This window comes from Vibrio sp. TRT 21S02, from assembly GCF_050113675.1.
Taxonomy (GTDB): domain Bacteria; phylum Pseudomonadota; class Gammaproteobacteria; order Enterobacterales; family Vibrionaceae; genus Vibrio.
Genome location: NZ_JBNJOI010000005.1, coordinates 1 through 230,686, shown reverse-complemented (window position 1 = coordinate 230,686; position 230,686 = coordinate 1). Strand labels below are relative to the sequence as shown.

The following is a 230,686-nucleotide window of genomic DNA, read 5'->3' as shown; positions in this document are numbered from 1 at the left end:
ATCTTAGCGTGACAGGTTGAACAGTAAACGTTGTCCAGCTCTTGTGCGTAAGTCCAAACTGGCTCTAGATCATCCAGTACAGGCTGATTAATTTGCGCAGTCAGTGTTACTGGACGCCATTCATTGCCATAAGCATCAGCTTCGAATTCGCCAGCATTCAGCGCTTTTTGACCTTGCTCGGTCAGAGTTGCAACGATTGAGCGTTTACCCAGATCCATGTACAGCACTTGTTCTGCACCTTTCATTTGGTACGCGTCTAGTTCGACAGTGCGCTCATCACCATTTGCGCTTACCACTTTCAGTTCCGTTGTTGGATTGATGGTGCCCAGTTCACCCATATCGATGGCCGTCGCTGGATAAACAACTTTAGCGTCAGCTGCGGTTTGTTTAGTGAACGCCATTAAGGTGTCGAATGCTTTGCTGTCTAGCTCGGCTTCTGGAGCGAAGTGAGCCACACCTTTGTGACAATCGATACAGGTTTGATCGTTGTCTTTTGCGTATTGGTGCATCTTCGCAGCATCTGCTGATTGTTCAAACTGTTCCATGGCGCCAAAGTCGTGGCATGAACGACACGTTGCAGAGTCGTTTTCGCGGAACTGTTGCCAAACGGTTTCAGCAAGCTCTTTACGATGAGCTTCGTATTTTTCTGGTGTATCGATCTTGCCAGTAACGAACTCGTGGTAGATGTCTTTTGATGCTCTTACTTTTGTAATGAGGTAATCCATCGGATCCGATGGGATGTGGCAGTCTGAACATTCTGCACGGATACCCTTCGCATTACTAAAGTGAACAGAGCCCTGATATTCCTTATACGGGATGTCCATTGAGTGACAAGATACACAGAACTCGGTATCTGATGTGTAGTGCATTACAGCGGCGGTGCCGCCTAGGGTCAGCCAGCCGATACCCATACCAGCGGCCGCTACCAGTGCGATATAGCGTTTTTTTATTGACATAATTAGTAATATCTTTTTAAGAATGTTTACATTGCGCCGCAAATTTACTCCTTTAGAGGTAGCTTGTCTTGACTCAGATCAGACACTTCATGTCGACTAATAATATTTGTCAGAATTATTAGACTTGATCTTATAAGTTAGACAAAAGTCTTTTATCTACAAATGGTTAGGTTCATATGTGAAACATATAATATGGCATACCAATGGATTGGCGGGGTCAATGTTTGGTGTGTGGTGCTATGTGCAATAGACTATCCGCAAGAAATAAAAAGGAATTCACCATGAAAATTGGAATTATTGGCTTAGGCGATATTGCACAGAAGGCTTATCTACCTGTTATGACGCAACTGGGTCAGGTGCAGCCAGTATTTTGTACTCGCGATCCCAACACCTTAGCCGCGTTGAGTCGCCAGTATCGCTGTGAACAGATTTGTCAGGACTATAAACAATTGCTGACGATGAATGTTGATGCGGTGATGATCCACGCGGCAACCAGCATCCATTTTGAGCTGGCTTCTTTTTTCCTTAGAAATGGCATCCCTACTTTTGTTGATAAGCCGCTGGCTGATAGCGCAGAACAAGTAGAAACGCTGTATCAACTGGCACAGCAACATCATCAGCCACTGTATGTTGGGTTCAATCGACGCCATATTCCTCTGTACAATCAATACATTCCTGAATTGGCGCGAGGGCAGGTGGGAGCGCTACGTGCATTACGCTGGGAAAAACATCGTTTTGACTTGCCGGGTGATTTACGTACGTTTATTTTTGATGACTTCATCCATCCGTTGGACAGCATTAACCTCGGTGCAAAAGCCGATCTTCAAGATGTGTACATCACACATCAAAAATGCGGAGAACAACTCGCTCGGTTGGATGTGCAGTGGCAGGTCGGTGAGACCTTGTTACATGCGTCAATGAATCGCCAATTTGGTATAACGACAGAGCGTGTGTCTGCCAGCTATGAAAATCGGGCGTTGGAGTTTGATTCGTTTGTTGCGGGTTGTGAATGGCAGCAAAATACCAAACGTCAGCTAGCGCTGAAAGACTGGACTCCTATGCTGACCAGTAAAGGCTTTGACACCATGATCCATGACTGGATTCGAGTGGTCGAGCAAGGGAAACTTGCCCAGTCGGTAATAGAGCGGAATATTGCTTCCCATCGCCTTGCTGAATCTGTTTTTGAACGTGTGGTAAAGCAGTTCAACTAATAAGTGGCTGCTCAGATATAAATAAAAAGGCAACGCCGTATTGGCGTTGCCTTTTTTAGTATCGATGAGTTTTTAGTATGGGTGAGTGTTAGCCGTTTTTCGGTGGAACAAATGCGGTTAACTCAAGAGGTGCCCCTTCATATTTCTCGACTTTGACAAGTGATGAATTGGCTGCACAGCCGTTTGCTAGGCGTGAAGTTGGAATGTCCAATGTCAGCACATTTGCCCCGCCGTTTTTACACAAACCGGTTTTCTTATCTAAATCTGGCCAGCCACCTTCATGGATACAGACTGAGCCTTGTTTGATTCCGTCTGTGACCAATGCCCCTGCCAAAACTTGTCCGCGACCATTAAAGACACGCACTAAATCACCTTGCTTAATGCCTCGGGACTTCGCATCTTCAGTGTGAATGGTGACAGGTTCGCGACCAGCAATCGCATATTGCTCACGCAACTTGGCGTAGTTGAACTGGCTGTGTAAACGGTGCGCTGCGTGCGCCGTCATCAGTTGTAATTCGCCTTGTTTGGCATTGCCAGTGTATTCAGTTGGCTCTAACCAAGTTGGGTGTGGAGGACAGTCGTCAAGTTGATAACCTTCGATGGTTTTCGAGTAGATCTCGATTTTGCCACTTGGGGTTCCGAGTGGGTTTAAAACCGGATCTTTTCTGAAATCGGCATGGCGAACAAACTGAGCGGCTTTCTTATTGAACTTCATCTCGATCAGTTGGTTGTCATCCCAGAACTTACCAAATTTCGGCATACGGACTCGTGCTGCTCGACCGCCTTTTTGTGCCGCTGAGTAAAATTCTTTAAGCCAGTCCATCTCTGTTTTGCTTTCAGTAAACACATCACGGCCGCCAGCTTTTAGCATTTCTGCCATATCAGCAAAGACATCAAAGTCGTTACGCGCTTCGCCTTGTGGTTCCACCACTTGTTTCATCGGTACTAAGTGTTGGTTACTGTAGTCACCGGTCATGGTGAGGTCGTTACGTTCAAAGGATGTCGTGATTGGTAAAACCACATCGGCGTGTTTGGCTGCTGCCGTCCAGTAGATCTCAGAAATCACGACCAGTTCAGGTTTTTGCCATGCTTTGATCAAGCGGTTGGTGTCTTGGTGATGGGTAAAGTTGCCACCGCCAGCCCACCAGATCATCTTAATATCAGGGAAGGTAAGATCATGGCCATTGTGTTTGTAGGCTTTACCTGGGTTCTCCAGCGCTTCAACAATACGCGCGACAGGGAAACTGTTAACCGCTCCTGAAACCGCCCAGTCATTCCCAGCCGATGAGCCGCCACCGATAGAGGCGGATATCGCAGGTAACACACCTGCATCTCGAGTTGGGTTACCGCCGTTAGAGTAGTGATACGACAGACCAAAGCCGCCCCCCGGTAAACCGATTTGTCCAAGCATGGCCGCTAGTGTTACCAACATCCAGTGGCGCTGCTCACCAAACTGTTGACGTTGAATACCCCAGCCAGCCATCAACATGGTGCGATTACTGCTGAAGATCTCTGCCAACATTTCCATCTGTTTAGCAGGTACGCCAGTGATTTTTTCTGCCCACTGTGGTGTTTTCTCAACGCCATCAGACTGACCAAGTAAGTAAGCTTCAAACTTGTCGTAGCCGGTGGTGTACTTAGTGAGGAAGGCTTGGTCGTGCTTACCTTTTTTCACCAGTGAATGGGCAATACCCAGCATAAGCGCGACGTCTGTCATTGGGTTTGGTGCGATCCATTCCACTTTATCTCCAAAGAAATCAATGGTTTCAGAGCGCATTGGGTCAATGGCGATAATGGTTTTGCCTGATTTTTTCAGCTGATGGAAAAACTCTAGGCCAGTGCAGTCGGTTGATGTCCAAGCAATTTTGAGTGTATTGAGAGGGTTAATGCCCCAAAAAACAACGACATCGCTGTTTTCCAGCACCATAGGATGGGTGGTTTGTTGCTCATATACCTCGATGGAACCCATAACATGAGGCATGATCACTTGCGCAGCCCCCGTAGAGTAATCGCCTAAGTGACCAGAATAACCGCCAGCCATACTCATGTAACGCTGTAAAAGGGTTTGTGCTTTGTGAAGCACACCACTGGAACGCCAGCCGTAAGAGCCTGCAAAAATGGCCTCGGCACTGTTTTCTTTACGGATTCGCATGTGCTGCTCATGGATGAGTTTGTATGCTTCATCCCAAGAGATACGCACAAATTCATCGTCTCCACGGGTACCTTGCGGTTTGCTAGGATTGGCGAGGAAGCCTTTGCGCGCCATGGGATATTTGACCCGTGCTTTTGTGTACACTTGATCTGGCCCAGTGCTTTGCAAGCTATTAGGGACAGTTTGAGCCAGCGCATTGGTGGTTGAAACGAGCGTGCCTTCTTTTACTTCACATAACAGTGGCCCCATTCGGCCAGCAGTCAGTACACCTGATCCCCGTTTGTTAGACGCGTTGACAGTTAGCGGCGTGAGGGAGGTAAAGGCTAATGCCCCAGCAGTCATCCCCGTTCCTTTGAGGAAACCTCGTCTCGTGGTCGTAATATCTTTCATGTTATTGTCCTTACTCTTAGTGGCCAGCCACGTCTTTCGCGTGGTTCTGGAAAAACTTGGTCAATAGTTCAAGATCGGCAGCAGAAATATCCGTTCGTTCACCCATTCCTTTTGCAACAGGACCCCAAGCATTGACGGTGTAGTGATTGGCAGGAATTTTCGCGTGACAGGTTGAGCAGTACACGGTGTCTAACTGTTCAGCGTAATCCCAAATCGGTTGTTGAGAGTCCAGTACTGGAGCATCAATTTCAGTGGTAAGTTTGGCTGTGCGCCATTGGTTGTCGTATTCATCAGTCTCAAACTGTCCGACCTCCAACCCGGCTTGCCCTTGTTCACTGAGCATTGCCACAATGGCACGCTTTCCTTTGTCTAAATAAAGAACTTGTTCGGCCCCTTTCATTTGATAGGCGCTAAGTTCTATTTTTCGTTTGCCTTGCTCATTGGCGAGTACTTTGAGCTGAGTGGTTGGATTGATGGTTCCGATGTCATCAATGGTTACGGGCTCGATTGGATACACGAATGTCGCGTCAGGGGATGTATTTTGGGTGAAAGCAATTAAGTTATCGTACGCTTCGCTGTCCATCTCTGGTTCTGGAGCGAAATGTGCCACCCCTTTGTGGCAATCGATACAGGTTTGCTGATTTTTCTGTGCGTATTCATGCATTTTTGCAGCATCTTCTGATTGCTCGTAGTTATCCATTGCATCAAAGGTGTGGCAAGAACGGCATGTTGCTGAGTCATTGGCGCGCAATTGTTCCCATACGGTTTCCGCCATTGCGATGCGGTGTTGTTCATATTTTTCTTCCGTGTCGATTTTTCCCGTAACGTATTCGTGGAATATGTCTTTTGAAGCACGGATCTTAGTGACGAGATAATCGATGGGTTGGGAGGGAATATGGCAGTCGGCGCATTCGGCCCGGATGCCTTTCGCATTGCTAAAGTGAATAGAGCCCTGATATTCCTCGTAAGGAATGCTCATAGAGTGGCACGACAGGCAAAATTCGGTTTTGGAAGTGTAGTTCATGACCGCGGCACTGCCCCCAAGTGTAAACCAGCCAATAGCAACACCAGCTAGCACCAGTAATACGAGATTTCCTTTTTTTATTGTCATAAATTGCAACCATATATTTATGCATTCTCTCGCAAAGCTACTCCTTTAGTGGTAGGTATTTTTGACTTAGATCATAACCATTATTTTTTTAAGGTTTTTTGTGGCGAGTTTTTATTCTAGATCTCATTTATATAAAATCGATTGATTGATATAAATTTCATATATCTAAAGGTGAGGAATTTTGCTTGTGGTTGTTAGGTGGTGGCGTCGTTATTGATACAAAAATGGCCAAAAAGCTGCACTGCTTTTTGGCCAGTAATGTCTAGGCGTCAGTGACAAAATTATACTTTGTACTTATCAATTTCCATCCTTAATGTTTCTGCAAGCTTAGCCAGTTCTTGAGTGGAGTAACTGCTTTGCTCTGCACCTGTTGCCGTCTGATTAGAGATATCACTGATGGCAATGATGTTTTGATTAATTTCTTCAGTCACTAGGGTTTGTTGTTCGGCTGCGGTGGCAATTTGAGCGTTCATCGCGGTGATCTGATCAACGCTAGTCGTGATTTGTTGCAGTGCTTGCCCTGCCTCTCGAGCCTTTTCTACCGTCTGATTTGCGTTTTCTGCCCCGTGTTCCAAGCGAGCGGTGGAATCTCGACTGCCTTGTTGCAGCCTTTGAATGGTATTTAAAATTTCTTCTGTTGATTGCTGGGTTCGACTGGCTAATGTACGGACTTCATCGGCGACCACGGCAAATCCGCGTCCTTGCTCACCTGCTCGTGCTGCTTCAATCGCTGCGTTAAGGGCAAGCAAGTTGGTTTGTTCTGATATCTCTTGAATTACATCAACCACACTGCCAATTTCTTCTGAATGCCGGGCAAGGGTTTGCATGGCCTGTACGGATTCATGCATTTCTGCAGACAATTGTTCAATCATTGTGGCGCTCTGTTCCACAATTTTCTGACCTTGAGCCGCGGCTAAATCTGCTTGCTCTGAAGCTTCGGCTGCAGAGCTGGCACTTTGTGCAACTTCATGAACGGTGGCGGTAAACTCGTTAATTGCAGTGGCAATTTGTTGGGTTTGATTTTGCTGATCTTCGACATTTTGCTTTGTTTGATCGGCTACCGCTGAACTTTCTTCAGCAGAACGTGCGAGTTGTGCGACAGAATCACGGTTGGTTTGCACTACATGTTGGAAGCCCATAACAATGCGGTTAACCGACTGGCCGATACGCGCAAACTCATCTTCTCCCTGAATCGTAATTCGTTGGGTTAAGTCGCCCTCGGCAATAAAATTGGCGGACAGTTCGAGCTGACTCACAGCGTTGTTTACACGGCGGACGATCATCATAGAAAGCGACGTGATCACAATAAGCGCAACCCCGACAACACTTGCGACCACGAGAATAAAGTGGTCGATGTTCTGGTTGGCCTGCTGAAAATTCTGTTTACCTTCTGCGACTTGCAAGTCAAGGAACTGCTCGGTGTACTGATACGCTTCTTGAAAAAGTGGATTAATTTTTGTCAGCAATACTAAGTTGGCGGCGCGGTAATTACCTGCTTCCAGTTGTTGAATCGCTGGATTAAAACCGTCTTGAGTGATTTTATCTAGGGTGACAGCGAGTGGATTAATGGTGCTGATTTCTGTGCCTGTTAATTCTGAGGTCAGAATTTGATTGTCGATAATGTCGTGCAGTGTTGTGAGTGACGTTTGGATATCTTGAATGTGTTTGCTTATCGGATGGTCATGCATGTTGGCAAATTCAGAAGATGGATCATGTTGAAATGCGAGTAATAAGGAGCTTCGGGCATTGCCGAGTTCATCAAGTACTCGGCCTGAACGAATGGTGTGCTGCATGCCTTGGGTGTACAGATCTTCAATAAAAGCTGCGGTTGTCTGCATTCCGGAAATACCTTTGTAACCCAATAGTAAAAAGGAAAGAAGGGTCAGTCCGATGATCAGCTTTAGCCTGAAACTGACATTTTGTAGTTTGTCGGTAAAGCGGGTGGAGGGTAACTCATGAAATTGTTGTTCTTGGGTGATTGATGTCGCCATAACTAGCCTCATTTATTATTTTAGATTTAGTTAATATAGGCGGGATGGTGTGGTAAGCGCTGAATTGGATTTGATATGGATCAAAGTGAGTATGTTTTATGAAAGACAAGACGATTTATGTTGCTTTGGTCACTATTTAGCCAGAAGTTAAGAGTAGATCTTCTGGCTAAATGAAAGAGCGTTATTGAAAACAGACTTGTGCCCAGCGAGCTAACCCTGCGGTCACAGATCCAAAGTAGTTGCCACTGACGACAGGAATGCCGGGCAGCGCTTGTTCCACCGCCGCGCGAAGGATAGGTGAACGTGCTGAGCCACCTGTCATAAAAATTACATCAGGTTTGGTGCCACCAAGCTCAATCGCTTCAGTGACCAGTTCGGTCATTTTTGACTTAGGTACTTCGATAGCGTCGATCATCTCGCTTTGCTGAATGGTGATATCCAGCAACTCTGCCGCTACAGGAAGCTGGGCTGTCGCCATCCCTTGTTCTGATAAGGCAATTTTCAGTTCCTCTGCTTTTTTCACCAGGCTATAACCTAATGTGTCTTCATAAACCTTGATTAATCGTGCCAGTTTTTCCGGTTCGCGCGCTTCTTTATGTAGGTTAATCAAATCACGACGATTTTCCCGGCCATAGAATTTACCTTGTGCGCTGACGTCATTAATCGCAATAGGATTCCAAAACTGCGTCAGTGGCATGTCTAAGCCATTTAAGGTTTGGCTACCCAAACCAAAAGATTGCATCAGTGTCTTAAAGGTTAAGTGAATGTCGAGATCATTACCGCCGATCCGCTGACCACTGTGGGCAATGAGGCTTGAATTGCGATCGGCTTTGCCGCGCCAAGTCGGGCCCATTTGTATCAGTGAGCAGTCCGTGGTACCCCCGCCAATGTCGACAATTAATACGGTTTTGTCGTTAGTTAATGTTGCTTCGTACTCTAACCCAGCAGCCACTGGCTCAAATTGAAACTCAATATGCTGGAACCCAGCTCGGTTTGCCGCGCGTCGTAATATACTTTCTGCTTGTTGGTTAGAATCATGGCCGCCTCGGCCATGGAAGTTGATTGGGCGACCAATCACGGTGTGCTTGATCTCGCCACCGCTATTATGTTCGGCTTGTGTTTTGATGTTTGCCATCATGGCGCACACCAGATCTTCGAAGAAGCTTAGCTGAACGTCGCGCAGCCCCATCGTACCTAAAAAGGATTTAGGCGATTTAACGTAATAGACTTCTTGTGGGTCGGTTAAATATTGATTTAATGCGGCTTGTCCGAAGGTGACGTCGTCAAACAGAAGTTGGATATCTTCTTCTTTATTGGCGTTAATCGAGCGTCTGAGAAGCTGCTCCCCTAAGGCATCGAACGGTTTGATATCACGGTGACGAAACAGGTGCTCTGAAACCGACTCGCGGGTGGGTGCCGCAAGTGTTGAAGGGATGTAGAAGCTTTCTCCCTCTAACGGAATGAGTTGCGGTTGGTCTCCTTGCATTCTTGCTACTGAACAATTCGCTGTTCCGTAATCAAAACCAATGTACATTGTTACCTCCGCTCGATTTTAAAAAGGCCGCAGATGCTACCTCAAGCGTTCAAGGAATACCACTGATTATGGACAAAAAAGCCGCCATATTGGCGGCTATGCCGTGTTAGGGGGAATGAATTAATTAAGCGTGCTTAATCAAGGTCGACTTTAATCCAGACCATACGGTGATCAGATGAGATGTCTTTGCCGTTGCCATATTTACCGATTCGACTATCGTTCATCAGTAGATGTCCGGCTTCACTGGATGCAGGCCAGTATACGCCTGACTCTTCTACATCAAGTGTGACAGAAGGGATCACGTGATCGACACGTAAACCAAATGTGCTGGTGACCCGGTCTGGGTAGGTCTTATCACTGTGTTCTTCTGCCGCGCCATTACTGGTCGGCACCAGACTCCCCACTGTGGCTTTGCCATTGACTTTGTCGTGGTTCAATAACCCAGCAATGGTTTGTTGGAATCCATCGCCGTCCACAGGGTCGGCATTGAGATCTCCCATGATGACAAAGTGCTGATTGGCTGCTAAGCCACCACGCATATTCGCATCGTCATAAATGTAATCAGCATTGTCGATGTAATCTGCCCAAAATTGAATTTCGTCTCTGTTCTTTAATTTATTGTGTTCAGTCACGGTATCAAAAACCGGAGGAGTCGGGTGTGATAGCAAGAGGTGAATAGTCTGGTTGCCATCTTCTGTTGGCACGATGATTGGTGCGTCAACATGATTTTTGGAAGAAAGACGCACGTCATTCCATTCTGCATCACTATACCAATTGTCACCACAAGCCATCCCTGTCGGGATTGGGTTCTGCGGATCGCTGCAGTTTGTAATGGTTGGCATTTGTGCGCTTGGCATGTCTTTCCATTTGAAGTTTTGGAAGGTACGTGTGTTGGCTTTGTCGATTTCAAACTTAGACATTAACGCAAAAGCATACTGGCCGTGGTATAAACCAAAGCCCCAAGCATCGCCAGGCATTTTGCCTGCGACACCATCATTATCTAGGTCAAGATTACTGTTTAGACCAGTGTTTGTGGCAAAGCTTTCTGCATAAGGGAATGAAATAGGCTTAAGCGTGTCGCCACCATCAATGCTATTCGGGCTTTGACCCACGCTGAGGTAGTTGTTTTGAAAACCAGTTAACGCGCGCAGATCGTTTCCGTCACCACTGTTGTTGTATTCACCCATCATCAGAACGTCTGGACGATTGGTTTGGATGATTGCAGCCACGTTGCGGATCTGTATGATTTTTTCCGCTTTGCTTTTGTCACTGTCGCTCATACTGGCTTTATCGGTAACGTATTGATCGACTAGGGTTTGTTGCTCCTCTGGTGAGGTTTCCATCTCGTCGACTAATTGTTCGAAAGAGCTTCTATCAAAAGAGAGGTTAAAAGCGGCGATAGTCACTTCATCGTTAGTTTCATTGGTATCATCGCATCCCATTAACAGCACAGTGGATACGGCTAAAGCAAGCGTAGTTTTGAGTAGTTTCATCGTGTTCTCTATATCATTTGATAGGGCGGCTGTAAGTGTAAAGACTCAAATAGGTGCATAAAACGATGATTGTCACGCTATCATGCAATAACGGTGTCTTGATGTTGATAATTGTGTGACTGATGCCAAATTGACTGCTGAGCTACAACGTAGGAAGTTAAGTCGATAGAAGGGTTAAAGGGAGCGTTGTCCACTATAATTATGGATGTCGCAATACAACTAAGGAAATCACATGGAATTACGTAATGAGCGCGGAGATATTGCCAATGTTGCCGATAATCTTACGCTGAAAGAGATCACTGAGATGGGGTTCTCAATCGATATTTGCGATGAGTCGTTTGATCCTTCTGAGCGATGGCATGCAAGTAGTGAAGCTCTTCCCCAAAGTGCAGAGTTTCCCGAAGACTAGTTATTTGTCTCTGAACTAAGAGAGTCCTTGTTCGGTTAAGTATCCGATACACAAAAACCAACTATATTAGTGTGAGTTTTTATTGAAAAAGCAATTCACTATTAAGTGAATTGCTTTTTAACGTGTTTCACATATAAATGGTTTATCGAGTTAAGTAACTGCAGGAGACGTGCGATGGAAGAGTGGCCACAGCCGAGGGAGATCATGCGAAGTGGTAACTTCCCCTATATCTTCAAAATCGAAGAGGATTTCACCCAGAAAACCAATTGGAAGTTGGAGAAAGCCTTTGACTCAGAATGGTTAAATATTTCTGTCGATGGTGTGATTACCGTAAAAGCCAACCGCACGGGTTATGCATGGGATGGGTGTACCCCAAAATGGAGTATTTGTAATTTATGGGTGCTAGGGGTGCCAGATGGGCACATCGATTACCGCACCATGCGCCCTTATACCTATCATGCATCACTAGTACATGATGCGCTTTATCAATATCTTGATACCGTTCCGGTCACCAAAGAACAGATTGATTCACTGTTTTTAGAGATGTTGGGTGACTTTAAACCAAGAAAGCTTTACCACTTTGCTGTAAAGCATTTAGGGGGAAGGGGTGTTAAGCAAACGGGCATTCGCTGAGGATTATCAAAGCGCTTACTATCAGTAAGCGCTTTTTCGTTGGGTTAACTAAGCAAGTTATAGATCAGTGCAGAAATAGCCACAAACCCAGTGAGCAAAATAAAGTAAGTCGCTGCAGTTTGACGATACGGTCTTAGTGCTTCAACTTTGAAAGCCGCAACCATCGGCATGATAAACAAAATCATCGCAATGACAGGCCCTGATAGGGCTTCGATCATGCCAAGAATACTTGGGTTAAGCACCGCTGCTGCCCAAATGGACAAAAATAAGAACAGCGTGGTAACAGCGTCAGATTGAATCGCAGTCAACTTGGTGTATTTGGTGAGAAGCCCATTCATGCTTTCGCGAGCCCCTAAAAAGTGCCCTAAGAATGAGGATGTTATCGCGATAAATGCAACTAAAGGCCCTAATGTTGCGATGTACGGATTATCGGTAACATTTGCTAAGTAAGAAAGCACGGAAACATTGAGGGACTTGGCTTGTTGTAGCTGCTCTGGTGATAACGCCAGCACACAAGAAAATACAAACAGCAAGACAAACGCCATCAGCATCAAACTGGTTCGCTTTAAGATCTGCTCGCTCTTTTTCTGATAGTTGTTTGGGTATTCGCGTCGTTGCTTGTTCGCAAAGCTTGAAATAGCTGGTGTGTGACTAAATGAAAAAATAATCACAGGGACCGCTAACCAAACGGTACTGATAAATTGTTGCCCATCAGGAATTGAAAGATCTGGCATTTGCCAGTTTGGGATCAAATACAGTGATAACAGCGCCAGAATTGCAACCAAAGGGTAAACCATGATGGCAAAGGCACGCAGCATTAACTTTTCCCCACCGAGCATAATCGCAATCAAGCTAAAGACAAGCGTTGCAGATAAGAGCTCTCGAGGCGGTGGTGTCATTTTTGCCTGATTGACCAGAAAACTATCGACAGTGTTGGTAAGACCTACGCCATAAATCAATAAGATAGGAAAAATGGAAAAGAAATAAAGCAAGGTGATTAACCGGCCTGCATAAGAGCCGAAGTGTTCTTCGACCACATCAGTAAAATCCGCATTTTTATTCTTTGACGATAGAACAAAGCGCGCTAAACCACGATGCGCGAGATAGGTCATCGGATAAGCTAACAGGGCCATCAGAATGAGTGGCCAGAAGCCACCAATACCGAGGTTGATTGGAAGAAAGAGAATGCCTGCACCAACGGCGGTACCAAATAAACTGAGCATCCAGTGAGTATCCAGCTTTGACCAATGAGATCTATTGGTTAATTCACTGAAATATCTTGTTTTTCTAGATTCTTGCACTTCGTTATTAACTTGTTTTGGAATTTTAGGCGGTGGATAGTAACGAAATTAGTGAGGTGGATCATTTTAGAGAGCTAGATGAATGTGCTGGATATGTAACGTGTGTTTTACGGTCTCACTAACTGAAGCTAATTTTTTAATTAATTACTCTGGATTGTTAGTATTTAATGGATTTATATGTCGAAATTTTAATGTAGTTTGGTTGTTGATAAATTAAGCTATTTTATAGAATGCTATAACTAATAGTCTCAAGAGCATTTAAAGACAACGCGGTTTTTACCTTGTCCTTTTGCTTCATATAAAGCTTCGTCAGCTCTTGCGATAGCCTGATGGAAGTTAGAGTCGGAAAGTTCGGGTACGGTGACACCAATACTGGCCGTGCAGTGAATACGTTTACCGTTATTCTGGATATAAGTACCTTCGATTAAGGCTCTTAACGTTTCCGCAATTCTTAGCGCATTATCCTTATCGACATTTCTCAGTAGGAGCGTGAACTCTTCTCCGCCAAAGCGAGCGAAGAGATCATCCTCTCGCTTGTATTGCTCAACAACTTTGGCAATCGCCTGCAACATCTCATCTCCTGCCATATGACCATAAGTGTCGTTGAGGTGCTTAAAGCTGTCGATGTCGATAAATAAAATGGCATTAGCCACATCATAATGGCGCGGTTGTTGGCCGATGGTTTTGGTTGCATCAAGAAATGCTCGGCGGTTTAGGATCCCGGTGAGTGGGTCCAAGTTTGCTAATAGCTGCAATTCATCCAGATGCTGCTTTTCGTAAATTTGCTTAGAAATCCATTGGCTTAAGGTCGAGAATATCAGGGCGTCATGTTGTGAGTACGCATCGGATTTATGATGCGCAATATTTAGCGTACCAAAGCACTTCTGGTTGTGTATCAGAGGGGCGTCCATACATGAAAGCAAGTTTGCACTTTCTAACCAGCGACAGTCTTTCCATTGGCATTCCCGTGTGTCAGGACAAATGGCGACTAATTTTTGCAAAAATACCTGACCGACAAAGGTTTCAGAAATGGGGATCAATGTATCTTGAGGAATGATGTTTTTGCCATCAACTTTATAAAGTCTTAAGTGTTCGCTATCAGCACTAAACGTAATGCTGGTACGGTCTGAACGGAAAACTTGTCTTATCCAGTGTGTGGTTGTCGACAGCAGTTCTTCAAGTGAATTGGCTCGTGACAGTTCGTCGAAAAAATCGATGGGTAAGCTGACGGTGCACTGCGGTGTTGATTTACCTGACTTGCTCGGTTCCATAACGACATCCTGTCCTTGCACGATATCCTCTCATTACGTGATCACTATGATCAAAGTGTAGGGAAAGAGATTCGACAAGCTCGTCTTATTTGTGAGACTTTATAAAATATAGGCTGGAATATAATTCCAGCCTATTCATGATTTATCGTAATCGTACAACGTTCGTTTCTTGAGCGCGCTGTACATCAGAGAAGCTGCGCACAAATGGGCCTTGCGCTTGAACTTGGTTTGGCAAACGGCTGATTGCCTGTTTTGCCTGCTCGTAGCTGCTGTAATCACCGTAAATGACCACGTACCAACTTTGTCCGTTTGAACGTGTCCAGTTTACCCAAACTGGGTCTGCGCCTGGTAAAAAGCTAAGTTGGCTGCGCAGATCTTTCTCTTTTTGTAGAGCAAGTACCTGTACGGTGTAATGTGTTGGGTTTAAGTCTGCGTAAGCTTCTTCTGATGAAACGGAGTTTTCTTCACTGATCTCAACATCTTCAGGGATGGTGTTTGTTACCAATGCTGAATCTGCTGGATCTTGGTTATTCAGACCAGCGTCGTAATCGTAGTTGTATTCACTATCAGCGCTTGTTTCGCTTGAGCTATAGGCTTCCTGACACTGGAAATTGTCATCGCTGATCTGAGATGGTAGTAGGTAGTTTGTGCTACATGGGCTTTCTGAAGTCGCACAACCTGCAAGCAACAATGTGGCTGCAATTGCTGATGCCGCCATCTTGCGAGACATAGTTTTCATGTTGGAATCTCCGGTTAACTAAATGCTTTTTTGCGCATGGGATTCTATAGAGTTCCGACTCGAACTGTGCGTATCTAAGTTGAGAGACTGCTTAGAAAAAAGTTTTCTGACAGTGTGCTTACATCAGGTTGAAAATAGGCTAAAAAAACTGATGTTTTTGTATACAAAATGGCTCCTTGAAAGGAGCCATATAAAAATTGCCAGTAATTACTTAAATGAAAGCGTTGCGCTGTTCAATGTACCGGCATCGTCGGCGTATTTATCTTGAATGACTAAACGCCATTGACCATTGATATCTGCCTTAGTTAAACCGTTAATAGGAGTGTTAGTTTCGAATACCTTACCCGAGTCGTTGCCGTTACTCGCTTTAAGATGGAGGAACTTGTCGGTCGGGGAGTACAGTTTGATGTCTAAATCGCCAATATATTGGTGTTTAACATTAATAGAGAAAAAGACACCATTTAATTCACCGTTATATTCAACGTTAAATGGCACTTCTGTTGTGCGGGCATCCAATAAAGCAATTGGCTTAGAAATAGAGTACTCAGATTGTCCGTCAGGTTTAGGCTCTGTTGGAGGTGGAGTACCTGTATCGGTGCCGGTGCTCTCAAACATGTTAGCAATGATTGGTGCATGCAAATTGATAACACGTACTGAGTTTGCTTCGCCCTTCACGCCACAAGGTTCTTGGTCACCCGTTGGGCCACAAAGCGTATCTGGGTTGGAGAAGGTGTAAGACGGCCCATGCACACCAAATTTAAAACCGTAAGCCATGGTTGTTGCGAATTTATTCTGTGAGGCATGACCATAAGCATCAGGATAGGCACGCTGATCGATCCCTTGGGCGCGAGCATGTTGTAGACCGAAATTATGACCAAGCTCGTGGATTAAGGTATCTTCACCACACAACTCACTCATATACGAGTGACTAAACATGGTTTGTTTCGCTGGTTGTTTGAATGTGGTCCACGCAAGCCCGCAACTGAATAATCGTCTTACCGGATCATAGTCTTGAGGCGTATTGTCTAAATCGAAATGACGCAGAAGTGCAACCATATCTGCACCTGCTGCTTTACGATCGGCTTCTACGGTTTTAAACGCAGGATCTTGCGCAGATTTATTAGAGAAATATCCGTCAGGGGTCAAGTCACTGAGGGCTTCACTTTGTGATTTTTTACGCCCTGGTAATGAGTCATAGTTGTACTCTTTGGTTGCAACCATATTAACACGCACATCAAGACCACTACGTTTCAATATTTGGTTACCCACATTAAAACGGTGCTGCATCTCTGCAATATGATCTTTCGATTTATTTTTAAACCATTCAGCGGTTCCTTTTGTATATACTGCCATTACGTCAATATTTGTCGTTTCACTAAACGCAGGCGCAGAAATACCCGCCGCTACAGCTACAGCCAATAACGCTTTTTTCATAATAGTTTCCTAAGTGTTGTGTTTAATCTTTATTAAGTTCTATGTTTAATTTTCTGATTTAAAATAGACTTAGTTTAAATATGGAAATTAGTGAGACATACCCTCCGGGAGATCATGACTGTGATCATGAGGTTGAGGCTGTCTAGTTGGTACTTCATATATCCAAGCACTACTTCCTTTTCCTTCAACTCTAATTACGCCATTTGGGTGACCAATAAAGCCAAGAACTGAAGACTCACCAAAGGTAAACGTCACTGGGTAATTTTGTCCTTCTACATCAAAATTGCCTGACCAGGTACGAATGCCTTGATTCTGAAATTCGTTGAACTCCACCTCGACATTGATATCAGAACTATCCGGCAGATTGAGCGTGAGTGAGTCACCTTGATTGAGTGCGCGGAATTTAGAAATGTTTTCTATTTCAATGGCTTTGATGTTTTCAATTAGTGAACTCTCTGGTTTAAGGACATCGAGTTCAACGGTGGAGTTAATGTCTTGCCAAGCGCTACCTAAATTCTCGGGTGCGCGTTTTTTTTCTATAGTCATCGCTGGTTGAACCATTGACTCAGGTTCATCAGTTTTATTAGGGATCATGACATCTTCATTGTTGCCATCTAGCTGGGACGGCTTAGAAGTGCTGACTGCTTGACTCGGTTCTTTAATCACTTCAAACGATTCATTCTGCTTGCTGTTGGTTTTTATATTTTGTTTTGGGTTGGACGATGGTGCTTCAAAGATAAAAACGAAAAGCACGCTAACCAATAGAATAAGTAGTAATGAGATGGACAGTTTATATTTCATGTATATTTCCTCATCTGTAAACTTCCAAGATTCGGACAATATAAGAATAAATTTTTTAAAATAAATAAAATTGATTTGATATAGGTTCCATATTTTGTAGAGTAATGAATCTACAAATATAGTTTTATGGGTTAGGTTCTCACTTTAAATTAACTTTTAAATTATTGTTTCTATACTGACATATTAAGAACAGCTTAATTTAGTGTTTTTATTATTAATGTCAGATTAAAAGTTGATTATTTTATTATCGTTAGAACAATTAATTTAAAAACACTATTAATTAAAAGTAATTTCAAAAAGAGAAGATATACAGGCTTACTTGCTAAATTGTTGCCGATATTGTGTTGGAGAAACACCAACAACACGGCGAAAGTGGTGGCGCATTGTGACGGCATTTTCAAAGCCAGTACGCTGCGCAAGTCGTTCCATATTTTGCTCAGCACTTTCAAGTAACCCTTTTGCTTGTTCAATTCGTTGGAGAGTCAGCCACTCTTTGGCTGAGAGATCAAAACTTGCTCTGAATTTTCGATCAAATGTACGTCGCGACATATTGGCTTGTGTGGCGAGCTGATCGATGGATATTGGTTGATCTAAATGACTTAATGCCCATTCGAGCGCTTGTGAAAACTGATTGGGGATTTCTAATATAGGGGAGTCGACAAACTGAGCTTGTCCACCATTGCGGTGGCCAGAGACAACTAACCTTTTTGCCACTTGATTGGCGACGTGGTAACCGAAGTCGTGCCGGATCACTGCCAGCCCAAGATCTAACGCTGAAGCACTGCCGGCAGAGCAACCTATCTTTCCATCAAAAACATACAGCACGTTAGCGGTATAGCTAACTTGAGGAAAACGCTGTCTAAATTTGTCTTCGAACATCCAATGTGTTGTCGCGTTTCGATGATTAATTAACCCTAATTCAGCAAGCAAAAATGCACCTGAGCAAAATGAGAGGATGCGTTTGTTTTGCAATGCAAAGTGCTTAACCTGCTCTCGAATACGGTTTGGGATGGGGTAACGTTCCGTCGGCCAACTCGGAATCACCAAGGTATCGTACGGCGCTAATGACTCAACAAACTGCGTATTAAGGCATATTTGCCCTGTACTATTGATGGCGCAATCTTCGAGGTTAACCACATCGGTTTGGTACCAAGGGTTAAATTCTGGCCGTGGCAGAGCAAACAACTCGACGGCGCAGGCAAGCTCAAACAGTGACACGTGACGGTGACTTAAAATTGCTACTCGATGCATGACCTCTCCTTGGTTAGCTCTTCCAGTTTTGATGTTCGATATGACATTCTTCAATTTGGCTTGATATTAACGAACCTTGTCTAATAAGCCAATTTTTGAGCAAAGGAAATGTGTCCAAACTGGTTACAAAGGCATCAAGGAAAGGAAGGACATGATGAGTGCAGTTACTCGGATACCTGCTGCTAGCAGTGAAGAAGCACACGCCCATTTCTCGGCTTTACTACGTTTTGAAACGGATTGTTGGGATGTACACCATGCGTTGAATAATGGGCAACAAGATTTTGTGTTAGTTGATGTTCGTGGGGAGGCGTTATTTCAACAAGGACATATTGAGGGGGCCGTGAATATTCCCCACCCAAGATTAAATGAGAAGACATTAGCAGGTTACCCCAAGGAGACCATGTTTGTTGTTTACTGCGCCGGACCTCACTGTAATGGTACGGAGAAAGCGGCAATCCGATTGGCAAAGTTACAAAGGCCAGTAAAAAAGATGATTGGCGGTATCACAGGGTGGTTGGATGAAGGCTTTGAGCTTAAAAGTGAGGCAGTGAAAGCGAAATGAATATCGGTATCTATATTTATGATGGTGCCGAGGTGCTCGATTTTTCGGGACCATTTGAAGTTTTCAGTACGGCAAAACGGTTGGCGGGAAAGGATTGGAACATCAGTTTAGTTGCACAGAGCTGGCAACCCATTGCTGCACGGGGTGGTTTTCAAGTTATACCTCATCAAGATTTTAGCAATCATGAACAGTATGATTTATTGCTAATATCAGGAGGCGAACATCACGCGCAATTAGAAAATCAACAAGTGCTTCATTGGCTGAAAATGCAAGCCGAGCGAGTGACATATTTAGCGTCGGTTTGTACAGGGGGATTCTTACTTGCCGAAGCTGGGTTATTAGATGGCCTTCAAGTGACTACCCACTGGGAAGATTTAGCTGATCTCGAATCGCGATATCCTGCTCTTGATGTGATAGCAAATCAGCGCTGGGTCGAGCAGGGTAATGTGCTGACTTCTGGGGGCATATCTGCTGGCATCGATATGAGCCTTGGTTTGGTCGGTAAACTGGCGTCTTGGCCACTGGCCCAACAAACAGCGAAGCAAATGGAATATGTGTGGAGTAAGAACCGATAGTCGTTTTCATGAAATGTTAATCTTTTGAACAATAGAATGTTATTAGTTAAAAGACCGTTTACTTAAGTGTAAAAATAGCTCCTGTAAAAAGGAGCTATATCATGGTTGCTCGTCAATTATTTAATATCATTATTACAAAATTTAATGCATTAGTATTAATTTCGTATTTATTTTTAATTATTTTGGAGGTGCTTCTATATATAAATCCATAATGCCAACTTTGATATTGAACTAGTACATGAGATATACCAATCATCATGATAATAGTTTGTTATATTTTATTGTAAGATTATTATTGTATTTTATTTGAAATATATTAATTTTGAATGAAACGTGCAATGAAACTATAAGTTAGGCTTATTTTTTGTCATTGTTACGTTGGCCTTGTTTATTTGGCACTTCATATACCCAGGCGTTCGAACCGTTGCCTTCTACTCTAATAACACGGTTTGGATGGCCAATAAAACCTAATATTGAAGATTCACCAAAGGTGAAGGTTGCCGGGTAATTTTTGCCTTCTATTTCAAAATAGCCAGACCAACTTCGAATACCATGATTTTGAAAAACGCTAAATTTAATCACGATATTAATGCTGGAGTTATTTGGTAGATCGAGTGTGAGTTTATCTCCTTTTTTTAATGTTCTGAATTTATCTATATCTTTGATTTTAATTGCTTTAATGTTGTTAATGAGAGGGCTGTGTGGTTTGATTTTATCCAGTTCTGGCGTTGTGTGGATGTCTTGCCAAGCATGCCCTATAGATTCAGGTGTTCGTTGTTTTTCTATTGCTGCTCGCTCTGTTTTGTTAAGTTCATCAATTGTTGGACTTGGGAGTGTTTGTGTATTAATTGAGCTTACTTTAGAAGTGTTTTCTTCATTAGTTGTTTTATTAACATCGGTAGATTGTTTTTCTTTTGTTTTAATACTGGTATCTGGTCCAATTATTTTTGCATTAAAGATAAATACGAAAGTAATGATAATTAAAAAAATAAACAGTATTGAAATGGATGGGCGGTACTTCAATTATATTTCCTCATCGATATATTGGTGATGCGAACAATATACGAATAACTTTATGAAATAAATTGAATGAATTGATCTTGGTTCCATTTTTTATGGGGTGATAGTTATGCAAATAAGCTTTCGTGAATTGAGATCTTATTTTGATTTATTTTTATTAACTATTGTTTTTGTTCTGACATATCTGTATTTCTTAATTGAATTCTAATATTGTCAATTTTCGGTGAAAATAATTAGATGTTTATTACTTTTTATAATAAGACTATTAATTTTAAATTAATAGTCGTGAGGCGCTTATATTATGAGGTTTCTTAATAAGTGTTATTGTTATTTCTATAGAAAAATGAAGACAGTAAAGTAAAAACATAGGGGATAGCCAAATAGCACTCTTGTTAGAACAATCATTTAAGCTAGTTGTTTACTGTAATAGGGAAGAAATCGGGTGTTGGAGCTGCTAATCGGCTCCATCTTTTGTCTTCTTAGCAAGTGAGTTGCTCACGCATCCTGTGCTAAAAGTCCGTTAGTTTCAGAAAACCGGCTAAGTCTTGAATAAATTGATAACTGAATTGTCGCGTGATTGTTTATGATGGTAGCAAATAATAACTTGCGGTTGGTTTTATGTTTTCTGAATGGTTTACCACACCAGCGCTGATTGCTGCCTTTCTGATTTTTCTCGGCTCATTTGTCCAGACAGCAATCGGGTTTGGTTTGGCGATTGTGGCTGCTCCTTTGCTTATTCTGATCTCTCCTAGTTATGTGCCGGCACCCATTTGTCTGGTGGCCTTGTTTATTTCGATCCTTAATGCACTCAAACATCGCGCCAGTGTCTCTATTGGTGGGTTAAAAATGGCGTTGATCGGTCGAGTCCCAGGTTCTATCGCGGGTGGGGTACTATTAGTCATGGTGTCGACCGATGTATTGGCTCTATGGTTGGGTGTATTAGTGCTGTTTGCCGTTGTCGTGAGCTTGTTACCATTTCGAATTGAACTGACGCCAACGCGGATGGGGGTAGCCGGTTTCTTCTCTGGTTTCTTTGGTACGAGCAGCGCTATCGGTGGACCGCCAATGGCATTGTTACTGCAACATCAAGAAGCGAATCAACTTCGTGGCAATTTATCGGCATTCTTTGTTTTCAGCTCAATCATTTCACTGATCATTCAAATCCCGGCGGGATACTTTACGTTACACCATCTTTGGATCAGTGTTCCTTTACTGCCAGCCGCTTGGTTAGGGTATAAGTTGGCTCGTGTGACGACGCATTCACTTCCCAAGGAGAAAATACGTACGGGGGCCCTCCTGTTATGTTCAATCAGTGGTGCGACGGCAGTATGGCAAGGGCTACAACTGTAGCTTTATTATTGTTCTTTTAAGTCGCGGTATCGCATGACTTTGTTAAGATAAGCCATTGTTCATATTAGGTTAAGGGAAGATCATGATACTGGAAGTTGCAATATTGGATGTAAAGCCAGCTCAGGAAGAGGCATTTGAGCAAAACTTTGCTAAGGCGCAGAGTATTATTTCCGGGATGCAAGGGTATGTTTCTCATCAACTTCAACGTTGTATGGAAACGCCTAATCGATATATTTTATTAGTGAATTGGGAAACATTGGCAGATCACGAACAAGGCTTTCGTCAGTCAGCTCAATATCAGGAATGGAAAAAACTTTTACACCATTTTTACGATCCATTCCCGAACGTAGAGCATTATGAGCGGGTTTTCTAAGGAGATACAATGCGTACATTAGGTAATATTATTTGGTTCCTGTTTGGCGGTGTCATCATGGGGCTATTGTGGTGGTTTTTCGGCTTGCTGGCTTTTATTAGCATCATTGGTATTCCATGGGGCCGAGCGTGCTTCGTGATGGGGAATTTTTCTTTCTTCCCATTTGGTCAGGAAGCGATTGGACGTGACGAGCTGACTAATGAGTCAGATATTGGTACCAGCCCGCTAGGATTCATTGGTAACGTTATTTGGTTCTTACTTGCAGGTATTTGGTTGGCAATTGGCCACATCATGTCTGCGGTTGCATGCTTTGTAACCATCATTGGTATTCCATTTGCGTTGCAGCATTTGAAACTGGCGTACATCTCTTTAGCGCCGATCGGTAAAACTGTCGTTTCAAAAGAAGAAGCGGCCGCTGCACGTTTTATGAATAATCGTTAAGAGCAAAACTTACCTCACCAAAAAAGCACTGGTTCTCCCTAGTGCTTTTTTATTATCTCGTGTTGTTCCATCCTTCATTTTTCTCATATAACCTGTATCAAAAATGATACTGGTGTTTCATTGTTGATAATACCAAAGAGTGTACGTGTCGACAGATACAGGCACCAAGTCGGTATGAATACGAAAGAAATAGAAATATTCTTCATATGTGCGCAATTATTATGATGCGCTGCACGGTTATATTGTCACTATTGATTTACTTGTCACTAATGCGAGAATTTCATTAAATAATTGTAAATTGCCTCAATATCTCACTGCGTTATTTATGCTCTTACCCTGATTTTACTTTGTTCATCTCCTTAACTTATATATGAGCTGCCCAGCGTACTTTTCGGTGGTGGGAAGGTCATGTGTTTTTAAAAACTGTGGACATGACAGTTTTTCTTAAATGCCCCTCCTGCAACTGTTTCGCAATCTTCTGGGTAACTTTTTTTAGCATGACGCTTATTACGCGTTCGGTTAGCCAATAAACTCGAGGAAGATGAAATGAACTTTTCACGACGCGCCTGTCGTCAGTTGTTACTCGTTACTGTTTTAACCTCTCCTTATGCCATTGCTGAGCAAGCACTCAACACAGAAAACCCTTATCAGTGGTATATCGGAGGAAAAGTTGGAGCTGCATATTTCCAAGACGGATGTGAAGCTTGGTCGCTAAGCTGTGATCGCCATTCGGTTGCCGGAGGTGTATATGCGGGTTATCAGTTTTTACCATGGTTAAGTGTGGAAGGCGGATATACGTACTTAGGGGAAGCGGTCGCAGATTATCGCAGTGGTACTTCTGAAGGTACCATGTATTCCTATGACCTTTTTGCAAAAGCTTCTTACCCGTTGACGGAGCGTTGGTCCATATTTTCAAAAATAGGTGCGGTACGCTGGGATGCTGAAGTCTCTCATCCACTTCAATCACGCAGTGCTGATGGTGTGGATTTAGGCGTTGGTGCTGGTTTGAGTTATCGATTAGGCTCAGATTGGCAAGCGCAAATCGAATACCAGTTTATTGATGGTGTTGGTGATGAATGGGTTGGTCAGTCGGATCATCATCAAGTCACCTTTGGTCTGGCGTATCTGTTTGGCACACAAGAAGCTGTTGAACGTCATCAAGAATATGAGCCGACGATTCCTGATGAAGTGCCGCCTGAACCTATGCCGACAACCGTGGTTAAGTCTCATCAGACTGTGGTCGATACATCCTTATTTGCCTTTGACAGCAGTGAACTGGCTCAGACTGGTCCACTTGAAGAAGTACGTGATCTGTTGCTTCGTTATCCTCAGTCTAACGTGAGCATTGCAGGCTTTACCGATAGTGTCGGTAGTGCTAGCTATAACCAACAATTGTCAGAACGACGCGCTCAGGCCATTGCCAACTACTTTATTGAATCAGGTATTACGAGTGACCGTATTACGGCGATTGGCCGTGGAGAAGCGGCTCCAGTTGCTGATAACCAGACTGCGGAAGGCAGAGCCATGAATCGCCGCGTCGAAATTGTGATCCCAGAATTTGTCGTTTCACAACAAGCGGAGGATGTGCAATGAAGCTTTCGTATGTTTTTCCGGTAATTGCGCTGGGTATTTTGCAAGGTTGTGGCAACGGTGATGATGGTTTTCCTACTGACCCAGCTGGGGGAAATCATGCGCCTGAAGCTCAGAACCTTGAGATTCATAGTGCACTGGCTGATCTGTTTATTCCCGGTTTACCGGTAATATTGAGCGGAAATTACTACGATGCAGAGGGTGATGAAGGTGATACGCACCTTTTCACTTGGCTGCGCAATGGCAATAAAATTTCCGGAGCGGATAGCTACAAGTACACGCTAACTAAAGCGGATGCGAATGTCACCATTTCTGCTTGTGTGACACCGAGAGCCAAAACTGGCGTACGAGAAGGACAACAGGCCTGTACCGAAATTGAAGTGGTGAGTGAGATTGACTTGACGGATGCGCCAACAGCGGTTGTCACCATTGACGATACAACAGTCCCGTTTGTTGGAGAAGAGATCCGTTCATCTTATAGCTACAGTTCTCCAGTATCGGCCAATGAAGGGCAATCCCTCTTTCTATGGGTTGAGTTAACGGATAACTTCCCAACGGTACAACAGTGTGCCACTGGCGCGAATCAAGATTGTATCTTGCCAGTGCCTGATGCGCTAAATGGCAAAGTGATCGAATCGTGTGTGATCCCCGTGGATGAAAATAATCTTCCGGGTCCGTTAGTGTGTGACAAAACGTTAGGGGGGGGCATCGCATTAACGGGTGAGCTGCAATATCGCAAAGACTTGAAAGCCGATGTCTTTGGCCTACCATCTGGCTCTACATTTCACTGGAAAATGGACTTGAGTAATGATGATGGCCCGCAAGGCAATCTAACATATGCTGATCAAAGTACTGGTGCCGTCGATGGAGCCTTGTTTACCACTCAGTTTAATGTGGGCTCAATCGAGGCATTAAAAGATGAGCAATATTATATGGATGTGAATGGCAATGGCATTGTTGATGACCATGACTGGCAGTACGCCGGTGATTTAGCAATACCAGCGGCACGCGAGTACATTGGTAAAGATGTTCAGTTTTGTGTGGACATGCCAGCAGGCTATACTCCAGCCCAGAAATGTCAGCTTGCATCCGAAACGCAAGCCTCTGATGGCACTCTATGTAGTGATGCAACAGCGTGTGTTGTCGGTGGGGTGTATTATGACAGTCAGGTAGGTATCACCGCTCGCGGTGTGGAGCCAACCCGAGCCGTTACGATTGAAGAACCACACGATGTGGTTGAAATTGCCGCACCGACAACGTTCCACCGTCCGATTTCAATGGCCGAGTATGAGATGAGAGACGTATTGGCTTTAGGAAATCTTCCCGAGCCAGATAGCACCACGATGCAAACAGGCATCGACTGGGTAATGTACCGAAATGGTGTGCCATCGAATATGGCGGGTTCTTCGAAAGCACTGGATTTTTGCTCTAACTTAACCAGTGCGGACGCAGACAACTGGTCGCTACCTGTGACCAGTGATAGTTTCAATACTGACAGTCACGCTGGTTCAAATGGAGGTAATGCGGCGCCAACTGGGCTTGGACAAAACCTTGATACGTTTGCCGATGCGGTGATATCTGGTGGTGCAAGCCGTGATGGTGTTTCATTCACATGGGGCTGGCCGGTCGATAATCAGTACAATAGTGCAACTGCGGCAAAATCGGGGACACATCGTCCGGTGAGTTTAAATACTGGTGCAGCTCAAGGGTATGTGAGCGATTCAGCCGTATTAATGACAACATGTGCTAAGTAGACCACTAACTAACGGGTACATACTGTACCCGTTATTACTTTCACCAGTACCATTCCCATCTATTTTCGTAAACATTCCATCTCATTCTCTTATGTGACTCAATAAACAATGCCACCTTGAAAAGAGGAAACTCTTGATATCCACCTAGAGTTTTTGCTTGCTGCCAGTTTAGCAATGTCGTCTTTGATGCTTAAATTAAGGTATCAATTATTTAGGAAACAACCAGTTTATGGAGCAAGCGCCTTCATCCTTACCTGACAAACGACGATCTTTAGCTTTACTGGTTGCGATTGCACTGGGTTCGTCAGTGATAACAGCGGCAAGCTATCATTATTGGCAACAGAATCGGCAAACACAACGACAAGTGACAGAGCAGCAAATTGAGTCTGCGGTCATGGCGATTCAAAGTGGTGATGTTGCAGAAGGGGCGTTGACACTGGCTCGCGTGGATTTTTCTGAGCCAGATCTTGCTTATCTTCAACCTTTGGCTGATCGCTGGTCTTCTCGCTTAATCCCCGCGGAACAAGTATTGGATTATTTAAAGCCTTATCAGATTTACTCGTGGGGCTCGCGCTTTTTCTATCTTCCAGAGCAAGGAACAGCCCATTTTTTACCGGAGCGACAGGTTGTGACTTACACCCATGATGACATGGGTGACACACTTTATGTGTTGAGTCTCGATAGCCAGCAGCAATTGTGGCTTAGTATTTATCGAACGCGTGACCTCACTCTTGAAGTGGAGTATCCGTTAGATGACATTGCAATGGAGGCCCCGACATTTATTGCTTTGGCAGAGAATGACAGCGTGTTTTTAAGTGCGCATCGGGAGCAACAGGGTCAGCGCAATCAATACCCAGATTTTTTCAAGGTGACACCAACCGGACTTGAACCCATGATCCGTTGGGAAGCGCAGTCGCCTAGTCAGCTTTATGCCTCAGAACAGTGCGATAGCGCGATCACGATCCAACAGAACAAAATTCACTTTCATCAGCTGTCGTATGAATTATTAACGGGCAATCTGCCGAAGGACTTTTATGACATTGGTCATGGGCCGGTACCCAGTGAAGCAGAGCTACGAAAAGCGCTGCAGGCACAAATTGATACGCAAGGGTTGATATACATTAAAGATGATGAAGGGATCTCGCTTTATAACCGCAATGTCGAGTTTGTTGGTCAATGGGTCGCCGATGGCTTAACGGATTGGTGCAGCCGAGATCAGTCGACGGAGGTACTTCGATTGCCTCAGGTACTGGCATTTGAATCTCAGTGGAAAACCACGGTTGAATCTATTACACCCCAACAAGATTATGCGATGGAGCGGCTACAACGTGCGACACCGGCTGAGTTGTTGTCATTGGCCAAAAACGCACATTGGGACTTAATGGGGTGGGGTATCGCTGGTGCCCACTTGTTAGTGGACGCGATATTAACGCAAAGTTCACCGGACAAGCCATGGCCAAAAGAAGCGGATAACCTGCGCAGAGCACGAGAGGTTTGGGCGTCGCGAACTGCAACCGGAGTGGTGCTGGGTGGTTATCAACTAATGAGTGCTCAAACTGCGAAACTGACGTATTGTTTGCTGGATGAGAAACAGGACCAGATCCAGGCGTGCCATTCGCAAGTCGTATATACAGACATGCTTGATAGCAGCTTACTGTCGCCAAGTGGGCGTTGGATATTAATGCTATATGTAGGTTCAGGAGGGCAACGGCTGACGTTAATGGAATCAAACACCATGCAGGTCAAAGTTACGCAAGAGATGCCTTACCTGTATGTTAACAGCAAGAGTCATATCGCATTTAGTCCGGATGAAAGCCACTTTGCATTGTTTGATGATGAATCGGTGTATCTCTACCAGTATCACTCTGGCAAGCTCCAATTAGCGCAACAATTTAATACCGAGTTGTATGATTCAGGTTACGATCAGAGTGAGCCACTGAGTGGTGGTTTTGTTGATGATTCGCAAAATAAAAGCCTTGTTTTTGTTGGAAATGATCGCCTGCTTTACCGGGAAAAAGACGATAGGGTGATCCTCCGAAACATACAAACAGGGCTTAGGTATTGGCAAGCAACATTGAACCTAAGTGATTATGGAGAAAGTGCGCTTTACTTCTTGCTGGATGAAGACAATGATCAAGTTGCGCTTTACACGGCTGGAGGGGTGCAGCTACTGCAATTAAGTACGGGCTACCCGCTAACACCATTTACGTATTTTATTGATATTGAGCCTCAGGATTATCTCAGTGATGATGTTTACTATCACTCGATTCAAGTTAGCTTTGAAGGTAAGACTCTAGTCGTCGCGATTGGTGCGCTAAAGCATATTTTAGAAACGCCAGCACGTTTTACGCCACTAACCAAAGAAGAGATAAAACGGATAACGCAGCTTAATACGCCTTAATCCCATATTCGCGCAGTTTAGCGGGGAGTACCTCGTCCAGATGAGCAATCTCTTCGGGGTAAATCTCAATTAAAGCAAATTGGTGCTCTTGGTAAATGGACTTCAGGTCGGCGATGGTTTTTGGATCACTTGGGCCGTGGTCATCGCCCCAATATTGAAGGTAGACTTTGCCTGTTGGCAAATAAAAGTCACTGAGTACATCTTGTTCGATTGGCAGTTGTCGATCGTATGCGTGAGCCACCCCGTTCATGTAGAGCCAATTATCGATGATCAGCTCACCAGTTGAGCGAACATAATGGCCATCAAGTGTACGATGTTTCGCTTCGAATTTTTGGCGAAAACTAGAGAGAGACTTATCGGTTGCATGAGCCTCGGAATCTTGGCCGAGAAACTCAATCACCGACTGTTTTAGCCGTTTATTGCGTACAATAGAATCATGCCAGACTACAAATTGATTGTTGCTGGCTTTATCTTCACGTTGGTAAGCACCAACTTTCAGCCCTGCCTTTGTTACCTCCCAGCCTTGTTCTACTTTTATTATCCATCCGAGCTCACTGAGCAATTGATTCACTTTTTTCGCGGCGAGCTGGAAACGTTCACCAATTTGGGTAGCGCTCAGGGTTTTCCCGCTGGTGGCCTCCATATCAATTAAGAGGTTTGTCGGCCAGACAATGAATTGGCCAAATTTAGCGTGGGAGGCATATTCACCACCAAATTTAACCCCCAATTCCGTCAGCACCCAATGTTCAGCATCCCGGTTAATATATCCAGCGGTTTTTAAGTCTGTGAATAGCTGCTTTGCTTCGATATCACGCAGCTTTGCAAGCGCTGTAGTGGATAATTTATCGGCCATAATTCTCTCCTAATGATGCTCTATTGTGGTGAGGGATCTGGATAGAATCAATCATTTAAATCCGGATTTCAGAGTTGTATCGGTTAGGATGAAGAGCAACAAAAAGGAGGCTGATGCCTCCTTTGTCGGTTATTTTTTGGGGAGAACGTTAATTTTAAGTGCTTTATCGATATCGATAGATTTTGCGAGTTGTTGGATATCGGTAGCGGTTACCGCTTTTAACGCGTCGGTATATTTTGTTTCGTTTTCAACCAAATCAGCTTGTGATTGCGCTACAGTCGATAGGTTCGACCAATATTGGTTGTATTGCTGATTATGGGCCAAAGACTCCAGTATTGGTTTTTTCAATTGTTCCACTTCTTCTGGTGTGAGCGTGGTAGCCTGAAGTGATCGCCAGATTTTTTTATAAGCCTGTTCGACAGCCGCAACATTTTCTGTATTTGTATTACTGTTTAGGCTGATATAACCGAAGTCGGCAAACCAATTTGATTGGTTGATGCCAGCCCACGGACTATACGACACTCCCATCTCTTCCCGAACGATCTTGTCGAGTTTTGTTTGCAAAGCTCGTGCTAATACGGTGTATTTGACGTTGAGTTCAGGGTGTCGTCCGTCTGGAATTGGCCAATAGGCGGCGACAACGGCTTTGTCGGCCTCACCAGTATGGAACAGAGTCACGGTCTTCTTTTTGATTGGCCCCATGGTGACTGAATATGGTTTTGCTGGTGCTTGCGCTGTGATGCTCAATGCACCAAAGGTGCTGGATACCGCTTCAATGGCTTGCTCGGTTGTGATATCTCCTACCAATGAGATTTCAACAGGTCCTGCGTAAATAGCTTGCTCAAGTAAGGGTTTTAAATCCTTAACATTGAACTGATTTAATTGTTCAACGGTTGGCATTGTCCAGCGAGCATCTTGATTGAAAAGGTACGCTGACAAGTAATTGTTTAGTACCGCATTGGGGTCATTTTGAGAACCTGCAAGTTGGTTTTGGTATTGACGAATTCCAGAATCCCAAGCTTCTTGACGGAAACCATTATCGGTATACAGTGCTGCATAGACTCGTAGCTGGTCTAGAACATCCGCGGAATCCAGCACTATCTTACTGATGTTGTGGAAATCGCCCATTGCGAGATCGAGCCCCATAGAGCGACCAGTAAATAAATCCTGCAATTGATTAATGTTGTGCTGCTGCATGCCACTCATTGCGACAGCCACGCCAAATATCGCTGACAGAGGGGCATTTTCGTTGCTTAAACCAAGGCGTCCATTACCGAAGTTAATGTTCAGATAAACTGTATTTGGTTCGATGTCCGTTGGTTTAATATTGAGTCGTACGCCATTATCGAATTGGTATCGCTGAATATCCCCAAATTGAGTGGGTGGCAATGGTACTGCTTTACCTGCAGGGCCAAAGTCTGTGTATGCGAACGCTGTGGCCTGCTTAGACTCATAAGGGTTTACCGCAACTTTTTGCTCGGCTTGATAGGCCAGAATCAGTTGCTGATTGATGTCTTCAGGTGCTTGACGATCAGCAAGGTAGATCCGCGCATTCTTGTTTGTCCATTGTTGTTGGAAAGTTTGGTTAATCGCATCTTGTGTGAATAGCGGTCGCGCTTCTTTGAACATCTTTTGGTATGTCATTGCTGATATTAAGGGCTCTTTCGAATCCAATGCATTGACAACGCGATCCGATAAAACGGAATTGTTGGTATAGCTTGACTGCTCTATATCCACTTGAAGATTGTGTTCGATGATTTTGATCTGGCGGTCGATTTCTTGTTGGCTAAAGCCGTAAGTGGTTGCTTGTTTCAACAATCGTTGAATGGTTTGTAAACCATGACGCCATTCCCCTTGCTCTGTTTCGACAGAGATATTTCGAATGCTTACCACATCGGATTCTGTTGACAGTGAGGCGCTTAGGTCACGAAGCTTACCATCACTTTGGTTAACGAATTGTTCGAGCCGATAGTTCAGTGCTCTGATGCCGATATATTCTTTGAGGAATTCAATATGCTCGGCTTTTGAATAAGGTTTGTCTTCTTCTGGTGCAATGAAATTGAGCCCAACGGAAGCAGATTGGTTTTTGGGACTAATATTGGCGTAAGCTTCGGTTTTATTGGGTAGTGAGTAGGTCACCGTTGGGTCAACGATTTCATGCGAGCTTGACTTGGTTTTCCAACTGGCAAAGTACTTATCAATTTTCTGCTCAAGCTGTTTGTCTTTGATATTGCCGGATATCACCAGTGTCGTGTTCTCTGGCGTATAGTAATTTTGGTAATACGCTTTTAAGGCTGCCTGATCGATTTGATTAATGGCTTCTTTTGTACCAATAGGTAACCGTTGATACACATTGGTGTCACCAAGTAAGTACTGGATTCTTGACAGGCTGCTACGAAAATCATGGCTGTTTCGTACTCTACGTTCAGCTTGGATCACCCCACGCTCGCGTTTAATCGCTTTCGGTGCGAGTGTCAGTTCAGAGGCAGTCTCACGAAGTAAAAACAGCGCCGTATCAATTGCTTCAGGTGTTGCATTTGGTAGATCAAGCTCATAAGAGGTATAACCCAGACTGGTGGTGGCATTGGTATCCGCCCCAAAAGCAAGGCCATGCTTCTCCAGCATCGGAATCATAGCGCCTTCCGCGACATGAGTAGAACCGTTAAATGCCATGTGCTCTAAGAAGTGCGCAAGTCCGGGATAATCTTTAGGGTCTTGAAAAGAGCCTGCATCAATAAACATTTGTATCGAGAGGCCTTGTTTTGGTAAGTGGTTTTCGGTCATAACCACCCGCATACCATTACTCAGCATGGAGACTTTAAATTGATCGTCGACCGGAATGTCACTGCTGGGGTACCAGAGTGAATTGAGAGAGGGTGCCGACAGCGCTGTGAACGACCAGCTAGCAAGCAAAAATACAGCGGCAGGCTTAATGATGTGTTTAAACATAAGTATTATTTCTTGTAGTTAATTATCATTTATAAAATTGATAGATAACAAAACTATCGTTTGGTTCCATAGAAGTCGAGCTTTTTTCTTTTGGCATTTATAAAGGGAATAAATAACAGATGTGGAATGACACGAGGAGTGATGAAGCTAAGTAATGCCTTACTTGAGGAAGAGAAACGGAGGCGATGCCTCCGTTTATGTAAAGGAAAGAGCGTTAATCTGTGAACAACTGACCATCGACCATCACGCCAGCGGTTTGATAGTGCGAGGTTAAAATCGTCGCTGCAGCGGTGGCCCCCATTTTGAGGTGACCAAGATTATTTAATTTTAGTGCTTGGGCTGGATAGGTTGAAGCCATTTTTAACGCTTCTGCTTCTTCAATTCCCCAAGATATAACATTCGCCACGGACTCATCCATGCCGATATGAGCACCAGCGAGGCTGCCATTGGCATTAACAAGTTTGTTGTCGATGACAGAAATGATCTCACCGTCTAATTCGAAATGAGGGCTATCACTGCCTACTGTTGCCATGGCATCGGTCACGATGATTAATTGACCCTTCGGTTTGGCTTTGTGTGCCAACAGGACACTTTGCGGGTGTACATGAATACCATCAGTAATGATGGAGCACCAAGCGCTGTCTTGGCTAAGTGCGCTACCGACTACGCCGGGCTCTCTGCCTTCAAACGCAGACATCGCATTAAAGAGGTGAGTATATCCGTCAAGGCAATGCAGTTTCTCTTGGGTCAGTTGTTGGGTTGTTGCATTGCTGTGGCCACAGGAAAGATGAATACCATGCTCTTTTAACCACCTCATTGCATTGAGTGTGTTTTTCTCGGGAGCCAGTGTGACTAATGTGCTGCCTTTTTTTAACCACGGCATGGCTTCAAGCTGCTCAACATTAGGGGCGTAGAAACGTGCTTCGTCATGGGCCCCTTTTTTGTCAGGGTTGAGCCAAGGTCCTTCTAAATGAACACCGAGTACGCCGGGAATACCGAGTTCGATTGCTCTCTCGGTATTGTTTAATGCGTGGTTAAGTTGAGTTGGTGCTTCACTGATCAAAGTGGGTAGTAGATAGGCGGTGCCGTGGCGGCGGTGCGCTTTACAGATCGCATCGATTGCTTCAACGCTGGTGTCGCTATTAAACATCACGCCACCACCGCCATTAACTTGAAGATCAATGAAACCCGGAGCGATCAGCGCATCGTCAAAGTGTTGGTGTTCGGCATGAGGCGGAACGTCTAAAATGGGGACGATTGCTTCGATCTGACCTTTGCTCCAAAGTAGAGCAGAGTCGATATGGTAGTGCTCTCCGTCAAAAATCCTAGGGGCAGAGATTGCTTTCAACATCTTAGTTACTCCTGAAACTGCTGCGCGGCACCATATAAACAGGCATCATAATCACCTTTAGCTCGGATAATGGGTACCTGAAATACGGCGGGCTTTTGTGAGATATGGTGTTCGACACGTTGTAAGTAGCGTTTAGCAAGCCCGATCCCTCCGCCTAATACCACTACGTCCAGATCCAGCGACGCTTTGAGGTTACAACATAAGGTGGCAATTGCGGCGGCGCTTTGACAAATTAAGTGATCGGCAGCGAGATCTTTTTCTGCCAATTCGAACAGCTCAATATTGGAGATTGTTTCATCGAACACTTCGAGAGCGGCTTTGTGAATAGCCGTGCCCGAAGCCATCGCTTCAACACAGCCTCGTTGGCCGCAGCCACATTCAGGACCAGAAAGGCTAAGTACCGTATGGCCAACATGTCCCGCTAAATTATTTGCGCCTTTCAGCAATTTCCCATCAAGGACAATGCCGCCGCCGACACCAGTTGAGACAGTAATGTAAGCAATATTTTGATAGCGATTCTGTAGCTGGCGATATTCAAACCATGCAGCGGCTTGTGCGTCGTTGAGCATTTCAACAGGCTTTTGGGTAATGGCGTTTAATGCGGTATGCAGAGGGAAGGGAGTAGGAAAGTCTAGTGTATCAGGGTTGATTGCACTGATGCCCTCTGGCGTGACTAACCCAGTGGTCGAGATGCCAATATTGTCGACCACTTCGAGCCAGTCTTGGCAGTGTTCGAGAATTTCTTCCGCAAATATGATGGTGTTGGTTGCAATTGGTGTCGCGAGTTGGCGACGGCTTCTCATTTTTCCATCTTCAAATAATCCGAGTGCGATCTTCGTGCCGCCGATATCAATAGCGAGAGTATGCATTAGTGAGCTCCTGCGGCTTGAGTGGCTGAGTTAAACCATTGAGTGACGACTTCTAGTCGAGTAAGAGCAGAGCCGACGGTGACGGCAACGGCACCATGTCGAATTGCTTCAGCAGCCAATTCGGGGGTGTTGTAACGGCCTTCCGCCATGGTAAAGAAACCTGCATCAGCAAATTGCTTGACGAGCTGAAGATCTGGCTCCGTTGGCTCTGGGCCACCTACATAGCCAGAAAGGGTTGAGCCAATAATGTCGACACCACTTAAGTTCGCCCACGCACCATCTTCAAAGCAGCTGCAGTCAGCCATCGCAAAACAGCCTGATTGTTGGATTGCAGTAACAATCACGTCTCTCGGCTCTGGGCGAGGTCGATTGGTTGCGTCAAAAGCAATAATGGTTGCTCCTGCGTTAGCGAGTGCTTGAACATCGGTAATGAAAGGGGAGATCCGTACATCACTGTCTTCCAAATCGTGTTTTACAATACCAATTACCGGAATAGTGACCGCCTGCGTAACCGCGCGAACGTTTAAGACTCCTTCGATTCTAAGAGCTTTTGCACCGGCTTGCTGCGCGGCAAGGGCCATGGCCACGATAAACTCCGTTTTCTCCAAAGGGCTCCCAGTAACAGGTTGAATAGATACGACGGTTTGACCTGCAAGTGACTTTCTTAAGTCATTAATATTTAAATAATTATTCTTCACATTGAGCCTCTTTTAAATGGGCCTTCCAGTCGGGTAAGGCTTAAAGCTGGCCTGACGTTATAGCAAGCTATTTACTGCTTTTAACGATAAAGGCTGGCGAATATTTGTACGTGATCACATTTCATTACCACATGGTTTGAAAATAATCTTCATGGGCATAATAATCCAAAACGAAGATTTTTTTCAAATTAAATAAAAAATTTTTCGTATAACGTGAAATACAGATAAATAAAGGGAACATTATGAAAGCCATAAACAAAATTACGCTTGCATTGCTGACTGTTGGATTTGCTGTTTCAGCTCAAGCTGCAACCACTTTAAAAATGGGGATGCAGGCATCAGTAGGCTCGGTTGAATATACCTCTGCGAAGATGATGGCAGACACCGTTGAGCAGATGAGTAATGGTGAACTGAAAATTGCAATTTACCCAAGTGCACAATTGGGTGATGACCGCGCCATGCTGCAACAATTGAGCTTAGGTGATCTGGATATTACGTATGCGGAGTTTGGTCGTATGGGGCTTTGGATTCCGCGAGCAGAAGCGGTGACCTTACCTTATGTTGCCCGCGATTTTGACCATTTACGTCGTATGTTCGATTCTGACTTTGGGCAGGGCGTTCGCGATGAAATGCTGAAGAAGTTTAACTGGCGCGCATTGGACACTTGGTACAATGGTACGCGTGAAACCACGTCGAACCGTCCGCTAAACAGCATCAAAGATTTCAAAGGTTTGAAACTGCGTGTACCAAATGCCAAACCAAACCTAAATTACGCCAAACTTTCAGGGGCATCACCAACACCAATGGCATTCTCTGAAGTTTACCTAGCACTTCAAACCAATGCGGTTGATGGTCAGGAAAACCCATTGCCAACAATTAAGACCATGAAGTTTTACGAAGTTCAGAGCAACCTTGCTATGACGAATCACATCGTGAACGACCAAATGGTGATCATTTCAGAAACGACATGGCAGAAATTGTCTGACAAAGAACGCGATGTCATCAACAAAGCCGTTCATAAAGCCGGTGAGGCACATACTGCTTCAGTGAAAAAACAAGAGCAAGAGTTGGTGTCGTTCTTTAAAGAGCAAGGGGTGAACGTTACTTATCCTGACTTAGCACCGTTCCGCGATGCCATGGCGCCACTGTATAAAGAATTTGAAGACAAAATTGGTGAGCCAATCGTGAAGAAATTGGCTGCAATGTAATTCAATTCCATTCTCTCGGCTGGCCAATATTGGCCAGCCTTGGAGCTTAAGATGTTACGTAAGATTTATGATAATTTTGAAGAGATCCTAACGGTGCCATTAATGGCGGCTTTGCTGGTTGTCCTTACTTGGCAAATTGGAACCCGTTGGTTATTAAATGATCCTTCCCTCTGGAGCGAAGAGCTTGCTCGCGTTCTATTCATGTATATGTCGTTAATTGGATGTGCGATTGCGGTGAAACGCAGTACGCACGTCAACATCACTTTCTTTTCTGACAAACTGCCAGAAAAACTTCGCCTTGCATTGGTGCTTTCATTGGAAGCGGCGGTACTCGTTTCTATTGTTGCGATTATCTATCTCGGATATCAGCACGTACAGAGAACCGCATTTTTTGAGCTGATCACCTTAGGGATCTCAAGCCAATGGATGAACTACAGCCTGCCGCTGGGTGGGGTATTTATGTTGCTCCGTCAGGCAGAAAAAATGTGGGGTATTGCCAAGCAGTGGCATCACTGCGGTAAAACATCGGATTCATCATCACAGGTTGCCCAGCGCTAAGGAGTTGTCATGGCAGGTTCAATATTTGGCTGGCTAGCGCTGCTATTTGCAGGGATGCCAGTGGGTTTCTCACTCATTTTTGTTGCTCTGGTCTTTTTGTTACTCACGCAAAGTACAGGCATTAACTTTGCCGCTCAGCAAATGCTGGGGGGTATCAATAACTTTACGCTACTAGCGGTTCCATTTTTCGTACTAACTGGGCACTTAATGAACAGTGCCGGTATTACTGAACGTATTTTCAATTTTGCTAAATCTATGGTCGGCCATATCACAGGCAGCTTAGGTCATGTAAACATCATGGCAAGCCTTCTGTTTTCTGGTATGTCAGGCTCTGCACTGGCAGATGCCGGTGGCTTAGGGCAGTTGGAAATTAAATCAATGCGCGATGCCAAATACCATGATGACTTTGCTGGTGGTTTAACCGCAGCGTCTTGCATCATTGGCCCGTTGGTTCCACCTTCAGTTCCATTGGTTATTTATGGTGTGGTGTCTAATACATCCATCGGGGCGTTGTTCCTTGCTGGCGCGATTCCAGGGCTGCTTTGCTGTGTCGCATTGATGGTTATGAGCTACTTCATATGTAAAAAACGTGGCTACATGACGCTGCCTAAAGCGACGCGCGGTGAGCAGTTCAAATCGTTTAAAGAAGCGTTTCTTTCATTGCTCACGCCTGTGATCATTATTGGTGGTATTTTTTCAGGTAAGTTCACCCCAACAGAAGCGGCGGTCGTCTCTTCACTCTACGCACTGTTTTTAGGTACGGTCGTGTACAAGCAACTGACTTTTTCAGGCTTTGTCGACATCCTAAAAGAAACAGTCAACACCACCGCAGTTGTTGCTTTGATGGTGATGGGTGTAACCGTATTTGGTTGGATTGTCGCACGTGAACAGCTACCGCAAATGCTGGCTGATTACTTCCTCACAATCAGTGAAAACCCATTGGTATTGCTGCTACTCATCAACCTATTGTTGCTTTTCCTTGGAACCTTCATTGAGTCGCTCGCCTTACTACTACTGTTAGTGCCATTTTTGGTCCCGGTTGCGGGTGCGGTTGGCATTGACCCGGTTCACTTCGGTGTGATGGCTATCTTGAACTTGATGATTGGCATTCTTACACCACCAATGGGTATGGCGCTTTATGTGGTTTCTCGTGTTGGAGATATTCCATTCCATACATTGACCCGCGGTGTTATCCCGCTGCTGGTTCCATTATTCATCGTACTCATTTTAGTTGCTGTTTTCCCTCAATTTACGCTACTGCTTCCTGAGCTAATGCTGGGTTACGGACAATAATTTACAGGTGGCCAACAACGTTGGTCACCCCTTATCGCAGGACAAAAAAATGCAAAAACTAACAGGCTTGATCGCTGCACCTCACACGCCTTTTGATCGCAATAATAACGTCAACCTTGCCGTGATTGATCAGATTGCACAATTGCTGATCGAGCAAGGTGTGAAAGGGGCTTACATTTGCGGTACAACCGGTGAAGGGATCCACTGTAGCGTCGAAGAGCGCAAAGCAATCGCAGAACGCTGGGTTAAAGCCAGCAATGGTAAATTGGATTTAATTGTACACACCGGAGCGTTGAGCATTGTCGATACGTTAGAACTCACGCGTCATGCTGAAACGCTCGATATTCTTGCTACATCGGCCATTGGTCCATGCTTCTTTAAACCCGGCAGTGTGGATGATTTGGTTGAGTATTGCGCTCAGATCGCAGCAGCAGCGCCTTCCAAAGGCTTTTACTACTATCACTCAGGAATGTCGGGGGTAAATCTCGATTTGGAGCAGTTCCTGATCAAAGGTGAACAACGTATCCCGAATTTATTGGGCGCCAAATTCAACAACATGGATCTGTATGAATATCAGCGTTGTGTGCGGGTTGCCAATGGTAAGTTTGATGTTCCGTTTGGTGTGGATGAATTTCTACCTGCAGGTTTAGCCGTCGGAGCCGTTGGCGCTGTCGGCAGTACATACAATTATGCCGCTCCTCTGTATTTGAAGATCATTGATGCTTTCCATGCCGGCGACCACGCATTAGTCGCCTCTTTGATGGATAAAGTTATCGCCATTATTCGCGTGCTTGTAGCGTACGGCGGTGTCGCTGCGGGTAAAGCGGCGATGCAGCTGCATGGGATTGATGTTGGTGACCCGAGAACTCCAATTCGTGCATTAACCGCAGAGCAAAAAGAAGACGTACTCACCAAGTTACGTGACGCAGATTTTCTGTAACTAGGAGGCAAGATGAAAGGGATATATTTACCTTTAATGACACCATTTGACCACCAAGGGAATATCGAATTTGGTAAGTTAGCTGCGATGTTTGAACACCACCTGAATCAAGGTGTACATGGCTTTTATATCGGTGGTAGCTCATCAGAATGTTTTATGATGAGCTTGGGTGAGCGTAAAGATGTGCTCAAAGCGATTGCAGAGATCAATGGTGGGCGAGTGCCACTTATTGCTCATGTTGGTGCTATTTCGCTATTTGAAACCAAACAACTGGCAGACGTTGCAAGTGATTGGGGCTATCAGGTAATTTCAGCGACGCCGCCTTTCTACTACGGCTTTTCTAAATCAGAAATCGAGTATTATTATCGTGAACTCAGTGCATACTCCGCACTGCCGTTGTTGCTCTATAACATTCCGGGCACGACAGGGGTGAATTTTTCGCACAGTGAATTACTTGAGCTGTCATCAATGCCTAATGTGATTGGGATTAAACATACCACGACCGATATGTTCTTTATTGAGCGTTTACGCAATGCCGATGCAAACCAAGTCATTTTTCACGGTGAAGACACCATGTTGGTCAATGGGCTACAAATGGGAGCAAGTGGTGGTATCGGTAGCACGTATAACCTGATGTCTGGCCAGTATGTCGCTATATATAATGCGATGGAACAGGGCCGACTTGAAGAAGCGATGCATCTTCAACATCAGGTGAATCGAGTCACGGAGCAACTACTGGATTGTGGGTTATATCAAAGCATCAAATTTGCCATGACAGAACTGGGTGTTGATTACGGGGTGTGCCGAGAGCCGTTTTTACCGCTGAGCCAAACCCATAAGCAAAAGTTTGAAAAAATATTGGAAAATATTCACTTTTGCTAATGATAAAAGCCGTCTTACCAGTATCAAAGTGTCAATGAGTTTGATACTTTTAGCACACATTCGAGAGTCATAAGGGGCCAGAGTGAGCTCGCGTAAAAATTTATTGGTTCGATTAAGGTCGAACATTGAACCTCTCAGTAAAAAATTGCGTATTGTCGCAGACTATATTCTGGAAAATGCCAATGACGTGCAGTTCCAGACCATCACCGACTTAGCACGCAATACGGAAACCAGTGAGGCAACCGTTGTACGCCTATGTCGTGATTTAGGGTACAAAGGCTATTCCGATTTTCGTATGGCGCTGGCAGTAGACTTAAGCCAAAACGCGGGTCAACAAGCACAAAATATCGAAGGTGATATTTGCGAAGTGTCTGCTCAAAGTGCGGTAGCCAGTTTGCAAGATACGGCTAAATTGATTGATCGTAAGTCGCTGCAACGCATTTGTGAGTTGGTCCATAACGCGAGTTACATCAGTTGTTTGGGGATTGGTGCTTCCAGTATTGTCGGTCGCTACCTAGCGTATCGTCTGCTGCGCATTGGTAAGAAAGTGACCATGTTTGAAGATACCCACATGGCAGCCATGAATGCAGTAAAAAGCAGCGAAGGCGATCTATGGTTCGTGGTTTCCAGCTCTGGTTCGACGAAGGAAGTGCTCCACGCAGCGACCCAAGCTTCAAAGCGCAGTACCCCTGTTGTAGCTTTAACCAATATCAGTCATAGCCCACTAACGTCAGTCTCTACTGAGCTTTTAGTGGCTGCTAGGCCAGAAGGCCCACTGACTGGAGGGGCGTTTGCCTCAAAGGTAGGTGCGTTGCTTTTGGTGGATGTCTTAGTCAATAACTTGCTAGAACAATACCCGCAATATTCTGAAGCGGTGGTAGAGACTGCGGAAGTGGTGATGCCACTCATGGGCTAAGTTACTGGTGGAAATTAAAAAGCCTGTCTTTCGACAGGCTTTTTTTGTGCGCTAAAACGTATTGAGTACTACCTGATTGCGGCCCAACCCTTTTGCTTGGAAGAGTGCTTTATCTGCCCGGCCGATAGTAGCATGCTGACTATCTTCTGCTGATGTAATTCCGATGCTGATGGTGAATTTTACTTCTTCGCTCTCGTGTTCAATGATCGCTTTCTCTGCCAAGTGGCGCAGCATCTCACACTGTTCATAGGCATCGTTTTCATCATTCGCATGAAATAACACACAGAACTCCTCGCCGCCGTAGCGAGCCAAACTCAGTGCGCCTGGTTTGGTGAAACATTTCTGCATCAGATCAGCAGTATGTAGGATCACGTGATCACCGCACTGATGACCATGGTTGTCATTAATGCGTTTAAAGTGGTCAATATCAATCAGAGCAAAATAGACTTGCTCAGTATGCAAGTGTTGTTCAAGCACATCACGTATTGTTAGCTTATTATCGAGATGGGTCATGACGTCTTTGGAGCGAAGCTGCTTATGAAGCAAAAGATTAGATAAGGCCACTTCGGAATAGTTACGAACCATAGTTAAAATGCTTCGATAGGTTGGGAATATCGCCTTCATGTAAAGCACGGCGATCAATCGGTCATTATCGAATAAAGGGATAGAGTAGTGGCGTCCCTTTACTTTTAATGTTTTGGCCAGTGGGTCTGCATCCTGTTTGCCAAGGTAGTTAAAGCTGTGTGGTGTGAAGCGTTTGGCTAAGTCTGGGTTAGTCAGCACAACCTTGGTATTACCGTGGTAGTCAACCGTGCTGAAGTGGCCATAATCGGCATCATAAAGACAAAACTGAATGCCATCATGATGGCAAAAACGGTCAAGAATTGTTTTTAAATGAAGTTTAAAATCCGCAACGTTCTCTTTTTGGTTCAACATAACTAAGGACAAGTTGAGTTGATAAGTAAGGTAGTTAAACACCACCGCAAGGAACAATAGAGACGCAATCACAATGGCGGTCAATGAAAACTGATAAGACGTTGCGAGAATATCAGAGCGATCCGTGCCAGAAATAAATACCCAGTTAAGCTGATTGTCTGCATCAAAAGCTGAAATCTTGAACTGATCTTTGTAATAGTACTCTTGGGTACCAAACTTACGACCTGAATCAACCAGTTCGCTGATCCCACCATGGTAACTGATGGAAGGTGTCCCGATTCGTTCAGGATTTGGGTGGAATACCAAACGTCCCGTGGTTTTATCGACCACAAATACATATCCGTGATTGAGTGTTTTTAACCCTCGCATATTTTGTGTTGCGTGGAATAAGTCAAACTCAATCCATATTTGGTACATGGAATCTGGTGTATAACGAACAGCAACCGCCCAATCTCCAGGTTGCTTTTCGTAAATAGAAGAGAGCTCTAATTTTGGAGAAAGCTTTGACAGAGAATTCCAGACTACAGAATTTAATGTATCGGAATTTAAGGGTTGATTGGCCATCGACTGTATTTTTTGTTTTGTTTTGTCGAAATAGTAAATATCCGAATAAACTGAAGTGTGCTTGAGAAAGCGTTGTGCCGTCGTAACAAAATCGGAATAATTTTCACTTTCATCCAGTAAATAAAGCTTGCTGGCGGCAGCTTCAATTTGGGCAGAAATTAACTGTGAAGATGTTTTTAAGTTGGCGAAAGATTGCTGATACGCATTTTGTTCTGAAGACTTAAATTGTTGGTAAGCGAGATATACCATTCCGACAACAAGCAATATCAAATATGGCTTAAGAATGCGGAGTAGTATTTTAGGTAATGCCATGATTGGAGCCAACTGTATGATTTATAGTAGTTGGTCGCGTATCTTAAACTTGTTCGTCATGCACATCAAATTATATTAGTCCAGAGTTAATAGTACATAAAATTAACAAATTGGACTCTACGTCTATATTGGGGCGGGAAAAAACAAACTATTACCACTATTATTGCGATGAACTACAAGTTTATATTCTATGTTTATGTCGTATGGGTTATAAATCAGTCTTTTGTATAGAGAATATTAATTGATATTATTGATAAATGAGCTTAATTGACTATTAAATCGCCATTTTTCGTCTCAATAGTGACAATTTACAGTTCAGCCAGATGTTTAATTTGAGGTTTGTGTCGAATTAACAAAATTAGTGGATGCACACAAGCAGAAGTATTCTATAACTAACATATTGTCTTTCATAAAATTTATAGAATGCCTTATGCAATTTTGTATATTAAATACCCACTGTGATTGTTGTGAAAAGAAACATAAAGTCTACATGGACGGACATTGTTTCATCGTTGATAAGCGTTATCAGTTCTTATGTCACTATACTGGCAAGATAACAACATTTCGTTGTGGAGAAACGGAAGATAGGATGAAAGGAATCATCACTATTACTGAGCCCCGAGAGTGGTGGCCTGTTGGCGTTCCTACGTCAAAAGCGATTTTGTACAAGGATGATAAAGAGGTTCAGTATACTGTCTGAGCATCATTTCTCACAATATTAAAAACTTCAAATTCTGCTCTTCTTTGACCGTTTTATTCGATTTATATTCGTTAGAATGGAGTCGTATATATTTCAGCTATGTTAGTGTTGCATTGATTTAGTAATAAAAGTACTCAATAACCATTGCAATAAAAATACAAACGGCCACGTTATCGTGGCCGTTCTTCAATGTATGTTACAGCTCAGTGGGTTGGTAACACAAAATACTCATCGACATCGGAAGCTGAAGCACTTGTTTATGCGCTTGTCCGGTTAACACACTGGTTTGATTGGTGTCGCAGATTACTAGCCAGTCCTGTTCCCTATCGCTCGGAAGGGTAAAGCGTGCGGGGGCATTGGTTTGATTGATCAAGTAAAGCAGCTCTTGCCCCTTTTCGTTAATGCCTAGATGTAATGACACCGCACTAAGTTGATTCCAGTCGTCATGCTCCATCACTGTGCCATCAATTCTGCGCCAAACAATACGATTAAAATTACGCTGTTTACCACTGAACGCCTTGATAAAAGGCACCATAAATTCCTGCCTAGCAGCGACCATATCAGAAAGCCAAGTGCGGAATGTGTGTTTTAATGGTGCTTCTTGCCAATTGAGCCAGCTGATGGCGTTGTCTTGGCAATAGGCGTTGTTATTACCTTTTTGGCTGTGAGAGAGTACATCAGCCATTAAAATATGGGGAATACCAAAGGCAAACAGTAAGCTGGCCATGAAGTTGCGTTTCTGTCGCTCGCGTTTACTTTGAATGGTGATACTGGTCGTGAGGCCTTCGTGGCCATAGTTGTCGGAGCGGTTATCTCCATGACCATCACGATTTTGTTCGCCGTTAGCCTCGTTGTGTTTATGCTTGTAAGACACCAGATCTTGCAAAGAGAAGCCATCATGGTAGGTGATATAATTCACCGTCATTCGATAGGGCCAATTGGCGGCGCTGTAAAGATCGCGAGAGCCCATTAATCGGGTCGCAAACTCTTTTAAATAACCTTTATCACCACGCCAGAAACTTCGTGTGATATCGCGAAGGCGATCATTACATTCGTTCCAACCAAACGGGAAATGACCTACCTGATAACCATTGGGGCCTATATCCCAAGGTTCTGCAATCAGCTTTACCTCTCGTAAGATGGGATCTTGAGCAACGGCTTTAAAAAAAGCGCTGCCAGAATTGAAGTTATCTCCCTCTCGCCCCAGTGTGGCCGCTAAGTCAAAACGAAAGCCATCAATATGGAACTCTTTCACCCAGTAGCGCAGTGTGTCCATAACCAAATTGAGAGAGGCTTGATGCGATAAGTCGACGGTATTGCCACACCCCGTGTAGTTGGCGTAATGGTGTCCGTGTTTGAGGTAATACTTATGATCCAATGCTTTTAAGTTGAAAGTAGGACCTCCTTCTCCCCCTTCAGCCGTATGGTTGTAGACCACATCCATGATCACTTCAATGCCATGTCGATGCAGTTCACGAATTGTGGTTTTCAATTCAGTCACCGCATCGTGCTCTGCATAGCGAGGGTCGGGCACCATGAACAAATACGGGTTGTATCCCCAATAGTTGGTTTTGTGCATTTCCAGCAGGTGTGGTTCATGCATACAGGCGGTGATTGGCAGTAGCTGTAAGGTATTGATATTTTGCTGGCGATAGAAGCTGAGCATGCTTTCGCTGATTAAGCCAAGGTACTTACCACGGCAGGCTTCTTCCACCTGTGGATTGAGCATAGTGACGCCTTTCACATGCGTTTCAAAAAGGATCATTTCATTTCTGCAACGCTTAGGAGCCACAACGTTTTGCCAGTCGAAATCGTCTTTGATCACCACACATTTGGCTAAGGTAAAACTGGTGTCCGCGGTAAAAGGCAGCTTATACGTCAGTGGTTGGTCGAGCGATTTGGCATAGGGGTCGGAAATATAATGAGTTAGGTCTGCAACAGTGCAGAGATAGCCATAACGTTGCCCTGCTTGAATACCCTCGATATGAGTATAACGGACTCCCGCTTGTTCATTGCCCAGCGGGTGGGTTGTGTAACCACCTTGATCGTCAAAGAGCGCCAATTGGAGGTCTTGGCTGTCTGGGGCATAAATCGAAAAGTTGCACCCCGTTTCATCGAGTGTGGCTCCAAGTGGATACGGGCGAGAATTCGTCACTGTCATTGTTCAATATTATTTTTGTATTTCTGAATCTTAAGTAAATGTCTTTGTCTTTCTTTGGTCAAGCGCCCTAGGGCAATTAATTTAAGTGTAATTTATTTTCATTTTGATGACGCTCAAAGGTAAAAAAGTGAGCGGCTTGGCGTTTTGTTCTGATTATTTTGATCAGTCAGCAAATATCTCCACCCAAATATTGTGACACGCGGCAATAAAATCGTGTTCTGTAAATTTTCTACTCCTTACTCATCCCCCTGAAATAAACAGGAGGTGGAGGAAGTGCACTTTCTCCTCCTTAGGTAACCTTTCTCACAGTTGAAACGAATGGGGGCTTGCCCCGTCTTACCTCTCTTCTCGATGTCGCCTATTTCTGCCTTTATGGGTTCTGTCGGGGAGAGACTAAAAAAACAAAACCCTAAATGGAGTTAATAATGAAAAAAGTAAGTGTAATTGCTGCTGCAGTGGCTGCGACTCTCGCTGCAAGTTCGGCGTTTGCAGTCGACTTTAACGGCTATTTCCGCGCTGGAACAGGAATCAGTGGTCAGGGCAATGGTGATATCTCTGTAGACAAAAATGGTGTGGGTCGTTTGGGTAATGAAAACGACAACTACTATGAGTTTGGTTTTGCTGAAGAGCTAAAAACAGGTGAGCAAACTTGGCGTTTAGAGTCGATGATCGCTTCAGGTACGCAAGGTGCAAACGGCTGGGAAGACAGTGACTTCAACGTTGCTCAGTTTGCGGTGAAAGCGAAAGGTTTGATTGCCGGTGATGATAGCGCTGAAATCTGGGCTGGTAAGACATACTACCAACGTAAAGACATTCACATCACAGACTTTTACTTTTTGAACACATCAGGTACCGGTGGTGGTATCCAAAACCTTTCTGTTGGTGATCAGAAACTATCTGTTGCGTTGATCCAAGATGGTAGCCACGATGATTCAACGGGTTATATCTTTGACGCACGTTTGGCAAACATTGGTTTGTGGCAAGATGCGAGCCTTGAGCTAGCACTGGCTTACAACTTTGCGACTGATAAAGGTGATGCAACAGAAGCGGCAAAAGATGGCGTTTTAGGTTCTGCAATTGTTCACCAAAATATGTCAATGGGCTTTAACCAAACTGTACTGCAATACGGTACGAATGGTTATGGTGTTCAAGCGGCTAACCTATGGGGCGCTGGCTCTTACTACAACCGTGGTAACGCAGATCAAAACGACGCAACAGGTTACCGTTTAATTAACTGGGGTGTGGTTAACCTTGGTGAATCATGGGAAATGGGTCACCAGCTTGCTTACTTAGCCGGTTCCGATATCGGTGCGAGCAAGCTAGATATTGACCAATACTCGCTTGTGGCGCGTCCAATGTATAAGTGGAACGACACCATGCGTACCGTATTTGAAGCAGGTTACAACGCAGGTGAACGTGTGGATGGCACGGGTGCTGCAACAGAAGATTTCGGTCTAAGTAAGTTCACGGTAGCTCAGTCTTGGGCGATGGGTAACGGCTTCTGGGCTCGTCCAGAGCTACGTGTCTACGGTTCATACTTGCTTGATACTGAAAACGACAACGCGTTCGGTACTAACGAAGATACCGAGTACGTGGTTGGTATCCAAGTAGAAGCTTGGTGGTAAACCCAGCTTTGTCCTAACTGTCTTAAGTCATTACTAGCCGGCGTTTTCCGTCGGCTATTTTTTTAAGCCCTCTCCCCCGAGGATTTAAAAAAATAACCAGAAGGATGAATCGCTTATGTATTTCCGTGCTTTGATTTTAAGTGGTTGTGTTGCCCTGACCGGCTGTCAAACAACGCAAGTTGTTGAACAAGTGCTCGCTGCAAATGCTCAAATGGTCAGCTCGATTGAAGGCTTAAGTAAATTGCCTTTGACGCTGCCAAGTTCCGTGGTGGTCGACATCACCCAAGGCAGCCAGATCCTAACCATGAATGGCATTGAGAGCCCGGTTGCGGCGTTTGAGATCCCTGCAAATCGTGGTGAGTTAGACATTACCATTACATCTTTGATTGAAGATTCGGTGTTTTATCCGTCGGCAGTGATCATGAGCAAAAGTGGTAAAATTCTAGAGTCTTACCAAGGTGCGGATTTTGAATACCGAAAGCCACGTTTGAATCTGGGTGATCGCATTGAAGCTGAAAAGCGTTTTTTTCCTCCCTATGGTGAAGAGAGTGTGTACTTAATCGTCTACACCACAAAGGAAGCATTGAAAGGAACGACAGGGGTGATCCATCCCGCTCGTTTGGATGCGGAGGCTCGTGGTAACTATCTACCAGAGATCAAGGACATCCCTAAACCCCATGCCAACACAGGTCGAATTGAAGTTGCCGTAAAAGGGGCTGGCTTTATTCGGATTGGTACTGAGGCAGAAAAAACCGATACACCACCTGCTAAACGTATCGCTGCACCACAACCAGAGACACAAGCCTTTTACCACAATGCCATTCGAGCGGCGGTTGAAGCCAATGATCTCAATAAAGCTCTCAGCTTACTTGAAGAAGCCAAAGCCCTGAATATCGAAGGTGCGCAGCAGATCTTTGTTCAGGCCGTGAATAAGAAATAGAGACTTTTAGCAAGAATTAAAACGCTATCGCATGACTGCGATAGCGTTTTTTTAATTGGATAATTCAAGAAAGCGTGCTGACAAAGGAGGCAAATCAAGCTGCATAGTTGCTGATGATTGAGTAACGACCAGCTCAAAGCATTGCTGTGAAAGTTTGTCGGGTACCGCATATGCGCCGGGCTTTAACTGCCAGTGGTGGATGAGCGCCTGAGGCAAAGTGAGATCGATGGTTTGACCCTCATGTTTGCTGAAATTAGTGGCTAAGATGAGCTTTTGGCGCTTGCAGCTTCTGGCAAAAGCATAGAGCTGATGTTGCATTGGAGCAAAGTTCTTATGGTTTTCTGCGTAAAGATCATGATATTCCCCAAGCAATGCAGGGCTGTTTAAGCAGAGATTCAATAATTGCTGGTAGAACTGTCGCAGCGCCTTTTCGTGCGGGTTAAGCTGACCGCCATCAAATCTGCCATGGTTCATCCAGCGTTGGTGATGGGGAACGCCAATGTAGTCAAAAATCGATGTTCTTGATGGTTGGCCAAATCCTGCGATTTCGTTGGCGGGTTCACCAACTTCTTGGCCAAAGTAGATCAGTGTCGGCGCTGACGATAAGCAAGCTGACACCAACATGGCAGGTTTAGCCGCTTCAGCTAAGCCAGCAAACTCGGGAGAAGCAATGCGTTGCTCATCATGGTTTTCGAGAAAATGCAGCATATGCTGCTCAATATCGCGCATTTCCCATTCGATACGGCCAATATCGCTGGTGGAGCCGTCTCCTTGCATGATGGCTTTGAGTTGATCATAGAGATCAACTTTGTCATACAGGTAATCCATTTTCCCAAGCTGGATATAATCTCGATATAACGAAGGTTGGTAGACTTCAGCCATCAAGAATGCTTCTGGGTAGTGATGTTTAATGGTGGCATTGAGAAAGCTCCAGAATTCAACAGGCACCATTTCGGCCATGTCATAACGAAATCCATCAACCCCTTTGCTTAGCCAAAACAAAGCAATATCACGGAACTTATACCAAGAGTCAGGTAGGTTGTGTGCTTGCCAGTATTGATAGTGCGCTGCATGATTCTTGTCTCGGAACCCTTGCGGAAGTGTCGGGAAGTCCTTGCTACCATCAGGTTTGATACCGTAATTAATTTTAACGGTTTCGTACCAATCATCGGCTTGTGGTTTGGCAAGCCGTGAGCCATTACCCGTCCATTTTGCTGGGTATTCTACATACGGATTTTCTTGCCTTGAGGGCTGTTGGCCTCCTAATGGCTGCATATGAGGGGGAAGATCTGGTGTTTTAAATGCGTGATCAGGGATGTAATAAAAGTTGTTGTCTCGAGCGTAAGCCACTTTGTTGTTGTCGTTTTCACCGAAATCTTGAACATCTTTGGGATTATTCAGCCCTTGGTAATGGCGAGCAACATGGTTAGGAACAATATCAATGATCACTTTCATTCCGGCCTCATGGGTCCGTTTGATTAACGCCTCGAACTCTTGGTTTCGTTGTGCTGGGTCATCGGCCAAGTCTGGGTTGACGGAGTAATAATCTTTGACGGCGTAAGGAGAGCCTGCGCGACCTTTGACTATATCTGGGTGATCTGCCGCGATCCCAAATTCGGAATAATCGGTGAGAAGCGCATGATGCGGCACGCCGGTATACCAGATGTGTGTGATACCGAGCTGGCGAATGGCGCTTAACGCTTCAGGTGTTAAATCAGAAAACTTACCCACGCCATTTTGCTGCATGGTGCCCCACGCTTGATTGGTGGTATTGGTATTGCCAAAGAGGCGGGTAAAAACCTGATAAATATTGAATTTGCTCATGACTAACGCTGTGAAAGTGATTTCATTCTAGCGTAGAAGAGCACGGAGGATTTTCCCTCATCCTCTGCTTACGTTAAGGGGGCGTAGATGGATTTTTTGTGAGTGTGATAAAAGAAACGCCGCATCGAAATGCGGCGTTGGTTTAGTAGGAAATGGTTCTGTTCAACAAGATTACTTACGATCTTGGTCGAAGTCGCCATGGAAGTGGTCGTGATCTGACACACTGTCTGCGGCTTTCAGCTTCTCACCGATACGCAGTTTTTCTGCCGGCGCTTCGTAGCTCAATGAACGAGCCATACGTGGTGCTGCTTCTTCCGCTGGGAACAGCTCTTTGCTAAACGCGTAGTAAGTGGTGACGTAAGCAAGAGCTTGAGTGTTGACGTAAAGCGCTTGCTGGCTCACGTTTGTGAGATCATCACACGCTTGGTGGTAACACTTGTCGTAAGCGACATCGATTTCACCGCCAAACTGAGCCACTTCTTCCGCTGATTTCACTTTCTCTGCACCGGTAAACAGGCCACCAAATGCCACGCCCCAATCCGCAAAGCCTGCGTAGTCAGAACGCTTAGATAGTGCTTGAGGTACGGTCGATTCAGATTTCGAAGTAAAGAACTCATTGAAAATGGACTCGATATCTGATGTACCGTGCGGTGGCTCAAAATCACCAGTGTAGGCGTTGTCTGGGCTGTCTTTGGTATCAGACAAGTCGCCATCCATTACACCGTAGATGTAGTTTGGAGAGCCAATCATATCGAAGTTTAGATACAACTTAACTTTGTTTAGCTTGTTGTAACGTGCTTCAACCATATCCACTTGCTCTGGTGTCAATGCATTTGGATCGGTAATTTCTAGCTCCGCCATGATCTCGGTTTGTGCTTGATCGTACAACGGACCAAACAATTCATTGGTGTAGTACTCAGAGCCAACAAGACCTGCTTCTTCTGCTGCCCACCAAGCGAAACGGACTTTGTTTTTCACTGGTGCTTTTGTTTCTGCCAGTGCAACTGCGTATTCAAGTAGACCAGCAGTACCAGTACCGTTGTCGTTGATACCTGGGCCTTCCGGTACCGAATCTAAGTGCGCACCTAACATCACAACCTGATTCGGGTTACCGCGTTTGGTTTCTGCAAGAATGTTTTGTGTTACGACCATTTCATCCTGAACGTTCGCAGTAAGCTTCACAGGAACGCTTTGCCCTTGTTCCACCAGAGTTCGCCATTCAGCACCTAGATCGAAGCGTGCGCCTATTGCAGGAATGGTCACTTTGGTATCGCTACCCAAGGTACCACTAACTACTGCCTTACGGCCTTCGTTATTACCTTGGTTAAAGACGATAACTGCTTTCGCGCCTGCGTTTTGAGCGTTCATCACTTTCGCATCAAAAGTACAGCCACCACGTTGGATAGCTGCGATCTTACCTGTGACATCTTTGCCTTCAAAGTCTGATGCTTCACAGCCATCCGTACTGTCGTAATCTGCTGCGTCAAAACGAAAATCTGGTGTCACAAATGCTACTTCACCAGTAATTTCGCCATTTGAACTACCTGAGTAGGACATGACTGCGTAGTCAGGATCCACGCCTTCACCTGCTTCTCGCACACCGACTAAATCGGCGTTATTAACATTCAGCGCACTGCCTGCTAACTCTTCCCATGCGCGGAAGTCAAATTCTTGAGTGGTGACCTCATAGCCATGCTCTTCCATGACGTCAATGATGTATTCCAATGACTCTTGGTAGCCCACTGTACCTGCTGCACGGGTAATAGAGTTCCCGTCGCTGGTTTTTGAAGCGCGTGCTTCGAGCTCTGCTAAGTGCTCGACGACGTCTTCACGATCGATTTTGCCACTGACGTGTTCCGCCGCTGTTCTGGGATCGTTCCAGAAACACCCTGTTAACATTGTTGAGCTAATCAGAGTTGCGAGGATTGTTTTCGTTGTTGTTATGCTTACTTGCATTTGTGACTCCTTGTGTTTATGAATCCCAACCATTCTTACCTTGAATAAGGTTGATTAATACGTAACTAAGTTATTAATTTGTTAAATAATGAATTGACATCAAACAATTGGTATCTTTGCAATGCAACGTGATTAGAGTTGATACACCAATGTCGCATAATCAACAACTTCTGTATTCAATAATACTGTTGTAATTTATAGGCTTAGCGTTTGATATAGGCATGAGAAATTGTGAGGGAGATTGAATGGTTTTCATGCTTTGGTACTGAAGCTTTATACGGGGTTAGTACTAGTTTTATAAAATATCACGCTGTTAGCTCGCAAAATATATATTTACAGTATCTATGTATGAGTGGTGTTTTATATCATACCTTGACCATTATTTGGTTAAGGATACTAGTGCAATGCATAAATGGTTTTTTAACGCTTTGATATATGGTTCTGGAGCTGCTCTAGGTGCTGTTTTGTTAATGGGATGTAGCGAGCAACCTGTGACCTCTGAATCACATTTAGGCGTCTATTCTTCAACTTATCCCGGTTTGCCTCATGTGAAATTCTATCGTTCAGAAGGAAAAAATTATCTGATCACGCCTTGGGGGCACCAGCAAATTCAAATTAAACCAGACGGTACCTTTGACGCGGTTGCAGGCAGTGAGGATGCTACTGGCACGTTGTCTTCGTTGGAAGAGGGGGTGTACCAAAAGGTGGTAATCAATTATTGGGGTGAGAGCCATCAGTTAACGCGCGTTGAAGATGCTGAAGGGGAGGCATTAATCGAGCTGCTGTATGGTTCCAACTGGTTTAACCCTATATCACCAGTTGATGATTGCGATGATGATTGGTTGGTCAAAAAAGAAGAGGTGACCTTTGATCATACCAAGTTGGATGCACTGTTGGAGAAGCTTAACGGCGAACAAGATCCTTATCAAAAAACCAGTAGTTTGCTTGTGATGAAACAGGGCCAATTGATTGTAGAAGAATACATGAATGGTTGGCAGGCCGAGTATCCTCATAGTATTCAATCGATATCAAAAAGTTTGACCTCGTTAATGGTTGGTGTAGCTATTGAAGAGGGGCTTATCGAAGATGAAGAATCGCCGCTATCGACCTATTTGCCGCATTACACGGGATTTTTTCAAGGAGATAAGAGCCAACTGACGTTAAAGCATTTTCTAACGATGAGTTCTGGATTGGATTGGGATGAGTGGAGCTTACCTTATTCAGATCCAAATAACGTCCGCTATCAAGAAATGTTCAACTCAGAGCCCGTGAAGTTTGTCCTCGATAGAGAACTCGTTCAATCTCCAGGAGCTCACTTTACTTATAACGGTGGTCTAGTCACTGTCGTGGGGGAAATTCTGGCAGATAGGGACCGTAAAGCGAACTTAGCTGGTTATATTCCGCAAAGCAAAATGGCAGAGCTTTGTTTTAAAAATGCTTATATGTCAGGCCAAATGGGGAATGTGAGTAACGCGGCCGGAGGTGGCTTTTTACGCGCAAGGGATATGTTGAAACTTGGGATGCTGGTGCTAAATGATGGTCAATGGAAAGGAAAGCAGATCGTCAGTAAAGATTGGATTGAACGCTCAACCCAGTTCTATGTCGCCACCAATTGGGACGGTAGTGGTTATGGCTATTACTGGTGGATAAATGACCATTTTGTTGATGGTAAAACGTATCGTGTTGTATATGGTCTTGGTTATGGCGGTCAGGTTATTGCTGTTGTGAAAGAGCTGGATCTTATCGTAGTGAAAACAGCCACCAATTATGCAGGGCAGACGAATGATTTCAGCATCATGAAACACGACATTCTTCCTATCTTTGTTGGATATGAGGATTAACATCCAGCCCCAAACAAGAATGATGTGCTTGCAAAGAGCACGTCATTTTTGTTTACCAAGCCATGGATACATGCAAACCGACTGATTCATCATCCACCCATGGAATAAGCTGGACGTTATTGTCGAATGCGTCGGTAAATATCCATGCGGAAACAGAGCCGAGCACTGCTCCTGCCAAAACATCTCGCCAGTAGTGTCGATTGGCTTCGACGCGGCCAACTCCCACGAGAGAGGCAACGCCATAAGCGGGCAAGCCAACTTCCCAACCATAGCGAAGATGCAGAGTCGTGGCGGAAGAAAAGGCCATGGCGGTATGGTTAGAGGGGAAGCTGTCATCGCTGCTGCCATCAGGCCTTTCTTCTTCAATCAAAGCTTTGCCTAGCAACCCAGTTCCGCCTGCTACTGCCATACTAAGACCAGCTTGCTGAAAGCCTTGCCAATCTTCTTTGTAGGCAGGCAAAGCCAGCGCCGCACCAACCAAACTATATGCGCCAATATCACTAAATGTGTCCCAGTGATCTGAGCTTGAGGCTTGGACAGGTAAAGACAGCGTGGCAGTAAGGAGCAGAGGAGCAAGTCGGGTTACAGCTTTCATAATGTCGATGTTTGATGGCGTTCATTTGAGACAAATTGTAATTCTGAACAGGGGGAATGTGACAGAGAGTTGTAAAATCCACGAGACGTTTTTTTCATTTGTCGCAACTCTGGATAGGTGCTCACAAAATATCAAAAAAGCAGAACAGCAAGAAAGTGTTGAATTGTTAGTTTTATTCTTATTAAACAAATTGTTATGTGCAATTTTAATGATAGTGATGTGTATTTTCTTGTTTTGACAGTGGTGAGTTATTTCCTACTCTTAATGTCATGCGCTTAAATCCGAAACGAGATGTATTGAGGACAGCAACCAGCAGCAAGAGTATTACGACAACGTCAGAAAAAGGAGAATCCGATGGCGACATTCAAACAGGACATTCCGAATCGAGTAACGGTTTATCATGATGATCTTGATCAGGAAAACGCATTGAAAAACGCGATGCTTCCAGAAAAGCCGCGCTACTTCAATGGGTCACCAACCTATCAGGCGAATAGCGTCGATGAGTTTAAATCGAAGCTTAATCAAATAGGGATGTCGCTTGACGTATAACTCCTAGCCATTTCCTCCAAATGTTGAGGATAGCCACAACAGGGTAAAGCCGTTGCTTTACCCTGTTTTTTTCATCACTAGCCCTAACCTTCCTTTATCTTTCTTTCCGTCTGGCAGGTTGACCATTTTTTTATCAATCACAGTAAAGCCAATGCTTTCACATAGGGTGATGAGCTCTGCGACAGGGTAAGCATCATAGAAAAATTTGACATCAAACATAACGCCAGTAAAAGGTGCGATGTTGGTGTCGCTACCGCCACTGGATAAGATAAGTAACCCTTCCGGAGAGAGGGCTTGATAAGCCTTGATCAATAAGGGGAGGTGTTGTTCGCGAGATAGATGGAATAGGCTGTCCCAGATCACCACACCATTGTATATATGATTGGTATTGAATGATTCCAGATCCTGCAAATGCCATTGATGCAGTGGGAAGCGTTCTTGGGCGACTGCCAGCAATTTCTTTGAGCGATCAACTCCTGTGATCCGGTGGCCGTTTTCAATCAGCAACTGAGCGACGGGAGTACCTGTACCGCAGCCAAGGTCTAAGATAGCGCTCTCTTGAGGTAGCTGGTTCAAAAAACAACGGAATAGGGCTTGGTCAGGTTTAGGCAGCGTAGTGCGCATTGCTTGCCATTGGCTGGCAATTAAGTCGTATTCGGCCTTCATTCGCTTCCTTGTGATGTTAAACGGGGCAGGATCCTATTCTGCCCCGATTTGCCTATTTATCCCAGTTCAGAGCATACTTTTTTTTGTATTCCCGGAGGGGCGGGTTCGTAATGACTTAATGTCATATTGAACATGCCTTGTCCGCCAGTGAGTGAACGAAGACGTCGTGCATAATCTTGCAGTTCATTGATAGGCGATTTGGCCTGCATTAAGGTAAAGTTATTTGCTTGTGGTTCGGTGCTCTCGATTAAACCTCGGTTGGCAGAGAGATCGCCAGAAACATCCCCAACACTGTTGGTCGGAATTGTCAGTTCCATTTGAACAATGGGCTCTAAAACAATAGGTGCGGCTTGTTCAACGGCTTCCAAAAATGCTTTTTTCCCAGCAATAACGAATGCGATCTCTTTCGAATCAACGGAATGGTATTTGCCGTCAAACACCGTGACCTCAACATCTTTGATTGGGTTGCCGGATATCGCACCTTCTTCAACTGCTTGCAGGATGCCTTTTTCGACCGCAGGAATTAAAGAAGTTGGGATGGCACCACCCACAACCTTATTAATGAACTTGAAGCCGCTGCCTCTTTCCAATGGTCGTACACTCAGTTTCACTTCGCCAAATTGACCGGCACCACCGCTTTGCTTTTTATGGCGGTAATGGCCTTCGGCTGGCTTGGTGATGGTTTCAAAGTATTCCACGCTTGGCTGGCTGGTTTCTAGCTGGAGCTTATAGACATCAGCCATTTTTTCCAAGGCTACCTTGAGATGAAATTCGCCTTGTCCACTGAGGACGGTTTCGTTGGTTCGTTTACGATGCTCGACTTTCAGCGAAGGGTCTTCACTGGCAATACGGTTTAGTACTTCACCTAATTTTTGTTCGTCGCCGCGTTTGACGGGTTTAATGCTCAAACTGTACATGGATTCAGGGAAGTTGAGTGTTTTTAAGCTGACGTCATCTTCCTCATGGGAGTCGTGCACAATTGCGTCAAACTCAAGGTCATCGACCTTAGCTAATACGCAAAAATCTCCCGCCAATGCACGTGAAATTTCACTTCGTTGCTTGCCTTGCAGTTGATATAGATGGCCGACTTTGAAGGCTTTATTGCTGTCGCCTATGAATAGTTGGCTGCCAGTACTAATCTCACCTTGATAGACACGTAAATAGGCCAGTTTCCCCATGTAAGGATCGACGCTGACTTTGTATACGTGAGCAACGCTGTGCTCCAATGTTTCACAATTGACTTTGATTTTTTGCCCATTTTTCTCCAGCAGTGGCGGATTGCCCTCGTTTGGCATTGGCATAATTTCAGAAAGTACATCAAGTAGCAGCTCAACCCCAGCGCCTGTTTGTGCTGAAACAAAACAGATAGGGATCACGTGCCCAGTACGCAAAGCTTCCTCAAATGGGTCGTGTAACTGTTCTGGGGTGAGAGCAGAACCTTGCTCAAGGTAAAGCGCCATTAGGTCTTCGTCTAACTCTACGACTTGGTCAATGAGGCGTTCATGCGTTGAAGTGACGTCGGAAATACAGGTTGAAGCTTGCTCGTTTGGTTCAAAGTAACAATCCACCACTTCGGTGCAATCAGCAGAGGGTAGGTTGATGGGGAGGCAACTGTCGCCAAAGTGGTGCTCAATGTGCTGTAAAATTTCTTCAAGTTTATTGGCGTGGCTGTCGAGCTTATTGATGATGATCATCTGGCATTTTTGTTGCTCTTTAGCGAAGGCATATAACCGATCGGATACTTGATTGATTGGCATTTGAGGGTCGATAACCAAAGCCGATGTTTCAACCGCAGGGTAAATACTGAGTGTTCGACCAAGCAACTCGGCTTGTCCGGGGGTATCGATAATATTGAGGCGATGTTTTTTCCAGCTCAGAGCGACTGGAGTCGCTTCAATACTGTGTTGGTAATGAATAGATTGGTTATCAAAGTCGGTGACGGTATCTCCTTTGTCAACACTACCAAGGTGCGTGGTGGTATGAGTGGTGTACAAGAGCTTTTCGATGAGGGTTGTCTTGCCACTACCAGATTGACCAACAAAGGCGATATTACGGATCTTGTTGATGGGCATAGTGAGTTCCTTACAAAATGAAAGACGAAAGACCTTGGAGTAGGCGGGATTACCGCCTGCCCGTCTTCCATGTCATTTTGCGGATGACTCGGTACATACACTCCCCAAACAAGGATGAGAGTTTTCAGTATGCAGTAATATCCTTATTGTTTATGTGACTTATTTCACTGGTGATGATTTAAGCAAGTAAAATGTTGGTGAGTTCTTATAAGCCAGAATCCGATGGCAGATTCTGGCTTTAGAGTGGGATTAGTTGGATTATTCGCAGGCGATCACGAGGTTACGTCCACGATTTTTAGCTTTGTAGAGGCAACGATCAGCAGCTGAAAGTGCTTTTGAAACATCAGTACTCTGCCATTCAGTGATGCCGATGCTTACGGTGACGGGCTCGGCATGCTCTAGCCCAAGAGAATAGAGCAATTGGCTTTCGACGCGATGACGGATTCGCTCGGCGATGATAACGCCATACTCAAGGCTTGTTTCTGGCAAAATCAGTGCAAACTCTTCACCACCCATCCGGCCAAACACATCATTGCCCCGGATTTCACTTGATACTAACGTACAAAATGTTTTAAGAACCGCATCACCAGCAGGGTGCCCATAGGTATCATTGATGGTTTTGAAGTGATCGAGGTCGAGCATACACACACAGGCCGGGATATTCATTCGCCTGATGTCGTCTGCCATGGACAATAAGGCACGTCGGTTTAATACGCCCGTTAATGGGTCTTGTCTAACGAGTTCTACGAGCTGTGATTCTTTGTGTTTAATGGTTGAGGCCATGCTTGAAAATGCATTAAAAAGGTCACCAATTTCATCGTCTCGTAGCATGTACTCAGTCTTCACTTTACGCCCCATGGAAAGATCGCCCACTCGGCGGCGCAAGATGGCAATTGGGGCGGCAATATAGCGTGATAGCGACAAGGTCAGAATGATAAACAGGATCAGTGTGATCATTAGGTACAACAGCACTTCTCGTAGTAGTTCATCACACTGTTTTTCCAATTCCTGCATGGGAACAAACACCAACATACTGACGCCGTATTTGTGTGCGTCAGGGGCGTTCGGTGCGTATCTAAAGTGGACTAAGTGCCGTTTTAAGGAGACAGGAATGTTGATGTTGACCAACACACCACCTAAATCATTGCGTATTTGCGGCTGACTTGTTTGGTTGATCTTATGACGAGCAAGTTGCTCCCCTTCTAAATAGTTGGTGGCGGATAGGAGCTGCATGTTTTCATTCAGTACCAGCGCCACATCAACCTCTTTGAAGTCATTCGCTAATAGATTTTTCTTGATCTCAAAGAGTTGGTCTTCAACTTGAGTTTTATCCAGCACCACGGTGTAAAAGCCAATCAACTCTTTTTTACAATTGAGCATTGGGCGCGAGTAAAAGTAGGTTTCTGTTTCGAAAATAAGTCCGAGGTCGGCGACTTTGTCACTACTTGCAAGTTCAACGATTGTTTTTGGTAATTGCTTTCGTTCCCGCAGTACCAGTAAGCGGCTGTTTAATTCACGATTGGCGGCCGAGTTTTCTTCGCCCCGATTCTTTAGCGCATAAATGGCATTTTCAACTTCACGCTCTTGGCGCACGGCTTCAGGGTATTGCTTGGACCACTGCTCATAAGAATCATAAAGCCGATCGACAGTTAAGTCGGATAATACGCGTGTGTTAAGAATGTTTTGCCTCAGCACGTAACGGTTACTGCTATTTGGCGAGAGTGTCGAAAAACTGACTACCCCATTTAGATCAGATACGATAAGCGCGGAAAAACCATTGCCATAACTCAATGCACTGGAAGCCATTTCCGCGATTGGGCGCTGCCCTTCAAAACAACGATTAAGCTCCAGACTCAGGCGATCAAACTCGTCAAAACGTCCCTCTATCGAGTGACCAAGTTCGTGTGCTCCCAATGTGGCCGCAAGTTGGCTACTTTGAAACACATGATCAATGATGATTTTTTCTCGTGCTTGATAATAAGCATAACTAAACAAAACTATGGATATTGCCAAAGGCAACAATATCAAAAACACTTTAACACTGAGTTTATTCATCCACTATATTTCTTTGATCTTGTGGGGTAATGATGCCGAGATTCTTAATAACGGTGAGGTCGCCGTTATTAAACTGCCCTAGATACATCGGCAAATTAAAGTGATGATCGACCCGTAGGCTGACTTTAGCATCACCGTCATAGAGCGTTATATTTTGCAGCTGATTAACGGTTGTCTCTTTATTGAATTCTCCTGAAGCTTCAATGGCTTTTTTAAGAATGAACATCAAATCATAATGCGATTTGCTTGAGTAAGTGACGACACTTTCGTAACCATGGAACTTGCGATAATCCTCGACGAACTTTTGCGCCGTAGAGGTGTCGAGTTCATTAAAGAAATGGAGCGCAGTCAGTACCCCATTTAATGCCGCACTGTCGACATTACTTAAGTAGGTTTCATCGGCTGCAAATGCGACCACTTGGATGTTGCGACCAAAATCAAAATTGGCCATTTGAGAGAGGAATTGGAAACCGTCTGCGCCAGGCAAAATTAGCATCAGCGTTTGGGCGGCCGAGTCTTTGATGCGTTGGAAGACGGGCTGGTAGTTTTCTACACCAAATGCCGTGAACTCGACGTTGGTTACTTGACCATGATTTCGGTCAACCTCTTCAACAATGTGCTCTGACATTTTATGTGGCCAAATATAGTCGTAACCAAAGATATAAAATTTATCACCGACGTTTTCGGTTAGATAAGGAACGACAGGAGTAATGTAATGTTCAGGGATGGTGCTGTAGCAGATCAAGTAGCGACTAAAATGTCGTCCTTCATAATCGATGCCGTAAAGCATTGGTGTTTTAAACTCATCGGCGATCTCTGACATTGCATAGCGTGATGAACTGCTCACTGGCCCAAGCAATGCGAACACATTCTCAACCTGAACGAGCTCACGGCTAAAGGCGACGGTTTTGGCTGGATCTGTTTGATTATCTTTTACGATGAGGCTTAACGGTCGACCAAGCACACCACCTTGAGCGTTAATTTGCTCCACCGCTAACTGAGCGCCTTTTAATGCTTGCTGTCCATATACCGCGAATGTTCCGGTTAGTGGCAACACCACTCCGACCTTTATCGGCTCTTTCGCTGGCGAGCAGCTAAATAAAAACACGCAAATAAAGGCCACAAATAATGGCCTATTTGGTACCCACTTTTTCATCACCACACGCTACCTGAATAATGTTATCAACTTATTTATTAATAAAAGTCCACAAACTTGGGTTAGTAAAGATGTTACATTTTCAAGTCTATAGTTTAATTATTATTAATTTTATCAGGCGTTTTTATAAAAACCATAGTGCCGACATATGGTTTGGCGTCAAAAATACGTCAATATTTAGCTTTTTATGATATTAAAAGCATATATTTTATGTGGTTAATTTTACATAGTGTGAATTTACATTGTAAATTCACACTATGTTGCATATAAGATTCACTTCTTTTGAGCTCTCAATATAAACATTTGGTCTAATTACTTTCGGCAATACCAATAATACGTTTGATCATGTCATCGGCAGTAACACTTTTGTCTCGATAAAAGCGGAAGATTGCGGAGTTCATGGCTTGTTGAGCGACGGGATTAAGCGCCATCGAGTCAGTCATACTAGGGGCCGCACGCCCTTGTTGAACTGCGCGTTTGAAGTCTTGATAGGATTGTTGCTGACAGTCATTGAAATGGCGCATATCAATATCAAGCCGAGGTGGAATGGAACCCTTAAGCTTATTGAAGCGGATTTGAAAATCACGATTCGCCATAATAGTCGCCAGCTTATTCGCTTGTTGATGGGAAGTCATGTTGCCAGACATGAAGATAAAGCTGTCCATATTGTAGAGGAAAATGTCATGGGATTGGGGTGCTGGATAACAAGCGATCTGCTGGGGGACTGACTTACCGCGGGCAAGTAAGTCTCCGAGAATCCAATCTCCTCCCAACTGAAACAGCGCACGGTCTTCTGCAAGTGCTTGGGTGGCGGTATCCCACTTTTGATTAGGTTCGAGCTTTTCAAGTAATAAACTGAGTCGGCGAAACTTCTTAAGCGCACGGCGCATCTGTGGTGAATCAATCTGTTCCGGTTTTAACTGCACCAATGCTGTTTTGTAAAACTCAACACCACCATAGGCAATGATCAAGCTTTCAAAAAGCTGGGCGATTTGCCACGGTTGTTCGCCAATTGCCAGCGGGATAATTCCTTGAGTTTTAGCGGTTTCCATTGCGGACAACATCTCTTCCCACGTTTGTGGTGGAGTGAGCTGAAGTTTGCTGAGCAAAGTGTTGTTAACCCACAGCCAGTTTAAGCGATGCAATGTCATGGGGAGTGCAACATAACCATTGATAGTCTTATTGATATCAATGGCAAGTGGGTACAAGGTTTGTTCCCAACGCTGAGCGTTAGCGGTTGGGTTTAAGTTGTAGAGAATGCCAATGGCATCCCACGCTTTAATACTGGGTCCCTCGATTTGTGCAAAGGTGGGAGTATTCCCTGCCAGTGCGCGCGCTTGAAGCACGGTAAGTGCGCTGTCACCTCCGCCTCCGGTTACTGGCGACATCGAGATGGGCATATTGTGTTTTTCTAACTCTTGTTTTAGCTCATTGAGAGCTCGCTGTTCACCTTGCGATGTCCACCAATGGAGGAATTCTACTTGGGCCATTGTTGTGTGGCTAAATAGCAAAGAAGCCATCAGTGCCATTGTTTTTGTCATATTAGCCTCTTGGAAATATCAAACTTGCGTTAAGCCCACCGTTTGAAGTGAGGCTGAGTTGTAAATGCCCACCATGTGCTTTAGCAATGCTTTGAGAGATGGTTAAGCCAAGTCCATTGCCTTCTTGTGTTGAATCCGCCCGAAAGTACGGAGCGCACAGCTTTTCTAGTACGTCGGCTGTTAAGCCATTACCTTCATCAGTGATAGTAAGGACTAACGCTTTATCACCGTCTTCAATGTTGATTTTGGCGCAAGTGCCATATTTGACGGCATTATCGATAAGGTTTTGTAGGCAACGCTTCATGGCAAGAGGCTTACCAATAAAAGGCTGTACGGCTTGGCCGTGGATAACAACTTGTTCTTGTTTATAGGGTAAGTTTTCAGTGATGTGGTGTAGCATTTGGTTAATGTCAATCGGTTCGACATCTTCATGAATATCCGTTTCCCGTATACATTGCAACGCCCCTTTGACCATGAGATCCAAGTCATTCGCGAGCCGTGAAAATCGTTCTCTGTCACGATCGTCATCCAGCATTTCTGCTCGTAGCTTAAGACAAGCAATAGGGGTTTTTAAATCGTGGGAGATCGAGCCAAATAACATATCTCTATCTTGAATGTAGCTGTCGATACGACGATTCATCTTGTTGAAGGCTCGAACGGCGGCACGCAGCTCATTACTGCCTTCCTCTTTAACTTCAGGCACGTTTAAGCGACTCGACATCAAAGTTGCCGCCTTAGCGAGACGGCGCATCGGGCGAATCTCTTTGCGTACAACAAACCACGTACAAATTAAGAGCAATAGCGCAGACAAAGCCAAGGTCAGCCACTCTCGAACATCAAAATAACGGGTATGAAGCTGAATATAAGGAGCTGGAAGTACGGCTGCGAGATAAAACCATTCATTCGGTGCGACTTCGACTTGGATGACAAGAATGGGAGGATTGAGTGCGCCATACGAGAGCGAATAATGAGCCCACAGCATAGGAAGCTCATCGATAGGTAATTCATTATTGAAGACTCTGAGTTTATCCCGACGGGTAAACTCAACATGGATATTGCCAATTTCAGACAATTCATTTGCTAGGACGTCATGAACCTCGTTTATTACAAGGGACTTACGTTCGCTCTCGGGTAGTGGAGCCATATCGATTTGGTGATTGTTTAGGGAGACAAAGAAGCGGGTGCCTCCCATGTTCCTCAATTGGTTGAGTACTAAATGGCGATACTCCACAGGCAACGTCTGGAAGAAAGAGACCGTCGAGGATGCGCTCATCGCAAGGCTTCGCACTGTTGTCACCAGCCCTTGCTTGTCGCGGTTACTGGTGTGCTGATACCAAATTGCCCCGGCAAGCAACTGAGCAAGAATGATCACGGTAAGAAGAAACAAGCTGGTACGGGTGGCGAGGGAGTTGGACCAGAATCTAACGCTCATAATGGACGTCCGTGGTCAGCATGTACCCTTTGTTACGTACTGTGAGGATCAAGGAGCGATCTTTGTCTTCCAAGTGATGACGCAAGCGGCTGATTTGGACATCGATTCCGCGCTCAAATGGATCCGCATCTCGGCCCCATATTTCACGAGCAATATCGTCTCTGGATAGAATGGATTCGGCATGTGTGACAAAGAGGCTCAGCAAAGAGATATCTGCCCCACTAAGTTGTTTGATGTGATTAGTGGGTAAGTGAATGAGTTGGCGTGTGACGGTATTCAATTGCCAGTCAGCAAAATTCACTTTCTTTGCTAACGTTGAGCTGCTAGTCAGCTGGCTACGACGTAAGATGGTTTTGATGCGCGCAAGTAGCTCCCGGGGGCTGAAAGATTTGGTGATGTAGTCATCGGCTCCCATTTCTAATCCTGCGACACGGTCTGCTTCTTCAGCAACGGCGGTGAGCATAATAATAGGGACGTCTGAGGTACGTCGCAGCTTCTGACACAATGTAAATCCATCGTCGCCTGGCATCATAATATCTAAAATAATCAGATCAGGTTTGTGCTGGCTAAGCTGTGCCCACATAGCCTCACCATTCTCAGCCCCTAAAACCAGAAAACCGGCCTTACCTAAATAGTCGGAAAGTGCTTCGCGAAGCTCGGCGTTGTCGTCCACGACTAAAATCAACTTATCATCCATGCATTACCTCCCAGTCATACCGCCGATAATGATGCGACAAGTTCGATCTGGTCTCAATTGATGGAAATATAAATTGCTGTATGAGTGGTGCCTTTTTTGTAAGGATTTACTTACAAATGCATGACTGTGAAGAGACTTGCAATGTTTCATTTAACTTGTTGAATCCCTCGCAAACCACTGACCAAAAAGAGCCCCGCATGGATACGGGGCAATACACCAAAGTAAGGGGGTAGGTGCAGTTATTCGGCAGTGCAGCCAACTTGGATACTTCAGATTTGCTAACAATACTGGTTTTTGGCCTCAGCTGCTGATGAGTTTTGTAACGCCTTTGTAAGTGAACACTTACATCCAATAATATCCTTTAACTAACATGATTTCTCATATAGATAATCACTAAAAATAAACTTAAGTACTAGTTTTTGGCTGGTTTCCTCATTCATTTTGTTGATTAGTTTTCTTTAATTGATATCATTTATCAATAATTAATATATTTATAAATAAAGATTAATACTTTTTGCTTGCTGGCGATCGGGATGAGGTTTTAACCAACCTAATGTGACCAACATAGGCGATACATAATGAAATATCTTGGATTTAAGCAGTACGTTTTGATTGCAGTAACCGTGTTAGTGACACTTTCGGTGTCTCTTACCAGTTACTATTTCTATCTTCAACGCAAGGATGCACTCATTGAAGCCATCAATAACTCAGGATCAGAGTATGTATTTAAGCAGGCCAGTGTTATCCAGACACGGTTACTTGAAAAAATAGAGGGATTAACAAAGCTAGGCCAACTTTTTCAGAAAAATGAAATTACAGGTAGCGCTGAAGATTATATCAATTTGACTCACACAATTGCTGCGGCCATGAATCTCAATAGTTCGGTAGTCGGGTTTGATAATGGTGATGCGTATTGGAACCAAACATCCGCTAACTGGCCGAATCACAAGCTTAATCGCGATGTAAGAACTCGCTCGTGGTATCAACAAGGGCAAAATAGCCATACCGCGACGATGACCGACCCTTACTTAGGAACAGACTCAGATATCTATTGGATCAGCCTCGTTCAGAAAACGGCCAATGGGATGATCTCTGTCGACATGCAATTGTCGTTTTTAAATGAACTTGCTAAAGCAGTGAAAGAGCGAGAAGGCGCCTTAGGTGTGATTCTGACTGATGATGCAACAATTTTAGCTTCGTCAGAAACCAATCTAAAAGCGGGCAACAATGCAACTCAATATGAATGGCTAAAGAATATTGCGAATCAATCAATTGGAAAACAAGAGTTTGTGACTCAGGCCGTTGTGGATGAGCGCGAAAAAATGTTTTTCAGCTATCGCATCGATATCGAGAACAAAAGCTGGTACTTCTTAATCGGTTTAGACAAAGAGCTAGAATTTGCCGTGCTGAAAGGAGCCAGAAACAGCGCCATTATGGGTACACTCATTGCGACGATCATTAGTGCTTTGATTGTTTTTGTCGTGATCCAACTGCTTTATCGCCCAGTCGTTGCATTAAAACAGACAGTGCAGAGCTTATCGCAAGGTGAAGGGGATCTAACGCAGCGGTTAGAAGTGCGTAGTCACGACGATCTAGGACAAATCTCTCATGGTTTTAACCTGTTTATTGAACAGATCCAAGGCATCATCACTGAGGTGCAAACGGTAAGTATCCAGTTATCGGAGAAAGTGGAGCAGTTGCATCAGCAGAGTAATCATAATGCCGACATACTAGCCCAGCACGCAACTGAAACAGAGCAGGTGGTAACAGCCGTTGAAGAGATGAGTGCAACAGCCGATTCCGTTGCGAAAGATGCTGTTGCGACCGCTAATCATACAGCTGAAGCGAATATCGCTGGGGCCACCTCCAAAGAAATAGTCATGACAGCGAAAGGCAACATATCAGCGCTTGTTAATGATATGGAAGAAGCCACTGAACATGTGACTAACATGAGCAATGAAACCCAGAATATCAATCAGATCTTAACGGTGATTAGTGACATTGCTGAGCAAACCAATTTGTTAGCGCTCAATGCAGCGATTGAAGCTGCTCGTGCGGGTGAGCAAGGACGCGGATTTGCCGTCGTCGCGGATGAAGTGCGTAGCCTTGCCAGTCGTACCAAAAATAGCACTGAAGAAATTGAAGCGGCGCTCAAAGAGCTACTGTCAGGTAATCAATCCGTAGTGAATTCAATCAAAGCGACCAAAACACGTTGTCTAGAAACCTCTACTGATATTGGCAATGTTGAAGCAAGCCTTGAGAAAATTACTGATCGTGTGGTTGAAATTGATGATCTTAGCTCTCAAGTGGCGACTGCATCTGAAGAGCAAAGCAGTGTCACTCAAGAAATTAGCCGCAATCTGACCGCGATTAATACCATCGTGGGAGAAATGAACGACAGTGCATCATCAGTTAAGGATGAAGCTTCGAACATTGCGATGATTAACCGTAACCTTGAACAAATTGTCTCTCGTTTCAAACTGTAAGCCTTTCTTAGCAGGCTCTTTCCCGAGCCTGCTTTCTCTACCTTTTCTTTTTACTTAATACTTTTGGGTGTTTCTCGATTTGTCTTTCGATTGGGTCTATACCTAAGTAGATAACATGTGATTTCTTGCACAAATACGTTGTTTACAGAAAGGATTTTGTTGGCACCTCTTTCTGGAGTTGCCCGCTATAAGAATAAGTCGAGGAACAACTTCATGATTTTTAAGAACCTACCTTTACGATTTAAAATTGCGTTAGGAACAGGCATTCCATTGGTCTTATTATCTTTTTTATCGTTTGTGGCGATAACAAGCTCAAGCTCGCAAGTGGAATCCAGTGGAATGGTGGACCATACCCACAAAGTGATTCAACAAGCGATGAAAATTGAAGCCGCTGCGGTAGATATGGAAACGGGGATGCGCGGCTATCTATTAGCTGGGAAAGAAGATTTTCTGACTCCTTATAAAAATGGTCAACAAGAGTTCCAAGTTCTGGTGAGCGCACTAAAACAAACGGTGAGTGATAACCCGACACAGGTCAATCGATTAGGGGAAATTGAATCAACTATTAGCGCTTGGCTAAGTAATGTAACGGAACCCACCATTCAGCTTCGAAGAGTCATTGGTGATGCGAAAACCATGGATGATGTCTCTGATTTGGTTGCACAAGCTCGGGGTAAAGTGTACTTCGATAAGTTCAGAGAGCAGGTTAGCTTATTCATTGAACGCGAAACCAAGCTATTAAAAGAGCGTCAACAGCAAAATGAAGACAACTTCAAAAGAAGTGTTCAACTGCTTAAGAGAATTGATGATGCAAGCTTTATGTCTGCCCAAGATTACAACGCACTGTCCTCTACACTAAGCCAATTAAAGGATGCAACTGGCTGGGTGAATCACACCCATAAAGTCATTGAAGCGGCGCAGAGTGTATTGGCAGCGGCGGCAGATATGGAAACGGGTATGCGTGGCTACCTATTAGCAGGTCGCGAGGAGTTTCTGGAACCTTACAATCAGGGCAGTATTACGTTTGAATCAAGTATTACGGCATTGAAAAAAACCGTGAGTGATAATCCAGCTCAGGTACAGCTCTTAGGTGAGATGAAAAGAACCATCAATGAGTGGCAAGTGAATATTGTGGAGCCCATGATCGCACTGCGCACCCAGATAGGCGACGCCAAAACCATGAACGATATGGCGGATCTTGTCGGTGAGGCGCGAGGTAAAGTGTACTTTGACAAATTCCGAGCACAAATTGCCGATTTCATTGAAATGGAAGATGCCTTGATGGTTAAGCGTCAAGCCGCAGCGAAAGATGCAGCCAGTACCACAACAAGCACCATTGTTGTCGGTACACTCATTGCAATTGCATTGGGCGTGGTAATTTCTTGGGTGGTGTTAAAAGCGATCACTGAGCCTGTTGCTGAAGTAGCTAAAGGCCTTGAGGAATTAGCGAATGGCAACCTGACTGCAACGATTAAAGTGGAGTCCAAAGATGAATTAGGTGTGATGGCGGATAGTTATAATCAGGCGGTCAGCAAAACCAATCAAGCGATGAAAGAAGTACTCACGACCACAGATGAGGTGGTTGAAGGTTCAGTTGCCATTACCGAAGCTAATAGCTTAATGGCAAAAGATCTTGAGGAGCAGTCTGATAAAGTCGCACAAATATCAGCGTCCATTGAACAAATGGCAGTCAGTATCCAAGAAGTGGCTTCGAAATCTGCGGATGCGACCTCAAGTGCACAAAGTGCTGGGGTGACAGCGAATACGGGTGGACAGATAGTACGCAACACCATTCAAGGCATGAACTCAATTAATGACGCGGTGTCAGCATCATCGAGTAGCGTGACTGAACTGGGTAAACGTGGTGCTGAAATTGGCGAAATCATCAATGTGATTAACGACATTGCAGAGCAAACAAACTTACTCGCGCTTAACGCTGCGATTGAGGCGGCTCGGGCAGGTGAAGCGGGACGAGGTTTTGCGGTTGTTGCGGATGAAGTTCGTGCTCTAGCAGACAGAACAACGACAGCGACTCAAGAAATTGGGCAATCGATTGAAGCCATTCAAAGTGAAACTCAGCTTGCGGTTGAACGAATGGAAAGTGGTACCAACCACGTCCATGAAGGGCTCGACTTAGCGCAGCAAGCGGGCAGCAGTTTGGATGAAATTGTCGGCGGAGCGCAGCAAGTCGCCAGTATGATCGACAGTATTGCCGCCGCTGCGGAAGAGCAATCGCTGGCCAGTAGCGAAGTGGCCAAAAATGTCGAAGTGATCTCCGAAGTGTCGCGCAATGCCAATGAGCAGGCGAATATGGCGGCATCGTCAGCCAAGATGTTAGCGTCGAAAGCTGAGGCACTGAAGTCGATGGTGAATCAGTTCCGAGTTTAATACATTTCAATTACCGCCACAGTTGTGGCGGTTTTTTCTTGCACATTGCTGGCGAATTCTTCTACAATTCGCCACAACCTTTCTTTCGGAGTTTACGCCAATATGAATCACTAAATCCTGTTATCCAAATATTACATTTTCTTTCGGATTTACAGGGTTAGTAGGCGTAGCTCGTCATTAATCTCATTACTCATCACTGAATCGATTTACTCAGGTTAGCTGCGTCTAATGCCCCTGTTACACAGGAGGCACTATGCCATTATTACATGCATCAAATATGACTTTTCGTTTTGCAAATGGAGAGGTTTTGTTTGAAAGCCTTTCATTTCGTCTTCAGCATCGCCGTGTTGGTATCGTTGGACGCAACGGTAGTGGAAAATCGGTGTTGTTATCCTTAATAACTGGCGAACGCTTGCCTTTTGCTGGGCATATCTTACGTGAAGGAAGCGTGGCTCAATATCGTCAACTTCCTTCTGATCTTTTAACCAATGACCAAACCATTGCGCAGTTTCTAAAACTCGATGTGGTGATTGATGCTTTGAACCGCGTTGAAAATGGTTGTTGCGATCCAGCGGACTTTGAAGCCATTGGTGATCAATGGCTGATACGTGAAGAACTGGCGCAACAACTGGCACAACTCAAGCTGCCAAATAACCCGGACCATTTATGCAAATATTTGTCAGGTGGGCAACTAGCACGGCTACAGCTTTGGCGACTGTTTCAGCACCCTAAGGACTTGTTGTTACTGGATGAGCCCAGTAATCATCTCGATAGTGCCGGAAAAGCGTGGTTGTTAGCAGAGATGGCGCGTTATTCAGGTGTGATTATTTTGGTCAGTCATGATCGTGCGTTGCTCAAAAACGTCGACCAAATATGGGAGCTCTCTCGTCTTGGGCTGCAACAATATGGCGGTAACTATGATGTTTATCGGCAACAAAAAGCACATGAGACAGCAGCGGTAGAGCGACAGTTATTGTCGATAAAGAACCAACAAAAACAACTTGAACGCCAAGCGCAGCGAGACCATGAAAAGGCTCAACGCAGAGCGGCTCAAGGTGTAAAACTCCGGCGAGAGGGAAGCCAAGCCAAACTGCTACTCAATGGTATGCGCAATTCAGCAGAACGCTCGGTTGGAGCGAGAAGAACCAATGAGCAAGTGCGACGAACCATGTTGGCACAGCAAGCCAATCAGGTTGCGAAACAAGTTGAACAACTAAAGCCGCAGAGTATGTCATTGGGACAGGGTGTGGCGAGCCGCAATACAGCGGTCTCTCTGATTAATGCTCAATTGCCTCATGGGTCAGCTGAACCCGTTCACATCACGTGTTCGATGCGTAAAAAACTGCACCTAAGTGGCGATAATGGTTGTGGTAAGTCAACGCTGTTGAAGGTGTTGTTGGGTGATGTAGAACTGCTCTCTGGAGAAAAGCGGGTCAATGTTCCGTTGTTCTATCTCGATCAGCATTTTGACCGGTTATTACCAGAGCAGACATTGTTGGATAACTTAAGCCATTACTGTCCTCATCTTTGTGAGAGTGAAGTGAGAACACAACTCGCTGGTATCGGCTTTCGTCGTGATGCGGTCTGGCGTTTAGTCAAAGACGTTAGTGGGGGTGAAAAAATGAAACTAGCGATGTTGATCGTCACTCATCAAGCGACGCATCCATTTCTACTGTTGGATGAGCCGGACAATCATCTCGACCTTGACTCAAAGTTAATGTTAGCCAGTGCGTTAAATCGTTATCAAGGTGGCTTTATCCTTGTCAGCCATGATGAGGCGTTTGTGAAAGAGTGCGGAGTGGATGATCAGTATTTACTGTAGCGACGGAAGTTAAATCGATAGAAACCTACCATTGAGTAAAGCTAATGCTAAAGTTTATGTAATAAGCGTCGGCAAATGATCGAGCAAGATACAACGAAAGCGTTATTGGCTACTGTCTTCATTGGAGGTGAAGCCGTGCGCGCTGGGTGTGTATGTGTATTGGCAATGTTGTTAACCGCTTGCCACTTTTACTTACATGATAGGGACTCAATTGAACCTACATATAATGGTGAGCAGCCTGTCTTGTCAGATAGTGCACCAACTTCAACAGCGCGTGTAACCAATATTTCGTTCACAGGCGATATGGTTGCGGGGACGATGCTCACCGCAACCATTTCTTGTCAGAATTGCCCTGGTGATATCTTCTATCGTTGGTATTTGGATGATGAGCTACGCAGCACAAGCGATCAGTATCTCTTTCTCTCTGCCGATAGCGATAAAACACTACGCCTAGAAGTCACTGTGACAGACCCAAATGGTGTTATTTCTACGCCCCAGTATGCGTTATTTCGACGTCAACAAACACAAACCATAGTGACCAACCCTTATGCTTTTGCAGCAATCTTAACCGATGGCAGCGTGGTAACGTGGGGTATTGCCTCAAATGGTGGGGACTCTAGCGCAGTGAGTTCAGACTTGGTTAATGTTCTCAGTATTACGCCCGGAGAAGGCGTATTTGCAGCGCTGAAAAGTGATGGCAGTGTCGTGACGTGGGGAGAGACATCGCGCGGAGGAGATTCGTCAGCCGTTGCTGATGAACTTGAAAATATCACCGCCATTACTGCAAACGATTTTGCTTTTGCGGCTTTGAAAAACGACGGCACTGTGGTGACTTGGGGAGATGCAACTCGCGGTGGAGACAGCAGTGCTGTGCAAGCGCAGCTCACTAATATCGTTGAGATTACTAGCACCAATTTTGCGTTTGCAGCAAGAAAGGCAGATGGCACAGTGGTGGTTTGGGGAGACAGTTTACGAGGTGGAGACTTGGAGGGACAAACACCTACGAATACCACACTGATATCTGGTAACGTCGGTGCATTTGTCGCCGTTGACCAATCGGGTTCGACGACGTTTTGGGGCCTAGATGCTGCAGGAGGCAGTCCGGTTGGGGTTGTACCGAATTATGCCGCGGCAGACGTAACAAGCGTGACCGTAAATGATTATGCGTTCGCCATGAAAAAAGCGAATGGTGATGTCACCGTCTACGGAAATGCAAGCTACGGTGGAGATATGGCAACGTTAGCTGCTCGTATTTCCAATGTTGCGTCTATTGTGGCCTCTGAATTTGGTTTTTCGGCATTGTTGAATGATGGCTCTGTCACCAGTTGGGGAAGTGTTGATGGGGTTGCTTATGGTGTGTCTGGCAACAGCAGTTTCTTAACGCCTACGGCAGTGGATATTCAGTCCATCGTGGCGACGCGAGATGCCTTTGCTGCAATAGAGAGCGATCAAACGGTTGTTACTTGGGGCGATGCTGCGGAGGGTGGAGATAGCAGCGCAGTGAGTGCGTCTTTGACTGGTGTGCAGAGTATTACCGCTGCACGAAGTGCCTTTGCGGCGATAAAAAATGACGGCTCAGTCGTGGCGTGGGGAGATGCTACACGTGGGGGCGATACGTCACTGAATCTCACTGGAACGCTTGCTGACATAGATCAGCTATACAGTTCACTCTATGCCTTTGCAGCGATCAATGAAAATGGTGAGGTGGTGACATGGGGGCTGCTTTCTCACGCAGATAACAGTGCGGTAGCAGCGCAATTGGTGCCAGAAGTGGAAATGATAGAGGCCTCTTATTAGTGCAATGTTGCAGTGTACCACTCACAGAAAAATAAGAGCGCCACGAAATAACCATGTGACGCTCAAACCATTTAAAGTCTAAAGAAGGAGAGTTGTTTCTTTTGTTCTTCAGCAAGAACAGATAACTCTTGGCTGGCTTGTGTGCTCTGGTTGATACCGAGTACGTTTTGATTGACCAGATCGAGCATGATATTCACGTTTTTGCTAATGTCCTGTGTGACGCAAGATTGCTGTTCAGCGGCTGTCGCAACTTGTGCATTCATGTTGTTTAGCGTTGAAACCAAGCTTGTAATTCCTGTGACGGCTTCATTCGCTTGCTGGTTAAGGTTCAGGTTGCTCTCAAGCGAGGTGAGGCAACTTTCCATATTCTCGTTTGCAAGAGTCGATTGCTGCTGCAACTTTTCAATAATGGTTTGGATCTGCAATGTTGATTCATGAGTTCTACCAGCAAGCATTCGTACTTCGTCGGCAACGACGGCGAAACCACGACCATGTTCTCCGGCTCGAGCTGCTTCAATGGCAGCATTCAATGCCAGCAAATTGGTTTGCTCGGAAATTGCCGTGATGACATCCACGATGTTGTTTATGTGCTCAGACTGCTCTTTCAACTCAAGAACCACATTGGCCGCTTGATTGAGGCTCTCACCCATCTCTTTATTTGCATCTTGGCTTTGCGAAAATATGTTCAAACTGTCTTGAGCCAATGTACCTGTTTGCTCTGCGGTGTCATCTGCGGACGTTGCGTTTTGGCTGACGTTATCTGCAGTGCTAGCCAACTCGGTGATTGCTGCTGCAATTTGTTCGATTTCATGGAGCTCTTGTGTTGCGTTGCCTTCCGATTGATCCATAACGCTAACAAGTTCGGTAGATGCTGCCGCAACGTCTTCGCTTATTCTCACAAGCGAGGTAATGGTCGAACTTAATTGATGAAGCGTGCGATTCAAATCTTTACCAAGTAGGCCAATTTCATTGTTACCATCTTGGTCGAATCGGATACTCAAATCGCCATCTGCCACATTTTTAACAACGTGCTGGAGGTGAAGTATCGGTTTTACTATCACTGTCGATAACCATATCGCGATAGTGATGGAGACAATGAAGATCAGCATGACACCGATAATGGCATCAGACTCAATCTCATCCATCTGTGCTGCGTTGTTTCTTTCCTGTTGTTGGATATAGGCTTGGACCGCCTGACTCAGGTCGTCGACGCGATCGATAATGTTACTGCCATGGCCACTTATTTGGTCGATTTGAGATTCAGAGATAGAAGATGGATGATTGGCAATGGTGATTGCGATTGAATAGTATTTTTCAAACTCTTTATTGACGCTCTCTATTTCTGATTCAAATTGATTTACTGAGCTCAGCTCTGCCATCAATACGGGTAAATCTATCTTTGCTTGCTCAATTTGTTCCAGATATTCATTCCGCTTATCCACATTATAAATTGCGTAGATGGTTTGGATGCGTAATGGAAATATCAGTTCATCGATGGAGTCTAAAGCTTCGTTATAGTCAATCATCTGGCTTGTTTGAGCTGCCACATCTTCTTGTTCACCATCTAACTTACTTTTTGTTATCCATAGCGTGATGAACAATACGATTGCGAATAAAATGACCGGCAGCAAGATCTGCAATCGAATAGAGATGTTATTTAACTTGATCTTCATGGTTTCGTCCTTTTCTTAGAACTTCTTTGGTTTAAACCTTTATCGCCTAAGATGGAATGAATATGAGTTAAGTTTTATTAAAGTTCATTAAATGACGTTATTTATTATGGTATGGCATCTGAAAAAATATTTTGTTCTACATTAACCAATTGAAAATAAAGTACAAGATATATATTTATTATTATGCTTCCATATTTTTTGTCTATAGGTTCTCAAAATATTCTAGAATTTATAGACAAGGTGGGGGAATTGCTTAAACTTACTTGTGCGGGATTGATAATATTTCAGTTTCAAATAGGTGAAAACATGGAAAATCACAACAATTCAAGTATTTGGTTTACTCTCGATTATAAAATTTCATTCTTCTTCCCAGTTAAGTAATCTTTTCTGCACGTCCTGTGCATATAACTTATTGATTTTAATTTGTTGATTTTAAATATCTCTTCATATTAAAGAAAATTCTATCAATGAGTTTCTATCAATTTGTTTCATATTGATTCTCAATAGTTATCTTTGAAATATATTTCAAAGATTATCTTGTTGACCAAAATTAATTATTTCCTTGGTTTTTAAATTAAATAACCGAGGTGGTAAAGTATTGCTTAAATATTAGGAAATGAATAATGGAAAACTTTAAACACCTGCCTGAACCTTTTCGTATTCGCGTTGTTGAACCAGTAAAACGTACAACGCGCGAATATCGTGAACAAGCGATCTTAAAAGCGGGGATGAACCCGTTTCTACTCGACAGCGAAGACGTGTTTATTGATTTGCTTACCGACAGTGGTACCGGTGCTATCACTCAAGAGATGCAGGCAGCAATGCTCAGAGGTGATGAAGCATACAGTGGTAGCCGTAGTTACTACGCATTGGCAGATGCTGTTAAAGATATTTTTGGCTATCAACATACCATCCCAACGCACCAAGGCCGCGGTGCAGAGCAGATTTACATTCCTGTACTGATCAAAAAACGTGAAAAAGAAAAAGGCCTTGATCGCACTAAGATGGTGGCGCTATCAAATTACTTCTTTGATACCACTCAAGGGCATACTCAAATCAACTGCTGCGTTGCCAAAAACGTTTATACCGAAGACGCATTTGATACCGGCGTCAGCGCAGACTTTAAAGGTAACTTTGATTTAGAGAAGCTAGAACATGCGATCTTAGAAACTGGCGCAGAAAACGTGCCGTATATCGTGAGCACCATCACCTGTAACTCGTCGGGTGGTCAACCGGTCTCTATTGCAAACTTGAAAGCGGTGTACGAAATTGCCCAGCGTTACGATATTCCAGTGATCATGGATTCCGCTCGTTTTGCTGAAAATGCTTACTTTATTCAGCAGCGTGAGCCGGGCTATCAAGATTGGAGTATTGAGCAGATCACGCGTGAAAGCTACAAGTATGCAGATGCACTTGCAATGTCAGCGAAAAAAGATGCCATGGTGCAAATGGGCGGCCTGCTTTGCTTTAAAGATGACAGCATGCTTGATGTGTATAACGAGTGTCGCACGTTGTGTGTGGTTCAAGAAGGCTTCCCAACTTATGGTGGCTTAGAAGGCGGCGCAATGGAGCGCTTAGCGGTTGGTTTATACGATGGTATGCGCCAAGAGTGGTTGGCTTATCGTATTAGTCAGGTGCAATATCTGGTGGATGGCTTAGAAGCCATTGGTGTGGTTTGCCAGCAAGCAGGTGGACACGCGGCATTTGTTGATGCGGGTAAACTACTACCGCATATCCCAGCTGATCAGTTCCCAGCACATGCACTGGCGTGTGAGTTGTATAAGGTTGCGGGTATTCGCGCGGTTGAAATTGGCTCACTGCTACTTGGGCGTGATCCCGCTACGGGCAAGCAGATGCCTTGTCCGGCAGAATTAATGCGTTTAACCATTCCACGTGCGACCTACACGCAAACCCACATGGATTTCATTATTGAAGCTTTCGGGCACGTTAAAGCCAATGCAGAAAATGTGAAAGGGTTGGACTTCACCTACGAGCCAGAAGTGCTTCGCCACTTTACCGCGCGTCTAAAAGAAGTCGACAGCGAATAAACCTTTATTGAACGCAGCTCTATTTGAGCTGCGTTTTTTTGGCCTGTTCCAAACTATCGATAAAAAAGCTAATAACGTGAACTTAATTTAGAGATTATAACTATGACAACCAAACCTTCCTTACTTGGGGGGGCCTGTATCATTGCTAGTGTCTGTGTTGGCGCTGGTATGTTGGGCCTACCAAGTGCGGGGGCTGGCGCGTGGACAATGTGGTCTATGTTTGCCATTACCCTGACGATGATAATAATGACCATTTCTGGTTGGATGCTACTTGAAGCTTTTAAACACTACGATCTTCGAGTCTCATTCAATACCGTAACCAAAGACATGTTGGGCGATAAGGTCAACATGTTTAACAACCTGACAGTCTACTTTGTTGGCGGCATCCTGCTGTACGCATACATCACTTCTTCTGGCCTTATTTTGCAAGATCTGCTGGATATCGATAGCAAAGTTGCGTCTGTTCTTTTTGTGGCGGTGTTTTCCATATTCGTTTGGCATTCAACTCATGCTGTGGATCGTATCTCAGTGGTATTAATTGCCTTTATGGTGCTGAGTTTTATTTTTGGTGTTTCCGGGCTTGCCATTAACGTCAATACCTCGGTGCTGTTGGATACCATTAACCCCAATGGCGAATACGCCCCTTATGCGATGGCGATGCTTCCCGTTGCTTTAACGTCTTTTGGCTATCACCATTCGGTGTCTTCAATGCGTGCTTATTATGGTGAAGAGCGTCGCGCCAAGAAGGCGATTCTTGGTGGAACCATCATTGCTCTAGGGCTCTATTTCCTATGGATGGTGAGTATTTTTGGCAATTTGCCTCGTGAAAGCTTTGGTCCTGTGATTGAACAAGGTGGCAATGTAGACGCGTTACTTATGGCGTTGGATTCGGTGATTGAGTCAGAGACGGTTGAGCGCGCGATTAATGCCTTTTCAATGGCAGCGATTCTCTCATCCTTCATTGGTGTGGGCCTTGGGGTGTTTGATTTCTTAGCCGATCTGTTCAAATTTGAAAACTGCAAAAAAGGGCGTTCTAAAACGTGGTTGGTGACGTTTATTCCACCACTGGTGCTTTCAATTTTATTCCCATTTGGTTTTGTGATTGCCATCGGTTACGCCGGCGCAGCCGCCACCGTTTGGGCATGCATCATTCCTGCGCTATTGGTGCTGAAGTCTCGCTCAAAAGAAAACGGGAGTGAAGGGTTTGTTGTACCCGGCGGCCAATTGATGGTCGGCGTGGTGATTTTATTTGGTGTGCTTACCGCCGCCTTCCATTTCATGGCAATGGTCAACCTATTGCCAGCGTTTACCGGTTAACTTTTAAGGAACTAAGATGACAACGATCAACACAGAAAATGCACCTGCCGCAATTGGACCGTACATACAAGGTGTGAGCCTCGCCAATATGGTGATCACATCGGGTCAGTTGCCGCTTGACCCGGAAACAAAACAGATGCCTGAAGAGGTGGCTGAACAAACAACTCGTTCATTGCTTAATGCTTTGGCGATTGTTGAAGAAGCGGGTCTTAGCATTCATCACTTTGCGAAAACCACGGTGTTTGTGAAAGATCTCAATGAGTTTACGGTGATCAACCAAGCTTATCAGGCGTTCTTTGAACAGCGTGGTGCAAAATTCCCTGCACGTTCATGTGTGGAAGTAGCGCGCTTACCGATGGATGCGAGAGTAGAAATTGAAGTAATTGCATTTAAATAACGTAAGTTTAAGCCGGGTTTTTGCCCGGCTTTGCCGCTTTTAATGAAGACATACCCACAACGCCGCCAAAGCAACCACGCTGGCCACCCATAAGTTTCTCACCATCATTTTGCGATGAAATACTTGCCCTTGAGTCGCAATTTCCGTTTTTCTTTTGACGATCTGATTGAGGAAAAACCACAACGCAATCAGCAATAACCCAAATTGCAGCATTGAGAGCGTACCGACTTTGATCAGTAGCATGGTGCCCGTGGTCATCACAAGGGCGCTACGCGTCCAGGCAAGCTGGGTGCGTTCTCGTTGAAGACCGGGATCGCGCTCCACGCTGTGTGCTTTCATAAGGCTAAATACCCGATGAGAATCGCAAAGCTGATGACTACAAGAGTCATTGCCAGTAGGCTTTTACTGTATTTAAACGGCGCTTCTAGTCGCATCGCTTTTTCATTCTGATACCAACGTAGAAATGCCCAAGTGGTTGTTGCCAAGGCTATACCTGCGAGCCCGGGTGTTAACCATTCTGCATGGCGTAGTATCGGAGAGTCATGCGTGGCACTTAGTAAATCAATACCGATGGATGTGGCGAGAAAAGCAAGCGCAGTGCGTATCCACGCGAGAAACGTACGCTCATTCGCAAGAGAGAATCGGTAGTCTGGGTCTTTACCCATTTTCATGGTTCTAAATTCCTTATTGCTGAATTTTACGGATGGAATCCAGTGCTTTATGCATGCTAGTACAACCAGTCATGGTGTTGAGTTTAAAGAACAGAATGTCAAAGGCGATCATCTGCAACAACTGAGGTGTGACCATGCCAAGTTGAGTGTGGTTTTCTGTGTAGCTGTAGGGAATGACAAAATCAGACACTTGGGCGACCTTGCCTTTGCCATAACGCGTCAGTGAAATCACTTTTGCACCATTTTCACGTGCTTTTTCAATCGCGGTCAGCACTTCTTGGGTATTACCACGTGCAGAAACGACCAATAATACATCATTGGCTTTAAGTAATGAGGCTTGGACGATTTGAGTATGGTAATCCTGATTAAATTGAACATTGAAGCCCGAGCGGATCAGCTTGTGGTTAATATCAGCAGCGACAAGAGCTGATGAACCGATACCTGCAAGTAGAATCTTATTTGCACTCAACATGATATCGGCGCACTGTTCGATGGTCTCTGCATCGATGAGGCTGAGAGATTGATCGATCGTATTGGTAAACAGATGCTTGGATTTCTCGATGATTTGCTTCGCAGAATCATCAGCACCAATTTCGGCATAAATAGTTGATTTAGTTCCGGAATTCATGTGTGGCGACAGTGCAGCAAGCTTGAGTTTGAGATCCGGAAACCCGCTACAACCGAGACTCTTAGCATACCGAATAACGGAAGAATCACTGATCCCAAGCGCGGCCCCGACTTTGGTCGCGCTTTGCGTTGAGAGGTCGAAATCATGCTCAATAATAAACTGGGAAATTTTTTGCTCATTACTGTTCGCTGAGTGAGCAAGTGTCTTAACTTTATTGATGATGCTATTCATTGACGCCTCAGTAAGTGAAAAATCCGTCGTATCTTGATGATACGACGGATGATATTAACGACTTTGCGCAGGCTTTTCGACTGGATCTGTAAATCCTAATAGCATGGAGGCAATAAAACCCACCACCCATGCACAGACGACTGCGAGTAAGAAGGATGGAATTTGGCCTTCTCCGACGAGTGGGATCAAGGACAATCCTGCTGTACCAAATGGAATGATAATGCCGATTTTAAATGCCGCCATCATCGCGCCGCCAGCAAAGCCACCAATACAGCCTGCAATGAATGTTTTACCCAGTGGTAATGAAACCCCAAACAGCAGCGGTTCACCGACACCAAGGATCCCGACAGGCAAAGCACCCGCAATAGTTTTTTTCAAACGTTCGTTCTTGGATTTAAGGTAGACATAAGCCGCTGCGCCAACTTGTCCCATGCCTCCCATTGCCAAAATTGGGAATAAGTAGTTCAGGCCAAATGTGTCCAAAATCTGTGCGTGGATAGGAATGAGGCCTTGGTGAAGACCAGTAAGCAACAAGAATAGGAAGCCGCCACCTAACACACCTCCAACGGCCACTGAGCCAGCAGACTCATTGAGCAAGGCAACAGAAACCAGATTACCTAACCAAACATTCACCGCATGAGCGATAGGTTGCAAGATAAATAGAGCAACGGCTGAGGACACAAGAATAGTAACGGTTGGAGTAAAGATAAGATCAAGGCTCTCTTTACAATGGCTGCGGAACCAGAGTTCAAACTTTGATGAGAAGACGCACACAAGCAACACGGCAAACATACCGCCACCACCAGGAACTAATGCGTTACCAAAGAGCTCGATATTAGCCAGTCCGGGAGCTGCCAAAACAGCAGCCATTACGGCGCCAATTGCTGGAGACGCTTGCAGTTCTTTTGCTGTGTTCATGCCGATCATCACGGATAAAACCGCAAATACCGCTTTTCCGACGACGGTAAACAAGGCAAAAATATCAGGATGAGCTGCAACAAGTTCAGGTGCCAATAGTTTGAAAATATTGACCATACCGAGCACCAAACCACAGCCGATGAGTGCCGGGATCGTCGGGACAAAAATTGCAGCTAAGGTGTTGAGTGCACGGCGGATTGAAAATGGCTGCGCTTGGGTTGTTGCCTGTGGTTCAGGTTCGACACCAGTGCCTTTCATTCGTTTATTCAGGACGCCAGTGACTTTCGCCGCGGTCCCCATGCCGACAATGATCTGGTACTGCTCGCCGGCATCAACCACGCCCTTGATTCCATCAAGACTGCGCAGCGCTTCCATATCAAACAAGCTGCGATCTTTAAGTACGATGCGTACTCGGGTCATGCAGTTTGTCAGAGTCGCTACGTTATCAAAACCGCCGATGTGTTTTTCAATGTGATCGGCAATAACTTCGAGATGTTCTATCTTATTTGCCATGTTATTTTCCTTGCAGTAACTGCTGTTTCAGGGGTTGGAAAGGTTGCGCAGCAAGCGCGAGTGCAGCGGAAGGCGACATATCCAATGTGTGCAGCAACACAGCAGCACGAACATTGTAATTGACGGCTTCCAATAGGGCTTCAGCCGTTGCCTCTTCAACTTCACAAATTTGACAAACCATGTGTTGGGCGCGAATGCGTAATTTTTCGTTTGACGCTTTCACATCCACCATCAGGTTGCCGTGTATCTTACCGAGCTGGTGCATGACGGCTGTGCTGATCATGCCGAGCAGCATTTTCTGGGCGGAACCACTCTTCATTCGTGTTGAACCTGCAAGCACCTCCGCGCCAACATCGGGTGCGATCGAGACGTCTGCATTCTGCGAAATCAAACTCGGCCCGCGAGTGCTCAGTGCAATGGTTTTAGCACCAACTTGTTGCGCGTATTTGAGGGCTGAGAGGACAAACGGAGTTCGACCACTGGCTGCGATACCGACAACAATATCTTTGGAGTTGAGTTCGCGATTGGCAAGCTCAAGAGGGGCTGACTCAATGCAGTCTTCAATGTTTTCGACAGCAGACAACATTGCTTCTAAGCCGCCGGCAATGATGGCTTGAACCAAAGAAGGATCGGTTCCAAATGTAGGGGGACATTCGGCTGAGTCCAGTACACCAAGTCGGCCACTGGTTCCAGCGCCAACATAAAACAGACGGCCACCGAGTTTGATCTGTTGAGCAATTAAGCTCACGGCATCTGCTACGTCTGGTAATACAGCTCGGATGGAATACGCCACCGAGGCATCGTGTTCATTGAGTAAACTCAGCACATCGTGCAAAGGCAATTCAGATAGATTGGTGGTTTCTGGGTTTTGCTCTTTGTTGATGGTGGAGGACAACTCACTCATAAAATCTCTCCGTTGATATTCGACATTATTAAAATATACAAATGTCGAATATCGACAATAATAATGTCATCAATTCGGGAAATTCGTCACATAAAATGCTGTTTCATTTTTTGATTTAGCAGTCTGAATCGAATGTTGTGAAGTGCATCTTAAATATGAAGCGTTTTACATTGTATTGATATTGATGAAACAACTTACTGATTAGATGAGGGTCACACGCTCATATCAGCGAATTACACTAAGTTAGGTGTTCCATGCAGCAAATTAATCTTAATGGGGAGTGGGAGCTCAGTTCTCTCCAAAGTCCCCACATTCAGCATCCTATGATGATTCCTGGAGACCACTACTCGGCGCTGTTACAAGCAGGAGAGATTGTGCCGCCATATTACGGATGTAATGAGACGGATGTTCAATGGGTACGGGAGTGTGACTGGCGTATTTCGCGCAGCTTTACTGTGTCTCCCCAAACTTTACAGGCAAATGCTTGCTTGCTGATACTGTCGAGAGTCGACACCGTTGCTTCAGTATCGATCAATGGGCAGCCCGTTTTTGAGTGTTCAAATCAGTTTCGGCGCTATCAGAAAGACATTAAATCTTGGCTTTGCTTAGGGGAGAATGTCATTGAGATCACGTTCTACCGAGCGGATGAAGAAGCGCGAAAACGAGCGGAAAAGCTGCCGTTTCCGATTCCATCTGCCATGGGGAACAATCAGATCCCACACATGAATACCCTGCGCAAAACGCAGTGCCATTCTGGATGGGATTGGGGTATTTGCCTGATGGTGTCTGGCATTTACGACCCCATTGCACTGGATTGTGTCGATAAGGTGCACATTGAACAAGTCAGTACAGAGCAACATTGGCATCTGGATGGCTCCGTTGAGGTGGTGGTCGATGTGGAATGTCGCTGTTGGCAAGCATCGGATTTACGTGTGGAGTTTGCCGATCAAATACAAAGCGCGAGAGTGAGCCAAAGTGGCACGGAGCGTTTTCGTTTTACAGTGGCTGAGCCAAGACGCTGGTGGCCCGCAGGCTACGGTGAGCAGTATCTTTATCCTTTGGCGGTTGCGTGTGATGGTCACGTGGTGGAAAAACAACTCGGTTTACGCCAACTGGTGCTCAATACTGCTGAAGATGACATTGGTTCGGCTATGGAGTTTGTGGTCAACGGTTTCCCTATTGTGGCCAAAGGTGCCAACTGGATTCCGCTGGATGCCATGCCGTCTCGAGAATCGCGCAAACGCTATCGAGAACTACTTGAAAGTGCTGTGGCTGCCAACATGAATATGATCCGAGTGTGGGGCGGTGGCCAATATGAAAGTGACGAGTTTTATCAATTGTGCGATGAACTTGGGCTATTGGTATGGCAAGACATGATGTTCGCCTGCTCTCTTTATCCATCAACGGACGACTTTGTGGCAGATGTTGAACTGGAGCTACAAGATCAGCTAAAACGGTTAAAAGACCATGCCTGTATTGCACTTTGGTGTGGCGACAATGAAGTCATTGGTGCCATTGGTTGGTATGACGAATCCAAACACAACAAAGTGAAATATACCGTGAACTACGACCGGTTAAATCGCCGTATTGCTGATGTTGTGGCGCAAGAAGACAGCAGCCGTACTTTTTGGCCAAGTTCACCGTGCAATGGAGATTTGGATTTCGGTGATGCATGGCATGATGATAATCGAGGAGACATGCATTTCTGGGATGTGTGGCACTCAGGGAAATCATTTGATGCTTATCGTCAGGTTAACCCAAGATTCTGCTCTGAATTTGGTTATCAATCATGGCCGTCTCTGGCTGAAGTGAAACAGTTCGTCCCTGAACAAGATTGGAATGTCACTTCACCCACCTTCGAATACCACCAGAAAAATCCGCGTGGTAATAGCATCATCACGGAAATGTTTACGCGTTATTTCAAGTTCCCGGCGGGGTTCGATCAGATGTTGTATCTGAGCCAAGTTCAACAAGCCATTGCGATTAAAACGGCGTGTGATCATTGGCGCGCGATTTCTCCGGTATGCCGTGGGATGTTATTTTGGCAGCTCAACGATAATTGGCCTGTGAGTTCGTGGTCGAGCATTGAATACAGTGGTCGTTGGAAGCAGCTTCACTACCATGCGAAACGCTTCTTCTCAGCGGTTTATTTGCCCTTTGAACTGACGGAAACGCAACTTCAATTGCGACTTGTGAATGATCTCAATCAAGAGCAATCGGTCACTGGTACTCTGGTATGGATGAGCTGGCAAGGGGAGACATTAGCGGCGTGGTCGATTGATTGTGTTGCCGAGCCCGACAGCAACATTATGGTGTGGCATATGGCGCGTGAAGAGGCGATGGCAACGTCAGATAAAGGCTTCTTTTATCTGAAAACAGAGCATGGTTCGACCGTACTTGAAAATACCTGGATGGCGGCTTCAAACTGGAAGTCGGTCCCTATCGCCAAAGCGAAAATCAAGATGGAGATTGACGGAGATCGAATTCGACTTTCCACAGATAAACCTGCCTTCTTTGTCCATTTAGAGTGCGATGTGGATGGCCGCTTTAGTGATTCCAGCATGACTTTGTTGCCGGGTGAGCCCATTGATATCACCTTCCATGGTAATCCTCGGTTTGCTGAGTCGTTACGACTGTATCAATTGGCCGATATCTGCTAACACGCGATGGTATAACTGTGCGTATTTGGCCTGTTTAGTGACAGGCCAATTTTATTTGGAATACCCTCTATTCCAAATTTACATTGAGCTTGGGTTACCTTAGCTAAGTTGTTCAAAACTTAGGTAAACCACTATGCCTGCAAAATCTTCTTCAGTGCAGCTTTCTGGACATCGGTTTACAGGGATGATGAAACGCATTGGCGCGTTTTCAATTAAATCAATTTGTCTCGTTGGCGTTTTATTTGTCGCGTCTTGGCTATTTTCTCGGCTTGGGAAAGTGCATGGCAAGTCATTGCCCGAAAGCTACTTTTCTGATGGTTATCCAACCATTTTGACCTTGCTGGACTCAGAATTTTTCATGGGCTTCATTGCTTGTGTCACTCTCGCGATTGTCGTGTATGTGTTGTATCTGCTGTGGCAATTGCATGAAGTGGCGGTGCATAAAGCGAAAGAGATGTCTTCTGCCCATACGCAAATTGTTTTTGCTCTATCACTTTGTGGACTGTTTATCGACAAAGCATGGTGGGTGCTCGCCATTATTATCGCTTTCACCCGCTGGGATGTGGTGGCAAATAGTTTGTCGAGCATCATTCGTAATGGTCTGAATAAAATCAACAAGGCACAGGAGTAAATCACGATGAAAGAGATCATGCTACCGTATATTTTGCTGTGTTGGGTTTTGGTGAAAACCGGTTCTGTTCAGTGGACGCTACGTAATGCGACAGTGATGATCGGGCTAGGCGGTTTTTTGGCTTTCATGCTGTTTACGGCGCATCGCTTTTGGTCTCCGGCTGACTTAACCGACAGTACAACTGTCAAGGCGCCGCACGCAGTGCTAAGTCCATTAGTTGGTCAAGAAGTGGAACAAGTGCTGGTGACTCACAACCAGCATGTGAAGCAAGGGGGTCTGATTTACGTGCTCAAATCGGAGGATACCGATTCTCAAGTGCGTGGGTTACAAGCACAAAAATTAGCGGCTGAAGCTGAGATTGTAGCCCTAAAGCACCAAATCGATAACGACAAGCGAACCTTAGCTCGTTTAGAAAAGTTGAATGACTTTGCTCAGGAGCAGCAACGTGATGACGCTCGTACGCGTATTGAGTCCAATAATGCTAAGGTGGCGGCTGTGTTTGCCCAGATCAAATCGATTGAAGCACAGATAGCGACAGCGGAATGGCAAAATGAACGACGTGAAATCCGTGCGCCATTTGATGGGCAGGTTTCCATTGCAAACATCGCGGAAGGAACGCGTGTGGGGAACATGCATCTGTACAACACATCGAAAAAGTTTGTGGAAATGCGCATTGCCGATCAAACCTATGCCAATATTCAGCCGGGACAATTTGCAGAGTTTTATGTGGATGCGTATCCGGGGGAGATCTTTCGTGGCCGGGTTCATAGCTTAATGGCTGGTACGGGAGAAGCGCGTGTTTCCGTGGTCAATGGCAGCCAACATGTGCGTCAACATGTAGGGAATAATCAAGGAAGCCATGGGCGAACAGTGATCATCGAATTTGAAGAGCCTGAAGGGTACAACGTGCCGATAGGAGCCACAGGCTCTGGCTGGATTTCTGCCAGCAAACCACATGCAGCACTCGGCTTTATGGATATTATTGGCGCGGCGACGGTTCGATTGAAAGCCTATAAAGCGTATCTATCAGCACTGTAAGTATCAGGGTGGAAAGGCATTATTGAATAATATGCCTTTCCACCATTTCTTGCAGTAAAGCACTCAACCATAGGATCTTACCGGACTGGCGGCGAGAGGCTTTGACGATAAGCGCGCTATCCATATTCAGGGTTTGTTTAGCATCGTGGTTTAAATGCGGCTCATAACGCAAGGTAAAACAGTCGTCCATCAACTGGTTCATGAGCTGATAGTTATCGACACAGATCGTCGCTTCAATGGAAGGATCGAGTTTTTTAAAGTGATCTTCATGTTCGTTTAATCCAGCCACAATGTATTTGACGTATTCACCGCTTAAGTTCCCGTTAAAGTGACCACTACCGGTGTGAAGCCGTTTTTGATAGAGCGTCTGTGGCTTATCACCCAAAATATGAACGCCCACATCCACTTCTTCATCAAGCAGCATTTGTTCACTACCGTGGTGCCATTGTCTGAGCTCAATGATGGCGTTGGACTGTTCTCGTATGGCGCGGATCAGCGGTTTACCCATTTCAATAAGGAAAGGTTCGACAATATGCAGCGTGATTTTTTCAACTTGCATCGGGTCAAACTTTTCTGGTTCAAGAGAAAGGGAGACCTGCTCTAGCGCACCGCGTAGCTTACTTTCAATGGCCATCGCATAGCTGGTGGGGACAAGCTGAGTTTGGCTGCGAACAAACAGCGGATCGTTGAGATCATCACGCAGCTGTGCCAACGTTTTGGAAACGTATGACTGTGAGCGTCCGAGTTTTTGCGCGGCCCGCTGAGTAGAGCGGGTGTCCATCAAGCTAATAAAAACATGTAATGCGTTGAGATCTTTCATCTTATTCCTGAAGCATTATTGGGAAAGCTAAATTCCAAGGGTACGGAAAACTGGATACATACACGCCCCATAAGTGTTTAGAGACACGCCGACACGCGTTGCTGAAATCTGAGCAACTGGATAGTCACGTTGGAAGCGTTTCCAGCTGGCTTCTATGTTCATTTCCTTGATAATGGCATTGCTTAAATGGGGCGGACATTGGCCGCCGAAAATGACGCAGTCAGGATCCAACCAACCGATGGTCAGAACGATTAATGGTCTAAGATAATAGGCTGTCTCTTTTACCCAATCACTAACGATGGGATGTGAAGAATCTGGAATATCGGCCGGAGACTGACAATCGATGCCTGATTGGTTAAGCGATTGCATTAGTTTTCTAACGGTTGGCCTCTTTTCATCGCCGATAATTGTGTAATAGGTGCCAATCTCACCAGCATTTAAGCGGCTACCACGATAAAGCTGACCATTGACGATGGCACCACCCCCAACCCCATGGCCGATTTCGATCAGTACCATATTTTTCACTTCCGGCCAGCAACCGGAGTAAAACTCACCCACAACGGCCGCATTACAGTCGTTGTCTATCCACACTGGCCAGTCGAAAAATTCACCAAACTTCTCTGTGAGAGGTTCGGCTCGCCAGTGTGCTAGTGGCTGGATGGTATGTATAGTTTTACCATCTCCATTGGCTGGACCGGGCATGGATACGCCAATCCCGAGAACCCGTGCTCGGTGCAGCTTGTGTTTATCAATCAAGCCTTGAATGAGTCCATGAATGCTCGTTAATACTTCCTCGATGGGGGAGGCTTCTTTGTAGGGGATGTTGACTTGCTCTAACACTTCACCACAAAAGTTAGACAACCCAATTTCAATGCGTTGGATTTGAAATGAAACGCCGAACGAGAATGCACCATAAGGGTTCAGCTCTAAAGGAATGATAGGTTGGCCTCGGCCAATCCGTTCTCTTTGTCCTTCCCGAATTAGGTTCATTGCCAATAGTTCTTTTGAAAGGCTGGTGACACTCCCACTTCTTAAACCTGTCAATTCAACTATTTTGGCTCTGGAGACAGAGCCATGCTGACGGCAGGTTGCCAAAAGCTTTTTTTGTCCGGGTGTGAGTTCTAGTTGAACGGGTTTGATTGGCTGTAACATGCACGTTTCCTTAGATGGGCTCCATTCCTGCCTTTTTGATCATGGCAACAAGCATATCAATATCATCATGGCTTAGCATGTCAATTAATCCTTTGCTTATCCAGTCAGTTATTTCACTTTCTACATCATAGCCATAGTAATCATTGAACCACTGCGCGGTATTAACGTCATCACCTTTGTTAGGAAGAAACAAACGTGTTGTGAGTCCAGCTGATTTGTAACTTCTCAATACTTCCTCTGTTGTGAAGGGGTATTCCACGCAGACGCTGTCTGCATTGGACGCTTGCACAGCGCTCAACTGGTCAAGATAACGCGCTAAGGTCACGACTTGGATTGACTGCTCTGGCAGTAGCACTTTGACTTTATTGATCAGAGAGTGGTCAAACCCGAGCAAAATAGTGTGGTCTATCGCGCCCGGCTTACGCGTCATTATTTGGGTGTATGTCTCAGCAAATTCTTGGTGTCTGCGTCGCTGTTTCGCTTCAACCACTAAACCAACACCATGCTGGATTGCCCAGTCGAGCACCTCTTCATAGGTCGGGATCTGAGTGCCAGAAAATTCAGCAGAAAACCAACCGCCTAAATCAAGTTGTCGCAGCTGTTTTAGTGTCATTTGCTCAACATAACCTGTGCCGTTTGAAGTCCGGTCGACACTAGGATCATGTATCACCACGATGTGTTGATCGCTGGTCATTGCGATATCAATTTCGATACATCGCGCTCCCTTATTAAACGCGCCTTGAAAGGCAGGCATGGTATTTTCTGGATAAAACAGACAATCGCCTCGGTGAGGGTTGACGAGCACTTGCCCAGATTTTGCTACATTGAAATTAAAAGACATATCTTCTTAACCTACTTTATTTAAACTTTATAAAAAAGGATAACTTAGATTAGTCGTAATTGTGTTTTTGTGTCAACTGATAAAAGTTGAAATAAAAACAGATTTAAAAACAATTATTTATGTTTGTTCTGGTGATCAATGTATGATTTTTTAGTTTAAAATGTCATCAATTATTGATGTTGAAATAAACCGGAGTTATGTTTTTATAAAATAATGCTTTCAAGGAAAGGTTAATCAATGAATGTATTAGAGCTACGGTCAATCACAAAGAAATACGGTGACTTCTATGCATCAGAAGATGTCTCTTTTAGTGTGAAAAAAGGGGAGTTTGTCACCCTGCTTGGACCTAGTGGCTGTGGTAAAACCACACTACTCAAAATGATCGGGGGCTTTTATGAACCCAGTGAAGGTGACATTTTCATTAGTGGGAACAATGTGACTAAAGTCCCGCCAGAGCACAGAGAGACGGCGATGTGTTTTCAGTCTTACGCGCTGTTTCCTCATTTGAGTGTGTCTCACAACATTTGCTTTGGCCTTGAGCAACAAAAGATGGATAAAAGAGAACAGCAGCAACGGCTGATAGAAATTCTCCATCAAGTGGGTTTGAAAGAACATAAAGATAAGCTGCCCGCTCAGCTGTCGGGTGGGCAGCAGCAACGCGTTGCGTTAGCGCGTGCCATGGTGACACGTCCTGAAATCATCCTTTTCGATGAGCCACTCTCTAACTTGGATGCAAAAATGCGTGAAGGCGTTCGCTTTGAAATAAAAGAGCTACAGCGACGCCACAATTTGACCTCGATTTACGTAACGCACGATCAAGCAGAAGCATTGGCAATGAGTGACCGGATCATTGTGCTTAATCAGGGGAAAATTGAGCAAGTAGGCACACCTGAAGACATTTATTTTCGTCCAACGAGCCGCTTTGTTGCTGACTTTATTGGGGCGGCTAACCTGCATACCGCATTCGTCGAGCCCGCATCGGAGGCGGATTCATATGTCGTAACCTGTGATATGGGAGAGTTTTCGATACGTTCGGATACCAAACCAAGAGGGAACAACATTCATATTTGCTGGCGTCCTGAGGATGTCACAGTCTGTGCTAAAGATGCGCCAAACAGTTTTGCGATGAAGGTGTGCTCGGTTGCGTTTCAAGGCGATTCTTTAAATGTCTTCGGTTGGGTAGGGGCGCTGAATGAGCACAAGATTAGAGTGCAATTAGCGGGCAGACTTTCAGTAAAAGAAGGGGACATACTGCATATTCAATTACCTGAATACGGTATTCGTTTCTTGGAAGAGGTCACCGTATGAATTTAAAACCGTACTTACTGATCATCCCCGGGGTGGGGACCATTGTTGTGTTGATGGGCAGTGCATTGTATGTCGTTGTGGCACAGAGCTTTGGTTTGTTTCAGATATCGGGTGAATCAGAATTTACCCTGCGCCATTGGACGACGACATTGAGTGACCCCATTTTATGGCGCTCAGTCGGCTATTCCCTGCGCACTTCGATTCTTGGGACATTAGGGGCGGTGACCTTTGCTTATCCCATTGCATTGTGGTTGCAAAAAGATATCCCAGCAAAGCCTGCCGTGATCGGGATGTTGCGTGCGCCGATGTTTGTCCCGGGACTGGTTGCTGCGTTTTTGCTGATGAACGTGATTGCTTATCACGGCATTTTTAACGAGTTGCTCATCCTATTAGGCATTATCGACAAACCGATGCGTTTAACCAATGATGAATTTGGTTGGAGCATCATTGTTCTGCAAATATGGAAGAACTTACCTTTTGCTCTGATTCTGATCACAGGTTCCATTGCTAGTATTCGTACTGATCTCATGGATGCTGCGCTTGATTTGGGTGCGACGCGTTGGTCTCGCTTTCGTAGCGTAGTGTTCCCTTTGACGATTCCGGCATTACAAGCCACGTCTATTTTGGTGTTTATTGGAGCACTGGGAGATTTCTCATTCGCGGCCGTTGCCGGCTCTCGCAGCAGCTATTCCTTGTCTATGTTGATGAATATTACAGCCCTTCAGTATTACGAGTGGGAAAGCTCCGCGGTGATCGCTATGGTCATCATGCTGTTGGCTGCGTTTTCTGCGGTTGTGCTTACAGCAATCACCAAACCTTTTGCAACTCGCAAGAAGCCGATCGTTGAGTGGGAGAAAGAGTCATGAAGTATTTGATGTCAAAACCGCGCTCTAATGCCCGTTTGGTCATGATGATCTCCATTGCTTTTTTTGTCATCGTGAACGTTATTTGGCTAGGTATTCCTTTTGCAATGGCTATTCTGTGGTCAGTGGTGGACCCAGACCATCCTTGGAGCTATCCCGATATTTTCCCCCAAGTGCTCTCTCTTGGCCGCTGGGTGGAGGTATGGACAACTACATCATTGCCTGAGGCATTGAAAAATAGCTATACCCTAGCTCCTGCCGTGGCATTGCTGACGGTGACATTAGCACTACCAACCGCTTATGCGTTTGGCCGAATGGAATTTCGCGGCAAGAAGATTGCTGAAATGGTCTCCCTGTTACCTATGGTGATGCCATCCATGATTTTGGCGGTGTTCTTTAGTTCAATGTTACTTGAGCTAGGACTGACCAATCCATATTTCAATATCGTTATTGCTCATACCGTATTAGCGCTGCCGTATGCGATTCGAATTTTATCCGCTGGTTTTAATGCAATTCCTCAAGATCTCATTGATGCCTGTGCTGATATGGGGGCTGGTAAATGGGGAACATTTAAGCACGCTTTTTTACCCATGCTTAAACCCAGCCTACTTGCTTCAACCATTTTCTGTCTGGTGATCAGTATTGAAGAGTTCAATATGGCTTTCGTACTGGGAGCACCTGACTTTATTACCGTTCCGACGATTTTGTATTCGTTTTTAGGCTATTCCTTTATTCGGCCAGACGCCGCTGTTGTGTCGCTGATCTTAGTGATTCCTAATGTGTTACTGATGCTGGTGATCGAACGGTTGCTGAAAGGAAACTATCTATCTCAATCAACTGGGAAGGCATAGTTAAAAGGAGATATACAATGAAGAAAGTCACCCTAATGTCGCTGCTGGCTGCATCCATATCGTTACCTGCAATCGCCTATGATGTCACTCAAATGAGCTGGGAGCAGATAGAAGCACAAGCAAAAAAAGAAGGGGCAATCACTTTTTCTGTGTGGTATTTACAGCCCGCTTGGCGCCAGTTTATTAAGGGTTTTGAACAAGATACTGGGATTAAAGTAAGGATCCCAGAAGGGACGCTAGATGCCAATCGAAATAAACTGGTTGCCGAATCACGTCGCGAGCAGGGTTCAATGGATGTCGTGGCTCTTGGCGCACCAACATTACGTACGTTCGATGCCAGCAAAATTTTGATGAAACTGGACCCGTTACCAGAGTTTGATCAGCTCACCATGAAATCAGAAGGTGTAAATAGCCAAGGGTATGGCGTTACATTTTGGGGGAATCAAACGGGGATTGCCTATGATTCTGCACGTATTGCTTTTGCCGATTTACCTCAAACGTTTGGGGACCTTGAGAACTATATTCGAACAAACCCGGGAAATTTTGGTGTGAATGATCCAAATGGCGGTGGTTCAGGAGGTCGATTTATCGAAGCCATGATTCGCCAAATTAACGGAGATGAAGATATTGGGGATCAAGCTGATCAAACTGTTGTTAAGTCGTGGTCCAAAACTTGGGATTGGTTTCAAGCGAACAAAAAGAACGTGCTTATTACGGCTTCCAATGCAGATAGCCTAACTCGGATAAATGATGGTGAAATCATCTTAGCTCCAGCTTGGGAAGATCATTTGGCAGGTCTCCAAGAGCGAGGGGCAATCACTAAGCGAATTAAGTTCTACATACCCAAATTTGGTATGTCGGGCGGTGGGAACTTTGTTTCAATTGCAAACAACAGCAAAAACAAAGCGGCATCATTGGTCTTTGTTAACTGGCTAACATCGGCGAAAACGCAAGGAGAGTTAAACGCAACATTTGGTACGGCTCCTCAGCATCCTGACGCTGACGCGTCAAACTCTCTCGTGCCAAAGGAAATGCGTAACAATGCGACAGAACCATTCAGTGCGAGCTATTCCGCAGAGTTGAAGAAACAGTTCACTCGTAATGTGTTAATGCAGTAAGTTGAAGCACTCTCCTTATTCTTTGTGTTCTTACCAAAGGATAAGGAGAGCAAAAAGAAAGAGGCGAACCATGAAATTTCACCCGGCAGAGCACCCGCATCGCCGCTATAACCCGTTAACGGGGCAGTGGGTTTTGGTGTCACCGCATCGCGCTAAACGGCCGTGGAGTGGGGCGGATGAACAGCCAAGTACTAACTCATTGCCTGCTTATGATGAGTCATGTTTTCTCTGCCCAGGGAATGCGCGCACTTCTGGTGATCTAAATCCCAGTTACCAAGGAAGCTTCGTTTTTGACAACGATTTTTCGGCATTAAAACAAGAGGCGCCAGAGGTAGTTAACTCGGTGAATCCGTTGTTTCAAACAGAGGTAGTTCGTGGTGTCAGTCGAGTTATCTGTTTCTCTCCCGATCACAGTAAAACCTTACCAGAGCTGCCCATAAAGAGCATTCGCAATGTTATTGATACGTGGGACGAGCAAATTGAATCACTCGGCAAGCAGTATGTTTGGGTTCAAGTGTTTGAGAACAAAGGGGAAGCCATGGGTTGTTCACAGCCTCATCCTCATGGACAAATCTGGGCGAGCAGCTTTTTACCCAACGAGATTAAGCGGAAAGATCATCATTTAAAAGCGTATTACCACAAATATGGCCGCAACCTATTGCTGGAATATGTTGCAGCGGAACAAAAAGAAAGAGATCGCATTGTTGTCGAGACAGAACATTGGTTGGCTGTGGTTCCCTATTGGGCAGCATGGCCATTTGAAACCATGTTATTACCCAAAGCGCACATTCGCCGCATGAGTGAGTTAAATAATAGTCAGCGGGATGACTTAGCACTGGTCATTAAACGGCTTACCACCCGCTACGATAACTTGTTTCAGTGTTCTTTCCCGTACTCTATGGGTTGGCATTATGCGCCGTTCTTTAATCCAAAAACCGAGATTAACCATTGGCAACTGCATGCGCTGTTTTACCCCCCATTATTACGTAGCGCCACGGTGCGTAAGTTTATGGTGGGATATGAATTGCTGGCAGAAAGCCAGCGAGATTTAACGGCGGAGCAAGCAGCTCAGCGCCTGAGTCGCATGAGTGACGTTCACTACCGCGACTGTTAACAGTCATATATTGAAAGAGAGATAAGGGAATTTTTATGTCTAAAGCCATCACCCTCTCAGCAATCACGCTGGGGCTCACTGCGGTATTTTCTTCATTTGCGAACGAACCGCTTGTCGACAAAGCAGTCTCTACCGAGAACATTCGCGTGAGTTCGTACAACATTATGGCATCTAGAATGGGGGACACCGATGCGATTGCTGAAGCGGTTAAGTCACTTAACGCCGACATCATTGGCTTGCAAGAAGTCGACAACAAAACGGGCCGTTCGGGTAAGAATTTTAGTGCAGCAGGTCATTCCCCAATCAACCAAGCTGAGTATATTGCTAAGCAGCTTGGAATGAATTACTACTTCTGTAAGGCGATTGATCATGATGGTGGTGAGTACGGGACTGCCGTTCTATCTAAGCACCCTATAAAGTTCGTTAAGCGAATGGCGTTGCCTAATATCGAAGGCGCTGAGCAGCGCTCTGCGTGTGCGGTAGAAGTTGATGTGCCTAATTATCCAGCGCCAGTGATGGCAGTCACTACGCATCTAGATCATACGACGCAGCCATTACGTGAAGAGCAGGTACGCACCCTGCAAGCTAAGTTCTCTTCTTGGAATTTTAAGCATGCGCTCCCTATTATCATCGGTGATTTAAATCTTCCGCCACAATCAACAGAGTACAAGGAACTTACCGCGTGGTTTAATGAAACGGATAAAGCACTCACGTTGACGGCACCTGCTTGGAATCCTGAGAGAAAGATTGATTACATTTTGACATCAAATGCACAAGAGTGGGATATCAAAAAAGTGGAAATTCCTAAGCCGATGGATAAAGTAGCGTCCGTTCCTTTTGCTGAACTTACCGATCACCTTCCACTAACCGTTGAAATGCAACTTGTGCGTCAATAGGGTTTTAGAACAATAAAAGTCAAAGGGAGATAGGGCCTCTTGCGATGCGAGTTTGCTCCTTCTCCCTTATGCTTATGATTCAACGTTTAACGTGCATGTGTAAAAAATGTTAAACACCATGCTACGTGTCAATAAGTCCCCCTTTCTCGACAATTTTCTCAATAATCGCCATCTTAAGACCGCTTTTTCTGACGGAGAAAGTGAGTTGGAACGATAAAAGGATGAATGAGAAATGGATAACGAACATAGCTTGCGAGAAAACCTGTTGGCGCTGACACTTGGCAGTGCGTTGGTATCACTCGGAGTCATCTTCTTCAATCAAATTGGCTTGCTCACTGGCGGTACTGCTGGGCTGGCAATTTTTCTAACCAAGGTAAGTGATTTCAGCTTCGGTCAGATCTTCTTTTTACTTAATTTGCCTTTTTACTGGCTTTCATTCACTCGTATGGGCTGGCGTTTTACAGTGAATACCTTTATCGCTGTGAGTTTAGTGTCGTTTGCGGTGGACTACCTCCATCATGTTATTCAAATTGCCAGCATTGCTCCGTTATATGCAGCCATTGTGGGTGGTGGCTTGATTGGCATTGGTATGTTGGTTATTTTTAGGCACAAGATGAGTCTTGGTGGCTTTAATATTTTAGCCTTATTCCTCCAAGAGCGTTTTGGTATCCGAGCGGGTAAAGTACAAATGGCGTTAGACTGTACTATTGTTGTATTGTCGCTTTTCATTGTTGATATTTCGATCATTTTACTTTCAGTACTCGGTGCTGTAGCGACAAATCTAATTTTAGCGATGAACCATAAGCCGGGTCGTTATCAGCCGAAAGGACAAATTAAAGCGGCTTAAGTGATAGACAAAAGGAGTGTCTAATGAAAACCTTTATTACCAGTTTATGTTTAATGGGGCTGGTATTTACCTCAGCAGTGAAGGCGGAAAAGTTTGTTGCGCCAAGTCAGTTTTATACTGCTTTTGAGGCTGCATATAGCAATAACTATCAAGATACGGCGCATGCCCTTATTCAACAATACCCTTCTATGGCGCAATTCTTTGTCGATAACCAACAAAAGCTCAACCTTGATGACAAGAAAATTGGTTATCTGAAAGCCGCATTGAAGCAAGACTATCGCCGTCAATCCGATAAGTTGATCGCTCAGCGTTTGGTTGGGCACTGGCAAAGTGCGGATAAAAACATTTTAGTGCGTTATAAAAGCGACCAAACAGGGTTTGTTTTGTACCGAGCTCAAGAGATGCGAATCGAGTTTCAATGGGACGTTTCTGATGGTGTGATTGAATTCAGTTTTGGCTCAGACATCAGCCTCGACAGAGTGATTCATATTGATGAGAACCACTACCTTTATCTTGGTGGAGAGTCAGGAAAAATGAATTACTTGTATCGGATGTAACCTTGCTTCCACAACGACTGCTTTAACAAAAAGGCTCTGTTCAACAGGGCCTTTTTTTATCCGTGAATCTTTCTTTATTCATAGCATCGCTACTCGGTGGGTGAAAGTGCAGCCAGTAACATCATTAGGTATTGATCACTGCAATATGTTGGTTGAGACATGTCATAAATACCTACTTTTGGTTTATTTAACCAGTTTGATTCTATAAAACCCATAGGATTCATTTTATCTTATTGATTTTAAATAAAAATTATTTTGGCATTGAGATTGCTTTGCTAATGTGAACGAGATGTGTTCCTATTTAGACATAGATCGTCACAAAAATGATGCGAAGAACAGTGGCAATATCAGCTTGTTTGATCGTGATTTATCAGGTTTTCTGATGAATCAGATTCGCTTGTGGAAATTCAAATCATAGGAAGGAAAATCGTGTATTTCTGGAAAATCAAAGAACTTAAAAGCGATTTAGTGAAAGGCCCGCTCTCTGAGCGTGAAAATATGAAGTATTTGATCGCAACCAGTTTGGTATGGACGCTGGCCGTGACGATTTCTTACGAGTCGAACCATTATGACCTGATCTATGGAGCATGCAGCGCAGCGATGGTAGTGATTGCGATTGTATATGCGTTTAAAGCGAGTAAAGGACATAACTTTCTTAGCTCATTTCTTGCCGTGAGCTGGGTGATGTCTGTTCGATTCTTTGTTGTGCTCATGTCGTTGATGATCGTACTGGTTTTTGCATTACCTGAGTGGGGAGATGAATCTGAATTATGGGATACCTTGCTATTTCTAGCGTTTGATGCAGTGTTCTTCTGGCGGATTGTTCACCATATAAAAGCGGTCTCCGACCAAACGCTCCAGTCATCAGGTTCTGTTTTAGATAATTAATTTTTCACTTTTTGTGGAGCGACTGCCTGCTCCACTTTTTTTACTTATAAGGACATTCCATGTTCAGAAAATCGTTACGTTGGCTACTTCCTATTGGTATTTTAGCAGCGGGTTATGCAGGTTATGCTGTGATTGCCTCAACAGCTCCAGATGATGACTTACAACCCACTCAAGAAGAGCTGCTTACTGTTTCCGTTTCCCCTGCATTGTCTCAAGATCACCATGTGGTGATCACCAGTCATGGCGAACTTGCTCCATTAGAAGTGACGCAACTGTCGGCACAGGTTTCTGGTGAAGTTGTCAGCTGGCACCCCAATTTTGTTGCTGGTGGTATTGTAAAGCGAGGGGAAGTGCTCTTTACCATTGAAGATGATAACTATCAGGCCGCCGTGTTACAGGCAGAAGCGGGCTTGGCGGCAGCAAAAGCGGCGTTAATTGAAGAACAAGCCAAAGCTGAAGTGGCTAAGCGTCAAGCGAAAAAGCTACCGACAAAGCAGGTGACGGATCTGTATTTGCGCAAACCTCAGCTGTTAAGTGCGCAGGCGCAGCTTAAATCAGCACAAGCGGAGCTAAAACGCGCAAGGCGGGATCTTGAAAACTGTAAAGTGATTGCGCCTTATGATGCTCTTGTTGTCGAACGTGGGATCGGCGTGGGCCAATATGTCTCAGCAGGTGCGAATGTAGCCACCTTGAATAATGTGGAAGCGGGTGAAATTCATATTCCTATTGCAGGTTTTGATCGCCGTTTTCTACCCAAAGACTACGTAGGTACCTCGGCTGAGGTGGTGCAACGCGGTATTGAAAATGTTCAGCTCAATGGTGTGATTGTTCGTGATGCTGGTGTTATTGATAGCGCTACCCGCATGATCAATATGGTAGTACGGGTTGAAGACCCTTATGCCATCGACAGCGATAAACCGCAGATGAAGTTTGGTGCTTATGTTCAAGTTAAGTTCATTGGCAAGGAACTAAAGCATGTCTTCCGCTTGCCTCAGGAGTTGGTGAACAATCAACAAGTATGGGTGGTAGACGAACAAGATAATTTGCAACCACGAGCGGTGAATGTGTTGCGTGCTGAAAAAGAATTCATGTTGATCAATCAAGGTTTAAAAGACAGTGATCGTATCGTGACGACGGTACCGGAATTTCCACAAAAAGGAATGGCCGTCAAAGTGGCTAATGCGGGCGACAGCAACGACGTAGCAATGCAATAAGGGCTTATCATGGAAAATAAACCTAATGGCATAATTGCATATTTTGCCAACAATTCGGTGGCGGCAAACTTGATGATGGCGTTTATCCTCATCATGGGAGCGGTGAGCTTTTTCCTGATCCAGCGCCAAATGTTCCCTAACTTAGAAGTGAATTACGTCAACATCAGTGCGGAGTATCCGGGTGCCTCTCCTCAAGAAGTTGAGGAAAGCATTTTGATTCGATTGGAAGAGTCGTTAAAAGACGTTACTGGGATCAAAAAATCCGTATCTACAGCATCTCGTGGCTCTGCTCATATTGAGTTGGAAATTGATGTGGACGCTGACATTAATGATGTCTTGGATAAGGTAAAGCAGAAAGTGGATAGCACTTCTGGCTTTCCTGCTTCAATGGAGCCGATTCAGGTCTATCAGTATGAATACCGTCAGGATGTGATTGAAATGGCGTTAGTTGGCGACCGTTCTTTGTATGAACTCAAACCCATCGCCAAACAGATAGAAGATGAGCTGTTGCAATTACAACATGTTGCGCTGGTGGATTCCGGTTCTCCTGAGTACGAAATTGCCATCGAAGTCGAGCCACAGATACTGCAAAAATACGACTTAACGCTTTCTGATATCTCCCGTGCCATCCAGCGTTATTCTGCCAATTATTCCGCAGGGGAAGTGCGGACCAGTGCGGGCATGATCTCGGTTAGGATTGAAAATCAGTACTACAGCGGTGAAGAGTTTCGTTCGATTCCAGTCAAGATCGGGCGTAATGGAGGCAAGGTCCTTCTGCAAGATATTGCAACGATAAAAGATGGCTTTACAGAAGATGATCGCTATTTCAAATATAACGGTCAAAACGCCATTTATCTTTCCGTGAAAGCGACCAAAGACCAAAACATGGTGACGGTCGCGGAATCCGTTAAAGCTTATATCGAGCATAAGAACCAAACATTGCCCGCAGATCTCAAGCTGAATACCTTGGTAGACATGACCTATTACCTCAACGCTCGTTTGGACATGATGTTGAAAAATCTGCTCCAAGGTGCGGTGTTGGTCGCCATTATGCTCAGCATCTTCTTGCGCTTTAAACTCGCAATGTGGGTCATGATTGGTTTACCAGTGTGTTTCCTTGGTGCTGTGATGCTGATGCCTGTGATTGGTGTGAGTATTAATATCGTCTCCCTGTTTGCCTTTATTATGGTGCTGGGGATCGTGGTGGATGACGCCATTGTGATTGGCGAAAGTGCTTACTCTGAAATCGAGAAAAATGGTGGTGGAGTAGATAACGTGGTGCGTGGGGTACAACGGGTTGCAACACCTGCTACATTTGGCGTGTTGACCACCATCGCGGTATTTGCACCGTTTCTGATGTCGAAGGGGATCGAACGAGCATTTTTCTTTGGTATTGCGTCTATCGTGATCCTTTGTTTGGTGTTCAGCTTGATTGAATCCAAACTCATATTGCCGTCACACTTGGCGCACAGTAAATTCAAACCAATCAAAAAAGGCAGTTGGCGAGACCGATTTAACCAACGATTTTTTGCGATGGTGAATGGGCCATACAAGCGCTTTGTTACGCTGTGTACGCACTGGCGTTGGAGTGTTTTTGCCAGCTTTATGGCTTTATTTGCCATCAGTATTGCACTCGTAATGGCGAACCATGTTCGTATTGTGCCATCACCGAAAGTGCCGCACGACTTTCCGAGTATCGACATTGAAATGAACAACAATGTCTCCAGTGAACAGACAATTGCGGCCTTAAAAGCGATTGAAGCGGTGATCAAACAAGTTGAGCAAGAAACAGTTGAACACTACGGTACGGGAATGGTGAGAGATACCTTAGCCTTCAACAAAGGTCGTTCTTCTGCCACTTTGCTTGTTCCTTTGGTGGATGAAGAGCTGCGACCATTTAACACCTTTGAACTGGCTCGGCGCTGGCGTGAGCGCTTGCCTGTGATTGCTGGCGTGAAAACCATGACCATTCAGGATGATGTGAATGGTGGTGGAGGCGGAGATGAATTTGGTTTCCTTCTCTTTGGTTCGGATATCGATACCCTCAATGCTGCCGGAAGAGATTTGATTGGCAAGCTTCAGCAAACCGAAGGGTTGTTTGATATCTCCTCATCCATTGATTCAGGGAGCCAGGAAGTTCTGCTGTCACTTGCTCCAGTTGCCTATGATCTCGGGCTCGATCTGCAAGACATTGCGTTGCAGGTCGGCGGCAGTTTCTATGGTGGGGAAGCGCAGCGTCTTCTTCGTGATGGTGAAGAAGTTAAAGTAATGGTGCGCTATCCCAAGTTGACGCGTGAAGCCTTTGCTTCTTTGCGTTATGCCATTATTACCACGCCAACTGGTGAGAAAGTGATGTTGGGTGATGTGGTCGAGATAGAGCAAAAGCCGGGTGTGAGTAATATACGCCGCGAAGGAGGCTATCAGTCTGTTTATGTTTATGGTTCGATTGACGAAGAGCGTGTTGAACCAAATGCAATCGTTGAGCAAGTTCATGAGACCATTATGCCAGAGGTACTGCAGCAATATCCTGGTGTGCGTTCAGAGCTGGGCGGCAGTATTGAAGAGCAGCAAGCACAGCAAAATGAGCAAAAAGTCTTCTTTATTGCTGGCATGATCATCGTCTATATGTTGCTGGCTGTGCCGCTTAAAAGTTACACCCAACCGTTGATCATTATGTCGGTCATCCCATTTAGCTTAACTGGGGCAATTTGGGGCCATTATTGGTTTGGATTGGATCTCAGCATGATGTCGACCTTTGGTCTGATTGCAGCAGCCGGGGTGGTGGTCAATGACTCATTAGTTATGACTGACTACGTTAACAAAGTCAGAGCGCAGGGCGTAGACATCAAGCAAGCCGTGATTGAAGCGGGATGCGCGCGCTTTCGGGCCATCACACTTACATCCATCACCACCTTTGTCGGGGTGTTGCCAATTATGTTTGAAACCAGTTTACAGGCAAGTTTTGTGATCCCGATGGCGGTCGCACTTGGGTTTGCGGTATTGTTTGCCACGTTACTGACGCTGATCCTTGTTCCATGTCTCTATTTGATGCTGCAAGACATTCGTAATGGAGTTTCCAAAGTAAAAGGGTTGTTTAAAAGGCGCAAGCTTCAAACCAACTAACTGAACGTATTGATACTAAAGCGCGGCATAATGCCGCGTTTTTTATTGCTTATCGAAAAAACAGATAGAAAAAACCCGAGCATGGGGTAGCTCGGGCAAAAAAGGGCAACAATTTGAAATTATTTTTTGGAGAGTGCCAGTTAAATTTCCTTATCCAAACTGTTATAAAGCATTCGCGGTCTTATGAATAACTTTACAATAGTGTAACTGACGAGTTTTAAAGTAACACGTTTGTTGCGTGTCGGTAATTTCAAATATGGAAAACATAGATTTCAAAAATGATATCCATAAAGGAAACATTGTGATTTAAGTCGACGATTCAATCATGGTTGTTTATGGAACGTGACTGCGCCTTTTCCCTCGTATTTTATTTTCTCTCGCCGCTAAGTATTGAATATTGAACCATACTTAAGTTTATATTTGATGCCGAGAGGGAAAGGAATTGCGCTGGTTACTATGGACAATGATTGGCTTACCCATGATTGCATGGGGGACTTTCCATCTTTATCACGAGATTTGGTGGGTAGAGAATATTGTCTCAGCACCTAGCCTCTTTTTGGTTTACTACACCGTAATTGCTTTGATCTGTTTGATGGTGCGGTTTTGGGTGCATTTGATTGTATGTGTCGTGGTGGTGTTGGTCTATCTGGCGATGACGCCAAAGTCGGAGCAGTCAATTTGGGTAAACTGCAATACACCCATGACGGTGGTGCAATACAACCTTTACTACGGCAATCAAGATGTAAATGCCTTTATTAATTACTTGATCCAAAACCAGATTGATTTAGTGGTGCTGCAAGAAGTTGCGCCGGAAGAAGGGGTTAAGTTCTTCACTTTGGATGATTTGTACCCTTATCGTTATGGTGGTCAAGAAGGTGTGGGATACCCGTCTAGCCAGATGATCTTAAGCCGCAAACCATTGACTCAAATGTCGGTGTTTTACACGCCTGATGGACACAACATCATTAGTGGCGTTTGGCATCCAACTCCGCAAAAACAATTACCTTTTATGACAGCCCACCCACCGTCACCAAGGACGGAGGAGCTTTGGCATCGGCGAAACGCGGTGATTCGAACTATTCAAACCATGGTGGAGTTTAACCCGTCAGATGAAATGCTGATTGTTGGTGATTTTAACCTTTCCGCGACCAGCTTACGGTTTGCGACACTATTTCCAGAATTTGAAACCGCCCCTGTCGCGAGTTGGCCAAACTGGAGTCACCTATTCGACACCCCCGCATTTACCATGCTCAGTATTGATCATTTGTGGTTGAAATCATTGGAGTCGAGTCGACGGATCTGCAACCGAACCTCGAAAACGAGCATGCGGGGTTCAGATCATAAAATGGTCGTCACTCAAATTGGATACTGAAACAAAGAAAAAGCCGAAGGAAGAGTTCCTTCGGCTCTAAATTTGCTACTTCGCTAACCCACCTTGGGTCAACTGCGCTGGATCAAGCAGGCGCTCTAACGTGGCTCGGTCGAGATCCGTTTCTTCTTCCGCCACATCAATGATAGCGCGACCTTCTTTGTATGCTTTTTTGGCAATTGATGCGGCTTTCAGGTAGCCAATCACTGGGTTGAGGGCAGTAACCAAGATCGGGTTGCGAGCAAGTGCTTGCTGCAAGTTATCTTCACGCACCGTGAAAGTGGCTATCGCTTTATCGGCAAGAGCCAGAGCGCTATTGCTCAATAGCTCGATACTTTCCAAAATATTGTGCGCAATCACGGGTAACATGACGTTGAGTTGGAAGTTGCCAGACTGACCAGCAATAGTAATGGTGGTGTCGTTGCCAATAACTTGAGCAGAGGCCATGGCCGCAGCTTCTGGGATCACTGGGTTAACCTTACCCGGCATGATCGATGAGCCGGGTTGTAAACCTTGCAGTTCGATTTCGCCCAATCCCGCGAGAGGGCCTGAGTTCATCCAGCGCAAATCATTGGCGATTTTCATGATAGCAACGGCGGCCGTTTTCAATTGTCCAGATAAAGATACAATTGCGTCTTGGCTGCTGAGATTAAAGAAGAAATTGTCACTGGCCGTAAAGGTGACTTTGGTTTCCTGGCTCAGGTTGTGAGCAAATGCTTCTGCAAAACGAGGATCTGCATTAATGCCAGTCCCCACCGCTGTACCACCTTGAGCTAAGGCTTTTACTGATTTCAAACTCTGATCAATGCCTAGGAGTGCATGTTCAATTTGGTGTTTCCAACCGCCTAGCTCTTGTGCAAAGGTCACTGGCATGGCATCCATTAGATGAGTTCGGCCAGTTTTTACCACATCTGCCAGCTTAGCTTGCTTGTGTTCAAGTGCGGTAATTAAGTGATGCAGTGCTGGAAGTAAGCGTTTTTCGATGCTGATTGCCGAAGCAACTTGGATGGCAGTTGGTACCACGTCATTACTGCTTTGGCCCATATTAACGTGATCATTAGGGTTAACATCACCGCCTAATTTCTCAGATGCCAACGTTGCAATCACTTCATTGGCATTCATATTAGAACTGGTACCAGATCCAGTTTGAAAAACGTCAATCGGGAAGTGAGATAAATACTCACCCTCGATAATATGCTGCGCGGCATCCGCGATAGCACTCGCAATGTCACCTTCAAGCAACCCAAGTTGTGCATTCGTAAGAGCCGCTGTTTGTTTAATGTAAGCCAAAGCCTGAATAAAGGGGACTGGCATAACATGTTGGCTGAACTGAAAATTGTCGACTGCACGTTGAGTTTGAGCTTGATACAGGGCGTCTGATGGGACTTTTACATCCCCCATGCTGTCGGTTTCAATTCGAAATGTCTGAGTCATGAGGTTTCCTTTTGTTAGTCATGGGGCGCTTGGATACGCTGTAATTGTTGTTGTAATGATAGGTAGTGAATATCGCCATCCTCTAAATGATAGTAATGACGCTTTAAGCCGAGTAGGGGAATATGAATCGAATCTAAACAGACGCGTCGAAACGTCCGGCTTCGTTGTGAGTCTTGAATCGCATCTAAAAGGTGGAAGTAAACTTGGCGCAAGTGCAATTCAAACAGCAATAGATTCTCCCCTTCACTGCCGTGTTCATAATACGAAGTGAGCACACAACCCCAATGGATGTAGTCATAGATGATATCTGGCTCAAACCCTTCCCCAGAATTCACCTTCAGAAAGCGATCTTGAGCCTTAAAAAATGTGCAGTAGATGGTTTCTTGGTTATGCATGCTGATTTATTTTTGCTTGTAATGATAATTATTATCAATTAACTGCAAGTAGAATTCAACAGGTATGAAGATCTGTTATATCAAGTATTCATTTGCCACTATACGCAGTTCTTGATGACTAGAAACCCACTGGTAAGCGCTTTTTTAATAACTCGATAAATGAACGAACCTTAAGTGGAATGTAGCGGTTTTGTGGGTACACAACACTAAAAGGGATATTGTCGGCCTGATATTCACTTAATACTTGGATTAATGCTCCTTGTTTTAAATGCTCTTTGACCATCCATATGGGGAGTGGTGTTATGCCTACCCCCTCCAATGCGGATTGCATATTACATAATCCACTATTACTGCTGACTGAACCTGAGACAGAAACGGTTTGAACCTCTCCATCCTTTTGAAAGCTCCAGACATTATGCTTTTTAAACAGAGAGTATACGATGCAGTTATGGTGAGTAAGCTGATCTGGCGTCTTCGGTATGCCTTGTCTTTCTAGGTATTGTGGGGAAGCCACCATGAGCATAGGATTGTCGAACAGCTTCTGGGCGATAAGTGAAGAGTCTTCTAATCGGCTTGCTCTAATGGCAAGATCGATCCCCTCGCTGACTAAATCGATATGCTTATCAACGTAATTCACCTCGACTTTAATGTCTGGGTACTGCTCGGTAAATTCTTTTATGATGGGTGTCAATAGGAAATAACCTAAGGGCACAGGTGCCGTGATGCGCAGTATGCCTTTCGGAGTAGAAAGCTCCATTCGTGCATTTGCTTCAGCTTCATCGAGTTCGGATAGAATAAACAGGCATTTTTCATAATAACTCTCTCCAATTTGAGTTAATGAACTTTCTCTACTGCTTCGGGTTAAGAGTTTTACCCCCAGTTTGTCTTCAAGTGCTGCTACTTTTTTACTGATGGTTGCTTGGGTCGTTTGTTGCTCTCGTGCCACAGCAGAAAAGCTTTTTGTTTGTACGACTCTAACAAATGCGCGCATTGCTGCTATTTGATCCATTGCCTCTCCTGTCAATACTAAGTGAACTTGTCGTTTTATTTCTAATACATCGACTTAGCATTTAATGAAAATTCATTAGTTATGGGTAACATTTAAGTTTAGGTTTGTCGGTATTATTATTTTAATTAATGGTGAAATAAGAGAACGTTATTTTGTTATTTATAATATTGATTTTATTGCCGATATAATCAAATAGCAATAAAAGGTGCTCGTAATGTAATTTAATGAATTCTAATTTTATTAAATTGAATATTTATTTGGTAATATTCAATGGGTTGTGTTGCATATATTCTAATCCGGAATAGTAACTATGCAAAATGATCGTCTTATCATCACTATTATTTATATATAAGGTGTTCAAGCAAATTTTGTTTAAAAATAATGTATTTAACATAGTTGATTATGAACGCTATACGAATTGTTATCGATTGTTTTATAAGGTTTTTTTGAATGAAATTTATTGTGATAACAATAAATATAAGGAGTGGTTTAAGTATGAAAGTAAACAAATTTATCTCAACGAGTGTAATTTCAATTGTGAGCATTATCACTGTTGGTGCATCTTTCGCTCAAGAACCGGTATGGGATGGTAATAAAGTGGTTCTTCAATCAGAGAAATTAGCTGATGGTGTATTCGCTTATTACCCTGAAAATGCGAAAGAGTTTGAAAAAGAAGGTAAAGCTGTTGCGACAAGTGGTGGTTTTATTATCGGTGATAAAGGCGTATTAATGATCGACACCATGTTAAATAAGCGTCTTTATCAACAAGCAGAATCACTCATTAAAAAACAAACCACATTACCCATTTCGTTTGCGGTAAATACCAGTTTCCATGGTGACCATTCATATGGAAATATGTACTTGCCTAGCCAAACTCAAATTATTCAACATATTAATACCAAAAACTATATCGATGAACATTTTGAAAAAGATGCTCAATTTATGATTGCTAACTTCGGTAAAGGCCGCGGAATTGAGGAGATAAAACCTGTTTCTGCCAATATTTTGTTGCCGGAAGAGGGGAGGTTGACGTTAGATCTCGGCAATAAATATGTGGAGATCATCGATTTCGGCTTTGCACAAACGGGCGGTGACTTGTTTGTTTGGGAACCAGAATCAAAAACGATGTGGACGGGAAATCCTATCATCACCATGGCTCCTTCTCTGCCTTGGTTGCTAGACGGACACTTACTTGAAACGCTAGAAACCCTCAAAGAGGTTTATCACTTCTTACCTGAAGATGCGAAAGTCGTTCCGGGGCATGGCTCAGTGATCAAGCGCTCAGATATCAAGTGGCATATTGATTACTTGGAAGCGGTTAAGAGTGAAGTACAAAAAGCACTGAACGCTGGGTTAACGCTAGAGGAAACGGTGCAGCAAGTGAAGCTTCCTGAATTCTCAGGTTATGCGCTGTTTAACTGGGTGCATCCAGACTTGAATGTTCCCGCAGCTTATAAAGACCTAAAACAATAAATCATAAGGCTCGTTGTATGGCTGTAGCGCAGCGAGCCTTTATTTCATGGTATATGAGGTAAGTATGAAAACTGGACTTCCCGGCTTAAAAGGCGGCGACCATATTGGTTTTACGGTGCCTAATCTAGAAGAAGCGACTCGGTTTTTTGTTGAAGTGATTGGATGTGAGGTGCTGTACGAACTAGGGCCGTTTCAAGCGGATGATGACTGGATGTCTGAAAACCTGAATGTCCATCCAAGAGCCGTTATTCATAAATATCGAATGTTGAAATGTCACACTGGTCCTTCATTTGAGATCTTCGAATACAGTTCACCGGATCAGAACCAAGATCAACCCCAAAATAGTGACTATGCGGGTCATCATTTGGCCTTTTATGTTGAGAATATTGATGTTGCTCGCCAGTATTTAGCGTCTAAAGGTGTTGAGATTCTAGGGGATGTAAAAACGGTCGATAGCGGCCCAACTCAGGGGCTAAGTTGGTTGTATTTTCTTTCTCCGTGGGGGATGCAACTTGAATTGGTGAGTTACAACCAAGGCTTAGGTTTTGAGCAGGGTGGGTTACGGCAATGGTCCCCAAGATAGCGTAATACTAACAATAAGTAAGAAGGTAAAGCTGCAAAAATGCAGCTTTACCTTTTGTTTTATTCTGCAGGCTCTCCGCCTAACAAGATGAGAGATTCAGCTGCGATAGCACCCGTGGAGAAGGTAATACCCGCTAACAGTAATATCGAAGTGTATTTGGCGGTTAAAATAGCCAGCCCAATCGTATTAATGATCTTTTCCATAATATTTTCCTGATTAATTAAAACTAAGTTTATTGTAGGCCTTCAATCAGAACGGTTTGGGATCAATAACTAGAAAAAATCTACGCTTTATAGGTAATTTGCTGAAAAAGTCCTAAATAGACATATTTACAACTAATAACAATTTATTTTTCGATATATATCAAACTATCATGAAACTCGAGCGTAATGGTGTCCGGTTTTGGTACCTAAGAATGCTTGATACAATGAAAATCGGTAAATACCTCATTAGTCGCTTTCCTCGCAGCGCCGCAAAAACATTTTATCGTCTGAACAAAATCCCTAGTTTGATGTTCACTCATCAGCTCACTACTATTTCGACAACACCAGGGGCCGTTCCATCTTCCACACATTTTGTACCTGTATGACCTTTTGGAGAAGAAACTTGGAACGAATAAAGGCTATCAACTCAGTAAAAATGAACAAAGCGCGTGATCATCGCGAACGTGATTTGCGTGTTTTAAACTGCGTCAGTGATAGTGAATATGAATCTCGTATGGCAGTTTGGCATAACCTAATTTCGCCCAAAGCGCCTATCGAAGAAGCAAAGAAGTTTGTTGATTCAGCGTTTAACCGTTTAGAGGCCGATCTTAAAGCATCGGGTCGTGAAGTCGCAATTAGCTACTCTGATTTTGTCACCATGGCGAATGAAGAGCTTCAATACATTCGAGTTTACGTCGCCGACACCAAATCTCAATATTTCTGGTATGGCACCATCGCAATCACAGTGTGTTTGTTATTGTCACTCTATTTATAGCCATGCCCTGATGAATTAACGGCCTAGCAAACATGCTAGGCCGTTGACGTTTGTAAGGCACTTTAAAACAGCTAAGATAAATTTCTTAATTAGGTAAGTAAGGTTGCCTCTGTTGGTGCTTAAGGAATATACTTGGCGGGTAACTGAATAACGAATACTGATTGGAGGATAAAAGATGATTGTAATGACTTTAAAAAACGGGCTTAGAAACAGTTAACTTAGAGATACTCACCGATATTTCATTTCTCTAGATTTCTTCTTGCCCGGAATTAACCGGGATCTCACTCGATTCGAATTTGATCCTACAGAACTCATTCTATTGAGCGTTCGCTGCTATATGGCCGCTTCGCTTGGGATAATTCGACAATGTCGCAAATAAATTCATTGAATTCATTTGAAACAATCTATTCTAACCATGAACTTGGTTGGAAAGGCTTTTTTCAACAACAACTAACGCTAGACGATTACGACAACACGGTTTTTGCGCGCATCATTGCCCATCACCGAAACGGGTATGTATTATGGAGCGAACAAGGACAAATCAACCTTGATGTTCACGCATCATTGCCTGCCATGACGGTAGGTGACTGGGTGGTACTTAACGCACAACATCAGTTTGTTCGACTGCTTGAAAGGTTAAGTGTTTTTAGCCGAAAAGCGGCTGGAACCAAAGTTTCACGGCAGTACATCGCAGCTAATATCGACACACTTTTCATCGTTGTGTCACTGAACGACGACTTTAATCTCAGCCGAATTGAGCGTTATCTTGCACTTGCTCATGAAGCTGACGTTGAGCCTGTTATTGTTCTGACCAAGTTGGATCTTTGCTCTGATTCAGAAGAGAAGAAACAACAAATCATGGCATTAAGTCCGCTATTAATGGTGGAAGCTGTCAATGGGCTCGACCCTCATAGCGTCGAGAAGTTAACCTCATGGTGTAAAACTGGTCAAACGGTTGCTTTCATGGGCTCTTCAGGTGTCGGTAAATCAACCTTGGTAAATACACTGATGGGAGAGCAGGCTCAGCTTACGGCAGGGATACGTGAAGATGACAGCAAGGGACGTCATACCACGACATCTCGCTCAATCCACGTGATGCCATCAGGCGGGATCTTAATTGATACCCCAGGAATGCGAGAGCTTCAACTGACCGATTGTGAGCAAGGAGTCAGTGAAACCTTCGCAGATATTGATTCACTTGCGAAACAGTGTCGATTTTCTGATTGTCAGCACTCGACAGAACCTGGATGCGCGGTGCAGCAGGCTCTAGAGTCTGGCCAATTGGATACGCGCCGCTTGAACAACTACCAGAAACTGCTGCGTGAGCAACGACGTAACAGCGCAACACTGGCTGAGCAGCGTGCAATTGACAAAGAGTTTGGCAAGTTATGTCGCACCACGATGAATGACAAACATAGCCGAAAAAATCGGTATTAACTAAAGCGTAAATCAATGGCTCCTGTGCTTAATAAATAATTAGATTAAGCGCCGGAGCCATTAATTACGAACATCACTGGATCGAGCGCATTTGCTATGATTCAACATAAGATATTTTGCAACAGTGTTTACTGGCATTGAGTAGGGTACATGGAATGACAGCTCCCGTTTCACATCACGAATTGGTTCGACATGCGATAGAGGTATTGAGTGATATTGAAGTTGCGGTTCGTTTTCATAGACCTGACTTGCAAGATTGCGAAGTGATCCGAGAGCTCGTGTTATGGATGAAAACGGGGTTACCTACATATCAGTTTGCACCAACGCAAGACGGTAAAAGTCTCTATGAAGTAGCTGAGTACGTGCTACAAATGTCGAATTTGGATACCCCAACTTTAGTGGACTATGCGATTGAGCGTATGGGTTTTAGCGAAGAGGGTACGGGCGTCAGCTATTACGACCAAAATGACGACGCGCTGGAAAACAACCTTGTCGTGTTGAGCTATTGGGTAGGCGGTTTTTCACAAGTCCTGATGCCCGAAAGTGTTTACCTTGAGGCACTGAAGGCCTTTCTTTATGACAATGAGAAATTTGAACTTATTGCCCATCTACTCAAACAACGCCCTTTTGACGTGAAGTCAGACTCTCAAGATCAGCAAATCGCGGCGTTAGGCGAATACCTACCTCAACTCAGAACAAGTTTACATTTGCTAGAAGATACTGATATCACTTCCCTTTTAAAGCAATTAGATAGCTTAGAAGAGAGTCTAAATCAGCTTCAAACCTCTCCAGTTATACCAACACAGTTTGGTCATATAGGCTCATTTGAGCTTTGGTAAAGCCGAATAAAAAGAAAGGTAATCCCCCTCTTTACCTGTTCATACTCAAAACGATAGAATGCCTGTAATTGGAAGAGTTGGACTGAACATGGCAAAACTAACATTACAAGAGCAGATGCTTAAAGCAGGCTTAGTAAACGAAAAGAAGCTGAAAAAGGCAAAAAAAGGCTCTAAAAAGTCTCGCGTGCAGGCTCGCGAAGCGAAAGCGGCGGCAGAAGCGAATAAACAGGCTCAGCAAGAGCGCGACAAAGCATTGAATCAGCAGTTGAAAGAGCAACAGCTCAGCAAAGAAATTCGTGCGCAGGTAAAACAGCTGATTGAAATGAACAAGCTTGATCTGAAAGATGGCGACATCAAATACAATTTTACCGACGGTAATTTTGTGAAATCCCTGTATGTGGATTCATTGGTTCGTGATCAGTTAGCTAAAGGCATTCTTGCGATTGCGCGCTATGAAGAAGGTTACGCTGTGATCCCGGGTGTGGTTGCGAAGAAGATCGCCATGCGTGATGCGGAAACCATCATCGAAACGAAAACGACAGAAGAAGAGGTACCGGCAGAAGATGATCCGTATGCAGATTATGTCGTACCTGATGATCTGATGTGGTAACGAGATTTCCGATTGAAATGGTCTGAATATTTTCAGGCCATTTTTGTATCAGGTATGTGAGAGATTTAGAAACAGTCTTGAATTTCGAGGTAGCTTGCTCGGATATGTTCAATCAACGCTTGAATCCGTTTAGCGGGTTTGCGCGTGTAGGGATAAACCGCGTAAATACCCACTACTTTGCTGGTATGTTCAGCCAGTACTTCAACTAATTTCCCTTGTTTTAAATCATCACAGATCAAGCAAGTGGGTAAGTAAGCCAACCCATTACCTGCAAGCACGCTTTTACGTAAGGCGGCAGCATTATCAGACGAGAAATTCCCCGACACTTTCAGAACATAGTTATCGCTATTGCGCTTAAACTGCCAGTCAAAGGTGCCACCTGATTCGTGGGTGTAACCAAGGCAATTGTGACGCAGTAAAGCATTTGGCGTCTCTGGTTCCCCATATTGCGCGATGTATTCAGGGGATGCGCATATCATCCAGCGAGAATTAAAAATAAATCGCGCAATCAGGCTGGAATCTTCAAGGTAACCAGTGCGTATAACCAAATCATAATTATCTGCAATCAAGTCGACGAAGTGATTATCCATCGACATATCAACGCTTAGCCCAGGGTTGTTATTGCAAAACTCAGAGATAGACTCCGCCAATAGCAATTCACCTGAGATGGTTGGCACTGACATGCGAATGTGTCCGGCGAGCGACTCGTTATACCCTGTAATCGATTCAAACGCGGCTTTTGCCGTGGTGTGAATGTCTTTGGAGCGATGATAAAGCACTTCACCCGCTTCAGTGAGGGTCAGCTTTCGAGTGGTACGATAGAGCAGTTGCGTACCAAGATCGGCCTCAAGCTTGCTAACCCGCTTGCTGATCATCGATTTGGTAATGTGGTTGTGCTCAGCCGCTTTGCTGAAAGAACCACACTCGACCACTTGGGTAAATAAAATAAGATCATCCACTTGCGGCATAACGGTACTCAGAATCGTGAAGATTGGTGGGTATTATAACGGTTCACTCGTTTGCAAACGAGCTTAATGAACTGCAGGAGAGAAGAAAGGCGCACCCATTACAGATGCGCCTTGATGCTCTGTTCCCAAAGAGCAAAATGAATGCGTTGCTACATGTCGTCGACAATCACGTAAGTGGCGGAAACGGGACCATGAACACCAACCACTTTGATTAGCTCGATATCCGCAGTAGAACTTGGTCCCGAGATAAAGTTAACGCAGGAAGGAATCCGCTCGCCGCGTTTAGCCTTTTGATGTAATGCGTGGGTAGCCTGCGTTAATCGTGGAAGCAAGGTACTTTTGCCAACAACAAAGATGGACGTTTCAGGTAGCAGGCTGATCGCTCGTCCTTGCTTTGGGTCGCTGTAAAGCACAACCGTGCCAGATTCTGCTAATGCTTGCTCAGCCATGACAATGCCAATTTGAGCTCGTTCAGCGATGGTGATGTTGGTTTGGTAGCCAGCTTGATGATCCCAAACATGCACAGTGTGATGCGCATTAGACAGAGCTTGAGGGTCAACCAAATTCAACAACGTTTCTGAGGCTGAGATGATGGTTTCCCCTTGCTTTGCTGCACCGTGTTCATCTTGGCAATACTGGTGGCAAACCTCGCGCAATGTCATTTGGAGTTCTGATTTGGTGGTTTCTACCACACTGACGCCCAATGACGTCTGTGCGTATTGCTTTAGTGTGTCAGCCAACTGATCTTGAGTAAAATCCTTCATCACTGCCTGATGGCAATGATGCTTAAAAGCAGGGCGCTCTACAGCATCTAAAGGTTGGCTGCGTCCAAGTTTATTCGCGATGTTAAGCAGAAACTCATCCCGGTTATAGATACTGGTTGTGTTATTTGATGCAAAAGTCGACATGTTTTGCTTCCTTATTTCTGTTTTCTGCTAGCGAACCAACGGCGGAAAGATTGGCCGTCTGGTGTTGGTAAATCTCGGGCTTCATTCCAATGGCTGATCGCGCCAAGGCTCAGAGGCATTTTGCCTTCGTGAATGATGCCACTCGCCACGGTTGCACCAACTTTTACCCCCATATCCCAAAGTAAAGGTCGGGCGTTAACGAAGTTAAATGCGCCGACAGTGGCACGTTCTGTCAAAGGCGTGATCTTTTCGCTGGCCATTTTTTCGCGATGTTTCATCAGCAAGTCAGACAGTGGAATTTTTACCGGGCAAACGTCGTGACAAGCCTTACACAAGCTACAAGCGTATGGCAGATCTTTAAAATCATCATATCCGCCCAATAAAGGTGACAGCACCGCACCTATTGGGCCAGAATAGATAGAGCCATAAGACTGCCCTCCAATATGGCGATAAGCCGGACACGTATTCACACAGGCAGCGCAGCGAACACAGCGTAAGATAGCGTTAAACTCTGAGCCAAGTATGTCTGAGCGTCCATTGTCCACAATGACCAAGTGAAACTCTTGTGGGCCATCACAATGCTCTGCTTCTCGCGGGCCTGTCAGTGCAGTGACATAGCCAGTTAGAGGGAGCCCAACAGCGCTGCGGCATAGCAGGCTGATGACAATGTCCAACTCTTCAAATGTCGGCACAATTCGCTCCATCCCCATTACGGCGATGTGCGTTTTAGGCAAACTGGTAGCCAGTCGCGCATTGCCTTCGTTTGTCACCAGTGTCACGGTGCCCGATTCTGCTACAGCGAAGTTACATCCGGTGATCCCGATATCTGCTTCAAGGAAGTCGTGACGAATGTACTGACGCACAAAACGCGTCATTTCTTCAGGATCTTCTGAGCCCTGATAGTTCAGTTTGTCTTTAAAGATCGCTTTAATTTGTGTGCGATTTTTATGCAGTGCCGGAACGACGATGTGTGACGGTGGATCGCAGTCATCCACTTGCAAAATGTATTCGCCCAGATCGGTTTCAACCACTTCACAGCCATTGCGCTCAATGATCTTATTGAGACCGATTTCTTCGGTGACCATGGACTTGGATTTAACGACTTTCTTAGCGTTTTTTTGTTGGATGATGTTTTCAATGTAAGCCGTTGCTTGCTCGGCGGTTGAGGCAAAGAAAACACTCCCGCCATTTTTTGCAACGCTCTCGCTGAGCTGGTGGAGGTAATAATCTAAATTCTCAAGCACATGGTTACGAATACCCATACCCATTTCTCGCCACTCTTCCCAATGTCCAAGTTTGTCGGCGGCGATTTGGCGGTTATTAAACATGCGCTCTTGGGCGTTTGCTACAGAATGGCGCATGAATTCATCTTGCATTTTGACTTTGATGCGTTGCTTGAAGTTCACATCGCTGGTTTTCATCGACATAATTTTCTCCTCAGCGACTTAGCAGCACATCGACGATATGCATGACTTGAACGGGTTTGCCTTCACGGCTGATTCGGCCACCAATGTTAATTAGGCAACTGATATCCGCACCGATCAAATAGTCGGGATTTGCGTCGCTGATATGGCGAACTTTCTCTTTAACCATCTCCCCGGAGATCTCAGACATCTTGACTGAAAATGTCCCCCCAAAGCCGCAGCAGGTTTGTTGGTTTTTGATTGGCAACATCTCAAGCCCTTCGACATTTGCCAGCAATTTTAACGGCTCTTCTTTTACCCCAAGTTTGCGGATCAAACTGCATGATGGATGGTAGACCGCACGGCCTGGAAGGCGAGCACCTAGGTTTTCTTTACCCAGTTTATTAACGATAAATTGGGTCAGTTCAAATAAACGGTCTGCGACTTTTTGCGCGCGCTGTGCCCATTCCGGCTCGCTGGCCAGATACTCTGGATATTTCTTGATTGAAGCGGCGCAAGAACCTGCCGGTGTTACGATAGGAAAATCGTTACACTCAAAGGTTTCAATGAGCTTTTTCATTGCTGGCTTACTTTGTTCAATGTAGCCACTGTTCAAAGAAGGCTGGCCGCAGCAACCTTGTTGTTTGGGAAATAGAACGTCGCATCCAAGTTGCTCAAGCAACAGGACAGTTTTCTTGGCAACTTCTGATTTCACAGAGTCACACAAACAAGTGACAAAAAAGTTAACCTTCATTTTATGCTCCAGTGAAAGTCAAGGCCGTCAGGCGAAGCATGCTTGCGGCTCATTATATTTTTATAAAAATAAGCCTATTCAAATGACTCTGTTGCCAAAGCCCTTACTACAGTTCGAATAGGCAAAAAGTGTTTACATGGCTAAGCTGACACCTGCGATGATCACGCCATACAACATCATCGGAATGACGGTTCGTTTGATGATGTAACCTTCTTTGTTCGCAATTCCTAGGATGGTTGAAACTGCAATGATGTTGTTAATACAAACCATGTTCCCCATCGAGCCACCGACCGATTGCAGCGCAAGGATGAGGGGCTGCGGTAGCCCCACAGTCTGGGCAATGGTTTGTTGAATGCCGCCAAAGGTTAAGTTCGCTACTGTCGCGGAGCCGGAGAAAAATGCCCCAAGCGCGCCAAGGTAAGCGGCGAAGAACTGCCAATTGGTGCCTAATAGATCAGATAAGGCGCGGCCCGTGGTCATGATGGGAGAGTTTGTTCCGCCCATCATCATAAACTTCACCATGATCAACGCACCGACCAGTGCAATAAATGGGATTTTGATTCGCTGAGCGGTTTCTGTGAACACTTGCGCTAGTTGTTGTCGGCTCATCTTGAAGATAAATGCACTAATCAATACCACAAGGAAAAATGGGATCAACGCTGGCACATACAACGTTTTATAAGCCCAAGATGTGTCCGTGCTTAGAATGTGGCTTAACTTAATGATCAGCGCATGCGATAGACTAAGCTCAGCAAATCCACCGAGTTGGATGGAAAGCAGCGGTGTGGCATCGGTAAGTAGCGGTTTGATCCCCAGTTGCTGGATACGAGTGATGATCAAAATAGCGATAAGTAACAGTGTTGGGCTCATCGCTTTGATGATTTCTGCAGCCGGAAGGGATGTTTGAGCATGGCCCGTTTCAGGCTTGCGTGGCTCCATCCCGATGTTAAAGCGGGCTAGAAAAATAGAAATGGTGAGGCCAATTGCCCCGCCAATCAATGCTGGGAACTCATAATTCCATTGTGCAAAAGCGAGGTAGGGCAGCGTGCAAGACATGATGCTGAGCTGAATAAAGATGAAGTTGCGCGCAATGGCTTTCCAATTGACCACAAAGCTTAGTGCAATAACAGGTATCACTGTTGCTGCGACCGTATGTAGTAATGCCGAATTTCGGCCAATTGCTAATAAATCGGCTTCGCTTAGCCCTAAGCCACTGAAGCCAAACCAAGTTGGGGTACCAACCGCACCAAAAGAGACAGGAACTGAGTTCATGACCAATGCCAGCATTGCAACGCGTAGTGCTGGAAACCCAAGCCCCACTAAAATAGGTGCAGCAATGGCGGCTGGTGTACCAAAGCCAGATGCGCCTTCAATCATAAATGCGAAGGCCCAGCCAATGATCATTAGCTGAGCAACTTGATTTCGGCTAACGCCTTCGAGCCAACGTTTGATCACTGCTTCTGCGCCAGAGAGAGAAATTGTGCGGTTTAAAAGGATGGCTCCGGCGATGATTGAAATTGGTGTGATAGCTGACAGACTGCCTGCGATTATGTTGGCGATTAACGGGGTGACATCAGCATTAAAGTAAAAAAGTTGGATTAAACCGACTAAAGCGGCAGTGGCAGGTAAAGCTATCTGTGAGGGGATTGCATTTTTTTTCGTCATCATCCAAATAAGCAGAATGATGGGAATAATCGAAATGAATAAATTCGTCATTGGGCTTCCGTTATTCGTTATTGGTTGTAGGTGTTTTGTTTTTATTATTTGACTTTGATGTAAAGCCTATCGTTATTGTGGGTATTTTATGGAGTGAATTGGATTTAGCTATTGATATTTAAAATACCAAAATGACGGCGACGAATGATTCTGTGACTTAAGCCTTAATGGTATTACTGGGTTTTAATGTTTTATTTAAACTAAACAATGACTTAATGAGCTTTTGTGATGGCTGTGATGGAATGATTGGTTTGATTTTGGAAACAATAATATTCTTATTCGAACTTAATGTGAGTTAATTGATTGATTTTAATAATAACTATTCTCAATTTGTTGTTAATAAATGTGTGGAAAGAATGTAAAAATACGAATTATTAATAGTAAGGGTGACAAAAATAATAGCAAATGAGAAAAAATATGAATCAAATAAATATAGAGACAGAAATCTTGGTGTTTATCTGCTTAGAATGAAGTCAGGAAAAAGTCGTTTCTCGTTTTATTTTTGCGATAACTTTTAAAATATGTGCGTTGGGTTGGGCGTCTAGCTTGATGCAAATCAATCAACGATTTGTATACCCCTTTATTGGTATGTGATTGCACTTTTCACTTGGTTAGATTGGGTTTTTATCCTTATAGACTCTATGGTTAATAGAGGCATCAACGAGGGGCATGGGATGAAAACACCAAGACCAAAAACCTCCGAAAGTCGCCGTCGCTTTCTTCGTGATACGGCCAGAACGGCTACTGGCGTCGGTGTTGCAGCAACGGTTCTTGGATTACAGAGCCAACAAAGTAGCGCGAGAGAGCGAAATGGCGTGCCAGTGCGGCCACCCGGAGCACTTCCTGAAGGTGAATTTGAAGCAGCATGCGTACGTTGCGGTTTATGCGTACAAGCATGCCCTTACGATACCTTAAAGTTGGCGACGCTATTATCGCCACTCGCATCGGGGACCCCCTATTTTGATGCGCGCAGTATTCCATGTGAGATGTGTGAAGACATCCCCTGTGTGGTGGCTTGCCCAACAGGGGCGCTTGATCCGAATTTAAAAGATATTGATGACGCCCGAATGGGGACGGCGGTGTTGATTGACCATGAGACATGTCTCAACTGGCAAGGACTACGCTGCGATGTATGCTACCGAGTGTGCCCGCTTATCGATAAAGCGATTACCTTAGAGCATGTACGCAATGAGCGAACGGGGTACCACGCGAAGTTGATCCCAACCGTGCATTCCGATGTGTGTACTGGCTGCGGCAAGTGTGAACAGGCCTGTGTATTGGATGTGTCGGCGATTAAGATTGTGCCCACAGATTTGGCGAAAGGGAAACTTGGCTCGCATTATCAATTAGGATGGGAAGAGATTGATAGGCCGTTGGAAAATACCTTTACTGACGATGATCTTGTGCCAACGGACGCACTTGAATCATTGAATCGGGGGCAATGATGGCAAAGAATCTTGCAAAAAATGCCGGCAAAGAAGCCATTGAAAAATTAGGCTGGTGGCACGCTCATCGATTTTTGATCCTGAGAAGATTCTGCCAGTTCTCCATTATTGCGCTGTTTATGGCAGGGCCAACGCTTGGCGTGCTAAAAGGCAACCTCTCATCAAGCTTACTGTTTGATGTCATTCCTTTCACTGATCCTCTGATCATGTTGCAAACGCTAACCGCGGGTCATCTTCCGGAGCTGACAGCGATGGTTGGGGCGCTCATCGTAGTTGGCTTATATGCGTTGTTGGCGCCCCGTGCGTTTTGTGCATGGGTTTGCCCACTCAATGTAGTGACGGATTTTGCGGCTTGGTTAAGAAGAAAGCTGAACTTGAAGGCGAGCTATCGCTGGTCTCCTCAGCTTCGTTATTGGCTCATTCCAGTGTTGCTGCTGGGAAGTGCAATCTCAGGTTCTGTGTTATGGGCATGGATTGATCCGGTTGCGGCACTGCATCGAGGCTTAGTGTTTGGCTTTGGTGCAAGCTGGGTACTTGTTGTACTGGTGTTTGTGCTGGACTTGTTATTGGTTGAGCATGGTTGGTGTGGACACCTGTGCCCACTTGGTGCGACTTATGGTGTGATTGGCAGTAAAAGTATTATCCGTGTCAGTGCTGAGCGACGAGAAGATTGCACTAAATGCATGGACTGTTTTTATGTTTGTCCTGAGCCTGATGTATTGCGTCAGCCATTAAAAGAAGGTGAGCGGAAAGTGATGGATAAGAATTGCATTAGCTGTGGTCGATGCATCGATGTCTGTCCGGAAAAGGTGCTGGAATTTCAATCCCGCATTTCGACATCAAACGTAACAGAGAAATGAGGTGCTAACTCTTGCTAGCAAGAAGGGAAATGAATTCAAGCGCATAGAATGTAGTGTTATATTTGTATTGTGATGACAAATGTAATGGAAAGCGCTGATTTAATCATAGCGAATTAGTTATTTAAATAGTCCGGTTTTATATCGGGCTATTTTGTTTTAATTAAATATAAAAAGATAATTAATATCTACTTAATATATTAAATATAGAGCGATAACTTTATTCTTTATTTTATTAATAATGAGGTTAAATCGTGTATACCATCAGTGGATAATGAATAAAATGTCACGTCTAAATCTTTGTCTTGAGTTAAATGTCACAAAATGTAAATTAAATCTATATATTTTATAAATTATTATTATGCCGTAACTATAATCGGTGTGAATTTTTATAAAATCATAATTAAATAGGTAGATTTCATTATGTTTCAGAAACTATCACTAAAGAACAAATTGGCGTTTTCGGCTAGTGTTGCAATCATCATCGGCGGGTTAATGGTAGAAGCATTGTCATTCAATGGTGCTCTAAAAAGGCTGGATATTGAATTGTTAGAACGCTTGGAAAGTACAACCGCTTCTTACAATCAAAATGTGCAAGACTGGCTTGTTTCAAAAGAGCGCATTTTGACGGCATTCCCCTCGAATACTGAGTCGTTATCAGTGATCAATCACCTGAAACAAGTACGCGATTCTGCGGGCTTTGATAATGTTTTTTTGGCTTATCCCGATGGTTCCCAGAACAATGCCAACGGTGTGGTGTTGCCTCAAGGGAATGATGACCCACGCGAATGGGGCTGGTACCAAAATGCCATGGCAGTGCCAGACAAAGTGTTTATGGATAACCCAACCATTGCTGCCGCCACAGGTGCGAATGTGGTTTCTCTTGGCAAAACCCTAGATTTTAATAATGAAAAGGTTGTCCTTGGTGCTGATATTGAAATAAAAGACCTAGTAAACAGTATGAATGATGCTATTTTGCCGGGAGATGGCTATTTATTTATTGTCAATAAAGAAGGGAATATATTTATTCATCAAAATTTGACTCTATTGAATAAGCCAGTAGCAGAAATAGGTTTGAATTTTTCAGATATTAAAGAAGCAAGTGTCACTGGAAAAGATTTATACGTTGATGTTAATGGCGAGAGGAGTGTTATTCATGCACACAAAATTGATGGTACTACATTATCCACGGTTACCGTCATTAATTATGCATCACTTGTCGAGCCGTTGAATGATGCAATGTTAGGCCAAATATTAGCCACAGCTATTGTCGTAATTATTTGTACTTTATTATTTTACTTATTATGTAAAGTTTTCTTCCGTCCTTTAAATAATGTTTCTGAAGCATTGGAGCAAATTGCAAACGGTAGTGGCGATCTCACTCAGCGAATCACCGTCGAAAGCCAAGATGAAGTGGGTAAATTAGCACAAAACTTCAATACGTTTGTGGCGAGTTTGCAGCAACTGATTGGTCATGTTCGTGATCAGTCCTCTCAACTCACAGAACGTTCAGAACAGAGTGCCCAACGTGCCCAGCGAACAGAAAGTGAAGTGCATCATCAACAACAAGATATCACCATGCTTGCTACTGCCGTCACCGAACTTTCATCAGCAACACAAGAGATTGCATTGCATGCAGATAACACCGCTGATGCCGCGCAAAAATCCGCTCAGAATACCAATCACGGCCACACGCTTGTTGGAAATACGAAACAGTCGATCAGTTATTTGGCGAATGAGTTAGTTCAAGCGAATGGTGTGATTGGGGAGTTAAATCGACACGCTCTAGATATTTCAACCGTGCTTTCAACGATTCGCGATATTGCAGAGCAAACCAACCTGTTGGCTCTGAATGCAGCAATTGAGGCAGCGCGAGCAGGAGAGCAAGGTCGAGGTTTTGCTGTGGTTGCTGATGAAGTGCGCGTTTTATCTCAGCGTACCCGCTCATCAACCGAAGAGATCAAATCGACCATTGATACCTTGCAAGGAACCACAGAGCGTGCCGTTTCGTTGATGGAAAACAGTTCACGTCTCGCTAATAACTCAGTAACTGATGCTGACAATGCAGCGCAGGCGTTGGAAGAGATCCGAGAGGTAGTTACGTTAATCAGTGATATGGCTACCCACATTGCCACTGCGGCAGAAGAGCAAACACATGTGACCGGAGAAATTACTCAAAACATTACCTCGATAAAAGATGTAGCAGAACAACTGGTACTCAGTTCCAAAGACAGCACTGAAGAGTCCGGGGCTTTGAAACTGCAGGCCGAAAACCTAAGTGCGAAAGTCGCGACGTTCAAATTGTCATAAGTCGAAGGGCCATTTTTGGACGAGTAATAGTGGCCCCTTCATCTGCTATCTTTTAAACAACGGTGCTATTGCGTGTTAGCTTGACTTAAGCCAACCGCCTTAACACAAGGTGAACCCATGAAAGCTCTTTGTTTCTTGTTGCTGATCTCCACTCAAGCCTTGGCGGTGGTACTGCCAGTCGTGATAGAAAAAAAAGTTCATGAAGACTATGTCGAGTTTGTTGGAGACAGAGATCCGCTGACCATCAATCAGTTTGGTGGTATCAAAGCTCGTCGGAGTACCGTCGAAATCGTATTACTGCAACAAGCATTCGCGTTGGGTGGGCTGCCAGTTGAGCTGCAATTCCACATTGCACCTGGTGCCGAGCGAATGCGGCGCATGGTTATGCTGCATGGCTATGCCATGGCGGCAAATACGGTTTGGGATTCTGTGGCGAATGATACCAAAGATTTGTTGTGGGTGAGTGCGCCAGTGATTCGTCATGGTGAATTTGAAGCGGGTCTATATACGGTGGGCACGCGTTACGATCTTTTGGATGAAAAATATCGCATTGATATAGAAAAGCTGGTAGCTGTGAGCAGTTCGCAATGGGTCAGTGATTGGAACACCCTCTCTGAATTGCCCTTAACAAACTTAATCAATGTGACAGATTGGCGCAGTATGGTTGAAATGGTGGTACATAACCGGGTAGATTTTTTATTGGCACCGTTTCAAGGCAGTAAAGATTTATCTTTTGAGGCGCGGGGTTACCGGTTCCTTCCAATTGAGGGTGTGAAGCTTGGACTCAGTGGATCACGTCATTTTATTCTGTCGCGCAGCTTTCCAAACAGTGAGCGCCTTGCTGAAGTACTGGATCGTGGAATTAACATTCTGCGCCAGAAAGGGACCATCGTCAGGGCACTACAAGAGTGTGGTTTTTTTAATGCGCAGGTCACGGGGTGGCGAAAGCTAAATTGAGCATTGGTTTTATAAGTTAGATTGGATATATGGACAGAATTAGCGCGTTAAAAGTGTTTGTAGCGATTGTCGAACAAGGCAGTTTATCCGGAGCAGCAAATCATTTGGATATGGAGCGCACCAAAGTGTCTCGTTATCTGGCGGTATTGGAAGAGTGGGTCGGTACTCGCTTATTGCATCGCACTACCAGAAAACAGAGCCTGACAGAAGCTGGGGAGCAGACACTAGAGCGCGCTTATCAGATCTTAAATTTAACCGATGACATTCATTCTATTGTCGATAAGGAGCACAATACGCTCTCTGGCAGGCTGCGTATTACCAGCAGTTATTCGATGATTGATGCTTTTCTTCTCAGTGCGATTAATGATTTTTGCTGCTTATGGCCGAAGGTTGCTATTGATTTGGTGGTTGCTGATCGCAGTGTGCATTTGGTCGAAGAAGGTATCGATCTTGCCGTGCGGATCAGCAATGATCTCGACCCTAATATTGTGGCTCGGCAGGTAGGGGTGTGCCGTTCTGTTGTCGTTGCCACGCCGAAATACCTCGAAGAAAATGGCTGGCCTGAAACGTTACAGTCACTGCGCCAGCATCAGTGCTTGAGCTTTAGTTATTTTGGTAAAGGAGAATGGCTGTTTGAAAAAGCAGGTATTCCAGAATCAGTTGAAGTGATGGGTCACCTTACGGCAAACATCTCTAACATCTTATTGCGAGCCACATTAGAGCACCATGGCATCAGCATGCAACCCGTCGCGGCGGCGCAGCCATACATTGAATCCGGTCACTTGCAGCCACTATTGACTGATTGGGAGCCAAAGCAACTTGGTGTGCATCTTGTCTATTCCAACCGCAAGCAAGTGACCCCATTGCTGCGTCAGTTTATCGATTTTGTTGTGGAGCGGATGGAAGGTGATCCGCTGTGGAACTGATTTGTAAAAACGCCATTAGATGTGTGAAATATGAAATAGTTCCCTGATTTTCCTAGCTGTATTGTTGCAATATCCGCACAAGTTATGCGTGAGACTTTGCCTATTTTCCTGCGCTGAAATCACTAGAGTAAGCCTTGTCCCAGTTAACGAGGTAAACAAGATGAAAGCGACAATAGCAATGACACTATCAAGTCTGATGGTTTCCACTTTGGCGATGGCAGAGATTCGTCTGACCACTTACAACCCGCAAGACAGCGCGATATTTCCAGTCACTTCGACCGTGCTTGAAGGCAAAAACGATGTCATTCTGTTTGATGCTCAGTTTGGTATTAAGGAAGGGCAAGCATTGGTCGAGTTGATTCAGCAGTCGAACAAGCCCCTTAAAGCGATTTATATTACTGGTGGTGATCCTGATTTTTATTTTGGATTAGAGCCGATAGTCAAAGCCTATCCACAAGCAGAAATCTATGCGACACAAAGTGTGGTTGACCACATTAACAAAACCAAGCAGAAGAAAATTGAATACTGGGGGCCAATTTTAGCGGATAACGCGCCAAGCCAGATATATGTCCCCAAAATATTTGCAGGTGATATCCAATTTGATGGTGAAACCATTGAACTGAAAGAAGCAGGGACCCATCAGGCGTACTATTGGCTTGCATCGCAAAAAACTATCCTTGGTGGTGTTGCGGTGTCAGCAGGTAGCCATATCTGGATGGCTGATTCTCCGACGGAAAATGATCGAAAAGCATGGATCCAAACCATGGAAGCGATGATTGACTTGAATCCTAAACGAGTGATCCCGGGTCACTACGTGGGTGAGGAACCAAAAGGTATTGAGGCATTAACATTCGGACGTGACTATCTCAGAGCGTATGATGGGTTTGTCGCTCAGTCGAAAAACTCGAAAGAGCTGGTAGAGAAAATCACCAAAACCTACCCACAATTCGAAGCCGACGATGGCCTATTCATCGGTGCTAAAGTGAGCATGGGTGAAATGAAGTGGTAACGCTAAAGCAATAAAAAAACAGCCCTGTCAAAGAACAGGGCTGTTTAGGTTTTAGTTGTGCTGCTCGCGACTAAGTTTTCCTATGGCTAGAGGAAAGTCGCGCTTTGATTGCAGATTGAAAGAGTGGTGAAACGGCACCAAAAATCTCATCTGCTTTCGCCCGTTGTCCAACCTGCAAGGAGACGTGCTCACGGGCGAATTCAGGCAGTTGCTCAACAAAGGTTTGTTTTAGTTGTTCAAAAATAGCTGAGCTTTGAGCCAGTGGTCCTGTGATGATGATCTTTTGTGGAAACAGAGTAAGAAAAGCATTTCTTAGCGTTGTGCTCATGACCTGAATGGCCTGAATAATATTCGGTACCTCAAGTGTGTTATGGCTTTGGAAGAAATCAACAAAATCTGCCTCATTATTCGGTATATTTTGATAGCGTTGGCGCAGCGCCGCTTCCATCGCTCTTAATGACGCTACTGATTCTATTGAAGGTGTCTCTTCACCTACCGTCAATGTGGTCTGCCCCAACTCCCCAAATCCACCTGTTGGTGTGTGGAGTACTTCGCCTCGCAAGGCATAGGAGGTGCCAATTCCGTAACCCCAATGTATGTTGAGTACTGATTCTTGCGCATGTTCTGGGTGGCGCAGCAATCGAGCGCGCAGTTCGTTATTTAGGTTTTTCGCAACGCGAACCGGTAGGCGAGTTTGTTGTGCCAAGGCATCAAATGATAGGTGGCTGATTTGAGGCCATCGATTTGAGAATACCCAACACACATTATGCTCATCGACTAACCCAGGAACGGAACAGGCAATGCCGACCACGTTTTCTTCGGGGGCTTTGTTAAGCAGTGTTGTTGCCAGTACTTCAAATTGCTCCAACATATCCTGATTCGACAATCTATGGTCACTTAATGTCTTACAGGCATGACAAACGATTTGACCTTTGAGGTTGATCAAATGTGCATTGATGGTGAGAGAGTCAATGGTGATAACAATCGCAGATGCGGCCCGTTCATTGAGATGAAGGTAGACTTCTGGCCGACCCGGCTTTGATGGGTTGATGGTCTTATCTTCGCGCACCAAGTTCAGTTCAATCAGTTCTCCCACCAGTTCAGTAACCGTTGCAGGACGCAGCTTAAACTCGCTACTTAAGCTTTTTCGAGTGGGTGAGGTTTGGCAAGAAATTGCACGTAATAACAGGCTCTTACGCTTTTCCGACAGCGGGGTAATGTTTTCTTCTTGTCGCTGGAGTAATGAAGCCAATCTCTGATTAAACGTTAAATCAAATGCCGTTTCGTTATTCATCCTGCGCTACCTACGTTGTGATTCCCTTCAAAAAATAGATGTTTTTTTGAGCATGGTTAATATCGGTTACCGTGAGCTGTTTGATAACTAAATTGTCAATAATGTTATGGGGTTAGCTAACGTCATCGAGATAGGCCTAAAACAGTACACCATTTTTCGAATGATTTATTTACGGATTGTGTAAAAAATAGTTATTTACAGCAAGTGTAATTAATGAGAGGGTGGCGATTAATTAATCACTTTTAGGCGATGAATGTAGGGAGAGATTGAAGTATGAACATATCAACATGGTTGGATGAAGCTTCAATGGGGAATGCAGCAGCGCAAGCTGGTGCGGATATGATTTGCCAAACTCTTGAGAGAAAAGGCTTTGCAAACATCATTTTAGCAACGGGTACGAGCCAGTTTTCTATGCTGTCTAAGTTGATTACCGATCCACGAATTGATTGGTCAAAAGTCTCTATTTTCCATTTAGATGAATATGTAGGGCTGTCATCTCAGCACCCCGCCAGTTTTAGACGCTATCTGAAAGAGCGTGTTGCCGATAAGCTCCCAAATTTAAAAACGTTTACCTACGTCAATGCGGATGCTGTGCCATTGGAGCCGGAGTTAGAAAGGTTGAACAGTCTCATTGAAAATGTGGTTATCGATGTTGCATTTGTCGGCATTGGCGAAAATGGGCATTTGGCGTTTAACGATCCACCGGCAGATTTTGATGTGATGGAGCCATACATTGTGGTTGAGTTGGATGAAGCATGCCGTCGTCAGCAGTTAGGAGAAGGGTGGTTCAGCTCTCTCGATAAGGTACCAAGTTTCGCTATCTCGATGTCGATTCAGCAAATCCTAAAAAGCCGCACGATTGTCTGTACTGTGCCATCAAAGCGCAAAGCGCTGGCCGTGCAGCAGTGCTTTGAAGGAGCAGTAACACCAGAGCATCCGGCCTCAGTCTTACAACAGCACCCGTCTGTGCATGTTTTTCTCGACCAAGACGCGGCGAGCGCATTAACAAAATAGGCCAATGATGAAGATTGAGAGTAAAGAAGCACTGAAACCGCTGAATCAGGAGCAAGAGCTGGTTGTCTTTAGTGGTCATGCTGTTCCCAAGATGCGTTATCGCTTTGGCGCAGATGGAAAGGTACAACAAGTTTCTGTTGAGCACCCTTGGAGCCAAGCAGATCACGCTCACCAAACGGTTGTGACTCCGGGTTTGGTGGACATTCAAGTGAATGGCTTTAATGGTGTCGATTTTAATTCCCCAGGGTTAACGGCAGAGAAGCTGGATAGTGCCCTTATGGCAATGCTGGAAACGGGGGTTACTCGATGTTTGCCAACCCTAATTTCGGCTGAAGAAGAGACATTGTGTCAGCTGCTTTCTGCATTGGACCATGCCGTTCAGCAAAGCCAACTCGCGCCATATATGGTGATGGGCTATCACATTGAAGGGCCTTTCTTATCACCTGAGGAAGGCTTTGTTGGTGCGCACCCGAAACAGGCGATGATTGCAGGTTCAAAACGTTTGGTTGATAAGCTGCAATCTCTAATTACTAAACCTATTTTGTTGATGACAGTAGCCCCAGAAATAGAGGGTGTACTCGAGCTCATCCCTTATTTGAAGGCACAAGGGATTACAGTGGCGTTGGGTCACACTGCCGCCGAACGTCAAACAATACAGCAAGCCGTAAATGCGGGGGCACTACTGTCTACCCATTTGGGCAATGGATTAGCTCATCAACTGCATAAAGTGGACAACCCACTGATGACCCAGCTGGCGGAAGAACGACTGTTCGCAAGCTTTATTGCTGATGGTCATCATGTAAAACCCGAACTATTGAAGCTGTGGCTAAGTGCCAAAACGCCAGAGCATTCCATTTTGACAACGGATGCAACCGCCGCTGCTGGTTCATCACAAGTTCCGGGTATTTTCCACTTGGGAGACTGTGAAATTGAGCTGTGTGCCGATGGTGTCGTCCGTGAACCCGGATCGCCGTATTTTGCAGGCTCTTCTGCACGTATGGATCGCATGGTAAACGACATCATGCGCTGGTGCGGATACGACTTGAGCACCATTTTGCAAATGACTCGACATAACCCACTTTACCTTCTTTCTCAAACGAAGACTTTACCAGTTCAAGGAGACGATGCGGAGTTTCTTCATTGGGTGATCACACCAGATGGCCCAAGATTAACTACCGTTTATATAGGTGGTTGGACAATCCACTTGTAGTTTCCTTTTTGCTGGTATGAAACCGACATAACGACACCTTACATGGAGCAAAGGATATGAAATTGAGAAACGTACTGGTGCAGACAACGGCAGTGCTGACGCTGCTGTCTGCACACCATGCCGCTGCTGTGACGCTAAAACTGGCAGAGAATCAACCAGAGTCCAACCCCGTTACGATTGCGATGCATAAGTTCTCTGAGCTGACGGAAAAGTATTCTGACGGTGAAGTCAAAGTTAAGGTTTTCTCTGGGGCTCAATTAGGGCAGGAAAGCGAAACCATTGAACAAACTCAAGCTGGGATCATTGATTTAACTCGAGTAAACAGTGTGACATTGGCGAACGTTACCCCAAGTGTTGGCGTATTTACGCTGCCATATATTTTTAAAAATACGGAGCACAAGTACAAAGTACTGGATGGCGAAGTTGGTCTAAAAGTACGTGAAGATATGGCTGCATATGGGCTGGTGGCGTTTGACTACATGGAAGCAGGCACGCGAAGTTTTTATACGCGTGAAAGCAAACCAGTGAAGTCGATTGAAGACATGAAAGGGCTGAAAATCCGTGTCCAGAAGTCGCCTATATCGATTCGTATGGTGGATCTTGTCGGCGGTGTTGCAACGCCGATGAACTATGGTGAAGTCTTTTCAAGCTTGCAAACGGGTGTTATTGATGGAGCAGAAAACGACTATGTAAGCTACCTGACATCAGGCCACTATGAAGTCGCGCCAAACTATGTGGAAGATGGCCATTTAAGTCCCCCTGCAATTCTTATCATGAACAAGAAGAAGTTTGATGCTCTGCCAAAGAATCAACGAGATGCTATCCGCCGAGCAGCGAAAGAGGCGGCGTTGTTTGAGCGAGAGTTGATGTTTAAAGCCAATATCGAGGCGAAAGAAAAAGTCATTGCCGCTGGCGTGAAAGTAACGGTGATTGATAACACACCATTCCAACAAGCAGTTCAACCCGTTTATGAACAGTTTCCGAAATTGCTGCCGCTGGTGGAACAGATCCAAGCGGTAAAATAATCGCCATCAGAGTGCTTCAGCGCTTGGGCTAGAAGCACTCTCTCAATGCATCGCCTCACGGGATATGTAGGGAATAATATGACGCAATGGATAGACAAACTCAACGCCATCATTGGCTGGATTGCTCACCGGTTATTGGAGTTAATTGTGGTGATCACGGTAGGGCAAGTGATCCTTCGTTACGTGTTTAATCAGCCCACCAGTTGGTCAGAAGAAGTAACGCTCTTATTTCTGGTGTGGTATGGCATGTTGTCGATAGCCATTGGTGTTCGAACTCATTCTCATGTGGCGATTGTCTATTTAAGAGACAGATCCCCGGCAATGATAGGTCGAGGATTGGATTATTTTGCCTACTGCTGCGTTTGTGGTTTTGCGTTGGTACTGCTGCTTAATGCACAAACCTTGGTGGATATTGCGGGGGCGCAAATCCTGCCCGCGTCGGGGTTACCAAAAAAATTACTCTATTACTCAGCAGTTGCAGGGGCTTTGTTAATGGTCATGAATGCGCTGACGAATTTGCTGACCGGAGATGTCACAGAACATGAGGTAAAAAGTAATGACTGTTGAACAAGCTGGAATTTTGCTGTTGCTTGGTAGTTTCTTAGGGCTGATGTTACTTCGTGTGCCGATTGCATTTGCGCTTGGTGTTTCCTCCGTGTTGACTGCATGGTACATCGATTTACCATTAATGCTGATTGCCCAGCGAATGGTTAATGGCATGTACAGCTTTACTTTTTTAGCCGTGCCCTTTTTTATTTTGGTCGGTAGTGTAATGACCGAAGGGGGCATTTCTGATCGCTTGGTGCGTTTTTCTGAAGTGTTGGTGGGCCGCTTCCGTGGTGGAATGGCTCAGGGCAATGTGGTTGCCAGTACTTTTTTCGGTGGCATTTCCGGCTCCTCGGTGGCGGATGTGGCATCAATCGGCTCGTTTCTTATCCCCGCAATGAAGCGCAGTGGTTATCCCGGAGAATACTCTGTTGCAGTGACGGTGACGTCTTCCGTCCAAGGGGTATTGATCCCGCCGAGCCAAAATATGATCTACTACGCGTTGGCCGCTGGTGGCCTGCCGATCAGCCAGTTATTTGTTGCGGGTTATGTACCCGGTCTATTGCTTAGCATGTCTTTGATGGCCTTATGCGCTTATCTTGCTGTGCGTCATAGCCACCCCAAAGGCAATAAATACACGTTAAAGGAAGGTGTCGCTATTGCGGGTGAAGCATCAATTGGCTTGTTTACCATAGCCATTATTATTGGCGGTATTGTGCTTGGGATATTTACCGCGACGGAGTCGGCGGCCGTGGCTGTGGCTTACGCCTTGTTAGTGACGTTCTTTGTGTATAAGAGCGTGAATCGCATCAAAATGAAGCGCATCATGAGTGACACCATGAAAACGCTTTCCATGGTGATAGCGATCATCATGACCTCTTCAGCGTTCGGTTATCTACTCTCATTTCTCAGCGTGCCTTCTTTGCTGGCTGATTGGATTCTTAGCTTGTCCGATAACCGTAATATGATCCTTTTAGCGATCAATATTCTGTTACTGGTATTGGGTATGCTGATGGACATGGGCGTGCTTATTCTGATCCTCACTCCTATCTTACTGCCGATTGCACAGAGTATCGGAGTCGATCCGATCCACTTTGGCATCATTATGTTGCTTAACTTGGGGATTGGTGTTTGTACGCCACCGGTCGGAACCTCACTCATGGTTGGCTGTGGCATAGGAAAAGTGAAAATAGAGACGACTGCTAAGCAAATGTTACCTTTCTATTCAGCCATGGTGATTGTGCTGATGCTCGTGACTTACCTTCCGTCTATCGTGCTCTGGTTGCCATCCCTTTTGAGAGGGTAACGGTAGTGAGCTAGTCACCGAGCGGTTGCCTATCACCACCACCTCGATGGGAGTCAAGTGCCACTTTTAGTCGGCGAAGCTTATCGCGTGAACGTCGCTTGTGATTCACAGCCAGTGCCATGGAAATCACGTCCACGAGCGCGAGCATGGCATAACGAGAGGCGGATGGTTTATAGATAAAGTCGGTTTCTTGGTGGACGATCGGCAACACGAGATCGGCTTTTTCTGCTAATGGCGTATGGTTTGGGGTAATGGCGATCACTTTGATGCCATATTCTTTGGCTAATTGCGCCGCGTCTTGGATTGCCGGGGTGTAGCCGCTGGCAGAAATCACCACGAGCACATCTTTACTGTCGGCGGTTGCTGCCACCATGCGAGCTAACAACCCATCATTGTATGACACGACCGGATAGCCTAATCGGAACATTCGGTGCTGCATTTCTTGAGAAGCGATGGTCGAGCCACCACCCATGCCAATACAGATAGTTTGTCTCGCATTGTGTAGCCATTCGACTGCAGTGTTAATGCTGTTTTCGTTGATCAAGTTGCGGTTGAGATCGAGCGTTTGTTTTATCGATTCATAAATTCCTTGATATCCGCCTTGATCGGGTGGCTCAAGAATAAAGCGTTGTCCAATAGTGAGTGACTGTGCCAGCTTGATTTTCATATCACGGACGTTCTTGCAGCCGATCGCTTTAGCAAAGCGAGTGATGGTCGCTTCACTGACCTTTGCACGCTCAGCCAGTTGAGTAATACTGGCGTTTGCCGCTTGTTGAATGTCATCCATGACCAGCTTGGCTACTTTTTTTTCCGCCTCACGCAGCGTGCTATATCGCTCGGTGATTTGGGAAATAATGTCGACTTCTAAACTCACTATGGAACCTATGTTATCTATGGTGGGTAGGCAATATGCGTATCTTCTCGTTTAACCTGAGATTATACGCAATTGCATATGAATACTCACCGTTTGCGTACTAAAATCGGGTCTCGACCCAATGAGTCACCTGATAGTCGTCATCGCAGATAGCAATGGAGCGCCATTTGTCGAACGTTAAACAGGGATGTGATGTTGAGAAGGCGACAATATCCCCCACATCGAGCTCGCATTCTGCACTGGTTTCAATAAATGTGTGCTGATCCATGACCGCAATTGAGGTCATGCCCTTCACGCTGATAGGTTGTCCGTTACGGTAAGCGCGCTGAGCGATAGGCAGTCCCGCATCAAAAGCGACATCCCGTTTACCGAGGCCTGCCACCATTTTGCCTTGTTCAGGTTTAGATAAGATGTGCGCCCACACTTCCAAGGCTGATTCTAAATCCCCACCTATTTCACATGCAGTGCCTTGGTTTTGTTGAGCCCGCTGCATCACTTGATTTTGGGCGTCCATGTATATGCCAGTGTCATGTGCGATGTAACACCCCGGACGGATCACCGCATCGAAATCGACTAGGTGAGCAAAGCATTCCGCAACCACGTCATACCAAGCTGAACCAGCGCCAGTCACCATTGGCTTTCCTGTTATCAGACTATCAGTGACCAGTTGCTTCGTGACGTTAAGTGTGGCGTTTACGAATTCTCGCACTCGAGTTTCTGCATTATCACCATGAATGACTCCTTCATAGACTTCAACACCTGCGAGCTTGATATTGGTTTGAGTGGCAATGTGTTTTGCCAATGTCACCACATCTTCTTCACTCCGACAGCCGCAACGTCCACCGGGTACGCCAAACTCAATAAATACGGTCAGAGTTTGATTGTGCTGTGCAAAGAAGGCATTGAGCGCATCGACATTGCGCGCCGAATCAACGCAGCAATAAAAATGAATGTCTTGATTACTCAGTAAGCCAGAGATAATGGCCATATTGGCGGCACCAACCAACTGGTTAGCCATGATGATATTTTTCGCCCCCGCTTGTGCCGCGATTTGAGCCTGTGCAGCCGTCGCAATCGTAATGCCCCACGCACCATGTTCAAGCTGTTGACGGAAGAAGTTTGGTGTCATGGTCGTTTTACCATGTGGACAGAGTTTCACTTGATGTTTATTGGCAAAGCGCTGCATCCATTGGAGATTGTTCTCCAGAGCCGATTGCTTGATCACCGCAGCTGGCAATGAAATCTCATCATGAGTTAAACGGAAATCATTGTGGCTTTGCTCGGAATATGCCTGACCTTTTTCACCGCAGCAAGGAGAGGTAAGGTGGTCGGCATGATAGTTTTTATCATGCATTGTGTCGTTTCCTGTTCTAGATATTAGTATCTAACATTATGTAACTTATTGTTTTTATTATCCTGTTGAGATAAATGATACTTTTGATGTTAGAAAGTATCAAATAATTGATTTTATTTTGTGTGTGTTATCACTGAATCAGATAAAGGATTTCTTATGATAAAAGCCATCTGAATAGGAAACGGTATAAGGCATGGTGTTCGATACAATTATTAAAAACGTTGAAGTCTTTGATGGCACTGGCGCAGACTCGTTTATCGCGGATGTCGCTATTCATCATGGCCGTATCGAACAGCTGGGGCTTCTTTATGATGGGCAAGCAAAAAATACCCTTGATGGTACAGGGCTCGCGCTCGCTCCGGGGTTTATTGATGTCCATACCCACGATGATACCAATGTGATTCGTTTTCCTGAATGTATCGCTAAGATCAGCCAAGGTGTCACTACGGTGATTGTAGGAAATTGTGGAATCAGTGCGAGTCCAACGGTATTGACGGCAGAACCGCCCGATCCAATGAACTTACTCGGAAGCCAACACGATTTTCAGTACCCAACGTTTGCAAGTTATGCAGAAGCGGTTGAGAAATCGCAGCCCGCGGTGAACGTTGCGGCCTTGGTTGGACACACCACGCTACGTAATAGCGTGATGGACAGGCTCGATCGTACGGCGAGTGATGATGAAATTTCTGCCATGCGTGTGATGTTAAATCAAGCGATGGCGGAAGGAGCGCTTGGGTTAAGTTCAGGGCTTGCTTACGCTAGCGCCAAGCAAGCCACGACGCATGAAGTGATGCGGCTAGCAGAAGTGTTGGCACTGCATCGTGGCATTTATACCACCCACATGCGCACAGAGTTCGATGCGATTATGGAAGCGATGCAGGAAGCATTTGAAACTGGCCGTCATGCTCGTGTACCTGTGGTGATTTCTCATCTCAAATGTGCAGGGGCGGGGAATTGGGGAAGAACGGTAGAGATCCTTGATTTGATGGATACCGTTGCTCAGCATCAAGACGTCTGCTGTGATTGCTACCCTTATTCAGCCAGCTCTTCCACTTTGGACTTAAAGCAAGTCACTGAGGATTTCGATATCTTTATTACTTGGTCTGAGCCGATGCCTGACATGGCGGGTAAAACGCTTAAAGCCGTTGCGAAAGCGTTAGATCTTTCGCTGATGGAGGCAGCAAAAGCACTGCAACCTGCGGGTGCGGTGTATCACTGCATGGATGAAGAAGACGTTAAGCGGGTATTGAAGTATCGCCTCACTATGGTGGGCTCAGATGGCTTGCCGAACGACCCTCATCCTCATCCCCGTTTGTGGGGTACCTTCCCCAAAGTACTTGGACATTATTGTCGAGAAGAAAAGCTGTTCTCGTTAAGTGAAGCTATCCACAAAATGACCGGAATGTCGGCTAAGCGATACAACTTAAAAGGGCGGGGTGCGATCCACATCGGGGCACACGCCGACTTAGTGTTATTTAATCCAAAGACAATCAAAGACACAGCGACATTTGAGAATCCGATCTCAATGGCGCAAGGCATTGAATCTGTCTTTGTAAACGGTGAATTATCTTATGCAAAAGGTGAGGTCACCGAAAACAGACATGGTGTATTTATTTATCGCAGCTAAATTGGCGCATTTTGAAACACAGTGAATGACTAGAGAGAAAATCTGGAGAAAGAAAATGGCAATTAAACGTTATGGTGTTGAAGGTGGTGTTGGTACGGGTGGGCAGCATCTTCCTTTTGCTCGAGCAACTGAGGCTGGTGGCTTTTTATATGTATCAGGACAAACACCGATGACGGATGGAGAAGTGGTTGAGGGTGGTATTGTTGACCAATCTCGCTTAGCCATCCAAAACTGTGTCGATATCATGCAGGAAGCAGGTTACGGCTTAGAGGATGTGGTGCACGTAAAGGTGGTATTGACAGATGCACGCTATTTCCAGTCGTTTAACAAAGTCTTCAAAGAGTTTTTTGGTGCGCATCCGCCGGCTCGGATTTGTATGGTATGTGACTTAGTGGTGGATGTGAAAGTGGAAGTAGATGTTACTTGTTACCGCGACGATCGCCGTTAGTTTTCTCCTCCTGTTAATTAATAATCACGAGCGCTGAGTTATATTTAGTCCCTGTTAATATTTCTCGGCGCTCTTTTCTTCCCCTTCGTTATCTAAAAAGGATTCACGATAAACATGGATAGTTCACAATGTCCCCATATTGCGTTTTTTGGTGAGTGCATGGTGGAACTGAGCGGCACGCCACTCAAAAAAGGCTTTGGTGGCGACACGTTAAATACTGCCCTGTATCTTGCTCGTTTAACCCAGAAATGTGGAGTTAAAGTGTCTTATGCCACAGCACTGGGTGAGGATGAGCTTTCACAAGAGTTGTTGGATGCTTGGCAGCAAGAAGGGATTAACACGACTTTGGTTGCCCGCATTGCAGGTAAGTTGCCCGGTTTATACATGGTACAGACAGATGAACAAGGCGAACGTCACTTCCATTACTGGCGTGATAGTGCCGCGGTGAAGTATTACTTTGGTGGCAATGAATTAAACCAACTGGAGCAAGCCATTGCAGAGCATGACATCCAATGGCTATATATCAGTGGCATCAGCCTTGCGATTTTAAATGACGCTTCACGAGCGCGTTTACTCAGAGCAATGAGTCAGTTTGTTGCAAACGATGGTAAAGTCATTTTTGACAATAATTTCCGCCCACAATTGTGGTCTTCAGAGCAAGCAAGGGAGTGGTATGGCAAGGTGCTACCACTGGTCGACATAGCCTTGATCACCGAAGAAGATGACTGGAAAGTCTGGGGCGAACAAGAGAGTGTCGAAACACGTTGTTTACGTTTTGGTTGCCAAGAAGTGGTGATCAAACGTGGCGATAAGCCCTGTGAAGTGATAGAAGCCGGAGACGATGGGGTTAAACGAGCTCAGGTGCCTGCGGTTTTGGTCAAGCATGTTGTAGATACTTGCGCAGCTGGTGACTCATTTGCTGCTGGCTATTTAGCCGGTAGGCTGGCTGGGCATGATGGTGAAGAGGCGGCGAAGCTAGGACATCAGCTTGCATCTATTGTGATTCAATATGCTGGTGCCATTATTCCCAATTCAGCGATGGCGCATATCAAGCCACAAACCGACCGATGATTGGAAAATCGAAATGACTCAAGAAATACTCAATAAACTTAAACAATTCAAAGTGATCCCGGTGATCCAAATTAATTCGGTTAAACATGCGATCCCACTGGCGAAGGTGCTAGTTGAAAATGGTTTGCCCGTTGCTGAAGTGACGTTCCGTACTGAAGCGGCGGCAGAAGCCATTCAAGCCATGCGTAACGCTTACCCAGAGATGTGTGTGGGTGCTGGCACAGTATTAACTCCCCAGCAGATAGAACAAGCTCAGCAAGCGGGGGCCGAATTTGTTGTGGCTCCGGGATTGAACCCCAACACGGTGAAACGTTGCCAAGCGATCGGTATGCCGATTGTTCCTGGTGTTAACAACCCAAGTCAGGTAGAGCAAGCCTTAGAATTAGGGCTGAGCTTTTTAAAGTTTTTTCCGGCGGAAGCTTCGGGTGGTTTAGCTATGGTGAAATCGTTACTTGCACCTTATGTTAACGTTAGTTTTATGCCTACGGGTGGTATTGGCAAAAATAACGTCAATGATTATCTCAGCATTGACCGTGTGGTTTGTTGTGGTGGTACATGGATGGTGTCCCCCGCACTGATTGAAAATGAGCAGTGGGATGAGATAGGCCGACTGGTGCGTGAAGCGGTTGAACTGGTCAACTAAGCCAGATAGCAAAGCCCCCGATAATGTATCGGGGGCTTTTTTGGGCGTCGGGAACGGGGCGTTAATCGAAATTGATCTAATCAGTGAGTAACTGCTTTAAATAGTGCAATCTAGCCATACTTTGTTGGCATCCACCAAGACGGAATTTTTGCTGCCATAACGTGGTGTATTGCGCTTCGATCTCGCTCACCAATGGTAGTAATTGATGTTTCAGTGCCACAGGAAAGGCTTCGACTTCTCGGCATTGATGTATGGCGTAACCGATGGCTATGTTGGTGGCCAGTTTCATGACCTTGAGTGTCCACAATAGCTCTTGTTTTAACACACTGTCTGGGTGTTGGTGGACTCGGTTTTCTATCTCATTCAGCTGCTCGATGCTGCGCTGCATCACTTGGGGTGATTCAATTTGAGCGCGACGAATATGACGACGGGATTTTTGGTCAAACACAAATGGGCCATAAAAGGCGCAGTTTGGTGTAACGACACCAGAGCTGAGATAAGCGTCTTGCATCTCCAGCATAATGTCGGTGAGCTCGTGATAAGCGTTGCCCCAAAAGTCAGCTAATACTTGGGACACGTCAACTTCTTGGTGCTGAGCCTCTCCCCATGCCATCGCAGCACCAAATACATAGGCAGGTAGCGCGGTAGAAAATTGCTGCGCGTGCCCCATGTCGCCCCACTCTGAGATCTGATAACCCTGTCCACCGTACTTCAATGCAGAGCATGCCGCACGGCGCATATGAACCTTGGCGGCCTGCCAACGACCAGCGACTGAGGCAAATGTATTGGTTGAAACAACCACTTGAAACGGGTAGCCGAACTGGGCCAGTTTTTCATGCTCTTCATCATAGGGATGATCTTCTTCGTAACCCCAGTTAAGCAGCTCTAGCTCTTTTGGCAAGTGAGGGAGAATTTCAGGATAGCGAAACAGCATATCGCTGAAAATTTGACAATACATGCCGCGATCATGGGCAATGTTGAGTAACTCTGTCAGGTAGTTCAAATAGACCTGACCTTGACCAAGGGACTCACACGCCGCTTTGCTACCATCGACACCTAAATCCATGGTTTCATCAAAGTTAATATTGAGTGTTTTGCTGGTGAAGTTAGGCAGCAATTCGTCCAATAACTCGGCAATAAAATGGGGTACCTCAGGCGAGACAGGGTTTAACCCAAAGGATTCTGGGCGATAGTCTCCCCTTTGATCGTAAAAGCCGGATGTTTGCTCTGCCAAATGGTGATAGTCCGAATGACAAAGCCATTTCTCCATATGGCCAAACGTGGCTTGGTTAGGGATTAACTCAATGCCTCGCTCCTTGCAGTACTCATCCAATGCCTGAATTTGTTCTGGTGTCAGGGGATCGTATCCTTGCCAAACCGTGCGATGATCTTGATAGGCGAAGGTATGTTCAGTGTAAAACTGAAGTTGATTAATCCGTAACTTCGCCCAGAAGTCGATCAATGAAAACAAGGTCTCCATGGTCGGAATCTTATCGCGGCTAACATCAAGGATAATGCCACGCTGCGGAAAATCGGGTTGGTCAATCAAGTCCAAGCAGGGTAACTGAGTGCCACATTGAGCAAACAACTGACTCAGTATTTGATGGGCGTAGAAAATACCTTCTTCATCGATATATTGGATAAGGATCAGCTCCGAAGATATACGAAGACCAAATGCTTGGTCGTCTAAATCAAGACGCAGTTGATACTCAACCATGGGCGAAGAGATGCGCGACCCAAATTGATTCGGGATGGTACTTTCGGAGAAATCAGTACAACATTTGCCCGCTAGGTAAGTGATAGATTTTGGTGCTGGAAACAGAGAAGGGGAGACGTCTGCCATGTTGACCTCGATTAAGTACAGCTGGAAGAGGGCAGTACGCTAAACAGCGCAATGTCTTCAGTAATAAGTTTTTGCCATGCCATAGCTGCTGCACCAGCGGAAACAGCTTGCGTACCTAACGTGGAAAAACTGACATGAGGTTCCCATGTTGCAGGGCCTTGTACTGCTGACAGTTTGTTATCGATGTAAGAGACTAAGCTGGCACCATAATGTTGTGCTTCACCACCAATGATCACTTGATGAATGTTCATCAGGCGTCCAAGTAACACCAGTGACGAAGCAAATTCTTGTAAAACAAGCGAGAGGTCGGCAGTGCCTTGTTCAAATTTCAACTCACTTTTGTACTGACCTGCAGAGAAATCGTCGCCATAAAACAGATTATTGTTTAGCACAAAACCAAGGCCGATCCCCAAATGCTCAGACTCTGTATTGCGATGATGCGACGTAAATAGCACATAGAGAAAATTATTGGTTGGTTCACGCCGTGTCTGCATCATTTCGCCCCATGCTGCGCAGTTGGCGTCGTTGTCGATAAAAACAGGACAATTAAAATGCTGCTTAAGCTCTGCCACTAAATTAAGAGGCTCTTCAATCTCCAGTGCGTTGGAAAGAGAGATATAACCCGTTTCTGGATTCACTAGTCCGGGAAGGCCGATCCCCATCGCTAAAATATGGTCAAACTTGGCGTCGATCTGCTGCATCACAGGGGTCAGTGCTTCGATGATGGCTTGGTCAACCTGATCTGTTGGCTGGAAAGTGGTGATGGTGCGATACACAATCTGACATTCCACATTCACCACAGACACATTTATCGCACTGTCGGTCAACTCTACGCCAACCAATACCCCGATATCATTGTTGAGTGACAATGAGACTTTTGGTCGCCCCCCTTTACTATGAGCAGGCTTTGCTGTGACCTCTGAAATCAGGTCCTTTTCTGTCAGTTGCCCAACAATTTTAGTAATGGTGGATTTATCCAAACCGAGTTGCTCCGCCACTTCGACACGCGAAATGCGGTTATAACGCCAGATGCAATCTAACACTCTGGATAAGTTGACGATCTTACTATTTTGGCTTGGTTTCATTATTAAGTTGATTGTGGAAACTAAATGATTATTTCATTTATAACGACTTCACTATGAGTTCGCAACAACAATGTATAGCTCAGATTACCTACAATTTATAAAATATGACCGAGTTAACTTTTCTCATTTCTACCTGATAATTTTGTTAACTAATTGTGAGCAAGATCGTTGTGATGAACAAAAAATAGCCTAAATTATATAGTTAGTTTCCAGTGTAAACTAACTAGAGGATAGAACGATGAAGTTTAAACATGGAGTAAAAGCGCTGGTAGCACTTACCGCCTTTACTGTTGCTTTACCTATCTCTGCGATTGCAGAAGAAACCCTAACCATATGGACATGGCGCAAACAAGAGCGTCCTCTATGGGAAGCTGTTTCAAAGAACATGAAAGACGTTGATATCAAAGTCGAGGTTTTTAAAGGGGTGGATTACAACTCTCGTTTACGTCTGGGTTTACAGAGTGACGGTGGTCCTGATCTGTTTCAGGGGCGTCCGGGCGCTTCATTTATCGATCAATATGCTAAAGCTGGGGTGATCCAACCTGTAGGTGACGCCGTGGATCTTTCAGGCATTTCACCTGCAACACTCGGCGCGGCAACGGGATCGGATGGTAAGGTTTATGGTGTGCCTTTTGCGGTTCAAACCGTGCAAATTATCTACAACAAGGACATTTTTGATAAGCACAACCTCAAAGAGCCGACCTCTTTGGAAGAGTTTGAGCAGGTCATGAAAACGCTAAAAGCAGCGGGCGTCACGCCATTAGAAGTACCGGGACGCGCGGGCTGGGCATTAGCGATGATGAGCGCTGGTTTGGAAGCGGGTCTATCGGGTGATGGCATGGCAAAAGTGGCCACGCGCGATGAGCCATTTACTGCGGAAGGATACCAGAAAGTAGTGGACACGTTTGCTACGTGGAAACCTTACATTAACCCATCAGCAGCTGCGCAAGATTACAACGGCATGCGTGCGAATGTAGCCTTGGGTGACTCGGCAATGATCATCGATGGTTTATGGTCGACCTCTCCTTTATCTACTATTGCTCAGACCAATCCAGATGCCAAGTTAGGACTTATGCCAGTACCGGGTGCCGGTGGTAAGGTCTATGCGTTTGCCGATGGAGCCTACTTGGTCAATGCCAATAGCCCTAAAAAGTCAGCAGCCGATAAGCTGCTAGCTTATACCGCAACCAAAGAGTTTGCGCAGTTGTTTGCTGATCATGTTGGTGAGCTATCGACGTATGCCGACGGCATTACCTATCAGGGAGCGCATCAAGCAGAAGCTGCCACCTTTGTTTCCAATCAGGCACAGCCGCATCTGACGTGGAAAGGGCCGTTCAATGTTCAATATGAAGAAGTCGTTGGTCCGGCTTTCCAGAAATTCCTAGCAGGGAAAGTGGATAGCAAAGGCCTATCGAGTGAGATTGAAAAAGGCTTTAAAGCTAAAAATCTGTAAATAAGGACAGCGGCCTGATACTCAGGCCGCTTATTTCAGCGTCGGAGTCTGTATGACCGAGTTTTCTCGCCCCCAAGGATTGAGCTTCAAGCAAAAAGAGAAGATCCAGTACATGTTGCTGTTGATCCCCGGTTGCTTGTTGTATGGGGTATTTAACCTTTTGCCCTTGTTCGGCACATTAGTGCTGTCATTTTTTGACTGGCCGGGCATTGGCCCAGCCACATTTATTGGCTTTGATAACTTCACGAAGCTGCTCACTGATGACTATATGAGCACACAGTTGTGGAATGCGTTTTATCAAACCGTGCTGTTTTTTGGTATTTGTATTTCGATCTTCCTGCTTCTTGGTACCACATTCGCTTTGCTGCTGAGTTGGAATACCGCAGGTAAGTCGGGCTATAAGCTGCTCTTTTTTATGCCTTACCCACTTGCTGCTGTCGCTGTTGCTTTCTTAGGTCAGCTTATTGTGGATGTGCGTGGACCATTGAACCAGTTGTTGATGAACTGGGAAGTGATCTCTGCACCGTTGATGTTTTTAGGCGATGAAAGTTCGGCGTTGCCGACCATTGCACTGTTTCAGTCTTGGCAAAAATTGGGCTTCTCCATCATGTTGATCTTATCTGCGATTCTTGGTGTTCGTTCTGATCTGCTGGAAGCGGCAGTTCTAGATGGTGCCAGCCGCTGGCAGTGTATTCGCCATGTGGTTTTCCCAGTATTGACCCCAGCGTTTGTGCTGATCACCATCCTAACCATGGTGGATGTGTTTAATAATGCGGAATATGTCTTGATCTTGATGGGGCCTGATGCTGGTCCATATTATTCCACAGATATTATGGGTACCTTCCAGTATCGTACGGCATTTGGTACCAGTGGTGGTTCGGGTACGGCTGACCTCGGTATGGCCGCTGCTATTGGGATGGTGATTTCTGTGCTGATTTTGCCTGCGTCGATTTATCTGGCATTGCGCAATATGCGAAATCGATAGGGGAAGTCATGGAACGTATATTTAAACTCAAACCGTTAGAGCAAGTTGTCGTGCAGTTCTTGCTGCTCACTTGGGCTGTGATTGTGGCACTCCCTTTTGGCTTAGCATTCATTAACTCCGTTAAAGGCAATTTAGGGCAGGTGATACGCTCACCTTTTGGCATGCCGCAAGAGTGGCATTTTGAAAACTACCTAAGTGCGTGGGAACAGGCCAATTTCAGCAGTTATTTCCTTAACTCGCTCATCATTAGCTTAGGCACAGTCGTACTTGCCGTGGCGTTCAGTACCATGGTGGCATTCGTGCTTGCTAGAGTGCAGTTTCGAGGCAATAAGCTGATTTTCATCTTATTTATGTTGGGGGTGATTGTCCCACTTCGTTTGGCCATGGCGCCACTGTTTGTGGTGGTACAGAGCCTTGATTTACTCAATTCACTGTTGGGTATTATTTTGGTTCAGGCTGCCAGCATGATGCCGGTTGCCGTGTTTATTCTCAGCACATTTTTCAAAAACTTGTCACCAGAGATAGAACAAGCCGCTCGGGTGGATGGCGCACTGCCATTCCAGATCTACTGGCGTATTGTGTTGCCACTGGTCAAGCCGGCAATTGCAACCGTCGCTTTGCTGTCGTTTGTCAGTGCTTGGAATGAATACATCTTCCCGCTACTTTTCTTGCAAGATCGAGACTTATATCCGCTCACTTTAGGGCTACAAGAGTTTCAAAACGAATTTGCGATTCAATGGCACATGATGTTTGCAGGACTCATCATCATGATGGCCCCGACTCTTATCGCGTTTTTATTAGCATCAAAAGCCTTTATCCAAGGTTTGACTCAAGGTGGAATTAAGGAATAACCATGGCTCAGGTAATACTTAAAAATATTAAGAAATCGTATGGCAAAGTGGATGTTCTCAAAGGCATCGATCTTGAAATCAATGATAAAGAGTTTGTCACTTTTGTCGGGCCGTCAGGCTGTGGTAAATCGACCTTGCTTAGAATGATCTCTGGGCTTGAAGAGCCAACGTCAGGGGAGATTTACATTGATGGCCGAGAGGTAACGGACGAAGCGCCTGCGGATAGAGAGATTGCGATGGTATTTCAATCCTATGCTTTGTATCCACAAATGACGGTGCGAGAGAATATGTCGTTTGCACTCTCCATTGATAAGCAGCCGAAAGAAGAAATCAAGCAGAAGGTCGACCATGCTGGGAAGCTACTTAAACTTGACCAGTTGTTTGACCGTTTGCCGAAAGAACTTTCGGGTGGCCAGCGACAACGGGTGGCCATAGGTCGAGCTATTGTGCGTAACCCTAAATTGTTCCTCTTTGATGAACCACTTTCTAACCTTGATGCTGAGCTTCGTGTCGATATGCGTATCCAAATCGCAGAATTGCACCGCACATTGGCGACCAGCATGGTTTACGTGACTCATGATCAGGTTGAAGCCATGACATTGGCCGATAAAATTGTGGTTCTGCGCGATGGTTGTGTTGAGCAGGTAGGGCCACCACTTGAGCTGTATTACCACCCACAAAACCAGTTTGTTGCGGGGTTCATTGGTTCTCCTAAGATGAATTTCATCCCAGTGACGGTGCTTGACGCCAGTGCGACACAAACAACAGTTACGATTGCCGATTGTTACACCTTAACTTTGCCAAGGAATGGGGCTCATTTGTCATCAGGTGACGTCATTACACTTGGCATCCGTCCTGAGCATTTGCTTGTGCAGGAAACATGGCAAGAGGAAAGTTGTGTGGTTCCGATGACCATTAATGTTGCGGAATACTTAGGCGCGGTGTCGTACGTTCATTGTTACTCTAACCATATTGAGAAACTTAGCTTAATGCTCGATGGTGAAGATGCGGTGAACCTAAAGCTTGATAACGGACAAGTGCTGAATGTGGAGTTGAGAGCGCAATATTGTCATTTGTTCGATGCAAACCAACAAGCATTGCCATTAGTGAAATAACTTTTCCTTAATTGGGATGCTAGGTCACACTTTCACCTTATTGTGGGGAAAACCATTTGCCGTCTGTAAATGCAGGCGGCATTTTAATTTCCTTCGCATCAGACTTCAGGGACGTTTCATTGTCAGATCACATTCATTTTTTAGTGGGTACTTATACCGATGGTGCCAGTCAAGGCATTGAACGCATTGCTCTTGATGTTTCCACCGGTGAGTTGGCTCATATTAGGACGCAGTTACGAGCCACAAATCCATCTTTCTTGTGTAAACATCCGTGTAGTGAAGAGCAAACTCTATACACGGCTAGCGAGTTATCTCAACAAGAAGGCGCCCAGCTTTACAGTGTAAACAGTAAGGGGGAACATCGGATTGCAGTACAAGGGGACTACCCTTGTCATTTAAGTTGTGATCCACAAGGCCAGTATCTTGCTTTAGCCAATTATGGTTCTGGGAATGCGAATGTCTATTTATTAAATTATGAAGGGATAGCTCGGCAATGTGTCGCGGACTTGTTTGTTGCAGGCTGTGGGGCAAACGCCGAACGGCAAGAGAGGCCACACGCCCATCAGGTGACGTTTCTAACGCAAGGTGACCACTTGGCTATGGTTGATTTAGGCAGTGACCGGATTCACTTCTATCAATTTAACCGCAAAACTCACAGTTTTACGTTACTGCAAAGTATTGTGATGCCAGCAGGTTCAGGGCCGCGCCATTTAGTCTTCAATTCCACTGAAACCCACGCATATGTAGTGTGTGAGCTATCAGAAACGTTAGTGACACTGCAGTGCCAAGAGCAGAAGTGGGTGATCGCTCATGAGATGCCGCTGTTGCCGAACACCGAAAATGGTGAAGCGGCTTCTGCAATAAAAATGTCACGCGATGAGCGTTTTATCTATGTATCTTGTCGCGCGCAGAACAAAGTCGTTTGTTTTGAATTACAGCAACACCTACCAGTACTGGTTGATGATGTGGATTGTGGCGGTCAATTTCCGCGGGATTTTGCGTTGTCTCATGATGAACAATGGCTGGTGGTAGCCAATCAACACAGCAATAACCTCACCAGTTATCACAGGAATAGTAGTACTGGCCAACTCGAAGCCACAGGGTATCACTGTGAGGTGGGGTCGCCAGTGTGTGTTGTGCCGAGTTAGTTTAGGCCATTGTGGTTAACTAAGAGTTTTTAGGGTGCCGTTGTGCACCCTAAGTTCTTCTTAGGCTTTGAGCGTAGTGAGGACGTCTTTCATTGACGGCAAAATGCGGTGGCCGAGCGCTCTAACTTCTTTACATGGCTCGACTAAATCAGGGATTTGGAAGGTGATCATGTTTGCAGCGACAGCAGCACGTACTCCATTGTTTGAGTCTTCAAACGCAAGGCTTTGATGGGCGGGAATACCCAAACGGCTGGCAGCAAGTAAGTAGATTTCAGGATCTGGCTTGCCATGTTCAACTTCGCATCCAGTAGTGATGGAATCAAAGTACTTATCCAGCCCAGCTAGTTTGAGCTTCACTAATGCGATATCTTGTTGTGTCGATGTTGCCACCGCCATTGGGATCTTCTGTGATTTTAGCCATTCGAGCAATTCAACCACGCCTTCTTTGACCGGAATGGCTTCGTGCAGTACCACACTGTTGTAACGCTGTTTCCATTCATCGTGAAGACGGTCAAGATCATCACCATAAGCATTGCGGAGTATGACATCAATCCCGGCAGAATTACGCCCAATAATAGAGAGGTAGGTGTCTTCGTAGAAAGGCAGGTTTTGGACTTCACAGGACTTTTTAAAAATACGCATGCATACCCGCTCGGTATCTAGCAACAGCCCATCCATGTCAAAAATAGCAGCTTTAAATTTCATGAGTACAGCTTAATCAGCATCAAATAGTTACTGTCATTCTGACACATATTGTGAGCTGGGGAAAAGTTTTCCAGAGTTCTGCGTTGGGTGTGTGAACCGTTATTCTCTTCTTTGTAATGTCAAAGCATACGTAAACGGATGTGTTACATGTGGTAGAAGAAAAAGCAAAGTTGAAGGTAGGTATTTTTCACAATGAAAAGAGTTAATAAACACCCTAAGTTTTTCTTATAGCCTGACATAAAGCACCTCGGTGGTGAGATAACACCTCGAAAAACACACATTCATTTTCGTAATATCACCATGCAATGTATTTATTATTCAAATTATTGATGGTGGTTTATTGTGGTTTCTTATCACAATAAAACGGTGTGCAATATGAAAAGAATGTTATGTGTAGTGGCGCTTTTGGTTGCAATGATAGGCTGTAAAGATTCTTCATCTGATGAGACTGCCACCGTTCCCATTCCTATAGAAGGCATAGAAAAAACACCGGAGCTGGTTGAAAAGCTGCGTGCCCAACCGACGATAGATGCTCAATTTGGTGTGCTATACGACCAGTTTGAGCACATGCTTGATAGAAGTGATTCATTGACTGGACCCGACACCAATAACGATGGGATCCGTGATGATATTGAATTTTTTATCAATGCATTGGAAGTGACTGAGCCAGTGCGAAATGCATTGAAGCAAAATGCACGGCAAGCACAAGAAAATCTATATTACGATTTCAGTGAAAAAACACCGGAAAATAGAAAAAAAGCGCAGCGTATTGGTGATAAATACCTAAAAGTAGTCGCTTGTAAAACGTTTGTGGGCATGTCTATTAATGATCGAGTTCGTACAGGCGAAATACTTCGAGCGCTGACTTACAATACTAAAGTCCGCACTCTCGCTTTTATTGCATACAACCATCTGCAAGATGGAAGTGTGAGTACCTTATTGGAAGCAGAGCAACAGCACTGTGAAGAGTGAAACACACATTCATTTCTGTAATGTCACCATGCAATATATTTATTATTCAAATTGTTGATGATGGTTTATTGTGGTTTTCTATCATAATAAAACGGTGTGCAATATGAAAAGAATGTTATGTGTAGTGGCGCTTTTGGTTGCAATTCTAGGCTGTAAAGATTCTTCATCTGATGAGACTGCCACCGTTCCCATTCCTATAGAAGGCATAGAAAAAACACCGGAGCTGGTTGAAAAGCTGCGTGCTCAACCGACGATAGATGATCAATTTGGTGTGCTATACGACCAGTTTGAGTCCATGCTCGACAGAAGTGATTCATTGACTGGACCCGACACCAATAACGATGGGATCCGTGATGATATTGAATTCTTTATCAATGCATTGGAAGTGACTGAGCCAGTGCGTAATGCGCTGAAACAGAACGCTCGCTATTCGCAGGAAAACCTTTACCACGACTTCACCGAAAAAACGCCAGAAAATAGAAGAAAAGCTCAAAGTATTGGTCATAAACACCAAAAAGTTCTAGCGTGCCAAAGGTTCGTAGGGATATCGCTTGATGACATAAAAAGTACAGGTAAGACCATTAGAGCACTAACCTATAACACCAAAGCCCGTACCCTAGCTTATATTGCATACAACCACCTGCAAGATGGTAGGGTCAGTACCTTATTAAAAGTGGGGGCTCAATATTGTGAATAAATTCTTGGTAATGATGAATTTGGCTCTGTTTATGCTTCCTTTGAATGTGGCTGCTAGTTCGTGCAAAGTAGAAGGGTACACTATTGGTTTTTTTAATGGTGTTGCGACCACTTCTGAATCGGCTGATTTAGGACTTCTCGAAATTGAGTCAACGCTAGATATTTCAAAATACAAAGACGAGCCTGTCGAATACCAACTGTTTTATAACGATTCCTATATCGAAGGTAGTGTTTTTAATGTACTGGCTGATTTTGCGGAAACCTTTGATCAAAGAACAGAGGAACTCGAACAGAAGCAATTTAAAAGTTGGGAAGCTTTCTGGGAGTTGGTTAATGGTAGGAGTGACAGTTCAATCATTCAAAAAATCGATTCACTGTTTATTGATTTTGCTGAGGTCGTTTTGGATTTTGGTAGCAAAATAATGAACAAGATTGTGGCGAAATTTCTAAATCAACTCGCGCAGTACGTCGACTCACCAGACAGTGTGCTAACGGAGATGCAACAGTACTTAATTAGTGACTCCCTGACGTGGAAGGGCAAGAAACTGATTTATATTGCGCATTCTCAAGGGAACTTATGGGCTAATAAAGCATATCGACAAGCAGTATCTCAGCCTGGATATAGTGAAGATAATGTTCATGTGGTTCATATTGCGCCTGCGTCAGCAACCTTAAGTCCGAACAGTGATTATGTGTTATCAAGCTCAGATTTTGTTATTCAATTAGTGCGCCAATTAACTGGTCCATTCTCAGTGCCTATGCCGAATGTGCTCTTGGTACCGGGAACGGGTGAACTTTTGGGACATGGATTAAGTGAAGTTTACCTTAGCCATGACTCGACAGTTGATCTTATCAAAAAAGCAGTCAAGCGAGGCTTTTCACGAGTTGCAAAGCCAGAGATGGAAGATTTCTTGTTCAAAGTTGAGTTCGATTATAGCTCAAGCTATGACCAGATTCATGAAGAGCCTGCTTATGATGTTATTGATGCTGGAAACGGTGTTTTTGGTTGGATTTCTGAATACTTAGATGACACGGATACGTGGCCCAAGATGACTCTTACCCCCCTTGTGTCTACAGAAAAGAAACTGCCATTTAACGTTAAAGTGCCTGATCTCGTTGAAGAGCCGGACTCCAAGTTGTTTAAAAAAACAATTGTTTTTGACGCTTGTGCAAGCCCAGCTGAGTTGAAAAAGGTTGAACAAACTATTCCACCTTATGAGTTTTTCCTGTTTGCACAATGGTTCAACCTTAAAGATTTTAAAGAGGGTACATTTTTAAATACTTGGAGGTCGAGCATAGTGACGGATCGATATGGAAGAGTTGAGAGAAACAGAGAGAGATATGAGGACACGAATGATTGGTACTTTGAGTGCGCTGGCGATGGTGAGTCAATGGAATTTGAGGTGTCTCAACGCCATTATGATGAGCTGCAGCTTACGTATCTAACTGAGCAGCAACTATCGGGACGCTATGAAATTGCGGCAAGTGACTTTGAGAGCCTTTGTCATCCACATTAAATCAATGCAATAGAACAGCTGACCGAATACTCTCTACCATGTCTTTTAGCTACGTCGTGGGGCTTAGATGAGGGTGGTGGCTGTTCTACTGTACATGGCGATCACTGCTTGGAAAGTTGTTTATAAACTTTCGCCCAGTTCGATACGGTAACCCAAATCGATAGAAGGCTGCCAGTTCTCATTCCCTTTTAATCTGTCAATGAGTTGCTGGGCGGCAACTTTGCCAATTTCTTCTCTTGGAGTGATCACCGTGGCTAACTTAGGGATCATCACTTGACTGATATCATGACCATGAAAACCCGCGATAGCGATTTGTTCCGGAACCCGAATACCACGGCGTTGACATTCATAGAGGGCACCAATGGCCAAGTCATCGTTAGTACAGAAAATCCCATTAACATCAGGATGGGATTCTATCAGCTGAGTTAATAACTTTGCCCCTAACGTGAATGACGATGCTTCTTCTGTTTGCAATGTTATCGGAGCAATGTCGCGAGCTTTGAGTGCATCACGATAGCCTGCCATTTTTAAACGGGTACGCTCATCCATACGGGCAGCAAAATAGGCCACGCTGCTGCACCCTTTTTCTAACATGGTTTCCGTCATGGCTTGGGCCGCCTTATAATTATCGAACCCTACAGCTTGCTCGATTCTTGGCGAATAAGCGTCCATGATTTCGACAATCGGAATACCAGCGATTTGCAACATTTTATGTGATTTATCGGTGTGTACGTTTTCAGAAAGAATAATGGCATCAACGTTATAAGAAAGCAGCGAGGCGATGCTTTGTTCTTCTAATGCCGCACTGTATCCATAGTGAGCAATCATCGTCTGGTAACCAGCAGGTGCAGTTGCTGATTCGATGCCGCGGATCACTTCGGCAAACACTTGGTTGGTTAAAGACGGGACTAACACACCGATGGCATGACTCTTGGCATTTGAAAGAATATCTGGCGCACGGTTGGGAATGTAGCCTAGCTCGTCAACGGCTTGTTGGATCTTATCTTTCAGGGCTTCCGAGACCAAAGCAGGGTCACGTAGGCAGCGGCTAACCGTCATTTTGGTGACCCCAACGCGGTCGGCTATATCTTGTAATGTCGGTCTTTTCTTCTTTAAAGCCATAAGTGTAAGTATCGATGAGTGACATTAAGTGTTACTGGTAACATGTTACCTCTAATTCCACGAATGCTCATTCTTTTTATGTTTATGGTTTGTTTAGCTTGGTTTGGCTTGTTGGTGCCGTGGTTGTTCGCTCCAAGTTAGGTGATATTTTTCCTGCTCCGGCTGGTCTATTCGAGCGTATGTGTGAGAGCCAAAATAGTCGCGCTGAGCCTGTAATAAGCTAGCAGGGAGCACGTCACAACGCAGCGTATCAAAGTACTGTAGAGCAGTACTGATTCCCGGCATTGGTAAGCCAGAGAGAGCACTATCTGCGACAATTTGACGCCAGTTCATAAGGTGGTGTTGTAATTGTTTTTGAAAATAGTCAGCAAAGAGCAGGTTATCTAATTGAGGCGTTTGCTGGTAGGCGAGGGCAATATGATGCAGAAAGCCTGCGCGGATGATACAACCGGAACGCCATATTTTAGCGATTTGGCTAAAATTGAGCTGCCAGCCTTCTTGAACGGATTTGGTCCGCATAAGATCAAACCCTTGAGCGTAAGCAACGAGTTTGGCGCAATAGAGCGAAGATTCGAGCTGTGCAATTTTGAGTGCTCTGTCGGATGATTCAATGTGATTAATGCTGCTTCCATAGCGTTGGCTAGCGGCTTCGCGCATCGATTTTTGTCCACTTTGGGCGCGGCTAAATACGGCTTGTGCGATGCAGGTGGCAGGGTTGCCTTGTTCAAGAGCGTTAATTGCCGTCCACAAGCCTGTCCCTTTTTGCTGCGCTTTATCCAGAATAACTTCGACCAAAGGGTTGCCAGTTTCTGGGTCCTTGGTTGCGAGAATATCGGCACTTATCTCCATCAAGTAGCTGTTGAGCATGCCTTGATTCCAGCGAGTAAAAACCGCACTGATCTCTGTTGCCGACATCATTAGTACTTGCGATAAATAATGGTACGCTTCGCAAATGAGCTGCATATCAGCATATTCGATGCCGTTATGTACCATTTTGACATAATGACCGCTTCCCGCAGGACCAAGGTAGGCTGCACATGGTTCACCAACAGAAAACGCTGAAATGGGTTGCCCACGGTCATCGACTTTTGCTGCAATGGCTTCCCACATAGGTTTGATGTACATCCATGCCGATTGGTTGCCACTGGCCATCATGGATGGGCCGTGTCGGGCGCCTCGTTCTCCGCCTGAAACTGCAGTACTGAAGAATTGCAGTTTGTTGTGATAATGATGTTCGCGGCGCTCTGTATCTTGCCAATGGCTGTTGCCCGTGTCGATGACGATATCTTCTGACGTTAAGCCATGTTCAATGAGCTCATTGATGACTTGGTCGACAATTGCACCAGCCGGGACAGAAAGTGCAATAATCCGGGGAGAGTTAAGCGATCTTAAGACCGCTGTTAGGTCATCAGCGGAGAAATATTTCCCTCTGTTGAGCTGGTTTGCCTCATGTAATGCCTGCTCCCGATGAGAAGCTGAAATATCATATCCGACAACGTTAAATTGATGGTCGAGCAAATTGAGTGCGAGGCTTCTTCCCATCACACCAAGTCCAATCATGGAGATATCATAGTGACTCATACGGAATGTCCTTTTAGTGCCGAAAGGGTCTGAGTGAGAACTTGCTCGGCGTCGCCCGAAATATCGATATGTAGCGCTTCAGACTCATCTGGCTCAACGAGGGTCGCAAACTGGCTTTTGAGCATCTCTTCGCCTTTAAAGTAGTGATTGGCTCTTTTTTGGTGACGCTGCCAAATGGTGTGATAACTCCCTTTGAGATAAACAATCACAAGTTCTGGGTTTCCTTTTCGCAAGGTGGCGCGATACTCGGGTTTGAGGGCAGAGCACGCGATCACTGCTGTCGGATTATTTTTAAGCAGCTGGTTGAGTGTCTTTAACCATCCTTGACGATCTACATCATTGAGTGGAATACCCTGACGCATTTTTTCAACGTTAGCGGGTGGATGAAAATCATCGCCATCAAAAAATGGCATGTCGAGAGCATGGGCAATTTGGCTACCAATCAAGCTTTTGCCGCAGCCTGAAACACCCATCACTAGTATCTTTTTTGGTTTCATTGGACAAAACTTTCCTTAGCCTTTCACGCAGGAAAGGCTGAATAAATCATCATGTTACTCATCGTGACTATTGCCACCACATGGCAAGGTTCGGGAACAAGATGACAAGGCTTAAAACGAAAATTTGCATTGCAATAAATGGCAGTAATGAACTGAAGATCTCACCAAGGCTAATATCTTTAGGTGCCACTGACTTAAGATAGAAAGCGGCAGGGCCAAATGGTGGTGACAGAAAAGATACCTGCATGTTGAGGCAGAACACCACACCAAACCAAATTGGGTCATAACCAAGGCTGATAATAATAGGAACGAAGATCGGCATGGTTAATAGCGCCACACCAACCCAATCGAGGAACATGCCCAATACTAATAAAATGGCCATCATGATGAGTAGGGTGATGATTGGGCTTCCCCCACTTAGAGCCAGAATGATCTCTTTGACAAAATCTATACCGCCCATCAAGTTATAAATACCAACCAGCGCACTTGCACCAATACCAATCCACATGATCATGCCGCAGGTACGCATGGTGGCAATGGCGCTTTCCTTGAGCATAGAAAGGTTCATTTCTCCACGGATCACGGCGCTGAGCATAATGCCGACAACACCTAATGCCGAAGCTTCAGTGACGGATGCCACTCCGGTATAGATACTGCCTAATACCACAGCAACTGAAAGCAGGGGGAAAAACAGCGCTTTAAAATAGCTAGGCTGAGCTTGCGTTGCTTCTTCTTCACTGTCGGAAGGGATAGGTGCCAGTGAAGGATCGAGTTTGCAACGAATCAGCACATAAGCGATATAACAAGCCGCGAGGATAAAGGCAGGAACGAAAGATGCCTTAAACAGGTCACCAATTGAGACACTGGCCGTCATACCATAGATGATCAGAACAATGCTTGGTGGTAGCATGGTGCCTAATGCGCCACCAGCACAGGTGGTGCCGATTGCGAGCTTTCGGTTGTAGCCAAGACGTAGCATTTGCGGCAAAGCAAGAATACCAAGCAACACGGTTTCACCACCGATCACGCCGCTCATCGAGGCCAACAATACCGCCACTAATAAGGTTTGAACGGCGACGCCGCCACGGACTTTACGTCCAACTGATTTCATGGCATCGAATAGATCTTTGGCAATGCCTGAGCGGTCTAATAATGCGGCCATCAGCACAAACATGGGTACAGCAAGAAATACGTAACCAGAGGCAAAACTATAAGTACGGCTCGCGATAAGAGGGAGGGCATCTGGCCCAAACCAAAATAGAGTAAAGAAAATGGCGACGAAGCCTGTTACAAAAGCTAATTGCATGCCCGTTAGTAGCAACGCAATCATCATCATCAGCATGAGTAGGCTGCCCCATGCTATGCCAATAGAAGATAAATCAAACATCGTTATTCTTCCTTAGCCCTGCCAGTTCTTGAACGAGGTGTAAAACATACTGAGCGACTAAGATGCACAGTGCGACAAAAATCAGCCCTTTGAGTAGTGCTGGATAGGGTGCATTGAGGACAGAGCCCGATGTTTCAAGGCGCAGTTCTCCCCACGGGGCAAACCATGCTTCATTCGCCATGGTGTATGAGGCATAAGCCAGCATCAAAGCAAAGGCGAGCCCAACAATATGGTGGACGAGATTGAGGTATTTCCGCGCTTGAGCGGAAACGGAATCGTAGATCAACACAACTCGAACGTGTTTGTCTGCAGCGAACGCGTAAATCCCGCCAATGATGAATAATGAGCCACCAAGGAAAGACGCGGTTTCATGTACCCAAGTAGTAGGGGCATCGAACACATAACGCATCACAACTTCATAAAAAGAGATAAGAACAATCAGAATAAACAGCCAACTTAAAAGCTTACTGATGCGAATGATCAGTCTATCCAGCCCGTTTTTGGGTTTTTCATCAGGTTCTGCTGGAGAATGCGGTTTGGACATAGTTGTGGTTTCCATACATCAGGAGGGCAAATGCCCTCCTATTGAGCTTGGTTTATAACAGGCCGTTTTTCTCTAAGAAGGTCGTCACGGAATCGTAAACTTTTTGCGCGTTTGGTGAACGCTCAGCAAACACTTTCCATTGAGATTTCGCGATTTCACGGAACTTCTTACGTTCTTCATCAGACCAGTTATGAATGGTGATGTCTGGGTTTGCTATGGCTTCTTTAACCGCCGCTTGGTCAGCGATCTTAAGCTGAGTGGTCATGTCGTAGGAGAAGTCACGCACTGACGTTTGCAAGATCAACTGGAGATCTTCTGGCATTTTGTCCCATTTCTTTTGCGAGATAGAAATGTCGATCAGTGGCAGAGAGTGGAAGCCCGGCTGAACTGGATGCGGGGCGATATCGTTCATACCAGCTTTTTGGTTGGTTGAGAACACCGTGTAATCCGCTGCATCAATCACGCCTTTACTCAAACCAGTAAATACTTCTGAGCCCGGAAGGTTAACCGGTGTTGCGCCCGCTGCCGCAAAGACTTGTTGAACCAAGCCTTCCGGTGCGCGCAGTTTTAACCCTTTGAGGTCGTCAACACCGTTAAGTGGTTTTTTCGAAATGAAGGATTCAACACCCGTGGTGGAAGCGCCAATGAATTTCACACCATACGGTTTGTAAAGCTCGGTCATGAGTTCATTACCACCACCGTAGTTCATGTACTGTAGCAATTGAGTGGTGTCAGACCATGCGCCAACCATGTTACCAATAAGGCCAAACGCGGGATCCTTACCTGAGAAGTAACCCGTTGCAGTGACTTGACCATCGAGCACACCAAGTTTGATCGCGCCGAGTGTCTCTGTGTGTTTAACGACAGCACCGACAGGCAGTAAATCGATATCAATTCGACCGTTAGACATTTTTTCTACGCGTTCAACCCAGTTTTGCTGAACCTTAAAGTTCAGATCACCTGATGGATCTGATGATTGGATTTTAAGCTTAAAGTCTGCTGCAAAAGCTGAGGTTGATAATAGCCCAGCAATGGTGGCTGCAAGCAAAGGTTTCGTCATCGCGTTCATGATGGGGGTCCTTTTTAACGGGTCATTTGACCCTAGTTTCACGTATCCAAATCGCAGCGACCTGCTCCTTGGTGAGGCCGGCTTATTATTTTATGTTACCGGTAACTTTGGTTGATGTTACCGGTAACATGGTGTATTTATCTACGATCATGATCACAAGATTGTATAAATGTTATTAATTTGTAGATTAGTAACAATCAGGCGTGCAAGTCACTCATTGCCGAAAAATAGATTTTAAGTGACGTGCAGAATAAAAAGATGACATTAAGACTTGGCAGTCGCTATAGTATAAAAAGTCAGCAAATTTAATAAGATAATAGAGAGGGAGAGCAACAATGACGGAGAAAAAAGTCGCTTTTATTGGGCTTGGCGTCATGGGGTATCCGATGGCTGGATTTCTACAAAAAGCAGGTTACACGACCAAGGTATACAACCGTACTCAAGCTAAAGCAAAACAATGGGCTGAGCAATATGGTGGTCAGGCTGCTGATACGCCTCGTGAAGCCGCTTTGGATTGTGATGTTGTTTTTGTTTGTGTGGGTAATGATAACGATGTGCGAAGTGTGGTTTACGGCGAAGAGGGAATATTGGCTGGTTTGAAACCCGGAGCCGTCTTGGTCGATCATACGACGACTTCCGCAGAACTGGCTGAGGAGCTGGGGGAAGCATGCCGTCAAGTGCGAAATGAATTTATTGATGCGCCTGTATCGGGTGGTCAGGCTGGGGCAGAAAATGGTGTATTGACCATTATGTGTGGTGGTGAGTCTGAAGTGTTTGCTGCTATAGAACCTGTGATGAGTGTTTATGCGAAACAAAGCACTTTGCTGGGTAAAAATGGTCAAGGCCAGCGCTGCAAAATGGTTAATCAGATTTGCATTGGTGGCATCTTACAAGGTTTGAGCGAAGCGCTTATCTTAGCGCAGCAATCCGGTTTAGATATTCCAACCGTAGTTGAGACGCTCAAACACGGAGCGGCTGGCTCATGGCAGATGGAGAATCGCGCGGTGACTATGTCACAAGACAAATTTGATTTTGGTTTTGCTATTGATTGGATGCGTAAAGACTTAGGCTTTTGCCTACAAGAAGCCGAAAAAGCGGGCATTGCACTACCATTAACTAAACAAGTTGATGAACAATATGCTCAGTTGCAAAAAGAAGGGCTTGGTAGAATGGATACGTCTGTTTTGATCAAATCATTAAAGCAAGATTGATGAGTTAAAGGTACTTGTTTGGTTTAGAACCATTGAATCAAAAGAGGGTTTAGCGACATGCTAAACCCTCTGTTCGTATTACAGTTTCAACCAGCTTGCTGGTTGGGCCTCTCCATCAACCACTTGCAGTTGATCATCCTTACGGAGCTCCCCCGTTTCTACATCAAGTGTTTTGATGCTTTTCGGATCACTTGCTAACTGATTGACTTCCGTGCCGTCGTCAACGCCATCAAAGTCACTATCGCGTGAGAATGGTGACGTACCCAACTGACGTTCTTTGTCAGACATCAGTCCATCACCATCTTTATCATGCGTTTGTGGGTAGCGAACGCCACTGGTGTTTGGCCCAAGCTCGCGCGCTGCAAACAATGAGTTGTGGTTATCATTATTTGAACCCCACGTGGTGACCGAACCATCTGCATTTAGAATTGAAAAACCACCTTCGGCTTTATAAATCGCTACCGCCTTCTTACTTTCTAACGTACCGTTAAACCAGTTTTCAGGCAGTTGAATGTCTGGTGTTGGTTTGCCAGTAATGTCGTAGCTTGAGATGATATCAAGTCCACGGACACCCCACTGTACAACTGAACCGTTGTTTAGTAATGCAGCAATGGTACTGGATTCAATTTTGACGTCTTTAACCTTGATATCGCCATTGAGCTTTGCGGTAGGTATTGATGTTCCGTATGGGTTGCCATAGTAATCAAGCTGGCCAAACTCACGACCCCATTGAACTAATGAGCCGTCTTTCATTTCAGCGACAAAAATATGTTCATCGGCAAATATGCGTTTGATTGGCTGCGCGGCTAGTTCGGTTTGAATCGCAGTTGGGAAATACGTATCTTGGCCCCAAGCTTGATGTTTACCGTTTGACTTAATAGCGGTAAAGCTACCTTGGTTAGCGTGAATGCTGACCACACCAGATTCCAGCTCCGATGGATCTTCCGGCATCGCTGCACCAACATAAACTAACTGTGTGTAGACCTCGTCCCAGTTAATGCCATCTGGTGCATTTGGATCGCCATAAGGTGCTTCGAGCAACCATGACGCGTAAACATTGTTCGCGCGATCTTCAAACAAAAAGTCAGGAAGATCTTTTTCGTTATACGCCGCTGCACCACCATTGGTAACGTCACCCCACGCCAGCACTTTTCCGTCTGAACGCAGAGCGGCGAATGCAGATTCAGTACGTGCAATGGAAACGACTGCGACGCTGCCATCCAGTTGCAATGCATGATCAGAACTATCGGCACCAAAAGCAACATCACCCCATGTTATAACGGAATTGTTGCCTTTAATGGCAGCAAAAGCGCCAGCATTGGCGTAGATGGCTTTCACTTTCAAGTGTTGGCTGCCAGATGGGTTAAATGGGTCTTCGCCGGGAACTTGAACTTCCAATTTGTCTTGATCTGCCGGCGACACGTTACCCCATGTCACGACTTTACCGTTATCCAGTAGTGCAGCAAATGCTTTTTCGGTGGCATGAAGTGACACGACTTTGTGTTTAGAGCCGTCAAGCTCAGCTTGGTATTTCGAAATATCGAGTTCTTCGGAATCAGGATCGCCAAACGTCACCACAGAACCGTCAGAGCGGATAGCGGCAAATATTTTTTGGCTAGCGACAATATGAACAGCAGGATTCTTGCCGTCTAAGCCTTGGGGGACAGTCACATCCTGATCGAAGTTTCGGTTATGCCAGAAAATAACTGAGCCGTCTTCACGAATTGCCGCACCGTACCATTGATTTGAGAACATCTGCACCGCAGGAGATTGACCTTGATTGATTATCTTGATTTCTGGGCGTGTATCTTCCCAGTTGTTGTCAAACCATTTCGCTCCCCAAAGGGCGATAGAGCCATCGTTGCGAAGTGCGTAGTGGCGGAACTTGTTTTCGATGATTGGGTTGTAATTCACTTTTAGTGACGCCACCCCCGGCGCTTTGATTGCATTCAAGCTGCGCTGAGTATTGGCAAGATCCAGAGTATTGTTTAGATTGCGCAGTATCAGATCAGGCTTGTGATCGACCACTTGACCATTGATATGAGTCATTGGGATGGTGAAACCTGCGGCTAATATCAGCGCTTGTAATTCCTCACTGGTGTGGTTGTTGACACTGGTGATTGGTGAATCAAATCGGCCTTGATCCGGCCATAAAACATAACCGCGCGCATAGGCTGCCAGTTCGTTGATGCCATCTATCATGGCTTGAAGTTCATCAAATACGAACTCGCCGTCATGAATAAACTGGCGGAAAGGGTATTCTTGCTGAGTATCTAGATTTTGGAATCCGGCTTGTTGCAATCCGTAGGCTACAGCACGAGGGTTATCGAGTCGGTCTAACGCCATGCTAATAAAACGGTTTGCGTTGTTCACCGCTGAGATAGTTGCGTCGACATCTAACTTGTTGTCAGTGAAGGTGACTTTGGGAGCATAGTTTGCATCAAAGGGTAGCGAAATTGTCGGAATGATGAGACTCAGTGCTTCATTAACAGTTTCACGATCCGCTTGGGTTGCATCAGCGGCAAGTGATTGCAAGGTGGCATAAGCTTGAATCTTTTCCAGCGTTAAAGGGATGTTTAGAAGCTGGCCCTTAGTGACAAACAGTGGTGTTACGTCTTCTGGCGTAAGGTGAGCAAAATCAAGTGGGTTAGTATTTAGCGCGGTTAATATGGCATTAAAATCGGTTTGTTTTTCTGCATTATTCAATAACTGTGGGAAGGCATTAAAGTAATATAACTCATTGAATTGTATGATTTTATTTTTTGTCTCAGTGAGAGAGAATGCATCATTGCTGATGACCAATGCGTGCGTATAATCGACGTCGCGTTTCAATAGGCCTTCAAATTCACCCGATGTGTTAAGCAGGCGGAATACTTCTTTGGCGGAAAGCGCATCTTCTTGCCATTCTTCTAAGCGATCAAAAGCTTTACCTGATAAACCGCCGGCACTGACAATAAACTCATTTTGTTCAAGGTGATTTTTTACATCAGCCATTTCGACAAACTTGATCGTGCCTTTTTTCTGTTCTTCCGGCATTTCAGTTTCTGCGGTTGTGATGATGTCTTTGAGCGCGGTTTCGAACGCTAGATCGTCACCATCCCAGTTAACTTCAATCGCTGGGGGCGTACCGTCAACGCTTGTTTCCAGAACTTGGTGAAAATACTCTGGGATTTCAATGCCATTGGTTGAAGGGTCACCATCGCTATCAAATGATTGCAGTAGCTGGCTAATTTTTAATGGAGCTGGTAATTCGATAGGGGTTACAACAGCAACGGCCTCAGTGCGTCCAAGAGACAAATCACCAATAAAGAACTCTACGGTTTCGCCGGGTAAATATTGGAACTCGCCGTTCTGGTTGGTGAAGCCTTCCGTTGATGCGGTTTTGTACGCCAGATTCGCGACAGCGGAATCGGTGAAAATACCTATCTGTTTTTGTGCAGCTGGTGTTGTTGGTGGTGTTGAACCACTGTCAGTACCAGTGCCTGTACCGGAAGAAGTGGGCTCATCACCGCCACCTCCACCACATCCCATCAGTGTGGCGACGATAGCTACAGAAACGAGCGAACGCTTAAAAATCATTTTATTTTCCTTGAGAAATAAGTCCTGAGAACTGTTGGTGTTGATGATTAAAGTTAAGTAATCCGAACGATTGCCTGTATAGATTAAATGTCTACATTTTGATCTATGTGTGGCTGTTTGTGCTGGATTATTTATATAAATTAATATTATGATCTAATAAATAATTGTTGTGAATATTATTGATAATTACTATCATTATCAATAGCGGTTTTGTGAAATCGTAATATTTAGTGGTAAATAAGTATTTCGGACTAATTAATATGTTTAAAAAAATAACTTTGTTTTTATCGAATAAGCGTGGTGTAACTTCAATTGAGTACGGGATTTTGGCTGCGGGTCTCGCTGTCGTAATCGGTGCTGTATTGGGAGAAGATGGTGTGTTTACTCAGGTACTGGCTGATGCATTTAGCAACGTTGCTGAAGTGATTGAGGCCAATACCAGTGGTGGTTCTGAAGGGAATTAATGGCTGAAGTTACCGTCAGGTGATCGATTTGATGAGCAATCAAACCGTCACGTAGTAACTAAGCGCAAAACAAAGTAAACCTGAGCAGTTAGGCATCGGAATGTATGAGGTGTTTTCTCATGCTTTTGATGGCTTAGGTTTACGTTATAGTAAGAATTTGTAATGAAAAGTAGAGCATTAATCTATAGTTTACTTGCTGGCCTTGGTGTTGTTGGCTGGTGGTTCTATTCTCAATCACAAGCACAAGGAGTACCCTCCAGTGCTAACTCTCCGGTGGTGAACATTAAATCGGAACCTGTCGAACATCGCACGGGTACGGCTTATCTTTTGGTAACAAAACGTAAGCTTAAGCGAGGTACGATCGTCTCTTCGTCTGATCTTGAATGGCAGCCAAGCGATAACCTTTCCGGTGACCTCAACCAGTTTTTCCTTAAAGGATTGGTGGAAAATGATGAGCTGGACGGCTTTGTAGCAAGGCATGATATTGAAACGGGCAAGGTGTTGAAGAAGGCCGACTTTATCAAACCCGGTGAACACAATTATCTCTCCGCTGTTTTACGACCTGGGATGCGCGCGGTCAGTATTCCCATTGACGTTATTTCTGGGAGTTCAGGTTTGATCACTCCGGGAAACAGTGTTGATGTCATTCTCAGTACCAATCTTGAAGGTGATGGCATGTCGGGGCGTGAACTGTCTGGTTTGATCGCCAAAACCGTGCTCAAAAATGTCCGTGTTCTCGCAATCAATCAAAGTGTAGACAATCTCTCCAATATGGAAGCCTTTGATATTAAAAAACACGGCACCGCTACGCTAGAAACCAGCGCGGAACAAGCAGAGTTACTAATAGTAGCAAGAAAAATGGGTGAGCTGTCTTTGAGTTTGCGTAGCGAGTTTTCTGACTATGACGATGAAAACCAACAAACGGCGACATTAGCCAACCAAGTATTGGAACAGTTTAAAGCACCCATTGATAGCCCAAATATGGTGCTGATGCATGGGGTGAAACGTCGCAACCTGAGTATTTCAGGCAGCGGTGTTGAGGTCATAGCAGAGTAATCTAACAAGGAATTCAAATATGTTGAGTTTTAGAGTCGGCAAAGCAATGCGCTTTACGCTGACGGGACTTTTATTATCGTTGATCACGCTCATCGTGCCTTTGCAGGCAAATGCAGCAGAAGTGTCAACGACTCGCAATGCGTTGACTCTGGTTATCGGCAAGGCGAAAAAAATCACGATTGATCGCCGTGTTCATACCGTGTTTATTTCCGATCCAGATATCGCAAGCTTTCAGGCACCAACATCCAACACATTGCTGATATTTGGGCGTGAAGTGGGAACGACTAGCTTGTTTGTCTTAGACAAAGACGGCAATGATATTTACTCCGCTTCGATCACGGTAGCTTATGATCTATCACATCTCACACCTATGTTGAAGCGAGAGTTTCCAACATCAAACATTCGCGTACGGGCGCATGGCCAAGGAGTGATGTTAACAGGAACGGTTCCTGATGCAGCGACCGCAGCACAAGCCGTGCAGTTAACTAATGAACATCTTAAACGTGTGCTGGGGGATAAAGCGAAAAAAGAAGCTTCGGATTCAAGCAGCGGGGAAAAAAATGGCATAAGTGCGGGTGAAGGAAGTGGTGGTTTTAAGTTAGAACTGGTTACTAACCGCCTCTCCATCTCGACACCAACCCAAGTCAATATTCGTGTGCGTATTGCTGAAGTAAGCAAACAGGTAAAAGAGAACTTTGGTTTTCAGTGGAACTACGCGGCAGATACAGTGAAATCAGCTTTGGATAACCTGACTTTTGGTCTAAGCCGAGACGTGATTTGGAAGCCGGGTAATCCGATTGTGGGGGATATTGGTGATGCTGTCGGCATGGTCGATATTCTGGCTGAAGAGAACATGGTGACAGTTTTGGCTGAGCCCAACTTAACCGCAACCAGTGGCGAAACGGCATCATTTCTTGCCGGGGGAGAAGTGCCACAGGTCATCGGTGGTGGCGAAAATGAAGCACCGACCATAGAGTACCGTCAGTTTGGTGTCTTGCTTGCCGTGACACCAACTATTCTGTCTGGGAACCGCATTGCACTGAAAGTAAAAACAGAAATCAGTGATTTATCGGCTGCCAACAGCGTGTATACCGCCGGAGTTGTTCAATCCGGATTTGATATCCGACGCGCTGAAACCAGTGTCGAGCTGGGATCAGGACAAAGTTTTGCGTTGGCTGGGCTTGTGAAGCGCAACGTCTCTGACGAGCTACAACACCTGCCATGGATAAATCAAATTCCTGTGCTGGGTCGATTATTTGAGTCCTCGAAGTTCAAAAACAACGAAACGGAGCTGGTGATCATTGCCAGTGCTTATTTGGTTGAACCCGCAGCAACGCCACTTGCTTTGCCAACGGATGAAGTACATCTCGCGAGTCCATTTGAGCGCTTGATCTTTGGGCGCACGCTCAAACCGATCGAGAACTATCAACGACCGCCAGCTGCGATTGCCAGTGAAGTATTTCAAGGCTTTGAATTTTAAGGAACCAACATGTTATTTCGTCAAACATTTTTGATTACTACATTATTTAGCGTGTTGACAGGGTGTGTGGCTCTGGAGCGCAAAGCGATGAATGGTCTTGAAGATACACTATCTGCCCCTTATCAATCGCCTCAAATCGTGGTGGATGTGGCCACAGAATTTCATGCCATGAACTCGTTCACACACACGCAGTTGCGTTCGATGTTAACCACGACGATGGATACGTCAGTGATGGCCGCCACGCTCAATTTACATCAAAAATCGCACAATGATCTGGCTAGTCGGGTCAAGCGTATGGTGCCGGCTTCCGTTCCAATGACCATTCAATATGATATTACATCCCCTCAAGGTGTTACCTTGCATCGTGCAGTGGCAATGGTTTTAGGGTGTCGCAATAACGCCCAAAAACCGGAATTGCGCGATAGTAAAACGCGTTACAGTGCACAGATCGAATGTGCAACGATGGAGAACTTAGTCGCCACTATCGCAGATCCTCGGGATCTATTAAAAGGCCAGAGCTTGAGACAAACCGATAGCGTAAGCGCGACCAGTGCAGTTCAGGCGTATTTGAGCGGCAATGTGATGGGGCTGAATGAATCCCCGATTTCAGTAGGAGGGAATTAATCATGGCTTTGTCTACTCAATCCCATGCATTGACGGTCGCCGCGTTCGTATTGAATCAAGATGACGGCGATAAACTTGAAAAGCATTGTGCTGACCTGCCAATTTCAGCGGCTGTGACGGTGAGTAAAGCGTGTCCTGATATGACAACGTTGGTTTCCGGTGGAGAAAGCATCTTAATCGTTGAAATGGATCCGCAGGTTGATGTTGAAGACTTTGCAAGGCAATTGCTGCAAAGCGTAAAACCAACGACGGCTGTGGTGCTATTAGGTGAGTCGATTGAGACGGAAAGTTATCGTCGATTGCTGCATCTTGGCATTAAAGATTATCTTGCGACGCCGATTGATCATGACGCATTAAAGCTCACGATTGAGCGTATTGGTCAGCTCAATAAAGCGATGGTGACTGAGGCTAGAGGTATTGTGGTCTGGGGCATGAAAGGAGGCGTCGGCACGACAATGATTGCTGCCAATTTGGCGTTTGATATTGCAACCAGTCATGCGCGTGAAACTCTCATCGTCGATAGCGATCCTCTTCATGGCGCTGTCGGTCTAGCGCTGAATCAGGAAAATTATGGTCAGTTGTCTTCGGTACTTACCTATGCTGAAGAACTGGATGACTTATTGTTTAAGCGTAGCCTAGTCGATGCAGGTCATAAATTATCACTGCTTAATGATACGTTAGAACTAGGTCAGATGATCGACATTCATCCTTATCAGATGAAGAACCTTGCTGAATACGCTAATCGAAATTACACGCAGCACATTTGGGATAGCGGCAACCTATCCATGATATGTCTCGATGAGGTTATCCGATTGAGTAAGGTCTGTGTGTTAGTGACGGATCTCAGTTTGAATGCCACCCGTTCGCTTGCGAAGGCACTTAAGCACCTTGAGGCTTTTCCTCATGTTCGCCCGATCATTGTTGTGAGTTCAGTGCGTAAGGATGACCACCACTGGTTTACCCAAGAAGAGCTAGAGAAGTCACTTAATGTATCGGTGGATTACCAATTACCACATGCCGCTAAGTTGATGACCAAGGCCCACGAGCTGGGCGATGTGGTTGCAAAGGGTGATTCGCCATGGGCGAAATCTTTGAAAAGCTTGAGCCGTGATTGTTTAGGGCTGGCTAAGGGACGTAAATCGAATCGTTGGATGCAGCTGTTCGGAGGTGGTCGCTGATGGTTACCGCTGAAAAGCAAAAACACGATGAGGTGCGTGTTCGCCAAATCAACCGAACCCGACAAGAATTGCTGGAATCGTTAGATCCATCCGAAGCGTTGAAAATGACTTCACATGAGCTGGAATATACGATCTTTGAAAGCTTAAACCAGATTGCTCTTGATAATAAAGTGACAATGAACCTGCGTGAGCAGCAGCAACTCACTCGAGAATTAGTGGACGATATCCGTGGGTTAGGGCCATTGGAGCCCTTACTTCATGATGACTCCGTTGCCGATATTATGGTGAACGGTCCTAGCCAGGTTTATGTTGAGCGTTATGGTCAAGTAGAGTTAACAGAGATTACTTTCCGCGATCAAGAACATGTTCACAATATTGCCCAGCGGGTAGCAAGTCGTGTTGGACGCCGCATTGATGAATCTTCCCCTATGGTGGATGCCAGATTAGATGACGGCAGTCGAGTCAACGTGATTGCGCCGCCTCTTTCTCTTATCGGCACAGTGATCTCCATTCGTAAGTTCTCTAAGCACAAACTGTCACTGCTGGATATGGCACGTCAAGAAAACTTATCGGAGCCGATGGCAGCCTTATTGGGGCTGAGCGTACAAGCGAAAATGAACATTCTGGTGTCGGGAGGAACCGGTGCCGGAAAAACCACCTTGCTGAACGCGTTATCTGAGTTTATTGGTGCAAATGAACGGGTCATCACCATTGAAGATGCCGCCGAGATTCAACTTAAACAGCCTCATGTGATCAGCTTAGAGACACGGGCAGCGAGTGTTGAAGGCTCGGGGGAAGTGACGCAAACGGATTTGGTCAAAAACGCCCTTCGGATGCGGCCCGATCGCATTTTGCTCGGGGAAGTTCGTGGTGAAGAAGTGTTCGATATGCTGCAAGCCATGAATACCGGACACGATGGCTCCCTATCAACGGTCCACGCGAATACACCGAATGATGCTTTGATCCGTTTGGAGAATATGTTGAGCCTGAGTCAGGCGAAACTCAGCTCTGATCTGGTTCGAAAGCAAATAGCAGCATCCATTGATGTGATTGTGCAAATCGAACGTGGTAGAGATGGTAAGCGCCGTATCACGCAGATTAGTGAGACCAATGGCTGTGTTGATGGTCAGATTGAGCTCAACACTCTGTTCGAATTTGTCCACGATCATGACGAAGAAAGCGAAGTAATCAGCGGTTACTACGCACAGCCAGAAACACAAAGCTGTAAGGTGCTTAAGTTAAAGGCAGCAGGTCTATTTAAGACGGTCGAACAACTTCTAAAAGGAGACGAGTCATGATGTTGGCAGCGATTGTGTTGGCAACCATCTTGCTCATTTTTGCTTTGGAGCAAAGGCAGACTCGACAAAAGCAAGGGTTAGTAAAGCGCCGAGCAGAACGCCATTTAGGTGTATACAGTCATGTTAGCGTTCATTCCTCATCGTCAAAGGTGGCTCGTCATTTCAGCCAATGGGTAGCCAAGCATGTTCAACTGATTCCGGCGATATCCAGCATTGGCATGAGCTATTTGTGCTGGAATGGGTTTCACCTATGGTGGGTGTCGGTATTGGTTGTTCCTATCGTTTATCGCGCGGTTGCGCTGATCCAGTCACATAAACTGAAACAGCTAAAGATAGAAGCGATAGAAGCCCACTTACCAGAAGCGGTGGATGTGTTTGCCAGAGCGATAGCCGCTGGCGTTCCGATGGAGCGTTCTATTCGCAGTGTCGCGAATGCATTTGATGGTCATCTGGGAGATGAGTTTAACAAGCTGCATGATGCCATTGTACTTGGCGTGCCTTTTCAGCAAGCACTAAGCGATTCATCCGCGCGTGTTGATAGCGAAAGTTATCGCTATTTTACGGCGATTTTGAGCCTAAATGCGGAAACGGGTGGGCCTTTGGTTGAAGTACTGACGAACCTTTCCCACAGCCTACGCGAAAAGCACAAGCTGAATAAAAAAGTACTGGCACTCACAGCAGAGCCGAGAACCGCAGCGCGAGTTGTCACTGGCATTCCCATTGTTTTGCTGACTATGCAGTTTTTTAAACAGCCAGAACAGCTTGAATTTTTGCTGCAAAACGAAGCGGGTCAGCAGATCTTGTTGTATGCCGTGGTCAGTATTGTTTCAGGCTTACTGATCATTAAACGCCTCACTAAGGTTGGTTAACATGAACGTATTGCTTTTAGTTGGGTTGGTGGCAGTGCTCCTCTTATTGTTTGCTGAGCAGCAATGGGCAGCCCGGCGCTTTCAAACGCGAAAGCAGTTGGTTTTGTCAACGTCTACGCCTCGTCGTATTGGAAGTGTAAAGCTGCAACAGGCTGCAAAGCGAGTGGGTCATTGGTTGGAACAATACCTTGTTTCAGAGAAAGACAGAGCGCAGCTTAAACTGCTGCTACTTAGGGCTGGTTATTTTAAACCGGAAGCGTTGCCGTTGTTTTTGGTTGCAAAATTCGGTGCCGTTGTGGTTGGGTTGGCTGTTAGCGCTATGGTGTTTGCCGTCAAACCTGAGCTGATGGGTGGTAAAAATACGTTAATTGCCGTGATGATTGTGTTTGGTTTAGGCGTGCTGGTTGAAAAAGCAATAGCGGTTCGCGGTGAAGCTCGCCAAAGCCGACTTAGCCAGTATTGTCCAGATATGATGGATATGTTGGTCATTTGCGCCGAATCTGGTGCGGGCTTGGATGACGCGTTGGATAAAGTGTCAAAGAAAATGCGAACCATTTGCCCGGAATTGAGTGACGAAGTCGCATTGGTGGTTGATGAGCTGAAACTTTTGCCTGATAGAAGCATGGCATTGAATAACCTTGCGAACCGAACTCAGGTTGAAGAACTTAAAATTTTGGCCACCACCCTACATCAGGCACTGAACTACGGCTCTTCTATTGCGAAAACCTTGCGCGTTGTTGCTTCAGACACTCGACAAACTCGATTGCTTAGTATGGAAGAGCAGGCGGCGAAAGTTCCGGCCAAGATGGGACTGCCGTTAATCCTATTGGTGTTATTTCCCACGCTGTTTCTCATTGCGGCTCCTGCCATGATTGGTTTGATGGAAGCCCTTTCTTAAGAGACTAAAAATGAACAAATTAATACTGCTTATGGCTATGATCTTATGTACTGCATGTACACAACAACCGCAGCAAACTGACATTGCTGAAGATGTAGAAGCGCAGCTCAATATTGCTCGGCTCTCTGAAGAAAACGGTCAGCTAAGTGCCGCTTTGACTATTTATCAGCGCGTATACAACAAGTGGCCCGGTGACGAGGTTAACTTGGCATTGGGGCGTTTGTATTATCAACAAAAAGAGTGGTTAAAAGCTCAGCTTCACTTGAACCAAATCCCTGAGCAGTCAGAACTTCGAGAGCAAGGTAACTTGTGGCAGGCTAAAACGCAACTACGTCTGATGAAGCCAGAGCAAGCACTCACTTTTATGCCTGAGACGCCAAACACCAGCGAATGGCTCAATTTGAAAGGCGTTGCGCTGGACTATCAGCAGCGACATATCGAAGCACAAGCTCTGTATCAACAAGGGCTTCAGCACAAACCAATGAGTGTTCGTCTTAGGAAAAATCTGGTTTATTCGTACTTGCTTGCAGGAAAGTATCAGCAAGCTGAATCGGAGCTGAATACGTTGTTTGAGCTTGGTTATCGTAACAAAAATTACGATGCCCTCAATGCCATGGTGATCCTGTTACAAGGGGATGATGAAGAGGCTAAACGTACTTTAGAACGTTATTCGACTCCTTTAGAAGTCGATCAATTTGCCGCGCAGTTAGAGCAATTGAGGAAGCCGTAATGCAACGTCAACAAGGCAGTTATTCGGTCGAGTTTGTATTGACGTTTCTGATCCTGTTTTCAACCATCTTCTTAGCCATTGAAGTAGGGCGGTTTACGCTGACCAGCAGTATTGTGGACCTCCGTTTTCGAGAGTTGGTGTATGAGAGCCGAACCTTACATAGCCCCCCTTTATCCAAGCTTAAAGAGAAGTACTTTTCGCAGCAGCAGTTTATAGACGGTGAAGATGTTTCCTTAACCAGTAAAGCATGTGAAACCATGGTGCACTATCTGGCGAATATGTGCTCGTTTGGTAAAGGGGCGCCTCAACACTTAGTGGAGTACAGTTTGGTTTACGAATTTCAACCTATCATCCCTTTATTACAAGGTTCGGGAAAAGGGCTTTGGCAACATGAAAGTGTAATGGTTGTACGAAACGAACCTGATTTTGAGGTGAGCAAATGGTAACTCGCTCACGACAAAGCGGTGCAGCGGTCGAAACCTTGGTGTTTGTACTGCTGATTTTGATGATTGTGTGGGCGGCAGTCGATGTGACTCGGCTGTTTAAGATACAAGATCGGCTGCATCTTGCGGTGACGACCGTTGGCGCATTGGCGGCAGATATTCCCCCGGAAAACGAAAGCAATACGCGATTTGAGCAATTGCTTTGTGGTACGACAAAGGCGGATCTGCGATTTGATGCTTGTCCGCAATCTTCTACCAGTGATTTCTTGATGGCCGTTGCAGAAAAAACCTTAGGGCTTGATGATGCTAACCAGTTTGCGATGCGATTTGAGTTTATTAGTGATCCGGGAATTCCAAATAGTCAGGAGTACGCAAAGTCTGAAGTTTTGGGCAGTGGTAACTGCGACTTATCTCCGGTTGTCGTTCCCGGTGGTGTGCGGATCGCGAGCTATCTGACGAATCCACTTACGACCAGTGAAGTAACATTGAAAAATCGAGCGCATCATCAGTTTGTCTATGTGGCGATGTGTATCGAGAGCAGTGCGTTGGCTGGCTCGCTATCGGCATGGTTGATGAAAGACAAATTAAATAAAGAACTGTTCGCTGACTCGATGAATTTGAGGCGCTATTGGTATAACGGTGATTACATTGAAGACTAAAGCAGGTTTTAAGAGCAAGTCGCAGCAAGGTAGTGCATCATTGTTAATGTTGGCGAGCCTGATCATCATTATGGTGTTGTTCTTCTTAAGTGTGAGTACAACAAGGTATGTGACTCTTTATACACGGCTCAGTCATGCTGCTGATGGCGCATTGGCTTTGGTTGCGCGGGAAGGACTGGCAGTTGATGAGCAAGAAGGGCAATATCTGAGCAAAACATTTGCTATCTACAATATGCCGATAGGTATACGTAGTGAAGAATTGCGCAGAACCAGTCAAGTTAACTTAGCCTTAAGCCCACTGGGCTATGCGCAGGAGCTGAGTTTAACCTTAGAGGATTCCATCGCACCAGTGCTGAGTTTCGTGCCGCAATTGAATGTCGCGGTCGAGCGGCGTCTTGTTCGGGAGTACCCCGTGACCGAGACCGTGCTTGCCCTCGATGCTTCGCGCTCGATGTCTGATAAAATTGGTGGTGGTCAAAAGCCTTCACAGCTGATGCCCAGCATATTGACGGATTTTATTGATTCACTGACGGGCGAACAGGAGTTGGCAAAAGATCACCATATTGGTCTCGTGCCTTACTCGGCGTATGTCAATGTTGGTCAGCGCTATCAAGATCGTCTGATTACGCCTGAATCGAGGCGTATACCTGCTTCTTTATCACCAGTTGCACGCAAATATGGTTATGAGCAAGACTTTCTCCATTTTAGTGGTGTGGAAGGTCGACGAAATGGCGCGTGTGTCAAAAGAAAGCCAGTCAATTTGAATCGCGTGATTACGGTATTGAATTTACCCAGAAATGCTCGGGAAGGATTTGATTTGATAGTTTATCATCCCGACGAGCATGACTCTGAGCCGGGATTGAGTGATGAGATCAAGCGAGCGAATGGCACGATCCCGCGACACTTACTACCGGTGACTCAGGCGATGTCGTTTCCACTGAATCCTGCACTGCCATACATCGAAACGCCGGGTGGATGTCCCGCAATGACCTTGCATGAGATCAGCGGTAAAACGGCATCTCTCAAAAATGTAGCAGAGCGATATTACGCGACACACACCACAGGCGGAGATGAAGGCATTATATGGGGATGGCGTTTGTTTGATGAACGCTGGCGAGCATCTGTATGGGAAGAGCCCGGTTTTGAACTTGAAGAGCCAAGCAAACGCCTTATCTTGTTTACCGACGGAGCAAACAATAAAGGGTTAACTGATAACGACTTTGAGCGTTTTATGAATGGCACATGCCGTGCATTGGCAGATAACGGTATTCGATTTGATATGGTTTTGTTTGACCAAGGTATTTCGATGAAAGAGCGCCAAATATATCGTTGGTGTACTGATGTGACGGGTGGCAGTTATTTCTATGTCAAAGGGGATGATTTGGCGGCTCTTAAGCTCTTTTTTGCCCGGCTAGGAATACGGCAATATAAGACTCGGTACTTATAACAACCCTATTCAACGGGGTTTGTGTTAGTAAAAAATGAACCATTCGCGTGTATCAAACAGTTTGAAGAAAGATTCTGGTTGCATGGTATTTCCCTCGATTGGTCGTTGTTGACTTACATTATTATTCAATAAAGGGCGTGGCATCTGTCACGCCCTTTTCTTTGCGTTTGTCTATTGCAAAGGGCTATCAGCGATAGGTATTACTTGCGACCCAACGCTTTTTCAAGTCCCTTACCGTAGTTCTCATCTGCTTGGTAAGCATGGTCGATATGACGCTGTTGAATAAACTCTGGAACACCATCTAACGAACGAGCGGTATTTTCGAGTAAGCGTTTTTGCTCTTGCTTGTCCATTAAGCGGAATAGGTCACCCGCTTGGCTGAAGTAGTCTTCATCAACACGATGATCATAATGATCCGCTGCGCCGGAGATTTTTAATGGTGGCTCTGAATAATCAGGTTGCTCTGCCCACTCTTGTTTGAAGTTTGGTTCATAACCGATGGTTGAACCAAAGTTGCCATCGACACGCATTGCGCCGTCACGGTGATAGCTATGAACAGGGCAACGCGGTGCATTGACTGGGATCTGGTGGTGGTTAACACCCAAGCGGTAACGCTGTGCGTCTCCGTAAGCAAATAGGCGACCTTGTAACATTTTATCTGGCGAGAAACTGATACCAGGAACGACAGCGGCAGGGTTAAATGCCGATTGTTCAACTTCTGCGTGGAAGTTTTCTGGGTTACGGTTTAGCTCGAATTCACCGACTTCAATCAATGGGTAGTCTTTTTGAGACCAGACTTTGGTTAAGTCGAATGGATTAAAGTTCACTTCATCCGCTTCCAGCTCTGGCATGATTTGAACGTACATTTTCCATTTAGGGAAGTCATTTTTTTCGATCGCTTCATATAAGTCACGCTGGTGGCTTTCGCGATCTTTACCGATCAGTGCTTCCGCTTCTTCATCTGTCAGGTTTTTAATGCCTTGTTGAGTTTTGAAGTGGAACTTCACCCAGTAGCGTTCGTTATCTGCATTGATAAAACTGAATGTGTGGCTACCAAATCCGTGCATATGACGGTAAGACGCTGGAATGCCGCGGTCACTCATGACAATAGTTACTTGGTGGAATGCTTCTGGCAGTGAAGTCCAAAAATCCCAGTTATTGACACCACTACGCATGTTTGTGCGTGGGTCACGTTTAACTGCATGGTTGAGATCAGGGAATTTTAGCGGATCGCGTAAAAAGAATACTGGCGTGTTGTTACCCACTAAATCCCAGTTACCCTCTTCGGTATAAAATTTAAGGGCAAAACCACGAATGTCACGCTCTGCATCAGCGGCGCCACGCTCACCGGCAACAGTGGTGAAGCGAGCAAACATCTCGGTTTTTTTACCGATTTCCGAGAAGATTTTCGCACGAGTATACTTGGTAATATCTTGAGTCACGGTAAACGTACCGTAAGCACCCGATCCTTTGGCGTGCATACGGCGCTCTGGGATCACTTCACGATCAAAGTGGGCTAGTTTTTCGAGGAACCAAACATCTTGCAATAGTTGTGGGCCTCGTGGACCAGCCGTCATGACGTTTTGGTTATGGGCGACAGGGCAGCCAGCAGCAGTAGTAAGTTTTTTGCTCATGATAATTTCCTTTCCAGGTTTTTAATTGTTTATCAAAAGAAGCTCATTAAAAAATACGGATTGAGCGGTAATTTCCTCTTCTGAATGTGATAAATCATAGAGCGAGATTAACCCTATTGATAATGGGTCTTTCTTATCAATTTGATAGGTTTGAGCGATGAGTGGAAACTATGATGGATACGATGTGCAGTTGTTGAGGATATGAGACGTCTCATTTCTGTTTGGGAAGGAGTGATCATCTGCGAGAAGCCACGGCAGATGATCTTCATCAATCAAGATTTATTGAATTGCTGTTTGCGATTCGGATAAAAGGCGATAAGTAATCACATATAACGTATCTGTATTTGGATAGATATCACGGATGATTTGCTTCAATTTAGGCAACTCGATGAACTCTTGTTCTGCATGGTACTGACCAATCTCATCAAATTGAATTGGTTCGATGGATTCGATGTGGATATCACACACCTTTCTGTCAGTTTCTAGTGTATATACTTCTACGTCTGTCCCCGGTACATAGTGGCTTTCTGACTCATCTCTAATGGTAATGGTTTTTTGCCCTGAGAGAATGAGAGGGGTAAGAAATTCGAAGAAAGTTATTTTTCTAGGGGCATCGCCTTTGCTATTCATCGTATTTGAGTTTGTTTGGTCAAAAAAGCATTGTAGAACATGTTGTATATCAACTAAATGTATATCTAATCACTTGATTTATAAAAAGAGAGAGAGGTCTCACTATCTATTAATATGATTTAAAGATTCGTGAGTTTACACGTCAACGTAACGTTTCTTATGTTGGTTGGTACTTTGTTGTGTTTTGTTGGTACTTAGCTGTGTAGTTTACAGCAGAGAGCGCGGAGCTTAACCATACTTAGTGACATTAAGCAGTAGTATGTAGGTATGCGGTTATGCGTAGTGATGTCTTGAATCTTGTGGCAGCAATGGTTGTAATCATATTTCTGAGTGCGTGTGGTGGTGGTGATGGAGGTAGTGGAACAATAGGTAGCACTTCCCGAGTTTCATTCTCTGTGTCTGATGCCCCTGTTGATTCAGCGGATGAAGTTGTTATTGCATTTGAACAAATTGAATTGGTTGTCGATGAGGAAACCTCGGTATTGATTGATGTCGATGATGGGGTAAATGATTACGTTCAAGTCAACCTGTTCGATTTTCAGGGAACGGATGCCAAGTTATTGGTAACAGAAGAGAGTATTCCCGCTGGTACTTACGAAAATCTCATTTTGCATATCAGTGATGAATCGGGTGTCAATTACGTGATTGACAACACAGGGCAAGTTGCTCTTAAACAGCCAAGCAATAAGTTAAGGCTTGGTGGCTTTGAAGTTACGCAAGATGCGGTGCAGAGCTTTACCATAGAATTTGATTTGCGTATGTCTTTAGTGATGAGAGGCAATTTGGGAAATAACAATGGCTACATTCTCAAGCCTCATGGGGTGACTATCGTCAATAATGACTCTGCTGTCTCGCTCTCTGGTACCGTAGACCCGAATCTATTTGATGAGGGTGACTGTGCAACTCAAGATGGCAACATGGTTTATCTTTATTCCGGAAATGGGTTAGACGCCGATTTACTGATTGATCTCGTTGACCCTGAAGATGAAACCTTTACTGGGGAACCTGTTATTCCAGAAAATAGCATTGTTCCTGTTACCAGTGTTGAAGTTGCAGAAAATGGCAGTTATGAATTTGGCTTTTTATCGGCTGGTGCTTATACCGCAGCGTTTGTGTGTGATGGTGAATCGGACGACTCAATTGAATATAACCCTGAGGTGGTTATTCCAGCGGCACCAACGCTTGCTTCCCCAGGAGTTAAGCTGGTTGAGGTAACACTGGAGAATGGCATTGCAGCGGTTGCTGACTTCAATTTTTGATTTTGATCTCCCCTAAGCAAAGAGCCACAGAGAGTGCAGTTTCTGTGGCTCTTTTTTGTGTGCTAGAAATCAGAGTCAGCCTGAAAGGTCATTCTTTGTTTCGTGTATGGATGATCAAACTGCAGTAATTCGGCATGAAGGTGTAATCGGTTTGCTTTTTCTCCATACAAGCCGTCGCCAACCATCGGTTTGCTTAAACCAAGATGATGGGCGCAGTGGACTCTAAGTTGGTGTGTCCGGCCAGTTTTCGGGTGAAGATAAAGCTTGGTTCGTCCATCTTTTACTTCAATCACTTGCCATGTGGTCAGGGCGGGTTTGCCGTGTTCGAAACAAACTAGTTGGCGTGGCCTGTCGTCAGGGTCTCCTCGTAAAGGAAGTGATATCGCGCCTTGTTCAGGTTGCAATTCTCCTTCGATGAGTGCGACATAGCGCTTTTCGACACCACGAGTGATGAACTGCTTTTGCAAACTTTTGTTAGCTCGTTTCGTTAGTGCAAATACTAAAATGCCAGATGTCGCCATATCTAATCGATGGATGACGTAAGGTCCTTCAACATCAGGAAATTGGGTTTGTAGGCGGGTATATGCTGAGTCTTTAATGGTTTTCCCCGGCACAGAAAGTAGCCCAGAAGGTTTGTTGACGACGACGATGGCGTCATCTTGGTAGAGAATTTCTAACTCTTTATCTTCTGCCCAGTTTTCCTCTAAAGGATTTGGATCAACAAGAAGGCCTTTTAACATATGACCCAGTATCGGCTGACACTTGCTGTGGCAAGATGGGTAAAACTTTTTGTGCTGGCGTACTTCTGATTTCGGTGAGGTTCCCCACCAAAACTCAGCCATAGCGATAGGTTGCATTTGATGCATGTAGGCATAATGCAGCAATTTTGGTGCAGCGCACTCTCCTGCGCCTGCTGGTGGAATAGGGTTACTAGTCGCAGCAAAAATTTGATTGAGATCTTGATACTCACCATCAGCGTTTAAAAAGCGATACTGCGTAAATAGCTTGTGTTGCAAAGCGTTAGAGAGGTTTTTTCGTTGCTCTTTTAAATCATCAATTTGATGATTTAAATGATCGACCTCATTTTGGACAACACCGATGCGCTCTTCCCACTCTTGCTTTAAGTATTTCAGTACATTTTTCTCAGCAACACTTTCTTTAGCGAGTCCATCTAATACAAGGCTAAATTGCTCCTCGTTTAAATCTCGTGAAGCTTCATGCCTCTTTTGTTTACGAGCAGCGCGAGCCTGAATCATGTTTGCTCGCTGTTGTTGCTCTGCTTCTTGGTACTGCTTATTTAATCTCTCTAGTGTCGATTGAAGTTCTGCTAGATTTGATTTCGTAGTGAGCTGAGTGACTTTTTCGTTAATGGTTGTGATAGCGGCTAAGTCATTTTTAAAGAACCCGTCATTTGTCAGCATGTCAAAAACCGGTGGGACAAAGCTGGGCAGCAGGTTCTGGTCAGCTATCTTCCCTGAAAAGGCGCTGAGAAAGCCGATCTCTCCCTGCTGGTTTTTAACGATCAGTACACCAAACATTTTGCCAACCGCTTTGGTAGAGGTGGGTTCTTGAGTTTCGACCCCAAAGTTATGCTGCCATTCCCTCTGTTCTAATAAGTGCTGTTGTAATTGATGTGCCGCAAGTTCACATAAAGGATGTGGCTGATAGTAAAAAGGGAAGGTAAATCGCTCAGGTAGTGCATATCCACTGATGGGAGTTGTAAAACGGGTAAACAGTTGCTCAGGTTGATGCATGGGGCGATTCACTTATTCAAACGACAGAATTGAGCGCGATTTTACTCGTTTAAGAAATCAATACCACTATTACAGGGAAGAAGATTGTTTGTCAGGTTAGTCGCTTATGTGTCTGTCATCCTATAGGTAAAGATATAAGAGGACTATTCTTACATAATGCATTGATTATACATATATGAAACTTGTTTCTATTTGGTTTTAGGTGTGATGCCTGATTTATTGTTATATTAAATCATAATGTTCAATGAATTTAATTAATTATCCAAATGATATTTGGCTGCTATTTTTGTCTTAAGAGATCTTAAGTTTGCTCCGCTATTAAACTAAAGTTTTTATCATGAAAGTTTGGCTAGAGTTTAAGTTTAGGTTTCTTGTGTGAATATGTGATTTTTACCGTTGTAAGTATTGTCTGATGGGTGGTGTGAATATGTTTCCTTGTTTGGTATTTTTCTATTTGTTTATATTGACATGGTGAATTTAGCGAAAGAATTAATAATTTAATCAGTACCAAAAAATACTTATTTGAATGTCGTATGGTCGACGAGAAATATAATCACTAGCTAAGATGATTAGCACTTGGGGTCAAGACTCCAATAAGTAATTTACTAAAGTCATCGTGAAATTATTCACTACTTCAGAATAGGAATACAAAATGAGCATTATTTTTGGTACAACAAACACTGATGGTACTGGTTCTTCTTCTAACCTAAATACAGATAATGGTTTTGTTGTAGATGGCAACATTTACGATGAAAATGGTGTACAAGTTGGTCACATGGAAATTGGTGATAACTTCGAAAACATCGTGATCAATTCTAATGAATGGAATGGCTCTACTTCTAAAGAAGTTAAACTGGACACAACTGCAACTAATATCACAATCAACAATTTTGTAGATGCAGATATTACAAATACAAGTGATGTAGATACACAGATCTCTCTAATGAATGCTAAGCGTGGCCAAATCGACACGACTGGCGGTACTTCTTCTGACTCAATCCAGATTGGTGTTACAGCAAACAATGATCTTTGGTCAAACATGTTTGAAGTTAGCACAGGTGAAGGTAACGACACTGTAACAATGGCAAACGTTGAGAACTCTCTATGGGCTGAGTTCAACATCAATACTGGTGAAGGTAACGATGAAATTGACGTGTCTCTACTTAGCCTTTCAGCTAACCAAAGCCAAATGCGTCACGTAGATGGTGGTGAAGGTTTAGACACACTAGTAACGAATGGTGATTCAAACCTAACTTTTGAAGGCATTGAAATTGTTGTTGGTGAAGGCAATGGCGCAGGCTCTGCTCTAGAAGTAGATACAGACCTACTAGCTAACAACGATGATATGGGACTAGGTCTAATCATCTCTAACATCGATGTAGAAATGGGTTCAGACATTGTTGCTTACCAAGCTCACGAATTGTCTGCAGAACAAGCATCTTACCTAGATCAGGAAGGTTTTGACGCTTCTGGCTTTGTAGAAGTAAGCATTTTTGGTGCTGACGGTGAAGAGTACACAATTCTAACTGACGATGCTGATTTCCTAGCTTAATTCGTTAGGTCTTACCCCTCATCATCGAAGTGTCGATAATGCAGGTGAGATTAATAGACTCGTGTAAGCCAAAAAGCGCAGTTGCTCAGCAATTGCGCTTTTTTGTTTCCTAAAGTACTCATCTCTTTATATATACTTAGTAGTATAGTTCTAGTTCTTTGTGTGGTGGCTTTAAACGATATTTCATTAAAGTTATTATCAACAGAAGTGAGAATGATTCTTGTTTATATGTTTGATTTATAACTATATATTACTTAAGGTTAATTATTGATGTAGGTTATTTCTTACAATTAAAAATCGATCGGTATAAAATATTATTGAATAATTTTTGTATTTTTTTGACTTTATAGTCAAGTTGATAATTATTTCAGTTGATTAAGTTTTCTAATCTTTTTTTCATCTTGATTGCTGGGTTCTCATCATTATGTATTACGAATGATAATTATCATTTCTAAGTTGCAAGCCCAAAAAATAACTTATGCATATAGATTATGTAAACTTGTATCAAATTTTAAAAAAATCACATTTTAAATATTACCCTAATGCCTTATAAATTAATGAGTACCAAAAAAGAATTAATTGATTTCTTCTAGCTCGACGAGAGAAATATTTATTCCTAATATGCACCTGTTTTCTGAGCTCGCTGGAAAAGAGCTGAATATATAAAACTGGTCACTTTAAATACGGATGTAAGTAAGTGCCTAGTCTTCAATGGGAATATACAATAATGAACGGCAACATCATCTTTGGTACTACAAACACTGACGGTACAGGATCTTCTGCAAACCTAAACGAAGGTAACGGTTACGTAGTTGACGGTAACTTATACAATGACCACGGTGTTGTAGTGGGTACTTGGGAGACTGGTGAGAATTTTGAAACCATCGTAATTAGTTCTGATGAGTGGAACGGTGCTGATTCTAAAGAAGTAAGCCTAGTTGGTACTACTGCTACTGACATCACAATCAATAACTTTGTGGATGCAAACATCATCAACAATAGCGATGTTGATACTCAAATCTCTCTAATGCAAGCTAAACGTGGTCAAATTGACACTACTGGTGGTTCTTCTTCAGACTCTATCCAGATCGGCGTTAAAGCAAACAACGACGTTTGGGAAAACATGTTTGATATCAAAACTGGTGAAGGTAACGACACTGTAACGATGGCAAACGTTGAAAACTCAAAGTGGACAGAATTCAACGTTGACCTAGGTGAAGGTAACGATGAGTTCGATATTTCTGAGCTAGACGTTGCTCAACGTGGTAACCAAACTCGTTTTGTTGATGGTGGCGAAGGTCTAGATACACTAGTAACAAACGGTGACTCTACGCTTGAGTTCACTGGTATGGAAGTGATTGTAGGCGCAGGTGATGGTGCAGGTTCAACTCTAGAAGTAGATACTGACCTACTATCAAACAACGATGACATGGGTCTAGGTCTAATCATTTCAAACATCGATGTTGAAATGGATTCAAAACTTGTTTACCAAGCTCATGAAGTATCAGCAGAGCAAGCAGCTTTCCTAGATCAAGAAGGTTTTGATGCTGCAGATTTCGTTGAAGTAAGCGTTTTCGGTGCTGACGGTAACGAATACACAATTCTTACTGACGATGCAGATTTCCTAGCTTAATTCGCTGAAATCTTACTAGGGCCACCGCCATTGCGGTGGCTTTTTTATTGGTTTTTAAAGCAAGGCATCGTTTCATTCCATCGTTTTAATGATAGTTTTTATTTTCTATAAGGTTATATATTTACGTCACGTCACTACAATTACTAGATACATTTCTTGATGCGCAATACACAAAAGGCCGACCTTTATTTTATGTTGGACTGAGAATCAATTTTTTAGCCTTATTTATTGATATAAAAATCTTTATTATCCCTTCACGCCGTGAATGAATGGGCTGCCTTATAATAAGCAAAAGTTTTAGTTTTCATTGTGGTACCAAAAAAGAATTAATCTACCTTGTGAATGTCGAGTTTTAACCTATTTCTTCCTATTATCTTTTTGATTTCAAAGCTCTATATGGAAATAAGAGACTCGTTAAAAGGTGAACGATAATAAGGACGTTAATGGTCGCCTGTACTTTCACAAGGAACACGATGATATGGGTAGTATTATTTTTGGTACATCAAATACTGATGGCACAGGATCTTCTGCAAACCTGAATGAAGACAACGGGTTTGTAGTTAATGAAAGTGGTTATTTTGAAGAGCAAGGTGTGCTTGGGATCATTAGTGATGATGGTACTTATCTTCAAAATATATTTATTGCTGCTGAAGAGTGGAACGGAAAGGATGTAAAAGAAGTCAGCTTGGTAGACACAAGTGCTTCAAATATCACGATTGAAAACTTTGTCGATGCAAACATTATTAATAGTACTGATGTAGATACTCATATTGAATTGTTGCAAGCCAAACGGGGACAAATTGATACATCAGGTGGCGCCTCTTCTGACGCGATAACGATTGGTGTGAAGGCAAATAACAACGTATGGGATAACCTTTTTGATATCAATACTGGTGAAGGTAATGATACGGTGAGTTTTGTGAATGTAGAAAATTCACAATGGACGGATTTCCAAGTTCAGTTAGGTGAGGGAAACGATGAGTTGGATGTTTCATTATTAGACCTTGCTGTAAATTCTGATCAAGTTCGTGTTGTTGATGGTGGCCAAGGCCTTGATACTTTGGTGACAAATGGTGACTCGATTCTTCAATTTACAGGGATGGAAGTGATCGTAGGTGCTGGTTTAGGTGAAGGCTCGGTATTGAATGTAGACAACTCCGTACTAGCCAATAACAATGATGTGGCACTAGGATTAGTAATCTCTAACGTTGATGTTGAATTTGGTGCTGATATTAATGCCTACCAATCACATTCATTAACGGATGAACAGGCTGCTTATCTTGATCAAGAAGGTTTTGATTCAAGTGGCTTTAGCTCTGTGAGTATTTTCGCAGCAGATGGTCAAGAATATATAGTCTTGACTGATGATGCTGAATTTAATGTATAAGATTTTTTAATAAAAAACCACTGCGCAAGCGGTGGTTTTTTTTTATCTCTAAGGTAGGGCCAATTATTTATATCAGGAGATCTAGAATATTTCTTAAAACATATTAAAGCAAAAGAGTGAGTCTCTATATTAGTACCAGATTCAGTACCAAGTTATTTTTACATATGGATTTGGTTGAATATAAGTATGAAAATTATTATCGCAGAATAAACGAAGGAGTTTTCTATGAGTAGCATCATATTTGGTACAACTAATACAAGTGGTCATGGTTCATCAGCTAATTTGAATGAAGACAATGGTTTTGTTGTCAATAGCGATGATTATTATCATCCAGTTGGTGTTTCAGCACATCAATGGACCTCTGAGGATGGCCGTGAGCATATCGAGATTAGTGCTGATATTTGGAACAATTGGCATACTAAAGAAGTGAAAATTGAAAGCTCAGTAACTGATATAACGGTAAATAATTTTGTCGATTTTGATATTACCAACACCACAGATGAAGATACCTATATTACAGTCACTGATGCCAAACGTGGCAGTATTGATACCTCTGGTGGCAGCTCGAATGATGTCATTACAATAGGTGTAAATCCACACTTGAATCAATATGACAACATTTGGCCAAGTAATCAGCATGGTTTTAATATAAAGACGGGTGATGGAAACGATATTGTTACACTTAATGATACATCACCGGATGGTAGTCTTTATGGTACAGAAAGAACAATATTCAATATTGATCTCGGTGCCGGCAACGATATTTTTATTAATGAGATGGATGCAAGTGGTAGTGGACCACAAGAAGTTCACCCTGAAGACTATCGACATGCTGATGGTGGAGAGGGGCTTGATGTCTATGTCCCACCGACAGGAGGTAACTTCTGGACTGATGGTGGTATTTCAGGGTTTGAAGTGATCACTGATTTTGACGAGTCACAGGACTCGGTGTTTATGCTAAAAGATCTGTCTGATTGGGGGGAATTCGAGTCGGAGTATGGATTAGTTTGTACAGGCGTCACTGTTGTTGAGTTGAATATGGACGTTCCTTATGCACAGGAGATAAATGATGGGCAAGCAGCGTACTTGGAAAGCCTAGGGTTAGACTCTAGTCAGTTTGATGCTTATTGGTTTGGTGACAGCTGTATTTTGTCTGATACAGAAGTACTGGATCACCTCCCAAGCTAAGTTTAAGAATCGAAAGCCACCGCATGCGGTGGCCTTCCTTTATCTCCAAACAACTAACTCGCCAAATACTGTCCATGAAAGCGCAGGTGGTCTTCAATAAAGCTAGAGATAAAATAATAGCTGTGATCATACCCGGGTTGCATTCGTAGTTGGATGTTCGAATCATGAACTTCAGCCGCTGCCAGTAGTGCTTCAGGTTTCAATTGCTCGACCAAGAAATCATCCGCATCACCTTGATCAACTAAAATCGGTAAGTCGGCTTTCGCTTTTTTAAGTAGTTCACTGGCATCATATTGTTTCCAGCTTTCAAAATCATTTCCAAGGTAAGCATTAAAAGCTTTTTGTCCCCAAGGGCATTGCATTGGGTTGCTGATTGGGCTGAATGCAGAAATTGAGCGATATTGATCCGAGTGCTTCAAACCGATAGTCAGTGCGCCGTGTCCACCCATACTATGGCCAGAAATCGACTTAATCGAAGACACAGGGAAATTTGCTTCAATTAACTTTGGTAACTCCACAGCTATGTAGTCATACATATGGTAGTGCCGTGACCATGGTTCTTGCGTTGCATTTAGGTAAAAACCAGCGCCTTGGCCTAAATCATAGCCTTCATCATTCGCAACGTCTTCGCCTCTTGGGCTTGTGTCCGGTGCGACGATCGCGATACCAAGCTCAGCTGCAGCGCGAAAAGCGCCTGCTTTTTGCATAAAGTTCTCATCGGTACAGGTTAACCCTGAAAGCCAGTATAAGACGGGAACTGGATTCGTTTTACTTGCACTTGGTGGAAGGTAAACAGCAAAACGCATTGTACAATTTGTCGTACGTGATTGGTGCGTGTATTGCTTATGCCAACCACCATAGACTTTGTTTTTACTGATATTTTCGAGAGTCATTGTCAAGCCTCTGATTGATTCTGCCCCGCCAAATGGCAGGGCAGATGTCATATAGGTAAGATTATTTATCCATGTGAAGAACGGTACGGATAGATTCACCTTTGTGCATCAGTTCGAACGCTTCGTTCACGTCTTGTAGACCCATCGTGTGCGTGATGAATTCTTGTAGACCGAACTCGCCAGCCATGTAACGGTTTACGATTTCTGGAAGCTCAGAGCGACCTTTAACGCCACCGAAAGCAGAACCGCGCCATACGCGACCAGTTACCAGTTGGAATGGACGAGTTGAGATCTCTTGACCTGCACCAGCAACACCAATGATTACTGACTCACCCCAACCTTTGTGACAACACTCAAGTGCTTGACGCATCACGTTTACGTTACCGATACATTCGAATGAGTAATCAACACCACCGTCTGTCATCTCAACGATAACGTCTTGGATTGGCTTGTCGAACTTCATTGGGTTGATGACGTCTGTAGCGCCAAGTTGTTTCGCTAGGTCGAATTTACTTTCGTTGATGTCGACACCGATGATGCGGCTTGCTCCAGCCATACGAGCACCGATGATTGCAGAAAGACCGATACCGCCTAGACCAAATACAGCAACTGTGTCGCCTTTTTCAACTTTAGCTGTGTTTAGTACCGCACCCATACCGGTAGTTACGCCACAACCTAGAAGACAAACTTCTTCAAGTGGTGCTTCTTTGTTTACTTTCGCTAGTGAGATTTCTGGAAGAACCGTGTACTCAGAGAAAGTAGAACAACCCATGTAGTGGAAAATAGTCTCACCGTTGATAGAGAAACGGCTTGTACCATCTGGCATCAGACCTTTACCTTGCGTTTCGCGAACTGCCTGACATAGGTTAGTTTTGCCAGATTTACAGAACTTACACTCACCACATTCAGCGGTGTAAAGTGGGATAACGTGGTCGCCAACTTCAACGCTTGTTACGCCTTCGCCAACCATTTCAACGATACCGCCACCTTCGTGACCAAGGATTGAAGGGAAGATACCTTCTGGATCGTCACCTGATAGTGTGAATGCGTCAGTGTGACAAACACCAGTTGCTACGATACGTACTAGCACTTCACCAGCTTTTGGAAGTTGTACATCAACTTCTTCCATTTTTAGCGGCTCGCCTGCAGCCCATGCAACCATTGCTTTTGATTTAATGTGAGTTTGACCTGGTTTGATTTCAAGCGCCATTGGAGTTTCCTTTTAGTGTTTTACTTGCGATTAACAAAGAGCAAAGTCGGCTCGTTGTTAACGTCTTTTTTGTCTGTGCTAAGCGTAGTTGAACATGGTTCAACTTCGCCTCATCAATTCGATGGAATCTATTCTATGTATTTCTTTATGAATGATAATCCGTGCATTTTGAAAATCATTATTACGTATTTGTAATAATGGATGGTATGCTGGATGCATATTAACAATGATCGGGTACAGAAGATGGCTAATTGGGAAGGGGTGAGTGAGTTTGTTGCCGTCGCGGAAACGAACAGTTTTACCTCCGCTGCAAAAAAACTAAATACGTCGGTAGCGCAAGTGAGCCGCCGTGTTTCCTCTTTGGAAGAACGGCTCGCAGTTAAGTTACTCCACCGAACGACTAGAAGGGTGTCATTAACAGAAGCAGGTCAGCTTTATTATCAACAGTGTAAACAGTTAGTGGAAGGGTTGGAGTTAGCTGAGCTGGCTGTGACTCAAATGCAGTCGGTTCCTAAGGGATTGGTGAAAGTCACGGCACCAGTAACCTATGGGGAAACACATTTGGCCCCATTACTGCACCAGTTCTTAGAGATGCACCCCCAAGTTGATTTGGAGTTGAACCTTACGAACCAAAAATTAGACTTAATTGAATCTGGGATTGACGTGGCAATCCGCTTAGGTCGGCTACAGGATTCAAGTATGATCGCGAGACGTCTGGCTTCACGTCAGCTATATGTATGCGCTAGCCCTCAATATTTAGAACATCACGGTGAACCACACACCTTATCTGAACTCGCGCATCATCAATGTTTGGTTGGGTCGGTTGAATATTGGCACTTCAAAGAATTTAGCCAAGAGAAATCATTGCGTGTGTCAGGACGAATCAAATGCAATTCAGGTTTTGCATTGCTTGATGCTGCCAAACGAGGGTTAGGGCTAGTGCAGCTGCCTGACTACTACGTTCAAAAAGCATTGAAGTCTGGAGAGCTGATTGAGGTATTGAGTGATTACCGCGATGAACGAGAAGGTATTTGGGCACTCTATCCTCAAAACCGTAATTTGTCTCCGAAAGTACGACTGCTCATCGACTTCTTAGCAAAGCATTTAGGCGGAGCAACTTAAGCTGCTCGCCCAGTCATTACATGCTTTTTAAGCGCCCCTTGAAGTGGACATAGACATCGTCGTTATTAAAGCCGTCCACATTTTGACTAGAGAACACCAATGGTTCAACACCTTGTGCAAGTGCTAATTTTTGAGCCTCGGTACAGATGGTGTTAATCAATGCCATGCCAGAGATACTTGAAAAAGCACCAGTTACTCGGTCATTTATTGTGCACAGACCATCTCCGTTTGGTACGCGGTTATCCAAAACAATATCGGCAATATCCATGAGCTTTAAGCCTGAGGAATGACGGCTGGGGTGCTGTGAAGATTGAGTCACTGAGGTGATAGCGACAACGGTATGACCTTTTTCTTTCGCCAATTGGGCAAACTCAATCGGTAGGGCATTCCGACCAGAGTTGGAGATCACGACGATGAGATCGTTAGGTGAAATATTTTGATCGTGCCAAAGAACTTCTGCGAGTCCCTCTAACTTTTCCATCGCAGAACCGCGTAATGCGCCGTCGCTAGTCAGCACGGTTGAGTCAAGAATTGCGTTGATATTGCCCAATCCACCAGCACGAATGAACCCTTCTAGCCCAATCATATGTGAATGGCCTGTACCGAGTATTTGGATCATGGCATCTGAGGTAATGGCGTTAGCAAAAAGCTGGCTGGTTTCATTAATCGCGGTTTGATTATGCTCAAATAGATCAGTTAACGCATCGATGAGCTTGGTGCTGTATTCATACATTGGGTGTCTCTCTGGATATCAACTCTTAACCATAATAATTAATCTGCTATTTGATATCAGAGAGCAGGCTCAATAATTTGCTAGAGCCTGCACAAGTCTTCAGTTATTGAGTAAGCCGCTCTTGTTCTTCAGCATCTTGATGTTTAATCACTTTATGCCCATCTTCAGAAACACCTTTTTTCCAGTAACTACTGATGTAAATCATGTCTCGTTCCACCGCTTTCTCATTGCGGAAATATTGTCGCAACGCACGCATGCTATCAAATTCACACGCACACCAGACAGCGGCTTGTCCTGCTTTCCATTCAAGGCTCTGTACTCTATCGACAAGGTCAGAAGTAACCCAATAAATGGTCATGCCTTCGGGAGCCTGAAGTTGCTGTTTGTCTTCTGCACTTTCAATTTGAATGACAGCGTAACCTTGCGCATTTTTTGGTAATCGCGCTATTTTGGCTGAAAGAGCAGGGAGTGCGGTCATGTCTGCTATCATGAAGTACCAATCTGCACTGTCGCTCATTTCCTGAATGGAACCCGGACCTCGAATCGTGATGGTATCACCCTCTTGTGCTTGCATTGCCCAACGTGAAGCGAAGCCACATTGTTGGTTTTGAGTAATATGGCGAACAAAATCGACTTCAATTTGTTGTTTGCTTTGATCAAAGTGACGGATGGTATAAGTACGTAAGACAGGACGTTCACCTTCAGCCAAACACGATATATCCGTTCCGCCGAGCTGGTTGAACTGAAGCTTGATATAGCCTCCGGAGCAATGCTCCGGAAACGTTGCGAGTACTTCACCTTGAAGCGTTATGCGCTGCATGTTTGGTGTGACAGTGTGATTGGCCAAAACCGTTAACTGGTTGTGTGTCGTCATGAATACTTACCTGATAATTATTCTCTTTCGCATTAAATTAGCAGGATAACACTTCTGTAGGTAGCAAATTTTACGTTCTTTACGTTTTTATACACATAGGGGGGTTAAAGCATCGGCATAGTTGAAACAAGTAATGCTGCTGCCATCAGATAGTTAAAGCTACGCACTCGTTTTGGTGTAGTCAGCCAGCGCTGTAATTGCATACCCGCGACCGTCCAAAAACTCGCTGAAGGTAAGTTGACGATGCAGAATATCGCAGCGATAAGCAGCAGCTCTTGCCATGAGTGGCTGATGCTATACACGGTTATTGCCATCATAGCCATAGACCAACCTTTCGGGTTGACCCATTGAAAGCTTGCTGCTCCGAAGAAGCTGAGTGGTTGGTAATCATGCTTCGCTTTGCTTTGGCCACTCATGGCGATACGAAAAGCCAAATAGCACAGATAAGTCAAGCTTAGATACTTCAAGACCACGTGTGTTATTGGGTATTGATGAAATACGCTGATCAAACCCAGCCCGACGACGAGTAACATAAAAGAAAAACCCAGTGAGATCCCCATAATATGGGGGATAGTGCGCCTGAATCCTGCATTTGCACCTGAGGCCATGAGCATTAAATTATTGGGGCCCGGCGTAAAGGTCGAAACAAACGCGAATACGACAACTGCACTCAATTGCTGCCATTCCATAACATCTCTCCATAGTGTGTTGAATGATTTGTTTTGACCGGTCAGGAATAGATTACTTTGATAGCAGATAAATTATGTGTTTATATTTGCTTTATTAACGTCTTATTGAGCAATGAATTTAACTTATGGATAAGTTTGACGAAAGAATATTGCGTGAACTAAAAATGGACGGCAGGATCTCCAATGTCGATCTGTCTAACCGAGTTGGTCTGTCACCCTCTGCAACTTTGCGCCGGGTTCAGGAACTTGAGAAGCAGGGGGTTATTAGTGGCTACCGAGCGGTATTAGATAACAGCAAATTAGGTATCGGTTTTGCCGCCTATGTGTTGGTTGGGTTGAGTGATCATCGACGGGCAGCACAGATGGCATTTGAAGAGTATGTGTGTGATATAGACGAAGTGGTTGAATGTCACAACGTCACCGGAACAAGTGAGTATTTACTTCGCGTCGAGTCTAAAGATCTTGTGGCTTATAAAGCATTTCATACGGATGTGTTGGGAGAATGCCCTCAAGTAAACTCCATTGTAACGACGGTAGTTATGGCGAGCCCTAAAGACACGCGCCGTTAATAAAAAACGCCAACCCAAAGTGGGATGGCGTTAACACGAGTCAGTGTTGAGGCAGTAGGTTAGCTATTTTTATAGGAAGTAGCGCACACCGAATGTCCAGTAATCTTCTTCTGCGACATTCACATCGTTACCAAGATCAAATTGGTAGGCGGCAAAGCCAGTTAAGTTTGGTGTGAAATTGTATTCTGCTTGAAGAGCACTTTGGCTATAAAGTGTTTGGTTTGCCTTGTCATCTTCAACGGCTTCATAATTGACGCTTAGATTTACCCCATTCATGGCGTAAGCCAGCAACGCTTCATACTGCAACGTTTCTTCTAAGCCAGTATAAAAGTATTCATTGCTACCAATCACACCAGCGACATAAAGACCATTACCGTATGAGCCGTAATATAGGGAGAAAACATGTGATTCAGCATCGACGACCCCGACGTCACCACCGCTGTATGCGTACCCAAGGCCAACGCCCATAAAGCTTGCATGAATCGCTGCTTGGCCACGAGTGTCGTAAGTTGCGGTATTCTCACCTTGCCAACCGAGACCGAAACCAATTGAAGCATTTTCGCCTACTTCAAAGCTATTTCTGTAACTGACCATTCGCTCTGCACGGGCAGAGCCAAGTTCGTAGTAACCCGTGCCATATAGGAAGTCGTTCGCAAATGCGATTGGCATATCAGCAACGCCACCCACATCATAATAAGGTGACCATTGCGTACCAATGACGAGTCGGCCAGCTGATTCATGAGTAGCGCCAATATACCCTAGACGGGTTGCGAAAGAGGTGTCTCCCCCTTCAAGGTAGTTGAGTGACCATTCCCCTTTGGCATCGACCGTCACGCCATTACCTACATCTTGAGTTCCGGAAATATTCACTCGGGGTGATACTTGGTGAACTTTGGTTTCTGTTTCAAAGTATTTACCGATACCGACATCGACATAACCGCCGATTGCCAATGTTGAGCCATCACTGTTATAGATTTCAGCAGCGATGCTGCTCGTTCCACATGCTGTTGCCGCCACTGCTGCGGCTAGTAGTTTTAGTTTCATGGTTGTATTTCCATATAATTAGTTTTAATTACGTTCGTTATCATTAAAAAGTGCGATGAGCGTCACGAACAATTAAAACGTAGTACGGAAAAGTGAATATGCAAACGCAATAGTATTGATTGTGTGAATGGAATAAAAAAAACGCCTACATGATCACATATAGGCGCTATCACATTGATAGACTGATATGAGAAATCCAAGGCCACAAAAGGCCCGGCGGGCAGTTTCTGTTTTATCGGGCGATGATCATTAAACAGGACTTTCCGCATTCCCTATCAGGAAGAAGGGACGGTAAAAAGAAATAGGTTGTTCACTAAAAGTAATAGCGTGCACCGATGGTCCATCTGTCATCAGTGTCTCGGTTATTGCTGCTATTCAAATCAAACTGATAACCGGTATAACCAACAAATTTAGGTGTGAAGTTGTATTCAGCTTGTAAGGCGAGCTCTTCACGTTCCGTGGATTTTTCTTTGGAAATCTTGTCTTTTTCTTCGACCGTTTCGTAGTTAATGCTTAAGTTTAAGCTGTTAGCGAAGCCAAATGCCGCTAACAGTTCGTATGAATCACTTTCTAGGTCATCATATTTGTTATCAGCCATCTGATAGACACCTGCCACATATAATCCATTACCGTATGAACCAAATTTTGCGCTAAATACATGGAAATCAAGCGAGCGGGTGTTGGCGTTGAGTCCAACTTTGCCTGAGTTGTAACCATAACCAAACATAGCACCTGCCACTGAATAGCTGGCTGAAGCTTGGGTTCGGTCTTTGTACCTTAATGTTGTCGCACCCAAAATATTTGTTTCTTGGTTTTCCCCTTGCCATGCTAGGCCGAAGTTAAGGGCACCTGCTTCACCAAAGCTAAAGTCATTTCGGTAACTCACCATCTTATCCGCACGAGATAGGCCAACTTTGGCGAAATTATCTGGGTATAGAAAATCGTTCGCATAGGCAATCGGCAAATCGGTAACACCTGCGACATCGTAGTATGGTGCCCACTGTGTTCCAACCACTGTGCGGCCAAGATCTTCATGAGTTAACCCGATATAACCAAGACGTGTTGTGAAAGCATTTTCGCTATTATTGAGGTAATTGATCGCCCATTCACCTTTCGCGTCAACGGTAAAGCCGTTACCAAGATCTTGAGTCCCTTCGATATTAATGCGTGGAGAGTTTGAACCTACATCAGTACTCCCTTCTTCAGAACCATTCAAATTCACAGAAACATGGCCACCAACTGCGAAGGTGGTGCCGTCGTTGTTATATAGCTCTACTGCTACTGCGTGTGTTCCAAAAGTTGCTACTGAGACTGCAACTGCGAGTAGTTTTTTGTCCATTTTCTTGTCCATAAAATTTGCCAAATGCATGACGAAACAAAGAGTTACCTATGTGGCTTCTCTTGCTGCTTAACAGAGGCTCAGACTGTAAATGGTGAATCGAAAAAATGGGGCACAAAAAGATATAAAACAACAAAAATTGAAGGTAAATTATTTAAAAACAAATAGTTAAGTGTTGTCTAAAATTAGAAATTCCGAGAGTTATTTATGTTACAAATGGAAATGTATAGTAAGTGATAATTGTTAGGAATGGTTTAATGCTCTCAATATTTATTTTCCTTCTATGGTTATTTAATAACCATTTTTGTGATCAATGCATTGGTTTGATTTACTTTATTGATGAAGAGGTTTTATTTGACCATAAAATACAGCCTTTAAACTTATATATAGTATATTTATTAACCAAAATCATTTTGGATTCATCAATAAATTTTAATATATGTACTTCTAATTTATAAATGAAAGTAATACTTAATCTGTCATTTATAAGCATTGATTATTTTGTCATTATGTTGGCGTACGCCATTTTAATGACAGTGTCATTTTTTGTAACACTATGATAAATATAGAAACATTCAGGAAGAATACTTGGATTTAATATTAGGGTCCTTGAAATTAAAGATGGGAATCATCCCACATATGGAAGTGGTTACAAAATAGTAAAGGCTTATAATTTATGCAGCTATCATTAAGAAACTTGTCTATTCGTACCCAAATATTATTGCCTGTTGTGTTTATCACTCTGGCCTTATTTTTGTCTTTATGGGTTACCAAGAATAATCTTCAGGAAGAGCAAGACGATATCTTTAAAACAACCGATGATTTGGTTTTTTATAAAGATACGTTAGCGGACATTGACGATCAGGTATATCCGCTACGAATTAGTGCGGTTTATGCAATTTACGACTCAACGCGTCGAGACACATTTCTACAAGACCTTAAATCTGGTATGGCTGAGATTGAGGTAAAACTTGATCTTATGCGTCAAGGTAAAATCTTTGTGGATGACATAGAGGAAGTTCGTAAAGAAATTGAAGACTACATTAACTACTCAACGCGCGCTGTTGATTTTTTTGAGCGCCATGATTCCGGTTTAATGTCGGATGAAGAGTACAATCAATTCATTTCTGGCTACCGTGAGTCTGGAACTCACATGGTTGAAGCAATTAATCAGCTATCACTAAAAGTGAATACCTTTGCCACAGACGCGATGGCAGAAAGCGCGAGTGATAATGATAAAGTGCAAAACTCTGCGATGATCACGATACTTTCTGTATTGGCTGTTTCACTGATTGTTGCTTGGTTCCTATCTGGCATGATTGTGACGCCAATTCAAACGTTGCAAGGTGTAATGCGCAAAATTGCGCTCGGAGATTTGTCTGCACGTGCTGATGTGAGTGGCGAAAATGAAGTGGCTCAACTGGGCAAAGACATCAACCAAACCACCAGTCAGTTGCATGACACCGTTGAAGAGCTTATTCGCATCAGTGAAGAAGTAGCCTCCGCGTCTACAGAATTAGCTGCGGTGATGACTCAAACGGAAAATAATGCTCAACAAGAGCTAGCAGAAATTGAACAAGTTGCTTCTGCTGTCAACGAACTGTCTAGCACAGCTGACAACGTGAGTGACAACGCATCCATGGCTGATTCCACTGCGCGTGAAGCAGATCAGTTAGCGAAATCTGGCCTCAATGTTTTCCAAGAAAGCTCGAAAGCCAGTGAGCAAATGAATGTTGCATTAAATGATGCGGCTCAAGTTGTACAACGCCTGCAAGAGCAATCAGAGCAGATCAATGATGTGATTGAAGTGATTCGTAGTGTGTCAGAGCAAACTAACTTGCTTGCACTGAATGCGGCGATTGAAGCGGCGCGTGCTGGGGAATCTGGTCGTGGTTTCGCTGTGGTTGCGGATGAAGTAAGAATGCTAGCGGCTCGCACACAAGAGTCGACCGGTGAGATTCAAACCATCATCGAAGAGCTACAGAAGCAATCTGGCTTAGCTAACGACAGTATGCAGACCAGCTTAGAAATTCTGGCGAAGAACAATGATTTGGCACAACAGGCAAATGATGCCCTTGTCGGGATCACAGAATCCGTTACCAACATCAATGACACCAATGCACAAGTTGCAACAGCAGCTGAGCAGCAATCTCAAGTGACCCAAGACATTAATCGTAATGTGGTGAATATGTCGGAACTGGTGAACCAGAACGTGGTGGGAATTAGCCAGAGTGCAAGTGCGAGTACCGAGCTATCTAAGCTCGCAGAAAAGCAGAAAGCGCAGCTCTCTTTCTTCACACTTTAAGCGTTTGTCCTAAAGCAGAAATTTACAGTCGCACATTTATGTGCGGCTTTTTTATGCCATTAATGTTGTCACTGGTTCGGTATACCGCCATAAAACAAAAGGGCAGCATAGGCTGCCCTTCTTTTAATCATTCGATTGATTGCGCTTGTGCTTCGGCACGTAGTTCAAGATTGAAATTGGAACTTCTTTGCGTGGTTTGAACCCTTCAATTTCACGCCGCTCAATTAAATGGCCTAAACGGCTTTCGATCATGCATAGGTTTTTAAAGTTGTCTTTTGAAACCAATGAAATGGCTTCACCTTGTGCATCGGCACGTCCAGTTCGGCCAATACGATGAACATACTCATCTGCTGGGTAAGGCAAGTCGTAATTCACAACACGTGATAGGTCAGCAATATCGATACCACGAGCGGCCACACCCGTTGAGACCAAATACTGAATTTTGCCATGACGGAAGTCTTCTAATATTTGCTCTCGGATTTTTTGGCTTCGGCCACTATGGAAAGCTTCGGCTTGAATACCACGTTTTTCCAGTTGTGATACCAGCTTTGCAGCGCCGTGTTTCGTTTCAATGAAGATCAACGCCTGCTCCCACTGAAACTCTTTGATCATATGGCTTAACACAGAGGACTTCATGTCTTTGTCGACTGTCACCAGCCATTGTTCAATATTAGACTTAGAAGCGCTGTGTTTCGTGATAGAAATTTCTTCCGCTTCATCAATGGCCGATTTTGCCAGCTCGCGAACCGGGTTGGATAAGGTTGCCGAGAACAAAAGGTTTTGCACATCAACAGGGAGGCGCGCAATGATCTTATTAATGTCCTCGATAAAGCCCATGTCGAGCATGCGATCGGCTTCATCCAAAACCAGCGTTTCCACTTCCTCAAAGTAGACAGCGCGCTGACCGTACATATCAATCAATCTGCCGGGCGTTGACACCAGAATATCGACACCTTCGATTAAGCGTGCTTTTTGAGGTTTGTCATCAACGCCACCGTACATCGCCATAGACGTCAGGTTGAGGTTTTTAGCATAGCGCTGAATGTTTTCATCAACTTGAATGGCCAGCTCTCGCGTTGGCGTCACGATGACCGCGCGAACGCGTTTCTTACGCTTGGTTTCACTGTGTTGCAGTTTTTCCAAAATAGGCAAAACAAAACTGGCGGTTTTACCTGTGCCTGTTTGTGCCGCCGCAATAAGGTTTTTGCCGGATAGCACAATTGGGATCGCTTTTTGCTGAATGCTGGTTGGTTTTTGATAACCGAGCTCAGTAATCGCGTCGACCAGTGGGGCACTGAGTCCTAATTTGGAAAATGGCATAGGCGTTCTCTACAAAGTAAAACAAGCTGACGGCAAACCTGTCAGCGAAAGGCGCGTATTCTATCACGCTGGTTTGGAAAGCCAATTGAAACTAAGACGTAAGGTGGATTACCCAGCGGTTTGCTTACGGAAAAGCGACTTACCGAAAGCGTTTACTAGCGCGCCAGTGACAATTAAACTGCCGCCGATGTATGTCCAAACCGAAGGGATCTCATTGAAGGCCCACGCACCAATCAAGGTGGAAAATACAATCTGGACATAGGAGTATGCAGACGCTTGTGCCGCCGCTTGAGTTTGCATTGCTTTCGTCAAACCATATTGGCCAATTTGAGTGAATACGCCAACGAGAACCAACATGAATGTTATCCACAAGCTTGGTAAAACAAAGTCATTCCACATGAGAAGAATAGACGTCGGCAAAGCGATCATTGGAAAATAGAGAATAATTACGGAGCTGTCTTCTGTCTGGCTGAGCCTTCTCACAATGACATAAGCGATAGCACTACCAAAAGCCCCGAGTAATGCCATCATCACACTAAAAGTGGGTAAATCTGTTGTTGTGCCGGGCTGTACCATAATCGCCAAACCTGCCATAGAGAGCAAAATACACATAATGGTTGCGCCTTGGACGCGTTCTTTTAAGAACAATACCCCAAGCAGGGCTGTAAATACGGGATGTGCGTACTGTAAAATGGTGGCTTCTGCTAAAGGTAACGTAGTGACCGAGTAATAAACACACATCAAAGCGACAGTACCAACTGCCCCTCGAAGTAACAGTAAAAACTTATTGTTACCCCACATGGAAATGCGTTTTCTTTTGACGTCTAGATAGCTGATGATCAGTGAGATTAAGGCACGAGCCGCGACAATTTCAAACAATGGGATGCCATAAACACTCACGTACTTCACGCAGGCAGACATGAGAGCAAATCCCAATGCGGAAAGTAACATAAACCGAACCCCGACCGGGATGAAAGTGTGTTGTTGGGTCATATTCGCCATAAATTGTGCTGCTTGAGGGTGACATTTATGATACGTCAATAGGCTCACTTGTGACATAAACTTATCGAAGTGTTTTTGGTAATATGGTTATTGATTAATATGAAAAATTATTTTTATATTTTAGTTCTAGTGATTATATTTAAATTAATAATAACGGCTTAAATATCATTTTATATGTATACTATTTGCTTAATTATGATCATTGAAACTATATTCTATTTGATACAATTGTTTGAGGTATATTTAAGCGTCAATGCTTAGTAAGCATATTAACTATTGGTGACTTTAATTGCACCATCTCTGTGTTATTACTTTTATCTGATTGATATATTTGGTGAATTTGGCTTTTTGATAGCATTGGAATTAATATTGTTTAAGTTTTGAAGCAAGATCTTATATTTCGTAATTTAAAATCAAAACAGTTTTAAATGTTTAATTGATGGTTTTGTTTATACTTGAAATTGTCAATAGAATATCAATCAAATAATTATAATAAATATTATTAATAAATGAGATATTGATATCATTTATTAATATTCGTCCATGATTCGGTTTGTGATGCCTTTTATCTTAATTCGGCTTTTAAAGCAGAAAAAATAGGATGCAAACATGAAAAATGGATATAAATTGTCAGTTGTTGCTGCAGCTATCATGGCTACAGCTTCAGTTTCTGCAAACGTCAGTGTAAACCCGGCCCCTAAAAACTCACCTTTTATCGAGGATGTGAAAGGGACCATCATTGAAGATCACTCCCCGAAGCCGATGCCCCGTTTTCGTGCTTTGGACTTAATGCGCAGTGCTCCAAGCGTTCGTGGTGATTGGTTTAACTTATCGCCGTTAACAACCGACATCCAAGGTGTTGGTGCAAGTGCAGTCTACGACTTTTTACTGCCTCCTTTGATGCCTCAACCAATTATTGTTGCGGTGATGGACTCAGGGGTAGACGTCGAGCATGAGGATCTTAAAGACAACTTGTGGGTCAATACAGGAGAGATCCCAGATAACGGCATTGATGATGACCGCAATGGCTATATCGATGATGTTCACGGCTGGAACTTCCTTGGTAACTCAATGGGTATTGATGTAGACCACGATACGCTTGAAGTAACGCGCGAATACAAAAAGTATCTGGCGCTGAAAGAGAGAAATCGTTGGATCCCACCGAAAAAGCTTAAATACTACCAAGCGGTTGAAGCGGATTACTTGGAATCAGTAACCTCAAATCAAACCCAGTTAGAAGCCGTTTTGGCAGCACAAACCGAAGCGAATAGTTATAAAAGTATTATCGTAGAGAAAACTGACCATACCGATTTCACTGCAGATGGCGTTCAAATTCTACTGACGCATTCTGACCCAGAGGTGGTGGCAGCAGCAGAAGGGTTGCTTGATGTGTTCAAGCTTTGGTATTCCTTCGCTTATATGGACTCACGTAAAGAACGCTATGAAGAAGCCCTCAACTACTATTACAACCTAGAGCTCGACACGCGCCGAGATATTGTAATGGATAACCCATACATTAATTGGGAAAAGGGCTATGGCAACAACAATGTTAAAGGCCCTGTTGGCCGTCATGGTACGCACGTTGCGGGCATTATCGCCGCCAAACGAGGTAATGGTATCGGCATTGATGGCGTTGCGGATCACGCGAAAATCATGTCTGTACGTGTCGTGCCAAATGGTGATGAGCGAGACAAAGACATTGCCAACGGGGTTCGTTATGCCGTTGATAATGGTGCGAAGATCATCAACATGAGCTTTGGTAAGAGTTACTCTCCATCGAAGTGGGTGGTTGATCATGCGTTCCGTTATGCACAGCGCAAAGGCGTATTGATTGTGCATTCTGCGGGTAACAGCAGTAATGACAACGACATCAAACCAAGCTTCCCGAACCGCTACTCAATTTTTGGTGCTCTAAAACCTATCTCGACATGGATGGATGTTGGTGCTTCATCAAAATACGCAGATGCTGATCTCGTGACCTATTTTAGTAATTTTGGTCAGGAGTCTGTCGACATCTTTGCGCCGGGCCACCGAATTCTATCAACGACGCCAGACAACACATACAAAGCTTTCAGCGGAACCAGTATGGCGGCGCCTGTCGTATCGGGTGTTGCAGCGTTAGTGTGGTCGTACAATCCGGATCTCACGGCGGTTGAGGTGAAGAAGCTCTTGATGGATACATCGCGCACTTATCCGGGCTTGATGATAAACAAACCATCAGATCCTGAGCAGCAAGTCCCATTTGAAACCCTATCTATTTCAGGGGGCATTGTAGATGCAGAAACCTTGTTTACTGACTTAGGGAATCGATACTAATTAGTTAACACTAGAGAAAAGGCGAACCATTTGGTTCGCCTTTTTGTATTTGGTCAGGTCGTTTTAAACACGACTTTTAGCAAGTAGTAGGCCCACTTTTCCTTTTGCGGTTTTACTCACGGTTTGCATAAATTGGAAGCTTGGCTTGTTGATTCCCGACTGCTCTAAGCCTTCTATCATCTGAAGCCATAGTTTTGCTGTCATTTGTGCATCGGCTAATGCTCGGTGAAAAACACCATCGTTGTCGATATTTTTATAGCGAACAAGCTCACCCAATTTATGCGATGGTGCGTCTTGAATCAGTCGTCTTGCCACTAGTAAGGAGCAAGCAAACTCACCACTGTAACCTGTGTTGATTCGTTCTAGTTCAGCATCAAGAAATCGTTTATCAAACGAAGCATTGTGGGCGATAAGGTTTTCACCAGAAATAAACTCACTAAACGATGCCATCACCTCATCGCAACTTGGTGCGGTACGCAACATGTTATTGGTGATACCAGTGTAACTTTCTATGAAAGAGCTCACTCTGAAGCCGGGATTCATCAACTGTTGGAAACTATCAACAACCTCTCCATCGACTAATTTCACTGCACCGATTTCAATAGCGCGATCCCCCATATTCGGAGAGAGACCAGTGGTTTCAAAGTCGAGTACAACGACGGAGTTTGCTTGAGGCATGAGGTTTTCCAACTAAACGATAAGGTGCAAGAGTATCATCGAAAGTGATAAAAAAAGAAAGGCATTGATGCTCTGCTAGCATGCTACTAAACAGTTAATTGGCTTTGTTTTGATAAGCTGTGATTGGTGACCATACAAATAGAGGTCAAACACCTTCATCGAAGGTGGTTGATACGGAGAAACTATATGCACTGATTGCTATGGTTTATAAACGGTCACAGTGACGCCTTTATCACTCGTAAAATCGACACTTGATTGGCGTTTTGCGATCCCACTTTGTGTACAGGTATTGCCAGTACAAGTACCTGTCCCTGAAGACCAAGAACCGGTAAGAATATCATTACCTGAATAGTAAACCGTTGCTATCCACGTTGAGCCGTTATTCGTACTGCTAGTGAGTAGTGTAGGGGAATCATCGCTATCACTTACCGTCACTTCATCTTGGGTATCGCCAGTGGCAGCATCATCATCGGTGACAGTTAGGGTTACAGTATAAGTTCCTTGACTCAAATAAGTGTGACTGGTTGTTTTACCGTTGCCTGTATTAGTGTCTCCGAAGTCCCACGCATAAGAACTGATTGAACCATCACTATCGAAGGATGTTGACGCATCAAAGTCACATACTAATTGTGTGCACGAGAATGTAAATTGGGCTGTGGGAGAGGAATTGCTAACGTGCCCTGTGACAATGAGTTTTGGAGAAAAGACGGATGAGTCAATGTCCAGTAATCGCTCATGGCTGCTATCCCCTGAATTATCCACCCAGTTTAAGTTACCATTATTAACCAAGGTATCCCATATTGTTTGTGGACTATCGTTATTGCTTGCAAGCAATGCGGCAGCGCCAGCGACATGAGGTGATGCCATGGATGTGCCACTAATGGTGCCATATTCCCCTTTTTCTAGCGGATAAGTAGAAAGAATGCATACGCCAGGGGCGGCGATGTCGACGGTTGCCCCCCAGTTGCTAAAATCTGCTAAGGTGTCATCTTGATCCGTTCGGCAGGTAGGAGTGCCTTGGCCATCGGCTTGCCCGTCGAAGTCAGCAAGGGCAGATACGGTAATGGCATAAGGAGAATTGGCTGGCGTATAGTTGGCACTGTCAGCATTACTGTTGCCCGCAGCAACCACAACCGTCACGCCATTGTTAAACGCGGCTTCTATGGCGTCATCCATGGCACTACTTGAACCAGATCCGCCTAAGCTCATATTGATGACTTCAATATTGCCTTGAGCAGCCACCCAATCGATGCCAGCAATAATACCTGATAGTGAGCCTGAACCCTGTGAGTCTAATACTTTTAGTGCCCAGAGGCGTGCGCCAGGTGCAACACCGACCACTCCTAGATTGTTATCAAGGGCAGCAATAGTCCCAGCTACGTGTGTACCGTGATAATGGTCGTCATCACCACTCAATGTGTCATCACAGTAATAGGAGCGTCTGTGTGGTGGCCCTCCAGAGTGGTTAAGACAATTGGCTCCACCAACAACATTTAGGTCAGGATGTTCGACATCAATACCCGTGTCGAGCACCGCAACATCGACATCCACTCGATAATCGTCAATGCCATCGATATCTAGAGAAGTCTCGTCGGCAAAAATTCGTTCAACACCAGTTGGGATCTGCTGAGCGAAAGCGGTGATCGGTATGTCTTCTTCAACATAAGATACTTTCGGATTTTTTAATATGCCATTTATAGCCGCGGCAGGCACGACAATGGAGAAACCTTTAATGACATGTTCAAAGACATACCCAACTTTCCCATTAGCTTTGAGGGCGATTTCTTCGGCAACATCTTCAGGGACAGCATTGTCGTTAAGTACAACAATATAACTTTGTCGATCAGGTGGTGATTGGGAATATGCAGATGCTGGCAGGAAGATAGCGAGTATTAGTGCAAATATCATGGTTTTGGCTGTTGTTTGCATTGGGTGTTCCTTAATCAACGCTCAGAAACATGTCTATTAACTATAGTTCAGTACAGTACAACTCCCCTTATATCATTTGGAAATTATAGGTTCAGTTTGTCTTAGAGCTCTTGTCTTCGTGTTATATCTAAAGGTTCCCATTGAGTTCACGAGAGTAAGGGTACGGTTATTCCATCACGCAATTCGCGTTCTGAATTACAACCTTAGCCATCTAAGCCAGAGTTACGTTCCTATCGGGTGAGTCGTAGCACACTCTTTGCAACAAATTACCTCTTATACCAAGCCAGTTAAACGGTATAATCGAAAGCTGACGTACGCCGCTCAGCGCCATGTTAAGTGGCTAAAATAATGGACTATTGATGAAACTAAAAAAAATCGACAAACAACTATACCGCTCACGTTTAAACATGGTCATTGTCTTGTGCATTGGTATCTTAGCCGCTTCTAGCCTTGCAATCTCTCAAACACTCATTGCCTTCTTTCCGTCAGAATCTGGCTCCCATTTCCATTGGAATTTACTTGGTGTCATTGTCAGTGCAATCGGGCTGGTGGTGGCATTAATCAAAGTAAAGTCGCACCCTAAAATGCATGAAGTCGCCTACGTGTGGGACCTAAAACAAGCACTCAACCAAATCTACCGTAAAAAGAGAGCACTTGATGCCGCCGCTGCTGAAGGTAACGCAGATGCGATGTTAGCTCTTCAATTTAGCTACGAAGGCTCTCGCCAACTCTGGCAACTCGATGACAATACCCTTACGATGGAAAGCTTAGCCGCCGCCCAAAACAAGCTTGATGAGCTGGTTGAAAAGCACGGTATTGAGCTGGATATTGCGAACTACCACGTTGGAATTCTAAAAGCGTTTTAGTCGGTTTATTTGTGTTGCTACAAAATAAGAAGGATGGACAAAGACAAGGCTTAACCCTTAAATTCTTTACAAGTGATTAAGCTGATGATTTAGCTTAGTATACTCAAAAAGAGAATCGACAAGAGAGTGTGATGATATGTCAAAAACAGCGAAGCTCCATAACGAAGATAAGTTAGTGAAAAAGGCGTTAGAGATCGGTGGCAAGATGGCTAAAATGCAAGGATTTGATTTGCCAGAATCTCCGCAGCCAGTCAGAGTCAAAGCCATCTATCTCTTTTTAGTCGATGCTAAGCAAATTGCGCCACTTCCAGAAAGTAAACTCGATGGTGCCAACATCAAACACAGGCTAGCACTGTGGATTCATAACGCGTTGCCAGACAACGACCCTCTAAAATAGAAATTTCTATCATCCTATTAAGCGCTGAAACAGGCGCTTTTTAGGAGCAAACAAACCTTACAACCAACAAGTAGAGTGCGTGGTGCTAACTCGCCTCCGTCTATCTTCTGTATACCAACAAATCTTATCGAGTTATCAATGTATATCGCACCTCAAAGCGAGTTGGGATGTTCAGTAGTATTGGTTTACAAAACAGAATCAAAATTGCTAAAGATAAGCCCCGAGAAGCGCTACAATGCTCGTGTTGCAAGAGCGCAACATGGAATACTCATTCACAGAAACCCTAAAGTAACCATACATGTCTAAAGATTTCGAATTCACCACAGAATATACGCTCGACAAATCCTTCTTCGCCGAGTGTTATGACCAAACTAGCCAGCCAGTTAAATTCCCCAAAGCGTATTTGAAAGGAATACTGTTTCTTATTTTTGGTGTGGTTTTACTGGAGTTTGAACTGCTACCTAACGGTTATGTCGGTTGGTTCTTTATTGTATTGAGTGTGATTGAGGCGTGCAGTGTTTACTTCAAAAGAACTTGGTGGTTGTGGCGACAAACCATCAGCTCTAGCCGTGGCAATAAAGTGGTGTTTCAAGTTAACGCGGATGGAGTGCGCTACAAAAGCGGTAAAATCGACTGCAGCATTGTTTGGAGTGAAATCGACCAACTCGAACAAACTGATTTGGGCTTTATCCTTCATCTGGGTAAGCAACGCCAGTACATCAGTAAATCTTGCTTAAATGACGAAGTAATCGCGTTTATGGTAAAGCAGCATGCAGCAGCGAAAACGAATTAACAAATTCCTACTAACCAAACTAAAGAGGTGAGCCAATGGGTTCGCCTTTTTTGATCTTCATGGGTTAACTCTAACTCAGGCTCAATAGGCAAATCGGTCATTCCAGCGAGCCCAAGAATCTACTTCCTACGCGTTACGTATTTACACTAGAGAACAAATACTCAGAAAATTATTGAAATGAGTTCAAACAAACGTTCATCAAAAAGGTGAGTAGAAGTTTCTATGCAAACAATTAAGTATCGTTTTTGGAGGTTCGTTTCTTTATTTGTATGGCGTGCGGAATCTTGTGAACTATGATTTAGCAAACACAATAATGGGGCTTGTCCTAGCGACTCATCTCTACTCCAAAGTGTTTTGGTGCAGAATTGAACTTTATTCGAGCTCTGGGAATATTGGTTTAAGGCTTCACATCTATTTGAGGGTAGGATATCTGCATGTTAGCTATAGCCCATACTCGAAGGTTGAATAATCACACTTGGCATTATTAACTCGGTCATTTCAGCGAGTCGAAGCGAGACTAGGAATCTAAACGTGCATCGCAAAGTCAGTATTTGCACTGTACTGCACAGAAAGTGATGAGTAGATTCTGTTTTATGTTCCTGAAGCCATGGAGCAACGATGTTCGCCCCTTAGCGTGTTTTGCTTTCGGAGCTATTTCGTAATTGCTTCTGATGATGCTTTCAAATGGCTGAGGTTCATAGATGCGATATTGATTAGTGGATTTATTGATATAAATCGTGATTTAAATCAATAGTATATTAGATTTATAAACATACGATGAATGCCACTATACACATAATAGATACCCTTGGACGGTTGTAGTTTTAATTTTGAAGCAACCTTTCATATCGATTAGTTAGGTGATGTATTTGGACAAAATTGATAATGAATGGGGATGTATCCATACCCGTTACCACGACTGCAGCAACGTCAAAGCATGTATTGTGACTGTTTCAGATTTAGACAAGATCTCTGAAAAACTGACTTCGGCAGTACTTGATTCTTCATGGATGCTTGACCTAGATAAAGGTACCAGAAGGACTTATGAGTATACAGCTAGAGAGACCGCTAATGCTTTGGTGGAGATCTTTAAGAAGTTTTCTGATGACCATCAACTAGGAGTTGAGTTTGGTGAAGTTATGGTTTCTATCAGTTCAGCTCGTTCACTATCAGTTATCTTTGATCATATAGCACTACCAATCGCCGAGATATGGAAACCTCAGATCAAACAAAATGAAGGTTTTGATTTCCACACTGAGTGCACACAACAGTTAATAAACTTTGGAGAGGCAAAGTTTTCTGGGAGTGTAAACCCTCATGGTAAAGCAATACCACAAGCAGAAGGTTTCATTAATGAAGAAAAGCATTTTAGGGACCGGGCACATTTAGTTAATTTAACATCCCCAAAATCTATAGAGAATTTGGACGATGACAAGTTTGGTGCCATAGCTGCATTTTCTATAAATTCAAAAGATCACGATTCAATAATGGATAATGCAATAGAAAGCATTCAGGAGTCTGGACTGTTTGAAAAGGTTCAATGCGCTTACGTTATTGGAGTTGTTGTATGTTAGATATTAGAAGCATTAAGGCAGATGCTCGCCCACAAGTTAATATTGGTGAATTAATAGAAACACTTCATAAAGATGGTCCAGTGGATCATGAAGTCATACAGGCGTTAACCTATTACAAACTGTTTCATTCTGAAGTTTTTAAAAGCTTTGAATCTAAGGTTCTGTCAGTTCTTGGGCTGTTTTATAAAGATGAGAATCCAACAGATTTGTATTCTTTTTTATTGGCAGGAATAGGAAGAGAAAACAAAAAACGATTTGGTGAATGGCTTACCCCAGTCCAAGCGAGTGTACGATTAGCAGTGGAAGAAAATCGATACACCTCAATATCAGCGCCAACCAGTGCAGGTAAATCTTTTTCATTAAGGGATTATATTTTTGAGCAAGAAGAAGATAGCGTAATAGTTGTTCCGTCTCGAGCACTTATTGCTGAGTATATGGCGACCTTGAGAGAGCGTTTTAAGGACAATAAGCAGGTTATGATCTCTTCCTTTGTTGATTGTGTGTTTACAAGCCGAAAGTTGAGACGAATTTTCGTTCTTACTCCAGAGCGAGCTAGAGAAATTTTTTCACACAAAGAAAAATTGAATATCTCGCTATTCTTTTTTGATGAGGCTCAAGTATCAGAAGAAGTTGAAAGAGGGGTTATTTTTGATGTTTTAGTTAGGCGAGTGAAGACTGCCTACCCAGAAGCAAAACTGGTCTTTGCACACCCTTTTGTAGATAACCCTGACGCCCAAATGAAGAAGCACGAGTTGGACGAGAGTCAGGCATATTCTCGGTCGTACCCTCATAATACTGTTGGTAAAGCATTTGTATTTGGTCATAGTAACAAGAAAGATTACTTTTTCTCACCGTATAAAGAACAAGGTCACCATGTAAAGAATAGTATCCAACTGGATGAAAAATTTGAAAAAATTGCTTTTAATGGTATTCATACAGTTCTGGTTTTTGTTTCTAAAGCGTCATTATATCGAGGGGACTTTATCGATGATTTTCAGAAGTATGTCGACCGGTTTGAGTCAATTGAAGATGAATCTGCAACATCTATAATTCAAGAGGTTGAATTGTTGATTGGAGCAAACGAGCAAGACCATCGTTCTAATCTTGTTAGTTTGCTAAAAAAAGGAGTAGTTATTCATCATGGCTCTGTACCTCTTGAAGTGCGGTTCCTGATTGAAGAATTTATCCGGCAGGGTCATGCAAAGATTTGCTTTGCTACTAGTACATTAGCTCAAGGCATAAATATGCCATTCGATGTTGTTTGGTTGGACAATATGAGAATGCAGGGTGGTGATGAAGAAGACAAAGCACTAGCATTCAAAAACTTGATAGGACGTAGTGGACGACTTTCTAAAGGGACAGTGTTTGATTTTGGGTATGTATATACAAAGAGCCCTATATTACTTTCATCGCGTTTAAATACACCATTTACTCTATCTGAAGAGTCGCGCCTCGAACAAGATATAGAAGGCTTGGATGATGAAAGGGAGCTTATTTCTTCAATAATCGAAGGTACATTTGATGAGGAGATGAATCTTCCTTTAACTAAGGTGGATAGACTCTCAACAAAAGAAGCGCTTGAGCTAATGGAGTCCGTTTTATACTTTATGTATGAAGGTGGATTTGGAACAAAACTATTTGGCAAGGACAATAGAGAGAATAGGCTAGCTACAAAAGACCATCTAAGGGATATTTATGAAATCTCGCTAGGTAGGCCTCTGTTGCCTGGAGAGAAGAATGTCTTTGATACTGCAATCGAAATATTCTTTCATTTGATTCAGGGACGAAGCTTTAAGGAAATTGTAGGGATAAGGTACAGCTATATTTCAAATAGAGGCAAAAACCAAAACTTGGATGCCAACTTCACTCAGCCTGCGAATAAACTACCAGATAGTGGGTTATCTAATGAATATCCACTGTTTAAAAATACAAAATCTAAGGACGTGAGTTACGATGCTGTCGTATTTGATACCTATGATTATTTGGATACGGTAATCTCATTTTCTTTATCAGATGTGCTAATTGGAGCTTTTAGTATTTACCATAACCATACTAAAGATACTAAGGCGCTAAAGATGGTAGAACTATTAAAGTACGGCACTAACGATACTGTTCATACATTGTTGCTACGGTATGGATTTCCTCCAGAGGAGATTAAAGAAATATCAATGTACGTAGAATCTATCTCTGAAGAAAATATTTTGTTTAAGCCAGATGTTATTGGCTCCCCGGATAATGTGAGAGAGCTCGTTGACTGGTATCTACCATAAAGCTGCAGGCGGAATCAACAGATAGCGTGGAGTTGTGGGGTAAGTCATTAATTATACTTTTTATATATATTTAATAACCTCATGCGGGAGAGCTAGTGTGTAATGCCTAGCTCATTTTTGTCCAAAAGTGAGTTATAAAAATCTTTCCCAAAAACAAAAAGGCGAACCAATCGGTCCGCCTTTGTCTATTTAGATTCTACAAAAATTAATCTTCGTAGCTATCGATGCTTGGGCACGAGCAGATTAGGTTACGGTCGCCGTATACGTTATCTACGCGGTTTACTGTTGGCCAGTACTTCCAAGATTTGGTTGCTTTAGAAGGGAAGCAGCCAAGCTCACGAGAGTAAGGGCGATCCCATTCTTCTTTCGCTAGGTCAACTTGAGTGTGTGGCGCATTAACAAGCGGGTTGTTATCTAGCGGCCATTCACCGTTCTTAACCTTCGCCATCTCTTCACGGATTGCAATCATCGCATCACAGAAACGATCTAACTCTTCTAGATCTTCCGATTCCGTTGGCTCAACCATTAGCGTGCCTGCTACAGGGAACGACATCGTTGGTGCGTGGAAACCGTAATCCATTAGACGTTTCGCGATGTCTTCTTCGCTGATACCTGTCTCTTCTTTCAGTGGACGAATGTCGATAATACATTCGTGCGCTACACGACCGTTTGAGCCACGGTAAAGAACAGGGTAGTGAGGGCGCAATTGCTCCATCACGTAGTTCGCGTTCAGAATCGCCACTTTCGTTGCGTCTGTTAGGCCAGCTTCGCCCATCATTGCGATGTATGCCCAAGAGATAGGCAGGATAGATGCGCTACCCATATCTGCTGCCGATACTGCGAAGTCTTCGCCGTCTGCACCGTTTTCAATGTGACCCGGAAGGAAAGGTGCTAGGTGCGATTTCACACCGATAGGACCCATACCCGGACCGCCACCACCGTGTGGGATACAGAAGGTTTTGTGTAGGTTGAGGTGAGAAACGTCAGAGCCGATGAAGCCCGGCGTTGTTAGACCAACCTGTGCGTTCATGTTTGCGCCGTCTAGGTACACCTGACCGCCCGCTGCATGAACCATTTCACACACTTCTTTCACTTGCTCTTCGTATACGCCGTGCGTAGAAGGGTAAGTGATCATGATGCTTGAAAGGTTGTCTTTGTGTTTCTCGATTTTCGCTGCTAAGTCGGTGATGTCGATGTTGCCTTCGTCATCACACTTAACCACCACCACTTTCATGGAAACCATAGACGCTGTCGCAGGGTTAGTACCGTGCGCAGAGCTTGGGATCAAACATACATTGCGGTGACCTTCGCCACGGCTTTCGTGGTAGCGTTGAATCGCGATAAGACCTGCGTACTCACCCGATGCACCAGAGTTTGGTTGTAGTGAGAATGCGTCGTAGCCTGTGATTTCACATAGCTTCTCTTTCAGATCTTTTGCTAGCGCTGCATAACCGGCGGCTTGTTCTGCTGGTGCGAACGGGTGGATCGAGCCAAACTCAGGCCATGTTACTGGAATCATCTCTGCTGCTGCGTTCAGCTTCATGGTACAGCTGCCCAGTGGGATCATGCCGTGCGTTAGCGAGAAGTCTTTGTTCTCTAGTTGTTTTAGGTAACGCATCATCTGTGTTTCGCTGTGGTGCGTGTTAAACACAGGGTGGGTTAGGTATTTTGTTGTGCGGCGCAGTGCTTCTGGAATGGCTGCAAACTCGTTGCCTGCGATTTCAGTTGATAGTACTGCAACTTCTTCTTTCACACCGAATACAGCGAATATGGCTTCTACGTCTGCCACGGTTGTGGTTTCGTCGAAGCTTACACCTAGTTTGCCATCTAGCTTACGTAGGTTGATGTCTACTGCCAGTGCTTTTGCGTAAAGCGCTTCAGTTTTTTCTGCGGTATTGATTGTGATGGTATCGAAGAAACTGTTGTGCGCGAGCTCAAAGCCTGATTTCGTTAGGCCAGCGGCTAGAATAGCGGTCATGTGGTGTGTACGACGAGCAATTGTACGTAGACCTTCCGCTCCGTGGTAAACCGCGTAGAAAGATGCCATGTTGGCGAGCAGTGCTTGCGCAGTACAGATGTTTGATGTCGCTTTTTCACGGCGGATGTGCTGCTCACGCGTTTGCATTGCCATACGCAGAGCTTGGTTGCCATTTGTGTCGATAGATACACCGATAACACGACCCGGCATCGTACGCTTGTGCTTGTCACGCGTTGCCATAAATGCAGCATGTGGACCGCCGTAACCCATAGGTACGCCGAAACGTTGTGCAGAGCCAATAGTGACGTCTGCGCCCATTTCACCTGCAGGTTTTAGTAGTGCAGAAGCCAATAGATCCGTTGCTACGGTAACCAGTGTTTTGTTTGCTTGTGCTTTTGCGATGATGTCCGTTAGGTCACGAACCTCACCCGTAGTGCCGGGGTATTGGACCAGTGCGCCAAACACATCTTGTTCTGGTAGTGATTCTAGTGAACCGACAAGAACATCAAAGCCGATGTATTTTGCACGTGTCTTAACGACTTCAAGCGTTTGTGGGTGAACATCGTCAGCAACGAAAAAGACGTTACTCTTGCTCTTACCCGCACGCTTACACAGTGTCATCGCTTCTGCTGCTGCCGTTGCCTCATCAAGCAATGACGCGTTCGCGATTTCCATACCGGTTAGATCCATCACCATTTGCTGGTAGTTTAGAAGGGCTTCTAGACGACCTTGTGAGATCTCTGGTTGGTAAGGGGTGTATGCGGTATACCAGCCCGGGTTTTCCATCACATTACGTAGAATCACGTTTGGTGTGAAGGTGTTGTAGTAACCCTGACCGATGAATGTGCGTTTAACTTGGTTTTGGTCAGCGAATTTGCGCATTGCAACCAGCATATCGGCTTCGCTCTTCGCTTCTGCCAAATTCAATGGTTGCTCTAGGCGAATTTGCGCTGGTACGGTTTCATCGATAAGCGCATCAAGGCTGATTGCGTTGATCGCTTCCAACATTTTTTGTTGGTCTGATTTGTTCGGTCCGTTGTGGCGAGCAACAAACTCGTTTTGTGTGCTGAGGCTTTGAAGTAATTCAGTCATGGTCCTTTACCTACTCCGTGGTTCGGGTAACTGATAAATTTAATTATACATCCGAACCTTAGAAAAAAGCTGCCCGAGATAGGTTCATCAAGGGCAGCTTTTGGGTTTCTGGTTTACTCGTCTTCGATCGAGTTTAGGTATTCTTCGGCGTCTTTTAGGTTGCCAAGCTCAGATGGGTCAGACATCTTCACCTTTACAATCCAGCCGCCTTCATACGGTTCTTCGTTGATTAGCTCTGGGCTATCTTCCAACTCTTCGTTGATTTCTACCACTTCACCTGTGATTGGTGCGTAGATATCGGAAGCTGCTTTCACAGACTCAACGAGTGAGAAACTGTCGCCTGCTTCGATTTCGTCTTCCACGTCTGGTAGGTCAACGAAAACCACATCGCCAAGCATTTCCTGAGCGTGTTCAGAAATACCAATCGTTACGGTGCCGTCACCATTGTCACGTACCCATTCGTGGCTATCTGCAAACTTCAGTGTGTTGTCCATTGCTTAATCTCCAAAATGTCTGTAAAGATTTAAAATTATTTATTGGTAAAGTGGAAAACGATGACACAGCGCTTTTACTTCTTTGCGAACGCGTTGTTCGACTGCTGCGTTTCCTTCAGGATTTTCAACTAATCCATCCAGTACATCGCCAATCCAGTTACCGATGAGTCTAAATTCTTCAGCGCCAAAGCCGCGGCTTGTACCCGCAGGCGTCCCTAAACGGATGCCCGATGTAATCATAGGCTTCTCTGTATCAAATGGGATGCCATTTTTGTTACATGTGATCCCAGCACGCTCAAGCGCTTCTTCTGCTTTATTGCCTTTGAGCCCTTTTGGCCTTAGGTCAACCAGCATTAAATGCGTATCGGTTCCGCCAGTCACAATGTCACAACCGCGAGTTTGCAATACTTGAGCAAGAACTTTTGCGTTGTCGATCACTGAATCGATATAACTGCTGAACTCTGGTCCCAAAGCTTCACCAAAAGCGACAGCTTTTGCTGCGATGACGTGCATCAGTGGGCCACCTTGCAAGCCGGGGAATACTGCTGAGTTGATTTTCTTGATGATGTCTTCGTGGTTGGTCAAGATCATACCGCCACGAGGGCCGCGCAATGTTTTATGTGTTGTGGTTGTCACAACATGTGCGTGAGGAAGCGGGCTAGGATGCGCGCCTGTTGCGATAAGGCCGGCGATGTGCGCCATATCGACCATAAGAATCGCGTTGACTTCGTCTGCGATTTCACGGAATTTTGCGAAGTCGATAGTACGTGGAATAGCACTACCACCTGCGATGATCATTTTAGGTTGGTGCTCAAGTGCTAGCTCACGAACGTCTTCGTAGTTGATTTCTAGCGTTTCACGGTCGACGCCATATTGAACGGCGTTAAACCATTTACCAGAAAGTGCAGGGCGTGCGCCGTGTGTGAGGTGACCACCCGCATCGAGAGACATACCAAGAATGGTGTCGCCCGGTTGAAGCAGTGCCAGTTTCACGGCACCGTTTGCTTGTGCGCCTGAGTGTGGTTGAACGTTTGCGTATTCACAATTGAAAAGTTTCTTAGCACGCTCGATAGCAATGGCTTCCACTGTATCAACGTGCTCACAACCACCATAGTAACGGCGACCTGGGTAACCTTCAGCGTATTTGTTGGTCAGGCATGTGCCTTGCGCTTGCATTACCGCTTTAGAAACAATGTTTTCTGAAGCGATAAGCTCAATTTGTTCATTTTGACGTGTGTTTTCTGCTTGAATACCGGCAAAAACGGCATCATCCATGGCAGACAAATTGGTTGAAAAAAAGTTTTCAAGGCTGTGGTTTTGGTACGTTTTGTTCATGGTAGATGACCTTCCATTTAGCCGCCGAGTAAATGTGGTTTATTTCAACTTGTCGTCTTTACTCGTCAGTTCTCTATTCTGCTAATCCGTACAAGCAGATCAGCGTGAAATCCATTCCCAACAATCGGGACAAAACCCGGCGAAGTGTTGTGAGCTCCAACCCACGTTCGCGCGGTAACAGCATCTCTCAATCTAACAAGTCGGTAACATAACGGTTGATTGTGTATTAATCAATAAAAAATTTCCTATAGGAAACATGTTTTCTTTTTTTGTTATCGAGAGCACGCTTTATTTCGTCGTCTAACCTTTTTTCTACTGTGGGCTTCATGCACAATGAAACCAGACAGGAAGTAAGCAAAATAAATGAGGGATCTATGCCGGAAGATATCTACGATGAATATCCGTCCCTGCAATTAGCAAAAGAATCACAAGAGCAAACCATTGAGCCTTTAAAGTTAGGTCAGCGGATAAAGGATATCCGTGGCAAGTTAGGTATTACGCTTGAAGAGGCGAGCCAAAGAACAGGGCTGGCACGTTCCACCTTAAGTAAAATTGAGAATGAACAAATATCACCTACTTTTCAGGCAATGCAGAAACTGGCGCTTGGATTGCAAATTGATATGCCACAACTCTTTGAGCCACCAAGGACAAAGGTTGCAACAGGGCGCCGGGATATCACTCGTTCCGGGCTTGGAAAGCCGCATCCAACTCAGACTTATGAACATGAACTGCTCGCTACAGAACTTTCCAACAAGAAGATGATGCCGTTTAAAAGCCGAGTGCGCTCGCGTAGCTTTGATGAATACAAAGACTGGGTAAGACACGATGGCGAAGAATTTTTGTTGATCATCTCTGGGGAAGTCACGTTCTATTCCGAGTTTTATGAACCCGTTCGTATGAGTGAAGGTGACAGCGTCTACTATGACGCAAATATGGGGCATATGTTGGTCTCGGTCAGTGAAGAAGATGCCCATATTTTGTGGGTGACGGCTAAATAAAGAACATTTTTATTAAATTTCCAATAATAAAAGCAAACGTTTGCTTTTGGCGGATAGATAAGTAAAATGGCGTCGATTCAACAACTGGAGTTGTTAATCGGCGCTTCTTTTTGCTTCTTTGAATGTGATCAAAACGTTAATCATCACATTTTCTCTTGTTCTAAACTTGTAAATGGTGCAAATTTTCTCCACTCTTGTTTATTATTGGAAACAAGGTTTCCTGATAAGGAAAACGGACCTGAACAAATGGAGACAACAATGACTCAAGAATTACTGAAAACACCACTGCATACGCTGCATGTTGAAGCGGGTGCAAAGATGGTTCCGTTTGCTGGTTATGACATGCCAGTTCAATACAAACTTGGTGTAAAGAAAGAGCACTTACATACTCGTGATTCTGCGGGGCTATTTGATGTTTCTCATATGGGGCAATTGCGATTGCATGGTGAGGGTGCGGCGGCATTTCTTGAGTCATTAGTGCCAGTCGATATTATCGATCTACCACAAGGTAACCAACGTTACGCGTTTTTCACAAATGACGAAGGTGGCATCATGGATGATCTCATGGTGGCAAACCTTGGTGATCATTTGTTTGTTGTGGTTAATGCGGCGTGCAAAGAACAAGATATTAGCCATTTGAAAGCGCATTTGCCGTCAGATGTGACATTAGAAGTGATTGAAGACCGTGCATTACTCGCACTGCAAGGACCAAAAGCCGTTGATGTACTAAAACGCTTTGCTTCCGATGTTGCTGATATGCTGTTTATGGATGTGAAGAAGCTGAATATCCTCGGTGTGGAATGCATTGTCAGCCGCAGTGGCTATACCGGTGAAGATGGATACGAGATTTCTGTACCAAGTACTCATGCTGCTGAACTCGCGAACCAGCTTACATCAGAAGATGAAGTCGAGTGGATTGGTTTGGGGGCTCGTGATTCTCTTCGTTTAGAATGCGGTTTGTGTTTGTACGGGCACGATCTGGATACAACAACAACGCCGGTTGAAGCGAGTTTACTCTGGGGTATTCAGAAGGTTCGTCGTGCTGGTGGCGAGCGTGAAGGGGGCTTCCCTGGCGCAGACATTATTCTCAAGCAAATCGAGACTAAAGATGTCGCGCGTAAGCGTGTTGGCTTAGTTGGCCAAACCAAAGCACCGGTTCGTGAAGGTACGGAGTTATTTGATGCAGAGAACAACAAAATTGGTGTGGTAACCAGCGGTACGGCCGGACCAAATGCAGGAAAACCCGTTTCAATGGCATATGTGAATTCGAACCTTGCGGTTATCGGTACTGAGCTTTTTGCAGAAGTTCGCGGAAAATTACTCCCTATGACCGTTGAAAAAATGCCTTTTGTTCCACAGCGTTACTACCGTGGCTAGCGCTAGATTTAATGAATCTTAATGTTGAAACCTCCTTCGGGAGGTTTTCTTTTTTTCATTTTTCGATAAAGTTATAAGATCTCGAAAATAAGAAGGATAGTGGTATGTATAAGCTTACCGCATTGATAGGGATAGCTTGTTCTGTTTCTTCACTGGCTTCGGCTACGAATGTTGAGCCTTACATTGTTAATGGCTCGCAAGCCGATGTTGTAAATTTTCCCGCAACGGCTTCACTGTTTTTTGATTCTGCAGAATTTGATAATAAATTCTACCCAGACAGTTATTGCGGTGGAACGATATTGGATGATAACCATATTTTAACGGCTGCTCACTGTGTATATGACGATGAAGCTGCCAGATTGTTTACGGTGGTTGTTCCTCAGTTGCAAAATGAATCCGATTTCCCATCCGCGGGTTACATACAAAGACATCGTGTCAGTCAGATTTTCTACCCATCCAGCTACATTGATTCGAGTGTCGAGCTTTATCCGAATGATATTGCAATTCTCAAGCTGGAAACGAGTCTGAACCTTGGCATTTCGGTGAATCGTGCAAGTAATGAAGATTATCGTCATCTAGGGGGTACCTTTACCGCGGTAGGGCACGGTAATACAGTCACTGGACATGATCTTGATGACAGGTTGTTGCAGACAAACTTAGATGCTGTTGATAATTCAACTTGCCAATCTGCTTTTGTTAACGGTGACACGAAGATAACCGATAAGCAGATCTGTTTCTCTGGCGCTTTTGACAACGATACCAATCTCAGTAACTCAACGTGTAACGGAGATTCGGGAGGGCCAGTGTATTGGAGTGATGGTGGTATCCTTTATCAAGTTGGCATTACCAGTTTTGGTCCAAAAAATTGCGGGACGGGTCCAGTTACCTCCGTGTTTACAGAAATAACTGACTATGCAAGTTGGATCAATCGAGTGCTTAATGGTTCTGAATCACCATCCATGACAGCGACGGATGCTGAGCGGCAAGCTCACATCGATCAATATGGAAAAATCACATTCATCTCCGCATCAGAAGCTAATACAACGGTATCCTCACAGGAATCAGGTGGCGGTACATTAGGTTGGCTATCACTGTTAGCACTTTTAGGTCTTGTTACACGAAAAGGTCGTTATTCAAGCTGACTTAGCTCTCACATTTGACCCCTTTCCAACCTGCTTGAGCAGATTAAACTAAACTTAAGTTTAACGACAAGCGTCAGGGAGAAGGGGTCATGAAACGGTGTTTATCTCTAATTTCGCTTCTACTTTTATCTAATTCTGTCAATGCGTTAGAAGTGGAACCTTATATTGTAAATGGCAATACGGCGAATATTGTTAACTATCCTTCTTTTGCTAGCCTCTTCTATCGCAATAACTCGGTTTACAGTTCATCCAGCTATTGCGGCGCCACAATGATCAATGCGAATTACGCATTAACAGCGGCACACTGTATTTATGGTGATAGCAACTTAATGCTTTATACCGTTGTAACCCCGCAACTCGAAGATGAAGAAAACTTCCTTTCTAATCAACAAGCTCGCGCATCTGAATTTTATTACCCAGACACTTATGTCGACTCGAGTACGGCGCTTTGGCCAGATGATATCGCTATTATTAAAGTAGAAACTCCACTCAGCGTTTCAGATTATTCCTCGCTATTAAACACCACTACCAATGATGTCTATCCCAGTGGTGGAGACTATAAAGCCATTGGTCATGGACTGGAGAACGGTAACACAGCCGGAGGGACGCAACTTCTTGAAACGACACTGACTTTTGTCAGCAACAGCGCATGTGCTAGTTATTATGGCGCGAACCTTACAAGTTCACAGGTTTGTTTCTCAGGAGCCGTCTCAAATGGGTATCAGAACTCTACCTGTTCCGGTGATTCTGGCGGGCCAGTGTATTGGTACAACGGTAGTCAATACATACAAATAGGGATCACTAGCTTTGGACCGACTTTGTGTGGTGACACCAGTGAACCCATCTCATCCGTTTTTACTGAAATCTATGATTATCAAAACTGGATTAATCGCGTTATTACAGGATTGGAATCACCCAAATACTATGTGCAGACCGTAAATGGCCGACGAACTTTGATAGAAAATTCAAGTGGTAACGCGGTTGAATCCGAAACGGTAACAGAACAAAGTGGCGGTGGTGGGGGAAGTATAAATTTGTGGTGGTTGTTTGGGCTATTTTTCTGCTTTTTATGGCGAACAAATGAGCAAACTAAGATTTATATAAGAGGATAAATGCTATAAAATTCGCCAGCTTTGGACAATTGAGTAAAATCTCAAAATTAAGATACAAACTCTAAATAATTGATATAAAATGTATTTCACATTTTTATTTTGCGTAGCAATTCGCGGGCTATGTTGACTAATCGTATCTAAACGATAGTTTTATGTTACGCATAAAGTTGAGCTGGAGAGTTTTATCATGACAATTAACGCGACTCATCATTTAACCCTGTTGTCCGATGTCAGCATGCAGTCAAAGCTGTTTAAAGACTCCTTAGAGAAGGGGATTCAGCTCAGTGTAAATATCGTATCGGTCACTGAGCTTGCTCAGGCTGAAGATCCAAATTCGATGCTGGCTGATTACATTCTAATTGATTACTACTACCTCGATGATTCTAACTTCGATGTGTACAATCAAGCTAAAGTGGCAGGTGGTAATACTGCTAAAGAGATTGTAATCAACTGCCCGAAAGACGTGCCTTCTACCAACCTGTTTAAATGGCGCAATCTGGTTGGTGTTTTCTACGTGGATGACGATATTTCTCTGCTTCTGAAAGGCATGGAAAAGATCATGCAGGATGAAATGTGGCTATCACGTAAGGTAGCACAGGACTATATTGAACATTTCCGTTGTGCAAATACAGTAACGACATCACAGGTTTACGCAAACTTGACTAAGCGAGAGAAAGAAATCATTCGCTTGCTTGGTCACGGTGCATCAAACCTTCAGATTGCCGATGAACTGTTTGTGAGCGAAAACACAGTGAAAACGCACCTTCACAATATCTTCAAGAAGATTAATGCGAAGAACCGTTTACAAGCACTGTTGTGGGCGAACAATAACATTGCACTGGAAGAACGTGTTTAAATGAAAAGGGAGCGCAAGCTCCCTTTTTTGCGACTAACGAGTTAGCTCTCTAGTCGTAAATCGTTGGAATGGGTTGACGCTTATGTTGTGTTGCTTTGTAAATTGCAACCAATCGTTGAGTGACGTCTTCTGAAACAGGTTTACCTTCTAAGAAGTCATCGATCTGTTCGTAGGTAAGGTTTAGTGCATCTTCGTCTGCTTTTTGCGGATCAAGCTCTTCTAAATCAGCCGTAGGAACTTTTTTAACGAGTTGCTCGGGAGCACCTAATGTTGCTGCTACTTCGCGGACTTGACGTTTATTTAAACCAAACAGAGGGGCAAGATCGCATGCGCCGTCACCAAACTTGGTATAAAAACCCGTGATGTTTTCCGCTGAATGATCAGTGCCTAATACAAGGCCGCCTACATATCCCGCAATTTCATATTGTGCGATCATACGTGCGCGAGCTTTCACATTCCCTTTCACAAAGTCGATCTTACTTTGGTCTTGCGGTAGAAGGGGAGTATCTGTGAGTGCGACATGAGATGCTGCATGCAAACCGTCTACACCTGCCTTGATATTCACAGAGACGGAATGTGTTGGTTGAATGAAACTGAGCGCAAGCTGAGCTTCATCTTCGTCTTTTTGTTCACCATAGGGTAGGCGAACCGCAATAAACTGATAGCCACCGCCAGTGTCTTCATTCAATTGGTTGATTGCTAACTGGGCTAAGCGACCGCAGGTGGTAGAGTCGACACCCCCACTGATACCAAGTACTAATGATTTGCAGCCTGCTTGCGTGAGCTTTTGTTTGATAAAGTCAACACGACGAGAAATTTCGAAGTGTGGATCAATTGAAGGTAATACGCGCATTTCATCGCGGATCTGCTGTTCCATGAGATTTCCTTCCTGCAGCATTGTTATTTCAAGATTTGATGGTGGTATCATACCGTAATGAGCAGATTAGAAAACTGTGAAGCGGTAAATCAATAATGAAAGGAAATAAAATGCTCAAAATAGCGGTTTTTGGTAGTGCATTTAACCCGCCAAGTTTAGGACATAAAAGCGTGATCGAATCGCTAAGTCACTTTGATCAAATACAACTTATCCCAAGTATCTCACATGCATGGGGTAAAGAAATGTTGGATTATGACAGGCGCTGTGAACTGGTTGATGCATTCATTGTTGATCTCTCTATGCCACAGGTTGTACGTTCAACGGTTGAAGAAGAGTTGTTTATACCCGGACAGAGCGTGACCACCTACGCAGTTTTAGAACGACTGCAAAAGAATTTTCCAGATGCTGACATTACTTTTGTCCTTGGACCAGACAATTTTTTCAGCTTCAGTAAGTTTTACAAAGCTGAGGAAATCACCAAGCGTTGGAATGTGTTAGCTTGTCCAGAGAGAGTAGCGATACGCAGTACTGATATTCGCCTTGCTTTACACAATGGGGAAGATATTTCTCACCTCACCACGTTAAATGTTCAACGTATATTGGTCGATTCAAAATATTATTGATAGATGTGCCTGAAGGGGTATCAATGAATCGGTTTCATATCGGCTTAAGTATTTGTTTTGTTTCATTTCCCTCCTTGAGTTGTGAGTTGTATCAAGTGAATGGTGAACGTGAGTCTGTCATGTTTCATTCCCCAAATGGTGTGTGTTTTTCGTTACTTGAGGGTGTTGAATACACAGTAGATAAAATTGATTCAATTGCTGAAATTGCTAACGAACAACCTAAACCTGATACAAGTTATTGGTCTGGTTGGGTACTGAAGACCGAAACAGATCCGCTGATCACCCAAAGTCTTGCTCATAGCTATTTTGGTATTGGGGTTTGGATGCCATCTCAGTTGGAAGAGCGTTTTAACTCAATGACCACTCAAGAGTGGATTATGAATCATGGGCTGCAGTTTAGTCTAGGATTTGGTGAACGGCGCATTGGAGAACCACGACTCCGATTAGACTATCGGTGGCATGATAAGCTTGATGGCGACATGATGATGCAGGTGGAATTACCATTTTAAGTCTTTGTGAGCAATATATTGCCAGCGAGGCAATATATTGCTTAGCTCAATGCAGAGCATTGCCTGCCTCGCTGTGAGTCTCTCGATTTCTAACAGAAATTTATGGCGTGAAAATTGAATCATTGCAACGAATCATTTCGATAGCAGATAGGGACGAACAATGGGTAAAGGTGTTAAGGTTGGTGATATAGGCACAGATCATGATGGCTTTCCGCCAACACCCGTGACGGCGGGTTCTCCAGATGTAAAGTTCGACTCTGTACCAGCAGCTCGGGTTGGTGATCCTCTTGCACCACATGATAAACCCAAACATCCACCTCATGGCAGAAGTATCGCATCAGGTTCTGGTACTGTGAAAATCAACGGGAAGGCGGCGGCAATTACGGGTGGAAGTGTCGATTGTGGCGGAGTTACGATTGGTAGCGCCACAGTTAATGTCGGCTCATAATACTTTAATAAAGTACAACCAATGTGGGAGGTATCACCTCCCATTTTTTGTTTTTGAATATCAAAATCCTGACATTAATCTAAAGAGAAACAAGTTGTCATTTGGGCCGATTTGTTTAGAATGCTCGGATGTTTGCTGGAAGGTACATCCGTATTTGTGCTGAACAGTAACCGAATTCGTTTTAAATTTTTACCTTTTAACCTCGTAATTGGTTGAAAAACAAAGATTTACTTTCAATGCATGTGTTGCTTGGTGTGCAACACCACTGTAAAGGAAATATAATGCCTATTATTACTCTTCCTGACGGCAGTCAGCGTCAATTTGACAACCCAGTTTCTACTCTTGAAGTCGCTCAATCTATCGGTCCGGGTCTTGCGAAAGCAACCATCGCTGGTCGTGTAAATGGCGATCGTGTTGATGCGTGTGATCTGATTGAACACGATGCAAGCCTTGAAATCATCACAGTGAAAGATGAAGTTGATGGTCTGGAAATCGTACGCCACTCATGTGCTCACCTTCTTGGTCATGCGATCAAGCAGCTTTTCCCTGAAGCGAAAATGGCGATTGGTCCTACAATCGACAACGGTTTCTACTACGATATCGACTTAGAGCACTCTCTAACGCAAGAAGATCTTGAGAAGATTGAGAAGCGTATGAAAGAGCTTGCGAAGACTAAGTACCAAGTTATCAAGAAAAAGGTTAGCTGGCAGGAAGCACGCGACGCATTTGAAGCGCGCGGTGAAACATACAAGATGGAAATCCTAGACGAGAACGTCGCTCGCGACGATCGCCCTGGTCTTTACCATCATGAAGAATACATCGATATGTGTCGTGGCCCACACGTTCCACATATGGGTTTCTGTCAGCACTTCACGCTACTTAATGTAGCGGGTGCTTACTGGCGTGGTAACAGTGACAACAAGATGCTTCAACGTATCTACGGCACAGCATTCCACGACAAGAAAGCGCTGAAAGCGCATTTAACTCGCCTTGAAGAAGCAGCGAAGCGTGACCACCGTAAAATTGGTAAGCAGCTAGACCTATTCCACATGCAACAAGAAGCACCAGGAATGGTGTTCTGGCACCATAATGGCTGGTCTATCTTCCGTGACTTAGAAGTATTCGTACGTCAAAAACTGACAGAATACGATTATCAAGAAGTAAAAGGTCCATTAATGATGGATCGCGTTCTTTGGGAACGTTCGGGTCACTGGGACAAATACGCAGATGCGATGTTCACAACGTCTTCTGAGAACCGTGAATACGCAATCAAGCCTATGAACTGTCCGGGTCACGTACAGATCTTCAACCAAGGTCTAAAATCGTACCGTGACCTACCGCTACGTATGGCTGAATTCGGTTCATGTCACCGTAACGAGCCATCAGGTGCACTACACGGCATTATGCGTGTACGTGGCTTTACACAGGATGATGCACACATCTTCTGTACTGAGAGCCAAATCCAAGATGAAGTCACTGGTTGTATTAAGATGGTTTACGATACATATCAAACTTTTGGCTTCTCTAACATCGTAGTGAAACTGTCTACGCGTCCTGAAAAGCGAGTAGGTTCCGACGAAATCTGGGATCAATCTGAAGAAGCATTAAAACTGTCTTTGGAATCGATGGATATTCCATACGAGATCCAAGAGGGCGAAGGTGCGTTTTACGGTCCTAAGATTGAATTCACGCTATACGACTGTTTAGACCGTGCATGGCAATGTGGTACTGTTCAGCTAGACTTTAACCTTCCGGGGCGTCTAGGTGCTACTTACGTAGATGAGAATAACGAACGCCAAGTGCCAGTGATGATTCACCGTGCAATCTTAGGTTCACTAGAGCGTTTCATCGGAATTCTGATCGAAGAATACTACGGCTTCTTCCCAACTTGGTTGTCGCCAGAGCAGGCGGTAATCATGAATATTACTGACAAGCAATCAGATTATGTTCAGGAAGTGGCACAAAAACTACAAAAATGTGGAATTAGAGCTAAAGCGGACTTGAGAAATGAGAAGATTGGCTTTAAAATCCGCGAACATACTTTGAAGCGTGTACCGTATATGCTTGTTTGTGGCGACCAAGAGATGGAAGCAGGCGAAATTGCAGTACGTACTCGTAAAGGCAAAGATCTCGGCAAGTTTAAAGTGGATGACTTTATTTCATACATCCAAGACGAGATCGCTAGCCGTAAGCTCAATCTGGAGGAATAAGCTATTAAAGGCGGAAGACGCGGCCAACAACCGGCCAAGCAAAATGCTCATCGTTTAAACGGTGAAATTCGTGGCGTTCGTGAAGTTCGTTTAACAGGCGCAGACGGTGAATCAGTTGGTGTTGTATCAATCCAAGAAGCAGTAGCAGCAGCTGAAGAAGCGGGTATGGATCTGGTAGAAATCAGTCCAAACGCTGAGCCACCAGTATGCCGTGTGATGGACTACGGTAAATTCCTCTTTGAGAAGAGCAAAGCTGCTAAAGAGCAGAAGAAGAAGCAAAAGCAGATCCAGATTAAGGAAGTAAAATTCCGTCCTGGAACTGATATTGGAGACTATCAGGTAAAACTACGCAACCTGACGCGTTTCCTTGAAGAAGGCAACAAAGTGAAGGTAACAATTCGCTTCCGTGGCCGAGAAATGGCACACCAAGACATCGGTGTTGACGTTTTAAATCGTCTTAAGGAAGACACTGTTGATTTAGCAGTAGTGGAATCTTTCCCTAAGAAGATCGAAGGTCGTCAGATGATCATGGTTCTTGCCCCTAAAAAGAAGTAATTAACGGCTTTGCAAGTAATGAAACTCAGCTGCCGTAAGGTAGCTGGGTTTGTTCGCCCTAATTACTATTGTTAATACAACTCAACAATGCGGAGTTATTCATCATGCCTAAGATGAAAACCAACAAAGGTGCTGCTAAGCGTTTTAAGAAAACTGCTGGTGGTATTAAGTTTAAGCACGCTACTAAACGTCACATCCTGACTAAGCGTACTACTAAGAACAAGCGTCAGCTACGTCCAAATGCAATCCTTCCTAAGTGTGAAGTGGCTGCAGTTGCTCGTATGCTACCATACGCATAATTCTTTTTAGTTTATTAATCGTTTAGTTTAGGAGAAGCATAATGCCTCGCGTAAAACGTGGTGTACAAGCTCGTGCACGTCATAAGAAAGTTCTAAAACAAGCTAAAGGTTACTACGGAGCACGTTCACGTGTTTACCGCGTAGCTTTCCAAGCAGTTACTAAAGCTGGTCAATACGCTTACCGTGACCGTCGCAACAAGAAACGTCAATTCCGTCAACTATGGATTGCACGTATCAACGCTGCATCTCGTCAAAATGGTCTATCTTACAGCCGTTTCATTAACGGTCTTAAGAAAGCATCTATCGAGATCGACCGTAAGATCCTTGCTGACATCGCGGTATTCGACAAAGCTGCATTCGCAGCTCTAGTTGAAAAAGCGAAAGCTGCTCTTTAATTAGAGTTAGTTATTAGGATTAAGGAAAGGAGAGCTTCGGCTCTCCTTTTTTGTCTTTATAAATTAGAAAGAGGACTAGTTACCCCACTCGCACCACGCTCTAAGACATGAGTGTAAATTTGGGTGGTTTTTACATCACTATGGCCCAACTGCTCTTGGACAGTCCTAATATCAGCGCCTGACTCTAGAAGATGAGTAGCAAAGCTATGGCGTAATGTATGGCACGACACATTTTTTTCTATCTCAGCGTTACGAGCTGCCGCTTTGACAGAACGCTGTAGCACTGCTTCATTAATATGCTGTCTGCGTTCAAGATTTGATTCAGGATCAATGCTCGTTCTAGACGACGGGAAAATATAGTGCCAACCAAATTCAAATTCGCATCCTGGATATTTTCTTCGAAGTGATTCTTTTACCCAGGTTCCACCATAACCTTTTGAGTTCATATCTTTATCGTAGTATCTTCTTGCAAGTGCTTCATATTCTTTTAGCATAGGATGAAGTTCTTTCGCTAGCGTGACCGTTCTGTTCTTACCGCCTTTCCCTTGCCATATTCGTATTGCACCATAGTGATAATCTATATCATGTACCCGTAGCCTTACACATTCCATTAAACGTAGGCCTGAGCCATATAGCAGCATTATTTGTAGTTTGTATTTCGGATTAATATGTAGAACAAAACGCCGCATTTCTTCTTTAGTAAGAACTACTGGTAATTTTCGGTCTACTAATGACTTTTGGAATTTTAGCTCTGTATTTAAAGGTGTTCTAAAGTATTCGCGATATAAAAAGTGAATTGCATTTAGCGCTAAAGATTGCGTTTTGGCTGCAACTTTACCATTCATTGCAAGGTGAGATAGAAATTTCTCAACATCTTTATCTCCAAGCTCCGAAGGATGAGTCATATGATGAAATACGATATACTTCTGTATCCATATAAGATATGCATCAATAGTGCGTGGAGAGTAATGGCGTGTATGCATGTATTCTTTCACATTCAATAAGAACTGACTTTTCATATAAATGCCTGTTTATTTATCCAGTCATTTAACTTTAAGCTATTTGAAATAACTAAGAGACTTTTAGTCGTATAAGTTGAAGTGAAAATAAGCTTTCTAATACATATAAATCACAACTTTTCATTCGGTTATGTGAAATTAGTCATATGTACTCTTACAGGAAAAGCTACATGATAGTCAGAGTGAAAAGAGACTTTTTGTAGTATAGAAAGCGTTATGTAGCAAGGAGATACGGTGTGCTTAACTTTTTGAATAAAAAGTCTTATGTTCAGTCAGTCGCTAAAGATGTAGCTCCTAAACTGTGTGCTAAGTTTGGGAAAAAGCTCGTCTATTCGTTTCAGGAAATTAGTTGGGCATTGAGTGAGATTAAGCGCAGTGATGACCAGTTCTATAAGTCAGTTTCTTATGGCATGTTGTTGCCTTACAGCAAAGAGTTGGCTATCGAGTTACAAGAAGACTTAGGCGACTTGTTAGAGTTTCAAAAGTCTGTTGGAGAGATCTTATTTAACGTGTCGGAAGTTCCTTCTTTTGAAAGCTATCTGTTATATGCAGAGGTAAATTCAGCACCTAAATGTAGTGTTACGAACACGACTTTAGATAGTTCCGGTGGAGTAAACTTTCTTGATTTTGGTGGCGCTGACTAGCTACATAACAAGGCGTTCAAGAGGGATTCATGCCGCGTGGCATTCTTGGTATGCGGTGGTTTTTGGTGGTGAAAGTGGTCTGCGGAAGGTTGTTTTAGGCGGCATTCACCCCTTAACGCAGCGTTATATGCTCTAGAGGAAATGGATAATTCGATGATTGAGACTGAAAGGCTAATACTTAGCCCTGTAACCCCAGAAGATTCTGATATTTATACAAAACTTCTGACTTGCGCTGAAACGACAAGATATTTACCGGGTGGAAAGCCTTTTAGCTTGGAGTACATTCAGAATTACGTACCAAGCAAAGTGGCTCACTGGTCGAAAGGCTATGGTACTTTCATTGTTGCGTTAAAGAGTAAGCCATCTCAAAAAATCGGTTATGCTGGCGTTGAGTTAGTTCCGGACTCGAGTTTTTCAGATATCAGGTATGCATTACTACCTCAATATCAAGGTAAAGGCTACGCTTTTGAAGCTTCAAAGGCAGTCCTAAATTTCACCTTGGAATCGGGTTTTGTGTCTGAAGTTTATGGAGTAGCGGTAATAGAAAATCTGGCATCAGAAAAACTACTCCGCAAGCTTGGTATGCAAGAATCCGCAGAACGTTTGTACGACAGTGATGACTTGGTTACTCTCTCTACTCAAACACGCATATAACAAAGCGTTTAAGACGGATTCACAACGCTTGGCAGTTTTGGTTTGAATTAACTTTAGTGGTTACGGCACAATAGTTTAGGTACGGTGGTCGCGTTGTTCACCACTTAACGCGGCGTTATGTGAATAGGGAAAATCATGACATTACGAGTAGTTCCAGAATTGTATTGTTTCGATATAAATGTAAGTAAGGCTTTCTTCACAGATATTCTTGGTTTTGCCATCAAATACGAAAGGCCAGAAGAACAGTTTGTATACTTAACACTCGATGGCGTCGATTTAATGTTAGAAGGCTTATCCAGTCAAAGTCGTAAGTGGATCACTGGTAATCCAGAATTCCCGCTGGGCCGTGGTATGAACTTTCAGTGGGACGTTAATGACATTGAACGCTTATATCGTGAAGTGTGTTCGAAATCTAATGAGTCAATTTATCTAGCGCTCGAATCTAAATCGTATGAATGTGGTACTAAGTCCGTCGTTCAAAAGCAGTTTATCGTGCAATCACCAGACGGGTACTTGTTTAGGTTCTGTCAGGACGTCTGTTGACAAAATTCACATAACAAAGCATTTAAGAGGGATTCTCAACGCTTGGCGGTTTCAGCTCAAAGTTCAGCTTAAGTGTTTATGGCACAATGGCTTAGTTTTGGGTGGTTTGCGTTGTTCACCCCTTAATGCGGCGTTATGTTTACTTGTATTTCAAATGATTAAAGGTCTTAGGCTCTGATTCTTTGCCCCTCTGGCAATTCGTCCCTAGTAGACTCAGCAACTCCGCATTGTCTGTCTAAGTTCTTGAACCTCTCAGCCCGCAAAACATGCCAATGTTCGCGGGTTGCTTCATTGTCAGGTCGTGGAGGTTGGCTGTTGGTGTAACTGGCTTAAAGTCGCTTTTAGGCTCTTTGCCAATAAGCATTTCGGCTTGGCAGTTGCCTCGGCAATTCAGCATTGTTTGGCGCTTTGGTTGGAAAGAAAGGGCATTTGTTGAAACTTAGTCAGGTTGCCTCATTGGGCAGGGAAGTGGAATTACAGGTTTTAGGTTAATCGCTTTTGGTGGCCAAGTTGGTTCAAGCCTTGTGGTTTTCTTCAGAAAGCCAGTTAGAAATAGCATTTCTTTCTCAAGTAAATCATGTGTTTGTGGTAAAACATAACAAGCAATTTAAGAGGGATTCACAACGCTTGGCATTTTAGCTTCTACTTCAAATTTAGTGTTTATGGCACAATGCGTTAGGTTTGGGGGGGGAGGCGTTGTTCACCCCTTAATTGGGCGTTAGGCGCAGTAAGAAATTTCTTGGTTCAAATCTCTAATTTCTCTTTGGCTATTTGTCCCAGTTTATCGGCAATCTAGCTTTATCTTCCCAAGTTCTTGAATTACTCAACCCGTAAAACATCGCAATGTTTACGGGTTGCCTCATTCGGTTTTCTAGTCGGTTTGTTGTTAGTTTCTTTAGCTTAAATCGCTTCAATTTTATCTGTCTTCGAAATACGTTTATTAGCTGGAACTTTGCTCTGAAAGTTAGTCTTTCTAATTCCCTTTCTATGTGCTGAATTGCCGCTTTAGTATTTGGGTTTTAATCAAATTCAGTGGGTTACGTGTATTTCTTTTTCCCAAAAGGTGGTTTTCTAAATCCAATTTTAACTATTTGCGTGAAGCGCCTAACAAAGCATTTAAGAGTGACTCTCAACGCTTGACGATTTCAGTTTAAACTTGGCTTTAGTGTTTAAGGTGCAGTAGTTTAGGTTAGGTGTTTAGCGTTGTTCGCACCTTAATGCGGCGTTAAACGTACCGAGTAGATTATCGGTTATAATAAGTAGATTTTTATCCATTAATTAAATTGTAGAAATGAGTATTGAATTTTTATCGAATGACTTTGAAAAGGTCAGTTACTTAAGTAACTTGCTCACTAGTCACGCTACTGGTGGAGATGCTGACAATTCCGAATATATTCAGCTTCGTCATGAATTACTAAAAGATCCCACTTTAGCACCAATGCTCCCAGGTTGGTTGAAGCTCCACAGAGATCTGGGTTCATTTTGGGGCTTCATCAAAAATAAGTTTGGTACTTATGCGGAAAGGCGTACTTATCTCTCTGAAGAGTTTGCACCTGTTTGTAATTTCTTGGAGTTTGGCGATACACCTACTTTAAAATCAACGGAACCACCATTTAAGACTCAACAGCATATGCCGCAAAGTTCATCTCTAGTTACAGAAGTAAAACCTAAGAAAGACAAAGTGTTTATCGTGCATGGACGCGATAATGAAGCGAAACAAGAAGTAGCAAGATTTGTCGACAGCGTAGGTTTAACTCCAATTATCCTTCATGAGCAAGCAAGTGGAGGCAAAACTATTATTGAAAAAATTGAGCACTACGCTGATGAAGTCGGGTTTGCTTTGGTTCTCTATACGGCTTGTGATCATGGTCGAGGCATTCATGAGACAAAAGTTCATCCTAAGCAACGAGCAAGGCAGAACGTTGTTTTTGAACATGGTTACCTAATGGCTAAATTGGATCGAGGAAATGTTTGTGCTCTCGTTAAAGGCGAAATCGAAACTCCAAATGATATCAGTGGTGTTGTATATGTAGCTCTTGATGCGGCAGGCGCGTGGAAAACTGAGGTAGCTAAAGAGCTTAAAGCTAGTGGTTATACCCTAAAAGAGTTCTTCTAGTTCATTTTAAGGTACGTTTAACAAACAATTTAAGAGTGATTCAGCACGCTTGGCATTTTTGGTTTGGGTTAAATTTAGTGTTTACGGTGGTCAAATTGAGTGTCGTGGTCGCGTGCTTCACACCTTAATTGGGCGTTATGTTTACTTGTACTTCAATGGCTTAAAGGTTTTAGTTCTTTGTCCCTCTGGTAACCGCCATAGTAACAAGCTACTCAACGTGAGAAAAAACACGCGCTACTTTTGGTTCTGTTTACTTATGGGGTTACGGCTAGTTGCAATTTAAGCGGGGTGTTATAACACCCATATACGTAAATATTTTGAGGTTTATATGATTCAAAAAATTAGTTTATTCGTACTTTCTACACTTCTTTCGATACCTGTCTATGCAAATACTGTGAACATAGGAAAGATAGCTAGCTTAAGTTTTTATGGTAGTGGTATAAATGAAAAAATGTTCATTACTATCGAGCCCAAAGTATCCAAGTGTGCTTATAGTGGCGCATATGTACTCTCTTCAGCTGATAAACCAGGATTAACATCTGCGCTGTTAACAGCGTTTGCTGCTCAAAAAGATGTAGTAGTTCATGGTACTGGAGAATGTCACTCTAGTTGGAAGAATCATGAAGAGTTAAATTATGCCGAAATCAGAAGGTAAGTAGTAAACATAACAAAGCATTTAAGAGTGACTCACAACGCTTGGCAATCTCAGTTTAAACTTGGTTTCAGTGTTTAAGGTGCAGCAGTTTAGGTTAGGTGCTTTAGCGTCGTTCGCACCTTAATGCGGCGTTAGGTTTAAGGAGTTGCTATCAACAGATTACTAGTATTAACGGGAGCGTTTGTTGCGTTTATCGCGCATAGTAATCCCGTAATTTCAGAATATTGCTCAGAGACAGTTATTCAATCAAATAGGTTAGAAGCAGGTCAAATGGTAAGAGTTCAACAGGGAGAGTTAAGGGTCAATGTCTACAGACGAAGTAAGGTAGAAATTGCTAAGGTGAAAAAACAAGTTGGTAATAGTTTCGATGAAAGATACCCTTCTTGGTGGCCTAAAGACAAATACCCGCTCAATTATGTTTCCGCAGTAGAGCGTTCAGTTGTTCCAGAATATTTTGTTTTTTGGGACCGCAGTCCTGTTAATGGAGCGATAGTAACTCTGATTAATCCAGAATGGTACGATGAATCAGAAGACCTAAGTTACCTTGGTGATGGATGGCAGTCTGGCTTTATCGACTACGACAATCAAGTTTATTATGACACGACAGGTCGGCCTATTAAGTGGGGAACAAAATCAAAAGGCTTGGAGTTATCAAAACTGCCACTGCTTATTCCAAATCATGAATACGATGAAAATACAGGAAACATAAGACTCCTTTGCCAATAAACCTAACAAGGCATTTAAGAGTGACTCACAACGCTTGGCGATTTTAGTTTAAATTTGGTTTCAGTGTTTAAGGTGTAGTGGTTTGGTTTAGGTGTCTGGCGTTGTTCGCACCTTAATGCGGCGTTATGAAATTTAGAGCATTAAAGAATGAAGAGTAAGAGATTAAAAATAGTAT

Annotated in this window: 198 protein-coding genes (1 of these 198 cut by a window edge); 118 read left to right on the top strand and 80 right to left on the bottom strand. The window is 44.4% G+C overall.

Annotation, left to right across the window (positions count from 1 at the left end; genetic code table 11):
* Window positions 1-956: the 5' portion of a NapC/NirT family cytochrome c gene (locus ACQEXU_RS08785; protein WP_367989250.1), read on the bottom strand. Its footprint begins 139 nt before the window's first position; only the first 956 of its 1,095 coding nucleotides appear in the window; the start codon lies at window positions 954-956; the stop codon falls past the left edge of the window.
* A 281-nt stretch (window positions 957-1,237) separates the two neighbouring features.
* Here ACQEXU_RS08785 and ACQEXU_RS08780 point away from each other — a divergent pair, with 281 nt between their 5' ends.
* The gene (locus ACQEXU_RS08780; protein ID WP_427010505.1) at window positions 1,238-2,167 is read left to right on the top strand and encodes a Gfo/Idh/MocA family protein; all 930 of its coding nucleotides are present in this window, start codon (window positions 1,238-1,240) and stop codon (window positions 2,165-2,167) included.
* 88 nt (window positions 2,168-2,255) lie between these two features.
* On the opposite strand, the gene ACQEXU_RS08775 is transcribed toward ACQEXU_RS08780, so the two are convergent.
* The 5 genes from ACQEXU_RS08775 to ACQEXU_RS08755 all read right to left on the bottom strand — a co-directional run bounded on the left by ACQEXU_RS08775 (window position 2,256) and on the right by ACQEXU_RS08755 (window position 10,838).
* Complete coding sequence (locus tag ACQEXU_RS08775; RefSeq protein ID WP_427010504.1) at window positions 2,256-4,709, bottom strand: trimethylamine-N-oxide reductase 2; 2,454 nt, start codon at window positions 4,707-4,709, stop codon at window positions 2,256-2,258.
* 16 nt (window positions 4,710-4,725) lie between these two features.
* Entirely contained in the window at window positions 4,726-5,820 is a 1,095-nt protein-coding gene (locus tag ACQEXU_RS08770) for a NapC/NirT family cytochrome c (RefSeq protein ID WP_427010503.1), read from the bottom strand.
* 281 nt (window positions 5,821-6,101) lie between these two features.
* Window positions 6,102-7,811, bottom strand: coding sequence for a methyl-accepting chemotaxis protein (locus ACQEXU_RS08765; protein WP_427010502.1), 1,710 nt, complete (start codon window positions 7,809-7,811; stop codon window positions 6,102-6,104).
* Window positions 7,812-7,992: 181 nt separating this feature from the next.
* Entirely contained in the window at window positions 7,993-9,345 is a 1,353-nt protein-coding gene (yegD, locus tag ACQEXU_RS08760) for a molecular chaperone (RefSeq protein WP_427010501.1), read from the bottom strand.
* Window positions 9,346-9,479: 134 nt separating this feature from the next.
* Window positions 9,480-10,838: an endonuclease/exonuclease/phosphatase family protein gene (locus tag ACQEXU_RS08755; RefSeq protein ID WP_427010500.1), complete on the bottom strand. Its 1,359-nt coding sequence runs from the start codon at window positions 10,836-10,838 to the stop codon at window positions 9,480-9,482.
* A gap of 232 nt (window positions 10,839-11,070) precedes the next feature.
* On the opposite strand from ACQEXU_RS08755, the gene ACQEXU_RS08750 reads away from it, so the two are divergent.
* Window positions 11,071-11,247 carry a hypothetical protein gene (locus ACQEXU_RS08750; RefSeq protein ID WP_427010499.1) on the top strand — a complete coding sequence of 59 codons (177 nt, stop codon included), beginning with the start codon at window positions 11,071-11,073 and terminating at the stop codon, window positions 11,245-11,247.
* 174 nt (window positions 11,248-11,421) lie between these two features.
* The gene (locus tag ACQEXU_RS08745; RefSeq protein ID WP_427010498.1) at window positions 11,422-11,880 is read left to right on the top strand and encodes a hypothetical protein; all 459 of its coding nucleotides are present in this window, start codon (window positions 11,422-11,424) and stop codon (window positions 11,878-11,880) included.
* A gap of 44 nt (window positions 11,881-11,924) precedes the next feature.
* On the opposite strand, the gene ACQEXU_RS08740 is transcribed toward ACQEXU_RS08745, so the two are convergent.
* The 6 genes from ACQEXU_RS08740 to ACQEXU_RS08715 form a co-directional block, all read right to left on the bottom strand.
* Window positions 11,925-13,181 carry an aromatic amino acid transport family protein gene (locus ACQEXU_RS08740; RefSeq protein WP_427010497.1) on the bottom strand — a complete coding sequence of 419 codons (1,257 nt, stop codon included), beginning with the start codon at window positions 13,179-13,181 and terminating at the stop codon, window positions 11,925-11,927.
* 248 nt (window positions 13,182-13,429) lie between these two features.
* Entirely contained in the window at window positions 13,430-14,452 is a 1,023-nt protein-coding gene (locus ACQEXU_RS08735) for a sensor domain-containing diguanylate cyclase (protein ID WP_367989263.1), read from the bottom strand.
* A gap of 142 nt (window positions 14,453-14,594) precedes the next feature.
* Window positions 14,595-15,191: an SPOR domain-containing protein gene (locus ACQEXU_RS08730; protein ID WP_367989264.1), complete on the bottom strand. Its 597-nt coding sequence runs from the start codon at window positions 15,189-15,191 to the stop codon at window positions 14,595-14,597.
* A gap of 207 nt (window positions 15,192-15,398) precedes the next feature.
* Window positions 15,399-16,625 (bottom strand): proprotein convertase P-domain-containing protein, encoded by a 1,227-nt coding sequence (locus tag ACQEXU_RS08725; RefSeq protein ID WP_427010496.1) that lies wholly within the window; start codon window positions 16,623-16,625, stop codon window positions 15,399-15,401.
* Window positions 16,626-16,712: 87 nt separating this feature from the next.
* Window positions 16,713-17,426, bottom strand: a complete 714-nt coding sequence (locus tag ACQEXU_RS08720; protein WP_427010495.1) for a hypothetical protein — start codon at window positions 17,424-17,426, stop codon at window positions 16,713-16,715.
* A gap of 315 nt (window positions 17,427-17,741) precedes the next feature.
* On the bottom strand, window positions 17,742-18,677 hold the full coding sequence (locus ACQEXU_RS08715) for a helix-turn-helix domain-containing protein (protein WP_427010494.1): 936 nt from the start codon (window positions 18,675-18,677) through the stop codon (window positions 17,742-17,744).
* A 151-nt stretch (window positions 18,678-18,828) separates the two neighbouring features.
* Between ACQEXU_RS08715 and ACQEXU_RS08710 the strand changes: the two genes are divergently transcribed.
* Together ACQEXU_RS08710 and ACQEXU_RS08705 are read left to right on the top strand one after the other, a co-directional pair.
* A complete protein-coding gene (locus ACQEXU_RS08710) occupies window positions 18,829-19,239 on the top strand; it encodes a rhodanese-like domain-containing protein (protein ID WP_427010493.1) in 411 nt (136 codons plus the stop codon).
* Entirely contained in the window at window positions 19,236-19,814 is a 579-nt protein-coding gene (locus ACQEXU_RS08705; protein WP_427010492.1) for a DJ-1/PfpI family protein, read from the top strand. The genes ACQEXU_RS08710 and ACQEXU_RS08705 overlap by 4 nt, the downstream gene beginning before the upstream one ends.
* Window positions 19,815-20,171: 357 nt before the next feature.
* Here the strand turns inward: ACQEXU_RS08705 and ACQEXU_RS08700 are convergent, their stop codons facing one another.
* Window positions 20,172-20,837 carry a hypothetical protein gene (locus ACQEXU_RS08700; protein ID WP_427010491.1) on the bottom strand — a complete coding sequence of 222 codons (666 nt, stop codon included), beginning with the start codon at window positions 20,835-20,837 and terminating at the stop codon, window positions 20,172-20,174.
* A gap of 615 nt (window positions 20,838-21,452) precedes the next feature.
* Here ACQEXU_RS08700 and ACQEXU_RS08695 point away from each other — a divergent pair.
* The 6 genes from ACQEXU_RS08695 to ACQEXU_RS08670 all read left to right on the top strand — a co-directional run bounded on the left by ACQEXU_RS08695 (window position 21,453) and on the right by ACQEXU_RS08670 (window position 28,743).
* A complete protein-coding gene (locus ACQEXU_RS08695) occupies window positions 21,453-22,184 on the top strand; it encodes a sulfite exporter TauE/SafE family protein (RefSeq protein ID WP_427010490.1) in 732 nt (243 codons plus the stop codon).
* 82 nt (window positions 22,185-22,266) lie between these two features.
* The gene (locus tag ACQEXU_RS08690) at window positions 22,267-22,557 is read left to right on the top strand and encodes an antibiotic biosynthesis monooxygenase family protein (protein WP_427010489.1); all 291 of its coding nucleotides are present in this window, start codon (window positions 22,267-22,269) and stop codon (window positions 22,555-22,557) included.
* 9 nt (window positions 22,558-22,566) lie between these two features.
* Window positions 22,567-22,998: a YccF domain-containing protein gene (locus ACQEXU_RS08685; protein ID WP_367989273.1), complete on the top strand. Its 432-nt coding sequence runs from the start codon at window positions 22,567-22,569 to the stop codon at window positions 22,996-22,998.
* Window positions 22,999-23,544: 546 nt separating this feature from the next.
* Window positions 23,545-24,591: an OmpA family protein gene (locus tag ACQEXU_RS08680; protein ID WP_427010488.1), complete on the top strand. Its 1,047-nt coding sequence runs from the start codon at window positions 23,545-23,547 to the stop codon at window positions 24,589-24,591.
* Complete coding sequence (locus ACQEXU_RS08675) at window positions 24,588-26,342, top strand: hypothetical protein (protein WP_427010487.1); 1,755 nt, start codon at window positions 24,588-24,590, stop codon at window positions 26,340-26,342. Before ACQEXU_RS08680 ends, ACQEXU_RS08675 begins: the two co-directional genes overlap by 4 nt.
* 229 nt (window positions 26,343-26,571) lie before the next feature.
* Complete coding sequence (locus tag ACQEXU_RS08670) at window positions 26,572-28,743, top strand: hypothetical protein (RefSeq protein WP_427010486.1); 2,172 nt, start codon at window positions 26,572-26,574, stop codon at window positions 28,741-28,743.
* On the opposite strand, the gene ACQEXU_RS08665 is transcribed toward ACQEXU_RS08670, so the two are convergent.
* From ACQEXU_RS08665 to ACQEXU_RS08645, 5 genes are all read right to left on the bottom strand, one after another.
* Entirely contained in the window at window positions 28,730-29,596 is an 867-nt protein-coding gene (locus tag ACQEXU_RS08665) for a glycerol kinase (RefSeq protein WP_427010485.1), read from the bottom strand. The two genes, ACQEXU_RS08670 and ACQEXU_RS08665, sit on opposite strands and share 14 nt — an antisense overlap.
* A 129-nt stretch (window positions 29,597-29,725) precedes the next feature.
* Complete coding sequence (locus tag ACQEXU_RS08660) at window positions 29,726-32,545, bottom strand: M16 family metallopeptidase (RefSeq protein WP_427010484.1); 2,820 nt, start codon at window positions 32,543-32,545, stop codon at window positions 29,726-29,728.
* Window positions 32,546-32,759: 214 nt separating this feature from the next.
* Window positions 32,760-33,896: an N-acetylglucosamine-6-phosphate deacetylase gene (nagA, locus tag ACQEXU_RS08655; RefSeq protein ID WP_427010483.1), complete on the bottom strand. Its 1,137-nt coding sequence runs from the start codon at window positions 33,894-33,896 to the stop codon at window positions 32,760-32,762.
* A 5-nt stretch (window positions 33,897-33,901) separates the two neighbouring features.
* A complete protein-coding gene (locus ACQEXU_RS08650) occupies window positions 33,902-34,765 on the bottom strand; it encodes an N-acetylmannosamine kinase (RefSeq protein WP_427010482.1) in 864 nt (287 codons plus the stop codon).
* A complete protein-coding gene (locus ACQEXU_RS08645; protein ID WP_367989281.1) occupies window positions 34,765-35,463 on the bottom strand; it encodes a putative N-acetylmannosamine-6-phosphate 2-epimerase in 699 nt (232 codons plus the stop codon). Before ACQEXU_RS08645 ends, ACQEXU_RS08650 begins: the two co-directional genes overlap by 1 nt.
* Before the next feature lie 242 nt (window positions 35,464-35,705).
* Here ACQEXU_RS08645 and ACQEXU_RS08640 point away from each other — a divergent pair, with 242 nt between their 5' ends.
* The 6 genes from ACQEXU_RS08640 to ACQEXU_RS08615 all read left to right on the top strand — a co-directional run bounded on the left by ACQEXU_RS08640 (window position 35,706) and on the right by ACQEXU_RS08615 (window position 41,260).
* Window positions 35,706-36,671 carry a sialic acid TRAP transporter substrate-binding protein SiaP gene (locus ACQEXU_RS08640; RefSeq protein WP_367989282.1) on the top strand — a complete coding sequence of 322 codons (966 nt, stop codon included), beginning with the start codon at window positions 35,706-35,708 and terminating at the stop codon, window positions 36,669-36,671.
* Between the two features lie 39 nt (window positions 36,672-36,710).
* On the top strand, window positions 36,711-37,229 hold the full coding sequence (locus ACQEXU_RS08635; protein WP_427010481.1) for a TRAP transporter small permease: 519 nt from the start codon (window positions 36,711-36,713) through the stop codon (window positions 37,227-37,229).
* A gap of 9 nt (window positions 37,230-37,238) precedes the next feature.
* Entirely contained in the window at window positions 37,239-38,522 is a 1,284-nt protein-coding gene (siaM, locus tag ACQEXU_RS08630) for a sialic acid TRAP transporter large permease SiaM (RefSeq protein WP_367989284.1), read from the top strand.
* A 49-nt stretch (window positions 38,523-38,571) separates the two neighbouring features.
* Complete coding sequence (locus ACQEXU_RS08625) at window positions 38,572-39,462, top strand: dihydrodipicolinate synthase family protein (RefSeq protein WP_427010480.1); 891 nt, start codon at window positions 38,572-38,574, stop codon at window positions 39,460-39,462.
* 12 nt (window positions 39,463-39,474) lie between these two features.
* Window positions 39,475-40,344 carry an N-acetylneuraminate lyase gene (locus ACQEXU_RS08620; RefSeq protein ID WP_427010479.1) on the top strand — a complete coding sequence of 290 codons (870 nt, stop codon included), beginning with the start codon at window positions 39,475-39,477 and terminating at the stop codon, window positions 40,342-40,344.
* An 82-nt stretch (window positions 40,345-40,426) separates the two neighbouring features.
* Window positions 40,427-41,260, top strand: a complete 834-nt coding sequence (locus ACQEXU_RS08615; protein WP_427010478.1) for a MurR/RpiR family transcriptional regulator — start codon at window positions 40,427-40,429, stop codon at window positions 41,258-41,260.
* Window positions 41,261-41,311: 51 nt separating this feature from the next.
* Here ACQEXU_RS08615 and ACQEXU_RS08610 read toward each other — a convergent pair whose 3' ends face one another.
* On the bottom strand, window positions 41,312-43,072 hold the full coding sequence (locus tag ACQEXU_RS08610) for a sensor domain-containing diguanylate cyclase (RefSeq protein WP_427010477.1): 1,761 nt from the start codon (window positions 43,070-43,072) through the stop codon (window positions 41,312-41,314).
* A gap of 896 nt (window positions 43,073-43,968) precedes the next feature.
* Window positions 43,969-45,933, bottom strand: a complete 1,965-nt coding sequence (glgX, locus tag ACQEXU_RS08605) for a glycogen debranching protein GlgX (protein WP_427010476.1) — start codon at window positions 45,931-45,933, stop codon at window positions 43,969-43,971.
* 425 nt (window positions 45,934-46,358) lie between these two features.
* Here glgX and lamB point away from each other — a divergent pair, with 425 nt between their 5' ends.
* Window positions 46,359-47,558, top strand: a complete 1,200-nt coding sequence (gene lamB / locus ACQEXU_RS08600; protein WP_427010475.1) for a maltoporin LamB — start codon at window positions 46,359-46,361, stop codon at window positions 47,556-47,558.
* A gap of 115 nt (window positions 47,559-47,673) precedes the next feature.
* Window positions 47,674-48,498, top strand: coding sequence for a MalM family protein (locus tag ACQEXU_RS08595; protein ID WP_427010474.1), 825 nt, complete (start codon window positions 47,674-47,676; stop codon window positions 48,496-48,498).
* Window positions 48,499-48,549: 51 nt separating this feature from the next.
* Here the strand turns inward: ACQEXU_RS08595 and ACQEXU_RS08590 are convergent, their stop codons facing one another.
* Both ACQEXU_RS08590 and ACQEXU_RS08585 read right to left on the bottom strand, forming a co-directional pair.
* Window positions 48,550-50,322, bottom strand: a complete 1,773-nt coding sequence (locus ACQEXU_RS08590) for an alpha-amylase family glycosyl hydrolase (protein ID WP_427010473.1) — start codon at window positions 50,320-50,322, stop codon at window positions 48,550-48,552.
* Window positions 50,323-50,493: 171 nt separating this feature from the next.
* Window positions 50,494-52,278, bottom strand: a complete 1,785-nt coding sequence (locus tag ACQEXU_RS08585) for a M20/M25/M40 family metallo-hydrolase (RefSeq protein ID WP_427010472.1) — start codon at window positions 52,276-52,278, stop codon at window positions 50,494-50,496.
* Window positions 52,279-52,682: 404 nt separating this feature from the next.
* Between ACQEXU_RS08585 and ACQEXU_RS08580 the strand changes: the two genes are divergently transcribed.
* The gene (locus ACQEXU_RS08580) at window positions 52,683-54,119 is read left to right on the top strand and encodes a serine hydrolase domain-containing protein (protein ID WP_427010471.1); all 1,437 of its coding nucleotides are present in this window, start codon (window positions 52,683-52,685) and stop codon (window positions 54,117-54,119) included.
* A gap of 52 nt (window positions 54,120-54,171) precedes the next feature.
* Here ACQEXU_RS08580 and ACQEXU_RS08575 read toward each other — a convergent pair whose 3' ends face one another.
* Window positions 54,172-54,714 (bottom strand): phosphatase PAP2 family protein, encoded by a 543-nt coding sequence (locus ACQEXU_RS08575; RefSeq protein ID WP_427010470.1) that lies wholly within the window; start codon window positions 54,712-54,714, stop codon window positions 54,172-54,174.
* A gap of 354 nt (window positions 54,715-55,068) precedes the next feature.
* On the opposite strand from ACQEXU_RS08575, the gene ACQEXU_RS08570 reads away from it, so the two are divergent.
* Window positions 55,069-55,263 (top strand): hypothetical protein, encoded by a 195-nt coding sequence (locus ACQEXU_RS08570; protein WP_367989301.1) that lies wholly within the window; start codon window positions 55,069-55,071, stop codon window positions 55,261-55,263.
* 57 nt (window positions 55,264-55,320) lie between these two features.
* On the opposite strand, the gene ACQEXU_RS08565 is transcribed toward ACQEXU_RS08570, so the two are convergent.
* From ACQEXU_RS08565 to ACQEXU_RS08535, 7 genes are all read right to left on the bottom strand, one after another.
* Complete coding sequence (locus tag ACQEXU_RS08565; RefSeq protein WP_427010469.1) at window positions 55,321-55,929, bottom strand: class I SAM-dependent DNA methyltransferase; 609 nt, start codon at window positions 55,927-55,929, stop codon at window positions 55,321-55,323.
* Between the two features lie 56 nt (window positions 55,930-55,985).
* The gene (fusA, locus tag ACQEXU_RS08560; RefSeq protein WP_427010468.1) at window positions 55,986-58,001 is read right to left on the bottom strand and encodes an elongation factor G; all 2,016 of its coding nucleotides are present in this window, start codon (window positions 57,999-58,001) and stop codon (window positions 55,986-55,988) included.
* A 258-nt stretch (window positions 58,002-58,259) separates the two neighbouring features.
* Complete coding sequence (locus ACQEXU_RS08555; protein ID WP_427010467.1) at window positions 58,260-60,056, bottom strand: diguanylate cyclase; 1,797 nt, start codon at window positions 60,054-60,056, stop codon at window positions 58,260-58,262.
* On the bottom strand, window positions 60,049-61,212 hold the full coding sequence (locus ACQEXU_RS08550) for a substrate-binding protein (protein WP_427010466.1): 1,164 nt from the start codon (window positions 61,210-61,212) through the stop codon (window positions 60,049-60,051). The genes ACQEXU_RS08555 and ACQEXU_RS08550 overlap by 8 nt, the downstream gene beginning before the upstream one ends.
* 308 nt (window positions 61,213-61,520) lie before the next feature.
* Complete coding sequence (locus ACQEXU_RS08545; protein WP_427010465.1) at window positions 61,521-62,753, bottom strand: ABC transporter substrate-binding protein; 1,233 nt, start codon at window positions 62,751-62,753, stop codon at window positions 61,521-61,523.
* 1 nt (window position 62,754) lies between these two features.
* The gene (locus ACQEXU_RS08540; protein WP_427010464.1) at window positions 62,755-64,185 is read right to left on the bottom strand and encodes an ATP-binding protein; all 1,431 of its coding nucleotides are present in this window, start codon (window positions 64,183-64,185) and stop codon (window positions 62,755-62,757) included.
* Window positions 64,175-64,882 (bottom strand): response regulator, encoded by a 708-nt coding sequence (locus ACQEXU_RS08535; RefSeq protein ID WP_427010463.1) that lies wholly within the window; start codon window positions 64,880-64,882, stop codon window positions 64,175-64,177. The genes ACQEXU_RS08540 and ACQEXU_RS08535 overlap by 11 nt, the downstream gene beginning before the upstream one ends.
* 578 nt (window positions 64,883-65,460) lie before the next feature.
* Between ACQEXU_RS08535 and ACQEXU_RS08530 the strand changes: the two genes are divergently transcribed.
* From ACQEXU_RS08530 to ACQEXU_RS08515, 4 genes are all read left to right on the top strand, one after another.
* Window positions 65,461-67,368, top strand: a complete 1,908-nt coding sequence (locus ACQEXU_RS08530) for a methyl-accepting chemotaxis protein (RefSeq protein WP_427010462.1) — start codon at window positions 65,461-65,463, stop codon at window positions 67,366-67,368.
* A gap of 213 nt (window positions 67,369-67,581) precedes the next feature.
* The gene (locus ACQEXU_RS08525; protein WP_427010461.1) at window positions 67,582-69,756 is read left to right on the top strand and encodes a CHASE3 domain-containing protein; all 2,175 of its coding nucleotides are present in this window, start codon (window positions 67,582-67,584) and stop codon (window positions 69,754-69,756) included.
* Between the two features lie 253 nt (window positions 69,757-70,009).
* Complete coding sequence (locus ACQEXU_RS08520) at window positions 70,010-71,578, top strand: ABC-F family ATP-binding cassette domain-containing protein (RefSeq protein ID WP_427010460.1); 1,569 nt, start codon at window positions 70,010-70,012, stop codon at window positions 71,576-71,578.
* A gap of 75 nt (window positions 71,579-71,653) precedes the next feature.
* Window positions 71,654-73,375 (top strand): RCC1 domain-containing protein, encoded by a 1,722-nt coding sequence (locus ACQEXU_RS08515; RefSeq protein ID WP_427010459.1) that lies wholly within the window; start codon window positions 71,654-71,656, stop codon window positions 73,373-73,375.
* Window positions 73,376-73,446: 71 nt separating this feature from the next.
* Here the strand turns inward: ACQEXU_RS08515 and ACQEXU_RS08510 are convergent, their stop codons facing one another.
* The gene (locus tag ACQEXU_RS08510; RefSeq protein WP_427010458.1) at window positions 73,447-75,048 is read right to left on the bottom strand and encodes a methyl-accepting chemotaxis protein; all 1,602 of its coding nucleotides are present in this window, start codon (window positions 75,046-75,048) and stop codon (window positions 73,447-73,449) included.
* Between the two features lie 183 nt (window positions 75,049-75,231).
* On the opposite strand from ACQEXU_RS08510, the gene tnaC reads away from it, so the two are divergent.
* The 4 genes from tnaC (at window position 75,232) to ACQEXU_RS08490 (ending at window position 78,810) form a co-directional block, all read left to right on the top strand.
* Window positions 75,232-75,429 carry a tryptophanase leader peptide gene (tnaC, locus tag ACQEXU_RS08505; protein WP_427010457.1) on the top strand — a complete coding sequence of 66 codons (198 nt, stop codon included), beginning with the start codon at window positions 75,232-75,234 and terminating at the stop codon, window positions 75,427-75,429.
* A 242-nt stretch (window positions 75,430-75,671) separates the two neighbouring features.
* The gene (gene tnaA, locus ACQEXU_RS08500; RefSeq protein WP_427010456.1) at window positions 75,672-77,096 is read left to right on the top strand and encodes a tryptophanase; all 1,425 of its coding nucleotides are present in this window, start codon (window positions 75,672-75,674) and stop codon (window positions 77,094-77,096) included.
* A gap of 102 nt (window positions 77,097-77,198) precedes the next feature.
* Window positions 77,199-78,413 carry an aromatic amino acid transporter gene (locus ACQEXU_RS08495; RefSeq protein WP_367989315.1) on the top strand — a complete coding sequence of 405 codons (1,215 nt, stop codon included), beginning with the start codon at window positions 77,199-77,201 and terminating at the stop codon, window positions 78,411-78,413.
* A gap of 16 nt (window positions 78,414-78,429) precedes the next feature.
* Window positions 78,430-78,810: a Rid family detoxifying hydrolase gene (locus ACQEXU_RS08490; RefSeq protein WP_427010455.1), complete on the top strand. Its 381-nt coding sequence runs from the start codon at window positions 78,430-78,432 to the stop codon at window positions 78,808-78,810.
* Window positions 78,811-78,849: 39 nt separating this feature from the next.
* Here the strand turns inward: ACQEXU_RS08490 and ACQEXU_RS08485 are convergent, their stop codons facing one another.
* From ACQEXU_RS08485 to murQ, 5 genes are read right to left on the bottom strand one after another with little or no spacing between them, the layout of a single operon-like run.
* The gene (locus tag ACQEXU_RS08485; protein ID WP_367989317.1) at window positions 78,850-79,149 is read right to left on the bottom strand and encodes a DUF202 domain-containing protein; all 300 of its coding nucleotides are present in this window, start codon (window positions 79,147-79,149) and stop codon (window positions 78,850-78,852) included.
* Window positions 79,146-79,481, bottom strand: coding sequence for a YidH family protein (locus ACQEXU_RS08480; RefSeq protein WP_427010454.1), 336 nt, complete (start codon window positions 79,479-79,481; stop codon window positions 79,146-79,148). Before ACQEXU_RS08480 ends, ACQEXU_RS08485 begins: the two co-directional genes overlap by 4 nt.
* Window positions 79,482-79,494: 13 nt before the next feature.
* Window positions 79,495-80,340, bottom strand: coding sequence for a MurR/RpiR family transcriptional regulator (locus tag ACQEXU_RS08475; RefSeq protein ID WP_427010453.1), 846 nt, complete (start codon window positions 80,338-80,340; stop codon window positions 79,495-79,497).
* 54 nt (window positions 80,341-80,394) lie between these two features.
* Window positions 80,395-81,771, bottom strand: coding sequence for a PTS transporter subunit EIIC (locus tag ACQEXU_RS08470; RefSeq protein ID WP_427010452.1), 1,377 nt, complete (start codon window positions 81,769-81,771; stop codon window positions 80,395-80,397).
* Between the two features lies 1 nt (window position 81,772).
* Window positions 81,773-82,675, bottom strand: a complete 903-nt coding sequence (gene murQ, locus ACQEXU_RS08465; RefSeq protein WP_427010451.1) for an N-acetylmuramic acid 6-phosphate etherase — start codon at window positions 82,673-82,675, stop codon at window positions 81,773-81,775.
* Window positions 82,676-82,929: 254 nt separating this feature from the next.
* On the opposite strand from murQ, the gene ACQEXU_RS08460 reads away from it, so the two are divergent.
* The 3 genes from ACQEXU_RS08460 (at window position 82,930) to ACQEXU_RS08450 (ending at window position 87,004) form a co-directional block, all read left to right on the top strand.
* A complete protein-coding gene (locus tag ACQEXU_RS08460) occupies window positions 82,930-85,335 on the top strand; it encodes a glycosyl hydrolase 2 galactose-binding domain-containing protein (protein WP_427010450.1) in 2,406 nt (801 codons plus the stop codon).
* Window positions 85,336-85,522: 187 nt separating this feature from the next.
* Window positions 85,523-85,966: a magnesium transporter gene (locus tag ACQEXU_RS08455; protein WP_367990685.1), complete on the top strand. Its 444-nt coding sequence runs from the start codon at window positions 85,523-85,525 to the stop codon at window positions 85,964-85,966.
* Window positions 85,967-85,972: 6 nt separating this feature from the next.
* Window positions 85,973-87,004 carry an HlyD family secretion protein gene (locus ACQEXU_RS08450; protein WP_427010449.1) on the top strand — a complete coding sequence of 344 codons (1,032 nt, stop codon included), beginning with the start codon at window positions 85,973-85,975 and terminating at the stop codon, window positions 87,002-87,004.
* A gap of 19 nt (window positions 87,005-87,023) precedes the next feature.
* Here ACQEXU_RS08450 and ACQEXU_RS08445 read toward each other — a convergent pair whose 3' ends face one another.
* From ACQEXU_RS08445 to ACQEXU_RS08435, 3 genes are read right to left on the bottom strand one after another with little or no spacing between them, the layout of a single operon-like run.
* Window positions 87,024-87,824, bottom strand: a complete 801-nt coding sequence (locus tag ACQEXU_RS08445) for a LysR family transcriptional regulator (protein ID WP_427010448.1) — start codon at window positions 87,822-87,824, stop codon at window positions 87,024-87,026.
* A 27-nt stretch (window positions 87,825-87,851) separates the two neighbouring features.
* Entirely contained in the window at window positions 87,852-88,976 is a 1,125-nt protein-coding gene (locus tag ACQEXU_RS08440) for an ROK family transcriptional regulator (RefSeq protein WP_427010447.1), read from the bottom strand.
* Window positions 88,977-88,986: 10 nt separating this feature from the next.
* The gene (locus ACQEXU_RS08435) at window positions 88,987-89,817 is read right to left on the bottom strand and encodes a glycerophosphodiester phosphodiesterase (RefSeq protein ID WP_427010446.1); all 831 of its coding nucleotides are present in this window, start codon (window positions 89,815-89,817) and stop codon (window positions 88,987-88,989) included.
* Window positions 89,818-90,054: 237 nt separating this feature from the next.
* Here ACQEXU_RS08435 and ACQEXU_RS08430 point away from each other — a divergent pair, with 237 nt between their 5' ends.
* From ACQEXU_RS08430 to ACQEXU_RS08375, 12 genes are all read left to right on the top strand, one after another.
* Window positions 90,055-91,125, top strand: coding sequence for an ABC transporter ATP-binding protein (locus ACQEXU_RS08430; protein WP_427010445.1), 1,071 nt, complete (start codon window positions 90,055-90,057; stop codon window positions 91,123-91,125).
* Window positions 91,122-91,991 carry an ABC transporter permease gene (locus tag ACQEXU_RS08425; RefSeq protein WP_427010444.1) on the top strand — a complete coding sequence of 290 codons (870 nt, stop codon included), beginning with the start codon at window positions 91,122-91,124 and terminating at the stop codon, window positions 91,989-91,991. Before ACQEXU_RS08430 ends, ACQEXU_RS08425 begins: the two co-directional genes overlap by 4 nt.
* An 8-nt stretch (window positions 91,992-91,999) precedes the next feature.
* Window positions 92,000-92,839 carry an ABC transporter permease gene (locus tag ACQEXU_RS08420; protein ID WP_367990687.1) on the top strand — a complete coding sequence of 280 codons (840 nt, stop codon included), beginning with the start codon at window positions 92,000-92,002 and terminating at the stop codon, window positions 92,837-92,839.
* Window positions 92,840-92,856: 17 nt separating this feature from the next.
* Entirely contained in the window at window positions 92,857-93,957 is a 1,101-nt protein-coding gene (locus ACQEXU_RS08415) for an ABC transporter substrate-binding protein (protein WP_427010443.1), read from the top strand.
* 70 nt (window positions 93,958-94,027) lie between these two features.
* Entirely contained in the window at window positions 94,028-95,071 is a 1,044-nt protein-coding gene (locus tag ACQEXU_RS08410) for a UDP-glucose--hexose-1-phosphate uridylyltransferase (RefSeq protein ID WP_427010442.1), read from the top strand.
* Between the two features lie 35 nt (window positions 95,072-95,106).
* Complete coding sequence (locus ACQEXU_RS08405; RefSeq protein WP_427010441.1) at window positions 95,107-95,967, top strand: endonuclease/exonuclease/phosphatase family protein; 861 nt, start codon at window positions 95,107-95,109, stop codon at window positions 95,965-95,967.
* 232 nt (window positions 95,968-96,199) lie between these two features.
* A complete protein-coding gene (locus tag ACQEXU_RS08400) occupies window positions 96,200-96,814 on the top strand; it encodes a YitT family protein (protein ID WP_427010440.1) in 615 nt (204 codons plus the stop codon).
* 23 nt (window positions 96,815-96,837) lie between these two features.
* Window positions 96,838-97,371: a hypothetical protein gene (locus ACQEXU_RS08395; protein ID WP_427010439.1), complete on the top strand. Its 534-nt coding sequence runs from the start codon at window positions 96,838-96,840 to the stop codon at window positions 97,369-97,371.
* 429 nt (window positions 97,372-97,800) lie between these two features.
* On the top strand, window positions 97,801-98,259 hold the full coding sequence (locus tag ACQEXU_RS08390; RefSeq protein ID WP_427010438.1) for a hypothetical protein: 459 nt from the start codon (window positions 97,801-97,803) through the stop codon (window positions 98,257-98,259).
* 59 nt (window positions 98,260-98,318) lie between these two features.
* Window positions 98,319-99,473: an efflux RND transporter periplasmic adaptor subunit gene (locus tag ACQEXU_RS08385; protein ID WP_427010437.1), complete on the top strand. Its 1,155-nt coding sequence runs from the start codon at window positions 98,319-98,321 to the stop codon at window positions 99,471-99,473.
* Window positions 99,474-99,482: 9 nt separating this feature from the next.
* Window positions 99,483-102,596, top strand: coding sequence for an efflux RND transporter permease subunit (locus tag ACQEXU_RS08380; protein ID WP_427010436.1), 3,114 nt, complete (start codon window positions 99,483-99,485; stop codon window positions 102,594-102,596).
* Between the two features lie 442 nt (window positions 102,597-103,038).
* Window positions 103,039-103,968, top strand: coding sequence for an endonuclease/exonuclease/phosphatase family protein (locus tag ACQEXU_RS08375; protein ID WP_427010435.1), 930 nt, complete (start codon window positions 103,039-103,041; stop codon window positions 103,966-103,968).
* 45 nt (window positions 103,969-104,013) lie between these two features.
* On the opposite strand, the gene ACQEXU_RS08370 is transcribed toward ACQEXU_RS08375, so the two are convergent.
* The 3 genes from ACQEXU_RS08370 to ACQEXU_RS08360 all read right to left on the bottom strand — a co-directional run bounded on the left by ACQEXU_RS08370 (window position 104,014) and on the right by ACQEXU_RS08360 (window position 106,803).
* A complete protein-coding gene (locus ACQEXU_RS08370; RefSeq protein WP_427010434.1) occupies window positions 104,014-105,399 on the bottom strand; it encodes a class II fumarate hydratase in 1,386 nt (461 codons plus the stop codon).
* Between the two features lie 14 nt (window positions 105,400-105,413).
* Window positions 105,414-105,794 carry a hypothetical protein gene (locus ACQEXU_RS08365; RefSeq protein WP_427010433.1) on the bottom strand — a complete coding sequence of 127 codons (381 nt, stop codon included), beginning with the start codon at window positions 105,792-105,794 and terminating at the stop codon, window positions 105,414-105,416.
* Window positions 105,795-105,912: 118 nt separating this feature from the next.
* Window positions 105,913-106,803, bottom strand: a complete 891-nt coding sequence (locus tag ACQEXU_RS08360; protein WP_427010432.1) for a LysR family transcriptional regulator — start codon at window positions 106,801-106,803, stop codon at window positions 105,913-105,915.
* Between the two features lie 495 nt (window positions 106,804-107,298).
* Between ACQEXU_RS08360 and ACQEXU_RS08355 the strand changes: the two genes are divergently transcribed.
* Together ACQEXU_RS08355 and ACQEXU_RS08350 are read left to right on the top strand one after the other, a co-directional pair.
* Complete coding sequence (locus ACQEXU_RS08355; RefSeq protein WP_427010431.1) at window positions 107,299-108,276, top strand: MBL fold metallo-hydrolase; 978 nt, start codon at window positions 107,299-107,301, stop codon at window positions 108,274-108,276.
* Between the two features lie 64 nt (window positions 108,277-108,340).
* Window positions 108,341-108,859 carry a VOC family protein gene (locus ACQEXU_RS08350; RefSeq protein ID WP_427010430.1) on the top strand — a complete coding sequence of 173 codons (519 nt, stop codon included), beginning with the start codon at window positions 108,341-108,343 and terminating at the stop codon, window positions 108,857-108,859.
* Between the two features lie 59 nt (window positions 108,860-108,918).
* On the opposite strand, the gene ACQEXU_RS08345 is transcribed toward ACQEXU_RS08350, so the two are convergent.
* Window positions 108,919-109,062, bottom strand: coding sequence for a hypothetical protein (locus ACQEXU_RS08345; RefSeq protein ID WP_367989345.1), 144 nt, complete (start codon window positions 109,060-109,062; stop codon window positions 108,919-108,921).
* Between the two features lie 436 nt (window positions 109,063-109,498).
* Between ACQEXU_RS08345 and ACQEXU_RS08340 the strand changes: the two genes are divergently transcribed.
* From ACQEXU_RS08340 to ACQEXU_RS08325, 4 genes are all read left to right on the top strand, one after another.
* Complete coding sequence (locus ACQEXU_RS08340; RefSeq protein ID WP_367990691.1) at window positions 109,499-109,837, top strand: thiamine-phosphate diphosphorylase; 339 nt, start codon at window positions 109,499-109,501, stop codon at window positions 109,835-109,837.
* A gap of 366 nt (window positions 109,838-110,203) precedes the next feature.
* The gene (rsgA, locus tag ACQEXU_RS08335; protein ID WP_427010429.1) at window positions 110,204-111,274 is read left to right on the top strand and encodes a ribosome small subunit-dependent GTPase A; all 1,071 of its coding nucleotides are present in this window, start codon (window positions 110,204-110,206) and stop codon (window positions 111,272-111,274) included.
* A 155-nt stretch (window positions 111,275-111,429) separates the two neighbouring features.
* Window positions 111,430-112,113 (top strand): hypothetical protein, encoded by a 684-nt coding sequence (locus ACQEXU_RS08330; RefSeq protein ID WP_427010428.1) that lies wholly within the window; start codon window positions 111,430-111,432, stop codon window positions 112,111-112,113.
* 88 nt (window positions 112,114-112,201) lie between these two features.
* Window positions 112,202-112,723 (top strand): DUF2058 domain-containing protein, encoded by a 522-nt coding sequence (locus tag ACQEXU_RS08325; protein ID WP_427010427.1) that lies wholly within the window; start codon window positions 112,202-112,204, stop codon window positions 112,721-112,723.
* Between the two features lie 65 nt (window positions 112,724-112,788).
* Here ACQEXU_RS08325 and ACQEXU_RS08320 read toward each other — a convergent pair whose 3' ends face one another.
* From ACQEXU_RS08320 to ACQEXU_RS08300, 5 genes are all read right to left on the bottom strand, one after another.
* Window positions 112,789-113,691: a LysR substrate-binding domain-containing protein gene (locus ACQEXU_RS08320; protein WP_427010426.1), complete on the bottom strand. Its 903-nt coding sequence runs from the start codon at window positions 113,689-113,691 to the stop codon at window positions 112,789-112,791.
* A gap of 149 nt (window positions 113,692-113,840) precedes the next feature.
* A complete protein-coding gene (locus tag ACQEXU_RS08315) occupies window positions 113,841-114,599 on the bottom strand; it encodes a LutC/YkgG family protein (RefSeq protein WP_427010425.1) in 759 nt (252 codons plus the stop codon).
* 11 nt (window positions 114,600-114,610) lie between these two features.
* Window positions 114,611-116,026, bottom strand: coding sequence for a LutB/LldF family L-lactate oxidation iron-sulfur protein (locus ACQEXU_RS08310; protein ID WP_427010424.1), 1,416 nt, complete (start codon window positions 116,024-116,026; stop codon window positions 114,611-114,613).
* A gap of 10 nt (window positions 116,027-116,036) precedes the next feature.
* Complete coding sequence (locus tag ACQEXU_RS08305) at window positions 116,037-116,756, bottom strand: (Fe-S)-binding protein (RefSeq protein ID WP_427010423.1); 720 nt, start codon at window positions 116,754-116,756, stop codon at window positions 116,037-116,039.
* A gap of 132 nt (window positions 116,757-116,888) precedes the next feature.
* Window positions 116,889-118,472 (bottom strand): L-lactate permease, encoded by a 1,584-nt coding sequence (locus ACQEXU_RS08300; RefSeq protein ID WP_427010422.1) that lies wholly within the window; start codon window positions 118,470-118,472, stop codon window positions 116,889-116,891.
* Window positions 118,473-119,146: 674 nt separating this feature from the next.
* Here ACQEXU_RS08300 and napG point away from each other — a divergent pair.
* From napG to ACQEXU_RS08270, 6 genes are all read left to right on the top strand, one after another.
* Complete coding sequence (napG, locus tag ACQEXU_RS08295; RefSeq protein WP_427010421.1) at window positions 119,147-119,917, top strand: ferredoxin-type protein NapG; 771 nt, start codon at window positions 119,147-119,149, stop codon at window positions 119,915-119,917.
* Window positions 119,917-120,777, top strand: a complete 861-nt coding sequence (gene napH / locus ACQEXU_RS08290) for a quinol dehydrogenase ferredoxin subunit NapH (protein WP_427010420.1) — start codon at window positions 119,917-119,919, stop codon at window positions 120,775-120,777. Before napG ends, napH begins: the two co-directional genes overlap by 1 nt.
* A gap of 420 nt (window positions 120,778-121,197) precedes the next feature.
* On the top strand, window positions 121,198-123,084 hold the full coding sequence (locus tag ACQEXU_RS08285) for a methyl-accepting chemotaxis protein (protein WP_427010419.1): 1,887 nt from the start codon (window positions 121,198-121,200) through the stop codon (window positions 123,082-123,084).
* Window positions 123,085-123,201: 117 nt separating this feature from the next.
* On the top strand, window positions 123,202-124,041 hold the full coding sequence (locus ACQEXU_RS08280) for a hypothetical protein (protein WP_427010418.1): 840 nt from the start codon (window positions 123,202-123,204) through the stop codon (window positions 124,039-124,041).
* Between the two features lie 29 nt (window positions 124,042-124,070).
* On the top strand, window positions 124,071-124,967 hold the full coding sequence (locus tag ACQEXU_RS08275) for a LysR family transcriptional regulator (protein ID WP_427010417.1): 897 nt from the start codon (window positions 124,071-124,073) through the stop codon (window positions 124,965-124,967).
* Window positions 124,968-125,127: 160 nt separating this feature from the next.
* The gene (locus ACQEXU_RS08270) at window positions 125,128-125,976 is read left to right on the top strand and encodes an MBL fold metallo-hydrolase (protein WP_427010416.1); all 849 of its coding nucleotides are present in this window, start codon (window positions 125,128-125,130) and stop codon (window positions 125,974-125,976) included.
* 70 nt (window positions 125,977-126,046) lie between these two features.
* On the opposite strand, the gene ACQEXU_RS08265 is transcribed toward ACQEXU_RS08270, so the two are convergent.
* Window positions 126,047-127,270: an ROK family protein gene (locus ACQEXU_RS08265; protein WP_427010415.1), complete on the bottom strand. Its 1,224-nt coding sequence runs from the start codon at window positions 127,268-127,270 to the stop codon at window positions 126,047-126,049.
* A gap of 273 nt (window positions 127,271-127,543) precedes the next feature.
* Here ACQEXU_RS08265 and ACQEXU_RS08260 point away from each other — a divergent pair, with 273 nt between their 5' ends.
* The 5 genes from ACQEXU_RS08260 to ACQEXU_RS08240 all read left to right on the top strand — a co-directional run bounded on the left by ACQEXU_RS08260 (window position 127,544) and on the right by ACQEXU_RS08240 (window position 132,371).
* On the top strand, window positions 127,544-128,284 hold the full coding sequence (locus tag ACQEXU_RS08260) for a glucosamine-6-phosphate deaminase (RefSeq protein ID WP_427010414.1): 741 nt from the start codon (window positions 127,544-127,546) through the stop codon (window positions 128,282-128,284).
* Between the two features lie 4 nt (window positions 128,285-128,288).
* Window positions 128,289-129,494, top strand: coding sequence for an N-acetylglucosamine-6-phosphate deacetylase (locus ACQEXU_RS08255; RefSeq protein WP_427010413.1), 1,206 nt, complete (start codon window positions 128,289-128,291; stop codon window positions 129,492-129,494).
* A gap of 56 nt (window positions 129,495-129,550) precedes the next feature.
* A complete protein-coding gene (locus tag ACQEXU_RS08250) occupies window positions 129,551-130,519 on the top strand; it encodes a TRAP transporter substrate-binding protein (RefSeq protein ID WP_427010412.1) in 969 nt (322 codons plus the stop codon).
* 78 nt (window positions 130,520-130,597) lie between these two features.
* Window positions 130,598-131,086, top strand: coding sequence for a TRAP transporter small permease (locus ACQEXU_RS08245; RefSeq protein ID WP_427010411.1), 489 nt, complete (start codon window positions 130,598-130,600; stop codon window positions 131,084-131,086).
* Complete coding sequence (locus tag ACQEXU_RS08240; RefSeq protein WP_427010410.1) at window positions 131,076-132,371, top strand: TRAP transporter large permease; 1,296 nt, start codon at window positions 131,076-131,078, stop codon at window positions 132,369-132,371. The genes ACQEXU_RS08245 and ACQEXU_RS08240 overlap by 11 nt, the downstream gene beginning before the upstream one ends.
* A gap of 10 nt (window positions 132,372-132,381) precedes the next feature.
* On the opposite strand, the gene ACQEXU_RS08235 is transcribed toward ACQEXU_RS08240, so the two are convergent.
* Both ACQEXU_RS08235 and ACQEXU_RS08230 read right to left on the bottom strand, forming a co-directional pair.
* The gene (locus ACQEXU_RS08235; protein ID WP_427010409.1) at window positions 132,382-133,245 is read right to left on the bottom strand and encodes a MurR/RpiR family transcriptional regulator; all 864 of its coding nucleotides are present in this window, start codon (window positions 133,243-133,245) and stop codon (window positions 132,382-132,384) included.
* A gap of 100 nt (window positions 133,246-133,345) precedes the next feature.
* A complete protein-coding gene (locus tag ACQEXU_RS08230) occupies window positions 133,346-134,599 on the bottom strand; it encodes an amino acid deaminase (protein ID WP_427010408.1) in 1,254 nt (417 codons plus the stop codon).
* A gap of 193 nt (window positions 134,600-134,792) precedes the next feature.
* Here ACQEXU_RS08230 and ACQEXU_RS08225 point away from each other — a divergent pair, with 193 nt between their 5' ends.
* The 4 genes from ACQEXU_RS08225 to ACQEXU_RS08210 all read left to right on the top strand — a co-directional run bounded on the left by ACQEXU_RS08225 (window position 134,793) and on the right by ACQEXU_RS08210 (window position 138,388).
* On the top strand, window positions 134,793-136,226 hold the full coding sequence (locus ACQEXU_RS08225) for an N-acyl-D-amino-acid deacylase family protein (protein ID WP_427010407.1): 1,434 nt from the start codon (window positions 134,793-134,795) through the stop codon (window positions 136,224-136,226).
* Window positions 136,227-136,281: 55 nt separating this feature from the next.
* Entirely contained in the window at window positions 136,282-136,674 is a 393-nt protein-coding gene (locus tag ACQEXU_RS08220) for a RidA family protein (protein ID WP_427010406.1), read from the top strand.
* A 114-nt stretch (window positions 136,675-136,788) separates the two neighbouring features.
* Window positions 136,789-137,745 (top strand): sugar kinase, encoded by a 957-nt coding sequence (locus ACQEXU_RS08215; protein WP_427010405.1) that lies wholly within the window; start codon window positions 136,789-136,791, stop codon window positions 137,743-137,745.
* A 13-nt stretch (window positions 137,746-137,758) separates the two neighbouring features.
* Window positions 137,759-138,388 carry a bifunctional 4-hydroxy-2-oxoglutarate aldolase/2-dehydro-3-deoxy-phosphogluconate aldolase gene (locus ACQEXU_RS08210; protein WP_427010404.1) on the top strand — a complete coding sequence of 210 codons (630 nt, stop codon included), beginning with the start codon at window positions 137,759-137,761 and terminating at the stop codon, window positions 138,386-138,388.
* Between the two features lie 76 nt (window positions 138,389-138,464).
* Here ACQEXU_RS08210 and ACQEXU_RS08205 read toward each other — a convergent pair whose 3' ends face one another.
* Both ACQEXU_RS08205 and ACQEXU_RS08200 read right to left on the bottom strand, forming a co-directional pair.
* Window positions 138,465-140,231: a family 20 glycosylhydrolase gene (locus ACQEXU_RS08205; RefSeq protein WP_427010403.1), complete on the bottom strand. Its 1,767-nt coding sequence runs from the start codon at window positions 140,229-140,231 to the stop codon at window positions 138,465-138,467.
* An 11-nt stretch (window positions 140,232-140,242) separates the two neighbouring features.
* Window positions 140,243-141,316, bottom strand: a complete 1,074-nt coding sequence (locus ACQEXU_RS08200; protein ID WP_427010402.1) for an ROK family transcriptional regulator — start codon at window positions 141,314-141,316, stop codon at window positions 140,243-140,245.
* A gap of 238 nt (window positions 141,317-141,554) precedes the next feature.
* Here ACQEXU_RS08200 and ACQEXU_RS08195 point away from each other — a divergent pair, with 238 nt between their 5' ends.
* The 5 genes from ACQEXU_RS08195 (at window position 141,555) to ACQEXU_RS08175 (ending at window position 146,868) form a co-directional block, all read left to right on the top strand.
* Window positions 141,555-142,769, top strand: coding sequence for an ABC transporter substrate-binding protein (locus ACQEXU_RS08195; protein WP_427010401.1), 1,215 nt, complete (start codon window positions 141,555-141,557; stop codon window positions 142,767-142,769).
* A 52-nt stretch (window positions 142,770-142,821) separates the two neighbouring features.
* Complete coding sequence (locus tag ACQEXU_RS08190) at window positions 142,822-143,754, top strand: carbohydrate ABC transporter permease (protein ID WP_367989375.1); 933 nt, start codon at window positions 142,822-142,824, stop codon at window positions 143,752-143,754.
* 8 nt (window positions 143,755-143,762) lie between these two features.
* Window positions 143,763-144,605 carry a carbohydrate ABC transporter permease gene (locus ACQEXU_RS08185; protein ID WP_367989376.1) on the top strand — a complete coding sequence of 281 codons (843 nt, stop codon included), beginning with the start codon at window positions 143,763-143,765 and terminating at the stop codon, window positions 144,603-144,605.
* Between the two features lie 2 nt (window positions 144,606-144,607).
* Window positions 144,608-145,720 carry an ABC transporter ATP-binding protein gene (locus ACQEXU_RS08180; RefSeq protein ID WP_427010400.1) on the top strand — a complete coding sequence of 371 codons (1,113 nt, stop codon included), beginning with the start codon at window positions 144,608-144,610 and terminating at the stop codon, window positions 145,718-145,720.
* Between the two features lie 119 nt (window positions 145,721-145,839).
* On the top strand, window positions 145,840-146,868 hold the full coding sequence (locus ACQEXU_RS08175; RefSeq protein WP_427010399.1) for a lactonase family protein: 1,029 nt from the start codon (window positions 145,840-145,842) through the stop codon (window positions 146,866-146,868).
* 60 nt (window positions 146,869-146,928) lie between these two features.
* Here the strand turns inward: ACQEXU_RS08175 and ACQEXU_RS08170 are convergent, their stop codons facing one another.
* Window positions 146,929-147,573: an HAD family hydrolase gene (locus ACQEXU_RS08170; protein ID WP_427010398.1), complete on the bottom strand. Its 645-nt coding sequence runs from the start codon at window positions 147,571-147,573 to the stop codon at window positions 146,929-146,931.
* 375 nt (window positions 147,574-147,948) lie between these two features.
* Here ACQEXU_RS08170 and ACQEXU_RS08165 point away from each other — a divergent pair, with 375 nt between their 5' ends.
* From ACQEXU_RS08165 to ACQEXU_RS08155, 3 genes are all read left to right on the top strand, one after another.
* Window positions 147,949-148,545, top strand: coding sequence for a chromosome partitioning protein ParA (locus tag ACQEXU_RS08165; RefSeq protein WP_427010397.1), 597 nt, complete (start codon window positions 147,949-147,951; stop codon window positions 148,543-148,545).
* Window positions 148,546-148,648: 103 nt separating this feature from the next.
* Entirely contained in the window at window positions 148,649-149,242 is a 594-nt protein-coding gene (locus ACQEXU_RS08160) for a chromosome partitioning protein ParA (RefSeq protein ID WP_427010396.1), read from the top strand.
* Window positions 149,235-150,758: a hypothetical protein gene (locus ACQEXU_RS08155; protein ID WP_427010395.1), complete on the top strand. Its 1,524-nt coding sequence runs from the start codon at window positions 149,235-149,237 to the stop codon at window positions 150,756-150,758. Before ACQEXU_RS08160 ends, ACQEXU_RS08155 begins: the two co-directional genes overlap by 8 nt.
* A 120-nt stretch (window positions 150,759-150,878) precedes the next feature.
* Here the strand turns inward: ACQEXU_RS08155 and gntR are convergent, their stop codons facing one another.
* The 6 genes from gntR to ACQEXU_RS08125 all read right to left on the bottom strand — a co-directional run bounded on the left by gntR (window position 150,879) and on the right by ACQEXU_RS08125 (window position 156,958).
* Window positions 150,879-151,880 carry a gluconate operon transcriptional repressor GntR gene (gene gntR, locus ACQEXU_RS08150; RefSeq protein ID WP_427010394.1) on the bottom strand — a complete coding sequence of 334 codons (1,002 nt, stop codon included), beginning with the start codon at window positions 151,878-151,880 and terminating at the stop codon, window positions 150,879-150,881.
* Window positions 151,881-151,973: 93 nt separating this feature from the next.
* Window positions 151,974-153,461 (bottom strand): NADP-dependent phosphogluconate dehydrogenase, encoded by a 1,488-nt coding sequence (gndA, locus tag ACQEXU_RS08145; protein ID WP_427010393.1) that lies wholly within the window; start codon window positions 153,459-153,461, stop codon window positions 151,974-151,976.
* Window positions 153,458-153,958: a gluconokinase gene (locus tag ACQEXU_RS08140; RefSeq protein WP_427010392.1), complete on the bottom strand. Its 501-nt coding sequence runs from the start codon at window positions 153,956-153,958 to the stop codon at window positions 153,458-153,460. The genes gndA and ACQEXU_RS08140 overlap by 4 nt, the downstream gene beginning before the upstream one ends.
* A gap of 67 nt (window positions 153,959-154,025) precedes the next feature.
* Window positions 154,026-155,345, bottom strand: a complete 1,320-nt coding sequence (locus ACQEXU_RS08135; protein ID WP_427010391.1) for a TRAP transporter large permease — start codon at window positions 155,343-155,345, stop codon at window positions 154,026-154,028.
* Complete coding sequence (locus tag ACQEXU_RS08130; RefSeq protein WP_427010390.1) at window positions 155,338-155,889, bottom strand: TRAP transporter small permease subunit; 552 nt, start codon at window positions 155,887-155,889, stop codon at window positions 155,338-155,340. The genes ACQEXU_RS08135 and ACQEXU_RS08130 overlap by 8 nt, the downstream gene beginning before the upstream one ends.
* 52 nt (window positions 155,890-155,941) lie before the next feature.
* Window positions 155,942-156,958, bottom strand: coding sequence for a TRAP transporter substrate-binding protein (locus ACQEXU_RS08125; protein WP_427010389.1), 1,017 nt, complete (start codon window positions 156,956-156,958; stop codon window positions 155,942-155,944).
* Between the two features lie 335 nt (window positions 156,959-157,293).
* Between ACQEXU_RS08125 and ACQEXU_RS08120 the strand changes: the two genes are divergently transcribed.
* Window positions 157,294-158,169 carry an NAD(P)-dependent oxidoreductase gene (locus ACQEXU_RS08120; RefSeq protein WP_427010388.1) on the top strand — a complete coding sequence of 292 codons (876 nt, stop codon included), beginning with the start codon at window positions 157,294-157,296 and terminating at the stop codon, window positions 158,167-158,169.
* A gap of 78 nt (window positions 158,170-158,247) precedes the next feature.
* Here the strand turns inward: ACQEXU_RS08120 and ACQEXU_RS08115 are convergent, their stop codons facing one another.
* Complete coding sequence (locus ACQEXU_RS08115; RefSeq protein ID WP_427010387.1) at window positions 158,248-161,748, bottom strand: hypothetical protein; 3,501 nt, start codon at window positions 161,746-161,748, stop codon at window positions 158,248-158,250.
* A gap of 260 nt (window positions 161,749-162,008) precedes the next feature.
* Between ACQEXU_RS08115 and ACQEXU_RS08110 the strand changes: the two genes are divergently transcribed.
* From ACQEXU_RS08110 to ACQEXU_RS08055, 12 genes are all read left to right on the top strand, one after another.
* On the top strand, window positions 162,009-162,212 hold the full coding sequence (locus ACQEXU_RS08110; protein ID WP_367989396.1) for a Flp family type IVb pilin: 204 nt from the start codon (window positions 162,009-162,011) through the stop codon (window positions 162,210-162,212).
* Window positions 162,213-162,374: 162 nt separating this feature from the next.
* Entirely contained in the window at window positions 162,375-163,268 is an 894-nt protein-coding gene (gene cpaB / locus ACQEXU_RS08105; protein WP_427010386.1) for a Flp pilus assembly protein CpaB, read from the top strand.
* A 19-nt stretch (window positions 163,269-163,287) separates the two neighbouring features.
* Entirely contained in the window at window positions 163,288-164,748 is a 1,461-nt protein-coding gene (locus ACQEXU_RS08100; protein ID WP_427010385.1) for a type II and III secretion system protein family protein, read from the top strand.
* 9 nt (window positions 164,749-164,757) lie between these two features.
* Window positions 164,758-165,372 carry a CpaD family pilus assembly lipoprotein gene (locus tag ACQEXU_RS08095; RefSeq protein ID WP_427010384.1) on the top strand — a complete coding sequence of 205 codons (615 nt, stop codon included), beginning with the start codon at window positions 164,758-164,760 and terminating at the stop codon, window positions 165,370-165,372.
* A gap of 2 nt (window positions 165,373-165,374) precedes the next feature.
* Window positions 165,375-166,550, top strand: a complete 1,176-nt coding sequence (locus tag ACQEXU_RS08090) for a hypothetical protein (protein WP_427010383.1) — start codon at window positions 165,375-165,377, stop codon at window positions 166,548-166,550.
* Window positions 166,550-167,848 carry a CpaF family protein gene (locus tag ACQEXU_RS08085; RefSeq protein ID WP_427010382.1) on the top strand — a complete coding sequence of 433 codons (1,299 nt, stop codon included), beginning with the start codon at window positions 166,550-166,552 and terminating at the stop codon, window positions 167,846-167,848. Before ACQEXU_RS08090 ends, ACQEXU_RS08085 begins: the two co-directional genes overlap by 1 nt.
* On the top strand, window positions 167,845-168,717 hold the full coding sequence (locus ACQEXU_RS08080; RefSeq protein WP_427010381.1) for a type II secretion system F family protein: 873 nt from the start codon (window positions 167,845-167,847) through the stop codon (window positions 168,715-168,717). Before ACQEXU_RS08085 ends, ACQEXU_RS08080 begins: the two co-directional genes overlap by 4 nt.
* A 1-nt stretch (window position 168,718) precedes the next feature.
* A complete protein-coding gene (locus tag ACQEXU_RS08075) occupies window positions 168,719-169,615 on the top strand; it encodes a type II secretion system F family protein (RefSeq protein WP_427010380.1) in 897 nt (298 codons plus the stop codon).
* A 10-nt stretch (window positions 169,616-169,625) separates the two neighbouring features.
* Window positions 169,626-170,345 (top strand): tetratricopeptide repeat protein, encoded by a 720-nt coding sequence (locus tag ACQEXU_RS08070; RefSeq protein ID WP_367989404.1) that lies wholly within the window; start codon window positions 169,626-169,628, stop codon window positions 170,343-170,345.
* Window positions 170,345-170,791: a TadE/TadG family type IV pilus assembly protein gene (locus ACQEXU_RS08065; protein ID WP_367989405.1), complete on the top strand. Its 447-nt coding sequence runs from the start codon at window positions 170,345-170,347 to the stop codon at window positions 170,789-170,791. Before ACQEXU_RS08070 ends, ACQEXU_RS08065 begins: the two co-directional genes overlap by 1 nt.
* Entirely contained in the window at window positions 170,785-171,447 is a 663-nt protein-coding gene (locus tag ACQEXU_RS08060; RefSeq protein WP_427010379.1) for a hypothetical protein, read from the top strand. The genes ACQEXU_RS08065 and ACQEXU_RS08060 overlap by 7 nt, the downstream gene beginning before the upstream one ends.
* Complete coding sequence (locus ACQEXU_RS08055) at window positions 171,437-172,894, top strand: hypothetical protein (RefSeq protein WP_427010378.1); 1,458 nt, start codon at window positions 171,437-171,439, stop codon at window positions 172,892-172,894. Before ACQEXU_RS08060 ends, ACQEXU_RS08055 begins: the two co-directional genes overlap by 11 nt.
* Before the next feature lie 200 nt (window positions 172,895-173,094).
* Here ACQEXU_RS08055 and ACQEXU_RS08050 read toward each other — a convergent pair whose 3' ends face one another.
* Complete coding sequence (locus ACQEXU_RS08050; protein WP_427010377.1) at window positions 173,095-174,528, bottom strand: catalase; 1,434 nt, start codon at window positions 174,526-174,528, stop codon at window positions 173,095-173,097.
* Window positions 174,529-174,807: 279 nt separating this feature from the next.
* Window positions 174,808-175,158, bottom strand: a complete 351-nt coding sequence (gene yqfB / locus ACQEXU_RS08045) for a N(4)-acetylcytidine aminohydrolase (RefSeq protein ID WP_427010376.1) — start codon at window positions 175,156-175,158, stop codon at window positions 174,808-174,810.
* 275 nt (window positions 175,159-175,433) lie between these two features.
* Between yqfB and ACQEXU_RS08040 the strand changes: the two genes are divergently transcribed.
* Window positions 175,434-176,417, top strand: a complete 984-nt coding sequence (locus ACQEXU_RS08040) for a DUF4382 domain-containing protein (RefSeq protein WP_427010375.1) — start codon at window positions 175,434-175,436, stop codon at window positions 176,415-176,417.
* 62 nt (window positions 176,418-176,479) lie between these two features.
* Here the strand turns inward: ACQEXU_RS08040 and ACQEXU_RS08035 are convergent, their stop codons facing one another.
* Window positions 176,480-178,171 (bottom strand): pseudouridine synthase, encoded by a 1,692-nt coding sequence (locus ACQEXU_RS08035; protein ID WP_427010374.1) that lies wholly within the window; start codon window positions 178,169-178,171, stop codon window positions 176,480-176,482.
* Window positions 178,172-178,823: 652 nt separating this feature from the next.
* On the opposite strand from ACQEXU_RS08035, the gene ACQEXU_RS08030 reads away from it, so the two are divergent.
* The 4 genes from ACQEXU_RS08030 (at window position 178,824) to ACQEXU_RS08015 (ending at window position 183,931) form a co-directional block, all read left to right on the top strand.
* Entirely contained in the window at window positions 178,824-179,723 is a 900-nt protein-coding gene (locus ACQEXU_RS08030; protein WP_427010373.1) for a hypothetical protein, read from the top strand.
* 727 nt (window positions 179,724-180,450) lie between these two features.
* A complete protein-coding gene (locus ACQEXU_RS08025; protein WP_427010372.1) occupies window positions 180,451-181,356 on the top strand; it encodes a hypothetical protein in 906 nt (301 codons plus the stop codon).
* Between the two features lie 478 nt (window positions 181,357-181,834).
* Window positions 181,835-182,743, top strand: coding sequence for a hypothetical protein (locus tag ACQEXU_RS08020; protein WP_427010371.1), 909 nt, complete (start codon window positions 181,835-181,837; stop codon window positions 182,741-182,743).
* 225 nt (window positions 182,744-182,968) lie between these two features.
* A complete protein-coding gene (locus ACQEXU_RS08015) occupies window positions 182,969-183,931 on the top strand; it encodes a hypothetical protein (protein WP_427010370.1) in 963 nt (320 codons plus the stop codon).
* Between the two features lie 53 nt (window positions 183,932-183,984).
* Here ACQEXU_RS08015 and fghA read toward each other — a convergent pair whose 3' ends face one another.
* Both fghA and ACQEXU_RS08005 read right to left on the bottom strand, forming a co-directional pair.
* Entirely contained in the window at window positions 183,985-184,824 is an 840-nt protein-coding gene (fghA, locus tag ACQEXU_RS08010) for an S-formylglutathione hydrolase (protein ID WP_427010369.1), read from the bottom strand.
* A gap of 61 nt (window positions 184,825-184,885) precedes the next feature.
* Window positions 184,886-186,034: an S-(hydroxymethyl)glutathione dehydrogenase/class III alcohol dehydrogenase gene (locus ACQEXU_RS08005; protein WP_128812457.1), complete on the bottom strand. Its 1,149-nt coding sequence runs from the start codon at window positions 186,032-186,034 to the stop codon at window positions 184,886-184,888.
* Between the two features lie 243 nt (window positions 186,035-186,277).
* Between ACQEXU_RS08005 and ACQEXU_RS08000 the strand changes: the two genes are divergently transcribed.
* Complete coding sequence (locus ACQEXU_RS08000; RefSeq protein ID WP_427010600.1) at window positions 186,278-187,156, top strand: LysR family transcriptional regulator; 879 nt, start codon at window positions 186,278-186,280, stop codon at window positions 187,154-187,156.
* A 16-nt stretch (window positions 187,157-187,172) separates the two neighbouring features.
* Here the strand turns inward: ACQEXU_RS08000 and ACQEXU_RS07995 are convergent, their stop codons facing one another.
* The 3 genes from ACQEXU_RS07995 to ACQEXU_RS07985 all read right to left on the bottom strand — a co-directional run bounded on the left by ACQEXU_RS07995 (window position 187,173) and on the right by ACQEXU_RS07985 (window position 189,452).
* Entirely contained in the window at window positions 187,173-187,889 is a 717-nt protein-coding gene (locus ACQEXU_RS07995; protein ID WP_427010368.1) for a sugar isomerase domain-containing protein, read from the bottom strand.
* A gap of 103 nt (window positions 187,890-187,992) precedes the next feature.
* A complete protein-coding gene (locus tag ACQEXU_RS07990; RefSeq protein ID WP_427010367.1) occupies window positions 187,993-188,763 on the bottom strand; it encodes a siderophore-interacting protein in 771 nt (256 codons plus the stop codon).
* Window positions 188,764-188,867: 104 nt separating this feature from the next.
* Window positions 188,868-189,452, bottom strand: coding sequence for a LysE family translocator (locus tag ACQEXU_RS07985; RefSeq protein WP_427010366.1), 585 nt, complete (start codon window positions 189,450-189,452; stop codon window positions 188,868-188,870).
* A gap of 125 nt (window positions 189,453-189,577) precedes the next feature.
* Here ACQEXU_RS07985 and ACQEXU_RS07980 point away from each other — a divergent pair, with 125 nt between their 5' ends.
* Window positions 189,578-190,021, top strand: a complete 444-nt coding sequence (locus ACQEXU_RS07980; RefSeq protein ID WP_367989423.1) for an Lrp/AsnC family transcriptional regulator — start codon at window positions 189,578-189,580, stop codon at window positions 190,019-190,021.
* A gap of 69 nt (window positions 190,022-190,090) precedes the next feature.
* Here ACQEXU_RS07980 and ACQEXU_RS07975 read toward each other — a convergent pair whose 3' ends face one another.
* Both ACQEXU_RS07975 and ACQEXU_RS07970 read right to left on the bottom strand, forming a co-directional pair.
* Complete coding sequence (locus ACQEXU_RS07975) at window positions 190,091-191,065, bottom strand: porin (protein ID WP_427010365.1); 975 nt, start codon at window positions 191,063-191,065, stop codon at window positions 190,091-190,093.
* 313 nt (window positions 191,066-191,378) lie between these two features.
* Entirely contained in the window at window positions 191,379-192,404 is a 1,026-nt protein-coding gene (locus ACQEXU_RS07970; RefSeq protein ID WP_427010364.1) for a porin, read from the bottom strand.
* Between the two features lie 676 nt (window positions 192,405-193,080).
* Here ACQEXU_RS07970 and ACQEXU_RS07965 point away from each other — a divergent pair.
* Entirely contained in the window at window positions 193,081-194,709 is a 1,629-nt protein-coding gene (locus ACQEXU_RS07965) for a methyl-accepting chemotaxis protein (protein WP_427010363.1), read from the top strand.
* Window positions 194,710-194,832: 123 nt separating this feature from the next.
* Here ACQEXU_RS07965 and ACQEXU_RS07960 read toward each other — a convergent pair whose 3' ends face one another.
* The gene (locus ACQEXU_RS07960) at window positions 194,833-196,029 is read right to left on the bottom strand and encodes a DEAD/DEAH box helicase (RefSeq protein ID WP_427010362.1); all 1,197 of its coding nucleotides are present in this window, start codon (window positions 196,027-196,029) and stop codon (window positions 194,833-194,835) included.
* 108 nt (window positions 196,030-196,137) lie between these two features.
* Entirely contained in the window at window positions 196,138-197,022 is an 885-nt protein-coding gene (locus tag ACQEXU_RS07955) for a DMT family transporter (protein WP_427010599.1), read from the bottom strand.
* Window positions 197,023-197,640: 618 nt separating this feature from the next.
* On the opposite strand from ACQEXU_RS07955, the gene ACQEXU_RS07950 reads away from it, so the two are divergent.
* Complete coding sequence (locus ACQEXU_RS07950) at window positions 197,641-199,347, top strand: S8 family peptidase (protein WP_427010361.1); 1,707 nt, start codon at window positions 197,641-197,643, stop codon at window positions 199,345-199,347.
* Window positions 199,348-199,410: 63 nt separating this feature from the next.
* Here ACQEXU_RS07950 and ACQEXU_RS07945 read toward each other — a convergent pair whose 3' ends face one another.
* Together ACQEXU_RS07945 and ACQEXU_RS07940 are read right to left on the bottom strand one after the other, a co-directional pair.
* Window positions 199,411-200,025: a 3'-5' exonuclease gene (locus ACQEXU_RS07945; protein ID WP_427010360.1), complete on the bottom strand. Its 615-nt coding sequence runs from the start codon at window positions 200,023-200,025 to the stop codon at window positions 199,411-199,413.
* Between the two features lie 198 nt (window positions 200,026-200,223).
* A complete protein-coding gene (locus tag ACQEXU_RS07940) occupies window positions 200,224-201,954 on the bottom strand; it encodes a S8 family serine peptidase (RefSeq protein ID WP_427010359.1) in 1,731 nt (576 codons plus the stop codon).
* Window positions 201,955-202,313: 359 nt separating this feature from the next.
* Between ACQEXU_RS07940 and ACQEXU_RS07935 the strand changes: the two genes are divergently transcribed.
* The 5 genes from ACQEXU_RS07935 (at window position 202,314) to ACQEXU_RS07915 (ending at window position 207,854) form a co-directional block, all read left to right on the top strand.
* Window positions 202,314-202,820 (top strand): DUF3087 domain-containing protein, encoded by a 507-nt coding sequence (locus ACQEXU_RS07935; RefSeq protein WP_427010358.1) that lies wholly within the window; start codon window positions 202,314-202,316, stop codon window positions 202,818-202,820.
* Window positions 202,821-202,956: 136 nt separating this feature from the next.
* Entirely contained in the window at window positions 202,957-203,217 is a 261-nt protein-coding gene (locus ACQEXU_RS07930) for a DUF5062 family protein (RefSeq protein WP_367989436.1), read from the top strand.
* A gap of 298 nt (window positions 203,218-203,515) precedes the next feature.
* Window positions 203,516-204,010: a YcxB family protein gene (locus ACQEXU_RS07925; protein ID WP_427010357.1), complete on the top strand. Its 495-nt coding sequence runs from the start codon at window positions 203,516-203,518 to the stop codon at window positions 204,008-204,010.
* Between the two features lie 869 nt (window positions 204,011-204,879).
* Window positions 204,880-205,584, top strand: coding sequence for a hypothetical protein (locus ACQEXU_RS07920; protein ID WP_427010356.1), 705 nt, complete (start codon window positions 204,880-204,882; stop codon window positions 205,582-205,584).
* Window positions 205,578-207,854, top strand: a complete 2,277-nt coding sequence (locus ACQEXU_RS07915; RefSeq protein ID WP_427010355.1) for a DEAD/DEAH box helicase — start codon at window positions 205,578-205,580, stop codon at window positions 207,852-207,854. The genes ACQEXU_RS07920 and ACQEXU_RS07915 overlap by 7 nt, the downstream gene beginning before the upstream one ends.
* Window positions 207,855-208,059: 205 nt before the next feature.
* On the opposite strand, the gene gcvP is transcribed toward ACQEXU_RS07915, so the two are convergent.
* From gcvP to ACQEXU_RS07900, 3 genes are all read right to left on the bottom strand, one after another.
* The gene (gene gcvP / locus ACQEXU_RS07910) at window positions 208,060-210,924 is read right to left on the bottom strand and encodes an aminomethyl-transferring glycine dehydrogenase (RefSeq protein WP_427010354.1); all 2,865 of its coding nucleotides are present in this window, start codon (window positions 210,922-210,924) and stop codon (window positions 208,060-208,062) included.
* Window positions 210,925-211,037: 113 nt separating this feature from the next.
* Window positions 211,038-211,418: a glycine cleavage system protein GcvH gene (gene gcvH / locus ACQEXU_RS07905; protein ID WP_367989439.1), complete on the bottom strand. Its 381-nt coding sequence runs from the start codon at window positions 211,416-211,418 to the stop codon at window positions 211,038-211,040.
* A gap of 39 nt (window positions 211,419-211,457) precedes the next feature.
* Window positions 211,458-212,753, bottom strand: coding sequence for a serine hydroxymethyltransferase (locus ACQEXU_RS07900; protein WP_427010353.1), 1,296 nt, complete (start codon window positions 212,751-212,753; stop codon window positions 211,458-211,460).
* Between the two features lie 374 nt (window positions 212,754-213,127).
* Between ACQEXU_RS07900 and ACQEXU_RS07895 the strand changes: the two genes are divergently transcribed.
* The 5 genes from ACQEXU_RS07895 to ACQEXU_RS07875 all read left to right on the top strand — a co-directional run bounded on the left by ACQEXU_RS07895 (window position 213,128) and on the right by ACQEXU_RS07875 (window position 218,238).
* Window positions 213,128-213,751, top strand: coding sequence for a helix-turn-helix domain-containing protein (locus ACQEXU_RS07895; RefSeq protein WP_427010352.1), 624 nt, complete (start codon window positions 213,128-213,130; stop codon window positions 213,749-213,751).
* Between the two features lie 258 nt (window positions 213,752-214,009).
* The gene (gcvT, locus tag ACQEXU_RS07890) at window positions 214,010-215,128 is read left to right on the top strand and encodes a glycine cleavage system aminomethyltransferase GcvT (protein WP_427010351.1); all 1,119 of its coding nucleotides are present in this window, start codon (window positions 214,010-214,012) and stop codon (window positions 215,126-215,128) included.
* Between the two features lie 104 nt (window positions 215,129-215,232).
* Window positions 215,233-216,270 carry a S1 family peptidase gene (locus ACQEXU_RS07885; protein ID WP_427010350.1) on the top strand — a complete coding sequence of 346 codons (1,038 nt, stop codon included), beginning with the start codon at window positions 215,233-215,235 and terminating at the stop codon, window positions 216,268-216,270.
* Between the two features lie 89 nt (window positions 216,271-216,359).
* A complete protein-coding gene (locus ACQEXU_RS07880; protein WP_427010349.1) occupies window positions 216,360-217,382 on the top strand; it encodes a trypsin-like serine protease in 1,023 nt (340 codons plus the stop codon).
* A 187-nt stretch (window positions 217,383-217,569) separates the two neighbouring features.
* Entirely contained in the window at window positions 217,570-218,238 is a 669-nt protein-coding gene (locus ACQEXU_RS07875) for a LuxR C-terminal-related transcriptional regulator (protein ID WP_367989445.1), read from the top strand.
* 49 nt (window positions 218,239-218,287) lie between these two features.
* Here ACQEXU_RS07875 and nadE read toward each other — a convergent pair whose 3' ends face one another.
* A complete protein-coding gene (gene nadE / locus ACQEXU_RS07870; RefSeq protein ID WP_427010348.1) occupies window positions 218,288-219,115 on the bottom strand; it encodes an ammonia-dependent NAD(+) synthetase in 828 nt (275 codons plus the stop codon).
* A gap of 110 nt (window positions 219,116-219,225) precedes the next feature.
* Between nadE and ACQEXU_RS07865 the strand changes: the two genes are divergently transcribed.
* The 7 genes from ACQEXU_RS07865 (at window position 219,226) to rplT (ending at window position 224,154) form a co-directional block, all read left to right on the top strand.
* A complete protein-coding gene (locus ACQEXU_RS07865) occupies window positions 219,226-219,738 on the top strand; it encodes a nicotinate-nicotinamide nucleotide adenylyltransferase (protein WP_427010347.1) in 513 nt (170 codons plus the stop codon).
* 23 nt (window positions 219,739-219,761) lie between these two features.
* On the top strand, window positions 219,762-220,247 hold the full coding sequence (locus ACQEXU_RS07860; RefSeq protein WP_427010346.1) for a hypothetical protein: 486 nt from the start codon (window positions 219,762-219,764) through the stop codon (window positions 220,245-220,247).
* Between the two features lie 160 nt (window positions 220,248-220,407).
* On the top strand, window positions 220,408-220,695 hold the full coding sequence (locus ACQEXU_RS07855; RefSeq protein ID WP_367989449.1) for a type VI secretion system PAAR protein: 288 nt from the start codon (window positions 220,408-220,410) through the stop codon (window positions 220,693-220,695).
* Window positions 220,696-220,976: 281 nt separating this feature from the next.
* Window positions 220,977-222,905, top strand: coding sequence for a threonine--tRNA ligase (gene thrS / locus ACQEXU_RS07850; RefSeq protein WP_367989450.1), 1,929 nt, complete (start codon window positions 220,977-220,979; stop codon window positions 222,903-222,905).
* Window positions 222,906-222,908: 3 nt separating this feature from the next.
* Window positions 222,909-223,460: a translation initiation factor IF-3 gene (infC, locus tag ACQEXU_RS07845; protein ID WP_374144851.1), complete on the top strand. Its 552-nt coding sequence runs from the start codon at window positions 222,909-222,911 to the stop codon at window positions 223,458-223,460.
* 104 nt (window positions 223,461-223,564) lie between these two features.
* Entirely contained in the window at window positions 223,565-223,759 is a 195-nt protein-coding gene (rpmI, locus tag ACQEXU_RS07840) for a 50S ribosomal protein L35 (RefSeq protein WP_004411425.1), read from the top strand.
* A gap of 41 nt (window positions 223,760-223,800) precedes the next feature.
* Window positions 223,801-224,154 carry a 50S ribosomal protein L20 gene (rplT, locus tag ACQEXU_RS07835; protein WP_427010345.1) on the top strand — a complete coding sequence of 118 codons (354 nt, stop codon included), beginning with the start codon at window positions 223,801-223,803 and terminating at the stop codon, window positions 224,152-224,154.
* A gap of 56 nt (window positions 224,155-224,210) precedes the next feature.
* On the opposite strand, the gene ACQEXU_RS07830 is transcribed toward rplT, so the two are convergent.
* Window positions 224,211-225,173 (bottom strand): integron integrase, encoded by a 963-nt coding sequence (locus tag ACQEXU_RS07830; RefSeq protein WP_427010344.1) that lies wholly within the window; start codon window positions 225,171-225,173, stop codon window positions 224,211-224,213.
* Between the two features lie 236 nt (window positions 225,174-225,409).
* On the opposite strand from ACQEXU_RS07830, the gene ACQEXU_RS07825 reads away from it, so the two are divergent.
* The 6 genes from ACQEXU_RS07825 (at window position 225,410) to ACQEXU_RS07800 (ending at window position 230,511) form a co-directional block, all read left to right on the top strand.
* Complete coding sequence (locus ACQEXU_RS07825) at window positions 225,410-225,817, top strand: hypothetical protein (RefSeq protein WP_001900222.1); 408 nt, start codon at window positions 225,410-225,412, stop codon at window positions 225,815-225,817.
* Window positions 225,818-225,970: 153 nt separating this feature from the next.
* Entirely contained in the window at window positions 225,971-226,471 is a 501-nt protein-coding gene (locus ACQEXU_RS07820) for a GNAT family N-acetyltransferase (RefSeq protein WP_045597233.1), read from the top strand.
* 135 nt (window positions 226,472-226,606) lie between these two features.
* Window positions 226,607-227,014 (top strand): bleomycin resistance protein, encoded by a 408-nt coding sequence (locus tag ACQEXU_RS07815; RefSeq protein WP_215810699.1) that lies wholly within the window; start codon window positions 226,607-226,609, stop codon window positions 227,012-227,014.
* 1,291 nt (window positions 227,015-228,305) lie between these two features.
* Window positions 228,306-229,130 (top strand): TIR domain-containing protein, encoded by an 825-nt coding sequence (locus tag ACQEXU_RS07810; protein ID WP_427010343.1) that lies wholly within the window; start codon window positions 228,306-228,308, stop codon window positions 229,128-229,130.
* Between the two features lie 328 nt (window positions 229,131-229,458).
* Window positions 229,459-229,785, top strand: a complete 327-nt coding sequence (locus tag ACQEXU_RS07805) for a hypothetical protein (protein ID WP_427010342.1) — start codon at window positions 229,459-229,461, stop codon at window positions 229,783-229,785.
* 270 nt (window positions 229,786-230,055) lie between these two features.
* Entirely contained in the window at window positions 230,056-230,511 is a 456-nt protein-coding gene (locus ACQEXU_RS07800; protein WP_427010341.1) for a hypothetical protein, read from the top strand.
* The last annotated feature ends 175 nt before the right edge of the window (window positions 230,512-230,686 follow it).

Bases quoted from the DNA above. Each gene is read 5' to 3' on its own strand.
- ACQEXU_RS08120 (WP_427010388.1), top strand. From the start codon at position 157,294: ATGACGGAGAAAAAAGTCGCTTTTATTGGGCTTGGCGTCATGGGGTAT.
- ACQEXU_RS08360 (WP_427010432.1), bottom strand. From the start codon at position 106,803: ATGGATCAAATAGCAGCAATGCGCGCATTTGTTAGAGTCGTACAAACA.
- rsgA (WP_427010429.1), top strand. From the start codon at position 110,204: ATGTCGCAAATAAATTCATTGAATTCATTTGAAACAATCTATTCTAAC.
- ACQEXU_RS07875 (WP_367989445.1), top strand. From the start codon at position 217,570: ATGACAATTAACGCGACTCATCATTTAACCCTGTTGTCCGATGTCAGC.
- ACQEXU_RS08400 (WP_427010440.1), top strand. From the start codon at position 96,200: ATGGATAACGAACATAGCTTGCGAGAAAACCTGTTGGCGCTGACACTT.
- ACQEXU_RS08245 (WP_427010411.1), top strand. From the start codon at position 130,598: ATGACGCAATGGATAGACAAACTCAACGCCATCATTGGCTGGATTGCT.
- ACQEXU_RS07965 (WP_427010363.1), top strand. From the start codon at position 193,081: ATGCAGCTATCATTAAGAAACTTGTCTATTCGTACCCAAATATTATTG.
- ACQEXU_RS08095 (WP_427010384.1), top strand. From the start codon at position 164,758: ATGTTATTTCGTCAAACATTTTTGATTACTACATTATTTAGCGTGTTG.
- ACQEXU_RS08620 (WP_427010479.1), top strand. From the start codon at position 39,475: ATGAAAGGGATATATTTACCTTTAATGACACCATTTGACCACCAAGGG.
- ACQEXU_RS07955 (WP_427010599.1), bottom strand. From the start codon at position 197,022: ATGACCCAACAACACACTTTCATCCCGGTCGGGGTTCGGTTTATGTTA.
- ACQEXU_RS07865 (WP_427010347.1), top strand. From the start codon at position 219,226: ATGCTCAAAATAGCGGTTTTTGGTAGTGCATTTAACCCGCCAAGTTTA.
- ACQEXU_RS08515 (WP_427010459.1), top strand. From the start codon at position 71,654: ATGATCGAGCAAGATACAACGAAAGCGTTATTGGCTACTGTCTTCATT.
- ACQEXU_RS07820 (WP_045597233.1), top strand. From the start codon at position 225,971: ATGATTGAGACTGAAAGGCTAATACTTAGCCCTGTAACCCCAGAAGAT.
- ACQEXU_RS07830 (WP_427010344.1), bottom strand. From the start codon at position 225,173: ATGAAAAGTCAGTTCTTATTGAATGTGAAAGAATACATGCATACACGC.
- ACQEXU_RS08590 (WP_427010473.1), bottom strand. From the start codon at position 50,322: ATGAGCAAATTCAATATTTATCAGGTTTTTACCCGCCTCTTTGGCAAT.
- ACQEXU_RS08530 (WP_427010462.1), top strand. From the start codon at position 65,461: ATGAAATATCTTGGATTTAAGCAGTACGTTTTGATTGCAGTAACCGTG.
- ACQEXU_RS07990 (WP_427010367.1), bottom strand. From the start codon at position 188,763: ATGACGACACACAACCAGTTAACGGTTTTGGCCAATCACACTGTCACA.
- ACQEXU_RS07950 (WP_427010361.1), top strand. From the start codon at position 197,641: ATGAAAAATGGATATAAATTGTCAGTTGTTGCTGCAGCTATCATGGCT.
- gcvP (WP_427010354.1), bottom strand. From the start codon at position 210,924: ATGACTGAATTACTTCAAAGCCTCAGCACACAAAACGAGTTTGTTGCT.
- ACQEXU_RS08660 (WP_427010484.1), bottom strand. From the start codon at position 32,545: ATGTTTAAACACATCATTAAGCCTGCCGCTGTATTTTTGCTTGCTAGC.
- ACQEXU_RS08135 (WP_427010391.1), bottom strand. From the start codon at position 155,345: ATGTTTGATTTATCTTCTATTGGCATAGCATGGGGCAGCCTACTCATG.
- ACQEXU_RS08075 (WP_427010380.1), top strand. From the start codon at position 168,719: ATGAACGTATTGCTTTTAGTTGGGTTGGTGGCAGTGCTCCTCTTATTG.
- ACQEXU_RS08625 (WP_427010480.1), top strand. From the start codon at position 38,572: ATGCAAAAACTAACAGGCTTGATCGCTGCACCTCACACGCCTTTTGAT.
- ACQEXU_RS08190 (WP_367989375.1), top strand. From the start codon at position 142,822: ATGACCGAGTTTTCTCGCCCCCAAGGATTGAGCTTCAAGCAAAAAGAG.
- ACQEXU_RS08115 (WP_427010387.1), bottom strand. From the start codon at position 161,748: ATGATTTTTAAGCGTTCGCTCGTTTCTGTAGCTATCGTCGCCACACTG.
- ACQEXU_RS08745 (WP_427010498.1), top strand. From the start codon at position 11,422: ATGGAAGAGTGGCCACAGCCGAGGGAGATCATGCGAAGTGGTAACTTC.
- ACQEXU_RS08470 (WP_427010452.1), bottom strand. From the start codon at position 81,771: ATGGCAAATAAGATAGAACATCTCGAAGTTATTGCCGATCACATTGAA.
- ACQEXU_RS08065 (WP_367989405.1), top strand. From the start codon at position 170,345: ATGCAACGTCAACAAGGCAGTTATTCGGTCGAGTTTGTATTGACGTTT.
- ACQEXU_RS08240 (WP_427010410.1), top strand. From the start codon at position 131,076: ATGACTGTTGAACAAGCTGGAATTTTGCTGTTGCTTGGTAGTTTCTTA.
- ACQEXU_RS08035 (WP_427010374.1), bottom strand. From the start codon at position 178,171: ATGCATCAACCTGAGCAACTGTTTACCCGTTTTACAACTCCCATCAGT.
- ACQEXU_RS08750 (WP_427010499.1), top strand. From the start codon at position 11,071: ATGGAATTACGTAATGAGCGCGGAGATATTGCCAATGTTGCCGATAAT.
- ACQEXU_RS08480 (WP_427010454.1), bottom strand. From the start codon at position 79,481: ATGAAAATGGGTAAAGACCCAGACTACCGATTCTCTCTTGCGAATGAG.
- ACQEXU_RS08650 (WP_427010482.1), bottom strand. From the start codon at position 34,765: ATGCATACTCTCGCTATTGATATCGGCGGCACGAAGATCGCACTCGGA.
- ACQEXU_RS08705 (WP_427010492.1), top strand. From the start codon at position 19,236: ATGAATATCGGTATCTATATTTATGATGGTGCCGAGGTGCTCGATTTT.
- ACQEXU_RS08535 (WP_427010463.1), bottom strand. From the start codon at position 64,882: ATGGATGATAAGTTGATTTTAGTCGTGGACGACAACGCCGAGCTTCGC.
- ACQEXU_RS08640 (WP_367989282.1), top strand. From the start codon at position 35,706: ATGAAAGCCATAAACAAAATTACGCTTGCATTGCTGACTGTTGGATTT.
- ACQEXU_RS08355 (WP_427010431.1), top strand. From the start codon at position 107,299: ATGAAAGTAAACAAATTTATCTCAACGAGTGTAATTTCAATTGTGAGC.
- ACQEXU_RS08555 (WP_427010467.1), bottom strand. From the start codon at position 60,056: ATGAATAAACTCAGTGTTAAAGTGTTTTTGATATTGTTGCCTTTGGCA.
- ACQEXU_RS08255 (WP_427010413.1), top strand. From the start codon at position 128,289: ATGATGAAGATTGAGAGTAAAGAAGCACTGAAACCGCTGAATCAGGAG.
- ACQEXU_RS08300 (WP_427010422.1), bottom strand. From the start codon at position 118,472: ATGACGAATTTATTCATTTCGATTATTCCCATCATTCTGCTTATTTGG.
- tnaC (WP_427010457.1), top strand. From the start codon at position 75,232: ATGCTTCCATATTTTTTGTCTATAGGTTCTCAAAATATTCTAGAATTT.
- ACQEXU_RS07915 (WP_427010355.1), top strand. From the start codon at position 205,578: ATGTTAGATATTAGAAGCATTAAGGCAGATGCTCGCCCACAAGTTAAT.
- ACQEXU_RS08695 (WP_427010490.1), top strand. From the start codon at position 21,453: ATGTTTTCTGAATGGTTTACCACACCAGCGCTGATTGCTGCCTTTCTG.
- ACQEXU_RS08440 (WP_427010447.1), bottom strand. From the start codon at position 88,976: ATGTTACAGCCAATCAAACCCGTTCAACTAGAACTCACACCCGGACAA.
- glgX (WP_427010476.1), bottom strand. From the start codon at position 45,933: ATGACAGTGACGAATTCTCGCCCGTATCCACTTGGAGCCACACTCGAT.
- ACQEXU_RS08325 (WP_427010427.1), top strand. From the start codon at position 112,202: ATGGCAAAACTAACATTACAAGAGCAGATGCTTAAAGCAGGCTTAGTA.
- rpmI (WP_004411425.1), top strand. From the start codon at position 223,565: ATGCCTAAGATGAAAACCAACAAAGGTGCTGCTAAGCGTTTTAAGAAA.
- thrS (WP_367989450.1), top strand. From the start codon at position 220,977: ATGCCTATTATTACTCTTCCTGACGGCAGTCAGCGTCAATTTGACAAC.
- ACQEXU_RS08050 (WP_427010377.1), bottom strand. From the start codon at position 174,528: ATGAGCAAAAAACTTACTACTGCTGCTGGCTGCCCTGTCGCCCATAAC.
- ACQEXU_RS08485 (WP_367989317.1), bottom strand. From the start codon at position 79,149: ATGAAAGCACACAGCGTGGAGCGCGATCCCGGTCTTCAACGAGAACGC.
- ACQEXU_RS07925 (WP_427010357.1), top strand. From the start codon at position 203,516: ATGTCTAAAGATTTCGAATTCACCACAGAATATACGCTCGACAAATCC.
- ACQEXU_RS08365 (WP_427010433.1), bottom strand. From the start codon at position 105,794: ATGCATAACCAAGAAACCATCTACTGCACATTTTTTAAGGCTCAAGAT.
- ACQEXU_RS07805 (WP_427010342.1), top strand. From the start codon at position 229,459: ATGATTCAAAAAATTAGTTTATTCGTACTTTCTACACTTCTTTCGATA.
- ACQEXU_RS08060 (WP_427010379.1), top strand. From the start codon at position 170,785: ATGGTAACTCGCTCACGACAAAGCGGTGCAGCGGTCGAAACCTTGGTG.
- ACQEXU_RS08430 (WP_427010445.1), top strand. From the start codon at position 90,055: ATGAATGTATTAGAGCTACGGTCAATCACAAAGAAATACGGTGACTTC.
- ACQEXU_RS08180 (WP_427010400.1), top strand. From the start codon at position 144,608: ATGGCTCAGGTAATACTTAAAAATATTAAGAAATCGTATGGCAAAGTG.
- ACQEXU_RS08040 (WP_427010375.1), top strand. From the start codon at position 175,434: ATGCGTAGTGATGTCTTGAATCTTGTGGCAGCAATGGTTGTAATCATA.
- yegD (WP_427010501.1), bottom strand. From the start codon at position 9,345: ATGTACATTGGTTTTGATTACGGAACAGCGAATTGTTCAGTAGCAAGA.
- ACQEXU_RS07860 (WP_427010346.1), top strand. From the start codon at position 219,762: ATGAATCGGTTTCATATCGGCTTAAGTATTTGTTTTGTTTCATTTCCC.
- ACQEXU_RS08525 (WP_427010461.1), top strand. From the start codon at position 67,582: ATGATTTTTAAGAACCTACCTTTACGATTTAAAATTGCGTTAGGAACA.
- gndA (WP_427010393.1), bottom strand. From the start codon at position 153,461: ATGAGTCACTATGATATCTCCATGATTGGACTTGGTGTGATGGGAAGA.
- ACQEXU_RS08680 (WP_427010488.1), top strand. From the start codon at position 23,545: ATGAACTTTTCACGACGCGCCTGTCGTCAGTTGTTACTCGTTACTGTT.
- ACQEXU_RS08160 (WP_427010396.1), top strand. From the start codon at position 148,649: ATGAAAAGAATGTTATGTGTAGTGGCGCTTTTGGTTGCAATTCTAGGC.
- napH (WP_427010420.1), top strand. From the start codon at position 119,917: ATGGCAAAGAATCTTGCAAAAAATGCCGGCAAAGAAGCCATTGAAAAA.
- ACQEXU_RS08330 (WP_427010428.1), top strand. From the start codon at position 111,430: ATGACAGCTCCCGTTTCACATCACGAATTGGTTCGACATGCGATAGAG.
- ACQEXU_RS08520 (WP_427010460.1), top strand. From the start codon at position 70,010: ATGCCATTATTACATGCATCAAATATGACTTTTCGTTTTGCAAATGGA.
- ACQEXU_RS08085 (WP_427010382.1), top strand. From the start codon at position 166,550: ATGGTTACCGCTGAAAAGCAAAAACACGATGAGGTGCGTGTTCGCCAA.
- ACQEXU_RS08595 (WP_427010474.1), top strand. From the start codon at position 47,674: ATGTATTTCCGTGCTTTGATTTTAAGTGGTTGTGTTGCCCTGACCGGC.
- ACQEXU_RS08570 (WP_367989301.1), top strand. From the start codon at position 55,069: ATGGCGACATTCAAACAGGACATTCCGAATCGAGTAACGGTTTATCAT.
- ACQEXU_RS08130 (WP_427010390.1), bottom strand. From the start codon at position 155,889: ATGTCCAAACCGCATTCTCCAGCAGAACCTGATGAAAAACCCAAAAAC.
- ACQEXU_RS07810 (WP_427010343.1), top strand. From the start codon at position 228,306: ATGAGTATTGAATTTTTATCGAATGACTTTGAAAAGGTCAGTTACTTA.
- ACQEXU_RS08420 (WP_367990687.1), top strand. From the start codon at position 92,000: ATGTCAAAACCGCGCTCTAATGCCCGTTTGGTCATGATGATCTCCATT.
- ACQEXU_RS08720 (WP_427010495.1), bottom strand. From the start codon at position 17,426: ATGAAATATAAACTGTCCATCTCATTACTACTTATTCTATTGGTTAGC.
- ACQEXU_RS08090 (WP_427010383.1), top strand. From the start codon at position 165,375: ATGGCTTTGTCTACTCAATCCCATGCATTGACGGTCGCCGCGTTCGTA.
- ACQEXU_RS07935 (WP_427010358.1), top strand. From the start codon at position 202,314: ATGAAACTAAAAAAAATCGACAAACAACTATACCGCTCACGTTTAAAC.
- ACQEXU_RS08735 (WP_367989263.1), bottom strand. From the start codon at position 14,452: ATGGAACCGAGCAAGTCAGGTAAATCAACACCGCAGTGCACCGTCAGC.
- ACQEXU_RS08775 (WP_427010504.1), bottom strand. From the start codon at position 4,709: ATGAAAGATATTACGACCACGAGACGAGGTTTCCTCAAAGGAACGGGG.
- ACQEXU_RS08170 (WP_427010398.1), bottom strand. From the start codon at position 147,573: ATGAAATTTAAAGCTGCTATTTTTGACATGGATGGGCTGTTGCTAGAT.
- ACQEXU_RS08370 (WP_427010434.1), bottom strand. From the start codon at position 105,399: ATGACTCAGACATTTCGAATTGAAACCGACAGCATGGGGGATGTAAAA.
- ACQEXU_RS08455 (WP_367990685.1), top strand. From the start codon at position 85,523: ATGAAACGCATTGGCGCGTTTTCAATTAAATCAATTTGTCTCGTTGGC.
- ACQEXU_RS08265 (WP_427010415.1), bottom strand. From the start codon at position 127,270: ATGAATAACGAAACGGCATTTGATTTAACGTTTAATCAGAGATTGGCT.
- ACQEXU_RS08475 (WP_427010453.1), bottom strand. From the start codon at position 80,340: ATGAATAGCATCATCAATAAAGTTAAGACACTTGCTCACTCAGCGAAC.
- ACQEXU_RS08710 (WP_427010493.1), top strand. From the start codon at position 18,829: ATGATGAGTGCAGTTACTCGGATACCTGCTGCTAGCAGTGAAGAAGCA.
- ACQEXU_RS08195 (WP_427010401.1), top strand. From the start codon at position 141,555: ATGAAGTTTAAACATGGAGTAAAAGCGCTGGTAGCACTTACCGCCTTT.
- ACQEXU_RS08490 (WP_427010455.1), top strand. From the start codon at position 78,430: ATGACAACGATCAACACAGAAAATGCACCTGCCGCAATTGGACCGTAC.
- ACQEXU_RS08395 (WP_427010439.1), top strand. From the start codon at position 96,838: ATGAAAACCTTTATTACCAGTTTATGTTTAATGGGGCTGGTATTTACC.
- ACQEXU_RS07960 (WP_427010362.1), bottom strand. From the start codon at position 196,029: ATGCCATTTTCCAAATTAGGACTCAGTGCCCCACTGGTCGACGCGATT.
- ACQEXU_RS08585 (WP_427010472.1), bottom strand. From the start codon at position 52,278: ATGCAAGTAAGCATAACAACAACGAAAACAATCCTCGCAACTCTGATT.
- ACQEXU_RS08080 (WP_427010381.1), top strand. From the start codon at position 167,845: ATGATGTTGGCAGCGATTGTGTTGGCAACCATCTTGCTCATTTTTGCT.
- ACQEXU_RS07980 (WP_367989423.1), top strand. From the start codon at position 189,578: ATGGATAAGTTTGACGAAAGAATATTGCGTGAACTAAAAATGGACGGC.
- ACQEXU_RS08675 (WP_427010487.1), top strand. From the start codon at position 24,588: ATGAAGCTTTCGTATGTTTTTCCGGTAATTGCGCTGGGTATTTTGCAA.
- ACQEXU_RS08285 (WP_427010419.1), top strand. From the start codon at position 121,198: ATGTTTCAGAAACTATCACTAAAGAACAAATTGGCGTTTTCGGCTAGT.
- ACQEXU_RS07985 (WP_427010366.1), bottom strand. From the start codon at position 189,452: ATGGAATGGCAGCAATTGAGTGCAGTTGTCGTATTCGCGTTTGTTTCG.
- ACQEXU_RS08215 (WP_427010405.1), top strand. From the start codon at position 136,789: ATGGATAGTTCACAATGTCCCCATATTGCGTTTTTTGGTGAGTGCATG.
- ACQEXU_RS08410 (WP_427010442.1), top strand. From the start codon at position 94,028: ATGAAATTTCACCCGGCAGAGCACCCGCATCGCCGCTATAACCCGTTA.
- ACQEXU_RS08685 (WP_367989273.1), top strand. From the start codon at position 22,567: ATGCGTACATTAGGTAATATTATTTGGTTCCTGTTTGGCGGTGTCATC.
- ACQEXU_RS08165 (WP_427010397.1), top strand. From the start codon at position 147,949: ATGAAAAGAATGTTATGTGTAGTGGCGCTTTTGGTTGCAATGATAGGC.
- ACQEXU_RS08125 (WP_427010389.1), bottom strand. From the start codon at position 156,958: ATGAACGCGATGACGAAACCTTTGCTTGCAGCCACCATTGCTGGGCTA.
- fghA (WP_427010369.1), bottom strand. From the start codon at position 184,824: ATGACTCTCGAAAATATCAGTAAAAACAAAGTCTATGGTGGTTGGCAT.
- ACQEXU_RS08575 (WP_427010470.1), bottom strand. From the start codon at position 54,714: ATGAAAGCTGTAACCCGACTTGCTCCTCTGCTCCTTACTGCCACGCTG.
- ACQEXU_RS08280 (WP_427010418.1), top strand. From the start codon at position 123,202: ATGAAAGCTCTTTGTTTCTTGTTGCTGATCTCCACTCAAGCCTTGGCG.
- ACQEXU_RS08270 (WP_427010416.1), top strand. From the start codon at position 125,128: ATGAAAGCGACAATAGCAATGACACTATCAAGTCTGATGGTTTCCACT.
- ACQEXU_RS08200 (WP_427010402.1), bottom strand. From the start codon at position 141,316: ATGAAACCAAGCCAAAATAGTAAGATCGTCAACTTATCCAGAGTGTTA.
- ACQEXU_RS08110 (WP_367989396.1), top strand. From the start codon at position 162,009: ATGTTTAAAAAAATAACTTTGTTTTTATCGAATAAGCGTGGTGTAACT.
- ACQEXU_RS08310 (WP_427010424.1), bottom strand. From the start codon at position 116,026: ATGTCGATGAAAACCAGCGATGTGAACTTCAAGCAACGCATCAAAGTC.
- ACQEXU_RS08665 (WP_427010485.1), bottom strand. From the start codon at position 29,596: ATGGCCGATAAATTATCCACTACAGCGCTTGCAAAGCTGCGTGATATC.
- ACQEXU_RS08225 (WP_427010407.1), top strand. From the start codon at position 134,793: ATGGTGTTCGATACAATTATTAAAAACGTTGAAGTCTTTGATGGCACT.
- ACQEXU_RS08305 (WP_427010423.1), bottom strand. From the start codon at position 116,756: ATGAAGGTTAACTTTTTTGTCACTTGTTTGTGTGACTCTGTGAAATCA.
- siaM (WP_367989284.1), top strand. From the start codon at position 37,239: ATGGCAGGTTCAATATTTGGCTGGCTAGCGCTGCTATTTGCAGGGATG.
- ACQEXU_RS08670 (WP_427010486.1), top strand. From the start codon at position 26,572: ATGGAGCAAGCGCCTTCATCCTTACCTGACAAACGACGATCTTTAGCT.
- rplT (WP_427010345.1), top strand. From the start codon at position 223,801: ATGCCTCGCGTAAAACGTGGTGTACAAGCTCGTGCACGTCATAAGAAA.
- ACQEXU_RS08450 (WP_427010449.1), top strand. From the start codon at position 85,973: ATGAAAGAGATCATGCTACCGTATATTTTGCTGTGTTGGGTTTTGGTG.
- ACQEXU_RS08015 (WP_427010370.1), top strand. From the start codon at position 182,969: ATGAGTAGCATCATATTTGGTACAACTAATACAAGTGGTCATGGTTCA.
- ACQEXU_RS08580 (WP_427010471.1), top strand. From the start codon at position 52,683: ATGCATAAATGGTTTTTTAACGCTTTGATATATGGTTCTGGAGCTGCT.
- napG (WP_427010421.1), top strand. From the start codon at position 119,147: ATGAAAACACCAAGACCAAAAACCTCCGAAAGTCGCCGTCGCTTTCTT.
- ACQEXU_RS07900 (WP_427010353.1), bottom strand. From the start codon at position 212,753: ATGAACAAAACGTACCAAAACCACAGCCTTGAAAACTTTTTTTCAACC.
- ACQEXU_RS08565 (WP_427010469.1), bottom strand. From the start codon at position 55,929: ATGAAGGCCGAATACGACTTAATTGCCAGCCAATGGCAAGCAATGCGC.
- ACQEXU_RS08770 (WP_427010503.1), bottom strand. From the start codon at position 5,820: ATGACAATAAAAAAAGGAAATCTCGTATTACTGGTGCTAGCTGGTGTT.
- gcvT (WP_427010351.1), top strand. From the start codon at position 214,010: ATGACTCAAGAATTACTGAAAACACCACTGCATACGCTGCATGTTGAA.
- ACQEXU_RS08350 (WP_427010430.1), top strand. From the start codon at position 108,341: ATGAAAACTGGACTTCCCGGCTTAAAAGGCGGCGACCATATTGGTTTT.
- ACQEXU_RS08460 (WP_427010450.1), top strand. From the start codon at position 82,930: ATGCAGCAAATTAATCTTAATGGGGAGTGGGAGCTCAGTTCTCTCCAA.
- ACQEXU_RS08020 (WP_427010371.1), top strand. From the start codon at position 181,835: ATGGGTAGTATTATTTTTGGTACATCAAATACTGATGGCACAGGATCT.
- ACQEXU_RS08730 (WP_367989264.1), bottom strand. From the start codon at position 15,191: ATGAAAACTATGTCTCGCAAGATGGCGGCATCAGCAATTGCAGCCACA.
- ACQEXU_RS08385 (WP_427010437.1), top strand. From the start codon at position 98,319: ATGTTCAGAAAATCGTTACGTTGGCTACTTCCTATTGGTATTTTAGCA.
- ACQEXU_RS07800 (WP_427010341.1), top strand. From the start codon at position 230,056: ATGGTAAGAGTTCAACAGGGAGAGTTAAGGGTCAATGTCTACAGACGA.
- ACQEXU_RS07930 (WP_367989436.1), top strand. From the start codon at position 202,957: ATGTCAAAAACAGCGAAGCTCCATAACGAAGATAAGTTAGTGAAAAAG.
- gcvH (WP_367989439.1), bottom strand. From the start codon at position 211,418: ATGGACAACACACTGAAGTTTGCAGATAGCCACGAATGGGTACGTGAC.
- nadE (WP_427010348.1), bottom strand. From the start codon at position 219,115: ATGGAACAGCAGATCCGCGATGAAATGCGCGTATTACCTTCAATTGAT.
- ACQEXU_RS08495 (WP_367989315.1), top strand. From the start codon at position 77,199: ATGACAACCAAACCTTCCTTACTTGGGGGGGCCTGTATCATTGCTAGT.
- ACQEXU_RS08320 (WP_427010426.1), bottom strand. From the start codon at position 113,691: ATGCCGCAAGTGGATGATCTTATTTTATTTACCCAAGTGGTCGAGTGT.
- ACQEXU_RS07895 (WP_427010352.1), top strand. From the start codon at position 213,128: ATGCCGGAAGATATCTACGATGAATATCCGTCCCTGCAATTAGCAAAA.
- ACQEXU_RS07975 (WP_427010365.1), bottom strand. From the start codon at position 191,065: ATGAAACTAAAACTACTAGCCGCAGCAGTGGCGGCAACAGCATGTGGA.
- ACQEXU_RS08610 (WP_427010477.1), bottom strand. From the start codon at position 43,072: ATGGCATTACCTAAAATACTACTCCGCATTCTTAAGCCATATTTGATA.
- ACQEXU_RS08315 (WP_427010425.1), bottom strand. From the start codon at position 114,599: ATGTCGACTTTTGCATCAAATAACACAACCAGTATCTATAACCGGGAT.
- ACQEXU_RS08185 (WP_367989376.1), top strand. From the start codon at position 143,763: ATGGAACGTATATTTAAACTCAAACCGTTAGAGCAAGTTGTCGTGCAG.
- ACQEXU_RS08725 (WP_427010496.1), bottom strand. From the start codon at position 16,625: ATGAAAAAAGCGTTATTGGCTGTAGCTGTAGCGGCGGGTATTTCTGCG.
- ACQEXU_RS08250 (WP_427010412.1), top strand. From the start codon at position 129,551: ATGAAATTGAGAAACGTACTGGTGCAGACAACGGCAGTGCTGACGCTG.
- ACQEXU_RS07880 (WP_427010349.1), top strand. From the start codon at position 216,360: ATGAAACGGTGTTTATCTCTAATTTCGCTTCTACTTTTATCTAATTCT.
- ACQEXU_RS07940 (WP_427010359.1), bottom strand. From the start codon at position 201,954: ATGCAAACAACAGCCAAAACCATGATATTTGCACTAATACTCGCTATC.
- ACQEXU_RS08550 (WP_427010466.1), bottom strand. From the start codon at position 61,212: ATGAAAAAGTGGGTACCAAATAGGCCATTATTTGTGGCCTTTATTTGC.
- ACQEXU_RS08205 (WP_427010403.1), bottom strand. From the start codon at position 140,231: ATGGCAGACGTCTCCCCTTCTCTGTTTCCAGCACCAAAATCTATCACT.
- ACQEXU_RS08220 (WP_427010406.1), top strand. From the start codon at position 136,282: ATGGCAATTAAACGTTATGGTGTTGAAGGTGGTGTTGGTACGGGTGGG.
- ACQEXU_RS08445 (WP_427010448.1), bottom strand. From the start codon at position 87,824: ATGAAAGATCTCAACGCATTACATGTTTTTATTAGCTTGATGGACACC.
- ACQEXU_RS08780 (WP_427010505.1), top strand. From the start codon at position 1,238: ATGAAAATTGGAATTATTGGCTTAGGCGATATTGCACAGAAGGCTTAT.
- ACQEXU_RS07855 (WP_367989449.1), top strand. From the start codon at position 220,408: ATGGGTAAAGGTGTTAAGGTTGGTGATATAGGCACAGATCATGATGGC.
- ACQEXU_RS08690 (WP_427010489.1), top strand. From the start codon at position 22,267: ATGATACTGGAAGTTGCAATATTGGATGTAAAGCCAGCTCAGGAAGAG.
- murQ (WP_427010451.1), bottom strand. From the start codon at position 82,675: ATGAGTGAGTTGTCCTCCACCATCAACAAAGAGCAAAACCCAGAAACC.
- nagA (WP_427010483.1), bottom strand. From the start codon at position 33,896: ATGTTGAAAGCAATCTCTGCCCCTAGGATTTTTGACGGAGAGCACTAC.
- ACQEXU_RS08000 (WP_427010600.1), top strand. From the start codon at position 186,278: ATGGCTAATTGGGAAGGGGTGAGTGAGTTTGTTGCCGTCGCGGAAACG.
- ACQEXU_RS08755 (WP_427010500.1), bottom strand. From the start codon at position 10,838: ATGAAACTACTCAAAACTACGCTTGCTTTAGCCGTATCCACTGTGCTG.
- ACQEXU_RS08230 (WP_427010408.1), bottom strand. From the start codon at position 134,599: ATGCATGATAAAAACTATCATGCCGACCACCTTACCTCTCCTTGCTGC.
- ACQEXU_RS08545 (WP_427010465.1), bottom strand. From the start codon at position 62,753: ATGACAAAAACAATGGCACTGATGGCTTCTTTGCTATTTAGCCACACA.
- ACQEXU_RS08275 (WP_427010417.1), top strand. From the start codon at position 124,071: ATGGACAGAATTAGCGCGTTAAAAGTGTTTGTAGCGATTGTCGAACAA.
- ACQEXU_RS08380 (WP_427010436.1), top strand. From the start codon at position 99,483: ATGGAAAATAAACCTAATGGCATAATTGCATATTTTGCCAACAATTCG.
- ACQEXU_RS08405 (WP_427010441.1), top strand. From the start codon at position 95,107: ATGTCTAAAGCCATCACCCTCTCAGCAATCACGCTGGGGCTCACTGCG.
- ACQEXU_RS07995 (WP_427010368.1), bottom strand. From the start codon at position 187,889: ATGTATGAATACAGCACCAAGCTCATCGATGCGTTAACTGATCTATTT.
- ACQEXU_RS08415 (WP_427010443.1), top strand. From the start codon at position 92,857: ATGAAGAAAGTCACCCTAATGTCGCTGCTGGCTGCATCCATATCGTTA.
- ACQEXU_RS08260 (WP_427010414.1), top strand. From the start codon at position 127,544: ATGAACATATCAACATGGTTGGATGAAGCTTCAATGGGGAATGCAGCA.
- ACQEXU_RS08030 (WP_427010373.1), top strand. From the start codon at position 178,824: ATGAGCATTATTTTTGGTACAACAAACACTGATGGTACTGGTTCTTCT.
- ACQEXU_RS08715 (WP_427010494.1), bottom strand. From the start codon at position 18,677: ATGCATCGAGTAGCAATTTTAAGTCACCGTCACGTGTCACTGTTTGAG.
- ACQEXU_RS08210 (WP_427010404.1), top strand. From the start codon at position 137,759: ATGACTCAAGAAATACTCAATAAACTTAAACAATTCAAAGTGATCCCG.
- ACQEXU_RS08005 (WP_128812457.1), bottom strand. From the start codon at position 186,034: ATGGCGCTTGAAATCAAACCAGGTCAAACTCACATTAAATCAAAAGCA.
- ACQEXU_RS08510 (WP_427010458.1), bottom strand. From the start codon at position 75,048: ATGAAGATCAAGTTAAATAACATCTCTATTCGATTGCAGATCTTGCTG.
- fusA (WP_427010468.1), bottom strand. From the start codon at position 58,001: ATGCCCATCAACAAGATCCGTAATATCGCCTTTGTTGGTCAATCTGGT.
- ACQEXU_RS08025 (WP_427010372.1), top strand. From the start codon at position 180,451: ATGAACGGCAACATCATCTTTGGTACTACAAACACTGACGGTACAGGA.
- gntR (WP_427010394.1), bottom strand. From the start codon at position 151,880: ATGGCTTTAAAGAAGAAAAGACCGACATTACAAGATATAGCCGACCGC.
- ACQEXU_RS07945 (WP_427010360.1), bottom strand. From the start codon at position 200,025: ATGCCTCAAGCAAACTCCGTCGTTGTACTCGACTTTGAAACCACTGGT.
- lamB (WP_427010475.1), top strand. From the start codon at position 46,359: ATGAAAAAAGTAAGTGTAATTGCTGCTGCAGTGGCTGCGACTCTCGCT.
- ACQEXU_RS08425 (WP_427010444.1), top strand. From the start codon at position 91,122: ATGAATTTAAAACCGTACTTACTGATCATCCCCGGGGTGGGGACCATT.
- ACQEXU_RS08340 (WP_367990691.1), top strand. From the start codon at position 109,499: ATGAACAAAGCGCGTGATCATCGCGAACGTGATTTGCGTGTTTTAAAC.
- ACQEXU_RS07815 (WP_215810699.1), top strand. From the start codon at position 226,607: ATGACATTACGAGTAGTTCCAGAATTGTATTGTTTCGATATAAATGTA.
- tnaA (WP_427010456.1), top strand. From the start codon at position 75,672: ATGGAAAACTTTAAACACCTGCCTGAACCTTTTCGTATTCGCGTTGTT.
- cpaB (WP_427010386.1), top strand. From the start codon at position 162,375: ATGAAAAGTAGAGCATTAATCTATAGTTTACTTGCTGGCCTTGGTGTT.
- ACQEXU_RS08435 (WP_427010446.1), bottom strand. From the start codon at position 89,817: ATGTCTTTTAATTTCAATGTAGCAAAATCTGGGCAAGTGCTCGTCAAC.
- ACQEXU_RS08345 (WP_367989345.1), bottom strand. From the start codon at position 109,062: ATGGAAAAGATCATTAATACGATTGGGCTGGCTATTTTAACCGCCAAA.
- ACQEXU_RS08100 (WP_427010385.1), top strand. From the start codon at position 163,288: ATGTTGAGTTTTAGAGTCGGCAAAGCAATGCGCTTTACGCTGACGGGA.
- ACQEXU_RS08765 (WP_427010502.1), bottom strand. From the start codon at position 7,811: ATGGCGACATCAATCACCCAAGAACAACAATTTCATGAGTTACCCTCC.
- ACQEXU_RS08140 (WP_427010392.1), bottom strand. From the start codon at position 153,958: ATGAAACCAAAAAAGATACTAGTGATGGGTGTTTCAGGCTGCGGCAAA.
- yqfB (WP_427010376.1), bottom strand. From the start codon at position 175,158: ATGAATAGCAAAGGCGATGCCCCTAGAAAAATAACTTTCTTCGAATTT.
- ACQEXU_RS07970 (WP_427010364.1), bottom strand. From the start codon at position 192,404: ATGGACAAAAAACTACTCGCAGTTGCAGTCTCAGTAGCAACTTTTGGA.
- ACQEXU_RS07885 (WP_427010350.1), top strand. From the start codon at position 215,233: ATGTATAAGCTTACCGCATTGATAGGGATAGCTTGTTCTGTTTCTTCA.
- ACQEXU_RS08070 (WP_367989404.1), top strand. From the start codon at position 169,626: ATGAACAAATTAATACTGCTTATGGCTATGATCTTATGTACTGCATGT.
- ACQEXU_RS08540 (WP_427010464.1), bottom strand. From the start codon at position 64,185: ATGAGCGTTAGATTCTGGTCCAACTCCCTCGCCACCCGTACCAGCTTG.